Genomic DNA, 230,686 nt, shown 5'->3' with positions numbered 1-230,686 from the left:
ACGAACCAGTCGGCGCTCTGCGATTGGTGCGACTTCAAGGACACCATCTGTCCTGCTTTCAACCATGCCGACACGATTGCTGCGAACCGCGCCGCGATCGACGCCGCGATCGCCGAAAAGGACTCCGACTGACATACGGCTGCCACACGATGCACGAGGAACGAATCGGTCCGAACGAATGGGATCGCCATGTCGCCACCGTCGATGTGCCCCAGATCGTGGTCGGTGGGCCGGGAACCGGGAAGACCGAGTTCCTGTGTCGGCGAATCTGCCATGCCGTTCGGTCAGGTTCGGACCCCACGGCGATCGCCGTGCTCACCTTCTCGCGGCAGTCGGTCAACGACATCCGGTCACGACTGTTCGCGATGATCGGGTCGGCTTCCTACCGGGTCCAGGTGTCGACCTATCACTCACTCGCGAACCGCATCGTCGAATCGCACCATGAGACGCTTGGGTGGGCCGAACCGCCGAAGGTGCTCACCGGGCCCGAGCATGAGCGGTTCATCCTTGCGATGCTCCAACACGAGCGTCCCGCGGATTGGCGGTCGACCTACCGCCCGATCCTGCATACACCCGCCATGGCAAGGGAGGTCACCGATTTCGTCCTCCGGTTCCACGAGCAGACAAGGACCACCGAGGACATCGACCGGGCAGACATCGCCGAATGGAAGGGCCTAGCCCAATTCCTTGAGCGGTACACCACCGAGCTGACGGCGACCGGAAGGATCGACTACGGCCGCCTCCTCAAGGAAGCCGTCGCGGTCGTTGGCAACGATCCCACGATCGCAGCAGCGTACGCTCATGTCCTCGCCGACGAGTACCAGGACACCTCGCGAGCCCAAGCAGACCTGCTCTTCGGGTTGGTCGGCACCGATGCGTCCCTCACCGTTGCCGCCGATCCTTACCAGTCGATCTACTCATTTCGCGGGACCGACCTGCACAATGTGCTCGAGTTCCCATCAACGGCAGAGGAGTTCCTAGGGGTCGTCGGTGAGCGGCTGGTTCTCACAACATCGTTTCGGGTCCCGGAGCAGATCCTCGCCGCGGCAGTCAATGTCACGGGCCGAGCACTCCCGGGTGCGGCTGGCAAGGTCGAGAGCGTGCGCCGAGGCGGGAGCGTCGCCACCCATGTCTTCGAATCGCCCGATGCCGAGAGTGAATGGATCGCGACCGACATCGAACGCATCCATCTGATGGACGGCGTCGAACTGAGCCGAATCGCCGTATTCACAAGGTCAGGCGTCGATTTCCAGCAGCGGGTCGGTGCGTCGCTCGAACGCCGCGATCTGCCACACAATCTCAGCCTCGAGCAGCTCGAGGATCAACCCGTGGTCCGGTTCGTCCACGACCTGGTCGCGGCCGCAACCACCGGACCCGACGATGACATCGCCGATCTCATGCGTGGCATCCTCATGGGCCCGTTCATTGCGGCACCGCATGGCGCGGTGAGCGACATCGTCAGGATCGTCGACGCCGGAACTCCATGGAGCGAAGCGATCTCCACCAAGCTCCCTGCCGCGGCCTCCCTCGGAGGCCTTCTCGATGACACGGCCTGGGCCGACCGCCTTCCCGCACCGTCAGGGCTCTGGCATCTGTGGACCGCACTCCCCCAGCTGACGGTCATCGCCAACGATGATCAGCGTCTGTCGGACCGACGAGCCTGGTCGGCGTTCAGCCAGTCGATCACGAGGTCGAGCGAACGAGTGCCGGAGAGCACCCTGCGCGACCATCAGCAGCTCGCACATGCCTCCGACATCGAAGCCGATTCGCTTTTCAGCTTCCGTTCGGAAACCAATGACGGAGTCACCATCGCAACGCTGCACCGGGCGAAGTCAACCGAGTTCGATGTCGTGTACATCGCCAACGCTATCGAGGGCTCCATCCCTGATCTGCGACGACGCGACTCCCTGCTCAAGACACGCCTGCTCGACCCGCATCAGTCCGAGGATTCTGCATCGTATGTGGCGTTCAGGCTCGACGAGGAGCGACGGCTCGCGTACACCGCGATGACCCGAGCATCCGAAAGGGTCGTGTGGACAGCGACGGCGTTCGAGAGTCCCTCGGAACAGACCGAACCAAGCCGCTTCCTCGGTCAGGTTGCACGACCGACAACACCGTCAGCCGCGTCGCATCCCCTCACCCGGCGCGGCTTCGAAGCCGAGCTGCGACGCACGGTCCGCGATCCGCGAGCTGACGATGTCGATCGGATCGCCGCGATCGCGGTCCTCGCGGACGCACCCGCCCACGGTATGACCGACCAGCGACACCGGTATGGAACCGTCGAGCATGGGCCTGATACTGGGTTCGTCCCGTTGGACCATCCGATGTCAGCCTCCCAGGCATCGGATTATGAGCGCTGCCCGTGGCAGTACGCGATCAGAAGGTTCGGAACGCGGCGCGATCCGTCGTCGCTGTATCTCGAACTGGGTCGGATCATCCATGAAGTCCTCGAGATCGCCGAGCGCGAGGTGAGCGGAACCGGCTCCCAACGATCGACCCTCGAACGCGCCATGCGAATTCTCGATGAGGCATGGGCCGACGCGCCATTCGGCCGGGATCCCGTCGGGCTCGCATGGCTTCGCAGGGCGCAGACGATCCTGAGACGACTGTACGAGTTCTGGCCAACGACTGCCCGAGCCATCGCCCTCGAACACGAATTCGAGATCGACCTCGGCGACACAAAATGGCATGGCAGGGTCGACCGCATCGAAGAGGCCGGCGGCACGATCAATGTCGTCGACTACAAGACGGGAACATCCGCGTTGACGGTGACCGAAGCTGCGGAAGCCCTCCAACTCGGTCTCTACGCCCTGGCACTGAAGATGGATCCGGTCATGACCGGCGGCGCACCGGTGACGAGCGCACAGTTCTGGTACCCGGGTATGCCGCCCAACAAGCACAGCATCGTGACTCGCGAGTTCGACATGTCCAACCTCGAGGAAGTCACGGACCGTCTCGCGTCGATCGCCGGCGAGATCCGCGCAGAAGCCTTCGGCCCGGTACCGGACAAGCAGTGCGACCGGTGCGACTACGCGGTGGTATGTCCCGCCGTTCCAAGGGGCAGAGAGGCGTTCCGCTCATGACGATCGAGCCGAGCATCGAGCAGCGCGCCATTATCGAGTACCTTCCAACACACCTGCGGGTCGCCGCAGGGGCAGGTACGGGCAAGACGACGACCATCGTCGAGCGGCTCGCCCGACTGGTCGAAGACGGTACGCCACCGTCGCGTGCCCTTGGCATCACCTTCACCGTCAAAGCGTCCGACGAGCTTCGTACCCGTCTGCGGGATCGCCTCGGCCAGCACGGGAGCGAGGAAGAGGTCGAGGTCGCCACCTACCACAGCTTCTGTGTCTCGATTCTCGAAGAGTTCGGTGCGCTTGTCGGGTACGAACCGACCTCGGTGCTCCTCGACGAAGGGAGCCGAACCGAACTGGCTCAGATGGTTCTTCGGTCGTACGACACCGAACTCGATCTCACCGCGATGGCGCACCGAGCCGACGAACTCACCCGGTTCAACGCCAGTCTCGACCAGCATCTGCTGACGCCAGACGATGTCCGAGCACTCAGCCCGTCACATCCGACACCTGACGATGCGCTCTGGCTCCTGCGCGATGCGTACCTCACCGCCGCTGCGGCATACCGTGCCGAGAAGACCCGCCTCGGCCTCGTGGAGTTCTCCGATCTCATCACGATGGCGGTGACCCTCGTCGAGGACCATCCCGAGGTCGCGGCCGAACTGGCGGACCGGTACGACATCGTCCTACTCGACGAGTACCAGGACACCGATCCCGCGCAGCGGATCCTGCTGACCAGGATCTTCGGCCCGAGGGCGAGCGTCACCGCGGTTGGCGACACCGATCAGACGATCTACGAGTGGCGAGGTGCTTCCCTCGACAACTTCGAGCGTTTCCCCGAACACTTTCCACGATCCGGGACCGCGACGGAGACCCTCCCACTGAGTCTGAATCATCGATCCGATCGCATCATCTTGACACTCGCGAACGCCTTGCGCGACCGTCTCCCGGTCCTCGACGGTGCACGACCACTGACCCCACACGACGGTGCCGAAGACGGCTACCTGGGTGTTGGATGGTTCCGCTCCGAACGAGACGAGGCGCGATGGATCGCAAAGGACATCATCGGCCGACACGACGATGGGATCCCCTATCGTGAGATGGCCATTCTGGTCCGCAAGCGAGCCTGGATTCCCCTCCTCATCGCAGCGATGGGTGAACACGACATACCGGTGTCGGTAAGCGATCCGGGGACGCTGCTCCACATTCCTGAGGTTGCCGATGTCGTGGCTTGGCTCCGCGTTGTGGCGGATCCGGACGACGAAGTACCTCTGCTGCGCATCTTGATGGGTGGCCAGTACCGGTTCGGGCTCGCGGACCTCGACGCTTTCCGACGCTGCGCACGCGAAGCATCGATGAGTTCGATCATGGGCGCTGTCCGTCACCACACGGCCATCGATGGGCTTCCGGCTGCCAAGTCGGAGCTCCTGGACCGGTTCGTTGCCAAACACGAGCACCTCGTGCGGTTTGCGCAAGCCAATCCCGTTGCACGAACCATCAACGAGATCGTCAACACCATCGGATTCTGGGATGAGGCGGCGGCGTTACCCGCAGGCGAAGCAACATCGGCGAGGCTCAACATCGCACGGTTCATCAGCGTCGCAACGAACTGGCGACCGATTGAGGGAAGGCCGACCGTCTCGAGGTTCCTTCGATACCTCGACGCTCTCGACGCCTCGGGGAGAGAGGAATCGCTGACACCGCCGAACCTCGCCAGTGCTGACGCGGTGGAGTTGACAACGGTCCACGGAGCGAAGGGCCTTGAGTGGACGGTGGTGTTTGTGCCTGGCCTCCAAGCCGGCGACTTCCCCTCATCGGTCCGACGGTACGACGATCCGGATACCCATGCCTACCTGGTCCCATACGAGGCTCGCCTCGATGCCGACAGCCTTCGTGCTGTCGCCGCCACCAAGGGAAAGGCCCGGAAGAACCTCCTGAAGGCCCGCGAGCTCAACGCCGAATACCGACTCGCGTATGTCGCGACGACGCGCGCGAGACGCCGACTCGTCATGACGGGCCACGCATGGCAGGACAGCGTCGCCAATCCGAAAGAGCCGTCACCATTGCTGATGCACGCACGACAGATCGATGGTGCCGTCGTGGAAGCCTGGGTAGACGACCCTGGGGACAAACCACCGGTCGAACGGTTCGACAGCCGATCGGACGAACCCGATCCACTGTTTCCGCACGGTCCGGCGTTTGCCATGCGCCAAGCGATTGCCGATCCCGGTTTCCTGCCATCGACCTATCCCGAACTCGCCGGAGCCGTCGGGCAACGGGTCGAGCAGCTCGTCCTCGACATCGGCGCCCTGCGGATCCCACGACTCGAACCTGCCGAACGCCTCTTTTCGACATCGGTCACGGCGGCGGTGACCCTCGCCCAGTGTCCCCTGCGATTCAAATGGATTCATCACGATCGGCTTCCGCGACGGCCGTCGACAGCCGCAAAGCGTGGAACCGAGTTTCATCGCATGGTCGAACTCCACAACCTCGGCATCGTCCCGCTTGACGGTCCCGAAACCGACGCGTACGACGCCATTCGCGACGACACCAGCAACGAGCCCGACCGTGGGACGCCGGGTGTCGAACCCGATCCATGGGCGGTGTTCGAGGCATCACGGTTCGCGGCGAGCCGGCCGCGGTTCGTCGAGGTGCCGTTCGAGGTGTCGATCGGGAACGGGTCCTTGCGAGGCAAGGTCGATGCAATCTACGAACCAACACCGGGAACATGGGAAATCGTCGACTACAAGTCGGGATCGGTCGTCAACGACCCGGCGCGTATGATCCAGCTCAAGGCGTATGCAATCGCCGCGGCTGACGGCGCCATCTCCGGCACCACACCGTGTCGAATCGAAGTGGTATTCGCATACTTCGGTGGACCCGAAGTGGTCGAGATCACCGAGGTGGCCGATGAGGCGTGGATTCGAGGAGCCCGAACGGAACTCGCAGACCTCATCAAGCTGGGTATCGAAGGTCCATGGACGCCCACACCGTCCGACGCGTGCCGCCACTGCGACTTCCTCGTGCACTGCGAAACCGGTGCGGAGTTCCTGCGGGCAGCCGAATGACGGCCTTCGACCGCCGGATCAGATGATGGACCCGTCCTTGGTCTCGACGAGAAGCGTCACCGGGCCGTCGTTGACCAACTCGATCAACATGTGCGCACCGAATACCCCTTGCTCGACCACGAGACCGCGGGATGCCACCGTCGCGCAGAACTGTTCAATCAACGGCTCAGCATCCTCAGGTCGGGCGGCACCAACGAAGGAAGGCCGACGGCCCTTCCGGACACGCGCCGCGAGCGTGAACTGGGAAACAACAAGAACGGCGCCATGCACCTCGGCAATCGACCGATTCATCTTCCCGTCCTCATCGGCAAAGATGCGAAGGTCGACGATCTTGTGTGCACAGGCCACGGCGTCTGCCACCGTGTCGGCGGATTCGACACCGACGAATACGACCAAACCCGACGAGATTCTCCCCGCTGTGTGCCCGTCCACCGTCACGGACGCTGCGAGACTCCGTTGCACGACGGCTTTCATGTCGACCTCTCTTCGGACATCGGGAACCTACACTCGCCGCCATGGTTTTCGAGTCGATCGCATCGGTGCTGCGCGGCTTCGCCATGGGTGCGGCGGACATCGTTCCTGGCGTGTCAGGGGGCACGATCGCTCTTGTCCTCGGCATTTATGAACGACTCGTCGCATCCATCAGGGCCGGCTCGACCGCTCTCGGGAGAATCCTTGCGGGTGATGTGAAGGGGTTCCGTCACTGGATCACCCGAGTCGAATGGGGATTCCTCGTCCCGCTCGGTGTCGGCATCCTCGCAGCAGTGGTGTCCCTCGCGCATCTGCTCACCACCCTCCTCGCCGAAGCACCGGTGGCGATGGCGTCGCTGTTTGCCGGTCTCGTGATCGGTTCGATGCTCATTGCCTGGACCATGCTCCGTGAACCCGCGGCGCGCGAGGTGTGGGTCGCCATCGCGGTCGGTGCGGTCGTGTTCGTCGCTCTCGGAGTGCGAACCGGGACGACCGAAGAGACCGTTGATCAGCTCACGGATCCTGCGCTGTGGGCATACTTCGGGTCCGGCGCGATCGCCATCTGTGCCATGATCCTGCCCGGTATCTCCGGATCGTTCATCCTGGTTCTCCTCGGGATGTACGGCGCGGTACTCGATGCGGTCACCGACTTCGACATCGTTGCACTCGGTACCTTCATCCTCGGAGCGGTTGTCGGGCTCGGCGTGTTCTCGCAGGTGCTCGACCGGGCCCTCACACACCACCATGATGTCGTCCTCGCGGCGCTGGTCGGTCTCATGGCCGGATCGCTGCGCGTGCTGTGGCCGTGGCCGCTCGGGGTCCAATCGACGGTCCTCGGTACCCCCGACTCGGACATCGCGCTGGCGGTCGCAATGGCCCTTGTCGGCTTCATAGCCGTGGTGCTCATTTGGTGGACCGCGATGCGAGTCGAGGCTTCGGCAACCCCTCGTTGACTGATCGGTTGACTGAGCGATGGGCGCAGATCAGCCCGTTCGCGAAAGCGGCACTTCCATGTCCGAGGGGAGCGGCGGTGAGAGGATCCGGAAGAAGATCGGTGACAGGATGGCGGTGACACCGACGAGCAGAACGGCACCAGCTGCCAGCCCGGAATCGATCACTCCGATCTGAACCCCCACTTCGGCAAGGGCGATGATCACGCTCAGTTGGCCTGCAAGCAGAGCGCCGGACCCGAGGGCGTCGCGCAACGACAGCCCGCGCAAGGTGAGCAATGGGGCGGGAAGCATCTTCGCGGCGATCGCCACCACGATGATCGCGCCGGCCGTACGAATAACCGTTGCATCCTGCAAGGCGTCGAGAGGGAAAGCAACGCCAACAGAGATGAAGAAGATCGGGATCAGGAACCCGTACGAGAAGCCTGAGATACGCGCTTCGAGATCCCCCGAGTTGCGGAACACGAAGGCGAAGATTGCCCCAGCCATGAACGCGCCGAGGATCGGATCCATGTCGAGTGCGAGGGAAAGGCCGACGAAGACAAACAGAAGAGCGAGGCTGAACCTGATGCCGATCTCGTCCGGGTCGTGTCGGGCGAACAGCCGCTCCGCCTGGTCGGGGAACCACCACGCGAGGGTCCGCATGATCCAGAGGGCGAATCCCAGGATGATCGCGAACAGTGGTACGGCGAACATCTCGATGCCCCAACCCGACCGGTACCAAACGGAAAAGACGATGATCCCGGTGGCAGCAAGGAACTCGGCGAGGATGCCGATGACGAGGGTCAGCTGGCCCTGACGGGTGCGTCCTCGATTGGTCGAACGCAGTGCAGGCACGATGATTCCCGCAGATCCCGCGGACACGAGCAGCGTCAAGAACAGCCGCGCATTGGAATCCGGCAGCTCAACGAAACCGAAACCGAACCATGCGAGACCAACAAAGATCCCGTACATCACAAGTCCCGTGATCACGGGACCCTTGCCTTCGCGTTCGAGGGAGGTGAAGTCGATCTCGAAACCGGCAAGGAACATGAGGAGGAACAACCCGATCTCGGCGAGCACAAGGATGAAACCTTCCGAGGTCGATTCCGCGGCAATCCACCCGAGGACCTGGGGGCCGATCAGCAGTCCGAACAGGATCTCGAGGACAACGGCCGGGACCCGGATGCGTCGAGCGGCAAGGGGAAGGAGGAATGCAGCGAAGCCGATCACGACGAAGGTCGTGGCGTTCGGAAGAACGCTGTCGGAGGCGGCGACGGCAAGCATGGTCACGATGTCATGGGCACGAATAACACGGAACCCTCACCTCGCGCCGCCGCCCACACGGCGGTCCCGGGGCTCCATCGCCCAACCCGACCATCGGGCATCGAGACCACCAGCAACCGATCGGGTCCGGTGACGCTTGCGATGACACGCACGGGATTTCCGCGGACCACATGGCGTTCCACTTGGACATCCTGAACCGATGCCTCACGCCGGAGCCATGCCGTGGCTCGTTTCTTGTCCATCAGATCGTCCCGCCCCATGAAGGTCGGGTTGGCAACGGCAACACCGATCACCTTGACGCCTGACCGGCGAGCGATGTCGATTGCAGCCCTTCCGGCGGTGTCGGACGAGATCGTTCGTCGAGCGGGGGCAACGATCGCAACGAACCGCGTCTCACCGCGTGTGAGCAACACCGGAACACGCGCGGTCGACAGCGTGTTCAGTGCCGCGGGAATCCCCGAAAACGGCCGGAGCAGCGACCGGCCCGGCATCTTGGCAACAATGACACCAACGCTCTCCTCCTTCGCGATCTTCAGGCGGGCTTCATATGGGTTCCCATCGACGGGACGGAGCTCGACTTCCACGCCGAGCTCGTCGACGCCAACCGTGTCGATGAGGCTCTGGAGCTCATCAGCTTGGGCGGTGCTGCGCAGCTTGGCGGGATCGGTATGGACGACAACGAGGCTTGCCGCATTCGAGTTGCGCACGAAGTGGGCCGCTTCGGCGACGGGACCTTCCAGGTCGGATCTCGAGTCGAGCGACACAACCACCTTTCTCCCGAACTCGAGTGGGAAACGCGATACCCCTCCCGCGAATGTTCTCACCAACTGGGCAAAATCGGCGGCCGAGCCCACGATGGTCACTCGGTCACCTGTGAGGAGTTGCGTCGCTCCGTGCGGGACGACCAGCTTCCCGTCGCGCAGGATCGCCGCGACCACCCACAGCTCTGATGGGATTTCCTTGAGGGCTTTCCCCTGAACGGGCGAGTCGGGGGTGATCTCGAATTCGATCGCTTCGGCCTTGCCAGCCGAGAAGGTGGTCGACGCAAGTTTCCGAGGTTCCATGGCGATCTCCATGTCCCTCGCCGCAAGCGATGCGGGAACCACGACATGAACCCCCAAAGACCGATACTCGTCGGATCGTTCCGGCACCCGCGCGACGGCCACGATGTGCTCTGCACCGGCGTCTGACGCGAGTTTGGCAACCTCGAGGTTGACATCGTCGGTGGCGGCCGCGGCGACCACGGTGACCGCGGTATCGATGCCTGCGCGACGCAACACAACAGCACTCGAGCCGTCACCTTCGATCGTCGTGATGTCGCGCACGCGCTCGGCGGCCTCGAGGCGCGCCGGATCGATGTCGATGACGACGAGATCCCAGGTGTCTCCGAGGCGTCTGATCAACTCGCGGGTTGTGGCGCCGGCACCGACGACGACCGCCTTCATGATCCTCCGATCGGGGATGCGTGGGTCGCATTATGCCCCGTTTCCCCACCGGAGGGGCACACGGTCGCTACGGGCCGAATCGGGGTGCCGTCGCGACACGGCGAGGAGAACCGATCTCGACGGTCGTCGCGCGAGCCTCGTTGTGGGCATGGCTGCCGGTCTCATCCATGGAAAGGACGGGTGTCACACACGCATCGGTGCCATCGAAGACGCCCTGCCACTCGGCGCGGGTTCGCTCCATGAACACCTCACCGAAGCGCTCGCTGAGCGCGATCCAATTCTCCGGGTCGAGCCGATCGGGCAACTCTGCCGGATCCAGCCCAAGGCCCCGGACGAAGGCCGTGTAGAACGCAGGTTCGAGGGCACCAACCGCCATGAACTTGCCATCAGCCGTCGCGTAGGTCCGGTAGAAGGGCGCACCGCCATCGAGAAGGTTCGCGCCGCGCCGATCGAGCCACATGCCCGCGTCGCGGAGCCTTCGGATCGGCTCGAACAAGGCACCGACACCGTCGATCATCGCGATGTCGACAACACAGCCCTGTCCGGTTCGCTGACGCTGCACCAGGGCTGCAAGGATCCCAACGATGGCGAACATGGTGCCGCCCCCGTAGTCCCCCACGAGGTTCAGCGGCGGTACCGGCATGCGCGACGGGCCGATCGCGTGGAGTGCGCCGGTCAGCCCGATGTAGTTGATGTCGTGCCCTGCCATCGTGGCGTACGGACCGTGCTGCCCCCACCCGGTGACCCGTGCATAGATGAGGGCGGGATGCTCGGCGCGGACGGTGTCTGGGCCGAGTCCGAGGCGCTCGAGGGTGCCGGGGCGGAAGCCCTCAACGAGTACATCGGCCGCTGTGAGGAGCGCCATCGTGTACCGAACGCCCTTGGTTGTCTTGAGATCGCAGGACACGACCTGCCCGCGCGCTGATGTGCTCGGGACAAGCGTGCTCGGCAGGGCATTGCCACCCGGCCTCGCGACGGTCGTGACCGACGCTCCGAGCTCCTCCATCAGCTCGGTGGCGAGCGGAACGGGACCGATTGCTTCGAACGCGACGATACGGACGCCCTCGAGGGGACGGTCGGGTGCGCTCACAAGGAACACCAGCTCTCGACGAGGAGGTCAAGGAATCGGTCGCGGTCGAGATCGAACATCACGGTTGCATTCGGTGCAGATCCATCGGCACGATCGTAGGTGTTGCCGATTCTCGCTTCGTTGGTGATGTCGATCGCAACGGCCATCGACCGGCCGGAGAACAGTGTGGGATCGATCAGGTACGCAACAGCGCACGGGTCATGCATCGGTGCCCCTTCCCAACCGTACTTCTGCATGTCGTACCGTTCGTAGAAGTCGATCATGCCGGCACACGCCATCGAGATGATCGAACCATGGTCGACGAGCTGCTGTTGGCGGCCCTGTGGAAAGATGGCCTTGTGGGTGACATCGAGGGGCATGATCGTCAATGGGATCCCACTGTTGAAAACGATCGCTCCCGCGTGGGGGTCAACGAACGCGTTGAACTCCGCGAATGTGGTCGTGTTCCCTGATTCGTCGAACGCTCCTCCCATCCAGACGATCTCACGAATCTTCGGAACGATCCTCCGCTCCTTCGCGATCGCCAGCCCGATGTTCGTGAGCGGACCGATGGGGACCAGCGTCACCGAGTGGTCGTTCGAAGCCATGCAGGTGTCGACGATGTGATCGACCCCGTGCTTGGCTTCGGGAGAGCGGCCGGTGCGCGGAATATCAGCGCCGTCGATACCGGTGTCACCGTGGACATATTCGGCCGTGTACTGAGCCCGAATGAGGGGCAGCTCGCATCCGCGATAAACCGGTACATCGTCGTGTCCGGCAAGCGCGAGGAGGTCGAGGACATTGTCGGTCACCCGCGGTTGGGGGACATTCCCTGCCACGGACACGACCGAATGGAGATCGATCTCGGGTGCCGCGAGGGCGAGAAACAGCGCGAGCGCGTCGTCCTGTCCCGGATCGGTGTCGAGGATGATGGTTCGAGCCATGGATCATGCCCCTTCGGTCGCGATTCTGAGAAGAGCGCCGTTCTGCGTCACGATATACAGCTCCGTATCGGGTCCGATCCCGAACCCGGTCGGGTGATCGAGCGGCCCCGTCTGTTCGGTCCAGTCGTGGAACATGCCATCGCGAGCAACACTGAGCAGGATGCCCGAGCAGTAGTCGGCGTAGAAGAACTGCCCGTGAAGCGACGGTATTGCCGCTCCGCGATAGACGGCACCACCGGTGACGGAACATCCCTCGTCGTGGGCGTATTCGGCGATCGGGGTGACGAGGCCATCGGTGTCGCATGAAGCCCCGCCGAAGCAGCTGCCACCCTCCCTGATCGGCCAGCCGAAGTTTGTGCCTGCCGCACCGACATCGATGACATCGACCTCTTCGATCCGATTCTGACCGACATCTCCGATCCACAGGTCCGTGCCGTCGAAGGCGAAACGCCACGGGTTTCGCAGGCCGATGGCCCACACTTCGGGGGCTCCGTCGACACCGTCGGCAAACGGGTTGTCGACGGGTACGGTGTATGACCCGTCGTCGAGGACATCGATCCGCAGCAGCGCTCCGAGCAGCGTGTCGGCGCGCTGCCCGTTGCCGAAGCGGTCGTCGGCGGCTCCGCCGTCACCAAGACCGATCCACAGGAATCCGTCGGGCCCGAACGCGATCATGCCGCCGTTGTGGTTGGCGGCTGGCTGATGCACCCGCAGGACCATCTCGCGAGTTGACGGATCAAAGACGCCGCCGCGGTACTCGATCCGTTCGATGATGCTCGATCCGTCGTTGGCGGTGTACGAGAGATATGCGGAGTGGTTCGTCGCGACCTCGGGATCGAACGCCATGCCGAGCAATCCCTGCTCGCCGCCGAAACGCACATCGGATGAGATGTCGAGGAGTTCCGTGCGGTTGGATCCGTCCAAGGCAACGAGGCGACCGGGCTGTTCGACGATGATGAACCGTGGACGGATCGGATCCGTCAGGATCAACACAGGGTTATCGAATCCATCGGCCACGGTGGTGGCCTCGAGCGAGAGTTCCGAGATGGGAATGGTCGGAATCGTCGTCGGCGAGGCGATCGTCGAGGGTGAGGTCTGGTTGGGTTCCGTCGTCGTCGATCCGGTCAGGCTTGTCGCCGTTGGCGAGGTCGTCGACTCGCCCGGGTCCCCGGAACAGCCAGCGGAGGCGAGCGCGAATACACAGGCGGCGAACACGAGAGCTCTCATCGGGCAGTACTCATGGCATCGAAAAGGGAACCGTTGAGCATGACGACCGTCGACATGATGCCGATTGTCGCACAGGATCATCGGTACCACCGATACCGACGCCGCGTCTACTCGTACGCCGAGGACTCGTGCTTGGTGAGAAACTCGTAGATCTCGACCATGTCCACACCGGGAATGGTCTCCACCGGCATCGCAGCGAGCACATGGGAGTTCGGCCGAACCGACGGCCACGCGTGGCCGTTCCACCGTTCGGCCATCTCCTCGCTGACCTGGCGACAGCAGTCACCATCGGGGCAACGCGACACACTGCGCCGTTCGGTGTTCCATCCCCGGAACCACTTGGCGTCCTCAAACCGGGCTCCGACCGTGATCGCAGACACCGGCTCGCGTGCCGACTCCACAAAGGTCGCACACCAGAAGGTCCCAGCAGAGGTATCGGTGTACTGATAGTGGATCGTGTAGCGAGCTTCGGATGAGAAGGCCTGGCGAGTGCCCCATTCGCGGCACAGCCGCTGCCCCTCGATCGCTCCCGCCGAGTTTTTCGGGAACGGCACGCCATTGTTCGAGTATGCCTTCCAGATGATGCCCTGATCGTCGGAACGCACGAAATGGGTCCTGAGACCGAGGTGCTTCGTCGCGAGGTTCGTGAATCGGTGGCCCGCCATCTCGTAGGAAATGAAGAACCGGTCCTTGAGGTCTTCGACGGAGAGGTTTCGGTCGGCCTTCGCGTCCGCGAGGTACGGAACGGCGGCCGTCGCGGGGACGAGGACCGCACCCGCGAAGTAGTTCGCCTCGACACGCTGGCGCAGAAACTCTCCGAAGTCCTTGGGGTCGGGGTGCTGAAGCGCAAAGTGGCCGAATGTCTGGAGGATGACCGAACGCGACTGCTTTGAATCGAAGTTGTCACGGCCCGGCACGAATATCTTGCGGTTGCGCAGGTCGGTCACCGACCGAACGGATGCGGGCACATCGGGGGTGCGAATTACGCTGAAGCCAAAATGCGCGGCGAGGGCATTGAGATCACCTTTGGACATCGCACCCTGGCCCGAGTAGTCGATCGCTGCAACGGCATCCGCTGCCAGGGCCTCGATCTCGGCGAAGTAGTTGCCCCGCTCCGTCATCTCCGCGCGAAGCTGCGCGTTGGCGGCACGAGCTTCGTCCCGCGTGAATGGTGCCGCAGCGTCCCTTCCGCGGAGCTCCCGGTACAGGGCAACCACATGTTCGAGAGCTGCATCGGGCATACGAGCCGATGGTTTGAGATACGGGAGTCCGAGATCGCGATAGGCCTGGTCCCGCTGCGCTCGCTCGATCGCCACCTCGAGTTCGTCCCGGCGCGAGGGAGGTTCGACGCTGAGCAGGTCGGCGACATCGACGCCGAGGGCGCCGGCAAGGTCGTTGATAAGGCCCAGCTTCGGTTCCTTCTTGCCGTTCTCGAGCAGGGACAGGAACGGCGCAGGTTTGCCGACGCGCTCACCCAGGTCGTCGAGCGTCATGCCGAGGCGCTTGCGCTGGTGCCGGACCTGCCGACCGAACATCAAGGGATCCATCGCTGCCACAATTACTCCATAACTACAGCCAGAAGATAACTATCGATGATCTTATCACTTCTGAGGTTTGCATTGTGCGCAAACTCTCCGTTTCCTACGGTTCTGCGACTCGAAAGGTCACGGTGACAGCACCCAAGATCCTCGCACCGATGTCGGACACGATGCGATCGGTCCTCACTCCCGACGCCCTCGCGTTCGTCGCGGCCCTTCATCGCGAATTCGACCGGCACCGCAGAAGCCTCCTCGACGCACGCGCCACACGACAACGCTCGCTCGACGCCGGTGGCCAATTCGAGTTCCTCACCGAAACGAGCGGACTCCGGTCGGAATCCTGGATGGTCGCTCCCGCTCCTGCGGATCTGACTGACCGCCGCTGCGAGATCACCGGTCCGACGGATCGAAAGATGGTCATCAATGCCCTCAACTCCGGTGCACGGGTCTTCATGGCCGACTTCGAGGATTCGAACTCGCCGACCTGGTCGAACATGATCGACGGCCAGGCGAACCTCCGTGACGCCATCCGCCGACAGGTCGACTTCACGGCCCCGAACGGCAAACGCTACGAGCTCGCAGAGTCAGTAGCCACCTTGATGGTGCGCCCACGGGGTCTCCATCTCGATGAAGCCCACATTCTCGTCGACGACGACCCGGCGGCGGGTTCCCTCGTGGACTTCGGCCTCTACCTGTACCACAACGCCACCGAGCTCTGCGAGCGCGGCAGCGGACCCTACTTCTATCTTCCGAAACTCGAGAGCCATCACGAGGCTCGATGGTGGAACGATGTCTTCATCACGGCCCAAGACATGCTCGGGCTGCCCATCGGGACGATCAAGGCAACGGTGCTGATCGAGACGATCGCTGCGGCGTTCGAAATGGATGAGATCCTGTACGAACTCCGCGAGCACTCTGCGGGCCTCAACGCTGGCCGTTGGGACTACATCTTCTCCATCATCAAGAAGTTCCGGAAATCGAGCGACCTTGTGCTCCCCGACCGAGACCAGATCGGCATGACGGTTCCGTTCATGCGTGCCTACACGGAGCTGCTCGTCCAGACCTGTCACCGACGCGGGGCGCACGCGATGGGCGGCATGGCTGCATTCATCCCGAGCCGCACCGACGAGGCCATCAACCGAACGGCGATCGCGAAGGTGAGAGAGGACAAGGAACGCGAAGCGCGTGATGGCTGCGACGGAACCTGGGTCGCCCATCCGGACCTTGTCCCGGTCGCAACGGCCGTCTTCGACGAGGTGCTCGGCACACGGCCGAACCAACTCGACCGGCTCCGCCCCGATGTAGCCGTACGCGCCGACCAACTCACCGACTTCGAGGTGGATGGAGGAACCATCACCGACGAGGGTGTGCGGCACAACATCGATGTTGCAATCCGGTACATCGCCTCCTGGCTCACGGGAACCGGTGCTGCCGCCATCTACAACCTGATGGAGGATGCGGCGACGGCCGAGATCTCGAGAAGCCAGATCTGGCAATGGGCGCAGTCGGGCGCTACTACGGTCGCCGGAACCGAGATCACGCCTGCTCTCGTCAGCAAGATCGCAGACGAGACGACCGACGCCATCCGTACCGAGCTCGGCCACGATGCCTATGCAGCGGGCCGGTACGACGACGCCCGAGAGCTGTTCGAGCGCGTCAGCCTTGCCGATGACTTCCCGGACTTCCTCACCCTTCCGGCATACGAGATGCTCGAGTGAAATCCTTACCAAGCACGAACCCGAACGGGAGACCCACATGACCAACGAGAGCCAGATCGCGGCGAGAGCCCACGAGATCCAACAGGATTGGGACACGAATCCGAGATGGGACGGGGTCCAGCGTGACCACACGGCAGAAGATGTCGTGCGCCTCCAGGGTTCGTTCGTCGAGCAATACACGATCGCGTCGGTCATGGCCGACAAGCTCTGGAGTCTGTTGCACACGGAGGACTATGTCCACGCGCTGGGCGCGATCAGCGGCGGCCAAGCGGTGCAGATGGTCAAGGCCGGCCTCAAGGCGATCTATCTGTCGGGATGGCAGGTCGCGGCGGATGCAAACCTCTCCGGGGCCGTGTATCCGGACCAGTCCCTCTATCCGGCCAACTCGGCTCCAGCACTGGTCAAGCGAATCAACAACGCACTGAGACGCGCCGACGAGATCGAATGGTCCGAAGGTGAGCACGACACGGACTGGATGGTTCCGATCATCGCAGACGCGGAGTCCGGATTCGGCGGAGCGCTCAATGTGTTCGAGCTGACCAAGAGCTTCATCGAAGCAGGAGCGGCCGCCGTCCACCTTGAGGACCAGCTCTCGTCAGAGAAGAAGTGCGGCCACATGGGTGGCAAGGTGCTCATTCCGACCGGCCAGCATGTGCGCACCCTGAAGTCGGCACGGCTTGCCGCCGATGTGCTCGGCGTTCCGACGCTCATCGTTGCGCGCACCGACAGCCTCGGTGCGACGCTGCTCACGACCGATGTCGACGAGCGGGACCGACGGTTCACGACCGGCGAGCGTACGGCTGAGGGCTTCTTCACTGTCGACAACAGCATGGACGCCGCAATCAGCCGCGGGCTTGCGTACGCCCCATACGCCGACCTCATCTGGTGTGAGACATCGACACCCGACCTCGACGAGGCCAAAGCGTTCGCTGATGCCATCCGGGGCGAGTTCCCCGACAAGATGCTTGCCTACAACTGTTCACCGTCGTTCAACTGGAAGCGACACCTCGACGATGCGACGATCGCGAATTTCCAAAAGGAGCTCGGAGCCATGGGCTACCGATTCCAGTTCATCACGCTTGCAGGGTTTCATGTCCTCAATGCAGGCATGTTCGACCTCGCGCGGGGCTACGCCGAGCGGGGCATGGAGGCGTATGTGCACCTCCAGGAGTCGGAGTTCGGCATGGAACGGTTCGGCTACACCGCCACCCGCCATCAGCGCGAGGTCGGAGCAGGCTACTTCGACCAGGTGAGCCAGGTGATCACCGGGGGCGAGTCGTCGACCCTCGCGCTGGAAGGGTCAACCGAATCCGACCAGTTCTACGACGCCGACTAAGCGCGCAGAACGCCCTCGGCACGCGAACTCACAACAGCGAAGAGTTCTCTGCGGTTTCGGTGAGGATCGCGGCGACCTCGCCCGGTGCCTCGATGTTGATGGCGTGCCCGACGCCGTCGAGTGACCGGCATAGGGGTGATTCGAGCGCCTCAACGATCGGAGCCGTGGCGGCGGCCGGGACCATTCGATCCTCGGTTCCCGTGACGACGATGGCCGGGACCGAAACCGCCCGCGCGGCAGCCACCGCGGCGTCGTAGCCGTTGCACGCGTGAAGATCGGCTTCGATCACCGCGCGCGGCACGCGATCCATGAGGAGCCGGTGCGCTTCCCGCCGTGCCTCGAGTTCGGGGCTGGTGCGTTTCGACGCTGAGTATTTCGCCATGAACGAGCGAGCAGCGTCACCGTCGGATGCCGCCATATCGAGGAGTGTGGCTGACACGCTCATCGGATGACCGACACACATCAGGGTGACCGCCGCGAGGCGGGTGTTGCGTCGACCAGCAATATCAAGGGCGATCAGAGACCCCATCGAGTGGCCTGCAAGCACGATGCCGTCGAGTCCTTCATCCTCGATCAGGCCCTCAACCCAATCCGCGAACTCCCCGATCGATCGAAGGGCTGGTTCGCCACTCGATCCATGCGCAGGCAGGTCAGGAACAACACACGGCACCCCGGAAGCACGAACAGCCTCAGCTACACCATCCCACGAGGCTGCGCTTCCGGCAGCACCGTGAAGGATCACAACGGTTCGCGCCACGGATGCCATCGCCGCTACCTGATGCCGACGGCGTCGGCGAGTCGATCACGCCACATCCCGGTGGAACCAAACAGCAATGAAGTCGACTTCGCGCGCTTGAGATAGAGGTGGGCTGCATGCTCCCAGGTGAACCCGATCCCACCGAGCACCTGGATCGTCTCACCAGCAACGGCAAGAGCGGCATCAGAGCACACCGATCGGGCCACCGGTATGGCGATCGCGGCCTCTTCCGGATCCTCGAACGACGCTGCGGCGTGCCAAGCAGCCGACTTTGCGTGCTCAACGGCGACGAGCATGTCCGCACACTTGTGCTTGACCGCCTGGAACGAGCCGATGGCTCGGCCGAACTGGAATCGCGTCTTCGCGTACGCAACCGAGGTCTCGAGTCCCCACTGCGCTCCCCCGACCTGCTCACACGCCAAACAGACGACACCCATGTCGATCGCGGTCGACACCGCTGCTTCGGCGTCGACACAGACGGACGCGGAGTCGAGGCGCACCCCCGTGAAACGGACCTCTCCGATCGGTCGTGTGGCATCGAGGGCGTGGGTCGGCACGACCTCGACGCCAGCGGCCCGTGCCGGAACCACCGCCAGCGCCATGCCATCCGGCACAGCGGCAACAACGACGAAGACATCTGCATGGACCGCGTCGGTCACGAATCGCTTGGCGCCATCGAGGATCCAACCGTCGCCATCAGGCACAACCGAAGTCTCCCCACCACCGACGGTGATGTCGTGGGCGGACTCATGCATCGCAAGGGTGCCGATCATCTCGCCGCTCGCGAGTCCCGGAAGCCAGTGCTGTCTGAGGTCGTCGTCCCCGGCTTCGAGGATGGCCGTCGCGGCAAGGGCGGTTGACAGCAGCGGAACGGACGCAACCTTCCGGCCGAGTTCCTCGAACACGATTCCGACCTCGACGGTTGTGAAGCCCGCACCGCCGTACGCCTCGGGAATGTGCAGGCCGAACAGTCCCATGTCCCGCAATCCGTCCCACACGGGACCGTCGAAGGAGTCGTCTGTCGTCGACATCTCCCGCGTCCGGTCATCGTCGACCGTGGCCTCGAGGAACTCACGGAGTGTCGACGCGAGCATCGACTGCTCGTCGGTGCGTGTGAAGCTGATGCCGTCAGCCACGGGGAACATCCTTCCACGGGATGTTCTTGTCGACCCGTGGCTCGCCGGGAAGCCCAAGGACCCTCTCGCCGAGAATGTTCCGCATGATCTCGGATGTCCCGCCTTCGATACTGTTGGCCCGCGAGCGCAGGAACCACCGTTGCGCGGACAGCACACGCTCGGTCATCCGCGTGTCGTACACGGTTGGTTCGAGGGCGTAGCCCTCAGGAATCGTCATGCCCTCGAGACCCATCGAACCGACCGCGAAGGCGGTGATCTCCTTGTTGAGGTCGGCCCAGGCGAGCTTGCCGGTCGAACCTTCGGGACCGGGGACACCGACCTTCATGTTCTCAGTTGCGCGGATCGCGGTCAGGCGCATCGCTTCGTTCTCGGCCCACAGGCGCGCAAGTTCACGACGATCGGCCGCATCACCGGACCCCGCCGCCTCCCACGCATCCATCGCAACCGCGATGGCCCCGCTTCCACGAGGCGGTGTACCGCCGCCGATCGCGACCCGCTCGTTCATGAGCGTGGTCATCGCAACCCGCCATCCTGCCCCGACATCGTCGATGCGCTGATCATCAGGCACATGAGCGTCGTTGAAGAAAACCTCGTTGAATTCTGCCTCGCCGGTGATCTGATACAGGGGACGAACCTCAACGCCATCAGCCTGCATGTCCACGACGAAATAGGTGAGGCCCTTGTGTTTCGGCTGATCCGGATCGGTCCTTGTGACAACCATGCCCCACTTCGCGATGTGCGCAAGGGTCGTCCAGACCTTCTGTCCGTTGATGATCCACTCGTCACCGTCCCTGACCGCCCGCGTCGAGAGCCCCGCGACATCAGATCCCGCGTCCGGCTCCGAGAACAGCTGGCACCAGACCTCGTCGACCGTGAACATCGGGCGGAGCCACCGTTCCTTCTGTGCCGCCGTTCCGTGGGCGGCGAGGACGCCTGCCCCCATCCCGATACCAAGGATGTTCGCCGTCCGGTTCCACAGCGGTGCATCCGCCTCACCGAGCCGCCTCGTGACGGTCTCGCGGAATCTCGGGCTGACGCCGAGCCCCCCGTATCCCTCCTCGAAGTCGACCCAGGCCAGGCCCGCATCGTACTGGGCCCCCCAGAAGCGCTTCGGATCCGTCGATGCGGGTGGATGATCGGCGAGCAGCTTGTCGATGGCCTCATCGACAAGCGCTGCATCGGTGTCGGTCGTCATCATGCCACTCCCTCTTGTGGATTCACCGTGAATCCATCACGAACATTGTCAGGACATCAGCAACCATCGCAGGCGTTTCGTCACCTTCGATCTCCACCACGATGCCGGTCGTTGCAAGGTAGCGGCCCCCTCCCTTGGATGTGAAGTCCTTGAGGGTGCTCCGCGTGCGGATTCGACTCCCCGCCTTGACCGGGTTGAGAAAGCGGACCCGGTCGCTCCCGTAGTTGAGTGCCATCAGCGCCCCCGCGGGCCCCACATTCGAGTCCGATGCCAGATGCGGAAGCAACGAGAGCGTCAGGTACCCGTGTGCGACCGTCGAACCGAACGGACCCTCTTCGGCCCTGCGCTCATCGACATGGATCCACTGGTGGTCGAGGGTCGCATCGGCGAATGCGCTGATTCGACCCTGATCGACCGTGAACCAATCCGAATGTCCGACTTCGGTTCCGACGAGCTCCGCCACCTGTTCCAACGGCACTTCACGCATGTATCCACCTCATGTCCAGCGCAGCAGGCAGAATACCGCCACCGGCGCGGCCATCCCGTCGTAGGGTCTGGCGGGATGCATGCGGTCATCAAGGAGCGCACATGGATATCAGGGAGAAAGTCGTTGTGGTCACCGGAGGCGCGAGTGGCATCGGGGAGGCCCTTGCGAGGCGTTTCGCCAACGAAGGTGCGGGCGCGGTCGTCGTCGTTGACATCGATGCGGAGGGTGCAGCTCGGGTCGCAACGGCGGTCGGCGCAGCTGCAAGGACACTCGATGTTGCCGACGCGGTTGAAACACAACGCGTGTTCGGCTCGATCGAAGACGAGTTCGGGAAGGTCGACATCGTCTGTCTCAACGCCGGAATCGCGACCGGTGGGTCTGTCGATGTGCCCGATGCGGTGTGGCAACGAACCTGGCAGGTCAATGTCATGAGCCATGTGTACGCGGTCCGAGCCGTTCTCCCCGGCATGCTCGAACGCGCGAGCGGATACCTCGTCCATACGGCGTCGGCGGCAGGGCTGCTGACCAACCTCGGAGCTGCGCCGTACTCGGTCACCAAGCACGCGGTCGTCGCACTGGCCGAGTGGCTTTCGGTCACCTACGGCGACCGCGGCCTTCGGGTGTCGGCGTTGTGTCCACAGTTCGTCGACACGCCGATGCTCGACCTGTTCGGCGGCGACAGTGCCGCAATGCAGACATGGGTGCGCGACCTCGCGATCACCCCCGATGCAGTCGCCGAGGCCGTCATCGAAGGTATCCATGAAGAGACTTTTCTGATCCTTCCACATCCCGAGGTTGCGGAGTACTTCGCGCGCAAGGCGTCGGACTACGACCGGTGGCTTGCCGGCATGCGCACGCTCCATGCATCCCTCGACGGTGTTTGATCGCTGAGTGCGATTGCGATCAGGCACCGATCCGGAGAACGACCTTGCCTCGAGCGGCGCGGGAGCGAACCAAGTCGTATGCCTTGAGGAACTCATCGATCGGGAACGATGCCGTCACGCTCGGGGACAAGGATCCGTCCTCGACGAGAGCAAAGACCTGTTCGAGGAACCGCCTGCTCCCTGCGGGATCATGCATTGACCAACCACCCCAGTACACACCGACCACCGATGCCTCTTTGAGAAGTGCGAGGTTCCACGGCACCCGCGGGATCTCCCCGGCCGTGAAGCCGATCACGAGATGGCGGCCCCTCCATCCAAGCGATCGGAATGCTGGCTCGGCGTATTCGCCCCCCACCGGGTCGTACACGACATCGACGCCACGACCCGAGGTCAGCTCCTTGACCCGCGTCCGAAGATCCTCGGTCGCGTAGTTGATGGTGTCGGCGGCACCGCGCTCGCGACAGTGGGCAAGCTTGTCGTCAGAACTCGCCGCCGCGATGACCCTGGCACCGAGCATCGCTCCGATCTCGACCGCTGCCGAGCCGACACCTCCCGCCGCTCCCAACACGAGGAGCGTGTCATTCCGAGCAATGGGGGCGCGGTTGACGAGGGCGTGGTATGAGGTCGCGTACGCGATGATCGTCGCTGCCGCGGTCTCGAAGCTGACCCGGTCGGGCACGACAACGCAATGATCAGCGTCGACGATCCATCGTTCGGCGAATGCACCGAATACGCCCGCTGCAGCAACCCGGTCACCGACGCTGAGTTCGGTGACACCGTCACCGACGGCCGCAATCAACCCCGATGCTTCGAACCCCGGCGAGAACGGTGGCTCGGGCCGCACCTGGTAGGCCCCCTTGATGGTGAGGAGGTCGGGGAAGTTGAGCGCCGCAACCTTGACATCGATCGCCACCTGACCAGGTCCGGGATTCGGAGCGGCGGCATCGGTGACGAGTGCGAGGTCTTCGGGGTCTCCGTACGCGGCGCACACCACCGCTTTCATCGGTCTTGCCCCGCTCCTCTGGTCGCCGCATCGAGGAACTTCATCGTCTGATCGTTGCCGCTCGTCATCTCGCGCTGTCCGTCCGGTGCGACGATGTCGGCGAGACGCTGCGCGATGGTCTCGGGGTTTCGATCAGCTGGGGGAAGCCAGATTCCCTCGGTCTCATTGATCTTCGCAGCGGCGTAGCCACCGGCGCCTGCGGCGAGGATCATGCCATTCGGAGCGTCGGACGACACGAGGAACAGGACCGCGGGTGTCACCTCCTCGGGAGCGAGGAGTTGCTTGGCGTCGTCGGGGAGCAACTCGTCGGTCATGCGAGTGTGCGCGACAGGGGAAAGCGCATTGACTCGGATGTTGTACTTCGTTCCTTCGATGCGCAGCGTGTTCATCAGTCCAACCACCCCGAGCTTGGCAGCACCGTAGTTCGCCTGACCGAAATTGCCGTAGAGGCCCGACGATGAGGTCGTCACGACGATCCGCCCGTAGGAGCTGTTCCGCATGTGGTCCCAGACTGCCTTCGTACAGTTCGCCGTACCGGTCAGATGGACCTTCACAACGAAATCGAAGTCGTCCATGTCCATGTTGGCAAAGCTCTTGTCGCGCAGGACCCCAGCGTTGTTGACGAGGATGTCGACCCTGCCCCAGCGTTGGAGCGCAGCAGCAACCATCGCATCGACGGCGTCTCGATCGGTGACATCTGCGGCATTGGCCATCGCCTCGCCACCCGCAGCCTCGATCTCGGCCACAACCGACTCCGCAGCGCTCGCCGATGCCCCACTTCCGTCCCGTGCACCCCCAAGATCGTTGACCACCACGCGAGCGCCTCGTTCGGCAAGCGCAATGGCATGGGAGCGGCCGAGTCCATGTCCCGCGCCGGTCACGATCGCGACCTGTTCATCGAAGGTGATCATCGGTCCCCTCTTGTCGGCTGTGGGCGCCGAGTGTATCGAGGACCGTCCAGGTCATGTTCTGAGGAAGCCACCGTCGATCGTGATCGTGTCACCCGTATGCCACCGGCTCGCATCCGAGGCGAGATACACGGCGATCCCTCCGAAGTCCTCCGGAGTCCCCCATCTGCCAAGAGGGATCCGGTGCTTGTAGCGGGCCTCGAAGGCTTCACCGTCGATGAACCGATCGGTCATACCCGTCACGACCCACCCGGGAGCAATCGCGTTGGCGCGGATGCCGTGCCTGCCGTACTCAACGGCAAGTCCCCGGATCAGGGCTCGGACGCCTGCCTTCGTGGCGGCGTAGTGCTCACCTCGACTGAACCCGAGATCTGCCGAGGTCGACGATGTCACAACGAGCGAACCGGTGCCCCGAGGCTTCATGTGTCTGACGGCTGCACGGAAGGTCCAGAAGGCCCCATCCATGTTGACCGCAAAGACCTTTCGCCATTCCTCGGTCGTCAGGTCCTCGAAGGGTGCTGATCCAGATCCCAGCCCGGCGTTTGCAAAGACCGCATCGACATGCCCGAGTGTCTCGACCGTGGCGGTGAACGCCGCTTCGACAGCTGGCTCATCTGCGACATCTACCTCAAGGGCTGTCGCTTTGTGACCATGTCGTGCGATCACCTCGATCGCGTCCGCATTGCGCTGCTTGCTGCGTCCCCAGATCACAACAGCCGATCCGGCTTCCGCGAGGGCATCGGCGATGCCGAGGCCGATACCGCTGTTGCCCCCTGTGACGAGCGCGGTCTTGCCTGAAAGGTCGAATCGTGTGGACATCGGTTCTCTTCGGTGAGGGAGCTCGGAGCGGATGCTAGTCGAAGACCCCCCGCGCAGTGCATCGAGTTCTCGGTGTCCGGTTGTACCGTTGCGGGATGCGCCGCAGCGTCGTCCTGATCGCCATTCTCACCGTCCTCACAGCCACGGCGTGTGACACGCGGCCCCGATCGCCAGCATTCGACGACACCACCACCACATCGACCACACTGCCGGGAGTCGAGGTGGTGACGACGACCACGATCACCCTCCCTCCTCCCGAGACCCGGGTGGTCGGCACCGTGCTCGATGTCACCGACGGGGACACGATTCGCGTCCTCGTCGACGGGGCCGAGGTCGATGTCCGGCTCGTTGGAATCAACGCTCCCGAGTTCGACGAGTGCTGGGGCCCCGAATCCACTGCCTATCTCATGTCCCTCGTGCAGGGCTCGGAGGTGTTGCTCATCGAGGGGGCCGACGATGTCGATTCGTTCGGGCGGCTCCTGCGCCATGTGTACCTCGAAACCCCAACTCCGCTGCATGTGAACGCCGACCTGGTCGCGACCGGACATGCGGTCGCCCTCCACGACGGCTCCGACGGGGCGGCGACGCTCAAGGCGCTCGAGGCGAGAGCGTTTCAGTCCGGGTACGGCATGTGGGGGACCTACGCATGCGGCGACAAGGAAGGGGTCGCCGCCGACCGGCCGGTGATTCGGGTATCGGACCTCGCCTTCGATCCGGAAGGTCCGGACGCGTCAGCCCTCGACGCCGAGTACATCACCGTCGTCAACGAGGGATACGACATCGTTCCGATGGCTGGCTGGACCCTCCGCGACGAGTCCTCGAGCAACCGCTTCGTGTTTCCGCCCGGTGTCGCTCTCGAGCCCGGTCAGAGTGTCACCGTCGTCACGGGGTGCGAAGGTGGACCTGTCGGTGCGCTTCATTGGTGCTCCGATCAGGCCGTGTGGTCCAACGGCGGAGACACCGCGATGATCATGGACACCCTTGGCAACGCCGTCGTTTGGCACACCTACGACGGGACCGAGTGAGGACGAGAGGATGGGGAATCACCGCTGGCGTTCGCTGACCGTCTTCATCTCCATGAACAGCCGCAGGTAGTCCGGCCCCCCCGCTTTGGCGTTGGAACCTGACATGTTGAATCCCCCGAACGGCTGCACACCGACGAGGGCCCCGGTGATCTTCCGGTTGAGGTACAGGTTGCCAACATGGAATTCGCGTCTCGCCCGATCGAGCCTCTGGGGGTCCGAGGAGTACAAACCGCCAGTGAGACCGAACTCGGTTCCATTTGCCACGGTGAGGGCCTCATCGAAGTCAGCAACACGGATCACGGAGAGCACGGGCCCGAAGATCTCGTGCTGGGCGAGCCTCGCGTCGGGTTCCACATCCACGAAGATCGTCGGTTCGATGTAGTAGCCACCATCGCGATCGACTGGGTGTCCGCCCATGACGAGGGTTGCTTCCTGCTTCCCTGCTTCGATCTCGGACAGAATCGACCGGTGCTGCTGAGCCGAGATCACGGGACCCACCGGATGGTTCGCCGTCGCCGGTCCGAGCGACAACTTCGACGCCGTGTCGACCACCGCTTCAACGACCTCATCGTGGACAGACTCGAACACGATGAGCCTGCTGCATGCGGAGCACTTCTGCCCTTGAAAGCCGAAAGCTGATCGCACTGCATCGGCGGCTGCCGCCGGGATATCGGCCGTGTCGTCGACGATCATGGCGTCCTTCCCCCCCATCTCCATGAAAGCGCGCTTGAGCCAGCGTTGCCCTTCGCTGACGATGGCGGATCGCTGCGCGATGCGGAGCCCGACTTCCTTGGATCCGGTGAAGTTGATGAATCGGGTTCTCGGATGGTCGACGAGACCGTCACCGATCGCTCCACCCGGACCGGGCAGATAGTTGACAACGCCAGGCGGCAGCCCTGCTTCCTCGAGAACCTGCATGAACGCCCACGCGATCATCGGAGTGTTCGATGCCGGCTTGAGAATCACCGTATTGCCCGCAGCGACGGGACCCATGACCATGCCGGCTGGAATCGCGAGCGGGAAGTTCCACGGGGGGATGACCACGCCGGCGCCGAGCGGTTGGAGTGTGGCCTCGTTGGTCTCCCCTTGCACCTGAACGAGGTCGACGGGCTCAGCCATCCGCAGTGCCTGATGCGCGTAGTAGCGACAGAAATCAATGGCCTCTGCGACATCGGCCTCTGCTTCTGCCCAGTTCTTGCCGGCCTCGAACGACTCCAGCGCCGCGAGGTCCCACTTGCGCTCGTACATGAGGTCACCGACGCGATGCGCGAATCCGGCGCGTTCTTCGGCCGTTCTTCGCGACCAGCCCCCGAATGCATCCCAGGCGGCATCCAACGCTCCCTCGAGGTGTTTCGTACCCGCAGACGATGCCGTACCGACCTGTTGATCCGGTCGCGAAGGGTTGACCGACTCGATCGTTGTCTTGGTGTCAATGCGGTCCCCACCGATGATCAGGGCGGCGTGCTCACCGAGGTTCGCTTCGACGCGGACGAGGGCTGCCCGGTACATCGATGCGGGTGCTTCGTCGGTGAAGTCGGAGTATGGCTCTGGGGCGTAGGGTTTGAGCACAGAGATCCTCCTCGTGAATCGCCTTGTCAGCACACAGGCTACGACGGCAGACACACGAACGCGTACGGGGCGATTCTGCTCCAGCCGGCCCGTCAGGCGCCGATATACCCACCATGGCTCAGGCGCGTGTGCTCGTGATCGAGGACTCTTCCTCCGTGCGGAGGCTCATCGAGGTGTGCCTGCGCGTCCTTGATGTGACGATCACCTCCGCCCAGGACGGGCCAACCGGCATCGCTGCGATCCGTGACCAAGTGCCCGATGTCGTCATCCTCGACATCGGCCTCCCGGGACTCGACGGCTGGGAGGTTCTGCGCGAGCTGCGTGGTGATCCCGGGACCGAGCATCTGAAGGTCCTTGTGCTCACGGCACATGCACAGCCGGAGATGGCCGACCGAGCAGCCAAGGGTGGGGCGGATGCGTTCATGACAAAACCGTTCAGGCCCCTCGATCTGCGCGAGAAGGTCGAAAAGCTGCTCAACGCATAACTGCGGCTGGTGCCCCCGATACCCTCAGGCGATGCGTCATGCGGTCCTCATGGCAAACCCATCTGCCTCCCAGTTCACCGGCGGACTGTTCCGCGACATCGTGGCAACCCTGTCGAAGGCGTGGGATCTCGATACGCAGTGGCCGGTCAGCGGTGCCGACACCATGCGCCAAACATCCAAGGCGGTGGGCAACGGCGCCGATGTCGTGTTCGCGATGGGCGGTGACGGCGTTGCCCACCATGTCGCGAACGGACTCGCCCAAACCGATACAGCCCTCGGTGTCATCCCTGCTGGCACCACCAATGTCCTCGGAAGAATCCTCGGTATTCCCGGCAAACCGCGCAAGGCGGCCGAGCGGGCGGTCGAATGGGATCCCGTTCCGACACGGCTGGCGCTCATCACCGGGACAAGCAGTGCAGGGCCGATCCGTCGGTATGCGACCTTCTCCGTGGGAGTCGGGTTCGACGCTGCCGTCGTCGAGGCCGCCGAGCAACGGCCCTATGCCAAGCTCCGATTCGGAGGAGTGCACTACGCGTCGACAGCGGTCGGGCGTTTGACATCGGACTGGCGGAACCGACTTCCGAACCTGCGCATCGAGGCCAACGGCGAGTCGTTCGACGGTCTCGCGGCCCTCACCCAGGTGCATGATCCCTACACATTCTTCGGGCCGATTCCCCTTCACCTGACCAAAAACCCCCCCGCGGGTATGGCAACGCTTGCGGTCGGCAGGCTCGGCTACCGCAACGCGACGACACTGCTTTCGAGGGCCGTGCTTCGGCGAAACCACACCGCTCGTTCGGGCGCCCATGTGTGGACCGACTTCGATCGGATCACCATCGATGCCGATCCTCCTGCACCATTCCAAGCCGACGGGGAACTCCTCGGCACGGCGACGAGGGTCATCATCGAGCCAGTCGAAGACGGCATGCTTGTCCTGCGCGGGTCAGGGACCTGATTCCGGCGCCTGCGGGGGATTCACGGTCCTGATCGACAGTTGGTTGAAGGGGATCTCGATTCCTTCACGGTCGAGCCGTTTCTTGATCCGTCGAAGGAACTCTCGTTTGACGACCCACCGACCTTCGGTGGTCAAGGTCATGACCACGCGGATGAGCACGGAAGAATCGGCGAGTTGGTTCACGCCGAGCATCTCCGGTGGCTCAATGAAGTGCTGGCGCCATTCGTCGTCGGAGGCGAGGCTGTTCGCCTCGTCGGCAACCACCCGCATCGCGTCGTCAAGATCGGTGTCATACGAAACGGGGACATCGACGACGAGGCGTGAGAACTTCGATGTGAGATTCGAGGCAACCTTGATCTGCCCGTTCGGAACGAAATGCCGGTTCCCGTCGAGGTCCCGGAGCACGGTGGTGCGGAGCATGATCGCTTCCACCGTTCCGCTGACGCCGGCGATCTCGACGACATCACCGATCGAGTACTGGTCCTCGATGAGGATCAGGAACCCGGCGATGATGTCCCGCACAACATCTTGGGCACCGAATCCGACCGCTACCCCCACGGTTGTTCCCACCGCGATGAATGGCGACATCGGGAGCCCCCAAATGGCCATCACGGTCAGGATCGCCACCACCCACACCGTGATGGCAATGGTGAGTCGAAGCACATCGGCGATCGTGACGATCCGCTGCGCGCGCTCACGCTCGGCTTGCAGATCCGAGTTGCCGAACCGGTCGGTGACACTCTGCTCCCAGCGACGAACGGCTCGCCTCGCAAGCCGGAGGACGATCCACGCTGCCGCCACGACGCCGATGGTTGTGATGATCTCACGCCCGCTGCGGTCCCATGTATCGGTGAGCCACCCGGTGATGTCACTCGATTGCACGGCGCCCCTCCTCTGCCGGATGCGCAGCTGCGGCCTCGTGTGCTGCGATCCCCAACGATACGAAAGAAGCCATCGCAAGTGCGGTATCACCCCGCGTGCTGCCTTCGAGTGCTGCGTGCCGATCCCTGAGATCACGCCACAATGCGTTGGCGGTTTGAGCGATGTCAACGGCGAGTGTTCTCATGGCGGAGTCCTTGATGTCGAGCCGCGATCGCAGCGCCTTGTGCACCGCATCGACCTGCACATCAACCCGCTCGGATGGCGCAGCGATCGAACACACGACCTCCGGATGGCGAAAGCCGTCGCCCCTCAGATGGCTTCGCAGACTCGCAGCCACGAGATCAGCGTCGTCACCGAGTCGATCGACCTGGTTGAGAACGAAGAGCATCTGGTCCTCGTGCCTTGCGAGCGGCGCGAGGAACGACTCGTGTATCAACCGGTCGGCGTATTTCTCCGGATCGAAGACCCAGACCACTGCGTCGACCACCGCGAGCACAGATTCGACCACCCCGCGGTGATCCGTGAATGTGCTGTCGAAGTCGGGAAGATCGACGAGCACCATCCGATCGAGACCGTCGACGAAGACGGTCCTGTCGATGCCGAGCGCTGCGACGAACTCCTCGATATCCCCCACCGCGTCTGCCGGAAGGGCCGCGAGGCATTCCGAGGTCGTCGGGCGTTCGATGCCAACGGTCGCGATCTGGGCATGGCTGAGGGCGTTGAACAACGACGACTTCCCCGAACCGGTGCCCCCTGCGAGGGCGACGACGAGCAACTCACCGAGGAATCCTGCGCGTCTTCGGACATGGCCCCGAAGCTTGGCGAGGTCGGACCACGCAGCCTCATCGAGAACCGATTCGGATCGCGCGAGGCAGATGTCGAGGAGATCGCCGAGCTGGTGGATGTCAGGCACCGGTAGTGCCTCCACCGGCCGAAGCTGCGGCGAAGAGCATGCCGGGTCGATACTCGCCGGCCGCATCGACGACGGCACCCCACTGCTGTTGACGCGTCGACGCAGGGGTTTGGAGCAGGTCCGCCAGTTCCGAGCGAACAGCCTCCGTCGTTCGTTCGTATTCGCGCCCGAGGAGCCGCTTCATTCGCCTCGGTGCGGCTGCGTCCTCGCTCGACGCGAGAAGCCACGAATCGCGTTCGATCAGGTCGAGGGCGGCGCGCTTGCCCAGCCGGAACCGCAGCCTCGCGGCGTCGCGTACGCGGCGGCTCGTTTCCTGCTTCCACGACATGAGGGCGACCATGAGTTCATCGCGGTCGACGGCCGGGAGATGATCCCTGACGCGGTCGGCAAGGTCCGTGCTGCCGGCGTCGACAACCGCTTCGTCGAACTGGTCGACAGCACCCATGGCGGCTTCGACGAGGTCCTCGGCGGTCTCCGTCCATGTCGACCCGGCCCAAGAGCCCGTGGGGCCAACCAAGGGAACGACCGTTGCATCGATCGCATGAGAGAGCGCTCCGACATCGCTCGCCGAGGCGGTCAGGAAACGGGCGAGACGACGGCTCGCTTCCGACACCTGTTCGGCGAGCCGCCGCCTCGCATCGGCAGTGGTGTCCTCGGAGATGATCGGATCGAGGATCAACCGCGGGAAGTGGGCGATTCCCCCTTCCTTCACCACCACCTGCGGGAGTTCCCCGAGCCGTTCGCCGATCGCGTCCTCGAGTTGCTCGCGACTGACATCATCGTCAGGCATGCGGTTGGCGACAATCACCAGCGCGCTGTTGCTGCGACGAACAGCCTCGACTGCCTCGCGTGTCGATTCGTCCCCGTACCGGGATGGCGTGACGACCACGATGGTGACCGCGGAGGCCTCGACGAGGTTGGTGATGATGTCCGTTGCGGCGTCCCATGGGGGCGTGTCGACGACGATCAGCCCTGCAGGCAAACCAGCGACGATGACATACTCGGTCGCTCCTTCAACTGGGAAAGGAGGGGACGCCCCGATCGCGGTGATGTTGGTGGTCGTCGGACGGATCGGGGACACGGGGGCAACATCGGACCCGATGATCGCATTCGTGATCGTGGACTTCCCGCTTCCGGAACCACCGACCACGACAACGAGGCTCGGTTCTGCCACCAACGCATCGAGTTCCGCTGCGGCATCGATGGTGTCGTCGAGGAGCCGGGCGTGAGCCTCGTCGAGGAGGACGCGTGGAACCTCTTCGAGTGCTGACCTGACCTTGGCACCGATGAGGATCACATCGCCATTTCAGCAGAACGCCGCGACGAGCATGAGGACGAGCATGAGCCCGGACTTGCTACGAGATCCCCGCGAACAGGTCTTCGGCGTCTGGCTCCCATGCCACGCGCGTCGCGAGCAACTCGAAGTCCTCCCACGGATACACCTCCTCGACAACATCCGTTGGTACCCGGAACCAAGGTCCCTGTGGATCGATCTGGGTTCGATGCGCGAGCAGGGCGCGTCTGCTCTGGTCGATGAATCCGGTGACATTCACCCGTGTCATCCGGCGTTCGGGATCGCGGTCGGCATCCATGTGGTCGAGCCATTGTTGGTACGGGCTCGTTCCGGTGCGGTTGAGCATCGCTTGGTGGAGCGCCAGGACCCGTTCCCTCGTGAAGATCATCGGCGCATAGACCTTCTTGATCTCCCACGGTGAGCCGACATCGGGAAACCGGCCCGGGTTGGCCGCTGCTTCGAAGAGCGGGACGGTCAGCTCGTGAATCCTGAGATGGTCCGGGTGTGGGTACCGTTCGTGGGAGTCATATCCCAACAGAACATCGGGACGTTCCGCCCGCACGATTTCAACAAGGCGACCGAGAACATCGTCGATGGGCTGATTGCAGAACGCCCGAGGATCAGCGTTGTGCGCAGAACCGGGCATACCCGAGTCGCGATATCCGAGAAGGATGACATCGTCGTAGCCCTGGATCGCTGCCGCTTCCGCCAATTCAGCCTCACGAACGGCCCGGAGGTCCTCGGCGATCTCGGGTCGTTCCATCTCCGGGTTCAGGATGTCGCCTGCTTCGCCTCCGGTCGCGGTGACCAAGACACAGCGCACGCCTGCAGCGGCGTAGCGCGACACCGTCCCCGCGCCCTTCGAGGACTCGTCGTCGGGATGCGCATGAAGCGCGAGCAGGGTCCGGGCCATCCGACGAGTATGCCAACCCCCGACCCCTACCGCGCGCGTACCCAGGGTTCGCGTACGACGAAAAGGGCCGCTGTCAGCCCACAGAACGCCGAGAACGCCCGGTTGGGCGGTCGAGGAGGTCGACGGCCGATCCTCCCTCGGTGCAGTCCTCGAGGAGCGGGCACCAGCGACAGTGCGGTCCCCCGTACCGATCCAGATCGGTCCCGTCGCGCAGGGCCTCCTGCAAGGTTCGGGCCATTGCTGCCACCTGTGCATCGGTGTCGTTGATCGACTGGGCCGACGGTTCGAGGCGGACGAAGTCCCCGGTCGCGATCGACACGGCCTCACTCACGACCGGTACCTCGTCGTGCCCGCGATGCCAGGCCATGGCGTAGAACGACAGCTGGGGCTCTCGATCCGACAGATAGGTTCCGGTCTTCCAGTCGACGATCCGGACACCGTCGTCGTCTTCGAAGATGGCGTCGATCCGACCCGTGAGCACGATGTCGTCTGACTCGACCACGAACTCTGACTCGGCCTCGCGGAACCCGGTAAACGAACGCAGCCGAAAACGCTCATACAGCTCGTGGACTTCGCGAAACATCGCCCGGTACTCGGACATCGTGAGATGGTGCGCGACCTCGTCGTTCGACATGCTCTCACCGATAATCCTGCGGCAGGTCATCTCGAAGTCCTCCTCTGCGATCTCGCCGTCGGTGAGGTGCCGAGCGAAGACCCTGTGTGCAAGCCGACCCTTGAATCCGGCAACAGAATCGGCCGGGTAGACACCACGCAGCCTTGCAAGCGCCTGTTGCGGACACTGCAGATAGCACCCATACAAGGTCGCCGAGACACGCAACGGATCGGTCCGATCCTTGAACGCTGCCATGGCGAGATGGTACGGCCTCGTGAGCGGATCACGGGGATTCGCTCCCCGAACCCGAATGCCGCCGTATTCGAGGCCCGGCCATATACTCGCCCGGCGGCCGTGTTTCCCCGGTTTCGGAGAACGAATGACCAGTCCCAGAGGAAGATTGACACTGTTCATCGCGGTTCCCGTGATGCTGCTGCTGTTGCCCCTGTCGATCTACTTCGTCGACACCGCCGCTGCTTCCGACCAGGTCGCCCGCAATGTGAGCGTGGAAGGGATCGATGTTTCGCGCCTCTCCAGCGACGACGCCGCCGCGGTCGTGGACGGGTATGCGACCGCACGGCTCACGAACACGATCACCGTTGAGGTCAACGGACACTCGTACTCGCTCGACCCTTCAAAGATCGGCACGACATTCGACACCGACACGGCGCTCGCTCGTGCCCTTGAGGAAAACAAGGACGGTCTCACCGGCTGGCTGCGTGCGTTCTCCGACGAGGTCGACATTCCGATCGAAGGCTCCCTCGACGAGGAACTCCTCGCGGAGAAGCTCTCGGAGTGGGAGAAGAGCGCGATCCCGAACCCCGCGTTCGAAGGCTCGATAACGATCAGCGGGCAACGCGTCTTGAGGGAAGACCCTCACTCAGGCGAGGCAATCGACCGGGCAACGGCGGTTGATCTCATCACCGACGCAGTGATGTCCGCATCAACCGATGTTGTGGTCCTTCCCCTCGTCAATAGCGACCCGACCCTCACCCCCGACGACATCGAGGCGGCCGCTGTTCGCGCCGAGGAGATGATCGATCGCGGAGTCGTCCTGTCAAATGCCGAGTACGGGTTCGAGTTCGAGGTCACTCCGGCGTCCATGGCCCGAGCACTCCGTGTCGACATCGTGCGCGGTGAGCCCGCAACCATCCGCTTCTCGGTCGACCCGACGATCATCGGAGCACTAGCCGAGGGTCAGCGTGCAAGCCTCGAGATCGCTCCCGTCGATGCCTATTGGAACATCATCGAAGTCGACGACCACGAGGACTGGCCGGAGAACTACGAGATCAAGGACAGTCCGCAGGAGGGCATGGAGGACCTTCCAGACGATGATGTCATCGAACTCGTCCCTTCGAAGATGGGGACGAGCCTCCATGTCGATGCGGTCGTGAAGGCCGTCGAGGAAGCAGCACTCGGTGACGGAACCGGGGAGCTGCCGCTCGAGTTCACCGCCGAACCGGCGTTCTCGACGGAAGATGCGATGGCGTACGGGGAGCTGACCGAGGTCTCGGAGTTCACGACATTCAAGCCAGGGGTCAATCGCGCCCACAACATCGACCTGATGGCAGACACGATCGATGGGCACATGGTGATGCCGGGAGAGGAGTTCTCGATCAACGAGTTCATCGGACCTCGGACCCTCGCCAAGGGCTACAAGTACGACTGTGCAATCGTGACTGGGGAATTGCAGTGTGAGGATGAGCCGGTCAATGTCGGTGGGGGTGTCAGCCAGTTCGGGACGACCTTCTTCAACGCCGTGTTCTTCGGTTGCTACGAGGACATCACCCACCAGCCGCACAGCATCTATTTCAGCAAGTACCCCGAGGGCCGCGAGGCAACGCTCGGCTACCCGAGTCCCGATGTTGCTTTCCGCAACGACTCCGACGCCCCGGTGATCATCAAGACAAGCCACACGAAGCGGTCGATCACCGTCACCTTCTTCGGGAACAACGGCGGCAAGAAGTGTGAATCGGAGCGATCGGAACGGACCGGCTACTCCAGTCCTGTCGTGTCGTACCAGACCGATCCCGAGGTGTTCGTTGCCCCCCTCACCGAGAAGGTCAAATCGAAGGGCTCCGGTGGATGGACGGTCACCGTGACGCGGGTCATCAAGGACGCAGCCGGCAACGAGATTGCCCGCGAACCCTTCACATGGCGCTATCGCGGGGAGAAGAATGTCATTTTGCTCCACCCATGCGATCCGAGGGTCGGTGGTAACGGTGCCTGTCCCGACCCGGTACCGAGCGTGGTCGGGATGAGCGAAGCCGCCGCCATCGCTGCGATCCAAGGCGCGGGGGGTGGCTACACGGTCACGGTCGTGTATGTCGACGACCCGGGCGAGCCAGACCGGGTCGTGAGCCAGACCCACGCTGGCACCTACGCACCACCGGGGACGGCGGTCACGATTCGGGTCGACAACACGCCTGTCGTCCCGCCACCGTGATCCGCAGGATCGCACACCTGCGATCCATCGACTTGCAGGACCCGGTTCCTACACTCGCCAAGCCGGCACCATCCTCCCCTCAAGACCCCACATGAAGCATCGAAGACCTCTTTTCATAGCCGTTCCACTGGTGATCCTCCTGCTCCCCGTCGGCATCTATGTGGCGGATCGTGCCGTCGCAGCCGACACGATTGCTCGCAATGTGACCGTCGCCGGTGTGCCGGTCGGGGGGCTCAACATGGCCGACGCGACCGTCACGCTCGAGCGTTACGAGGGTGACCTTCGCGCGTCGACCGGCGCGTTCACGGTCAACGGCGAAACCTTCGAGTTGAGTCCTGTCGAGATCGGCCTCGCTGCGGACATCCCAACGGCGATCACCGCGGCGTCCCAAGCGCGCACCACCGGCAACGCCCTCACCCGGTTCCTGTCATGGATGGTGTCGTTCCAGAAGTCTGAAGATGTTCCGCTCGACATCTCGTTCGATGAAGACGCCATCGAGCGTGTATTCGATGCGTGGGAGGCGACGGCCGTCCAGAATCCCGCCTTCGAGGGTTCCGTCGTGATCGAAAACGGGCAGGTGACTCCGCAGTACCCACGACCTGGCGAGGGGATCGATCGCGTGTTCGCCCGCACACAGATCGACCGAGAGATGACGAGGCTCGACAAGTCGGGGGTGGTCGTCCCGGTCGTGAGTGTCAAGCCGACGCTGACCAATGCGCAGATCGATGCGGCAGCCGCCGAGCTGATGGCGATGATCGACAGCCCGATCCAGCTGATCTCGGATGATGTCGGCTTCCGCATCAGATTCTCTGAGGATCAACTCGCCTTCGCAGCAATCGCACAGATCACCGAGGATGGAACCGACATCGAGGCGACCTTCGACCGATCGAGAGTGCTCGAGATCCTCGAACCGAGACGATCGGAGTACGAGATCGAGCCAGTGAACGCACAGATCGATGTCGACTTCGAGACGGACGCAATCACGGTGATCGCCGGGAGGTCCGGCACGCTCCTCGACCTCGAAGGACTGATCGCCTCCATGAAGCAGGCCGCCCTCGGTGACGGAACCGGGGAGTTCCCGCTTCTCGTCGGAGCCGAACCCGACCTCACCACCGAGGAAGCTCAGGCACTGACCGTGCTCAAGCCGCTCGGCGGGTTCACGACCACCTATCCGGCGGGCCAGGACCGCGTGATCAACATCCACACGATCGCGGATGCCGTCGACGGCGCCATCGTCCAGCCGGGTGAGAAGTTCTCCATCAACGACCATGTCGGTGAACGCACGGCAGCGAAGGGCTATGTTCCGGCGGGGGCGATCATCAACGGTGTTCCCTACTGCTGCGACCACCCCGCGAACATCGGAGGGGGCGTCAGCCAATTCGGGACGACCTTCTTCAACGCCGTGTTCTTCTCCTGTCTTGAGGATGTCGAGCATCAGCCGCACTCACTCTATTTCCCCCGCTATCCGATGGGGCGCGAAGCAACCCTCGGTGTCCCGGGTCCAGATGTCGTATTCCGGAACAACACGAATGCGCCTGTGATCATCAAGACCGCGTACACCACAACTTCGGTGACCGTCCGCATGTATGGAGACAACGGCGGCCTGATCTGCACCGATGTGACCCACGAGAAGGAAGCCCTCGTCGAATACGAGGAGGAACTCGTCGCAGACGAAACCGGTGAAGTCACACCGGGTCAGCGGATCGAGGAGCGATCGGGTGTTGACGGCTTCCTCGTTCGAGTCGACCGTGTGGTGACCCGCACCGATGGAACCCAGGAGGTCGACATGAACCTCGTATGGCGCTACCGACCGCTTTCGAACCTCTTCATCGTGCATCCGTGCGAGATCACCGGCGAGCCCGTCAACTGCCCCGTTCAGGTTCCTTCGGTGACGACGAAGAAGTGGGAGGACGCGTTGGCGCAACTTGACGCACTCGGCCTGCTCGCCGCGAAGAGCACCGTCTTCGTCGCTGACCCGGACATGGACAATGTCGTGGTAGGGCAGGATCCTGCGCCGGGCGACTGGGTGCCTGCAGGGTCGACGATCACCCTCACCGTTGGCGTCTTCGAGGAGTAGCGGGCGTTACGCCTCGGGATAGAACAGGAAGAAGTCCTCGATCACCTTGGTAGCCGCGGCGGTCGACTCGACATCCCAGCCACCCCTTCGCCCGATGATCAGGGCGTTCTGGTCGATGTAGACGCGGCTCAGGTCGTGATCGGCTTCGAACAGTTCAGTGGCAAGTGCACCCGCGAAGGACTCCGATGCGGCCGCATCCGATGCCGTGTTGAAGCCTTCCCCGTCGGTGCCGGTGAGACTCCGATTCGTCGAGACGACGATCGAATCGCCGATGACGGTCGTTCGATCCACCTCGATGCGTTGACCCACGACTCCTCCGATGCCTCGATGCCTGCGAGGCTAATGCATGCGCTGCTCACACATGTGCGTCGGGATGCAGCACATCGCCGGAGCCGACGACATGCAGCTTCATCAGGTTCGTCGATGATCGCTGGTTCGGGGGGACACCGGCAACCATGACCACCCCGTCTCCTTCCGAGGCCACACCCTGTCGGATGAGTTCCTCTTCGGCATGTGCAATCATCTCGTCCGTCGACGACACGCGCTGGAGCAGCATCGGCGTGACACCCCCGAGCATCGCCATTGCGCGATAGGTTCGTTCGATCGGAGTGAAGCCGTAGATGGTTGCGCTCGGTCGGTACTTCGACAGCAGCCGTGCCGTCGTGCCCGATTCCGTGAACGCCACGATGGCCTGAAGGCCGAGGCGATCTGCCGTGTCGACCGCGGCTTCGGCCGTGGCCGACGCAAAGACGGCACCTTCGGAGATGTTCGAAAGGCCGGACGCACGGCCGTACTCGGTAGATGATTCGGCCTCGGTCACGATGTCGGCCATCAGCTGGACGGCGCGCGCCGGGTACTCTCCGACGGCCGTTTCTGCCGACAGCATCACCGCGTCGGTGCCATCGAGGACCGATCGGTAGACATCGGTGACCTCAGCCCGGGTCGGACGCGGACTGCGGATCATCGACTCGAGCATCTCGGTCGCGGTGATGGAGACCTTCCCTGCGGCATTCGTCCGTTTGAGGATCTCGGTCTGTGCCCGCGGCACCGATTGAATCGAGAGTTCGACACCCAGGTCGCCTCTTGCAACCATCGCCCCGGTGCATTCGGCGAGGATGTCGTCGAGGTTCATGTACCCGACGGCGGTCTCGATCTTGGCGATGAGAGGCACATCCCCCGCCACTTCCCGAACCGTCCGAAGATCGGCCCCGGTCGTCACGAACGATGCCGCTACCGCATCAACTCCAAGCTGGATCCCAAGCTCAAGATCGACCACATCCTTCTCGGTCACCACAGGAATGGTCGTCCTCGCCCCGGGGAACGCGGCGCCTTGATGATCCTTGAGCGTGCCCCCGAGCGTGACCGTCGCCGTGATGCAGTCTCGTTCCACCCGCTTGGCCTCGAGTGAGATCAGCCCGTCGGAGAACAGGATGACGCCGCCGACCGACATCTCGACCTGGTCGAGGTATGCGACATGGACCTCATCGGCGCTTCCGATGGCCTCGCCAGGCACGACCCGCACGGTTGCACCCTCTTGGAGGGTCACGCTCCCGTCAGGGAATGTCCCAACACGGATCTTCGGACCCTGGATGTCCTGCATGACGGCAATAGGACGGTTGCGATCGCTCGCGATCCGCCGAACCGCTTCGATACGCCGGGTGTGGTCGGCATGGGTGCCGTGGGAGAAATTGACGCGGGCAACATCCATGCCCCGATCCATGATCGTGGCGATCATCTCGTCGGTGTCCGTGGCGGGACCGAGGGTCGCGATGATCTTCGTCTTGCGGCGCATCTCGTGCACGATAGGAGACATCGGGCCCAGGACCATCCACCCTTGTTGCTCCATGGCTATTCCTGATCCGTCGCCATTTCTCACGGATCCGCGCAAACGAGTAGCGTAGGGAATGCGTAGACACGCAGTCATCAACCATCATCAACCAAGGGATAGGCAACCATGAAGAAGGCAATCCAGCTGTTCACCGTTGCGCTCGCCGTTGCGCTGGTCGCGGCGGCATGCGGCAGCGACGACACGGCGGACCTCGAAGGAAGGACGATCTCGGTCGCGGTCGAGAACGCCTACACACCGTTCAACTTCATCAATGAGACGAGCGGCGTGGCCGAAGGCTTCGACTACGACATCTGGCGCGAGATCTGTTCGCGGCTCGACTGCACGGCAGAGTTCGTCGAGGCAGGCTGGCCTGCGGTGATCCAAGAAACCGGCGACGGGGTCTACGACACCGCTGCCGACGGGATCTCGATCACGGACGAACGCAAAGAAGTCGTTGCCTTCTCGGATCCGTACATGACGACGATTCAGCGATTCATGGTGCGCTCCGACGAGAGTCGGTTCACGACCGCCGACGACTTCATTGCCGGGGACTATCGGCTCGGGACCCAGGTCGGCACCACGAACTACGAGCTCGGCGTCGAGTTGGTCGGTGACGGCCGCATCGACGCATACGAGCAGTTCGGTGTTGCCGTCGAGGCGCTGATCAAGGGCGATGTCGACGCCGTGATCATCGACGATGTCGCAGGTCAGGGCTATGTCGGTGCGAACTCCGACCAAACAAAGCTCCTCGACGACGACCTCCAGTCGGATCCCCTCGGGTTCATCTACCCGAAGGACTCGGATCTGATCGAGCCGGTCAACAAGGTCCTCAAGGACATGGACGAAGACGGGACGCTCGAGGCACTCATCAAGAAGTGGTTCATCGACTTCAGCGGCTGAACCCGATTCGCTGCGACCGGGAGGGGCTGGGCATCCGCCCAGCCCCTTCGGTCGTCCGAAACGGTATGTTGCAGCCCAACCACGAGAGGGCGCATTGACAATCCCCGAGAGCATCGGCACCGACCCGACCCCACCCGGGGCGAAAGCCAGCTATGAGTGGTCGGGATTCCCGTACTGGTTCTTGGGCATCGTCGCGGTCATCGCCTTTCCCCTGTTCAAGATCCTCACCGACGACGCCTGGCGGGCAGGATTCGACTTCATCAAGGATGGCCTCTCGCTCACGGTCATCGTCACCGTTGCCGGTTTCGTCTTCGCGATGGTCGGGGGTCTGATCGTGGCGGTGGGTCGCATGGCGAGGAATGTCGTTGCGAGAAACCTCGCGATCTTCTACATCGAGCTCATTCGTGGGATCCCCGTCCTTGTGACGATCATCTTCGTGGGTCTGGTCGCGTGGCCCGAGTTCATGTCGCTTATCGGCATCAGGGGAAGGTCCGGCCTTGCCTCCCCCGCCGTGAAGGCAACCGTTGCGGTTGGAATCGTGTACGCCGCGTTCATTGCCGAAGTGCTCAGGGCAGGCATCGAATCGATCAGTACGGGACAGCGCGAGGCGGGCATGTCGATGGGTCTGACACGGTTCCAGGTGTTCCGCCTGATCGTGTGGCCCCAGGCGATCAAGAACATCATGCCCGCCCTCGGTAACGACCTGATCGCGCTCTTGAAGGACTCATCACTCGTCTCGATCCTCGCCGTGCGAGAACTCACACAGATGACGAAGCTGTGGACGGGACAGTCGTTTCAGTTCATGGCGGGGTACCTGATCCTCGCGGCGTTCTATCTTCTTCTGACCGTGTCGCTGAGCATCGGGCTGCAATGGTACGAGCGACGGATCACGACCCCTCGATGATGAACGACGGCGACCTCGCGCTCGGTCTCGAGCCGTTCATCGTGAGATTCGACCATGTCTCGATGGCGGTTCGCGACATCGACGCCGCCAGACCCTTCGTGTCGCTCGTCGGAGGGGAATACCTCGAGGGAGGCTTCAACACGAGGGATGACTTCCGGTGGGCCCAATACCGTCTGTCGGGCGGAGCGATCCTTGAGATGATCGCTCCCAACGATCCGCACCAATCGGATCACTTCCTCAACCGCTTCCTTGCCTCACGCGGCGAAGGACTTCACCACATCACCTTGCGTGTCACCGACCTCCAAGCAGCAGTTGCAGCAGCGACGAGACTCGGGTTCACGGTTGTTGGCATCAACGACTCCGATCCGGATTGGAAGGAAGCCTTTATTCATCCCCGATCCGCCCACGGTGTTCTCGTTCAGATCGCCCAGAGCACCGAGTGACGAGGGTCGCCGTGATTCCGATCCGTGGTTTGTCGGGAATGACCCGACTGTCGAGTGTGCTTTCCGAAACCGATCGGAGCGCCCTCGGCACCGCGCTCGCCGACCGAACGATCAGAGCCGTCCACCGTGCGGGTCTTGACTGCATGGTGGTCACCTCTGATCCTTCCGTCTCGCAGTGGGCCACCAAGCGTTGCCGCGTCGCACAAGACGAGGGTGACGGCCTTTCCGAGGTGGTGTCCAACGCCGTCAACCACGGCGCACAGCCCCACTGGATGGTGCTCCATGCCGACCTCCCGCTTGTCGATGCTGCATCGATTCTGCGCGTGCACGACGCAGCGACCCGACATGGCGCCGCGATCGTTCCGAGCATAGACGGAGGGACCAACGCCATCGCCGGAACCGGGGAGTTCCACTTCGCCTACGGTCCCGGGTCCTTCCACGCGCATCTCGCGTCGAGAGCGTCGGCTCGGGTCCTCAGCCTCAAGAACCTCGCGCTCGAGGTGGATACCGAAGCGCACTACTCGGCACTTACGGCGCTCGGGTTTCTGCCGAGCCTCACATCGTGACCGACACCTACGACGAGTTGGCGCGTTCGCTGGACGCTCTCACCGTGCCGCGGGCCGCGATGACCATCGGGGCACACCCGGACGACGCGGAATTCGGGGCGGGCGCGACCCTTGCACGGTGGGCCTCGCTCGGCTGTGAGGTCACCATGGTGATCGTCACGGATGGCTCCAAGGGCTCGTGGGATGAGCGCACCGATCCGTCAGCACTCGCGGCGCGCCGGGTCGAAGAACAGCGCAACGCAGCAGAGATCCTCGGTGCGACACGGATCGTTCATCTCGGACATGTCGACGGGGAACTGGTGTATTCACCTTCCCTCCGCGAACAGCTCGCCCGTGAGATCCGAAGGGCGGCACCTGAGGTCGTTCTGACCCACGACCCGTGGCAGCGATACCAACTCCATCCGGACCATCGAGCCACGGGGTTTGGCGCTGTTGACGCGGTTGTCTCGGCGCGAGAACCGCTCGCGCTGGCCGACTCCGGGCTTCCCGCCCATCGGGTGACCAGCCTGTTGCTGTGGTCTGCAGACGAGCCTGACCATGCTGAGGAGGTCGAGGATCGCTGGTTCGAGACCAAGGTCGCTGCTCTGTTGTGCCACTCAAGCCAATCCGAGACCACAATGGGCAATGCTGCGGGCTCGAACGAAGAACGGATGGCGTTCGTGGCGAAGATCCGGTCGTGGCATGAAGAACAGGGCGCACGGCTCGGTACCGGCCCTGCCGAAGTGTTCAAGCGATTGCACCCATGAGCATCCTCGTCATTGGCACAGGCATCGTCGGGTCGGCCGCGATCTGGGATCTCAAGCGACGCGGATACGAGGTCGTCGCAGCTGACGCCGATTCCGAAGCGGTATCGGAGACTGCGGCCCGGTTCGATGTCGATTCGGCGGTCATCGATGTCGATGACGCCCGGAGCGTGCAGGACCTTTTTGCCCCGCATGCGCTGGTCGTCTCCGCGGTGCCCTACCGGTACGGGGTCGCCGTTGCGCGTGCGGCCATCGCAACGAACACCCATGCCATCGACTTCGGTGGGAATCCGGACATCGTCGCGAGCCAGAAGACGCTGCACGGCGATGCCGTCGACGCCGGTGTGATGATCGTCCCCGACTGCGGCCTCGCGCCGGGACTGGCCAATGTGATGGCATCGATGCTGATCGAAGCGCACGGTCCGGAACCGATTGATCGGGTGCAGATCCGCGTCGGGGCACTGCCCCAGGTCCCGATCGGATCCTTGGGATATCAGCTCGCATTCAGTCCGGATGGCCTGATCAACGAGTATGCAGAGCCGTGTGAGGTGATCGAAGCGGGCAGGCACACAACCGTTGAGCCACTGAGCCGCTTCGAGACCGTCGATTGGGATCCATGGGGACCACTCGAAGCTTTCTCGACGGCCGGGGGCACCTCGACGATGTGTTCCGTGTACGCAGGGCGGATCGAAGAGCTCGAGTACAAGACCCTGCGGTATCCGGGTCACGGAAGGGTGTTCCGCGCGTTCTTCGAGCTTGGCCTGTTCGATGAGGAGACCAAAGCCGACGGGCGGTCGCGTCGCGACATCTTGCTCGCCGCGTTGCGTGAGCACCTACCGCGTGGGGCGCCCGACCTCGTCCTGGTCCGGGTCTGGGTCGAAGCCGGTGACCAACGCCACGGTCTGCAGATCGAGGACCGCGAGCAGGGCGGTTTCACGGCGCTTGCGCGGACCACCGCGTTCCCGGCGACCGCATTGGCGGACCTGATCGTCCGCGGCGCTGTTGCTGAACCGGGCGTCGGCACCATGCACGAGGTGGCTGTCGGTGCGTCGCTCCTCGCGGAACTTGAGCCGGTGGGCATCACGGCCGAGGCGGTCTGACGCTCAGCCGACTGCACTCCGGCCCCGGCTAGTGTGGAGCCATGCCCAAGGTTGCCGTAATACCCGGAGGAACCGGCTCGGTCGGTCGTTGCCTCGTTCCGTTACTCCTCGATGACGGCTTCAAGGTTGCGGCCACCTACCTGTTGCCGGAGGAGGCGACCGAGTTCGAGGCCATGATCGACTATGACGAAGACCAGGTCATCCTTCGCCGAGTCGACGCGACCGATGCCGCGGCGGTCGGTGCTTTCGTGGAAGAGGCGGCACAACGGTACGGCCCGATCAATGTGATGGCTTCCCTCGTCGGTGGATGGACCGGTGGCCGCGATGTCAGCGAGACTGACGATGTGAGACTCGACCGGATGCTCGACCTGAACCTCCGAACGGCCTGGAACGCCTCGAGGGCGGTGATACCGCACATGTCCGAGGAGTGGGGTCGGATCATCCTGATGGGTTCCAAACACGCTCTCGATGCCCCCGCCGGGCAGGCCGCGTACAATGTGGCCAAATCGGGCGTGCTCGCCCTCGCCAAATCGGTTGCCACCGAACTGCTCGACACGAACACGACCTGCAATGCGGTGCTGCCGTCGGTGATCAACACCGACGCCACACGGGCGGCCCTGCCGTACGCCGACTATGTGAACTGGCCCCAACCCCGTGAGATCGCCGATGTCCTCCGATTCCTCGCAAGCGAAGAGTCGAAAGTCATCAACGGCGCCTTCATCCCCGTTTGGGGCACCGCCCTGATCTGAGCAACCTCGGAAAGCCGTGGATCCGGGGCCCCGACGGCGCCAGCCAAACTCGCTACGGCGGTGGCTTTCACCGTTGGCGATGGGCCGGAGTGACCCGCCTCCGGACCCTGATCTCGCCCACTTCCTGCATCTCCTCGACGGCGGAGGCATCATCCAGTCCAGCGAACGAGGCACCATATCGGTTCGACAGGGGCCATGCGCTGAGGCCGTGGAGCAGCACGCTCAACGCGACGGTCGCGGAGACGATCGTCAGGGTCGCTTCGGTCGATACCGGGTCGTACTCGGCCACCAGCGTTCCGGCGAACACAAGCGACGCAATGCCCCTCGGTCCGAACCATCCCAAGAACAGGACCGTTCGAGTGGTGAACCTCGAACCGATCATCGCGAGGCCGACTGGGATCATCCGGATGACGGTGAGACTCGCTACGGCGTACAACACGATCTCGAGGGTGATGTCCGCGATCCGCGGCCCGAAGATCAGTGCCCCGAACAGGAAGAACGACAACATCGTCATGAGGTACGAGGTCGCCTCAGACAGCGTGCAGATGTCGGGGTACCGATCCCGGACGATGTTCCCGAAGGCCATGCCGCCGACGAAGGAGGCGATGAAACCCGAACCGTCGATCGGAGTCGCGACCAGATAGCACAGCACGGCAAGGATCGGCACCGACATCCTCCGCCATTCGAGCGACATCCATCCGCGCGTCGAACACGCCGTGATGAGTTTGGCACCGACGAAGCCCACGACGACACCAACGAGGATCGCGATGCCGATCTCCTCAAGAACCAGCCGGAACACGCCGGTAGCGGTGGACATCTCGCCTGCCGCACCGGCGATCGCGATCGACAGAAACGGCACGGCGATCCCGTCGTTGAGGCCGCTCTCGACGCTGAGACCCTGTCGGACCGGACTCGGGACTCGGTCGTTGGTGATGACGGCTTGACCGAGGGCAGCGTCGGTGGGAGCCAAGGTGATGGCGACCACCGCCGCACCCCAGAATCCGAGTTCACCGAACATCACGGCAGCGAGCCCGATGCCGGCAGCGATCGTACCGATCAATCCGATCGTCAGAAGGCGGGTCGGAATGGTCAGCTGCCTCCTCACCGCGGCGACATCAATCACGGCGGCGTCGGTGAACAGGATGATGACCAGCGTCGCCTCCAAGACGATCTGGATGGCTTCGTTCGTCAGTTCAACGGTGACGAGATCGAGCGCTTCTGGACCCGCGAGGACACCGAACAGCACGAAGATGATGGGTCCCGTGATCGGCGTCCTTGCAAGGAACTGTGAGAACAGGGCATAGACGAGGACGACCCCGACCAGAATCACCGCGCCCTCCATGGAGTTCCTCCGCCGCCGGAGCCAACACCCTAGCGGACGCTACCGGGACGAAATGGACGAACTTCGAGAGGCACGCTCCGAGTATTGCTGCCGAACTCACCGCGAGTCCGACCGTTCATTCGAGCGACGCTCTCCGACCCGGGAAACCTCATCGCATCGCTGCGCGAGTTCCTCACCGATCCCCCGATCACCGGAGAGTGTGGATCCGGTGGTCGTGAATGACCCACAGATATTGCGGCGTTGACACTTGCGGCGTTCCCAGACGACGCCGTCGCGAACGCGCAGAAGCCCCTGCACAGTGCAAGGGTTCCTGTGCTGTAGCCCCGACCGGATTCGAACCGGCGCTCCTGCCTTGTCCGGAACACGCGAGGCAGCGTCCTCAAAGAATCTGTAGTAGCCCCGACCGGATTTGAACCGGCGCTACTGCCTTGAGAGGGCAGCGTCCTAGGCCGCTAGACGACGGGGCCGTGTGCAGTGTTCATCTGCATCGCTCGGGGGGAAGGACTTGAACCCTCAATATCTGGACCAGAACCAGGTGTGTTGCCAATTACACCACCCCCGAAAGCGTGGAAAGGATACGATTCCCGACCTGGTAACGGCAACCACCGTCCGAGCCGTGGAATTCCGTCACGAACTCGCCGATGCTGCCCATTGCGGGTCGTCGAACCGCTGCACTTCGAGTCTGTTTCCGTCCGGATCCGTGACCCAGAAGTGATGGAGGCGGTAGGCCGCCGAGTGTTCCGGGGCAGTCACGGCGGCCCACCCGGCGTCGGTGATGCGCTTGTGCCAACCGTCCACATCGTCGGCAACGATCGTTGTGACAACCGTTCCGCTATCAGCCGGGCCTTCACGCGTACAAACACCGATGTATGCCGAATCGGTCACGCGGAAGATCCGGCACGATCCCTGGTCGAGGACGAGATCCAACCCCAACACACCGACATAGAAGGCTTCCGAACGGTCGAGATCCGTCGAGGGCAGGAAGCTGATCAGCGAATCAGGAGTCACTCAGGAGCCTTTGCGCTCGCTCGATGCGCCTGAGTGTCTCGTCGCGCCCCAACACGGCGATCGACTCGAACAGCGGCGGCGAAACGGCAGAACCCGTGATCGCGACACGGATCGGTTGCAGCCCTTTGCGAGCGGAAAGCCCTTCGGTATCGAGCATCGTTCGCAGGGCGGTGTCGATCGCGCCAACCGTCCACGGTTCGACCGCAGCGAGGGCGCTCGAGGCCCCCTCGAGGGCAACGGGGCCCTCTGGCGTCTCCATCACCTTGGCCCACGCCGTTGCGTCGTACTCGTCGGGAGCCACGAACACGAAACGGGTCTGATCCGGGATGTCGGCGAGGAGCTTCGTTCGTTCCTTGATCTCCGGCAGGAGTGTGCGCAGACGGTCCCTCTCGTCGGGCTGCAACGGCTGGTCGAGATCGTCTTCGACCATCGCAATGGCCCGATCGGCGAAATCACCATCTGGCATCTGCCGCAGGTAGACGCCGTTCATCCATTCGAGTTTGGCCGGGTCGAAGATCGCAGGGTTGCGTGATATGGCCGTGCCGTCGAATCGGTCAATCATCTCGGACATGCCGATGAGGGTCTCGTCGTCGCCAGGCGACCATCCCAGCAGAGCCAAGTAGTTGTTCATGGCTTCAGGGAGGAATCCGGCCTCGCGGTATGCGCTCATGGCCGTGTCGCCGTGCCGCTTCGAAAGCTTCTTCCCGTCGGGCCCCATGAGCAGGGAGAGGTGGGCGTAGGTTGCCGCCTGCGAACCCATCGCCTCCGTGAGAAGGATGTGTTTGGGTGTCGATGACAACAAGTCCTCGCCGCGGATGACATGCGTGATCCCGTAGTCGACATCATCGACCGTGGATGCAAGGTGATAGGTGGGAGTGGCGTCGGAGCGCAAGATTACGAAATCGTCGACCTGGCGATGGTCAAACACCATCTCGCCGCGGACGAGATCCGCAAAGTGGGTCGCTCCCGGCCTAGGAACCCTGAACCGCACCGTTGCCTGTTGGCCGTCGAGCATCGCCCGGGAGATGTCGGACTGGTCCGGTTCCATGCTGCCGTCGTACGCGGGGGATGTCCCGGTGTTCCGCGCGCGCTGCTTGTACACATCGAGTTGTTCCGGTGTCACGAACGAGTAGTAGGCACGGCCGGCCTCGATCAACTCCATGGCGACCTTGACATAGCGGTCGTAGCGATCGCTCTGGCGATAGGAACCATGCGGTCCCCCGACCTCGACGCCCTCATCCCAGATCAATCCCAGCCATCGAAGGTGCTCGACGATGTCGGTCTGGAATGCGTCCGTTGATCGCTCAGCATCGGTGTCATCGGAACGCAGGATGAAAGAACCCTCGAAGTGCCTTGCGTATAGGTAGTTGAACAGCGCCGTTCGTGCTGCACCGACATGGAGATAGCCGGTCGGAGACGGAGCAAACCTGACTCGCACTGTCATAGCGGCGCAACCGGATTCATCAGCGTGCCGATGCCTTCGATCTCCACCTCGACGCGATCTCCGGCCTCGATCGGTCCGACTCCCGCAGGTGTTCCGGTGAGGATGACATCACCGGGGAGCAGGGTCATCACCGAGGTGACGAACTCGACGATCTGGCCGACATCGAAGACGAGGTCGCTCGTCAGCCCTTCCTGGCGGGTTTCGCCGTTGACTGAGCAGGTGATTCGGTGTGCTTCGGTTGGGTCGAACTCCGTGTCGATCGCGGGTCCGAGTGGACAGAACGAATCGAATCCCTTCGCGCGAGCCCATTGGCCGTCGAGACGCTGCAGGTCCCGGGCGGTTACATCGTTCGCAGCGGTGTAGCCGAGGATGCACGACGCAGCTTCGTCGGCGGGGACTTGGCGAGCAACCTTCCCGATCACCGCGGCCAGTTCCCCCTCGTGGTGGACCTCATTGGACTGGGGCGGGATCCGGATGGGTGCGAGAGGCCCGATGACCGATGTCGGAGGTTTGAGGAAGATCAACGGCCGGTCAGGGACCTCGGAGTCCATCTCGGCGGCGTGATCGGTGTAGTTCTTGCCGACGGCGATCACCTTGGTCGGGATCACCGGTGCCAGCAACTTCACCTTCGTGATGGGAAGAACGGTCTCAGATCGCTCCCATTGGAAGAACGGGGAACCGTGATAGAGACGGATCCCGTCCGGCTCGACCGTTCCGTAGGTGATGTCGTCGGCTTCGGCGTCGATACGAACGATCTTCACACATGCCTCCGATGGATGCCGGTCCGTGACCAGGCTCTGGTCGTCAGATGTACTCGCGCCACTCCGGGTGCAGGTCGAGCTTGCCGGTCACTGCACCCATGAAGAGCTCCTGCGCTCGCCTGGTCACCGGCCCTGGCGTTCCATCGTCGACTGGGCGGTCGTCGATCTCGACGACCGGTGTCACCTCGGCGGCCGTTCCGGTGAAGAACACCTCGTCGGCGTAGTACAGGTCCGTGCGGGTGATGGCCGATTCCCTGATCGTGTGGCCGTCCTCTGTCAGAAGCTGCACGACCGAGTCCCGCGTGATCCCGTCAAGGGCTCCCGCCGAGGTCGGCGGCGTGTACACAACGCCACGGCGAACCATGAAGAGATTCTCGCCACTCCCCTCGGCGACGAGACCATCGTCGTTGAGCAACAGCGCCTCGTCGTAACCGGCTCTGATCGCTGCGGTCTTCGCGAGCACCGAGTTCATGTAGCCGCCGGTTCCCTTCGCGTCAGGCATGAAGGCGCCCTGCCCGATGCGGCGCCATGACGATATGGCAACCCTGATACCGTTGGCGACACCCTCCTCCCCGAGGTAGGCCCCCCATTCCCACGCGGCCATCACCATGTGCACCCGCGCCCCTGCAGGATTCAGACCCATCGAACCCGTGCCGTAGAAGGTGATCGGACGGATGTAGCCCGACTGCAACGCGTTGCGCCGCAGCAGCTCCTTCGCGGTTGCTGCGAGCTCCTCGACCGAGTACTCGAACGGGATCCCGAGCGCCTTCGACGAGCGCCGCAGCCGGTCCATGTGCTCCGTCAGCCTGAACACGGCCGTGCCATCGACGGCGTCATAGGCCCTGATCCCCTCGAATGCACCGGTTCCGTAGTGGAGTCCGTGGGAAAGCACATGGACTGTGGCTTCGTCCCACGGGACGAACTCACCATCCATCCAGATGTAGTCGGTGGGTTCCATGGCCCCTAGTTTGCCATGATCCGATCGCCTACTCCGGTAGGAATGACGGATCACAGGCCGCTACCGTGTCCGGTTCATGCACCGTTTCGTCGCCTCAGGATTCTTCGTCGGTCTGCTCCCGAGCAAGCTGTGGAGATCGGATCGCGGAGCAGGAACCTTCGGTGCGGTGCTTGCGGCGCTCGTGGCGTTCACCCTGTGGCATCAACCCTGGTGGATCCACGCCTCCGTCTTCGGGCTGTTCTTCGTCCTTGCACTCTGGTCGTCCTCACCGTTTGCGGGCGACGGGGCCGATCCCGGCTGGATCGTGATCGACGAGATGGCGGGAACCTTCGTCGCTGTCATCGGACTCAGCGCGATGCCATGGCTCGTCGCGGTGGTTGTTGCCCGCCTCGCCGACATCTTCAAGGTCCTCCCGGGGATCGCAGCCGCCGAGCGGCTCAGTGGAGCAGCTGGCATCACGATGGACGATGTGGTCGCCGGGTGCTACGGACTGGCCGCCGGCTGGTTCACATGGTGGGTGTTCTGATGACCGACACCAGCGTCCGAACCAGTTCGATCACGAAACGCTACGGCACCGACACGGCGCTGCACAATGTCAGTATCTCGGTTGAACCGGGCAGCGTCTACGGTCTTGTCGGCCCCAACGGCGCCGGCAAGACCACGCTGCTGTCGCTTCTTGCTGGACTGCGCCGGCCGACAAGCGGAACCCTCCAAGTCACCGCGACGAGGCTGGGGGTTCTGCCCGACACTCCCCTGTTCGAGCGATGGCTGACCGGCCGTGAAGTCGTTGCTCTTGCACACAGCCTCGCGCCCCCTGGCATCCCGCCCGAGCGCATTGACGAGGTACTCGATGCGGCCGACCTCGGGGGTGCGAAGCACCGCAAGGTCGGTGGGTACTCACGCGGGATGCTTCAGCGCCTCGGCCTCGCGGCGACGGTGGTTGCCGAACCCGATCTTCTGCTTCTCGACGAGCCGGCAGCGGCCCTTGACCCTCGCGGTCGCCGCGAGGTGCTCGATCTCGTCACCGAGTTGCGGGGGCGCTCAACCGTCCTGTTCTCGAGCCACATCCTCGACGACGTGGAACAGGTATGTGACACGATCGGCATCCTCGCCGCAGGTGAGCTCGTGTATGAGGGTTCACTTGAGCGTCTGCTTGCGATCCACGGCAGTGACCGCACCTATCGGATCGAAGCGGACGACCCCGTCTCGCTGCGCGAATCGCTGCTCGTCGAACCGTGGGTCGAGTCGGCGAGACTCGAAGGAATGGCGATCACGGTTGTTGGCACCTCTGCCCCAGACATCAGATCCGCCGTCGTCCCTTTCCTGGGTTCGACCGGGATGGAGGTCACGGCGGTGACACCCGTGCGGCGGTCGCTCGAAGATGTGTTCTTGGAGGTCACGCGATGACCCTGTGGCGTCTCGAGTGGCTTCGTCTGCTGCGAACCTACCGCGTCATCATCCTGCCTGGCCTGTTCCTCCTGTCGGCGATTCTCGGACCGGTCCTTGCCCGATACTTGCCAGACCTCATGGAGAGTGTCGGCCAGGGCGTCGAAATCACGCTTCCCGAACCGACCCCCTACGAAGGCATCTTGCAGTATGTGCAGAATGTGGATCAGCTCGGGCTTCTCGGGGTGGCCATCTTCGCCGCCATGTCGGTCGCCTTCGACGGAAAACGGGAGTTCGCGGTGTTCCTCCGGTCTCGAGCATCGATCCCGAAGATCCTCGCCCCACGATTGGTCGCCGTCTACGCCCTCAGCCTCGTGTCGCTCACGGTCGGGGGTGCCCTCGCGCTCATCCTCACGAACGCGCTGCTCGGACCACCACCGGTCGGTGAGGTCATCGTTGGCGCGTTCCTCTACGCCTGCTGGCTCGGGTTCGTGATCGCGCTCGTCACCGTGGTTGCTTCGTTCATCCGTTCCGTACTCGTGACATCACTCGTGTCGATCGGCATCATCATCCTGATGGGCATCCTCACGCTCGTGCCCCAGGTTGGCGACTGGCTTCCGGCCGAACTCGCCGGTGCGACCATCGCGCTGATGGACGGTGGCGGGTTCGTCTATGTTCCTCCCCTGCTGGTCGCCACCGCCGTGAGCATCGGATTCATCTGGCTCGCCATCCATCGCCTCGAAGCCCGAGAGGTCTGATCAGTCAGGCGGAGCCGCACTCAGGGCAGGTCGATGTACCGGACAGCCGTGATGCCGTCGAGCCCCATGATGCGTTCGACATGCTCGGGGTCGAGCGCGCGTTCGAGGGCGATCGCCATCATTGCCCCGGCGCCGTCAGGCGCCCTCCCGACCACCATGTCCGCAATATTGTGATCGATGTTGCCGAGATAGGTGCCGACGCGGCCGATGCAACCCGGTGAGTCGTCGTTGCGCACCAGAAGCATGTGGTTGGTGAGCGGGACTTCGATGGCGTAGCCGTCCACGCCGACGAGAACGGGCCCCTTTCTGGACATGTGCGTGCCGGCGACCGTGCGGGGCTGACCGTCGACGACACCGGTCAGCTTGATCATCGATCGATAGTCGTCTGCGTCGGGCTGGGCCTCCTCATGGACGGCCATGCCCCGTGCGGCCGCGATGAGTGGTGCGTTCACATACGAGACCGTCTCTTCGGTCGAACCCGCGAGGGCCCCTTTGAGTGCAGACAGGGCGAGGGGCCTGACCGGTTCCTCGGCGAGATGGCCCCGCGCCGTCACGGTGAGTTCCCGTGGGAGCCCCTTCGCTTGGACCACGAAGAGGCGACCAAGTTGCTCAGCGAGCGAGAGGAATGGCTTCACCTCGCTCGAGACGCTGGCGCCGAGGTCGAGGTTGACGGCGGACAGCACCAGATGGCCCGCAAGAGCCTCGGCAACGGCATGGCACACGGCGACACCGGCCTTGTCCTGGGCCTCTTTCGTGCTTGCTCCGAGATGCGGAGTGACCGTGACCTGTGGGATGGCGAATAGGGGGCTGTCGGTCGCCGGCTCGGTGTCGAACACATCGACAGCGGCACCGCCGACCTTTCCGGAGATCACGGCGTCGGCGAGGTCGGCCTCGTTGACGATGCCGCCTCGAGCGACATTGATGATCCGTACCCCGTCACGCATCAACGCAATCGAGTCGCGATTGATGATGTTCTCCGTCTCGGAGGTCTTTGGCATGTGGATGGTCAACACATCGGCTCGAGCGAAGACTTCCTCGATCGGCAACAACTCCACCCCGAGTCGGCGGGCCCGATCTGCCGAGACATACGGGTCATAGGCAATGATGTGCATACCGAACGACGAGGCGCGTTGGGCGACCAGCGTGCCGATCTTGCCGAGGCCGAGAACGCCGAGTGTCTTTCCGTGCAGTTCCATCCCCTGGAAACGGCCCCGATCCCATCGGCCCGCGCGGAGGCTCTGGTCAGCTTCCGGGACATGACGCGCCTGCGCAAGAATCAGCGCCATCGTGTGCTCCGCCGCGGAGATCGTGTTGGCGTTCGGCGCGTTCACGACCAACACGCCATGTTCGGTTGCGGCATCGAGATCGATGTTGTCGACGCCGATCCCTGCTCGACCCACGACCTCGAGGGAAGGCGCCGCCTCGATCATCTCTCGATCGACCATGGTCGCAGACCGGACAATCAGCGCAGAAGCGTCAGCGAGGGAGGCCAGGATCTCTGAGCGGTCCGCACCGACCCGGTCGACGACATCGCACTCGACCGCAAGCGCCTCGATACCGGCATCGGCGATGGCTTCGGCGACGACAACTCGTCGTCTGGGGGGTGGGTGGCTGTCACCTTCGCCCATGTCACGCTCCTTTGGTGCGAGAGATGAGCAGCTCTCGCACGACCGTTGGATCGGCTTTCCCGCCCATGTGGCGCATCACCTGGCCCATCAGAAACCCGATCGGTTTGTCGTCTCCTGCCTTGATCTTGGCAGCGGCGTCGGCGTTGCCCGCAATCACGGATTCGATGGCGTCCATGATGGCATTCCGGTCGGAGACCTGGAGGAGATCTCTTGCCTCGGCAATCTCGCCGGGTGCACCCTCGCCTTCGAGCGCAGCCACGAGAATCTCCTTCGCCGCGGTCGCCGACAACCTGCCGTCTTGAACCATGGCAGCGAGCTCGACGAGATGGTCGGCGGTGAGCTGGGACGATTCGAGTTCCGTGTCTTCGCGGCGGGACCACGCAATTGCCTCGCCGGTGAGCCAGTTTCCGACGACGCGCCCGGGTGCTCCGGCTGCGATTGCATCGGTGAACAGTCGCGAAGCACTGACGCTGTCTGCGAGAATCTCGGCCATCCCCCCATCGGCTCCTGCGGCCCGAAAGCGTGCGCGGACTTGCGCTGGCAATTCGGGAAGTTCGGCTGCAACCTTGTCCCTCCACGCGCGAGACACCTCGAGCGGCAGCAGATCCGGATCCTGAAAATACCGATAGTCCTCGGATTCCTCCTTGGTTCGCATCGAGGTCGTGACACCCATGTCCTCGTTCCAATGTCGGGTCTCCTGCTCAACAAACCCGCCCGCCTCCAACAGCGCGATCTGTCGATCAACCTCGAATGTGATGGCGCGCTGAAGGGATCGAAGCGAGTTCACATTCTTGGTTTCGGTTCGCGTGCCGAAGGCGCTGCTGCCGACGGGCCGAACCGATACATTGGCGTCGAACCGCATCGAGCCCGCCTCAAGCCGTGCATCCGAGACACCGAGGGCGATCACGATGCGCTGGAGTTCCGCCGCACAAGCCCGCGCCTGGTCAGGCGATCGGATGTCCGGTTCGGTGACGATCTCGACGAGCGGCACCCCTGCGCGGTTGAAGTCGAGCAGGGTGTAATCGGCGTCGTGGATGCGCCCGCCCCCTTCACCGATGTGGGTGCTCTTCCCGGTGTCCTCCTCCATGTGGACGCGGGTGATCCCGATCTGGGTGGCCTCCCCGTCAGCGGCCACCGTCAGGCTGCCCGATTCACACACGGGGAAGGTGTACTGACTGATCTGGTAGTTCTTCGGCAGGTCCGGATAGAAATAGTTCTTTCGGTAGAAGAGCGAAGACTCGTTGATCGTGCATCCCAGCGCCGTCCCGATCGCGATGATGCCTTCGATCGCCTGCTGGTTCGGTACCGGGAGGGCGCCGGGCAGGGCGAGACACACCGGGCAGCATGCGGTGTTCGGTTCTTCCGGAATCGAAGCGGGGCAGCCGCAGAACATCTTCGAGACGGTGGAGAGCTCGACATGGGTCTCCAACCCGATGACCGGCTCCCAATGCACCGCGAGTTGGGAAGTCATGGCTCCGTGACCTCCGATGTCGCGAGCGGGGCGCGCTCGGTGAAGGCGACCATCGACTCGACCGCGCCAGCGATCCGGAACATCATCTCCTCGCCGAGGGCAGGCGCCATCACTTGGAAGCCGATCGGAAGACCGGCATCGTCGAGGCCGATCGGAAGCGAGATCGCAGGATCGCCTGCGAGGTTCGACGGAATCGTGCAGATGTCCGAGTAGTACATCTCGATCGGATCGGCTGCCCTTTCACCGACCCGGAAGGCCGTCGTCGGGCTGGTTGGCGATATCAAGGCATCCACCTGCTCGTAGGCAGCTTCGAAGTCTCGCCGCACGAGGGTGCGAACTCGCTGTGCCTGGCCGTAGAAGGCGTCGTAGTACCCGGCCGAAAGGGCATAGGTTCCCAGAAGGACACGCCGGATGACCTCCGGCCCGAATCCCTCCGCCCGCGTTCGGGACATCATGTCTCCGGAGGTACCTCCGACATCGGCACGGTGCCCGTATCGAACCCCGTCGAAACGGGCGAGGTTCGATGAGCACTCGGCGGGAGCGATGAGGTAGTACGCGGACAGGGCGTATTCGGTGCTCGGCAACGAGACTTCGACGACCTCTGCGCCTTCTGCTTCCAACCGCTTCGCCGTCTCCGCAACCGCCGCGCGCACCTGGGGGTCGATGCCCTCCCCCATCAGATCGGTCACGAGGCCGATCCTCAGGCCGTCGACCCCCGCACCGAGCGAGCCGGAGAGGTCCGGTACGGGTGCGTCGATGCTCGTCGCGTCGTATCGGTCCCACCCCGCGATCGCTTCAAGGATCGTCGCAGCATCGGCAACGGACCGAGCAAAAGGCCCGATCTGGTCGAGGGATGAAGCAAAGGCGATCAGGCCGTAGCGAGAAACGAGCCCATAGGTCGGCTTCATGCCGACGACGCCACACAGTGCTGCCGGCTGACGAATCGAGCCTCCCGTGTCCGATCCGAGCGATCCGAACGCTGACCCGGCGGCGACCGTCGCTGCCGACCCGCCCGAAGACCCACCCGGCACGCGGTCCGGATTCCACGGGTTGCGGGTCTCACCGAACGCAGAGTTTTCGGTGGATGATCCCATGGCGAACTCGTCGAGGTTGGTCTTGCCCACGATCACCGAGCCCGCTTCTTTGAGTCGGCGCACGACCGTTGCGTCGTATGGGGGTATCCAGCCAGCAAGGATCTGTGACGACGCGGTCGTCTCGACGCCTTCGGTGCACATGTTGTCCTTGACGGCGAGTGGAATCCCTTGGAGCGGGCCCCGATCGACCCCATCGCGGAATGCCGCGTCGGCGTCCTCTGCGGCTCGTGCAGCTCCCGCGGTGTCGAGGAGGAGGTAGGCGTGCAGCTGTGCCTCGGTCATCGTTGCGCGCCGCGCCACGGCATCGAGTAGCTCGACGGACGAAAAGTCCCCTGATCGCAACCCGAGGCCTACCTCGGCAATGGTGAGATCTGCGAGATCGGTCATCGGTGTCAGAGAATGCGCGGTACTCGGAACTGTCCCTCGAGGCTGTCTGGGGCCTGCGAAAGGAAAGTGTCACGATCGAGGCAGGTGTCAAGCTCGTCGGGTCGGAACCCGTTGACGAGCGGGAGGGGATGTGAGGTCGGCTCGACTCCGTCGGTCGGAAGACGCTGGACCCTCGCGGCGTGGTCAAGGATGTCTTCGAGCTGTGCTCCGTACGCGGCGAGCTCCTCATCGCTCAGCTCGATCCGAGCGAGGGAGGCAACCTTTGCAATGTCGATCTCAACCGGCATGGTCCCGATGGTACCGACCCGTCGGTGGCATACGACGCCAGCCATCCTGACCTCCGGTACGGTTCGGGAATGCTCCCGTTGCCTTCCCGTACCGACCTGAGACGACGCCTTCCACAACTCGTCGTTGGGCTGTTCATTTTCGGTGTCGGCGTCGCGCTCCAGGTGGTGTCGGAACTCGGTCTCTCTCCGTGGGAGATCCTCCACCAGGGCCTCTCCGAGATCACCGGCATACCCCTCGGCACCGTCGGAATCCTCGTCGGAATGCTCGTCCTGCTCCTGTGGATTCCCTTGAAGGAACGATTCGGGATCGGAACCGTCCTCAATGTGATGATCATCGGCCTCGTCATCGACCTTTCCCTCTGGCGGTTGCCCGAACACCTCGACAACCTTGCCATCCGATCGGTCGTCCTTGTCACGGGCATCACGCTCGTCGGCTTCGGATCGGGGATGTACATCGGGGCGGGGCTCGGGCCGGGGCCCCGGGATGGTCTGATGACCGGACTTGCCAAACGCGGTATCAACATCGGCGTTGCCCGTTTCGGGATCGAGATCTCCGTGATGGTCGTCGGGTGGATGCTCGGGGGCACGCTCGGCATCGGAACCGCACTGTTCGCCCTCGGCATGGGCCCCCTCATCGCCCTGTTCCTTCCGCTGTTCCAGCTCGAACCACTCGTCGCCGAACCGGCCGATTCACACTGGGGAACTATCCAGTGAGGAAGGCCCTCATCGCGTCGTAGGCGACTGCAAGGTTCTCGATCCGCATGGATTCGCCGACCTGATGAGCCTGCGCTACTTCGCCCGGCCCATAGTTGACGGCACTTGCACCCCTCGCGGTGAGGCGGGCGACATCGGTCCATGCCTGTTTCGCGACGCGGCCACCGCCGACGATCGCCTCGAGACGACGCAGCGCCGGATTGTCGGCGTCGACGGTTCCCGCGGGTGCCCTGTCCTTGATGAGAACCCTGTCCGCGTCCGATGCAACGCGGCGGAGTCGCTCTTCGGCCTCTTCGAGTGTGTAGACCGGAGGGAACCGATGGTTGAGGTTGATGGTGAATTCCGATGGGATCACATTGTTCGCGATGCCTCCGTGTGCCTGCGTGACGGTGAACACCTCGCGGAAGACGAGCCCGTCGATCTCGACCGGCACCGGCTCCATACGGTGCATCTTCGCAAGCCAATCCCCGCTGCGGGTGACCGCGTTCGTGCCGAGCCACGGACGGGCTGCATGAGCCGCAGAACCGACAAAGACAATATCGGCGTTGAGCACTCCGTTGCATCCGAGCTCGAGGTTGAGATCGGTCGGTTCCATCACGACCGAAAGGGAAGCATCCACCAGCCACGGATTGGCCTCAAGGACCGCCTCGAGACCGTTGTCCGCCGCAGGCCCTTCCTCCTTGTCGTAGAACACACACACGAGATCGGCATCACTCGATAGCACCGTGGGGTCCTCCAGCAGGCCGACCATGACAGCGATGCCCGCCTTCATGTCGCTGACACCGAGACCGACGAGCCGGTCACCGTCAACGCGGGCTTTGGGGTCGCCCTGCACCGGGACCGTATCGAGATGCCCATAGAGCGCGTGGAACGCCCGGTCGGTGCTCGATCCCACAATGATGGAGTTGCCGATTCGTGTTGTTGGGAGGTGCCCGTCGAATCGCGACTCGATCCACGAGCAGATCTCGTCTTCGTCACCGGTCACCGACGGAATGTTGATGAGTTCGACGAGCGTGTCGAGGAGGGTCACACCTGAACCTCGAAGGTGCGCAGCGCCTCGTTGAGTGATGTCTTTTCGTCCGTGGAGGACGAACGCTCCCCAATGATCAAGGCACACTGGAGGTCGTAGGTCCCCGCAGGGAACTCCTTCGATCTGGTGCCGGGCACAACAACCGAGTTGGCAGGCACGGCGCCGCGCATCTCCACGGGTTCGGATCCGGTGACATCGATGATCGGGGTCGACGATGTGATCGTCGTGTTCGCGGCGATCACGGCACGCTCCCCGATGACCGTCCCTTCCACGATGATGCTCCGCGACCCGATGAACGCGCCGTCCTCGACGATGACTGGGCGTGCCGCAACCGGCTCGAGCACACCGCCGATACCGACACCTCCCGACAGATGCACATCCCGACCGATCTGGGCGCAGGATCCCACCGTCGCCCAGGTGTCGACCATCGAACCCGCACCGACGCGAGCACCAATGTTGACATAACCGGGCATGACGACCACACCGGGCTCGCAGAATGCCCCGTAGCGCACGGTTCCGGGAGGAACAACTCGGATCCCTGCGTCTGCGAATCCGGTCTTGGTTGGGATCTTGTCGTGGTACTCGAAAGGGCCAGAGGTTGTGGTCGCCATCGGTGCGAGCCGGAAGTACAGCATGATCGCTTGTTTGATCCACTGATGAACCACCCAGGATCCGTCGACCTTCTCCGCCACCCTGATCTCCCCCGCGTCGAGCTGACCGATCGTGGCTTCGACGGCATCGGCAGCGGCTTGGAGGCTCATTTCACCTGCATATGCGGCAGTGATCTGCTCCTGGCGCGTCATGGGTCCTCCGGGTGGCTGGCGAGCGCAGCTATCAGTGCATCTGCGGCCCGGTCGCATTCTTCCAGGGTCGGGACCATTGCGAGGCGAATGTAACCTTCACCGCCGGTGCCGAAGAACCGGCCGGGTGACACAACGACGCCATGACCGAGGAGCTGCTCGGTGACTGCGAGGTCGTCGCCAACCGATACCCACAGGTACAAACCTGCCCTCGACGCCACCACCTCCAAACCGAGCTCGTCGAATGCCCGCTCGAGGAGTCGGCGTTTCTTCGTGAAGATTCCCCGTCGTTCTGCAACATGGTCGTCATCGGACCATGCAGCAACCGCTGCGGCTTGCACGAATCCAGCAGGGGCGGTGCCGGTCGTCGATCTCAACGATTTCAAGGCTGCGATGGCCTCGGCGTCCCCGACGACGGCGCCTGACCGGTACCCCGTCATGCCGGATCGCTTGGAAAGCGAGAAGAACGCGAGGACACCACCGAGATCGGGGTCCGCGACCTGGAGGACCGATGCGGGGCCCTGTGGGAACACTTCCTCTTCGTAGATGTCGGCGTAGCACTCGTCGGAAAGTAACAAGGTCCCATGATTCCGACACATGTCGTGGAGCGCCCCGAGATCGGTGCGGCTCGTGACCGAACCGGTCGGATTGTGCGGAGAGCAGATCCACACGATCCGGGCGCGGCCCCAAACCTCGGGTGGTATGTCGCCCGCTCTCATGACAAAGTCGTCGGTGAGTATCACCCGATGCGTCGCGGCCCCTGAGAACGAGGCACCACGCTCGTAGACGGGGTAACCAGGGCTCGGAAAGACGACCGTGTCCCCCCGGCCACGATCCACGAATGCGAAATGCGCGTTGAAGATCGCTTCTTTCGAGCCCGAAGTCGGGATCACCTGGCTCGCCGGGTCCACTGTCACCGAGAACCGCCGCTCCACCCAATCGGCGACCGCTTCGCGCAGGGCAATCGTTCCCGCCGAGGTCGGATACTGGGAGATCTCGGGGACGGCCCGGTGCAGGGCATCCTTGATGAACTCCGGGGTCGGTTCGCGAGGATCCCCGATCGAGAAGTCGATGATCGGAAGACCGGCCTCGCGACGGTCGATCGCACGCTGCTGGATCGTAGCGATCGGGTAGGAGCCGAGCTCGCGCAGCGCCGGATTCAGGTGCATGCGACCACGGTAGCGGAGGGTGCACCAACACCGTTCCACGAACCCGTCCCTACCATCGAAGCCATGAACACCACCGGCTATCGGGTCACCTATTCGCTGCTCGCAGTCGCGTTCATCGCGATCATCGGCGCGTCGATCCTGTTCCTGCCAAGCGGCGATCCAGAGACGCTTCCCGATGCCGTGGAGAGCTACTCGCCGCGGGACGGTGATCTTGTGGCGAACCCGATCAAGGTCGTCATCGATCTCCAGCCGGGGTACGACGCACAGTTCGTGATCGATGGGACGCCGATACCCTCCGACGAGGTCGATTCCATCATCGAAACGGGACGCCACCAGTTCTCACCCGGCGAAGGGAAGACCATCGTGCGATGGACCCCCGGCGAACACACCGTCGTTGCTTCATGGATCGGAGGGCCGAGTCAGATCGATGTGGGGACGCTCGTGTGGACCTTCACGGTTCAGTGAGGAGCCCTCGACGCGGTCAGCCGATCGCCGAAGGGCCCTCGTCGAGCAGTCGCAGGAACCCGTCGAGATCAATCACCGGCACACCGAGCGATTCCGCCTTCTGGAGCTTGGAACCGGGCTGATCGCCGACGATCACCGCAGCGGTCTTCGACGAGACCGACCCGGTGACCTTGCCGCCCCGTTCGATCACCGCCGCCTTCGCCGCTTCGCGCGTCAACCCTTCCAATGTGCCGGTGATCACGAACGAGAGCCCATCGAGCGTCTGGGGAAGTGTGGAAGCCGCAGACGGCGGCAGTTCGAGGCGGACACCTGCCTCCCCAAGCCGCCTGATCAGGGCCAGGTTGTCCTTGTCGCGGAACCACGAGTGGATCGAAGACGCGATCTCTGGCCCGATTCCCTCGATGTCCGCGATCTCGTCCATGGATGCCGCAGCGATGGCATCCATGGACCGGAACCGCTGCGAAACGAGCCGAGCAACGGTGGTTCCCACATGGTCGATTCCGAGCCCGATCACAAGACGCTCGAGAGGCTTCGACTTGGATGCTTCGATCGATGAGATCAGGTTGTTCGCCGACACGGCCGCGAAACGATCCAGGTCGACGAGATCCTCGGCACGCAGCGTGTAGATGTCGGCAGGATCCGCGATGAGGCCTGCTTCGACGAGGGCATCGACCGTCTTGTACCCGAGTCCCTCGATGTCCATGGCCCCTCGGGATCCGAAGTGGTAGAGATACTCACGCAACCGGCTCGGGCACGCGAATCCGCCGGTGCACTTGGCCTTCGCCTCCCCGTCCTTGAGAACGATCGGGTTGCCGCAGAACGGGCACGCCTTCGGCATGTGCCACCGACGGAGGCCCTTCGGTCGTGCAGCGAGGACCGGACCCACGACTTCGGGTATCACATCCCCGGCTCGTCGAACGACGACCGTGTCGCCGGGTCGAACATCCTTGCGGTGGATCTCGCCTTCGTTGTGCAAGGTGGCATTCGTGACCGTCACACCACCGACGAAGACGGGCTCCATGACGGCGTAGGGGGTGACGGCGCCCGTCCGCCCGACATTGACTTCGATCGACCGTAACACGGTGTTTTTCTCTTCCGGTGGGAGCTTGTACGCCACGGCCCACCGTGGGGATCGGGCCGTGAAACCCACCTCGCGCTGGTCCGCGAGCTGGTCGGCCTTGATGACGATGCCGTCGGTCTCGTAGTCGCGGTCGTGGCGGTGTTCGGTCGCAGCGACGATGTACTCCTTGACGGCTTCGATTCCGTCAACCGTCCGGTTTGCCGGGTTGACACGGAGCCCGAGGTCGGACAGCCACGCCATCTGCTCGGTGTGGGAAGTCAGTTGGGGCCCCCCTTCGATGTGGCCGAGCTGATAGATCCAGACGGCGAGGTTGCGCGAAGCTGTGATGGATGGATCCCTTTGTCGTATCGAGCCTGCGGCCGTGTTGCGTGGGTTGATGTACGGCGCCTCGCCCACTTCCGCCTGGCGGCGGTTCAGCGCTTCGAACTCCGGCACCGGCAGGTAGATCTCGCCTCGTACCTCCATAACCGCTGGGGCGTTGCGTCGCAAGACGAGAGGGATCGAATGGATCGTGCGCACATTGGCGGTGATGTCCTCACCGACAAAGCCGTCACCTCGCGTCGCTCCTCGTGCAAGGTGCCCGTCGAGGTAGGTGAGCGACACGGCGACCCCATCGATCTTGAGCTCACAGGAGTACCCGGCCGGCTCGCGTCCGAGCGCCGCAACGATCCGATCGTTCCACGCATCCAGCTCTTCGACACTCGTCACATTGTCGAGACTGAACATCTGCTCCCGGTGGACCACGGGCGCGAACGCTGACGCTGGTGGTGCCCCGATCCGACGGGTGAGGCTGTTGGGGTCGACGAGGTCTGGGTGTTCCTCCTCGAATGCGACCAGTTCGCGGTAGAGGCGGTCGTACGCTGCGTCGTCGATCACCGCCTCGTTCAGCGTGTGGTAGCGGTAGTTGTGCTCGCGGAGCTGCTCCAGCATCTCCGCGTACCGGTCAGCGAGTTCCACATTCCCTCCCTGCATCGATGCGCACGCTACCGGCGCTCTGCGACAGATCGGCCGGCCGCGACGATGGTTCCACCCCCGAGCACATACTCGCCGTCGTACATCACGAGTGCCTGACCGGGCGCGGGTCGCTCCTGGGGCTCATCGAACGCGAAACGCCACGAATCCCCGACCGCCGTGATTGTTGCGGCGACGGGAGCGCCCCGGTACCGAGTCTTCACCGACACCGCATCGCCAGACTCGGGTACCGTGTCCACGAACCGCAGCTCGCCCACGACACAGTCGGTCACGAGGAGGTCCTCGTAGGTCCCGATCGTGATCCTTCGGTCCCTCGGCTCGATGTCGACGACATAGCGCGGCTCCCCGACGGCAACGCCCAGTCCTTTGCGCTGGCCGATCGTGAAACCAGCGATTCCATCGTGTTCTGCGACGACCCGGCCGTCGATGTCGACGATCTCCCCCGGTGCGGCGATCTCGGGATGGGTCGCACGCAGGAAGTCGCGGTAGTCGCCCGATGGCACGAAGCAGATGTCCTGCGAGTCCGGCTTGTTTGCCGTTCGTAAACCCATTCGTGATGCATACGCGCGGACCTGTGCCTTGGTCATGTCACCGATCGGCAACCGCACCCTCGACAGGGCATGCTGGTCGAGCATGTGAAGGACATACGACTGATCCTTCGCGGTATCCGTTCCCATGCGAAGCCGGTATCGGCTGTTGTCTTCGACCACCCTCGCGTGATGACCGGTGACGAGGACATCGCATCCAAGCGCGGCGGTGCGGTCGAGGAGAGCATCGAAGCGGACCTTGCGGTTGCATTCGATGCACGGGTTCGGCGTCAGGCCGTCGAGGTAGCCCTGTGCGAACGGTTCGACGACCAGGCTCGTGAACTCGTCGACATAGTCGAGCACATAGTACGGAATCCCGAGCTGCGCGGCGACACGACGGGCGTCCTCGGCGTCCGACAGGGTGCAGCACCCCGCAACCGGCATCGAGCCGTCAGGGGCCTGCCACTGTTTGAGCGTGACGCCGATCACCTCGTAGCCGTCTTCGACCATGCGGGCCGCCGCAACGGAGCTGTCGACGCCTCCCGACATCGCAACGAGTGCCTTCATGTCATCTCCTGAAGGACACGGTGCACCCGCGATGCCGCCTCGCGGCCTGCCCCGACCGGGGTGTCCCACCCGAAGGTGAACCGAACGCATTCGCCGGCAGCTTGGCCGTCCATGCCCATGGCGACGAGCACATGGCTCGGCTCCACTGCCCCGGACTGGCACGCCGATCCTGCTGCCGCGAAGATGCCTGCCCGATCAAGGCGGATCAGAAGGGTTTCGGCGAGAACGCCGGGGAATCGCACATGGGAGTGCTGTGGCATCCGGGGAGCATCGGCAGCATTGACGATGACCGCGGGCCATCCCGTTCGGAGCTGCGCTTCGAATTCGTCGCGTTCGGAGCGAACATGCTGTTCGAATGCACCTCGGGTCGCAGCAACCTCTCGCATCGCCGCGACCATCCCGACGATGCCCGGCACATTGGATGTCCCTGATCGGCGTCCCGCTTCCTGGCCACCGCCATGGATCACCGGCGAGATGGCCACTCCCGGCGCAACAACAAGGAGTCCGACTCCTTTGGGCCCACCGAACTTGTGCCCGGACAGCGAAAGCAGATCGACTCCGGTTCCCGCGACCGTGATCGGTTCCGACACGAAAGCCTGCACGGCGTCGGTGTGGACCGGGATGGTGGGATCACGGCCCTTGACCGCGTCGACGATGGATGCGATCGGCTCCATCGTTCCGATCTCGTTGTTTGCGGCCATCACCGACACGATCGCCGTGTCATGGTCGACGATGGCCCCGAGCTCGTTGGGATCGATCAAGCCAGCGGCGTCGACCCCGACTCGCGCGGTTCTGTACCCGAGCGGAGCGAGCGACATGGCCGTGCGCAGAACGGCATCGTGTTCGATGGCCGAACAGACGATGGAGCGGCGGTCCGACGACAGCGCAACCCCGCCGATCGCGAGGTTGTCGGCCTCGGTACCACCTGAGGTGAACACCACATCGAGGGGGCGGGAGGCGCCCAGGAGACTCGCTGCTTCCTCTCGCGCCGCCTCGAGAGCGTTCTTTGCGGCCCTTGCCGCGCCGTGAAGCCCGGACGCGTTGGCGTTGGCAACGATGGTCGCTTCGAGCATCGCGTCGCGTGCTTCGGCACGCATGGGGGTCGTGGCTGCGTGGTCGAGGTACAGGTCGCTCACTCCGGCCCCGCTGTCTCGAGAAGGAACGCCCCGACCGTCGTTTCGTAGCGGCCCGCGTCGATGTTCCACAGGTCGGTGTGCCCGCCCTGCGCGAAGCGCTCGGAGCGCACGAGGTCCGGGATCGCCGCTTCGAACTGCTCATATTGGGAGAGATCGGTGATCGGATCCTTTGCCCCGTACAGCATGAGTATCGGCACATCGAACTCCTTGGCGCGCTGCAGCTGGTCGAGGGCTCCCCAGTCGAGCCCGAATCGTAGCGAGGCGAGCCTCCGTCCGAGCCATGCGATCGGCGACGGGGTTCCGCGATCCTGGGCGTAGTCGATCGCGACCGACTCGATGTCGAGAACAGGGGAATCGAAGATGACTCCTCGGATCAGGTCAACACTGTGGGATTCGTGAAGGTACATCGACACGATGCTCGCACCGAACCCCGAACCGACAATCACGAAGTCCTTCGCTCCCTTGCGTACGCCGAGTTCCACGGCTGCGTCGACATCGCGCCATTCTTCGATGCCCCAGTACCGGAGGCCGGATGCGCTCGAACTCGCGTTGACATCGTTGCGGTAGGCGACCGACAGCACCGGGAAGCCCTGTTCGACGAGAGACGGCATGATGCGAAGTGACTCGGGGAGTCGGTTGTTACCCCTGCCGTGCACGAAGATGACCCAGGTCGCCCTCCGCCCATCGATGAACCACGCATCGTGGGGACCGATGTCGGACGGAATGTGCAGCGGTTCCCACGGGATCCCGTGCGCGGTCTCGGGATCACCCGTGAAGGCGTCTGCGTCGATTCTCGCTTCGTCACCTGCCTCGAAGTCCGACACGATCGGGCGGATGCCCCACTCAACGGTCTCGTCGGTGACCCGGGTGATGCCGGAGAGCTGGGCATAGGCATCGGCGCCTTCGAGGCCCCACACGCCCTCCCTCGTCGACTGATCCGTGCGATTGAGCACGACTCGACCGGCATCGTTGGATGCCACGACAAGGTCGAGTTCGGTCTCGATGGATCTCGGAACCATCAACTCGGCGCGGATCGCGTTCGCATGCATCCACGCGAACACACCCACCATCAGTGCGCCGACGCCGATCGCCACGACGACGGCGCGACCAGCCCATCGGGGTATCCGGATTGCCATACGCCAAGGGTAGGCGCCGCCTCCGGATGCGGACGATCGCCTGCGTCATGTCGGTCCGGTCATCGACCGGTGAACTCGGGCTTCTCCTTCGCGATGAATGCTCCCACACCGATTCTCGCGTCGTCGGTGCGGAAAGCGACCCCGAACTGCTCGGCTTCGATGCCGATACCCCCCGCGAGCGGCATGTCGTAGCCGATCCTGACGGCTGCCTTGACAGCCGCGTAGGCCTTGGTCGGCCCCTTCGCGTATCGGGCGGCATCGGCGAGCGCGAGGGACAGCACCTCATCATCGGGTGCGACCTTGTCCGCGAGCCCGATCGAGAGCGCCTCATCGGCCCCGACCTGCCTACCGGTCATGCACATCTCCTTGCAGCGCTGCGGTCCCACGATTCTCGCGAGTCGCTGGGTCCCTCCGGCGCCGGGGATGAGACCGAGGCGAATCTCGGGCTGGCCGACCTTGGCGCCCTCGGCGAGGTATCGGAAGTCGGCGCCCATCGACAGTTCAAGGCCGCCACCGAGGGCGTAGCCGACCACTGCGGCGATTGTCGGCTTCTCAAGGCGTTCGAGGGCGTCGATGACTTCGGTGAGTCCCGACGCCTGGCGATCGTCGGCTCCTGCGTCGAACGCCGCCTGGAAACGCGTGATGTCGGCTCCGGCCGCGAAATGCGGCGTTCCGGTCACGACGACCGCCCGCACTGATGGATCGGCGGCCATGGAGAACGCCTCGGCGAGATCCCCGATGAGGTCACTATTGAGCGCGTTCACCGGCGGACGGTTGAGCGTGATCGTCGCAACAGCGTTGTCGACCGTGTAGTTGACGAGTTCCATGGGGCTCCTTGGATGGCTGTCCTGTTGCAGTTGAGGCTACCTCTCGGGGAGGAGCGCATCAGCCACCGACCACGGATCGGTGCTGCGGCTGACCAGTTGATCGACGACATCATCGGAGACGGCGCCGACCGAGTGTTCGATGCGATCGCGGATGACGCCGACGAGAGCGTGTCGCGCGGCACGGTGTCTTCGATGCCGATCGTCTCCGGAAGCGGCGAGGTGGGAACGGTGGGCGGTCACGGCTTCCCACAGTTCGTCGACTCCCACGGATTCGGTTGCGACGGTACACACAATCGGGGGGACCCACGACATCGTCGGTCCGAGCTCGAGCATCGAGGTGAGATCCCTGACGGTGGCATCCACACCCGGCCGATCGGCCTTGTTGACGACGAACACATCTGCGACCTCGAGGAATCCCGCCTTCGCCGCTTGGATACCGTCGCCCCAACCGGGGTTGACGACAACGACGGTCGTGTCGCACGCCATGGCGATCTCGACCTCGGCCTGACCGACCCCGACCGTCTCGATCACGATCTCAGGAAAGCCAAGCCCATCGAGTGCCGCGGTCACGGCAGGGGTCGATGCTGCGATGCCACCAAGATGGCCCCGATTGGCGACAGATCGGATGAAGACATTCGGATCGTCAGCGTGTTGCCCCATGCGGATTCGGTCACCGAGAATTGCGCCGCCGGTGAACGGGCTCGAAGGATCGACAGCCACGACGGCGATGCGATCCCGTTGGGAGCGCATCACCGAGACGAGTCCCGAAACCAGCGTCGACTTCCCGGCACCCGGTGCCCCGGTGACACCCATGACGCTCGCCGAGCCACCGGACCGGTACAGCTCAGCTGCGAGGCGCTGGCCGGTCGCATCCCCGTCGGCGACATGGGTGACGATCCGGGCGAGGGCCCTCGGGTTTCCGGCGAGCGCCTCACTGATCAGTTCGTCGGTCTTCACGCCTTCGACCTTAGGCACCGAGACGCGCGCTGTGGCTCAACCGGTGGCGACGACCTCGAGGACACCGGGAACCCGATCCTTGAGGATCCGCTCGATTCCGGCCGTGACGGTGGTCTCCGAGATCGGGCATCCGCCACACGCCCCGACGAGTTCGAGGTTCACTGTTCCGCCGTTGACGCCGGTGAGAACCACATCGCCACCGTCGGCCTGGAGTGCGGGCCGGAGATAATCGAGGGTCTCGTTGAGGAGCGAACGATCAATGTCGGATTCGCCTTCGAGCGCGCGGGGCTCTGTCACGCCTCCGATGTGGATGATCGTTCCCTCGGTGTTTGTCGTCATGGGACTCCTCGCCGGCATGGTATCGCAACCCGGCCACAGTTAACAACATCGGCATAGTCGAAAAGCTTCCGGATGGTCGACAGCTCGGTCAGATTCGGGCGATGTCTGCGCCGAGGGACGCAAGGTTCGGAACGAAGCGGTCGTACCCGCGATCGATGTGCGCCGCGTTGGTCACGACGGTTCGACCACTCGCGCGAAGTGCTGCGATCGTCATGGCGGCCGCGGCGCGGATGTCACACCCGTCGACTTCACACCCCGAGAGGGAATCGACGCCGCGGATCACGACATGCTGACCGTCGGCGTGGACATCGCCCCCCATCCGGTTGATTTCCCCCAGGTAGCGGAAACGCCCGGCGTAGATGTTCTCGGTCACGATCGATGTCCCATCAGCGATCGACAGATACGCCACCATCTGGGGATGCATGTCGGTGTGGAACCCTGGGTACGGAAGAGTTGCGAGATCGATGGCGTGCGGCCGGTCGGGACCGGTGACGGTGATCGATGATTCGTCGGCTTCCACTGAGGCGCCGGTCGCCGTCAACTTGGACAATTCCATCCTGAGATGCTCGGGGACACACCCGGTGACGGTCACGGTGCCACCGGTCATCGCCCCCGCGACGAGGTAGGTTCCTGCCTCGAGTCGGTCCGGAACGGCACGGTGGATCGCCGGACTGAGCTCGGTGACGCCGTGCACCTCGATAGTCGAGGTCCCCGCTCCGTCGATCTTGGCGCCCATCTTGAGAAGGAACTCCGCAAGATCGGCCAGTTCCGGCTCACGCGCCGCGTTTCGGATGGTCGTGGTTCCTGACGCGAGCACTGCGGCAAGGAGAAGATTCTCGGTCGCCCCGACCGACGGGAACTCCAGGAATACATCCGCACCGTGGAGACCGTCGGGCGCCGAGGCGTACAGGACGCCGTGACGAAGGTCGAAGTGCGCACCCATCGCCTCGAGACCGGTCACATGGAAGTCGATAGGCCGCGAACCGAAATCGTCGCCGCCGGGGAGAGCGACGCGTGCTTCGCCGGAGCGCGCGAGCAACGCACCGAGCACGAGAATGGATGCTCGCATCTGTCGCACGAGATCCAGCGGTGCTTCCGGAATCGGATCATCAGGGACCGAAATCGAAACCGTCGTACCGTCCCGCACGGTTCGTGCCCCGACATGTTCGAGGACGCGACCCATGATCTCGACATCGACGATACGCGGCACATTCAGGATCGTGTGGGTTCCGGGTGCGAGAAGCGACGCCACGAGGTGTTTCAACACGGCGTTCTTCGCACCAAGGACCTCGATGGAACCCTCGAGCGGCCTGCCACCGCGAACCATGATCGAATCGGACATCAGAACGAGGTTACGCGCCGATGCGCCATACGCCGCGTCACCCGCGCCTACCCGATGGCCTCGACTGATGCGAAGACAGCATCGGCGTGCACCTCCCACGAGTCGTTCGGGGCACGCATCTCCACACCGATGCCCGTGCTTCCACCCGTCGGGACGACGAGATGCCACATGTCACCATCCTCGTGGCGGCCCCACGACCGTTGTGCACCTCCGAGCATCCGCTGCGACCGGGAAAAAGTGCCGACACCAGCATCCTCAAGCAGTGTCCAGAAGGCTCGGGACACCTCCTCGGTGGTCGCGGGCCACGAACCGCCCGCGTTGGTGACGATCGCTTCGAGGTTGACGACTCCCGCGGTGAGGTAGGTCCGGTCGGGCGCGACATCGTGATGTCCGGAGAGGTAGTCGTCTCCGACTTCGACGATCCATCCGTTTGGCACATCGACGCAGAACTTCTCCGTGCACACCCGGGTCGTCTCCGTGATGGCCGGGGCACCGGGACCTGACGAGCATGCCGTCGCCACCACGGCGAGCAGGCCAACGACCAAAAGCCCTGCCGTTGGATGCTTCATGCCCTCAAGGGTACGCCAGCGGGATCCGACGCCAACCGGCGCTACGCTGCGGCACCACACGACAAGGAGCACCCGTGCGGATCGCGATCGGATCCGACCATGCAGGATTCCCGCTCAAGACGCTGCTCGCGGACCATCTCGCGGGACTCGGGCACGATCTGACCGATGTCGGAACCGACTCGACCGAGCCGGTTGACTATCCCGATTTCGCCGCAGCGGTCGCAAGGGAGGTAGCGACCGGTTCCGCAGAGCGCGGCATCGTCGTGTGCGGCTCCGGTGCTGGCGCTTCGATCGCGGCCAACAAGATCACCGGGGTTCGGGCTGCCGTGGTCCACGACCACTACACGGCCCACCAGGCCGTCGAGCACGATGACATGAATGTGCTCGCACTGGGTGCGCGCGTGATCGGACCGACCACGGCATTCGAGATCGTTGATGCCTTCATCGGGGCACGCTTCAGCGGTGACGAACGCCATGTCAGGCGACTCCGAAAGGTGCTCGAGCTCGACCAGAGTCGCTCGTGACGGCTCCCACGCCGGTTCGGTCGTGGGATTCGCTCAGCGCGTCGAAGGTTTCGGCCGATAGCATGGACACCGATGACGATCGAGACGCACGCTGACGAACCGCGGTATCTCAACCGTGAGATCTCGCTGCTCGATTTCCAAGAGCGCGTCTTCCATCTCGCCGAATCCCCCGGCCTTCCACTCCTCGAGCGAGTCAAGTTCGTCGCGATCGTGTCATCAAACCTCGACGAGTTCTTCCAGGTTCGTGTCGCGGGCCTCGCGGAGCAGGACCGCAACGGCGTCACCGCGACGAGTCCCGATGGCCTGTCTGCTTCCGACCAGCTCGCCGCCATCAACACGCGCACCATCGATCTCCAGAGTCGAATCGACAGCCTCTTCTCCAAGGAACTCATGCCACTCCTCGCGGCGGAAGGTATCAGAATCGAGACCATCGACCGTCTCGACCAACAGGACAGCCAGTGGCTCGACCGAGTCTTCGAGGAACAGATCTTCCCGATTCTGACGCCCCTCGCGGTCGATCCGAGCCACCCGTTCCCGTACATCTCGAACCTCTCGTTGAACCTCGCGGTGCTCGTCGAGGACGAAGACGGAGCGCTCCAGTTCGCGCGGGTCAAGATCCCGCCGAATGTCGACCGGTTCATCGCGCTCGAGGACGGCATCCGGTTCGTGCCCATCGAGCAGGTCATTGGGACACACCTTTCGCGGCTGTTCGGCGGCCTCGAAGTTGTTGGCTGGTCCACCTTCCGAGTGACTCGTTCGGCTGACATCGCTGTTGAGGAGGACGAAGCTGATGACCTGCTCGCCGCGATGGAGTCGGTTCTGCGATACCGCCAGCGTGCAGCCACGGCGGTCCGCTTGGAGGTCGAAGCCGGTGTCTCCGAACCGGTCATGGCGATGCTTCTCAACGGGCTCGAACTCGGACCATCGTCGGTACACACCCGCGAGGCCCCCCTCGGCCTTGCGAGCCTGTGGGAGCTGTACAGCTTGGATCGCAGGGACCTCAAGGAGGAACCGTGGCGGCCGGTGACCCAAGTCGCGTTGGCGGAGATCGAGAGCCGCTCGCCTGACTTCTTCGCCCAGATCAGCAGGAGTGACATCCTTGTCCACCACCCATATGAGTCGTTCGCGACATCGACCGCGGCGTTTCTCTCCCAGGCCGCGGCCGACCCCGATGTTCTCGCCATCAAACAGACCCTGTACCGGACCTCCCTCGCCGACGATCCGGCCATCGGAGGTGAAGAAGCGATCGTTCGCACGCTCATCGCTGCCGCCGAGGCGGGGAAACAGGTCGTGGTCCTCGTGGAGCTCAAGGCCCGCTTCGACGAGGCCGCGAACATCAACTGGGCCAAGATGCTCGAGGCGGCGGGGGTGCATGTCGTCTACGGGGTGTACGGACTCAAGACGCACTCCAAAGCGCTGCTCGTGGTTCGCAAGGAGCAGGGGACGATTCGGCGTTACTCGCACATCGGTACGGGCAACTACAACCCCAAAACGACGAGGCTGTACGAAGACCTCGCGCTGTTCACGGCCGACCCCGATGTCGGGGCAGACCTGTCGGAGCTGTTCAACCTTCTGACCGGGCATGCAAGGCCGGTCGGCTATCGGAGACTGCTCGTGGCGCCACACACGCTTCGGTCCGGCATCATCGAGCGGATCCGTGAACAGGCCGCGTTGGGTCCCGCCGGTCGGATCATGTGGAAGATCAACCATCTCGTCGACACTGAGATCATCGATGAGTTGTACGCGGCATCCCAGACCGGCTGTCGCATTGATCTCATCATTCGGGGGAACTGCTCGGTGATGGCGGGGGTCCCCGGCCTGTCAGAAACGATCACCGTGCGTTCGATCGTTGGCCGCTTCCTCGAACACAGCAGGATCTATCGATTCGGTGACCCAGACCGGGGCCGCGCCGAATACTTGCTCGGATCAGCCGACATGATGACCCGAAACCTCGACGGGCGGGTCGAGATCCTCGTCGAAGTCACCGACGAGCGCCTGATCGAGCGTCTGCGGCAGATCTTCGATGTCGAGATGGCCGATGACATGCTTGCGTGGGAACTCCATGGATCGGAGTGGTCGAAGGTTGAAACCGTGGTGGGGGTCGACACGCATGAGGTGTTGCGGGAGATGTCGATCGCTCGATCCCAGACCGATCAGCCGAGCACCCAGGTTCCGTGACCGACCACGAGATCCCACCCGACGAGTCCGTCTGGGCAGCCGGATGCGTCGTCGCCCGCGACGCCAAGAAGAAGCCGAAGTACCTCGTCATTCATCGACCCCGCTATCGCGACTGGTCGCTGCCGAAGGGAAAACTCGACGCTGGCGAGACCTTCTTGCAGGCCGCCGTCCGCGAGGTCGAGGAGGAGACAGGAATCGCCGTGACGAAACCCCGCCCGATCGGAACGGTCGGCTACATGACGAAGGTCGGGAACGCGAAGGTGGTCAGGTGGTGGCTTGCAACGCCCGACCACGGATCCTTCACACCGAACGGCGAGGTCGACGAGATCAAGTGGCTCTCATTCGAAAAAGCCATGGAGCAGCTCTCGTACCGCAACGACAAGGCGGTCCTCGACCGAGCCAACGACATGCAGCTTGAGCGGTCCGCGGGGATGATCCATCTTGTGCGTCACGGGTGGGCGGGGATACGCGACGATGCCGATCCGAACGACGCCGAGCGACCGCTCGACGATCGTGGACGCAAACAGCGCGACGAGATCGGAGCGACCCTGATGGCACATCCGATCACGCGCATCGGGTCCTCGAACTTCCCGCGGTGCGTCCAGACCGTTGCTCCGCTCGCGGCGCGTCTCGGCATTCCGATCGAGCGCGAAGCCGCCCTGATCGAGGGAAGCAATCCGCGCAAGGCCGTTGACCTGATCCACGAGCTCCAGGAGGAGGCAGCGGTCCTGTGCAGCCACGGGGATGTGATCGCCGCCCTGATCGGACATCTCTTCGCCAAGGGTGTTCCCCTCGACGGCCCCATGGCATGGGACAAGGGGAGCATCTGGCAGCTCCGGACGGTGAAGGGACAGGTCGTTTCGGGCCGGTACCTCGCCCCGACCGTCTGATCAGGCTTCTAGCCGATGCGGCCGCGACACCAACGATCGAACGCGGCGGCGGCCTCCACGAGCGTGTCGTCGAGGGACCGCCCGGACGACTTCAACGGAACGAACGAGTGGTCTCCGCCTTCAATGGAAACAAGCGTGCCGTTCGGCACCGACCCGACAACCGGCTTCAGGAGGTCGAGCGGCCCCATGCGGTCGCGGGTGCCCGACACGAACAGCTGAGGGACCGCGATGGTGGTGAGATGGCTCGTGTCGCGTGGATCCCATCGCCCCACAGCAACCAGCGGGTAGCCGAAGTACGCCACACCCGCTGCATCGACGAGCTGGTCGGCAGCCACATGACCCCCGACACGACCCCCCATCGACTTGCCTGCAAGAACGACACGATCCGAGTATCCGGCCATACGCTCGGCGGCGGCCACATGCACTTCGGTCAGGACCGGGAGCCGGTCCGGAGCCCTCCGACCCGCCTCGGCGTATCGATAGTTGAAGGTGAGGGTCGCGTAGCCCAGCACTGCGAGCTGCGTTCGCATCGCGGTCATCCAGGGGTGGGTCTGGCCCGCTCCGGCCCCGTGGGCGAGCACCACACCGATCGGGCGTTGGGACCGCGGCACCGCGAGTTTGCCCGTCACGGACCCGCAGGATGCGGCGATTCTGAGCGTGCGAACCACAACCTGAGGTTACGACCTACCGTGATGGGATGAAGCACGACATCTACCCGACCCCCGAGGCGGTCGCCAACGCGGCAGCCGATCTGATCAGCCGTGCGATCACAAGCGAGCCGAACCTGAGTCTCGGGCTCGCCGGTGGGTCGACACCGCGCCGTGTGCATTCGTCTCTCGCCAGCAGGGAACTCGCGTGGGATGGGGTCACGGCTTGGATAACGGATGAGCGGTGGGTTGGCCCCGATCGCCCCGAAAGCAACCAGCGCATGGCCCGCGAGACGCTCGTTGTGCCGACCGGTGTTCCCTTCGTCGCTCCCGATACCACCGGGACGGATCCGGAAGCAGCCGCAGAGGCGTATGCCTCGATCCTCGACACCAGCGATATCGGATCGGATCGTCCTTCCGTTGTGATGCTCGGCATCGGGACGGACGGCCACACCGCCTCCCTGTTCCCCGAAACCGCGGCGCTCGGCGAAACGGAGAGGAGCTATGTCGCGAACTGGGTGGGCGCACTCGGTGCGTGGCGCCTCACCACCACCTTCGGATTGCTCGCCCGCATCGACACCGTCTTGTTCGTCGTGACCGGCGCGTCGAAGGCGCCAGTGATCAGACAGCTCGCCGATGGCGCCGAACTCCCTGCCGCGGCGGTGCGTGCCCGCCGTGAAGTCATCTGGCTCCTCGATGCGGCTGCGGCGAGCGAGCTGTGACTGACCTCAGCCGTGGTCCGTCGTCAGGAGCCGGAGCGTGAGACGGCCGACCTCGGATTCAGCCGAAAGGGACGACCAGCCCTGCCGAACGGCAAACTCGGTGTCGGTGACCGAACATCCGAGCTCGACGGCCCGCACATCGATCCGCTCGGCTTCATCCGCGAAGCGCCGCCCGTCGGGGAGGTCCGGTTTCGTGGCGAGAAACTCCTCAACCGACATCGATGCAAAGCCCTCGTCGACTGTGTCGATGATGTCCTGGAACAGTGCAAGGGTCGCCGTGACCACATCGTCACACGAGTCGATGTCCGTGCCCGATGAACACGCCGACACGAACAGCGCGACGAGCAACAGCAGGGCCACGAAGCGGGACATGATCCGATGCTACGACACGGCGGAGCTAGGAAGAAGACTCCTCTTCGTGGATGTCATCGACGATCCCGACGACCACGGACCTGATGGGGCCGGTGGCAACACCGTGGACCTGCCGGGCCGAGGTTCCTTCGTCGAGGATGAGCACGGTATCTCCGAATCCCGCATCGACTCGGTCGGTGCAGATCAGGTAGTCGCCGGTCGGATCTGATCGATCCACGACCTCGCACAACAAGAGTCGTTCGCCGTCGAAGAACGGATGGTTGATGGTCGAAGTGACCGTTCCTGACACGACACCGACCTTCACGGTACCTCCACGCCGTCGACAAGGCCCACGATCGCATGATCGACCGGTACGAACCGAGGTTCGAGGGCTTCTGCGGCTTCGCGTGAGGCAACGAAGTACACGAGGTCGCCCGTACCTGCCTGATACGCCGCGTCCGCGGCCACGACGCACGAACCGACCGGCTGTTGGTGCTTGTCGAGGGGCTGGACGACGAGCAGCTTCATACCGACCATGCCGGGGTCCTTGATCGTCGCAACAACCGACCCGCGGACGAGGCCGAGTTTCACGACGATCCACCGTCAACGACGGTGGCCCCGAACTCCGACGACAGCCCGAGATCAGTTCTGATACCGTCCGTCAGCTGAGGGATCACCGTTGCTCCGACGAGTCTCTCGCCGCAACGGTCGACAGCTGCGGCGACGCTCGACTCGACATCGCCGACCGTGCCGTCGATGACGAAGTAGGCCTTGCCCCCGAGGCCGTCGGCAAGGCGAATGATCGCGAGGGCGACCGGTGAGTCCTTGACCGCGGCATCGGCCCCCTCGATCGCTGCTGGCACCGTTGCGGTCTCGACGACACCGACAGCCTCACCCGAGGTCTGCACCGGCCCAGCCTTAATGAGGAGTGCATCCGCAACGCTCGGATCGATATCGGGAAGCACAAGGCCGTCGGTGAGTGATTCGGATGCGATGTCGGAGACGACATCTGCAGCGACCGTGACCGACGCAAGGTCGCCTGCGACGAGAACGAGGTAGTGCCCCGGGTGGACCGTTCCCGTAGTGATCGCCGATACGGGAGCGTGTTTGGCGATCGCGTCGCCGACCGTGATGCCCGCCGCGATGGAGGAGAACTCCCAGATCCCCATGGCGGGCGCAGCGCGGTGTGGCTCAGACAATGCGCAGGGCTCCGATCACCGAGACCCGTCGCTCGCGCGAAAAGGTTCTCGGTCTCGTGAGCCCTTCCCCGGTCGGGCTCGCGATCGAGAAACTCGTGAAACCTTCTCCTTCGGCACCGAGTCCGGCCACATTCGGTCCGTTCGCGACGAATACCGAGCAGTTCATCGCTCGAGCCATCCGGGTGATCGTGTCCACATTCGTGGAGTGAATCGACGCGGTATGGCGGAACCCGTGTTCGGCTCGGACGGCGAGGTCGATTGCCGTGTCCACATCCTTGACCCGAACGACCGGCATCACCGGCATCATCTGTTCGGTCCAGACCAGGCTGTGTTCTGCGGGAACCTCGGCAACGACGAGGCGTACCTCGGGTGGCACCGCGACGCCGATCTCCTTGAGGATCACGGCCGCATCCTTCCCGATGAACCTGCTGTCGATGACTCCCGGTTTGTTGGGCTGCCCGAGCTCGGAGAAGATCACACGCTCGAGGCGTTTCAGCTCGTGCTCCTTGAGTCGGTAGGCGCCAACCGCGCTCATGTGTTGCACGAGCCGGTCTGCGACCGTATCGACAACGATCGTGGTCTTCTCGTCGACGCAGATCACATTGTTGTCGAACGACGCGCCATCCACGATGGCCTTTGCCGCTCTCTGGACGTCAGCGGTCTGGTCGACGACGGCCGGTGGGTTCCCCGGTCCGGCCGTGATCGCCTTCTTCGGGGTGCGAAGTGCCTCTCTCACGACACCGGGACCGCCGGTCACGAGCAGCACCTTCACATCGGGATGCGCCATGAGCGCTTGGGCGGACGCGAGGGTCGGCACCGCCACACAGGTCACAAGGTTGCCGGGCCCCCCGGCGGCGATGATGGCGCGGTTGAGCAGCTTGACATTCTCGACCGATACCTGTTTTGCGCTCGGATGGACATTGAAGGTCACGGCGTTGCCGGCCGAGAGGATGGCGATCGTGTTGTTGATGATGGTGGAGGTCGGATTCGTGGTCGGTGTGATGGCTCCGATCACACCGTACGGCGCGTATTCGGTGACCATCATGCCGCGGTCGCCCGTCACCACCGTTGGCTCGAGATCCTCGGGTCCCGGCGTTCGTTCGATGACAAGCTGGTTCTTCAACACCTTGTCGTCTGCACGCCCCAAGCCGGTCTCCTGGCGGGCCATGTAGGCGAGCCGTTGATTGTTGGCCCGCATCGAGGACCTGATGCTTTCGATGATCCCGCGGCGCGCATCGAGCCCGGACGACCGGTAGGCAAGGAACGCCCTCCTCGCCGCCCCAACCGCCTCGTCGATCGTCGCGAAGACGCCATCACCGAGTTCATCGGCGGCCGAGGCAACCGCGTCCGCAGCGAGGATGGCTGCACCGCGTCGGCCCTCGATGGCTCCGTGGGCCACGCGTTGTTTCACCCGTGTGATGATCGCCTGGATCTCGGCATCGGTCATCTTCGCCATCTCAGATCACACTCTCACGGCTTCGTGTACACGGTTTCGCCGTCGACATCCCACTGATCCACGATCGCCATGATGACCGCGTCACACGGCTTGTCCTTCGTGATGGTTGTCTGGCGCGCTGAGCTTCCGGTCGCATACAAGACGACTTCGCCCACACCTGCCCCGACGCTGTCGACGGCAACGACATAGGAACCCTTCGGGTCGCCGGTCTCGTCAAGCTGGCGCACGACGAGCATCGGAAGCCCTTCGAGGAGGGGGTCCTTGCGCGACGCTACGAGCGTGCCGGTGACCCTTCCAAGATTCACATGGGCTCCCTTCCCGACCGGGTGCTGGTATCAGCCGACGGTGTCGCTTGCTTGGCCGGTGCGGCCGAGCGGCAGCACCAGGTCGATGTTGACATGGGGACGCGCGATCACATGGGTGGCGATGACCTCGCCGACCTTCTCGCCACCCCGCACACCTGCATCGACCGCAGCCTTCACGGCCGCGACATCACCGCGGATCACCGCGGTCACATAGCCGCCGCCGGTTTCCTCATAGCTCACGAGTTCGACTTTGGCAGCCTTGACCATCGCGTCGGCAGCTTCAACCATCGCCGCAAAGCTGCGACATTCGATCATTCCCAATGCATCGGACATGGATCCTCCTGTGATTCCGTTCCTTGCCGTTCCTATGTTGACCTTCCATCGAGCCCATCGAGCGAAGCGATGGCCGCACGCCAGCCAACCTCGACATCCTGTTCCTCACCGCCGAGGTAGATCCTCCCCACGGCACCGAATGCCCTGACTTCGAGAACATTGATGTTCGCGGCCTTTTCCGCCTCGTTCGCAGCGAGTGCGGCATAGGCGGCCGGCGCGCACTCGAGGACATACAGCGTCTGCCCCGGGATGATCATCTGCCCGTGCCGGGTTCGGTTGATGAGCTGGGCATGATGATCGTCGATCCTGCGAATGAGCTGGCTGGTGTGCACGGTCGGCTTGATTCGGTCGGACTCGCCCAGCTCGAGGGAGGCGAGGATGGCCTCCCCTGCCGCCCTGGTCTCGGACTGCTCAGGGGAATGCACCTCGAGGAGGCCGAACACGCGCTCGATGATCTGCATACCCGGTTTGACGCTTGTCGCCTTCAGAGCGATGTCCGTGAGCCGGTTGATCTCGATGCCGGGAGCGACCTCGACGAAGAGCACCGCCTCCCCCGCGAGGGGGAGAAACCCCTGCGCGGTCGTCCCCATGAAGGCTGCATACTGGGGTTGGAGGCTGTCGAGGAAGGCATACGCCCGCAACTCAATACCGGTCGTCATCACCTTCTCCTCCGTCGCCACTGACGATCTGCACACCTGCGGAAGCGCCGATTCTCGTTGCTCCTGCCGCAATCATGTCCTCGGCATCCTCGAGCGTTCGCACACCCCCGCTGGCCTTGATCCCCATGGACGGTCCGACGGTCTCACGCATCAACGCGACATCGTAGACGGTCGCCCCTCCCCCGCTGAATCCCGTCGAGGTCTTGACGAAATCCGCCCTTGCCCTGCTCGAGAGCGCCGCAGCAATCACCTTCTCCTCGTCGGTCAGAAGACCGGTCTCAAGGATGATCTTGGCGATCGCACCTCCCTCGTGAGCGGCATCGACCACCTTGGAGATGTCGGTGAAGACGAGATCCTCGTCGCCGGACTTGAGTGCGCCAACATTGATGACCATGTCAACTTCACGCGCGCCGTCGCGCAATGCACGGCGCGCCTCCATTGCCTTGATCTCTGGCGGTGTCGCGCCGAGGGGGAAGCCGATGACCGTACAGACCTTCACATCGGAGCCCCGGAGCCGTTCAGCGGCGCGCTTGACCCATGTCGGGTTGATGCACACCGAAGCGAAGCCGTATTCCGTTGCCTCGTCGCAAAGGCGGTCGATCTCATCGGCGGTCGCATCCGGGCGCAGCAGCGTGTGGTCGATGTATCGCGCGAGATCGATCGGAACATCCTCGGCATCCCCGTGAAACGAGACCCGATCAGCGCCGTTGACGACGATATGGCGAAGCTGCTCGGGATTCGCACAGATGTCGGACCGCTCCGCGAGGGCGTCAAGCACCTCACGGGTGACAACCTCGATCAGTTCTTCGCGCGACATATCGCTCATCGCGTGGCCGCTCTGACACGATCGAGGTCATCGATCTTCGCGACACGCCTTGCGTGCCTTCCCTCGCCGAACGGCGTTGCGAGGAACTCCAGGGTGATCTGCCACGCAAGGGAGTCGCCGATGAGACCGGCGCCAAGGGTCAACATGTTGGCGTGGTTGTGCTCCCGTGCGTTGCGCGCCGTCGAAAGGTCGTGGCACAGGGCTGCTCTGACACCGGCTACCTTGTTCGCTGCCATCGACGAACCGATTCCCGCGCCATCGATCATGATGCCCACCTGACTCGAGCCGGAGGCGACTCGCTCCGACACCTCCACCGCAATATCGGGATAGTCGACCGCATCGGTGGAGTCGGTCCCGCAGTCATCCACGGTGTAGCCCTGCTCGCGGAGCCGGAACGCAAGCCGTTCCTTCAACGCGAAGCCACCATGGTCGGCACCGATCGCGATCGATCGGATGTCTTCCACCGATCCGGACTGCGGACCGTCGTTCTGTGGGCTGTCGTTGCCCTTTTCGTTGAACGCGAACCCAGGGTTCGCGTTGACACCCGGTTCGGGGAGACCGTCGACGACGCGGCGCACGATCGCACGGACCTCTGCTTCGATATTGGGGTCTCGTGCGGTCACGCGGTGTCCTCCTGCCGCCATCCTAGAGGGGGCGGCTCGTCCAAGCGCGACCGTTCGGCGATAGGATGAACGGACCGATGGACGCAACCACACGATGGGAAACCGAGGCGATTCGAGCCTCTCACGCAAAGCGTTCCTCGCCGCCGCGCCCCACTGCCAAACGAAACGACGGGATGGCTCTCGCCGGTCAATTTGTCACCTTGAAAGAGGCCGAGCAAGCTACCGGGATCCCCGCCAACACGCTGCGCAAATGGGTCCGCCGAGGCGCCGTCGAGTCCTATCTCGAATCCGACGGCGAGCTGGCTCTTCGCATGATCGACCTCGGGTCGATCCGCGCTCGTGCGGATGCCCTCGGGAGAAAGTTGCGACCCGACGGCAAAGAAGCGCCCGAGCACCCCGCACATCCCGAGACTCGGGATCCCCACATCGACGCAGACGACGGCTCGAGCGGTGAGGCCCGGCAGCCTGAGACGCCGACCATGCCCGAGGGCTCGATGCTGGTGCCGATCGATGCCTGGAACAAGATGCTCAACCAGCTCGGGAACCTCCACGAGGCCGGCCAGCAACTCGCCGACGCCCGCGAACGGGCAGCCAAGGCCGAGACCGAAGCCGCCTTCTTGCGTGAGCGACTCGCGGAGTTGCGCCGAGCCGCCGTGGTGGAGGCGAGCGAGCCGACCACCCCTCGTGAGGAGCCAGAAGTGGTCGCCGATCCCGGCCCGGTTTCTGAGACCCCCGACACCACGACCTACTGGCGCTATCTCACGGCCGGCTGGAGAAACAGAAAGCGCTGACGGAGCAGTTCACAGTTCACTGTTGACTGTTCACTGTTGACTGTGAACTGCCGATGACTAGTTACTTCATTCCAACACAATTGTGTCTCGCAGGTGGGTCGATTGACCCATATCGTGCTCCCATGGTCAGGAAGACCCTATTGGTGGTTGGTGGAGCGGTCGTGCTGGTCCTTGCAACGGTCAGCACGGCTGTCGCCGCTCCACCCGCAATCACCCTGTCGTCCTACGCCGCAGATACCGTCGGTGGTGTGGTGGCCGGTGGAACACGCTCCATCTCAGTGACGAACACGACCGCGTCGACTCTCACCGACCACCGAGTGGACCTTGGGCCGGCGCCGTGCGACTGCGTCGTCACCGATGCTCCCGCAGGCACCATCGTCGACAACACATGGCTTGTTGGCGATGTCAGGCCCGGGGAGACGGTGGAGATCACGGTGATCTACGGTCCGCCTCCAACCGCCACCCTGGGCAGCACCTCGCCTGCATGGATGCTCACCGCCATCGGCGCGCTGCTGCTCGTCCTCGCTGCGGTGTCACGCAGGGCTCCCAAGCTTGCGATCCGACCGACCGCTAGCGTTCTGATTCCTCGAGCGCTCGAACGCTGATTTCCCAGATCTCGCCGGAGACCGGTTGCCGCCGCGACCCGGTCGCCATCCGGTAGCCGGCCCACAGCAGCGTGATGCCGATCATCAACGACATCGATAGCCCCGCCGAATCCCCGAACGCGGTGAGCGTGCCACCAAAGGCCGGAGCAAGAACACCACCGATGATCAGGATGTTCGCCCACACCAGCCTGCGGTTCCCTGACAGGTTTCGCACGATCGTTCCGAGGGAGAGCCCGATGATCACGACCGACCCCACGGCGCCCGACACCGCAGCGAACATCCTTGGGCCCGGCAGGGTGAGCGCATCAATGACAAAGGAGAAGCCGAAGACATCACTGCCCTCCGGGACGCCGTCGTGGAGCAGGGGCGCCGAAAGCGGAGCAAGGAAGGTCGCGAAGAATCCGACAACGACCCACAGCAGGGTGGGAGCAAGAAAGCGTCGGGCTGCACGCTCGGAGACGACAAGGGCGATCGCCCCGACCGCGAGCAGTGGGATGTTGGCGATCGCCCCGAAGAAGTAGAAGAAACGGAACGAGGTCGCCGACCAACCGAATGCCAAGCCCGCGACAAGCGCCCAAGTTCCGAGCGAGTATGCGGCAAAGGCAAGTGTCCATGCCTCGGCATGAAGTCTTCGGCGTGCTCGCCAGCTCAACCACAGCTCAACCGTGAACGCTGACGCCACCGTCGCCGCGACGATCCCAGAGACGAGTTCCATGACCTGAGCGTACCGGCGGGAACAACCCGCTGACGCACTGCGACTGGGGATGCCGCTACCGTTGGCCGTCATGCCTGACACCTCGTTCACCACCAATGGAATCGGGCACGCCTACGGCAGGATCGCTGCGCTCCACAGCCTCGATCTATCGATCCCGCGGGGCCGGACCGGCCTCGTCGGGGCGAACGGCGCAGGCAAGTCGACGCTGATCAGAATCCTCCTCGGCATCCTCGATCCGACCGTCGGAACCGCAACTGTTCTCGGTATGGACACCCGTAACGACTTGATCAGCATTCGCTCTGTCATCGGGTACATGCCGGAAGGTCCGTGCCTCCCGCTCGATCAGACCGCGGCGGACTTCCTCGTGTTTGCAGCCGGTACGGCGGGCCTCCCCGGTGACGCGGCCCGACAGCGGGCATCGGATGTCCTCACCCTGGTCGGCCTCGACGAGGAGCGCTTCCGGTACCTCGGGGACTTCTCGACCGGGATGAAGCAGCGAGCGAAGCTTGCCCAGGCGATCGTCCACGATCCGGAGCTGGTGTTCCTCGACGAGCCGACCGCTGGTCTCGACCCTTCCGGCCGCGACGAGATGCTTGAGCTGATTGCACGGCTCGGAACCTTCGGGATCGATGTCGTGGTGTCGTCCCATGTTCTCGGTGACATCGAGCGAACCTGCGATTGGGTGGTGATGCTCGACGAGGGAACCCTGCTCCACACCGGGCCGATCGGTGGTGACACCGACGACGAGACGGTCCGTGTCGAGTTCGTCGACGATCCCGCCACCCTCGCTGACGACCTTCGCCAGCGAGGGGCTTCGGTCACCGTGGATGGGAGACGGCTCGTCGTTCGGTTCCAAGGCGGTGATGTCCATCGACTCATCAGGGACACCGCAGCGAGTCACGATGCCGCCCTGCGGCGCCTCGATGGCGCAGGTTCATCCCTCGAAGACCTGTTCATCCGGCATGGAGAACGACCATGACGAAGGTGCACCGCACCTGTCAACGCGTACCCAGGGTTCGCGTTCAACGGAAATGTACATTCTGGCCCACAGAAGCCTCGATACTGTGGGCCACCAGCGACCTTTTAGTTGAACGCGAACCCTGGGTACGCGTTCACCGGGTCGGTCGGGGCGGGGAGGGATCATGACCGGCGCGGGAGGGGCGGTCTACGACCTTGGGTACGAGCCGTACGATGGTGAACGGCGCGGGCGGGGGGGAGCTCGGAGCACGATCGTCGGCGACGGCGTTCGGCGTGTGCTCGGCCTGCGGCGCAAGGCGCGCCGAAAGATCGTGCCCTGGATGCTCATCATCATCGCGGTCGTGCCCGCGATCGTCGCCGTCGGCATCGTCTTCTTCTTCCCCGCCGGCGCAAGCGATGAGTTCGACCTTGCAACCAACTACGGGTCCTTCTATGTCATCGGCGGCACCATCGCGTTGCTGTTCTCGGGCCTCGCAGGACCCGAACTTCTGATCCCGGACCGCAAGGACGGCGTCCTTTCCATGCTGTCGTCGAGACCGTTGACTTCCAGCGACTACGTCATCGCGAAGTTCGCGAGCATCCTGATTGTCGTCGGGTTCTTCCTGCTGTTCCCGCAGCTCGTGCTCTACATCGGCGAAGCAGGCACCGACACCGATGGCATCCTTGCCGGGCTCGTCGACGCCGCTCCGAAGCTCCCCCGGAGTCTCGCCGTTGGGGCCGTGTATGCGTTGACCTTCGTGCCGCCGGCCTTCTTCGTTGCGGGACTCGCGAAGCGCAAGGCAGTCGCGTCCGCGACCTTCATCGCGAGCATGCTCATGTTGTCAGGCATCGCGGAGGGCCTCGTCCGCGGAGCCGATTTCGCCGGCAACCGCTGGTTCGCCCTCGTGGCCCCTTTTGATACGGCCAATGCCGTGAACCTGTGGATCTTCGGGGAATCGGATCCCGATTCCCTCCTCACCTACACCGGCATCGACCCACTCATCGGGCTCGCATCGATCGTTGCGCTCGCCGCAGTCTTCGTCTGGCTTGTCCTTCGCCGATATCAGAGGCTCATGTGACTCTCGATCCTGCGTTCGTTTCTGAACCGACGATCGAGGTCGCGAACACCTCGAAGTGGTTCGGGCAGAAGGTCGCCGTTTCAAACCTCTCCTGTTCGTTCGGCCCGGGGGTCACCGGCCTGCTCGGACCCAACGGCGCTGGCAAGACCACGCTGTTGCGCATGATCTCCGGCCTCACGGATGTCTCGAACGGCACCGTCAGGGTGCTCGGAATGGATCCGCGGCGATCCCACGGGGTGTATCGCAGCGTTGCGCTGGTACCGGACGAGGACGCCGTGTACGAGGACATGACCGGCAAACAGTTCGTCCGCTACGCGGCTCGGCTTGCCGGTTTCAACGACACGGACCGCGTGGATCGTGCCATCGCAACGGTCGGTATGGAGGAACCATCGCGCCGGGTGGTCGGTGGCTACTCGAAGGGCATGCGCCAACGCATCAAGGTCGCTGCCGCCCTTGTCACCGATCCGACGATCCTGATCATGGATGAGCCGCTCAACGGAACCGATCCCATCCAGCGTGCCCACCTCATCTCGGTGTTCCAGGAGCTCGGCGCGCAGGGCCGAACCGTGATCGTGTCCAGTCATGTCCTCGAAGAGGTCGAACGGGTATCGACACGCGTCGTCGCCATTGTCGACGGTCGACTCGCCGCAGCCGGATCAGTCGAGGCGATTCGCGCCGCGATGCGCAACATCCCGTACATCGTCCAGATCGGCACCGACCACCCCCACGAGCTCGGTTCGAGGCTGTTCGCGACGGGGACCGTGTTCAGCGTCGAAGCCGGACAGGGGCACCTGACCGTCGAGACCGGAGATGTCGTCGGCCTCGGCCGCATGACGCCGCGTCTCGCTGTCGCGTGCGACGCTTCGATCGAGTCCTTCCTGCCGCAGGACGAATCGCTCGAATCGGTGTTCCGCTACCTGGTGGATCGCCGATGATCCCGATCCTCGCGCTGTTCGGTGCGACCTACCGGTCGGCGCTGCCCTTGCGACGCACCGTCCTGTTCGGAGTCCTGAGCCTGTTCCCTGCGGTGCTGTTCATGTTGGTGACCGAGGACCGCACCGGGGAAGCGGCCTTCGAAGCGCTGCTCGAGACATCAACAGGAAGCTTCTTCGCGCTCCTCCTTCCGATCATTTCGATCGTGATCGCCTCGGGTGCCCTCGGCAGCGAGCGACGCGACCAGACCCTGAGCTTCATCGTTTTGCGGCCGATCCCCCGCCCGGCCGTCGGAGCCACCAAGATCGCAGCCGCCGCATGCGCCGCAATGACGATCAACACGATCGGGGTCGTCGGGGCCTGGGCGATCTTCGCGGTCCGGCATCGGGTGGACACCACCCTGCTGGTCGGTCTTCTCGTGGGTATGGCGATTGCCACGATCGCTTATGTCGCGGTTGTTGTTCCCATCGGTTTCATGACCGACCGGGCCGTCATCATCGGCCTCGCCTACCTCTTGGTCTTCGAAAACGGGATCGTGATCGCCTTGTCCGGACTCTCCCCGCTGTCTCCCTGGCGAGTCGGCCTCGCGGCGGTCGGCGGCATCGCGAAAGAGACACAACCCGTCATCGGTGACGCCGTCGGGACCCTCACCATGAGCGCAGGCGGGTCGATTGTCACCTTGGGGATCTATCTCGCCATCGGGGTCACGGTCACGGCCATGTTGCTGCGCAGACGAGATCTCGCCTAGGCCCCGCCGCTCCTGACCCCGCACTTGACCAATCGGGCGGTACCGTGCCGTCGTGCGCAGGTTCTTTCAGCGGCTCAAACGCGGTGAGGTCGGTGCGGCGGCGGTGGTCGTCGGAATCGGCATCCTGGTGTCGAGGGTGCTCGGCATCATCAGAGACATCGTGTTCGCCTCCATGCTCGGCGCCACCGGGGTCACCGACGAGTATGTGGCCGCCTTCCGGATTCCCGACTTCGCGAACTACCTGCTCGCTGGCGGGTTCCTCACGATCACCTTCATCCCGATCTTTGCCCGTTACATCGCCGACGACGACGAAGCGGGAGGATGGTTCGCGTTCACGGCGATCCTTCGGTGGCTCGCCGTCGGGATCACCACCCTGATCATCATCGCCTGGGCCGCTGCCCCGGCGATCATCGAAGCCCTCTACCCGTCCTTCACGCCGCAGCAGATTGACAGCACGATTCACCTGACCCGCATCGTCCTCCCCGCCCAATTCGCCTTCGTCGTTGGTGCCATGTTCGCGGCGGTGCAGTACACGAAGGGGTCGTTCACGATTCCGACACTTGCCCCGATCATCTACAACGCTGGCATCATCAGTGGTGGGATCGCATTTGCCGCCATCACAGGAAGGGCCGAGCCTGCGGGCTTCATCTGGGGCGCCCTCGTCGGCGCGTTCGTCGGCAATCTCCTGCTCCAGGTGTGGGGGGCGCAACGCGTCGGGATGCGCATCGAGATGAGCGCCACCTGGAAGCATCCGGCCGTCGTCACCTACGCCGCGATCGCGTTCCCCCTGATGTTGGGTCAGTCAATCGTGGCGCTCGACGAGACCTTCATGTCGGTGTTCGGAGCCCGAGTCGGCGATGGTGCCGCCACCGAACTGCAATACGCGAGGCGGACGATGTTCGTTCCGGTCGGCGTGATCGCCCAGGCCGCCGCCGTGGCCGCCTACCCGACCTTGGCCCGGCTCTTCGCAGAAGGCAAGCGCTCACGGCTGTATGCAACCGTGAACCGTGCCCTGAGGTATGTGACGGTGCTCTCAATCGGTGCAGCCGCCGTCGCCATCGCCCTGTCGCTGCCCATCATGCGCATCCTGTTCGAGCGAGGCGAGTTCACGCCACCGTCGACAGCGTCTGCGGCGTCGGCGCTCGTGATGTACGCCTTCGCGATCCCCGTCTGGGGAGTCCTCCAGATCGTGACACGGGCCTTCTACGCGAGGCGTCAGATGTGGACCCCGGTCATCGTCGGCTCAGGGATGACGCTGGTCGCGATCCCGGCGTACTTCGCGATGCAGGGCGCATTCGGAATCGAAGGCGTGGCGCTTGCCTCGGCGACCATGCTCGCCGCGTACACGCTCGCATTGCTCGCGATCTGGTACCGGCCGCCAGATACGAGAGCGGGCCTCATGACCGTCCTCCGTTCGGCAGGGCGCGCCCTCCCCCTCGCCGTACCCGCTGGTTTCGCCGCGTTCGGCGTGTCGTGGCTTGTGATGTCCCGCCTCGGTGATCAGCCTCTGCTAGCGGCACTTGCCAGCGGTGTCCTCGGCATTGCCGTGTTCGGTGTCGTGGTCGTCCTCGTCGGGGCATTCCTCCACGATGCGCTGTGGCACCGCGCCGCGCGGCGCGCCCGCCAGGCGGCGTCTCGCACCTGACATCGCTTTCGAGCGAGTTACGACGGTGGGTAGACCCCGGTCGCCTTCGATTCCTCCGTCTGCCAGAACATGTCGGAGATCTCGCCGATCAGATCGATCATCGCCTGGCTGGCGCTGACATCCATGGATTTCTTGGCATCGCCTGCCGACTTGATCGCTCGCCAGAACAAGTCATGGAGTCTCGGGAACTGATCGACATGGTGGGGCTTGAAGAAATCGGCCCACAGCACCATCAGGTGATGCTTCACCAATTCGGCTCGCTCCTCTTTGATGGCGATGCATCGTGCCCGGAACACCTCGTCGTCGGAAGCGTGGTACTTCTCGGCAGCCTTCAGGCACGATGTTGCCTCGATCATTGCCTGAGCGGGGTCGTAGACACCGCAGAACAGGTCACAGTGGGCGTACGCCTCGTGGCGAGGACGGAACATTCGCTCGATGAGTTGCACAGGTACCTCCGGTGTGGGTGCACCTCGAACCCTACCGGCGGCCGCAACCCACAACGACGACGATTGGCCGGTATCGTGGCGTCCGAAGAGGGCTGATGCGAAAGCGCGGGATAGTTGCAGGAGGCGTCGGCGCGGTCATTGTGACGGCCGCGGCGCTGCGTGGCGTCGTCCGCCGGTTCGAGGTGAAGGAGTCGTCGATGGCGCCCGCGATCGAGTCCGGTGACTGGATCGTCGCTCGTCGCAGGACGGGCCCTGTCGAGCGAGGCGATATTGTCGTGTTCCCGGACCCCCGCTCGGGTGGGAGGCAGCTCGTCAAGCGAGTGATCGGCCTTGGCGGCGAGACGATCGCAATAGACGCCGGGCGAGTTGTCATCAACGGCGCCCTTCTCGCGGATCGGTGGGCCCATGGCGCAGCACCCCCGGGGGGCCCGTGGCGAGTCCCCGACGATCATGTCTTCGTGCTCGGGGACAACCGGGTCGCTTCGAGCTCGGACGGTCGAACGATCGGGCCGGTGGCCGTCGACGACATCCCGTGGCGCGCCGTCGCGCGCTACTGGCCAACTTCGCGGGTGGGAACGCTCCGGTGAATCCCTCCCATAGCGTGGCGGCGTCGTAGGCTTCCGAACATGGTCAGAGCGGTACGCCTCTTCGCCCTCATCGTTGCTGCAGCCAGCCTCGCAAGCGCGTGTAGTTCCTCGACTGCAAGCGTCGCGACGGACACGACCATCCCTGCACCGCTGACGACACTTGCGATTACAACGACCGACCCGCCGACCACCACAACGGAGCCGACAACCACCACCACGACCGAGCCACCGGTTGTTGTGGCCGACTCGGTCAATGGCCTCGAAGCGTCGCCGGAAGCGATCAACCGGCGAGCCGTCGTGATCAAGATCGACAACAGCTCCAAGGCACGCCCCCAGTCGGGCCTCATGGAAGCAGATCTTGTCTACGAGATGCTCGTCGAGGGAGGCATCACCCGATTCGCGGCCGTGTTCCACCAAAGCGATCTCGACTATGTCGGCCCGGTCCGGTCGGGTCGCCCGACCGATGTCGGCGTGGTCCGTCCCCTCGATGCCCCCTTCCAGGTCTCGGGTGCGCAATGGTGGGTCCAGGACATCTTTCAAGCGGCCGGACTTCGCATGGCGTGGGACCGCGGCGTCGCCACATGGCGTGAGAACCACCGCGCCGCGCCACACAACCTCTACGCGAGCTCGATCCTGCTGCGAGGCCTCGCCGACGACAGCGGGTGGCCGGACGACAACCCGGGGAATGTGTTCACCTTCGGGGAACCGACGGTCGGAACCGAACCGGCGACCACGGTTGCCTTCCATTGGAGCGATCACCCCGATGTCGTGTGGAAGTGGAACGGTGAGGCCTACGAGCGATTCAACGGTGACGATCCCCACATGTGGGTGGATCGCGAGGGCAACGAGGGTCAGGTGAGCGTGCCGGTCATCGTGTCGATCACCGGTCACAAGCATTGGTCGTCGCCACCGGATGGCAACGGCTCATCCGTTCCTACGACCGACACGAAGGGCTCGGGCGCAGCTCATGTGTTCATGAACGGAACCGTCATCGAGGGGACCTGGCAGCGCGACAGCTACGACGAACCACTCCACCTCACCACCGACGACGGCAACGAGATCGTCCTGCCACCGTCGCGGCTGTGGATCGCCTTCTTCCCCCACGATCGGTCGATCACCTGGGAGTAGAGCCTCGGACCGCCTCAGCCGGTATCGTCCCACCATGTCCGCGCCGAGGGCCTCCCAGTCATCCCTGACCACAGCCGTGGCCGCGATGTGGCTGGTCATGATGCTGTGGCTGGCAACGATTGCGGCCGGGTGTACGGCCGGTTCGTCCACGGCTTCGGATGCGCTGGCTCCCGCCACGACCACAACGCTCGCGCCCGCGACCACCACGACGACCGTCGCTCCTGCCACGACGACCACCACCGCAACGACGACGACCACCACGACGACGGTGCCGTTCGTCGTCGCCGACAGCATCAACGGCTTGGCAGCGGACCCCACCCTGACCAACCGCAGGGTGGTCGCCGTCAAGATCGACAACCACCCGAGTGCTCGACCCCAATCCGGGCTCCAAGATGCCGACGCCGTCTTCGAGATCCTCGTTGAGGGTGGCTATACGAGGTTCATCACGCTGTTCCACCAGACAGACCTCGACTATGTCGGGCCCGTCCGGTCGGGTCGCCCGACCGATATCGGTGTGATCAAGCCACTCGACGCCCCGTTCCAGATCTCGGGCGCGCAGCCCTATGTACAGGATCTGTTCGCGGATGCCGGTCTTCACATGGTCTACAACAACGGTACGACCACCTGGCGTGAGAGCCACCGAAAGGCTCCGCACAACCTGTACACGAGCACCCTCGAGATCCGCAAGTACGCCGACGCCAGGTTTTGGGACAACACGAACCCAGGCAACCTGTTCGCCTTCGGCGAGCCCCGCACGGCCACTCAGATGGCGTCCGAGATCACCTTCGACTGGTCCGGCCAGCCGCCAGTCGTGTGGAAATGGGGACGAAACGAGTATTTCCGATTCAACGCCGAACAACCGCACCGCTGGATCACGGCGGACGGGTCACGAACCGGGGTCGTGTCGGTCCCGACACTCGTTGCGATCATCGGAAAACGCTACACGGTGGAGCCAACCCCGCCCGAGACCGGTTCGCCGGTTCCGGCGATCGACATCATTGGGCAGGGTGAGGCGCTCGTGTTCATCAACGGCCGGGTGCTGGAGGGGACATGGTCGAAGGACTCGGTCGGAGCCCCATTCACCCTCCTCGACGGAGCCGGGGAACCCTTGGTGCTGCCACCATCGCGCATGTGGGTCTCGGTCTTCCCGTCGAGCCAGGACATCACATGGCGATGATCGACGCCGTGTCGATCGCCGAGCAGGTCCGCACGGGACGGCTTCGCGCAACCGATGTCATTGAACGCGCCCTCGACGCTGCAATCGCCTCGCACGACACGCTGAATGCTTTCACACTGATCGACCGTGCCGGCGCGAGGACGCGGGCAGAGGGCATCGATCGGCTCGTTGCGGACGGGCGTGATCCCGGCCCACTCGCCGGTGTGCCGATCGCGTTGAAGGACATCATCAATCAGGCGGGCCTTCCCAACACGAAGGGAGCGAGCTTCCCTGCCGAGCTCGAAACCGAATCGGCGACCGTCGTGCGGCGACTCGGCAACGCGGGGGCGGTGATTGTTGGACGGACCGGACTCCACGAGTTCGCGTACGGGTTCACATCGGAGAACCCCTGGTTCGGGCCGGTTCGGAACCCGTGGGACACTGCGCTCTCACCGGGTGGCTCATCCGGCGGTTCCGCAGCTGCGGTAGCGTCGGGGATCACCCCGGTCGGCATCGGCACCGACACTGGAGGCTCCGTTCGTGTTCCCGCAGCACTGTGTGGCGTGTTCGGCCTCAAGGTGACCCACGGGCGAGTGCCGCTGGCGGGCGTGTTCCCGCTCGCCCCGTCCCTCGACACCGTCGGCCCCATCGCTCGCACCGTTCGGGACCTCACCGCGTGCTATCTCGCCATCGCCGGGGACGATCCTTCCGATGGGTGGTCGGTCCCGGAGCCCGTTGAGCGACCCACATCGCCTGAGCATCCGACCATCGGCGTGGTCCGACAATGGTCGGATGTTGCCCCCATGTCGGAGGCGACCGCCAAGGCGATCAACGGTTTCATCGACGCCGCACGCGGGGCCGGCTGCACGATCGAGTTCGTTGACGAACCCGCACTGGTGCCGCCGGAACGACTCGCCCTTGCCGCCGGCCCCGAGATCCTCGCCGTCCATGAAGAACGGTTCAGTCGCCACCGCGAGCGCTACGGCGAAGACCTCAAGCTTCGCCTTGACCGGTGCCGCGACGCGACAACGGGCGACCTCCTCGACGCCGCCCGTTGGGCTGCTGCGGCCCGCAATCACATCCTCCGCATGCACGGCACCGGTGTCGATGTGCTCGTCGGGCCCGTCGTCGGCGGCAACCACAAACTGATCGGACACGACGAGATGACGATCGACGGTGATACCTACTTCCACCGCGAGATCCTGTCGAGCTTCACCTCGCCGATCAACCGAATCGGGGTGCCGGCGTTGAGCGCACCGATCGCTACCGCCGAAGCACTCCCCCACGCTGTTCAGCTCGTTGCACCGATGTGGTGCGAACACATCATTCTTGGCGTCGCGTCCCGGCTGGAGCGAGCCGGTGTGCTTCGTTCGGGCCAACCACCGCACTGGTACGGACAGATCACCTAAAGCGTCACGATGACGCACCATCGCAATAAGCTTGGAACACGCGCGTAGTGGAGTGCCGGATGCGCCAGGAAGGCGTGCACATCCCATGTTGAACCCAACACCAAGAACGCGATGCAATCCTTCCCGATCAGGAGAGTCCCACTGTGTCCGATGAGACGCTGACCCAAGACCGTCCCGCGCCTGAACGCATCGACGATGTCGTCATCCGATTCGCCGGGGACTCCGGCGACGGCATGCAGCTGGCGGGGACCCAGTTCACGGCGAGCTCGGCCCTCTTCGGCAACGACCTCGCGACCCTTCCCAACTTTCCCGCCGAGATCAGGGCCCCTGCCGGAACCATCGCCGGTGTGTCCTCCTTCCAGGTCCACATCGCCGACTGGGACATCCTCACCCCGGGCGACACGCCGGACTGCCTCGTCGCGATGAACCCCGCCGCCCTGAAGGCCCACCTCCCCGACCTCGTCACCGGGGGCCTGCTGATCATCAACTCGGACGCCTTCGAGGACCGGAACCTCGCCAAGGCCGGATACGAGACGAACCCCCTCGAGGACGGGAGCCTCGACGCGTATCAGGTCGTGACGGCACCGATGGAAGAGCTCACCAAGGAGGCAGTGAAGGACTCAGGGGTCAAGGGGCGTGCAACGCTGCGGTCCAAGAACTTCTTCGCCCTCGGGCTCATGTCGTGGATCTACCAGCGGCCGCTCAAGCCGGTCAAGGACTGGATCACGAACAAGTTCGGTCCTGACAACACGGTCGGGAGGGCCAACACGATGGCGCTCCAGGCCGGATACAACTTCGGGATCACGACCGAGTCGTTCCAGCGCACCTTCGAGATCAAACCCGCGGAGCTGCCCCCCGGTGAGTACACGAACATCGTCGGCAACACGGCAACGGCGTGGGGGCTCCTCGCCGCTGCCCGTCAGGCGAACCTCCCCCTGTACATCGGCTCCTACCCCATCACCCCCGCAACGACGATCCTCGAGGAGCTCGCACGCCACAAGAACTTCGGAGTCAAGTCGTTCCAGGCCGAGGACGAGATTGCTGGTATCGGGACCGCGCTCGGGGCATCCTTCGCGGGACGCCTCGCCGTGACCACCACCTCTGGCCCCGGACTCGCGTTGAAGTCCGAGATTCTGAGCCTCGCTTTGATGATCGAGCTCCCGTTGATCGTTGTCGACATCCAGCGCGGCGGACCGTCGACCGGTCTCCCGACGAAGGTCGAGCAGTCCGACCTCCTGTTCGCCATGTACGGCCGCCACGGTGAAGCTCCGCTGCCGATCGTGTCGACATCGGCGCCATCGGATGCCTTCGATGCGGCGTTCGAAGCCGCCCGGATCGCCCTCAAATACATGACCCCGGTCATCCTGCTCACCGACGGCTACATCGCGACCTCGTCCGAACCGTGGCGGCTGCCGGACCTCGATGCCCTCCCTGACATCTCCGTGCCGTTCGCGGCGCACGATCCCGACGATGGGCCGTTCCTCCCGTATCTGAGGGATCCCGACACGATGGCCCGACCGTGGGCGATCCCGGGTCAACCGGGGATGGAGCACAGGGTTGGCGGCCTCGAGAAGGACGCCATGACCGGCAATGTCTCCTACGACCCGGACAACCACGAGGCGATGGTTCTGACACGCCGGGAGAAGATCGCAAGGATCGCGGACGACATCCCCGATGTCACAGTCCACGGAGAAGGCACCGACCTGCTCGTGCTTGGCTGGGGCTCCACCTACGGTGCGATCCGCACGGCCGTCAACCGTGTCAACAGGGCAGGAAGGCCGGTTGCGCACGCCCACTTGCGGCACATGAACCCGATGCCGAAGAACCTCGGCGAGGTCCTCGCACGCTACGACCGCGTCCTCATCCCCGAGATCAACACCGGTCAGCTGTCGCGCCTGATCCGAGCCGAGTTCCTTGTTCCGACGATCTCGTTCAACCGGATCCAGGGTCAGCCGATGCGTGCAAGGGAGATCCAGACCGAGATCAACCGACTCCTCGATGGGGAGGATGCGATATGACCGACACGGCCCGCTACCAGCGTTCCGATTTCCAAACCGATCAGGAGGTTCGGTGGTGTCCAGGGTGTGGTGACTACACGATCCTCGCGTCGGTCCAGACCTACCTCGCGTCGCTCGATATCGACCGCGACAAGCATGTGTTCGTGTCCGGCATCGGCTGTTCGAGCCGTTTCCCCTACTACATGAACACCTACGGCATGCACACGGTCCATGGACGCGCCCCCGCGGTCGCGACGGGTATCGCCACGGCGAACCCGGACCTGACGGTGTGGGTCATCACCGGAGACGGGGACGGGCTGTCGATCGGTGGCAACCATCTGATCCACGCACTTCGGCGGAATGTCAACCTGAACATCCTGCTGTTCAACAACCAGATCTACGGTCTGACGAAGGGCCAGTACTCGCCGACCTCCGAGGTCGGCAAGAGAACGAAGACCTCCCCTGCGGGATCGATCGACCGACCGTTCAACCCGGTGAGCCTTGCGCTTGGGGCCGAGGCGTCGTTCGTGGCTCGGACGCTCGACATGGAGCGGAACCACACGATCGCGATGCTCGAAGCCATGCACCAGCACGAAGGGACCGGTCTGCTCGAGATCTACCAGAACTGCAATGTGTTCAACGACAAGGCGTTCATCGACCTCACCGACAAGGACACCCGCGACGGGAACCGGATCTGGATCGAGGACGGCAAGCCCATCGTGTTCGGGTTCAACAACGAATACGGCGTCGTGGTCGACAAGGAGGGTGCACGGGTCGTCGAGGTCGCAGAGGTCGGTCTTGAGAACATCCATGTTCATCACGCCGATGATCCGAATCCTTCGGCAGCGTTCGCTCTGTCACGGATCTCGCACGGGCCCTACGGTCCTACCCCACTCGGTGTGTTCCGCAATGTCAAGGTTCCGAGCTACGGCAAGGTGCTCGAACAGCAGATCGCTGCCGCCCAGGATTCCAAGGGCGCCGGTGACCTCGCCACGCTGATCCGATCCCGCGGCACCTGGACGGTGGATGCCTGAGCGTCCGTCGTCGACGGTCCGCGAGGGAAAGAGACCATCGTGAAGATCGCCGTGGTCGGTGCTGGCTATGTCGGCCTCGTGACGGGGGCATGCCTCGCAGAGTTCGGGCATTCGGTCGTCTGCATCGACAGCGACACCGACAAGATCGAGCTGCTCAACCGTGGAGAGCTTCCGATCTTCGAACCTGACCTCGCCGAGATCGTCCAACGATCCGTCGCGGAATCCCGGCTCGGATTCACGACTTCGTACGAAGCATCCCTCGGCGATGTCGAGGTTGTCTTCATCGCCGTCGGCACTCCCGTGTCGGGAACTGGCGAGGCCGACCTGACCGCAGTGATGGATGTCGTCGACACCCTTGGTCCGGCCATGTCACCGAATGTGACCGTGGTCCTCAAGTCGACGGTTCCGGTCGGAACGACTGCGCTGGTCGCAGACCGCTTCGCTGAACGCTGTGGCGCCGCTGCCCCCGTTGTCGTGTCGAACCCCGAGTTCCTGAAGGAGGGCAACGCCGTATCGGATTTCATGCGACCCGACCGCGTGGTGGTGGGTACGCGGACCCCCGAGGCCCGTTCGGTGATGGAGGAGGTGTACCGATCGCTCATCGACGCGGGTGCACCGTTCGTCTTCACGGACCCGGAGACGGCCGAACTCATCAAGTACGCATCGAACGCGTTTCTCGCCGTCAAGCTCGGCTTCATCAACGAGATGGCCGACATTGCGGATCGGACCGGGGCATCCGTTGACGATGTATCGCTTGCGATGGGCCTCGACGCCCGGATCTCGGCCTCGTTTCTCAAGCCCGGACCCGGCTACGGGGGATCGTGTTTCCCGAAGGACACCCAGGCACTGCTTCACACCAGCACCGAGGTCAAGGCCCCCTCGCGGATTGTCGCTGCGGCGATCGACACCAACCGGGTCCGCCGCCGCGCGATGGTTGATCGTATTGCCGGGATCGTTCCCTCCGGTGCCGATGTTGGTGTCCTCGGACTGGCCTTCAAGGCCGGAACCGACGACCTTCGTGAGAGCCCGGCAATCGAGATCGTCGCGGGTCTCGTCTCGCGCGGCTTCCGTGTGACGGCGTACGATCCCGAGGGGATGGTGAACGCACGGCGGGTGCTTGAAGGGGTGTCGTTCGCAGCCGGGCCCTACGAGGCACTTTCTGGCGCGGCCGCCGGGATCATCCTCACGGAGTGGCCCGAGTTCGCACAGCTCGACCTCGGAACCGTGCGCGCCCGGCTCGCCACACCGACGATCATCGATCTGCGGAACCTCTTCGAACCGGCCGTCGTCGCAGCGGCGGGCCTCACCTACCACTCCGTCGGGCGCCCGACCGCAGAGCCACCCCGCGACGCCGACACGGACGGAGTCGACGATGGACGATCCGGAATCCCCACGCCACCGCCGTAACGGTTCAGCAACCACCGTTTCAGGTCGATATCGGAACCAGAGGCGCATCCCGATGATTGCATCGGATTAATCGGAACCGGAAGTAGTTTGGCATCAGGGAATGGGCCGCTCTGGGTATCCATGGGAGACGCACCGTGATTCGCAGAACCGCAACGATCATCGCACTGGTGCTGGTCGTGTCCCTTCCGTCGATCGCCGCGGCCGACGATCCGGGGACGATCACTTTCAACGGCGCTGGTTGGGGGCACGGCGTCGGCATGAGCCAGTACGGAGCCTTTGCCCGGGCGGACGACGGTCAGTCGTACGATCAGATCCTCACCTCGTACTTCACCGGTGCAACGATCGGGTTCCTCGGCCAGGGCGGGGTCGCTGCGGTTGATGCCATCTACACCAATGTGGCATCCGACATCTCCGCAACCACCCTGACGGTGTCGGACGGTCCCGGCTCACCGAAGGTCGGCATCACCCTCGTCCGCGACCCCGACGGTGCTGCGGAACCCGCGGTGACACTGATGTCGGGAGACACGGCAACGATCACCGACACAACCCCAGGCGCCGGAGCCCTCGGAGGTTGCACCGTGGTCATCACCGGAAGCAACCCAACCGAGTGGGGAAACGGGAGCTGCGACTTCGCGGCACAACTGAGCGCGCCGGGCGGTGAGCCGACCAACCTCATCTCGGGCACGAACTGTCGACGACCGACGCAGTGCACCTACGGCTACGGAAGCGAGTTCCTCGTCGTCGACAACGCAAGTCACGACCCGGGTTATGGGGGCTTCGACCTGGTGGTGGTCACGACCCCGGATGAGTACACGAGAGGGATCGCAGAGGTGCCGTATGCGTGGCCGACGGAAGTGCTCCGCACGCAGGCCGTCGCGGCACGGTCCTATGGAAGCGCCGTCGCGTACGCAACCAACCACACCACGCAGGGGTGCTTCTGCGATGTGACGAACAGCTCGTTCTATCAGGTGTATGCAGGCTGGCGACGCGATGCGCCGGACGGACCCGCGTGGGAGGCAGCAGCGAACGACACCACCGGTTTCATCGTGACCCACCCCGCCGCGGCCGGCGGCATCGTGAAGGCGTACTACTCGTCATCCAACGGCGGCGCCTCGGAATGGTCGGTCGAGAAGTGGGGCGGCAACTACCCATATCTGGTGTCGGTTCCCGATCCGTGGTCGCTCGAGCCGCCGAACCCGCATCGGTCGTGGAGCAAGGAGGTCAACGCCTCTGCTGTGGTCGATGCCATCTGGCCGGGGACGGGCAACACGCTGACCAGTGCGACGGTCATCGACCGGAATGTGTCAGGGAGCGCCAAGACCATCCGGTTCGTCGCAGACCGGCCCAGTGGAGGCAGCGTATCGAAGGAAGTCCATGTCAGTACGGTCCAGCAAGCGTTCGATCTGCGGAGCTGGTATTTCGATATCGACGACTCGGGCGTCGGGTCATCCGGTGGTGGACACCCGTCGGAGGGAACATCGGTCGGTCTCCAGGATCCCCGGACCGGGATCTGGACGCTGCGTGATGTCGATGGCACCACCGAATCGTTCTACTACGGGAACCCGAATGACGAGCCCTTCGCCGGTGACTGGGACGGGGACGGCGACGACACCGTCGGTCTGTACCGGCGCAGCGAGGGGTTCTTGTTCCTGCGGAACTCCAACACGCAGGGCATCGCCGACATCGCGATCTATTACGGGATCCCAGGTGACATCCCGATCGCCGGTGACTGGGACGGCGACGGGGACGACACGATCGGGATCTACCGGCCGTCGGAGGCCCGCTTCTATCTGCGGAACTCCAACACGCAGGGCATCGCCGACATCACGATAGCGTACGGGATTGTCGGGGACCGCCCCCTCGTCGGGGACTGGAATGGAGACGGCATCGACACGATCGGCGTGTTCCGGCCGTCGAACAAGACGGTGTACCTCACCGATTCGCTCCAAACAGGCACCACCTCGGTCGTGTTCGTCTATTCGGGGGCGGCATCGGGAGACAAGGTGATCAGCGGAGACTGGGACAACGACGGGGATGACACGCTCGGCGTCTTCCGCCCGTCACAACGGAAGTTCTACCTCAGGGACACCTTCACACAGTCCTCGGCAAACATCATCTTCACGCTCGGAAGCTCATGGATGAACCCCGTCTCCGGCAACTGGGACGGATAGGGCCGGCGGCTAACCTGTCGTCGTGGATCAACCGACGGCAGCGAAACCGCCCCTGAACCCGATCTCGGAAGCGCCGACCGTCTCCGTCGTTCTCCCCGCACTGAACGAGCGGGAAGCCCTTCCTTCCGTGATCGCGGACCTCCGTCGCAATGTCGGTGAGTGCGAGATCATCGTTGTTGACGACGGCAGCAGCGACGGCACGGCAGAGACCGCCGAAGCGCTCAACTGCATCGTCGTTCGCCATGGACGCAACAAGGGGAAGGGAGCCGCCCTCAGGTCGGGATTCGCCGCCGCGACGGGGGAGTTCATCATCTGCATGGACGCTGACGCCACCTACCCCGCCGATGCGGTTGCCGAGATGGCGAAGCTCCTCGAAGATCACGACTATGTGCGTGCCGACCGGGTCATCGATGAGTCGAACACACCGCGCGTGAACCGTATCGGGAACATGGCCATGGGTCGGATCCTCAAGACACTCCACGGCCTCGGACCGGGTGACCACCTCTCGGGCCTCTACGGATTCCGATCGGATGTCTTCGAGGAGCTCGCCACCGAAGCGTCCGGATTCGACATCGAGGTCGAAATCGGCATCAAGGTCAAAGAACGCGGACTCCGTGTCGCGACCATGCCGATCTCATACCATCCCCGGATCGGCGACAAAAAGCTCAACCCGTTCAGGGACGGAGCACGGATCCTCGGCCGAATCCTTCGACTGCTCCTCGTCTACCGCCCCCTTCTCCTGTTCGGCCTCCCCGGGCTCATCCTCACCGTCGTGTCGATTGTCGCCGCGATCGCCCTTGCCGGTGGGCCGATCATCACCGGCTACCTCGGGCTGTCGATCCACACCTTCATTGTGTCGTCCCTCGGCATCCTTGCCGGTTTCCAGCTTCTCACCTTCGGCATCGCCGGAGCGGTGTACCGTCGCCACCTCGGATTCGCTGTTACCCCCGTGCTTGACAAGATCACCTCATCGACGGTTCGCACCGGAGCCGCTCTCGTAGGCCTTGCCATCACAGCGGTGTGCGGGATCTGGCTCGCCATCACGATCGCCGGTTGGATCATCTCGGGCGGTCCCGAGTTCACGGCCACCCGCTCACTCGTTCTGACAGCGACCGGGGCGGTATTCGGCCTCCAGCTCCTGTCGGCAGCCTTGTTCATCACCCTCGTGGCCGATCGCACCGCGTGACGAAGCCGGTCACCATCGCCGTTGTCGCCTACAACGACGGCGCCGTTCTCGAGGCGTGCATCGAGTCCCTTCGCTCGGTCTCCGATGCCCCGATCGTCATCGTCGACAACGCATCTGATGACGACACCCTCGGCATCGGCCGCCACCTCGCCGCAGCATTGCCTGCGATCTCCGTCGTGTCCGCCGAGCGCAACGGCGGCTACGCGTATGGTGCCAACCTTGCCCGCACTCACATCGACACGCCATACCTCGCTGTCATGAACGCCGATTGTGTGGCGACAGGAGACTGGCTCAGCCCGTGCATTGCGGCCCTCGACGCAGATCCGGGCATTGGAGGATGCTCACCAACCGTAGGCCTTGCGGGAGCAGCTCAACTCAACGCCGAAGGGCTCTCCATCCACAAGACCGGCTTCGGGTTCAACCGGCACCTCGGGCATCCACTCACATCAGCCGCTCGCACACCTTCCGAGACGCCGGGTATCCAAGGAACGGCATTCGTCGTCCGGACGGAAGCCCTCGACAGAATCGGCGGCTGGTACGAGGGTGGGTTCCTGTACCACGAGGATGTCGAGTTGTCGTGGGCCCTGCGATCCGTCGGTTCCACGACCTGGCATGTCCCAACGGCTCCCATCCTCCACGACTACACCCTGATCATGTCCGCCGAGAAGTTCTTCCTTCTCGAGCGCAACCGGATCGAGATGCTCTCCACATACCTGCATCCCGCGACCCTCGTGTTGCTCGGCCCGGCACTGCTCATGTCCGAGGCCGCCGTGTGGGCCTATGCCCTCCTCGCACGAGGCGGGCTCCCGGGGGCAAAGGCCCGTTCGTACGGGAGCTTTCGTGAGCGACGAGAGCAACGACGGGAGCGCAGAGCGCAGGTACGGGCCTTCCGATCGGTCCCCGACCGGGAACTGCTCGCGTCGATGGAATGGCGATATCCCGGCCGTCAGCTCCGTACCCTCCGGCGAGGAAGGCCCATGCAGGGCCGTCGCGGCGACAGGCCGATGCCGACTGACTGAGCGTCACGGAATCGCGTGGACGACCGTCCCGATCTCGGCCCAAGCGAAGAGAGCCTCGGCCTTGTGGTCGGGTTGCCTGACGCATCCCCCCGATCGGAAGGTCCCCATCTGTTCTTCGGTCTGCATCGGCCGGCCATCGGGGTACCTCGGAATGGAGTGGAAGCCGTATGCCCACCGGTTCCCCCAGGACCCCGGCCTCACGAACCGGACCATGTGCTTCATCGTGATGCCCCCATACGGTGCCCAGGCGTTCACCGACTTGCTGTACACGGCGTATGTGCCGTTGAGTGGGATACCTTTGCGGCCCGACACGGCATAGTCGTCGACGAGCTTGTCGTTCTCATCGATGAGCCAGACATGCTGCTGGGAATTCGAGTAGATGATCCGCTTCCCTGAGCCCACATCGGGATACGGAGGCGGTACAGGAGGGGGCGGATCCCCACCGGGGAGCGCACCGAAATCGCTGGCCACCGGCGCCATGTCCGGCGACCCGTACTCGAAGGTGCCGGTGCCCGGGACGATGAACTCGGCAGGATTCGATCCGAATGTTGCAACGGGGTCGGCACCCGGCCAGTCCCCTATGAGCGGAGCCGTCCTGTCCGGGACCGTGATCACACCGTTCGAACCGTGTGCGAGTGCGTTGTTGAGGTACAGCCGGTTGGTTGAGGGGCGGAACATGTGCACGGTGTCGACACCGTCGCCGTCGGGATCGCCGACGACGGGCACATCGCCCGGATTTCCGAAGTCGTAGAAGAACTCAGCCGAACCGAGCCCTTTCCCGTCGGCCCCGATCTCATTGATGATGTAGACCCGGGACTCCGACGACCGGTAGATCGAGACGGTGTCGCAACCGTCACCGTCGAAGTCCCCTGCGATCGGGATGTCGTTCGGATCACCGAAGAAGAACAAGACATCGGCAACGCCTTGCGTGTTCGTGTTGCGCAGGTAGACGAAGCCGTCCGATTGTCGGTACAGACCAGGTGTTGCGATACCGTCGCAATCCCAGTCGCCGACAAAGGGGATATCCGCCGGATTGCCGTAGTAGAAGGAGGTCGTTTCACCCGTATCGGCGTCCCGCAGATACCACAGTCCCGTCTCGCGGTCGACAAGCCCGACATCGTCGCTCGCATTGGCTGCCGCGAGCCCGACCACCATGAACGCAGCCAGACAGGCGAGCACGACGAAGGATCGAAGGATCGACCTCCACGGGCTGGTCGTCACGGTCATGTCCACTCCCCTCACGGCTGGTCGTCCGGGTGTCACCCTACTTCGAGGTGACGGGCCTCCACGGCAATGGTTCCCGTCAGCGGCCACGATGTCATCGGCCAGCGACCACGACATGGGGGACGAGTCCGACATAGCCCCCCCAGTCGGCCATCCTCGGCTCGTTTGCGAGACTCATGTAGACCCGGCGCGTGCTGGGCCGGAACACGGCAACGGTGTCGTCGCCGTCACCGTCCCAGTCACCGGCAAAGATTCGGTCTCCCGGAATGCCGTAGAAGAACTCGAAGTCGGCGGTACCGGTGCTGTTCTGGTTCCTGAAGTACACGAACCCCGACGAGGTTCGGTACAGGCCGATGGTGTCGATGCCGTCGCCGTCGAAGTCGCCAACGAACGGCTGATCTCCCGGATCGCCGAACATGAAGCTGTAATCTGCCGCGCCGAGCCCAGCACCGTCTTCGCCGAGCTCGTTGATGATGTAGACCTTCGCCTCGCTCGCACGCCAAATCGACACGGTGTCCTTCCCGTCCCCGTTGAAGTCACCGATGAGAGGGACATCACCGGGATCCCCGAAGTAGAACTCGCGGTCGGCAACACCTTGCGTGTTGGTATCGCGCAGGTACACGAACCCGTCGGATTGTCGGTACAGGCCGGGTGTGGCTTCACCGTCGCCATCCCAATCCCCCATGAACGGGACATCGCCCGGGTTCCCGAAGTAGAACAGGGATTCGTCGTGAGGGTCGTCGAGCGTGTCCCACAGCCCGAAGCGACTGCCCACATCAACGGTCGCGATCGAGTCGCAGGTCGTCTCGGCCGCACATGGCGGGTCGTAGTGCGGAATGCCAGGCTCGCTGATGCGCATCGCAGCATCTGCGTGCGGGGTGGGGTTCACGACGACGCCGCCGGGGGCGTGGACTTCCCAGTGCAAATGTGGGTAGGTGCCTTCCGCGTTGCCGGAGTCACCGTCCCAACCGATGAGCTGACCCGCCTCGACGGTGACACCCGGCAGGATCCCATCCGCGATGCCCCAACCGAGGCCGTCATCGGTTCCGGGCGTGTCGTTGTTGAGATGGATGTACCAGGTCTCCCAACCGCCTTCGTGCATGAGGGCAAGCGTGCAGCAGCGTTCCGGGTTGAGGTCGTCAGGGCTCGAGGACCAGTTCACATACCGCACATAGCCGTCGGCGGCTGCGACGACGGGGACTCCCTTGATGCCGTAGGTCCCGATGTCGACGCCGTGGTGGGTTCTTCCTCCGCTGCGCGGAGCCCCGAAGGTGTCGCTGTAGCCGAAATCGACACCGTCCTGTCCGACGACGGGGAAGATCCAATCGGGTGGGGGCACATCGGCTCGGGCCATGGGTGCCGTGGCTGTGAGCAGGGCCGCTGCGAGGGTGAGGACGGTGGCGACAACCGTGACGCGAGGAACTACGAAACGCATACAGACGGTATCGGCGGAAGTGCTCCGATCCTTGAACGGCTGGCGTCGGTCGTCACGGAGTCGGGCCTATCGCATCGACACGACATGCTTGAACTGGCCGAGGTAGGCATCCCAGTCGGCAGCACCGGGGGTGTTGTGGAGCTTGACATACAGATGCCACTGGGACGGTCGGTACACGGCGACCGTGTCGGTCCCGTTGCCGTTCCAGTCGCCCGCCATGATGCGGTCCCCGGGATTCCCGTAGAAGAACGCACGGTCGGCGACTCCGGTTGTGAGCGAGTAGCGGAAGTACGAGTACCCGGTCGACGCGCGGTGGAGCCCGACCGAGTCTCTTCCGTTGCCGTTGAAGTCACCGACAAATGGCGTGTCGCCGACATTGCCGAACATGAAGCTGAAGTCGGCCGCGCCCAATCCGCCACCGTCGACACCGAGTTCGTTGACGATGTAGAACCGGCCCTCGGAGGGTCGGTAGATCGACACCGTGTCGTCCCCGTCGCCGTCCCAGTCCCCCGCAATGGGGACATCGCCTGGGTTCCCGAAGTAGAACTCGATGTCTGCGTTGCCTTGGGTGTTGCTGTTCCTGAGATAGACGAATCCGTCGGACTGGCGGTACAGGCCCGGTGTCGCCACACCGTCGCCGTCCCAGTCCCCCATGAACGGGACATCGCCTGGATTCCCGAAGTAGAAGGTGTTGGGTGTGTTGTCACCGACCTTGTCGAAGACGCTCCATCTGCCGCCCGCATCGACCGCTGCGAAGCCGGCACAGGATCCGGTGCATGGACTCGGTGGGAAGGGCGGGATCGGTGCGGGGCCGGAGGAGCCATCCGAGTCGCCGAACACGACGGTCACATAGGTGAGGTCGTGGTCGGCAGGGTCGACAACGATTCCGACCCCGACGCGGTCCGACGAGGCACGCAGAATGTTGGCCTTGTGGCCTGGCGAGTTCATGAAGGCATCGTGGTGGCTTTGGCATTGGGACCCGTAGCCGTAGCTGTAGGAGATGTTCTCGCTCCTCCCCCACCAGTTGCCAGGGAACGACAGGTCCGAGTGGCGGAAGTCGCCGCTGTTGTACATCTCGAACGACCAGTCCCTCGCGTAGCCGGTCAGGGAGGGTTCCGGGATCAGCGGATGGAGGCCCCTGGCGGTGCGTTCGGCGTTGTGGAGGCCGAGCAGGCACTGCTCGAGGCCGGGATCGACCGCTGCACCCCCGGCAACCGCAGGCCCTGCCGCAACGACCACCATCACAAGGGCCAAGATCATCGCGAGAACCGCCGCGTTCACGCGTACCCAGGGTTCTGGTTGACCTTTTGGTACAACCAGAACCCTGGGTACGCGCTCAAGGGGCTTTGTCCAAGACTTGTGTTCCATGGTCAGCGCTTGCCAGCCGTGACGACATGGGGGTACGGGCCGATGTAGCCGGTCCAGTCGGCGACACCAGCAGCATTCTTGAGGTTCACATACAGCCTGCGGGTCGACGGACGGTACACGGCGACGGTGTCGTCTCCGTCACCGTCCCAATCCCCCGCGAGGATCGAGTCGCCTGGGATTCCGTAGTAGAACGAGAAGTCAGCAGCCCCGGTCGTCAGCGAGTTGCGGAAGTACACGAAGCCGGTCGATTGTCGGTACAAACCGACGGTGTCGATGCCGTCGCCGTCGAAGTCACCGACGAACGGCTGATCGCCGGGGTTTCCGAACATGTAGCTGAATTCGGCCGCTCCAAGGCCTTTCCCGTTCTCCCCGAGCTCGTTGATGACATAGACGCGGGCTTCGCTCGCCCGCCAGATCGAAACCGAGTCGCGTCCGTCGCCGTCGAAGTCTCCGACGAGCGGCACATCGCCGGGATTCCCGAAGTAGAACTCCCGGTTGGCGTTGCCTTGGGTGTTCGAGTAGCGGACATAGACGAAGCCGTCCGACTGGCGGTACAGGCCAGGAGTTGCGGTCCCGTTGCCGTCCCAGTCGCCCATGAATGGGAGGTCGCCGGGGTTCCCGAAGAAGAACTTGGTCTTCCCCGAGGACGAGGAGAGCTCATCCCAGATCGCCCAATAGCCGCCAGCGTCGATGGCTGCCACGGTGTCACAGGGGCCGCGATCACAGGGGACATCCTCAGGCGGTGGGTCGCCAACGGTGAGTGTCCCCGGGGAGAACCATGAGGTGAGCGGCCAGCTGTAGGCGGTGTCACCGCTGGCAACGGCATCCTTCCAGCCCTGCACCAGCGACGAGGTCCACACACGGAAGTCGGGTTCGCCCGGCTTGTTGAAGTTGAACCACACGAACCCGACCACATTCGGATCGTTCTTGAGATAGGAGGTCATCGTGGTGATCCACGCGTTCTGACACCCGCCGCGGGGCGACGCCGTCTGTGAGATGACGAAGGGTTTGCTGTTGGATCCGGGGATGGTGTTGCGAATCTCGTCGAGGTATGGACCCATGGCTTGGGCGGGTGTCTGATAGGAGCCGTTTCCCGGGCACGAGCCCCAGTTGTATGCCGAGATGCCGATCACATCGACAACATCATCCCCCGGGTAGTAGCTGGCGAGGGAACCGCAGCCCGGTGCTGTCCAACCATTGGGCACCCAGGCGAAACGCACCTGGGTCTCGTCGATTCCCGCTGCGGTGAATGCATCGACGAACTTCCGGTAAGCCGTCTCGAACCTCGCCGGGTCACAGCCGTAGGCATTGCGGAGGTTGTGCTCGGGGAGGACGCCGACGATCAGGCTCCGTCCGCCTCCACGGTCGAGGAACGCCTTCACATGACGAACCCACTCGGCGATCTGGACATCGTGATTCCCGTTGGCGATCGAACCGGCCGACGCGTTGACGCCGACATTCGCAAACGGTGTCGATTTCGCGGCCCAGGCACTCTCGAGGATCTCGACGGTATTGGACCACGAGTTCGGGTCGCCCGGGTTGTAGTCGCTCGTTGCCTCATACACATCGTGGAAGGTGCCACCGAAGGTGACCTTCTGCCCGGCAGCGGCGCCAACGCCGTTGAGATCGCCTGTCACATAGAAGTCGCTCGAATACAGCCCCGTGTGAAGGCCCGGACCGGTTTCGGCAGCCGATGCGATGCCGGAAGACATGACGAGACCCACGGCGACGGCGACGGTCAGGGCGCGGACAATTCGCATGGTCATATATCGGACTTTCGGGGTGTTTCTTGAGGGTGAAGAGAGGCCACCGGGACCCATTGTCCCCCTGGATCTGAATTAGCGACCATCCACCGGCAGCTCGTTCCGCCGATCAATCCGCCGACGCATCGGGTCTCCTATCCAGCATCGGTAGGCTTCCCCACCATGGGAGCACCCACCGCCAGCGTGATCATCGCAACCCTCAATGAACAAGACACGATCGCCCATGTGGTTTCGACGGCGCTGGCATGTCCCGAGGTGGTCGAGGTGATCATCGCTGACGGAGGATCGACCGACGCCACGACCCAACAGGTTGCATCGCTCGCCGCACGGGACGCAAGGGTCCGGTTGATCTCCAACCCTGAGGGTCGGCAATCGGTGGGACTCAACCGTGCCGCGTCCGTGGCACGCGGGGATCTCCTTGTCCGGATGGATGCCCACACCCGCTACGCGGATGACTACATCGCTGCGAGCATCGCTGCGTGGCGCCGGGGTATCGCTGTGGGCGGGCCCATGGTGGCGCAGGGTGCAAACGCTTGGGGACACGCCATTGCCAACGCCATGGCGGATCCCCTCGCCATCGGGCCCGGTCGCTTCCACCATGCGGCCGCTGTCGAACAGGTCGACACCGTCTACCTCGGTACCTTCGCTCGAGCGGCGTTTCTCGAGCTCGGCGGCTACCGCACCTTTCCGTCGGGAACCGTCGAGGACGCGGACTTCTACGCGCGGTGGCGTGCTAGTGGCGGTGTCGTGGTCGTTGATCCTTCGATTCGGTCTTGGTACCGACCCCGTTCGACATGGTCGAGCCTCACGCGCCAGTTCTTCAAGTACGGCCGGGGTAAAGCAGAGCTGCTTCGGCTCAACGGCCGCCTCCCCACGATGCGGCCCCTGGCGCCGTTCCTCCTGGTGCTCGCCCTCGTCACCGGTATCGGGGTCCTCCCTTGGACCTGGCTTCCCCTCGCTGCCGTCCTCACCGGTTGGCTTGTTGGCCTCGTCGTCGTGGCGATGCGTGCGCCGGGCAACCGACTCCGGACATCGATCGCCGCAGCGACCATGCATCTGGCGTTCGGAAGCGGCATGTGGGCGGGCCTATTCGCGCGCAGGCCAGCGCCGGAGACTCGTGGCCTTGCCGAGACGCCCCCACGCTCGGCGCATCACCCGGATGGGAACCGCCGTCGGTAGTCGGCGAGCGTCGTCCTGATGCCGTCGCGGAGAGAGACGCGGGGGACCCAGCCCAGTGCTTGGAGCCTTGCGACCGAACCGACACGGTACGGGACACCGACCGGTTTCGACCCGTCGTAGGCGATCGCGAGGCGTTCCGACACGGTATCGCGGACGATCGACGCCAGATCGGCGATGGTGATCCCTTCGCCAGAGTCAATGTTGTATGCAGACCCTGACTCTCCCCCACGCAGAACATCGACAACCGCTCGACCCGCATCGTCGACAAACAGGAAGGACCGGATTGCGGATCCGTCGCCCCACACGACCACCGGATCGGTGGGCACCGCCGTCCCGAACCGGCGAACGAGAGCGTGTATCACGGTGGAACGCTCATCGTCGTACGAGGCCCCAGGGCCGTAGATGTTGCCGAACCGACCGATCACCAGCCTGATACCCGAGGCTTCGCCCCACCATCGGCCAACGACCTCGTCCGTCGCCTTCGACCATGCGTATTGGCTCGGCTGGTCCCAGCTCGAGACGATGGGGGCTTCCTCGGGAATCGGCTCCGTCGAGTCGCGATACACCACCTGCGAGGAAGCGAGAAACACGGCTTGCACCCCGGCACGACGACTCGCTTCAAGCACGGTGTCGGTCATCGCGCGGTTCTCGTCGAAGACTCCGGCTTCGTTCTGCATCTGGATGCCGCCGGAACGGGCAGCAAGATGTACCACCGCATCGCAGCCGTACAGGGCGGCTTCCATCTGTCGAAGGTCAAGTGCATCTGCGGCGTGGAACTCGATGTCCGAATCAGCGGGATCATCCTTCCCGACGACCACAGGGACCGCGTCAGCGTTGCGCAGGGCACCGACCACCGCCCGGCCGATGAAGCCGGAGCCACCGACAACGGCGACTGTCCTCACCTGGTCATCCTCTTGCTGCGTACAGCGCGAGGTCGGCTTCGACCATCTCCTTCACGAGATCCCCGAAGGATGTCTCGGGCTCCCAGCCGAGAATCTGGCGCGCCTTCGAGATGTCCGCCTGGAGGTAATCCACCTCGGCGGGCCGGTAGAACCGAGGGTCGATTTCGACGAAGTCACCCCAGTCGAGATCGACGACCCCGAACGCCTCATCGAGGAAGTCCCGCACCGAGTGCGATTCGCCCGTGCCAATGACCAGATCGAGCGGCTCGTCGTGGACGACCATGAGGTGCATCGCTCTGACATAGTCCCTCGCATGCCCCCAGTCCCTTCGAGCGTCGAGGTTGCCGAGGAAGAGCTTGGTCTGTTCACCGGACAACAAGCGTGGAATCGACGATGTGATCTTCCGTGTCACGAATTCCTTGCCCCGCCTCGGGCTCTCGTGGTTGAACAGGATCCCGTTTGACGCGTGGAGGTCGTACGACTCCCGGTAGTTGACCGTCGCCCAGTAGGCGTAGACCTTTGCGACGGCGTACGGGCTCCTCGGATGGAAATGCGTGTCTTCCCCCTGTGGCGGGGGCGAAGAGCCGAACATCTCGCTGCTCGATGCCTGGTAGTACCGGATCGTTGGATCGATGTTCCTGATCGCTTCGAGCAGCCGGACCGCTCCGAGTCCCGTCACATCACCGGTGTGAACCGGTTGATCGAAGCTCGCACGCACATGGCTCTGAGCGGCGAGGTTGTACACCTCGTGGGGGCGCACACTATCGATGAGGCGCCCAAGCGAATGCGAGTCGCCGAGGTCGGTGATGTGGAGCGTTACCTGCGGCGTGTCCCCGATCGTAAGGTGACCGATACGGGTGTCTTCCATGTCCTGGGTTGTCGTTCGGATCGTCCCATGCACCTCGTAGCCGAGGTCGACGAGATGCTCGGCAAGGTAGGATCCGTCCTGACCGGTGATCCCGGTGATCAGTGCGCGTTTGGATGCCAAGAATCGACCCCTCGTGTCGTGTGGTGCCGGTAGGGTACCGCGGGGTCACCGGAACGGGGTTCGATGAGGATTGCATTCGTACCACACGCCTACCCACCCGCGCTTGGTGGGGCCGAGCTCTACACCAAGGGCCTTGCCGAGGCGGTTGCCGCCGCAGGCCACGATGTGCATATTGTGACGACGGATCGGATGTCGGCGGAGGCGTTCTATGAAGCCGGCCATGCCCGCGTATCGGATACGGCGGTGACCACCGCTGGGCTCTCGGTGCATCGCATCAGGCTCGGGTCGGGTCGCCGCCTGTTTCGCAGATCCTCCGGGACCTACGGCGTGAAGACGGCTCATCGGATCTGGCGCCGATACGCCCTTTCAGTCGCACGGATGCTGGACGGGCTCAAGCCGGACGCCACTGTGGTGCTGCCACATGCGTTTCCGAATGTGCATGCCGTCTTTGACGCTCCGCCGCCCGGTCACCTTGTCTATGCCCCCATGCTGCACGAGGACGATCCGGCGTGGGACCACGAGACGATCGCGGACCTTGTGAGGCGGGCAGACATGGTTCTTGCCATGACACGCCGGGAACAGGAACGCCTTGTCAACGCCTACGGCGCACCCAAGACCGCAACTGTCATCGTGCCCCCCGGTGTCGACGCTCCGGATGTCGATACCGTATCCGACCTTGAGGATCCGCACAGCGGTCCGTATGTTGTGTCGGTCGGACGCCGTGTGCAGAACAAGCACCTTTCGGCCACGGCGAGTGTTGTCGCCGATCTGCGGAGCAGCGGTGTCGATCTGCGATTCCTCGTGATTGGGCCACCGGGTGAGCAGCAGGTCGACCGGGAACTGGCGAATCACGGAGAAGCAGTCGAACTCATCGGGGAGGTCGACGACGCCACAAAGTGGCAGCTGATCAGGGGAGCGGTTGCCTCCGTGTCGATGTCAGATCGTGAGTCGTTCGGCATCGCAACGATCGAGGCGTGGCGCATGCAGACCCCGGTCATCTGTCGCCGCGGCACGGCGTCTGATGAGCTGATCGACCACGGCACCACGGGACTGATCGTCGAATCGCCGTCAGAACTCCGAACAGCGCTCCAACAGATCCTGAACAATCCGGCCAAGGCATCCGCCATTGCCATCGACGGCTACCAAGCGTCACTTCGGTTCTCGTGGAAGTCCGCCGCCGAAGCCTTACTCGACCGGCTCGGATCCTAAGCACCGACTCGGCGTAGCTCAGCATCGAGCCGGGCCGCGTATCGCTCGGGCGACGCGGCCTCGTGTGCGTCTCGGCGTGCGAGTTCCGCTTTCCGAGCCACCTCGCCTCGATCATCGACGACCAGCCTCATGAACTCCGCGGCGGTGTCCACATTGGGGCTCGCCCATGTCGATCCAACCGGATAGGGACCGGCGGCCTCATCGATCGATACGAGTTCGTAGTCGACAAGCCAAGAGTTGTCGCTGTTTGTGAAGCCCATGTTGCCGCTATAGCCCGTGCAGATGGTCGGAGTGCCCAGAGCCATCGACTCAAGCATCGTCAGACCGTATCCCTCTGCTGCATGCAGGGACACATAGATATCGGCAGCGGCCATCAGGTCGAGCACCTGACCTCTCGTCAGCTCTCGGTCAATGACGCTGATGGCAGGGTTCTCTTGTGCGAGTCGCATGATCTCGGCGTGGCTCGCGGGGTACTTGCTGAGGTTTCTTGCCTTGAGGATGAAGCGGACACCGTCGAACCCCGGTGCGAATGCCTGAATGAAGGCCCGTAGCGCCTTGGCGGGGTTCTTGCGACCGAAGGAGCTGAATGCGTCGTACACGAACAGGAACACGAAGTCATCCTCGTCAAAGCCGAGCTCGGCGCGGTCAACAACGCGATCATCGGGAAGCTTCGACGCCAAGCCGATCGACCGAACCGGTACCTGGCCGTATTGGCCGAACACATCGACAAGGTAGTCACTCGCAACCCACAACTCGTCGACGAAGTCAAATGCCGGCCGAAGGCCGTCAGGAAGGGCCGCCGTCTCCCAGAACCACATCGCGGCGTTGAATCTCCCTCCGAGGCGATGGCGGAATGCGCTTTGCGTATAGGTGAGGACCTCCTCTGCGTTGTTGTGGATCAGGTTGATGTCACCGGTGTTCCCGTGTGTTGACCAGTCCAGGCCCGTCGGCGCGGTGTTGACCGTTGGATACTTCTCGCTGGTGTCGATGTGGGAAAACGGCCGATCGAGGAGGCGGAGCGCCTCGAGCGTCGCGCGCGCTGCCTCGCCCAACCCGTTCTGGGCGCGGAGTGGTCCGATCAGCGTCAGCGACCGCGGCGGTGACCCCCACATGGAGGAATCCCGTTCAACGGCAACGGCGGTAGGGGAGGCGACTCGCTTTCGCGACGGCACATCGGGACCGGCGACGCGGTTCAGCCACGCTCTTCGCTCTCGTCGGGCCGCGCCGGGAATCGTTTGTCGGAGGAGATTCCATCTCCATCTGATCGGATTGGTGGATTGTTCACGGACCGACCGACCGTCGTTGACGGGAGCGGGCCGTAGTGTCCGCGTATCGAATCCGATCGTCGCCGTACCGCCAGCATCGAGGAAGGTGTGATACTCGCTTGGTTGATATCGAGCCCGTGGGAACTCCTCCCACAGGAATGTGTTCCGGATCACCAGTTCGGATGCACGGGTCATCCCGTATTGATTGGTTTCGAGCAACCACTCCCTGACCTGGCGGTCCGAATCCGCTCCTGACCATCGCCACCCGAAGGGATCCGCCGCTCTTCTGACCTCGGCCACGAAGTTGTCGACACGCTCGCTGCGGCGAAGCGGTTGCACGGGTGTCGCCGCGACTGCCGCCTGAAGAAAAGTGATCGGTCGCTGATCGTGGACCCGATGGATGACGATCGGCCAGTCCACCTCGAAGTCGCCCCCATCGCATTCCTCTGTCGACTTTGCCCTCAGCTGGCGTTCCTTTTCGAAGAGGTCCCCGGCTGTGACAAAGGGGGTGAGAACACCTTCGGCGCGCTGGGCTGCAACCGCGGCATAGTCGGCCCACATCATGAGGAGGTCACTGCCGTTGACGGTGACGCCGCGATGGGCATGGGCCCTGCCGAGGAAGCTCTTCGCGTGTTCGTCGACGGAACGCTGATCGAAATCGAGAACCGCCTCTCCACACACCGACATCCAGGCTTCAAGGAAGGGTTCTGCACCCGGCTGCGCGATGACGAGCCGCGAGTCGGGGGTCGGAGAGCGCCGATGGTCGAGGTCTTCCAGGTGAGGGGTAAGCGAGTCCATCGGTCGGACGATCTCCTCAATACCGAGCGTCACCGGCCCGGCGAGTTCGGGTAGTGGGATGCCGGTCGGGAGCACATCCCGTCCGCACCAAATGACCGTTTCGTACTCCTCCAACAAGGAACGGAGGAGCCCCGGCAACGCGAGCGTGACCTGCTCGGATGGGATCAAGGATCGCGGCTCGTAGGGGTTGCAGTAGTCCTCGACGGTCACGACTGAGGTGAAGAGGCTCCGATCCACCTCCGTTCCGATCGGGACGAGGGCAATGGTTGGTACGGATGGCCATCGCTCAGCCAGCAGATCGACAACCGCGTAGGCGCTGGACACAGGCTCGGGTGTCACGGCAACTACCAGCGCGGTTGTTTGAGCATTCAATCCCGAAGTCCTTGGTCCGTTGTCCCCGTAGCATGCCGAACAGAACGCCGCGGGACCTTTACCGTTGTACCACCAGGCCTGGCACAAGGCTACCTTGTCTGGTCTGAACTCTCAGCCCTGCCACTTCAACAGCACCCACGCGAAGGGCTCTTGGGAGGTGGTCGATGGTCGTTTCGTGAGCGTTCGTTCGGGATAGGTAAACGAGAAACTCGATGCAGCGATCACTGAGCCATCGGGCAGATCCGTGATTGGCCGGACCAGGAGGAACAGCGATCGATCAAGCGCCGCCCATTGTTGCCCTGCCTGATCGGTTGCCGTATCTCGGGCATGTGTCTCAAGGGATGCCACCGGCACATCGCAGAACGATCGCACCGCTGCCGGGTACATCTGGGTGAGGAAACCTGCCTCAACGAGCACCGCGGCATCGTCGGGGAGGTTGGCGCACAGTTCCTGCGTCGACCCGTACATGCCGACCTGGGTGCTTGCGGTTGCGAGAGGCACAGCGAACGCGACCGGCAAGCCGATCACCGAAGCTGAAGCGATGACGGCTACGGCGACCCTCGCACGCCGAAAGCGCCGAGCACCATCGACGGCAAACGCAAGGACCGCACCGACACCGACAGCCACAGCGACCAGTGCCATCGGGTAGAACCGACGCAGGGCCCACATCTGGTCCGGTGTGATAGACGGCTTGACGAGGTACGGCATCATCGCAATGCCGCACAAAGACAACGGGACCCAGAATCGACTCCTCGCTACAAACGAACGCCGCGTGGCTGCAAGCACGGCACCCACCGAAGCGAAGACAACGGATGGAACACCCCAGTACCAGGTGAGCCAGCGGCCGGCCAACTCAAAAAAAGACCGCGATTCATCGGCGGGGATGCCCTCTCGTTCCATGAGGCCGGTGACAAGGCCAGCATGGCTCCCTTGTGCCTGAGAGAACGCCGGTCTCAAGAACACGGTCCACAACAGAAACACTGCCAGTGCGGTGCCAGCCGCGATCCGGAGGTGACGCTCTGTGAGTGCCCACGCTGCTCGGCCAAGTCGAATCAAACGACCTTCAGGATTTGCCGCTCCGACGAGCAACAGTGACAGCACTCCCGATGCCAAGGCTGCCGACAGCAACATGGTGATGCTGCTAGCGAGATCATCGAGATACTGAGGGCTTCGCAGCTTCAGGTCGACGAATCCAAGCACCCCGAAGAGCCACATCGTGATCAGGGTGGCCAGACCGGTACTCGGCGACGGCATCTGTGTGTGCTCGGCCGCAGACCGAAGCACCTCCACTGCGATGATCACAGCGAACACGGCGATGTAGAACCACGCGTCGATACGAACCAATGCCGTCGAGCCCACAAGGGCGCCCGCAACGACCCAGTGAATCCTCGATCCATCCTGTGCTCTCTGGACGGCAAGCAGTGCCATAACGAGGAGCAGCGCGACCAACGGCTCGGAATAGGTATCGCGGGTGAAGAACCAAAAGACGAGGTTCAACGCCGCAGTCATGAAGACCACGACGGCAATCCAGAGCCTGAACATCCGCGCCAGCAGAACAAACAGCAACGCCAGCAGGAGCCCGCCGATCAGCGGGTTGAGGTTCAGCATCAGCCGATCACCGCCGATCCAATCGGCAAGGGCCAACAGGACCGGGAAGCCGTGATTGAATTGGGCGTAGAGCACACCATCGTCCCTGAGGCCGCGATAGCCCTGCGTGTCGGCAGTGATCCCCTCGATGTCCGAGAACCCCCCGACCGCGCCTTCAATGAGGAGTGTTCCGCGGCCGGATAGCCATTCACCGGTCGTCAGGTAGACGCCGGGGTCTCGATTCGTCTGGAGATGCTCGGCGGAAGACCTGACATTCAGCACCGTTACCGCTGCGATGACGACGAGAACCACCGCGACCCCAGCGACTCCAAGGCGCGAGACGCCTTCGATGGACGCATCGTCGGGTCGAGGCTCGGCCCACCTGTGCATGCCCCAGAGCGCGGCGATCGCGCACGGGATTGCCACGAGCCAGAACAGCCAGGGTACGAGATGACCGGCAACGGCAAGCACGAGCCCAACGGTGAGAGACGATACGAAGGTGACCGACACAGCATCGACTGCGGGATCGAGCCATCTCCGCCATCGGCCACGATGTGACAACAAACCAGTGCTCGTCACTCCACGCCTGCCCGATGATGGCCGCGCTGTACAACAGCGATCCAGGCGAATGTGATGCCCAACGCGACGGTCATCGTGGCACGCGTGACGACTGCCCCCAGTGCTGCTGTTGCAGGATCGAAATCGCCGATGGAGGCAAGGACACCGGCGAAGAACTCCCGGACGCCCAATCCACCGGGGAAAATGCCGAGTGCCGAGGCGAGAACACTCGAAGCTGAGACGAGGAGCGCAACTCCCGCACTCACGGTCGCTCCGACGGCACGGAGGCCCACATAGGCGGTGAAGCCGTTGAACAACACTCTGACCGACACAATCCCGAGCGACGCCGAGACGGCGCCAGTCCCAACGGGATACCTTCGCTTGAACCATGCTGCCATGCCCGCCGTGAAGAACACTCCCGAGGCCCCGACGGCGGCGCCAACAACGACGAGATCCGAGACGACCAGTTGCGGGGAAACGAACACCGCGGTGATGGCGAGCCATTCGAGACCAAGCCACACCGCAACAACGGTGGCATACGCAGTCGTCGCCCCTGCGCGCGACAGCGCTCCGATGCGCACAATCGCAGCTCCCGGAATGGGGAGATAGTTTGCAGCCGAGGCTGTGACGGCCGTACGAAACGAGGACCCAAACGAGACGGTGACACCAGCGAGCCATGTACTGGCATGCTGCTCAAGAGCTGAAATCGTCAGGGCGAGCGGAACCCCCACCACAAAGAGGACAACGACCCATCCCCATTCCATCTCGATGCCGTCGACCGAGGTCCACGCCCACCAGGTGACCGCGACGAAAACCGTGAACCCGAGGATGCCCCGAACCAGGCGGGCGCGGGGAGATCGACTGCGGGTCGCGGCGAGGAAGGCGTTGACGGGTGCTGGCAGGGCCAATTCGCTACGCCTCGTGCCCGAGGCCGATCACGCGCCGCCCTCACCGATGGTTGCTTGGTACGCGGCGACAACCTCGTGCGGATCCCCAATCATCTTCGAGGACCCGTGATCGAGCCACATCGCACGGTTGGCCATCTCGGTTACCGTTCCAAGCTGGTGGGACACGAGCACGACCGAGGCGCCTCTTTCGATCAGGGACCGCATCCGTTGGAGCGACCGCACCTGGAACGAGGCGTCGCCAACCGAAAGGACTTCATCAACAACGAGGACATCGGGTTCGATGTCGGTGGCGACCGCAAACGCGAGACGGGCCAGCATCCCCGATGAGTACGACCGGAGCGGCACATCGATGTAGTCCGACAAGTCCGCCCACGCGGCGATATGCGGCGCCCGTTCACGCATGTGCTCGGGCTGCCGACCCAACAGGGTCCCGTACATCACGGTGTTCTCGAAGCCGGTGAGGTCCATGTTGAACCCTGCACCCAGCTCGATCATCGGGGCAACCGAACCCCGCACGATCACGCGGCCCGAGGTCGGCGGGAGAACCCTTGCCATGATCTTCATGAGTGTCGATTTCCCTGCACCGTTGGGACCGACCACAGCGAATACTTCGCCCTTCGCAACTTCGAACGAAACACCGTCGAGGGCCCACAGCGACTCGTATCGGTGCTGGCGCTTCACTGCCTTGATCGCGTATTCCTTGATCGAGCCCACATTCGACCTCGACAGCCGATACTCGAGCCGGACATCGGTCACGCTGATTGCCGGTTCCGTCACAGAAGCACCACCAGTCTGCGCCAACTCCGCGAGAACACATAGACGCCAAGGAGCAGCGCCACGACAGCAGAACCAGCCATGTACAGCCACATCCACAGTTCTGCGCCTGCCGCGCCATAGGCCGTATCGCGGAAGACGGTGAGGTACGAGTACAGCGGATTGAGCTTGATCATCCACTGGAATCCGTCAGGCACGATCGAGATCGGATAGAAGGTCGGTGTGAGATAGGAAATCAACTGGATGCCAACGCTCACGAGGTCGAGCACATCGAAGAAGTGCACGGCGGCGGACGCGATGAGCAATCCGAGGCCTGCGGCGAGGGCAAGCATCGCAAGAATGGGGATGGGCACGAGCACGACCGTCCACGGGATGCCCGTCCCCGTCGCAAGTTGAATGGCGAGCAGGATCACGAGGCTGATCAGGAAGTTGATGGCGGCGGCGATCGCTGCCGACACCGAGAAGACTTCCGGCGGGACATACACTTTCGTCAGGATCCCCGAGCTGTTGACGATCGCCGACCCGGCAGCCATCACCGCTTGGCCGAAATAGGTGATGAGCAGGATCCCTGAAAGCAGATACACGATGTAGGGGGTATCTCCGGGAATCTCGAACCGGAAGAAGTTGCCGAACACCACCCACATGACGCCGGTCGTGAGCATCGGGTTCAGAAGTGTCCACCAGATCCCGAGGGTCGATCGCTTGTAGCGGACGGTGAGGTCGCGCGACACGATGAGCCGAATCAGTCCACGGTGCGCCCACAGGTTCGACACCTCCGAAGCCAGGGGCCGACGGGCAACATCTGAGTCGTACAGTGTGGTCGTCATCGCATTCCTCACCCGGCGATGCCGGAACTCGCGATCTCCGACGCGAGGTTACCGCCGGAGCCGGTTGAACCCCTGCATGCGGCTACCAGGTTCCCGGGCACCGAGCCGTAGCATCAGCGCCGTGAAAGCCAGAATCCTTGTTCTACGCGATCGGCCTCGCGTCGCCACGATCGCCAGCTTTGCCACATTCCTTCCGCTGTTCGTGTGGTGGCTCGGCTGGTTCCCCGGCCTGATGAGCAGCGATTCGATCGACCAGTGGAATCAAACCCTGACCTTTGAGTTCTATAACGCGCATCCGATCTCGCACACCGCTTCGCTTTGGGCCATTTCACTGTTCTGGGAATCACCGGGTGCGGTTGCACTCGTGCAGGTCGTCGGTATGGCCGCACTCCTCGGGATCATTGCAAAACGGCTCGCCCAGCTCGGCATCCCACTGTGGATGTCGATCGGTACGGTGTGGCTGATCGCCGTTCTCCCCATGACGGCGATCACCACCATCACCATATGGAAGGACATCCCTTTCACTTTGGCGATGGGTTGGGCATTCACTGAACTGATGCTCATGGCCATCGACCGGGAACGATTCTGGTCCCATGTCACAGGGCCGATTCGGCTCGGTGTCGCGTTGGGCGCAATGTGGGCGCTGCGCGCCAACGGGCGATACACGGTCATCGTGCTGGGGCTCGCCCTCGCATTCGCGTTCCGGCATCACCTGCGAGCCACGGCGGCGTTCGGAACGGCAATCGTCGCTGTCGGTATCGGTGTTCCAACGCTCCTCGTGGCGGTCCTCCCCGTCCACGACCAGCCGATCGAAGTCGCTCAGGTCTTCATGCCCGATGTCGCCGCGGTCGTCGTGCACGCCGAACAGTCCCTTTCGCAGCAAGATCTCGCCCTCATCGCTGCGGTCGCGCCACTCGATGTGTGGAGGACACGCTATGACTGCGGCGACAGTTCGCCGCTGCTGTTCGACGAGTCGTACGACAATCGGGTGATCCAACAAGACCCCTGGGGCTACCGGATGTTGGTCCTGCGCGCCGGTCTCGGCGCCCCCGGAACCGTTGCCGGACACCGGTGGTGCGCCGGCGAATACCTCGTGTCTCCATTCAACCGAACGGGCACCTTCGTTCATCGGCCGCCATACGACATCTGGCCCAACACGCTCGGCCTCGGACGGGAGCCCATCTCGGATCGGGCATTCGCCGCAACGGACTGGATGTACCGTGCAGTCGAGACGGCCAGCATCGAATGGCTCACCTGGCGGCCTGCGATCTATGTCCTTGCCGGGCTCGGCACCTTCATCGGAATCACGGCTCGACGGAGACTCCGGCCGCTGCTGTGGATCGCGCTGCTGTTCGTCGTCCACCTCGCGAATGTGTTCATCTCGTCACCAAGCCACGAGTTCCGCTACGCGTTCGGTCTCTACCTCATCTCGCTCGCGATGCTTCCCGTGTGGTACCTGATCGTCGACCCGGCACGATCGGCCATCTCCGAGCCGGTCTCAGCCCCCGGCGTGTGAGGTTCGCCGCCATCCCGGCATCAGCCTGGAAGCGACCCGAATGGGGAGCCACAGCAGTGCAAGCAAGGTAACCAACGGATAGCGAACGATGTATCTCGCTGGCACGCCATCGACGATCAGGAAGAACACCGGGAGGAGCACGACAATGGCCGTCATGCCTCCGAGAAGCCACGGCGACCACCATCCGGCGTCGGGCCAGACGATCGCTGCTGCGGTGAACACCCCGAGGAGCAGAGCGAGGAACGATCGGCCCGGCTGGAGCAGCCGGTAGGCGAGATCGATGAGACCGGGTCTGCGGTCAACCACGCCGGACCGGATCAGCGTCCATCCATAGCGACGGGCAAGGAGCCGCTTCCCCCGAACCCAGCGTGCTCGTTGGGTGACCGTGCTGCGGGTGCCAACGGGTTTTTCGTCCCGGACGCGAGCGTCGTGAAGCCAACGGGTTTCGTACCCGGCGAGGTTCAGCCTGATGTTGAGCGACAGATCGTCTGCAAGGTCGTCGGTGAAGCCACCCGCTTCAGCAAGTGCAGCTCCGGTGACCGCCATGCCGGTCCCTCCGAGATCGCACGACCATCCGAGGTTGGAACGCGCGAGCTGCACCATGCGATTCGACGCCCAGTAAGTCAGCGCATTCGCGGTTGCGAGTGGCGATCCGTCCGGGTTCGCCACATCGAGGTAGGTCTGCACAACTTCGGCGCCTCGCTCGAAGGCGGCCGCGACACGAGCCACATAGTCGTCGTCGATCCGGTTGTCTGCATCGAGGATGAGCAGGATCTCCCTCGGACCAAGCGGCTCGGTGCCGAGATACCAATCGATTGCGGCACCTTTGGTCGCACTCCCCTCCTCCCGTTCGGCCACAGGGACATGAGTCCGTGCGAGCTCGGCGGTCCGATCGGTGCATCGATCTGCGATGACCACGGACGACAGGAGGCGCGAAGGATGCGTCTGATGCTCGAGGTCACGCGCAATACCCTCAACGACCGCCTCTTCGTTGTGGGCAGGGACAACAGCCCGAACGCGGATCCGGGGTTGCCCGCCAACCACCGGTTGGTCCTTCGTGGCAAGCCCGAACAGTGCAATCATCGACGAGTACAGGGCGGGGAGAGCCACGACAGCCTGACTCAACCAGAGGATCGCCCGTAACATGGCGCGCAGCGTAGCCGGGCGAACCAGGTCATCCACATGTCATCACAGCCATCGAGCGGTTCGATCGCGGTCGTCCTCGGCACCCGCCCCGAGATCATCAAGCTTGCCGCCATCGTCAGGATGCTCGGCGATGATGTCCACCTGGTGCACACCGGCCAGCACTACGACGCCGGACTCTCGAGAGACTTCTTTCAGGAGTTCGGCATGCGCGAGCCCGATACGGCGATCACCGTAGGAGGCCAGAGCCGGGGTGCCCAGATCGGGAATGCAGCGACTGCCCTCGACGAACTCCTCGGTCGCCTCTCGCCGCTTGCCGTCGTGGTCCAGGGCGACACGAATGCCGTGACCGCGGGATGCCTCGCCGCGAACGCAAGGGAGATTCCGTTGGTGCATGTGGAAGCCGGTCTGCGGTCCTTCGACCGTCGCATGCCGGAGGAACACAACAGGGTCATCGCAGACCATCTCAGCGACCTGTGTCTCGCACCCACAGCGGGCAATGTGCGGAATCTTGGCGACGAGGGTATCGGCGGCGACCGCGTGGCCCTGACCGGCAACCCCGTCGTCGAAGCTGTCGGCCGTCTCATGCCCTCCGACCACGAACAAGCTGAGCTCCTCGAACGACACGGGGTGGAGCGCGATCGCTACCTCCTCGCAACCCTCCACCGGCCCGAGAATGTGGACGATCGCGACAGCCTCGCCACGATCCTCGGCGCGCTCACGCATGTCGGAGAGAAGGTTCTACTCCCCTTGCACCCTCGCACAAGACAGCGAATCAACGAGTTCGGGCTATCAGATGTCGCGGCTGGGATCACCATCGTTGAACCAGTCGGCTACCGGTCGTTTCTTGCGCTCGGAGCCAACGCCCGCCTGATCGTTTCCGACTCAGGTGGCGTCCAGGAGGAGGTGTCGGTCTACAAGCGGCCCGCAATCGTCGTGCGCAGATCGACCGAACGACAAGAGGTCGAGGGAACCTTTGTCACACTCACCCGCCCCGGTCCCGACCTCGGTGATGAGATCACAGAAGCGTGGGACACCGCCCTCGATCGCCGGGTCATGTTGCAGGAGATACCGACCCCGTACGGTTCGGACGCATCACCTGGAGCCTGCGTCGCGGCCATCAGGGCCCTGATCGAACGGACCGGCCCATGATCGGCCGGTACTGGCGAAACAGGTCGGGTCGCAGGAAACCGAGCGCAGAACCAATGTCACCGATCGAGCCGTCCCCCACCGGCGTCCTTCAGGTCTGCCATCCCGACTGGAGAGGCGTTCGTGCCGCAGCCGAGGCCTTCGGTGATCCTGTCCTCGTTGCGTCGAATCTCACAGCGCTCACCGATCCGATGGTCACCATGGCGAATCCACCCGCCATGGTGGTGGTCCAGGGCTGGCCACCTGGTGCGGCATCGTTTGTGAGGGCGATCCACGCTCGCGGCATACCGGCAGCAGCAGTATTCCACTCCTCACCCGCACAACATGGAATTGACGGCGGTGAAGCGGCCGCCGTTGCCGACATGCTCGAGCTGGCCCGCAGCGGCTCCCTCGCGCGAGTCGGGACGGTGAAAGCGGGGGTCGAGGGGGCATTCCGGTCGTTGGGTTTCGATGTGTGGCATGTGCCGAACCGCGTTCCCGTCGTGCCGGACACGGTTCCTGCACCGGTTCCAGACGGCACGAACGCAGGCATCTTCCTCGCACCGATCTGGCGGAAGAATGTCACAACCCAGGTGCTCGCCGTCATGCGGAACGGTTGGCGACCGCATGTGATGGAACTGCCCGATGTTCGATACCTGCCCGCGGATGCCGTGACCTCGTGGGGCGAGATGGGTCGCGATGGCCTCCTAGCCGCTCAAGCGGCGATGGACATCGCGTTCAATGTGACTCTCTCGGAATGCCATCCCATGATGCCGATGGAGGCGTATCGGCTCGGTGTCCCGTGCCTGATGTCGCGAACATCGGACCTGTTCGCGAGCAACGCCGACCTGTACGAAGCAACCACGGTCGCCGAGGTCGACAACATCGACGCCGTTGCGCTTGCTGCGGACCGCCTCCTCGCGGCACGCGAACAGATCGTCATCGCAGCGAACGCGGAACTCGACCGAATCGACGAAACCGGCCGCACACGCTGGATGGAATTCACGAATCGGGGATAGCGACTTCGCTGCGTCACGGGTCCCGAGGGGCCGCCAGATACCCGACGATAGCTGCCGTGGCCGGATCCGGATCAGGCGTCCGCACCGGTTTGCCCTGCCCTCGGAACGCCCGGCGGATGCGTCCTCGCAGTCCTCGGCGATACCTCGACACGGTCACGATCCTGGACTTCGGCGTTCTCCTGAGGCCCCCCGCGCGCAGCCGGTCGTAAGCGTCGGCACAAACGATCACCGACGGCCTCCCGACCGAAGCAGAGAGAACCCCGTTGTGGAAACGCGTGCCAACGGAGGCAGCTGCGTTCCTCACGAGGTCGGCAGCCACGATGTCGGCGGGGATGTCGTCGAGATGGATCAGTTGAATCCCATCGGGCAGCATCCCGGCGACCTCCTTGAGGGCAGGGCGATCGTCGATCCATATCGAAGCACAGTGCGGCATCAGGACGACAGGACCGCTGACGGCAGACGATGCCGCAATGATGGACTGAGCCACAAGGGAGAGAATCTCCGACGAATCGTCGGCCCTGACACTGGCGACAAGGTACTCCTGTCCGGTCAGCCCGTGAGCATCCATGAACTCGGCAAGTTGTGGTTCAAGAGCCGGTTCGATGCCAGAGGCTGCGTCAGGGAGCACTTCGAGTTTTGCGCTGTCGATGCCGAGACCAAGGGCGGCCCTCTGCGCCTTCGAGTCCCTCAGGAACACCCGCGAGGCGATGCCGAGGAGTCGCCGGACAGCCGCTCGGTCAGCCTGGTTGGTGAATGGGCCGAGCCCCGAACTCACGACCACGACCGGCACACCTGCTGCGTGTGCCGATTCCGCCTCGATGAGTCGCGGCCAGATGATGCTGTCGGCGTATCGGCTCGCAAGTGAACCCGCGGCGACGATGACGAACGCGGTCGACTCCCGAATCGCTTCGGCGAACTCCGTATCGCCGGAACCCGAGGGGGCCCGGAGTGCGCGTTCGACGGACATCTCGCCAAACAAGCCCTTCCGGGTGTTGCCGGCGTGAACCGCGGCGGCGTTTGCCACGGCGGGAACGCCGAAGCGCTCCTCGAGAGCCCTTGCCTCATCTGCGAGGAGGACGAGCGTCGCGTCAGGGCACCCGTCGGTGATGCGCTCGATGAATGCTCTCGTGATCAGGTCATCGCCCAAGTGGCGGTGGATGGAGTATCCGCCAACCATCGTGACGGTCGGCTGGCGAACCGATGTGAATGATTCGATCGGCGCCCGCGCAACCCATTCGACACCTTCGATCAACGCCCCAACACTCAGACGGAAGGCGCCGGCGGTGGGCGGTGTGCGCACCAGCATGAGAACCGTCGCGGCTTGCCCCGGGCCGAGATCCACCTCCAGATCGACTCGCGTTTCGTCCAGGCCCGTCAGCTCCCCCGCAGCAGTCATCCACTGGGCTCCGATCCTGATCGGCCACGCACCCGTCGGGCCGAACGGCTCGGTGCCGGTGTTCGTGATGGTGACCAACACCTCGAGATGAGTGCTTCGGTAGCCTCGGTCATCGACATGTGCGACCTCCACCGAACATGACCGTCCACCACCGGTGGCGACCGGATCGCAAGGTGAAACGGCTTGCAGCACGAGAGGAGGTGGGGACATCTCGTGTGTCCTCACAGCGGCGATGAACGCTCGATCCTCGTGCGGTACGGGTTCGGTGCGGAGGGGGCCCGGTGCAAGTTCCGGCGTGTAATACGACGACATCGCAAGGCCACCCTGGGTGCGAAGCTCGGGCCGATTCCGGAAGTAGCGTCGGGCCTTCTCCTGCCGGACCTGCAAGGGGGTATCAACGAGATCGAGGTGATAGATCGGAGCGGTCAGGACACGCGAAGGGCCCTCCGTCTGTACAGCCGAATGTGCCAGGTTGCTGTACGACAAGAGATCGGGATCGTTCCGATACAGCCGCCACTGGACATCTGGGTACCACGGATTCTGCGCAATCCAATGGTCTCCATCATCGACAAGCCACTTGCGAACGATGCCGCAATGGGTGACATCGGCCCGCCATGCGCCCGCGGCCAGGGTCCGCAGCAGCTCCGCGCTTGGCACCTCATCGCCGTCGAGCCGCAGAATCCAGTCGCCTGAACACAACGCATGCAGGCTCTCGAGGTTTGCTTCGAGTGGCCACCGGAACGGCATTAACGAAGTCACATCCGCGACACCGTCGAGACGGTCGAGTCGTGGATCAACGCTGCGGTCGTCGACCGCGACCACGATCTCGTCAGCGACCTCGCGCAGCGGTGCAAGCATCGTCGCGAGACGATCGGACGGCTGATCAGTAAAGATGCAGACAGACAGGATTGGCACGCCGCGAGACTAATGAATTGCTGGTCCGTAGATCGGCCAGGCGTCACTCGTCGTGTACGGGTCACGCGAGTACCATTAGCGTCGCCCTCGCCCTCCAGATGGTTTGGTGTTCCTTTGCGTCCGTGTTCCGAACAGATCGATGTGCGCGATGTCACCGCCGAGCGTGCGAAGGGACATTCGCGGGTGTCGGCGGTCGTTGATGGCTCGAGCGTCTGGTTCGAGTCGGATGATGCCGAGCTGGTACCGACAGGCGAGGCGTTCGGCACCGCGTTTCTCATACCTGCCCTTCATGCGGGTGGAACCCTCGACATCGAGCCACCGACCGATGCGCGATGGTTCCAAGGGGCGGAGCAACTCATCGAGATCTTCGCCGATTGGTGGGAACTTCCACGCTGTCAGCCCACGGGGCCAATTGCACTCGAGCGATCGACCGTGGCAAGGACGGGCTTGTGCTTCACGGGAGGGGTTGATTCGTTCTTCACGCTTTTGCGTGGAGGTCTCGACATCGACACGCTCATCCATGTGCAAGGCTTCGACATACCGCTGACCGACATGCGGCGCCTTGCTGCGGCCGAGCACGACGCTCGAGCCATTGCGCGGGCCCTCGACATTGGCTGTGTCGTGGTGAGGAGCAATCTTCGGGAGCATCCGCTGTTTCAACCTGTGCCGTGGGATCACACCCACGGTGGAGCGTTGATCGCCGTCGGTCATCTCCTCAGTGGATCGATCGGGAGGCTGATCATCTCGTCGTCGGTGCATCGGTCGGCAACGAGAACCCACGGCACCGACAGGCGAATCGACGCCAAGTGGTCGTCGACGGCCCTCGAGGTGGTCCACACGGGTGAGGACTGGTGGCGGTACCAGAAGCTGCAACAGATCGCGAACGAGCCGTTGGTGCTGCGCCACCTCCGCGTCTGTTGGGAGCATCGCACGGAGGCCCCGAACTGCTCACAGTGTGAGAAATGCCTGCGCACGATGGTGACATTGCACAACGCCGGGACGCTCACCGCGACCCAGCAATTCGACGATGGTCCCATCGCAGAACGGCTCGACCGAATCGAATACATCGTCGGTTCCGGGAACCGTCGCGAGTATCAGTACCTGATCGAAGAGGTATCGGACCCGACCGTCCGAGATGCCCTTGCGAGGCTCAGCGCCCGAAGTCGACCGCCCTCACCGGTCCTCGACGAATAGAGCGGCGATCGTGAACCGCAACAACCACCTCAATGGATGAGGCGGTCACGCCTCGCGTACCGCACCGGAGCGCGCCGCACGATACGGACCTCAAGCCCATCGGGAGGTTGCAGCACCAGATCGACCGCCTTGAACAGTCCCGTGAGCCGAGCTCCCCATCCGTGGTTCACCAGCGCCGCGGCACCGTCCGGATGTGGGGCTTCCATGGCGCGGCGCGTCGCCGACACGAGATCAGCATCCGTGTAGACGCCGTCGATGCCTTCGAGGGCGCGCAACGGTGGTGCTGCGACCGGGACTCCACACGCGAGGTATTCGTAGACCTTCAGCGGCGACACCGCATGGGTGGTGTTGGTGACCTTGAACGGGACAAGCCCAACCTCGAACGCCCGCAGGTACGGGGGGAGCTCGGCCTGGGCTTTGAGCCCGAGCAACACGATGTTGTCGGGGAGCCCCAAGCTCTGTCGGTCAACGGCTCCGGCATCTCCAATCACGACCACCACATGCCCGTCGAACTCTCCCGTCACGGAACGCAGCGCCTCCCAGTCGAACCAATCACCGTAGAGGGAGCCGTGGTAGCCCATGAGTCGTCCCGACGGCAGATCATCAGGTCGGCCATGGTTGTCGGTGGCACCGAAGATCGATTGGTTCACACCGTTGGGGACAAGCGCCGCCTCGACGCCGAAACGGCCAGCGTGGGCAACGAGGTCCGGCGCGGAGGCAACAACACCGTCGGCGAAGCTCATCAGATCTTCCTCCTGGTCCGCCGAATACCAGTCGCCCCCGAGGGCCCGGTCGGTCCAATCATCGATGATGTCGTACGCCACTCGCCATCCCGTCTTCGCAAGCTCGGAGGCGGAAACGACGAACTCGCGCATCGGGGCTTCGACGATGACGAGCCCCGGCTCGGCCGCTTCGACAGGCCGATCCCTCTCCCATCGTTCGAATGGGAGTTGGGTCAAGCGGGGGTGGAGGTAGCGAAGCCCGAGGTCGACGCTCTCAGCCGCCGGATACCTGTTGACATAGACAACAGAGTACGAGCGGCGGAGCAGCTCGAACGCCATCTGGGCACCACGGGATCCGCCTCCAATGTCATGGAGGGGAACACCAGCGAGGATCACCACGACGGGCGCCGCGGGTGGGGGAAGGGTTGAATCGGCTGTCGCCGAACCACCATCCGGGAGCACACCGATGCGAAGTCCCGCATCGGTCGCAGCTTTGAACACCTCGTGGGGAGAGCGATCGGGCAAGTCGAGGTCGGCGAGCACGGCGACCGGAAGCGCAACCGAACGCGGAACGATGGCAGGTTCGACGATCCGCATGTGGAACATCGATGGCTCTGACACGGCGGCCCGAACGGCCACATCGGAGTCGTGCCAGCCGACGAACTGTGCGAGCTCATCGTCTCGGTTCCCGATGGTGGTCACATCGTCTCGGAGGCTGCCAGTCGGCCGGCCGACCACGACGCGGTAGGTGTCCGGTGTGAGGCGAACCCACTTCTTTGCGACCCGCAGGTCCTCGACATAGAGGTCGACATTGGAACGGACCGTCTTGGAGTGCTGATGGGAGCGGTAGCGTGCCATCACTTGGTCCGGGACCAGTGGCCGGATTCGGCGCCTCGCGGCCATCAACAACGACCTCATCATGCCGGAACCCAGTCCGGAATCGCGCCCGGCTCTTCCGGGTGTTGGCGTTGCACGGGGAGACCGTCGATGGTGCGCGGCACCATCCACTCGGGTGATGGATGCGAGTTTGGGCTGAGGCGCTGCTCCGAGGTGCCGTCCAAGGCAACGATGCGATCCGCGTTCGGTGCTGCGGGATCGAAGATGGACCATGTTCGGACGACCCGAATGGGTGTCGGCCCGAGTGTCGTCACCGATCCGAGACCCGGCTCCGATTCGAGGATCCGACACATCTCGCGGATGGAGCCACCGTCGACACGGTGGCGGCGGTCGAGGAGGACAACATACTTGCCGGTGGCGGAGCCGAGCCCCTCGTCGACTGTGCTCGCAACGACGAACTGCACATCGGAACCGATGTCGGATGACGGGGCCTCGATCGGCTCGGTGCTGAGGATCGACACGAGGGGGTACCACTTCTTCTTCACTTCTGCGAGGTGGGACCGCGCATACAGGTCGGGGAGCCGGCCGGTGAGAGCCGACAGGGCCGTCGCGTGGTCGGATTCGGTGTCAACGGACATCGACACGCCATGTTTGCGGTACCGGAAGAGTGGCTCGGGAATCCTCGTCCCGTGCCAGCCCGCGGCACCCAGCCGTATCCACAGATCCCAGTCCTCATTCCCTGAGCGCAGCGACTCGTCATAGCCACCCACCGCTGCCCAAACATGCCTCCGCATCAGCACACATCCGACAACGGAGTTAGTGAGCATGAGCTGGTAGGGGTTGGGGCGTCTTGTGGCCCAAATCGCCTCGAAGTCGCCGAACAGTTCCGCCCAGCAGTGTGCATAGCCCGCCTCGGGGTGGGTTTCGAGCGCGCCGACGAGCGTGTGGACATACGAGGGGGTGAGCATGTCGTCCGCATCGAGCGTGACTACGAACTCGGCGTCGGTGGCGGCGATTCCGGTGTTTCTCGCCGCGGGGAGACCTCGGTTCGGTTGACGCATCACTCGAACCCTCGGGAGGTCCAGCGATGACAGGATGTCGATCGTCGCTTGTTCGGTCGATCCGTCGTCGACGATGATCGCGTCGAGGTCGCCGTCGGTCTGGCTGAAGACCGAGATGAGTGCTTGCCGAATGAACGGGCCCTGGTTGAAGCATGGGATGATGACCGAGGTTCGGGGATCAGGCAGGGGTCCGCTCTTGGACTGGTGCCGGACGAGGTCGTTCCACCGATCTTCCCAGTTCTTCTCCTGCCGGATTCGGTCCCAGCCGGAACGGTCCTTGAGCACGGTGCGCATCGGCCGCGGCATCAAAGACTTGAGCGCTCGAACAGCCGGGCGCGGCATCGCCCTGATCACCGCACGCGTCAAGCGATCGACTCGCGATGGCTGCGAGGACGCGAAGCGGATCTCCTCGACTCGTGCAAGTGCCGCGGTGGCAACCCCGCCCTGTTCTCGTTCGTGGCGAACATCGGGCATCGAGGTGTAGGGGGTGAGTGGGTCAGTCCGCAGGGGCAGAGCCGTCGCCCCGAGTCGGGCGGCCAGGTCGGGATCCGTCGCGAGCCGTTCGATGGCGTCGGACAGCCCTTCCACGGATCCGTCGAACACCAGCGCGCCGGTTGACTCGTCGAGGACTCCCTCGAAGGCCGGGAGGTCTGGTACGACGACCGGGGCACCGATCGCGCGCGCTTCGTGAACGCCGAGGTTGAACGACTCGAAGCGGGACGGTGCCACCACGGCAAGGGAATCAGCGACGAGTTGGACGACTTGTTCCGGGGGCAGGTGATCGAGGAATCGGAAGCGGTCCTCGAGGTCGGACGGAACCATGTTCTCGAGCCACGAACGCATCGACTCGTTCGCCGTGATGCTCCATCCGTCGGCCCCGACAAAGGTGACGGACAATTCGGGGACGGTCCGCATCACAGGGATCACGGCACGCACCATGTCGTGGGATCCTTTGACTTCGGACAGTCGGCCGATGACGAGCAGATCACATCCGGTGCCGGCCCATGACCTCGTGGGACCGAGGACGCGCACCGGCGGTGCACCGACGGCGATGCGCTCAGGCGCGACGCCGTATCGTTGCGTGACCAGCGGAATGATCGCTTCGGTGGGAACGATCACACGATCGGCCATCTTGAATGTCTCACGCTCCATCGCAGCAACGATGTCGAGCTCCGGCGTGGTCGCGCCCATCGCCTCGATCTGGCAATCAACGGGACCGTGGAAACGAACGGCGAGCGCGGTGTCTCCGAAGCCGAGGTCCCTTCGATGGGTCAGCAGCCAGAACCCGAGACCATCGAAGTCCTGGACTTCGACCACATCGAAGGGTCTCTGGCGATGGAGTCGGGACAGCTCTTCGGCGACGGCCATGGATTGGTCCATGAACGGGAATTCCCACCCAGGCGCCTCGGCGGGCGTTGCGAAGACGACCGAACCGCCATCGTCAGCTCGGTCTCGGTCCGGTGCAGCAGCAAGGACGATCCGCACATCGTCTCCGCGTTCTCGGAGGAGGCGTGCAACCTCGGAGATGAGCACCCCGGCGCCGCCGCGCGTGATCGGGGAAACCTCTGTTGCTGCGAATCCGATCCTTCTCATTGCGGCACTCGCTGCAGCCCACGCCGGTCGAGATCTTCCAACAGCGGCCGCAGCCGGGCGTCCCAATCCGCAACCGCGGCAGCCATGCGCCGCTCGGCCACAGAGTGGGTCGGTGTGGTGAGCGCGTCGCGGATGGCGGCAACAAATTCGGGGGGGTCAGCGGCGGTTGCAACGAGCGGGTGGTCCACGCACACCGGAAGCGGCGTCGCGACGACCGGTTTGCCGCCTGCGAGGTACTCATACATCTTGAGGGGGCTCACCGCGCTGGTCATCTCGTCGATCACGAACGGGATGATGCCGACATCGAACCCCGCAACGATGCCCGGCATCTCCGATGACGGCAGCTCATCGATCATCGCGATGTTGGATGTGGATGCGAGACGAGATGCGTCGCGCTGACATCGGGCATCGATGGGACCGACGAGCACGAAAGTGACCTCGGGCATGGATCCAGCCACTGTGAGCATGAGGTCGAAGTCGAACCATCGGGCGATCATGCCGTGATAGCCGACAATCGGAGGGGAGTTCCCGTCAAGCGCGACTGATGGGGTTTCCACACCGGCGAAACGACTGGTTTCGACACCGTTCTCGATGAGGAGCATGTCGGCGCGCTCGCTTCGGTGGCGTTCAACGAGAAGCGGTGATGATCCGATCACGACCGCCGCGTCCTCGATCATCGGGCCGTGGTGGTGGCGAACCCGTCGCTCCGGAGGTAGCCCCACTTCGTCTGCGTCGAAGATGGCCAGATCATCGAGGATGTCGTACACGACGACCGGATCCGAGAAGTATCTCAGCATTGGCCGCACGGGGGCGAAATGTGCGTACACGATCACCCCATCACGCGGTACCGAATCCAGCGAAGGCACAATCGTTACGCCATCGACTTCCCGCGGTTCGGTGGTCGCGAGATCGACGAAGTAGACGGGGTGCCCTGCACGAGCGAAAGCCTGAAGGATGTGCTGCGGGCGCTGCTTCATCGTGTCCCACTCGACCCATGTCGGTGGGTAGACAACAGCCCGAAGCTCCCCGGCAGCGGGGCCACCGATCCGGGGGCGCCCGCTCAATCGATCGCGGACAGCGGCGGCGCCCGGGAGACGCTTGAGCACGCGCCTGACACCGGGAGGAAGTCGACGCAGGACCGACACGACGGTCGCCATCGATGTCAAACCATGAGCGGTGCGACGGTTGGTCTCCACCAAGCGCCTACCGTCCCGGTAGCGTGTCGCCGATGAGGTGGATTCGCCGCGAGCGCGTTCCGATCGTGATCATTGTCGGAGCTGGCTTCCTGATCAGACTTGCCTGGCTGCTTCACGCTGATCCCGTCCCCGTCTCGGACTTCAATGACTACCGCACCCTCGCGGTCGGGATTGTCGACCACGGACAGTTCGGCTACCCCGAACCGACCTCGTTCTTCCTGCCACTGCATCCTGTCTACCTGTCGGTATTCGCCTTCTTCTCTCGATCAGATGTGTGGCTGGGACTATCGATGGTAGTGCTCGGAACCATTTCGATCGGTCTCGTATACCTCGCAGCGCTCAGAGTCCTTGCGACACAGAGAGCCGCGCTGATCGCAGCAGGGCTCTTCGCGTTCTACCCGACCTTGGTCCTGTTCTCCCCCATCCTCGCCACCGAGCACCTGTTCGTCGCGCTGATGCTCGGCGCCATCGCGGTGCTGACCCGTATCGATCGCAGACCGGCCGTGTACGCGGGAATCGTAGGAATCCTCGTCGGCTGTGCAGTCCTCACCCGTGGCGAAGCGGTGTTCTATGTCCCCGCGATCCTGCTGTTCATCTGGGTCGGGAACAAGCTCCCAACACCGCGGACGCGCATCATCGTTTCCGCCCTCGTCGCCGCGGGAATCTTTGTTGTTGTGCTTCCGTGGTATGTGCGCAACGCCATCGTTGTCGACCCGAACGCCGGACTGTCATCGAGCGCCGGACTCAACTTCTATTTCGCCCACAACGACTCGGGCAACTATGGGGATTTCATCGAAGGGAACCCGCTGTACGGCCTGCCACCTGAGGAAGCGAGCCGGCTCGGCTGGGAACTGGGTTTCAAGCACATCCGCGAACATCCGCTGAACCTCGTCAAGGATGTTTGGAAGGGAACCCTGCATCTGTTCGCGTCTCCCGACTACAGCGTGTTCTGGGCGACCCAGCAGCCGGCCTATCGGGGGGATCCGGAGTTCGTCCAGCGCTATGTCCGCTTTGCGACCACCTTTCTTCAGCTCGCAAGGATGGCGACAGCGGGTCTCCTCGCGGCAGCATTGCTTTCCCTTCTCGCGTATCGAGCATGGCGGAGGGAGTTGTGGGCGCTGATCATCCCCCTCGCCGTGTCGAGCTGGCTTCTTCGAACCGTCATCTATTGGGCGAAGCCGCGGTATGCATACTTCGTGACCGTGATACTCATCTTCGTTGCAGCGTTCACGATCGATGTCCTCGTCGGAAGCAATCGACGCCTCCCCCGTGACGGGACTCGTCGCGTGGATGTGGCGGCGGGCTCCTGAGCACTAGAGCCCGAACCGCCCGTGGACGGGAAGCGTTGTGCCTCTTGGTGCCTCGAACCTGATCGCGTGGTGGGCGATACCTGCCGTGTTGTCGAGTCTGAGGTACCAGATGCCTGACGATGGCCGGAACACGGCGATCGTGTCCGTTCCGTTGCCGTCCCAATCCCCCGCGAGGGGGATGTCGCCGGGGACCCCGTAGATGAACTCGTAGTCGGCGGGTCCCGCTTCGAGCTCCCACTTGAGAAAGACCCGTGCTGTGCTTGATCGCCTGAGACCGATCTCGTCGACGCCGTCACCGTCGAAGTCCCCGACGAACGGGATGTCACCCGGGTTCCCGAACGAGAAGAAATAGTCGGCGGCGCCGAGACCCTTTCCGTCCTCACCCAACTCGTTGATGATGTAGAAGCGGTGTTCGGATGGCCGGTAGATGCTCACCGTGTCGTATCCATCGCCGTCGAAATCACCGACGAGGGGCTGATCCCCCGGGTCACCGAAGAAGAACTGGATGTCGGCGATGCCTTGTGTGTTGGTCTGGCGCAGATACACGAATCCGTCCGACCTGCGGTACAGGCCGGGGGTGTCGATACCGTCGTTGTCCCAATCGCCCATGAACGGGGAATCGCCGGGTTTGCCGTAGTAGAACTCGGTTTCGTCAGGGTCGGTACGCGGCCGGTCGGCAAGGGTCCACACACCACCGCTGTCGACATGTCCGATCGAGTCACACGGATTCGGCCCAACACATTTCGGACCGGCATCTGGCGGCAGCGTCGAGGAGTTCTGGAACCAGGAGTCCGCGGCTCCCGAGGAGTGCCCGCCGAGGGCGATCGTCAACTCCGATCCGTTCAGAGTGTAGACATCGTCGCGCCCGTCCCCGTCGTAGTCGGCGATCTCGAACATGGTCTGTGGCGTCACATTGACCGCAGGGGAGAAAGTCGCGATGCCCCCCGTCGCGAGCCGAACCGCCATGGTCGGAGCGCCCGCGTTCGAGATCGCGTAGATGTCAGCTTTGCCATCGAGGTCGAGGTCACCGGTCGCGAAATGCCATGAGCCGTCCGCCCCCGCGGGAAGAGGCAGCTGAGCGACCGCTGCTGTGTAGCCGTTGGATGATCCATAGACATTGAACTGGCTGCCGACGAGGGCATACAGGTCAGGGACATAGTCACCGTCGTAGTACCCGAGGAGAAGACGGTCGGCGGTTGTAGGAATGCCGGAGGTGACATCGGTCTTCACCTGATGGTCGCTCCCGCCTGCCCAGACGCTGAACGACACCGTCGCCCCGTCGCGCTTCGGAACCCATGAGTCCGCGACACCGTCGAGATCGAAGTCGCCGATGAGGGTTTCGTCTGATCCCGACCCCGCATTGGATCGGAACGCGATGCGGCTGTAGTTCCCGACCGCCCCCGATGCTTCGATGAGCCCCGAAGGGGACGCCAGCACAACATCGGGTGCGCCTTCACCGGTCATGTCGGCAACGGTCATCGAAGTCCCCGATGATGCCGTGAGGCTGATGTTGAAACCGACGAGGCGCTCGATGTAGGTCGTTGCCGCCGTTACGGCAGGGTATGGCGCCACACGAGCGGGGTAGTTGGGTGTCTGCGCCGGTCCGCTCCACGAGAAGTGCATTGCGTCCTTGCTGTCCACCCACGAGCCGCCCCAGCAGAATCCGGCATCGGCGAAGGAGTCAACAAACCAGCCGGGCAGGTTGGTACGAAGCACATTGTCGTGGCTCCACGGATTCGACCCGGGGTTGATGTCGAACGCCGTGCCGAAGGCGTGTTCGGACGGCCGGTAGGAACCACCGACGGTCCGCCAGTTGCGGGCGTACGCCGAGTACACATGGTAACTCTTGCCACTCGCCTGGTGGGCTTGGAGGGACGCGCCCGCAAGCAGCAACGCAGGGATCGTCTTCTCGTGGACATACATGGTCTTCGACGATCCGGGGAGGTGCCACGCAACCAGCGCATCGTTCACCTGGTAATAGGTGCGCCCGAACATGTCCCCCCAGGGTCCACGGATGCGCTCATTGACTGGTATCGACCCGCTTCGGGAAACAAAGGGCCGGGTGATGCCAGCCTCGTGGGGATCGCAACCTCGCGATTCCGACCAGTTCGCAACGCCGACGGCCGCATCGTTGGCGCTGGCATGGGGAGATTCCACCACCGAGAGCCCCGCGAGCGCAACAACAAACACGATTGCGGCGATTGACCGTGTCATTGGGCGTACCTTAGGTCACGATTGTGTATGCCTTCGGCATTCCAATCGACGATCTTGACCTGAGGCGCAGGTCACACCTCAGGATTCGTCACCGGGGTGAGAGGTCACATTCGGCCAGCAGCGGGGCATCTCCATCCTGTTGCGACAGGTGTGGCTCGTCGGTCGTTGGCCATTGGATGCCGATCGCCGGATCGTCCCAACGAACGGACCTCGTGCCGTCACGGTGGTAGGGAGTCGTGGCCTTGTAATGCACCAGCGCTGACTCCGAAACCACGAGGAATGCATGGCCGAACCCGGGTGGCACCCACACCTGTATTCCGTTGGTGTGCGAAAGCGTCGTCGCCTTCCACTTCCGGTAGGTGGATGACGACCCGCGCAGGTCGACCACGACATCGAAGACCTCGCCTGCGAGGCACGATACAAGCTTGCCTTGAGGGGGGGACACCTGGATGTGGATGCCTCGCAGCACCCCGCGGTGCGAGACCGACACATTGTCCTGCACGAACTGCGGCGCGATACCGGTGCGTTCGCGGAATTCGTCAGCCCGGTAGATCTCGCGAAGGTTGCCGCGCGAGTCTGGGTGGATCGGCGACACGAAGGCAACGACCTCGTCGAAGCCGTCAACGCGGTTTGGCTGGCCCGCGTCGGTCATCGCAGGAGGCTCGACAGGTATGCGCCGTACTCCCTATTCGGGGCGTCGGCTGCGAGCTGCGCGAGATTGTCGCGGTCGATGTATCCGAGCCGGTACGCGACCTCTTCTGGGCAGGCGATCTTGAACCCCTGGCGCTTCTCGATCGTTCGGACGAACGCGGCAGCCTCGTGGAGATCCTCGGGTGTTCCGGCGTCGAGCCATGCGATGCCCCGTCCGAGTGTCTCGACCGTGAGCCGCGACTGCTTGAGGTACACACCAATGACGCTTGTGATCTCGCGTTCACCGCGGTCGGATGGCTGGACGGAACGGGCAATGTCGACAACATCCGCATCGAAGAAGTAGAGCCCGACGACAGCGAGATTCGACTCGGGAGACTCGGGCTTCTCTTCGATCCGCATCGGAGCGCCATGCTCGTCGAGGGTCACCACGCCGAACCGTTCAGGGTCGTGAACGGGATATCCGAAGATCGTTGCTCCGTCGTTCCCCGCCGCCTTCGTGAGAAGCCCTGACAGTCCACCCCCGTACAGGATGTTGTCACCGAGCGCGAGGGCCGCACCGTCTCCATCGAGGAACCGCTCGGCGATCGGGAAGGCCTGGGCGATCCCGTCGGGAGCGGCCTGGGTCAAGTAGGAGATTCGGATACCGAAGGCGCTTCCGTCGCCGAGGAGGTGCTCGAAGTTGCCGGCCTGATCGGGTGCTGAGATCACGAGGATGTCGCGCATGCCTGCGAGCATGAGCAGCGTCAGGGGGTAGTACACCATCGGCTTGTCGTACACCGGCAGGAGGTGTTTGCTCACGACCCGCGTCATCGGATCGAGCCTGGTGCCGACGCCGCCAGCGAGGATGATCCCCTTCATGTGGCGTCCTCGGCCGGTCCGCGGTCACCATGCCCGACGCGTTCGGTCGCTCGGAGATCGGAGACAAGCGGCTCCCACCAGTCCCGGTTGTCGATGTACCACTCAACGGTCTTGCGGAGGCCGACCTCAAAGGGTGTGGTTGCTTCCCACCCGAACGCCGCGGTGGTCGCGGATCCGTCGATTGCGTAGCGCAGGTCGTGGCCTGGCCGATCCTCGACGAATTCGATGAGGTCACGGTGGGCTCGACCGTCATCGAGTGGCGCCATTTCGTCGAGGAGCGAACAGATTGCCTGCACGACCTCGAGGTTCGGCCGTTCCGACTCCCCCGCGATGAGGTAGGTGTGTCCCGGTTCGCCGCTCTGCGCGACCCGGAGAAGTGCTTCGGCGTGGTCGGTGACGAAAAGCCACTCGCGAGTGTTGGATCCGTCCCCGTAGACGGGAAGGGTCGCACCGGTGAGGCCGCGGATGGTGATGAGGGGTATGAGCTTTTCGGGGAACTGGAATGGCCCGTAGTTGTTCGAGCAGTTGCTCACGACAACCGGAAGGCCGTAGGTGTGGTACCACGCACGAGCGAAATGGTCCGCAGACGCCTTCGAGGCGGCGTACGGCGACCGGGGGTCATATGGCGAGTCCGGTGTGAACGCTCCGCGCGGGCCGAGGGAGCCGAACACCTCATCGGTCGACACATGATGGAATCGGAATCGGGCGCGGTCTTCCCCTGTGAGACCGTTGTAGTACTCGCTGACGGTTTCGAGCAGTGCAACGGTCCCGACCACATTGGTGTTGACGAAGTCCGACGGTTGATCAATCGATCGGTCGACATGGGATTCGGCGGCGAGATGCATGACGACCTCGGGCTTGGATTCGGCAAGGAGCGCACGCACTGTGCGTTGGTCACCGATGTCGACGATCTCGTGCCGATACCCATCGCGGCCAGCAATCGCGGCTGTCGACGCGACCGTCGCGGCGTAGGACATCTTGTCGAGGTTCAGGACCTCGTGACCTCTGGCTACCGCAAGGCGGGCCACGGCGGATCCGATGAACCCGCAGCCGCCGGTGATGGTCAGTCGCACCGGCCCTCCCGATGGTCTTCGTCAGTAGGCAGAAGCAAACCTCGCAAACGAGTCCATGATGTACGCAATCTCATCGTCACCCATGCCTTGGTGACATCCAAGCAGAACCCCTCCTCGCATCACGCGATCCGCATTCGGGAACGATCCACTGCCTGCATCGTTGAGTTCCGAGAAAGCAGGCTGACGAAGCACATTCCCTGTGAAGACGACCCGAGTCTGTATCCCGTCGGTCTCGAATCCGATCTGGAGTTCCCTGCGGGTGAACGGCGCCGAATCCCGCACGATGAGCGGAAAGGCCAGCCATGCTGTTTCGATCTCGGCACCCTGGCGCGGGAGTATGAACCAGTCCTCGTATCCACTGAACGCCTGTCTCAGCTTCGCGAAGTTGGTTGACCGGCGACGGGCGTATTCATCGAGGCGCCCGAGCTGGACGAGCCCGAATGCCGCGGACAGTTCCGACGGGAGGAAGTTGTAGCCGAGCGCCTCGAACATGAACTTGGCGTCGTAGTCGATGCCATCGACCGCAACATCGAATCGATCTGTGATGCCCTCGGATTCGGCACGAGTGGACGAGGTCCTCCCCCAGCCGCGCAGGAGGCGAGCCCGTTGCGCAAGGTCCGGGTTTGAGGTTGTCATCATTCCACCGAACCCCGCAGCGGTGATGATGTGCGACGCGTAGAAGCTCGTCGTTGCAACATCGGTGAGGGCACCGGTCGGCATTCCGGCGATCGTGCTGCCGATCGTGTCGCATGAGTCTTCGATGACGACAAGGCCATAAGTGTCCGCGAGTGCCCGAACGGCCTTCCAGTCGGGCAGGTTTCCGATTAGGTTCGGGATCATGAGCGCCCGGGTGCGGGATGTGATGCGCTCGGAGATGTGTGCGACATCGACGGTGTAGGTGTCGGGTTCGACATCCACGAAGACCGGCGTGAGACCGCTTTGGATGAGGGGCGCCACCGTGGTGGAGAAGGTGAGTGCGGGTGTGACCACCTCCGATCCGTGTTCGAGCCCCAGCCCTTCGATTGCGACAAGGTTGGCCGATGAGCCCGAGTTGACCATCACGCCGAACTCCTTGCCGAACCGCCCGGCAACCGCAGCTTCGAATGCCGAGACACGAGGCCCCGCCATGAGCAGTTCCGTGGAATGCTCGAGGACTTCGACCACCGCAGCGATTTCTTCTTCGCCGTACACCGCCTGTGCGTAGTTGACCCTCATCGTCTAGGGCTCTGCGGTACGGGACCGGGCGACTGTCATGATTCCGTCGGAAAGGCCAATGGTTGGCGACCATGCGTCCGGCCTCGGACCATCTGCCGGATGCATCGGCGTACGAGGTGGAAGCTGAAAGTGGGATCCGCCCAAGATCGGCTGTCGACCGAGAACGGTCGAGGCGATCTCGACGACCTCCTTCGGTGTCACCGCCTTGTCCGATGTGGCGAACAACGACATGCCGGATTCACCGGTGCTGCGAAGCTGACGGGCGCTTGCGAGCAAGGCGTCCACTGCGTCGTCCACATGGACAAAGTGGTGGAGTGCGAGCCGTTCGGGCAGCTGAATCGGTTGGCCGGCAAGAAGGCGGTCCAGGACCGTGTCGATCAGCTTGCCGCGACGATCGCGGGGGCCGTAGATGTCATAGAGCACGGTTTCGACCCACGACAGGTTCCGGGTGGCGGTGAGGTAGCGCGCAACCTCGATGAGCAGGTTCTTGGAAAGGGCGTAGAGGCTGACGGGTACGCCGTCTGCGTGTTGGAAGTGTGAGCCCGCCATCACGACGGTGCAGTCGCCGATGCGGGCGGCAGCCTCCAGGACAGCGGTCCCGAACACAACATTGGCTTCGAGCATCGGTCGAGGATCGACCGGGTCGGTGCGTTCGTAGCGGGTCGCGAGATGAAACACCATGCTCGGTTGCAGGTCTTCGAACAGGCCTGCGATCGGGTGCGTCGACGACGATATGTCGTGGATGTTGCTCGCGTCGAGACCGAGTGCTGATGCCCGATCCGGGTTGCGGACCAAGATGTGGACATCGTTGCCGTTGACGAGCCGTCGAGTGAGATGGGAACCGATGAATCCGGTTGCGCCGGTGATCACGATTGTTTCGTCCACGATTGGCCCTGTCATGGCGGCCAATTCTAAGGAGCGGAGGTGTCGGTCGAGCCTCCGAGTCTGAAGAACACGCGAGCGTGAGCATGCAGAGTCAGGTCTCGTTGTATTCGGTGGCGTCGACATCGGTCACCACGGCGGAGACGACGGTTGATCTTGGCCGGCTGACCTGTACGACGAGGTCGGCGAGGAGGGCGACAACCACGATGAGGCCAGCCGTTGCCATGACCAGCAGCGTGTTGGTGCCGATGCGGAAGCTCTTGTCGATGATGTCGTAAACGATCTTGGCGGAACCGATCAGGAACATCACAAGGGCAACCGGCATCAGGACACGCAACGGGTTCCACATCATGACCATGCGAGTGACCTGCAACAGGTACAGGCGTGTGTCGGCAACGAGGCGGAACTTCGATTTCCCCGAGCGTTCGGCGTAAGGGATGTCGATGTACTTGATGCTGTACCCGTTCGCAAGGAATGCCATGGTGAGGGTTGTCACATGGGAAAACCCGTCGGGGAGCAGATGCGAGAACTGGACGGCAACGGATCGTCGAAAGGCCCGAAACCCCGAGTTGAGGTCGGGGATCCTTGTGCCGGACAGGTACTCGGCGAGTTTCCGAATGGTCCATTTCGCCGGGATCCGAGCAAACTTGTGCGTTCCCTGCTCTGAGGTTCTCGCCCCGACGACCTGGTCGTGGCCTTCAAGCTCGTCGACGAGGGTCGGGAGAAGTTCGTTCGGGTACGACATGTCGACATCGGTCCACACCACGACGCGGCCCCGCGACGCCTCGGTTCCGGTCTTGCGCGCGGCGCCTGGCCCCCGGTTCGCGGCGAAGGTGATCAGCCTGATGCCGTCGATCTCATGGAGCCGTTCCGTGCTGCCGTCGGTTGAAGCATCGTCGATGACGATGATTTCGTACGAGTACTGCGAAGCATCGAATGCGGCGCGGATGCGCGTCAGTTCCTCGTCGAGATGATCGATCTCGTTGAACACCGGGAGGACGATCGACACATCGGGCGCTGGCACCGACGGGGTCATCGCTCATCTCCTCTGGGCTGGGGCATCAATCGGATCGCAGCGCTTGGCTTGCTGCGTTGGGCCGGGTGGTCGGAACCATAGCCACATGGTGTGAGCCGACGACGGGTCTATCTCGAGCCTTTCCCGGTCACGACGATCCAAACGGTCTTGCCGAGAATCTGGGTGTCGAGCCACAGCGACGAGTGCTTGACGTAGTACAGGTCGTAGGTGAGCTTGTCGAGGGCGTCGTCGATCCCGCCGCCATATCCGCGGTGCACCTGGGCCCATCCGGTGATCCCTGGCCGCACGAGGTGACGGCTGTCGTAGAACGGAATCGCACGGGTGAATGTCTCAACGAACACCGGGCGCTCAGGGCGCGGGCCGACGATCGCGAGGTCGCCCTTGAGAACATTCCACAGCTGCGGGATCTCATCGAGGCGTGAGCGACGGAGGAACCTCCCGATTCGTGTCAGGCGCGGATCGTTCTGCTGCGCGAATTGGGGTCCGAGTGCCTCGGCGTCGACAACCATCGTGCGAAACTTGAGGAGCGTGAACAGTTTGCCGTTCTTCCCGACGCGGGTCTGGCGGTAGATGGCGGCCCCATCGGATTCCATTCGCACCGCGGACCACACGAACGCACCGATCAGGAGCCAGATCGGCGCGGTGACGACCGTCAAGGTCGCGTCGAGCACCCGCTTGAAAGGGGCGTAGCGTGAGCGGGCCACCGGACGGGAGATCTCCCAGCCGCGGAGGATGTGGACGAGGGGAAGGCGCCCCGTGTATTCCTCATATACCGCAACGAGCGGTACGACCCGCTGACCGGAGATGGAAGCTGATGACACGAACCGCGCCATCTCATCTGACATCGTTGCGCGCAGGTCGATGACGAGCGTCATATCGTCCGCGAGCGGGATGAGGGACGGGTCAGAATCCGGCGCGACGGTCGCGATGACGGTTGCGTGGGGACTCTCGTTGATTCCGTCCGCAAGGGTCTTCTCCTGCGTCACGACGACCATGGATTCGGACCAGGGTCGCATGCGGAGCAGGGTGCGATGGGCGAGCATCTGGGCGGCCCACAGGACAAAAGTGACGAGGAGCCATTCCCGCGAGAAGTACTCCCGCGAGATCACGAGCCCGACGGCGGTGACGGTCATCGTCGTGCCGACGATCGCGATGGCTTGGCCGTACGAGGGGCGAGGAATGGTCCCCTCGCCGGAGCGGTAGGTGATGAACATGGCGATGAGTGCGCCGCCGACGGTGAGCCCCACCGACGGCATCAGGGTGCCCGTCGGAGTCGTCGCAAGCCACGGCATCAGCACGCCGAAGACCCTGAAGGTCGCGATCAGGATTGCTACAGCGAGCCACGCGAGGTCCGCGATCCACAGGCCGCGCAGGAAAGCAGCGCGTTTCATCGGTGCCTAGGCTACAACCAGATGCGTTTTGCGGTCGGTTTGAAGGGAGCAGGACACGATGCCGAGCGTCTTCACGAGGATCATCGACGGCGACCTCCCCGGGCATTTCGTGTACCGCGACGATGTGTGCGTGGCGTTTCTGTCCATCGAGCCGTTGCGCCGCGGCCACACGCTGGTCGTGCCGATCCAAGAGGTCGATCACTGGCTCGACCTCGACGATGCATCGGTCAACCATCTGCTTCGGGTCAGCAGGACGATCGGCGAAGTCCTTCAGGCCGTCTACAACCCGCGGAAGGTCGGGCTGATGATCGCCGGTCTCGAAGTTCCCCATGTTCACATCCATCTGGTGCCGATCAACCAGCCACATGACCTCGACTTCGCGAACGCAGCACCGGCGTCGAGCGACGAGCTTGCGCTCGAGGCAAGCCGCATCGCGGCCGGGCTCGCCGAGTAGTGTCCTGTCATGCCCTCGATGTCGATAGCCCATACGGTGCCGTTGAATGCCCCGATCGATGTCGCATGGGGAAAGCTCCAAGAGGAGGCCACATGGGCTGGTGTGGGGCCGATCTCGTATGTGTCGAACTCGGTCCACACGGGTGATGGCATCTTGGCTTCCTTCGAGTGGGGCGCCGAGGTTGGTGGCAAGACCTACCGTGGCAGCGCGAGAGCGGCCCGAGCCGAACCGCCGAATCTCATCGTCTTCGACATGGTCACTTCAGAGATCGAAGGGAAGGTGACCACGGAACTTCACCCGACCGGCGACACCTGTGAAGCGACCGTGACGATGGGCCTCGCGACCAAGGGCATCCTTTCGACGATGTTTTTCCCTGCGATCAAGGGCGCCCTCACAACCGGCTTCCCCGAACAAGTCGAGGATCTCAAGAACCGGATCTGAGTGTGTCCCGAGAACCCGTACTTCCCCGCCCAGTTCGCATATCTGGGATCACGACTCGACCAGTTCGGCAACAAGTGGAAAGGGCCGCAGGGCGACGGACTGTGGAACGGCGAGGAGTGACACATCGGGTACCTGGATCTCCGGTGTCTCCGAAAAGAGAACCCGGCCGTCGAACGATCGGGAGCCATCGCTGAGAACCACAAGACGGTGACCATTTCGCTCCACATGGGCAGCGAGCTCCGCGAGCGTCAGGACTCCGGTCTGAAGCCACCAAACGACAGGAACATCGCAAAAGGTCCTGATTGCGGGCGCATATGCATGTCCTAGCGTGCGTCCGACGGCGACAACAGCTGCGTCATCGGGTAAGGCGCTGCACAGCTCGAGTGTGGTGTCCAAGAGTGGACGGTGCGGTGCCGCCTTGAACAGTCCCCACGATGTACCCGTGGCCACAACCACAAAGAGCAAGGCTCCGACGACGACGGTAAGCCGTGTCGTGAACGCCGATACCGGCATTCGTGGCCACCACCCCACGAGTTCCTGCACCGACACCGCAAGGCCGAAGATGATGAACACGACGCCCGGTGCAAGGAAGCGACGCATCACCCACATGTGGTCAGGCGCGATCGACGGCCATGCGAGATACACGGCGAGAGCAACGGACACGATCACCAACGCGTACATGGCGATCGATGGACCCGCCACCGAGCGCCATATCACGAAACACACACCGACGAGGGCGGCGATGACCACAACCCATCCCCAATACCATGTGAACCAGCGAAGGGAGTTTTCATACAGCTTCACCGTTCCGTCGATCGGGAGCTCGTGGAGTCGCTGCATGTTCTCCATCCACGGTTTGTGCGCTCCGTGCACCTTGAAGTAGGTTGGCCGAACGAACAGCATGAATGCCGAAGCGAGGCCGACGAGGAGAACACCCGCGACTCTCAACCGAATGAAGGCTGTCCCGAAGACTCGCTCGTAATCCCATCCTCGTAGCCTGGCCCGCGCCAAGTAGACAGCGGCGAAGGCACCCATCGAGAAGCCAACCGCCAATCCCATCGGTATCACCTGGTCAGCCCTCTGCGTGACATATACCGGCGAACGAAGCCACAGGTCGACGATGCCAATACTGGCCACACCGAGGGTCACGATCGCTGATCTCAAGATCACCCTTGTCGACAACCCCTGAGAACGAATCAGCCATACGGTGAGTATGAGCAACCAGCCCGTCACAAACAGCCACCCGTCGAGCCTCACACTGGTGAGCACACCAATGCATGCGGCCGCGGTATACAGCGGCACGGCGTCGGCGGTCCGCGTTGTCATCCATGTGCAAAGAACCGCCACGGCCACCAGAGCCAGGGTCAAAGGCTCTGCGAACGTATCTCGAAAGAAGAAATAGAAACTGACATTCATTGCCAGTACCGCAATGAGCAAGAGAGCTGCCAGCTCATGGACAATCCAAAGCAGGGCAAGATAGAGCAAGAGAAGCACAAGTCCACCCAAGACTGGATTGACCCACAGCATTGCGCGCGTGCCAAACGCTGTCCCTACCGTCGCAAGCACGGTTGGGAAGCCGTGCGAAAACTGAATGTACATCCGACCATCATCACGGACATCGAAAGCGGTGTTCCATTGGGGATCGATATCCGAAGTAACCGGGAAAGGTGCCCCTCCGCCATCGACCAGGAGATCCCCGTGATTTCGAAGCCACTGTGCCGTGTTCAGATAGGTACCCTGATCTCGTTCACTTGTCATGTGCTCTCCGGCAAACACCGCATTCGTGACGATGAACGCAACGCACAGGGCAGCGATGCCAATGGTCCCGAGGCGTGTCGGAAGCCTGAGACTTGCATCGGAAAGGGCGCGCCACGCCGCTACGGAGAGTGCCAGCGCAGCGACAGCGCAGATCGCAGCTGTCACCGGCAGGAACCAGCCCACTACGGCGAAGACCAGACTCGACCCGACCAGGGTCGAAAGAAAGACCCCGATCGACACAACAAAACGATCAAGTACCAATGATCGCCGAGTAGCGGAACCGGCTCGGTGGCGAATCGATGGTTGAGAACCTGTCACCGAGCCTCAGAACCGATGTCGCGCGACTGATTCGCCGCGAGTGCTGGGCGGCAAATGAGATCCTCCTCACGATCACCAGGAAAGGCGATTGCAACCGCCGTGAGAGCAGCAACAAGCCACCATGAATTGCGAAACCCTCGTACCGCCAGGATCGTGAATACGGCGAGTACCGACGAGACGGCCAGAAGAAGCTGCCCGCCAGACCGTACGCGGCGTGCAACCAAGACACCGGCCACAACCGCCAGCGCCACTCCAATCGCGGTCGGAATATGCAGACCAAGGCCAGCCAATGTTGCCGAGTCTGGACGAGGACTCCGTGTGAGGTGGTGACGCACGACACCGTTGAGCAAACCCTCGGCGTCAAGAACCAGGAAGGGGATCAGCGTGACAAACGCAGTGGCAACGGACACGGCCAGTCGCTTCCAACGATCCTCTGATGGGAGAAACACGATCATGGGCACCGTAACGATCATGTACTGCTTCGTCGCAATCGCAAGTCCAAACATGATCGCCGCTGCCACCCATCGACGCTCCCACCACGCAGCAGCCGCGACGAGGAACGGAAGGGTGAGTGCCTCGGTCCATCCCGCGTACACAAGAAGATACGACATGGGGAGAACACACATCATACCCACGACCGCGGCGCCGGTTCGCATGCCGAGATCACCGGGGCGCTGGCTACAGAACCACAACACAAGGCCCAGGGCCACGGCAATGCTCAGAGCGCCGATCACTCGCGAGTCGCCGAAGACGATCGAAGATCCCGCATACGCAATAAGCGCCAATGGCGGATAGGTGTATTCACCAATCAGGTCCCGATCGTCGAACGGGTGTGTCTCTCGGACGGCGACATTTCCGGTCGAATACGGGTTCTGTCCGTCGAGCAACGCCTCAGCAGCCGCCTCGTGCAGGAGGTAGACATCGATGTCGATCGGGTCGTGGTATGCGAACAGGAGGCAATACAGCGTCATGAAGAGCACTGCGAACAAGGCAAGGATGGCGACAATGCGTTCGCGTACTCCTCGTAAGGCGACCGCTGCCACCAAGACGATGAACCCGATGAGCTGAGTTGCCCGAATCGATGGCACATTCTTCAACGTGACCGGAAACCGAACGGCCGTGAGGACGATGATCGGTATTGCAGCGCCGAGCGCCACGAGAATCGCCGATGCAGGGTTCCAGCCGGAACGAAGCATCATGGAGCCAGCGACCAGCAACCCTGTTCCAGCGCTAAGCAGGATCACCGTGAGATTCCCTGGCGGCTCTTCGATCATGGTGCCACCAATCAGCACGAGTGAAAGCCCGACGACGACGAGCCACTTGTTGGCCGCGAAGAATCGAAGGACCGGTCGTGTTGCTTGTTGGTTCACAGCGGAGCGAGCCTACCGCGAGAACCCCTTGAGCACGGTATCTGATCTCGGCGTGTCACCACCCGGCAAGCGACGACAGCGAATCGACGATTTCGACTGGCTCAGCATCGCGGGGAACGGACAGCTGGTAGCACTCGCCCCGAGAGAACGCCGAACGGTACACGCCGAGGGTGTCGGAGTAGAAAGCATCGAGCGACATGGCTCGATCCGTGAGGACACTCCCCAGGTTCAGCAAGCGAGCAAAATCCCAGAACTCATCGACGAGGGCCGCTGCCGCATGCTGAGCTGCCTCACCGGGATCCATGGGCCGAGATGTAACCCGCTCCACGGCACCTGGCACTACCCAGAACACCGTGTCGATCTGTGACTCGTCTGCTACCTGTGCAGCTCCGAAGAGGTCTTCAGCCGACACCCGCATGCGAACCTGTTTCGGACCGAGCCACGAAGCCCGAACCGTCCAGAGGCCTCGGCGCGCGGGTCCGAGGCGGTCGAGCAGGCGGGTCTTCGTCTCCGGGAGTCGGTCGAGGTTGTAGTCGTACACCTGCACCTTCTTCGGGTGACGGAAAGCTCGACCGTTTTCGTCGATGACGATCAAATCGTCGCCCAGATACCTCAGGTCCTGCCGGCGAGACATGGCGGCCAGCAAACTCGTACTCTTGCCGACACCACCGGTACCGGCGAGAACCGCAGTTCGGTCTCCCTTGCAGAGTGCTGCGGCATGCAGCATCGCGGACCGGTTGTGCAACAACTGATACGCAAGCAAGCTATCGATGATTTCGTAGATCACATTCTTCGCAGCAACCTGGATCAGTGTCGACCCATCTCGACTGCCCACCTTGAGGAGGCCGGATGTCGCTCCACTCCAGCGGTCGAGGTGCCGCGGAAGGTAGATATGCACGCTCATCGGAGATGTGGACGAGGGCACCGCGGGAAGGTCCACCGCGTACACCGTTCCCGCCCATTTGATGCCGTAGTGCAGGCGAAGGACTCCGTTGGAATGCAAACCGACGCCGTGCTTGAGCGCCAAGCGCGACCCTGCCAACGCGACCACCGGTCTCTCTTTCGGGATCCCATCGGAAATGTCGAAGTCGATCCACGACTTGGTCTCCGTGGGGGGCGAGCTGCGTGTCAACTCGTCGACAATCACCGGGGTCGTGGCACTGTCGCCCGTGATTCTCATCCCGATCGTCGCAATCCAGGAGTTCATGGTGCAAGACCCCGGAGAACGCTCCTGTATTCTCGGGCTGTTGTCGCCATGTCGAGTGCACCGCCGGTGAAGTACTGGGCAGCCGATGCGCCGAGACGATCGAGGCCACTGGTGTCTCCCATCCCCCGAACCAACGCCTCCGCGAGTGCTTCGACATCGCCCGGTTCCACCAACCATCCGGTTCGACCATCCTCGATATGATCAGCCAAGCCAGCGATTCTCGAAGCGATCACCGGTGTCCCGAGCGACATCGCCTCTGCCAATACCACCGGTGTCCCATCGGTGTCCCCATCCGGAGCGACCACGGACGGGATGAGCAATGCAGTGCATCGCCGCATGTGGTCGAGAACTTCCTCTCGAGGTTGTCGACCGACGAAGCGTACTCGGTCATTGAGGTTCGCCTCGTCCACCGCCGATTCCAGCGTCGACCGGAGAGGGCCGTCACCGACGACCACGAGATCGCCACGATCGATCATGGAGAACGCGTTGATCGCAATACCGATGCCCTTCTTCTGCGCAAGGCGGCCGACGATGAGGAAGGAGTCAGCTGCACGCCGTCCTGCATCTCGTACCTCAGGTGCGGCCACACCCATCGGAACCGCTGATGTGATGTTGTCGGGAGCCTCGGCCAGATCGATCACCATCGACCGGATGTCCTGACTCACCGGCATCACGGCCCTCGCACGCGTCAGGATCTTCCTCTTGAGCCACGAGATGCGACGACCTCTCAGCGTATAGACATCGGCCCCGTGGACGGTCACGATGTAGGGCTTTCGGAGAAGAGCCGCCGCACATGACGCCGCGAGGCCCCCCGGAAGAATCCAGTGTGCGTGCAAGACATCGGCCCTCGTCCTCCAAGCCTCAAAGACGGTCCGGACGATCATGGCACCGACAAGAGCCGGAACCTCGATCCAACGCCAGGGCTCCGCACGCAGAGTTGGCATGATTGCACCGTTGGCGAGGCCCTCCCATCGGCGCGGGAAGTATCCGAAGCGTCGCACCGTAACGCCATCGATGGTCGTCACGCGAGCGGCTTCTGGAACCCGAGGAGCGAGGATCGACACGGTCATCTCATCGGTGAGTGCCGAAGCGAGGTCAAGTACGAAGGCGGGCGTACCATCGCCACTCTCCACTGGAACCGTCGTGGCGAGGACAAGCACACGCGGAGACTCGACGGAGCGATGCCATCTGCGTCGCAATCTGATCACGAGTCCTCCAGCCTTATCGTCCAATACGGAAACCATCGGAATATGGGGTATCGCTCCCCACGAAATTCCCCACCAATAATTGATCGGTCGCTTCGACGACGACGACTCCATGACCCCACACATCGCTGCCTTCGCCCATGGTGGCGGCAAAGTAATCGGCTTCCGAATCGCCCGGATGCAAGGGTCTGTGGCGTCCCGCGATACCCGCAATCACGAAGACGGCCCCTTGCCCGGCAAGATGCACACCATCCGCATCGGCTATGCAACCACTCACCACGCGATCCGCGCGGACACAGCGAAGCTGGTGGGAACGCTGGTAGTTGTGGGCGTGACCCATCATCACGATGTCGGCATTGGCTGCCTCCCAGTTCGCGAGTTCCTCCGAAACCTCGCAGGTCTTCTCCGCTGCCGAGATGCACACCTTGTGGTGCGCCACAATGATCCAGAGACCATGGGAGCGTCCTTCAGCGACCGTCTGTTCGAGCCAGCGCCGGTCCTCGGACCCCGGCGCATAGTTGAACTCCCTTCCCTTGACGCTCAATCCGGGCGCGATTGCCACCACGCGTACCTTTGTCGCGAAATCCGAGTAGTACTGGAGGGGATACTCGCCGGAAGAGCCAACCCGATCCGGCAGGCACTCGGCGTAATCGCCGATCCATCCACCGTCGCCACCGTCAGCTTCGTGGTTACCGACGACCAGCTGCACTGCGACCGATGCTCCGACACGGTCGAGGACATAGCCACACCATGCGACCTCGGGTCGGATCTGTCCGTATGACAGATCGCCGACGACAAAGAGTGCCTCAGGCGCAAGGCCTGAGATCATGCTGAGTGTGTCGTTTGCGGCGTCGTTTGCCCCGAAATCTCCTGCGAATACCAAACGGACCGATTCGCCAGCCACCTCTGTGGGCGGTGTAATCGACGGTCGATGTGTTGTTGAGCTCCCACCCACGGTGCACGACACGAGGAGCGTCGACGAGAGGAGAACCGAGAGGAGGCTTTTGGATCGGTGGATCATGCCGAGACTCGCCAGTCGCGTCTCGAGGCTCGACCGGCCCCATCGCCGATGTCCAGCATGCGGGAAGCCTACCGCTCGCCCCCGACCTGCAGCGGTTTGCGACGATCAGCTATCCGTCGTTTCCTTGCTCCGCCTCGCGGAGTTGGACCGCTGCCCTGCGGGCGTCCTCGACGGAACCCTCGGTGAGCTCGGCGTTGTCGGTGAGGAGGGTCACCTGATTCCGGTAGATCTGGAGGAATCCGCCGTGGATACCCGCCATCGTGACACCGTTCCCGTGCACCACCTTGACCGCGCCGGTCGAAAGGGCGGCCATCGTCGGCTGGTGGTCGGCGAGCACGCCGATATCGCCTTCGGTGGTGCGGGCCGTGACCAGCTCGGCTTCGCCGGACCAGACAACTGCCTCGGGGGTGACAATGTCGACCTGGAACGAGCGGGCCATCAGACACTCGCCTCAAGCTTCTTGGCCTTCGCCATCGCTTCTTCGGCTCCGCCAACCATGTAGAACGCCTGCTCAGGGAGATGATCGAGTTCGCCTTCGAGCAACGCCTTGAACGACGCGATCGTCTCCTCCAACGGCGTGAACACGCCGGCCTGGCCCGTGAACTGCTCGGCCACGAACATCGGCTGGGACAGGAAGTTCCTGATCCTGCGAGCCCGGTTCACGATCAGCTTGTCCTCCTCGGACAGCTCATCCATACCGAGAATCGCGATGATGTCCTGCAGGTCGTTGAACCGCTGCAACACCAGCTGGACCTGCGTGGCGACCGCGTAGTGCTCGTCACCGACGATCTGGGGATCGAGCGCCCGCGAGTTCGAGTCGAGCGGGTCGACAGCCGGGTAGATACCAAGCGCCGTCAACGGCCGGGAAAGCACCGTCGTTGCATCGAGGTGCGCAAACGCCGTGTGTGGCGCGGGGTCGGTGATGTCGTCAGCTGGCACATAGATCGCCTGGAGCGAGGTGATCGACCTGCCGCGCAACGAGGTGATCCGCTCCTGGAGTGCACCCATCTCCGACGACAGCGTCGGCTGATACCCAACAGCGGACGGCATCCGGCCCAACAGGGTCGACACCTCGGATCCTGCCTGGGTGAAACGGAAGATGTTGTCGATGAACAGCAACACATCCTGCTGCTGGACATCACGGAAGTACTCGGCCATCGTCAACGCCGACAGGGCGACCCGCAACCGCACACCGGGCGGCTCATCCATCTGCCCGAACACAAGCGCCGCCTTGTCGATGACGCCCGATTCGGTCATCTCGAGGAACAGGTCGTTCCCCTCACGGGTCCGCTCCCCCACACCGGCGAACACGGACACACCCCCGTGTTGTGTCGCGACCCGGTTGATCATCTCCTGGATCAGCACCGTCTTACCGACACCGGCACCCCCGAACAGGCCGATCTTGCCACCTTCGAGATACGGTGAGATCAGGTCCACGACCTTGATACCGGTTTCGAACACCTTCTTCTGCGGCTCCACATCCTCGAACGCCGGCGGGTCGCGGTGGATCGGCCAGCGTTCCCCGTCAAAGGTGATGTCAGGGGCGTCGAGCGCCGCTCCCCACACATTGAAGATGTGCCCGAGGGTCTGGTCCCCAACCGGTACCGAGATCGGGCCGCCCGTGTTGCGCACCTCGGCGCCGCGAACGACGCCGTCGGTTGGAGCGAGCGCGACGGCCCTCACCTTGTCGTCACCGAGCTGCTGAGCGACCTCGCACAGCACCGTTGACTTGTCCCCCTCGACTTCGATGTCGACTTCGAGCGCATAGTTGATCTCGGGCAATGCGTTCGATGGGAATTCGACATCGACGACCGGACCGGCCACCTTGACGATTCGGCCGGGGGCGAGTGTTGTGACGCTCATGTGGTGCTCTCCGTCTTCTCAACCGCGGGACAGCGCCTCGGCGCCGCCGACGATCTCGCTGATCTCTGTTGTGATCTCTGCCTGACGCGCCTGATTCGCCTCCCGGGTCAGCAGGCGGGTCAGCTCCTCGGCGTTCTCCGTCGCGGCCTTCATCGCCCTCCGGCGAGCCGCGTGCTCGGAAGCGGATGCCTCGAGGAGCATCCCGAACATGGTGCCTTCGAGATATCGCGGCAGCAGGCGGCCGAGGATCTCTTCGGCGGAGGGCTCGAACTCGTACCCGACGGGCTGCATGGTGGCGCCGTCCTCGGATTCGGGGGGCTCGATCGGGAGCACCGGCCACATCTCGGCGATCTGGGTCAACGCCGACACATACTCGGTCGTATACGCTTCGACGGCGTCCACCCGATTCGATGCATACTCATCGAGCACGATGTTGGCTACCGACCGTGCATCCGCGTAGGTGGGCGTGTCGGTCACGGCAAGCCACTGATGGCTCACCTGATGTTTCCGGTACCGGAAGTAGGCGAGGGCCTTCGCCCCGACCGTGTAGAGACGAACATTCGTCCCTGCCGCCTGATGAGCGGCAACCGCATGCTCCGCGAGCCTGATGACCGACGAGTTGTACCCACCGGCAAGCCCCCGGTCAGAAGTGACGACGAGGACGCCGACTCTTTGCACTTCACGCTTGTCGAGGAGTGGGTGTGACAAGGATCCGGTCGCTGCGCCGATGTTGCGGATGACCTCGTTCATCTTGTCGGTGTACGGCTTTGACCGCGCCACCCGCTGCTGAGCTTTCCCGATCCGTGCCGTGGCGATCAGCTCCATGGCGCGGGTGATCTTCATCGTCGATTCGACGCTCTTGATCCTCCGGCGGATCTGACGGACTTCGGCTGATGCCACGGTTCGCTATCCCTCCGAACCTGCCGACGCCTTGTAGGCGTCGATGAGCGAACCGAGCTCCTCCGCGGGAAGCTCGCCTGTGTCTGCGATCGATGCCAGCACCGAGCCGTACCGGGAACGGGCAAACTCGCGCAGTCCGGCCTCGAAGCTCCGAACCTCGCTCGGGTCGATGTCGTCCATGTAGCCCTCGGTGACCGCGTACAGCACCAGTACCTGCTCTTCGACGGGGACCGGTGCATACTGACCCTGCTTGAGGACTTCGACGACGCGTCGTCCACGGTCGAGCTGGGCAAGCGAAGTCGCGTCGAGTTCGGAGCCGAACTCGGCGAACGCCTCCAGCTCACGGAACTGGGCGAGGTTCAAGCGGAGCGGGCCAGCGACCTTGCGCATCGCTTTGACCTGAGCGGCCCCGCCGACACGGGACACCGAGATACCCGCGTTTATCGCAGGCCGGATGCCGGAGAAGAAGAGATCGGTTTCGAGGAAGATCTGTCCGTCGGTGATCGAAATCACATTCGTCGGGATATACGCCGAAACATCGTTTGCTTTCGTCTCGATGATCGGCAGACCGGTCATCGAACCGCCACCGAGTTCGTCCGAGAGCTTGGCGCAGCGTTCCAGCAGGCGGCTGTGGAGGTAGAACACATCGCCGGGATACGCCTCACGACCGGGGGGACGGCGCAACAGCAGCGAGATCTCGCGGTACGCGACCGCCTGCTTGGTGAGATCGTCGAAGATCACGAGGGCGTGTTCACCCTTGTACATCCAATGCTGGCCGATCGCAGACCCTGCATACGGTGCGTACATCTGGAGGGCGGCAGAGTCGCCAGCCGACGCGTTGACGACCACGGTGTAGTCCATCGCGCCGGCTTCGGTGAGGACATCGACCACCTCGGCAACAGTCGAGTTCTTCTGCCCGATCGCGACATAGATGCACTTCACCCCGAGGCCCTTCTGGGCAAGGATCGTGTCGACAACGATCGCCGTCTTGCCGGTCTGGCGGTCGCCGATGATCAGCTGACGCTGGCCACGACCGATGGGGGTCATCGAGTCGATCGCCTTGATACCGGTCTGGAGCGGCTCGAAGACAGGTTGGCGCTCGACGACCGTCGGCGCCTGCGTTTCGAGGAAGCGGCGCTCGATCGTGTTCAGGTCGCCTTTCCCGTCGATGGGTAGACCGAGCGGGTCGACCACCCGGCCCAGCAAGGCGTCACCGACCGGGACGGACAGGACGCGACCGGTGGACCGCACTTCGTCGCCTTCTTCGATGCCTGAGGCGTCACCCATGATGACCGCACCGATCGAGTCCTCATCGAGGTTCAGGGCAACACCCAAGAGCCCTCCGGGGAACTCGAGGAGTTCCGATGCCATGGCGCCTGGGAGGCCCGCCACACGAGCGACACCGTCACCGACCGAAAGGACATAGCCGATCGTCTCGGCTTCCAGCGAGGGCGACCAACCCTCGAGATTTGCTCGGAGCGCTTTGGTGATGTCTCCGGTGTCGAACATGAGTTCAGCCATCGTCTCTCAACCCCATTGCTCTCGAAGCTCGGTGAATCGGTGTTGCACCGACCCGTCGAGCACGGTGTCTCCGACCTTGGTGACCACACCGCCGATGACGGATGGGTCCACAACGACCTTGACCTGGATCTTTCTGCCGGTTGCTGACGCGATCGCCGCTCCCAGCCGCTCGACCTGGGCAGCGTCGAGCGGGAACGCGGATCGGACCTCGGCGACGACTTCGCCCTCGGCATCGGCTGCGATGTCTGCGAGGCGTCCGGCGATGTCTGCGAGATGTTTGGCTTGGCCCGCGGCGACGACAAAGGCCATCGCTGCGACCGTAACCGGTGCCGCACGACCACCGAGGACATCATCGACGATGCCCTGCTTGCGTTCCCCTGGGATGCGAGGATCGGCGAGCGTGTCGATCAGCTCGGCATGGCCACTCAACCCCATCGCTGCCGCGTACAGCTCGTCGAGCACCTCGGCCGGGTTGTCCTCGGCTCGGGCGATCTCGACCAAAGCGGCCGCATAGCGGTCAACGCGTGCTTGTGGCGTACCTGTCGTCATTGGCTACCGAACCCCGCCGAGCTCTTCGATGTAGCGATCGACGAGTTCACGCTGTCTCGCCTCATCCATCCCCGATGCCACGACCCGCTCGGCGACATTGATCGACAGATCGGCGACTTGGCGTCTGAGCTCCTCAGCGACCCGTGCGCGGTCGGCGGCCACCTCGTCGGCGGCGCGGGCCTTGATCGACTGGGCCTCCGCTTCTGCGCGGGCCACGATGTCGGCCTTGACCGCCTCACCGGCGTCGCGCGCCTCAGCGACGATCTGGGCCGCTTCCTCCTTGGCTCCTGCAACCTGCTGGCGATAGTCCTCGAGCAGCGAGGCAGCTTCCTCCTTGGCCCGTTCCGCCGCGGTCAGCTCATCCTTGATGGCGTCCTGACGGGCTTGGAGGGTCTTTTTCAGGGACGGGAGGGCGAACTTCCACACCACGAAGAAGATGATCGCAAACGCGATGATCCCCGCAATCAGCTCCTCGGGTGCTGGCAGCAACAGGTCGATACCGCCGGACTCCGTTGCGGTCTCAGCCGAGATGGGAACTGGCTCAGCCGTGGCGAGGATCAGGTTCCATGCGTACATGTACGGCTCCTAAGCGATGAAGAAGAGAACGAACCCGATGAGCGCGAGCGCCTCGGTGAAGGCGATGCCGAGGAACATCGTGGTTCTTGCGACACCGGCTGCTTCGGGTTGACGGGCCATCGCTTCAATGGCTGAACCCGCAACGATGCCGATACCGATACCCGGTCCGATCGCCGCGAGGCCGTACCCGACGAGCTTGAGTGCCCCTGCGAGTGCATCTGCGGATGCGAAATCCATGTGACTGGTCCTTCCTTGCTTTCGTTAGTGGTCTGGGTAAAGGGATGTCTGCACATATACGGCGGACAAGAGGGTGAAGATGTAGGCCTGGAGGGTGATCACGACGATCTCGAAGACGAAGATCCCGAGACCCATGATGAACCATGCGATCCCGATACCTGCCTTCGCGCCGATCTCCCCCACATTCGAGATGAACACCCAGCCCGAGACGAGCAGAAGTGTCAGCATCAGGTGTCCGGCGACCATGTTGGCGAAGAGCCGGACCGCAAGCGTCAGAGGCCGGATGACGAGGATCGAGAAGAACTCGATGAGGCCCACGAGGGGACGCAACGCGACGGGGACACTCGTTGGCCACACGATCCCGAGGAAGTAACGCAAACCCTGACGCTTGATGCCCGCGATCACGAACACGACCCAGGTGACGGCGGCGAGCATCGCGGGAAGGGCCATGCGTGAGGTCACGGGAAAGTTCACGCCCGGCGTCACCTCGTAGAGGTTCCCGACGAGCACGAACAGGAACACGGACAGCAACCAGGGTACATAGCGGACACCCTCGGGCCCGATGATGTCGATGGCGATACCGTCGCGGACGAAGCCGATGGCGCTTTCCGTCATGGCTTGGAACTTCGATGGGATGACCGACCTCTTCCGCAGACCGAACCAAAGAAACGCGCTCGCGATCAAGGCGATGGCGAGGATGAGGACCACTGTTCGGGTGATCGGGAAGCCACCGATCGTCCAGATGGGCACACGGAACTCGAAGAGCTCGTTGACTTCTGCCGGTGCACAAATGACTTCGTTCACAAAGTCGCATGCACCGCTTGCCAGTATCAGCTCCACTCCAGGTCCTTTCTCGCTCCCCGCAGCATCGCAACTGCCTCAAGCACCAACAATGCGAGGAAGGCCACAATCGCGGCGATACCCATCGCGGGGCGATCGACCTCGAAAACCCACGCGATCGCGAACATCGACAGTGCCACGAAACCCATTCTGAGGACGAAACCGAAGAGCGCTGCGATGTGGTAGGTCTGCATCGAGACCGTCGCGGCCTGCGACAGCAGCCAACCCGCGAGCAGGAAGTTCGCGACGACGATCACCACGCCGAGCATCGCTGAGACAGCACCGACACTGTCGGTGAGCAGCCATGCTCCAGCAATGATGATCGGGCCAACAACGAGCGCGCGCTTGACGATGTTGCGTGCCGTGATGGCCTCAATGTCGACCGACACCGGGAACGGTTTGGCGTATGCCTCGGCGGCAGCTGCGTCAAAGTCCATCGCGGATCCGGATCGCTTCGGCGGCTTGGGCATCGATCTTGTCAGCCGCGGCGGCCTTCGCCTTGTAGAAGCCGCCGATTGCGGCAACAGCGGACAAGATGGCGATGAAGAGCGGTGCTGTTCCGAGCCACCAGTCGAGCAGGAGACCGAGCAGCAGCCCGGTCACGATCGAAGCAAACAGGTCGCCCGATTCGGACCACCCGCGGACAAGTTCACCCCGAGTTGAAGTGTTGTTCAAGACGAACGCTCTCACGACATCGCTGTACGGCGCAAAGATAGGCGTGCTTGTGATTGCAGTAGCAATTGCGAGCAGTTCACCGTTTTCGGTTCACGGTTCACGGATTGCGACGCCGGTGTCACACATAGCCGTTGAAGTCGACCGGGTAGGCGGGGAACTGCGCCGCGAGTTCGGCGACTCGGGACTGGAGAAGATTGAGCGCGTTTGCATCGGCGCGTCGGCGGAGGATGTCGACGATCGCCGTCCCGAGCGTCACCATCTGCTCCTGTTTCATCCCTGCGGTTGTCACCGATGGGGTTCCGATGCGGATCCCGGATGTGACGAATGCAGATCTCGGATCGAACGGGATCGAGTTGCGATTGAGGGTGATGCCCATCTCGTCAAGAAGCGTCGACGCTTCCTTGCCGGTGAGCTCCTCATCGATTGACCGCACATCGGACAGGAACATGTGGTTGTCGGTTCCCCCCGACACGATTCGTGCACCGAGACCGGCCATGGTGTCGGCGAGGACCGACGCGTTGCGAACGATCTGGTGTGCGTAGGTCGCGAACTCGGGCAGTGCTGCCTCCCGGAAACAGAGCGCCTTGCCAGCGATCTGGTGGTTGATCGCTCCACCTTGCGCGTACGGGAACACCGCCTTGTCGACGGCCTTCGCGTACTCGTCGTTGCACAAGATGAGTCCCCCACGCGGGCCCCGAAGCGCCTTGTGGGTCGTTGCCGTGACGATGTCGGCATAGGGAACGGGGCTCGGATGGGCGCCACCCGCGATCAAGCCGATGATGTGGGCGATGTCGGCGAGGAGGATCGCTCCGACTTCGTCGGCGATCGTACGGAACTTCTCCCAGTCGATGGTGCGCGAATAGGCCGAGGATCCGGTGACGATCAGCTTCGGGCGATGCTCGAGAGCGAGGTCGCGCACATTGTCGAAGTCGATGAGTTCGGTGTCCTTGTCGAGCCCGTAGGCAACGACATTGAAGAGCTGGCCCGAGAAGTTGACGGGTGAGCCGTGCGTGAGGTGACCCCCCTGATCGAGCCGCATGCCGAGGATCGTGTCGCCGGGTTCGATGACCGCGAGGTAGGCGGCCATGTTCGCCTGGGAACCCGAATGCGGCTGCACATTGGCGTGGTCGGCCCCGAAGAGCGCCTTGGCCCGCTCGATGGCGAGGGACTCGATCTCGTCGACGACTTCGCAGCCTTCGTAGTATCGCCGCCCCGGATAGCCCTCGGAGTACTTGTTCGCGAGCACCGATCCCGATGCTTCCATCATCGCTTGCGAGACGAAGTTCTCCGAAGCGATGAGTTGGATGTTGGACCGCTGTCGGTTGGCGTCCTTGGCGATGAGAGCAGCGAGCGTCGGGTCCGCTTCGGCGAGCGGGGTCATATCGGTCATGGGTGTTCCTCAGCGTGTGGATCCGGTAGCGAGAGTAGACCCCTCAGCGCGCCCAACCGAGATGCGGTCGGATCATTTGTCTGCCGAATTGTTCGGCGGTTCGCCCTCGAGCACCTCAACGCCGCGGTCGTACAGCCGGTCCGCGAAGCCGATCCCGACGAGCGGGGTCAATGGAAGGAACACGCCATACACGAGCGGATCGACCTTGTAGACGAATCCGGCAACGAGACAGACGGGGATGATGCCAAGGAGCCTCACGAGACGCCGGCTCGACGACGCAACGGGTGCGAGGGCGTTGGCGCCACCGACACCGATGGCGACCAGTGGGGCAAGCACGAGGAACAGCTCGGAGTCGGCCGTCTGGTACACCACGAGGAGGACTCCCCCAACCACGAGGGCATACATCGATGCGCGGAAGCCCACATCGAGCGGATCGTCGACACCGCTGAATCCGGCAACGGCGTAGCTGGCGAGGGCGATTCCGATCCCGAGGATGCCAACCCCGACAACTTCGGCGGTCGTGATCGACAACAGCGCGAACCACATGGCAAGCGTGAAGATCAAGGTTCCGACGAGGATGCCGAGCCACGAGTTGCGTGTCACAAATACGGCTCCAGTGAGTCCAGCACATCTTGGGGATGAACCGTGTCACATTGCTCGACCGTCGCCGGATCTGCTCCAGGGCGTCGCTCGAGCACCTCGTACTGCCCATAGAGGGCAATCGTGGTGTAGCTCGTTGCAAGGACCGACTCGACTCTCGCCAGATCCCGTGGATGGACTCGACTTCGCCAGGACTCATGCAGTACAACGACATCGGGTACACCCGCCGTCGCAACGAAGGTGAACAGCTGGCCAAGGTCACACGCAAAGGGCATCGGGGTCACCATGACCCATTCGCGCCGGGCAAGTGGCCGAACGAGCTCGTCAGGCAGGGACACAACGCCCTGATAGTCGACGAGACGGTCAACGGTCGCCACCGCGCCGACGCGGTCACCATACTCCCACACCGGCGTCGGTGCTAAGGGACGCCACGGTCCCGCCACAGCCCAACCCAGAATGAGCGTTGATCCTGCGAGCCCGAAGAGCAGGACCCGATCCAATGCGACCCTCGATGCTGTCACCATGACGGCAACGGCCAACGCTGCGAGCAGCGGAGTCCAGTAGTGCTCGAACCAGAAGTCGGCTGTGTAGTGATCACCGAGAATCGGAATCGCCGCCATCGGAACCGCGATCAGAAACCACTTGAGGCCACGGATGGGAAGAACGACACCAACGATGATGAGCCACAGCAACAGCGTGTCAAAGAGATTTCGATTGAGAACCACTCGCAGCACCTCGACCGGCGATGTGATCATTGCCCAGACCAAGCCTCCCAACCCATCGGCATGGAGGTAGCCGAAGTGCCCCCCAACGGAACTGCCGTCGTAGGGAGCGACCGCCATCCACAATGCAAGCACCGCTGCAACAACCGCACCGGTGCGCATCATGACCCGGGCGTGCGGGGGCGATACCTTCCGAAGCATGACACCGGCGATGACCACACCGAGCGCGAGCTCGATCCGGCCGAGGGACACGATCAGCGGGAGCACCCAGTACCAGCGGAGGGTCCACCGTCGAAAGGCGCCGGCAATGGAAAGGGCGAACCACCCGACCGTGAAACTGGTGAGGTGTAGTTCGGTCACAACCGCCCAATACCCCGCGACATTGGCCAATACGAAGATGGTCAAGGCCATCCGAATCTGACGGTCAACTCCGAGTTCGAGGCCGATCAGCCACGCCGCAACCCCTACAAGACCCACCGAGATCGATTGCGCAACGAGCAGCATGGGGTATGCCGCACCCGGAGCCACCCAGTACACCGGAACGGCGACAAAAAGCAACGGCGACGCGTGATCAACGAAGTGATGCAACCCGGTGAGCCCCGACACATCACCGAGCCCGCGCGAGACCTTCCAGAGGATGTTGTCAACGAAACCGGCGTCGAAGGCGTGCGCGACAAACCGCCACAAACGGGACAGCGAGAGAACCGAATACACCGCCGCGACGACCGACGCCATGCCGAGTACCAGCCACCAATCGCGCACCGGCAAAGGCTCCCTGAGAGGGACTTCGCGAGAAGAGGTTCCGGCCTTCGCCATCGGAACGAGCCTAGAAGGTCACGGGCCCCGGTCTGAGCACCCGCTCGGTCGGGGCGGTGAGATCGACGAGCGTCGACGGGAGACCGCCGCCGGCATCCCCCGGGAGATAGGTGAGGATGGCGTCCCCGAACGATGCCTTGGCCTCATCGGCGGTTTGGGCCGGAGGCTCAGATGCCCGATTGGCCGAAGTCACCGCCAACGGACCAACGGTCTCGAGCAGTTCCAGCGCCACAGGATGGTCGGGGCACCGGAGGGCGATCGTCCGCCTTGCTCCGTTGCCGAGCCACGGCGGTGCCGTGTCGAGCCGTGGAACGACCAGTGTCACGGGCCCCGGCCAGTGCTTGTCGGCGAGGTCGAGGGCACGGTCCGACATCGCACCGAGCAGGAGACCCTGCTCGAGCGACGCCACGAGGATGGCAATCGGCTTGTCGTTGTCACGGCCCTTGAGTTCGTGGAGTCGTTCAAGCGCCGCCTCATCGAACGGATCGGCCGCGATGCCGTAGACCGTGTCGGTCGGGACACCCACGATCTCGCCCCGCTTGAGCGCCCGTGCTGCTGCCGGCACATCCATTGGCACCTCCAGGATCGCGTGCGTTGAGAAGTTACTCGCTTGGGAACACTGCAAGGACGAACCGGTCACGACCGGTGAGGTCCGGTACCACGGTCACGGTCGCCCCATCGAAGTACTCCGCGACGGATGCTGCATGGAACTCCGAGACCTCGATCGCGACAAGGCCGCACGGCGCGACCCAGTCCCCGGCCGCTTCGGCGATTCGCCTGATCACTTCATCCCCTTCTGGTCCAGCGACGAGTGCCATCTCCGGTTCTCGGCGCACATCGGCTGGCACATCGGCGAGTTCGCGGCGTGCAAGGTACGGCGGATTGGCGACGATCAGGTCAACGCTCCCCCTCAGGCGTGAAGGAAGGGGGTTGAACAGATCTCCTGTCATCACCGTCACCTCGAGGGCGTTGCGCGCGGCGTTCGACCTGGCAAGGTCGGCGGCGTCAGCAGATAGATCCGTCGCATAGACCGCCGCGTCCGGATACGCGGCCTTGAGAGCAAGGGCCAGATTGCCGCTTCCGGTGCACAGATCCACGACCACATTCAGTGCGGCACACCGCTGCATCACCAGCTCGAAGAGATACTCCGTTTCGGGTCTTGGAACGAGGACACGCTCATCGACAACCACATCAACGGGCCCGAACGGCACCGATCCCTCGAGGTACTGGAGTGGCTCGTGATCGATCCTGCGGCGAACCATCGATGTAAAAGCCGAGTATTCGTCGCTCGTGATGTCGGTGCCGACCAACAACTCCGTGCGGGGCTTCGATGTCGCCGCGGAAAGGAGCCGGACGGCTTCGTGCACAGGAAGCCCATGGGTCGTTGCGAGGAGCGTGGTCGACCGCACCGCTACTCCCCTTCGGAGAGCCGCTGGGCGAGGTCGTGCGCGATGAGCGCTTCGTGGACCTCCTCGAGGTCACCGTCGAGCACATCGGGAAGGGAATGTACCGTGAGCCCGATCCGATGGTCCGTGACCCGGTTCTCCTTGAAGTTGTAGGTGCGGATCTTCTCCGAGCGTTCACCGGACCCGACCTGGGATCTGCGGGCGGCCGCCCGCTCCCCCTGTTGCTCCTCGAGCTCGATCTGGTACAGACGAGCACGCAGCACACGCATCGCCTTGAGCTTGTTCTGGAGTTGGGACTTCTCGTCCTGGCAGGAAACGACGATTCCGGTGGGCGTGTGGGTGATCCGGACCGCGGAGTCTGTGGTGTTGACCGACTGCCCCCCGGGTCCTTGCGATCGCATCGTTTCGACGATCAGGTCACTGTCGAGGACCTGGACATCGACCTCTTCGACCTCGGGAAGGACCGCAACGGTCGCAACGGATGTATGCACCCGCCCTTGGGACTCGGTCTTCGGGACCCGTTGGACACGGTGCGGACCCGCCTCGTATTTGAGCCGTGACCACGCACCCCTCCCCTTCACCGCAAAGGTGGCCTCCTTGATGCCGCCGGTGCCGGGAACCGACACATCGATCGGTTCGAGCCGCCACCCGGAGCGTTCGGCGAATCGTTCGTACATCCGGTACAGGTCCCCCGCCCACAGGGCCGCTTCGTCCCCTCCGGCAGCGGCACGGATCTCGACGATGACATCCTTGTCGTCGTCGGGATCCTTGGGGATCAAGAGGCCCCGCAGCTCCGCTTCGATGGAAGCAAGCTCTTCGGTTCCTGCGGTGATCGTGTCGTTGAGGTAGTTCGTCATGTCGGCGTCGTCTTCGCCTTCGATGAGCTCTCGCGCCTCTTCGACATCGGCGGTGAGCTCTCGATGCCGTCGAAACGCATCCACGATCGGCTTGAGCTCGGCGTGGCGCGTCGACACCTCCCGGTACCGGTTCTGGTCTGTCAGGATCTCGGGATCTGCGAGCTGTTCGATCGTTTCGTCGTAGGTCGATTCGGCGTCGGCGAGGCGCTCGGCCAACCGATCATCCATCGTCGTCTCCACGGTCGTAGTGGGCGGAAAGGGCAGCGGCGTTCACCGGCCCTCGCTGTTCGACCTCGGCAATCTCCGACGGCTCGAGCGCTGCGAGAAGGGAGGCGATCGCAACCTCGACCTGATCCGGCGTTGGTTCTTTCGTCGTGATCGCCTGGATCCACATGCCGGGCTTGGATGCCCATGCGAGCCATCGACGACCCGCAGCGGCTTTGAGCACTTCGTAGCTGATCCCCGCAATCACCGGAATCAGAAAGATGCGTGCAGCAACCTGGATGAGGAACGGCAGCGGAGCAAGAGCGAGGAAGACGACGAAGGCCACCATCGCGACAATGATGATGAACGAGGTTCCGCAGCGGGGATGACGCGGGCTGTACCGCTGTATCGGTTCGATGTCGAGTGGGTCGCCGTTCTCGTAGGCGTGGATGGTCTTGTGCTCGGCGCCGTGGTATTGGAAGACGCGTTGGATGTCGTCGCTGCGTCCGATGAGCCAGATGTACAGGACGATGACGAGGATCCGCAGCGTGCCGTCGACAACCACGAACACGAGACTGTTGCCCCCGACGAGTTCCTTGATCCAGTTCGCCGCGAACGCAGGAGCAAGGATGAACAACACGATGGCGAAGCCGACCGCGAGCACCATCGTGAAGAAGATCTCGTTGCGACCGATGTCCTCTTCGTCGTCTCCGGTGCGTTGCGCCGACCAGGACAGGGCCCGGAAACCGAGCGACAGCGACTCGATGAGCACGAAGATCCCTCGCAGGAACGGCACGCGGGCAAGCGGGTTGCGTTCAGACAGCCGTGGGAGGCGGTTCCGTTGCGCTTCGATCACGCCATCCGGTCGGCGCACGGCGACGGCCCAGGCGTCCGGAGCACGCATCATCACGCCCTCGATGACCGCCTGGCCGCCAACTGACGAGCCGGGGGATCGACTCAACTACGCCTCCGCGTCGGCGACTTCGGTCTCGGGTTCTGCCGCTGGTTGCTGTTCGGGGGCCACCTTGGTGCCCCTCTGGCCGTATCGCTTGCGGAAGCGCTCGACCCGCCCCGTCGTGTCGACGAGGATTTGCTTCCCGGTGTAGAACGGGTGACTCGCCGAGGAGATCTCCACCTTGGCAAGCGGGTAGGTCTCGCCATCCTCCCATTCGGTCGTTTCGGAGGTCTCGATCGTCGACTTCGTGAGGAAGCGAAACTCAGATGATGTGTCCTGGAACACGACCGGTCGGTACGCCGGGTGGATGTGGGGTTTCACGGGGTCTCCTGTCTGATTCGGCGGAACTGTAACGGTGACACGGATCTGGTCCTAACTGTTCTTCGCCACCGAGAGCAGGAATTCGGCATTGGACTTGGTGCTCTTCAATCGGTCGATGAGCAGTTCGAGCGCCGCGCCGGATTCGAGGGCGAGCAGGACTCGGCGAAGCTTCCACACTTCCTTGAGCTCGGAGGGGTCGAACAGCAGCTCCTCACGGCGAGTGCCGGATGCCTCGATGTCGATCGCGGGATAGATCCGCTTGTCGGCGAGCTTGCGGTCGAGGCGGAGTTCCATGTTCCCGGTTCCCTTGAACTCTTCGAAGATGACCTCGTCCATACGGCTACCCGTCTCAACGAGTGCCGTTCCGATGATCGTGAGGCTTCCCCCTTCTTCGATGTTGCGAGCAGCGCCGAAGAACCGTTTCGGTGGATACAGCGCCGTCGAGTCGACACCGCCGGACAGGATCCGACCCGAAGCCGGTGTCGCGAGGTTGTGCGCCCTTGCAAGTCTCGTGATCGAGTCCAACAAGATGACCACATCGGTGCCCATCTCGACAAGACGCTTTGCGCGTTCGATCGCGAGCTCCGAGACCTGCGTGTGTTCCTCGGCTGGCCGGTCGAAGGTCGAGAAGATGACCTCACCCTTGACGGACCGCTGCATGTCGGTGACCTCCTCTGGTCGCTCGTCGACGAGGACGACCATGAGGTGGCATTCGGGGTTGTTGGTTGCGATCGAGTGGGCGATGTCTTTGAGCACCGTCGTCTTTCCCGCTTTTGGCGGCGAGACGACGAGGCCACGCTGACCCTTCCCGATCGGTGCGATGAGATCGATGATCCTCGCCATCATGAGGTCCGGCTTGCCATCGATCTCGAGGCGAAGGCGCTGGTCGGGAAACAGCGGTGTCAGCTTGGAGAACTTCGAACGCTTCTCGGCGACCTCGGGGTCGACACCGTTGACCGACACGGCTCGGACGAGTGCAGGGAACTTCTCCTGGGCTCGGGCGGGGCGAACGGGGCCCGATACGATGTCTCCCTTGCGGAGCCGCATCTTGCGTACGATGTTGGCAGCGACATAGGCATCCTTCTCACCGGGCAGATAGCCGGTGCAGCGGAGGAACCCGTAGCCCTCGGGAAGGATGTCGAGGATGCCTTCCCTGACCTCGAGTTCGGACTCGTCAATCGGTTCGCGGTTCCGGTTCCGGTTCCGGTTCCGGTTCCGGTTCCGGTTGCGGCCACCCTGCCGCTCATCCTGGCGGCTGTCGTCGCGGGCTTCCCCGTCATCGTCCCCGTCGGAAGACGATTCGTCGCGCTTGGTTGCTGTGACCGCTGCATCGGGTGACGGCTCGTCGGGGAGCATCGACTTGTCGAACTTGTCGGCGGCGAGGATGGCCGCGATCAGCTTCGACTTCTGGAGGCCGTCATGGTCGACATCGACCGAGGTGGCCATGTCGCGCAGTTCGGGGAGTTTGAGCTCCTGAAGCCTCGTTCGTGGTGTGGTCATCTCGTCTGTGCCCCTTTCGAGACGGGATCATGGGTAGCCGGGAAGCGCCTACACGGCAGCGACTGGAGGCATCAAGCACATCGATCGCTGAGGGATCTCCCACGGCAGGGCTCGGCATGGAGCCGGGGTGGGATGTGGCCAGTATAGGAACCGCCACAAGGTTATTGGTTGCTCTTTCGGCAGACCCGACGGCCTACATGAGCGGCAACGCGTCCTGATCGCCGGAATCGAGCGCGTCGGGATCGTCGAGCTCGAGGGATTCGATCTTCTTGCCTCGATTCTCGATCTTGCCAGCACTGATCTTGATGTCGGTGATGTCGTCGGCGGCTTGGGCGAAGTGACGATCGAGGTTGCCCACCCGCGTGCTCAGCCTTCCGATGTCGGCAAGCATCGTGCCGACCTCTTCCTGGATGACTCCCGCTTGCTTGCGCATTTCAACATCACGCAGGATGGCTCGGATGGTGGTCAGCGTGGCCATCAGCGTCGACGGCGACACGAGGTACACCTTGGACCGCTGACACTCGATGATCACCGTCGGATGGTGCGCGTGGAGTTCGGCGAAGACCGCCTCGGAAGGTACGAACATCAAGGCGTTCTGTGCGGTCCGTTTCGTCTCGTCGAACGGCTGGGACACATACTTCTCGGCGATCGCCCTGACATGCTTCTTCGTGTCGGCGGTCAGCTGCCGCTGCGCGGCGAGGCGACCCTCGGCATCTTCAGCGTTCATCATCTTCTGGAACGCGGTCAGCGGAAACTTCGCGTCCACCGCGATGGGGCCCGGTGGGTCGGGGAGCCTGATGAGGCAATCCACCACCTTGCCGTTTCCGAGCGTCTTCTGGAGGGCGTAGGCGAAGTTGGGCAGCATGTCGGTGACGATGTCGTTGAGTTGTACCTCCCCGAACGCGCCCCGCGCCTGGTTGTCGTCGAGGATGTGCTGGAGCGTCACCACCTGATCCGCGAGCCCCGTGATGTTCTGCTGAGCCTTGTCGATCGCCTCGAGCCTCGCAGTCAAGTCCCCGAGGGACTGCGCCGTTTTCTCCGCGGATTCGCTGAGCGTCGACCCGACACTCTTGTCGACCTGCGCGAGGCGCTCGTTGACCTGCTTCGTCAACGCCATCTGGGAATCCGCCACCGTGTCGGTGATGGCCTTCGTTGCGTGGGCCTGCTGCTCGCTCACCGCGTCGAGACGGCCGACGAGCTGCTGGTGGGCCACAAGGAGATGCTCGACCTTCGCCACCAGATCAGTCTCGCCGGGTGTCGCCTGACTGCCGGAGGGCTTCCGCCCCCTCAGCATCACCACGACAACGACAGCGAGGACCGCTGCGACAACCGCAAGTGCGCCTACGAGAAGTTCCATGCCCACATCGTAGAACCGGGGTGTGACACTTCCCGGTTTCACGCGTACCCAGGGTTCCCGTTCGACAAAAAGGTACAGACTGGCCCACAGAACGGGAAGGAACCGATTGGGGTGGTGTGGCCCTCAGTCCCAGCCCAAAACGCCGACGACCGAAGCAAGGTCAGGGGGCACGGCGTCAGCGATGGCGATCCCCGCGACGGCGGTGTCGGGGTCCTTCAGTCCGTGGCCGGTCACGGTGCACACGATGTCACCGTCGGGCAGGTCATCGCGGAACCGGATGATGCCGGCAACCCCCGCGGCGGATGCCGGCTCGCAGAACACACCCACCGATCGCGACAGCAGCCGGTATGCATCGAGGATCTCGTCGTCGGTGACGGCGTCGATCCGACCACCCGACTCGTCCCTCGCGGCGACGGCCGAATCCCACGACGCCGGGTTGCCGATTCGGATGGCCGTCGCGACCGTCTCGGGATGGTCGACGATCTCGCCCGTCACGATCGGTGCGGCACCCGCCGCTTGGAATCCCCACATCGCGGGCTGAGCGCCGACTTCGGTGTAGCCCTTCCAGTATGCCGTGATGTTGCCTGCGTTACCCACGGGAAGAGCATGGACGGCCGGTGCCTTTCCGAGATCGTCGAGAACCTCGAAAGCGGCAGTCTTCTGCGCCTCGATCCGGTACGGATTCACCGAGTTCACCAGTGCGACATCGTGCGATTCCGACAGCTGGCGAACGATGGTGAGGGCATCGTCGAAGTTGCCCTCGATCGGGACGATCATCGCACCGTGCGCCGCCGCCTGGGCGAGCTTGCCAGCCGCGATCTTGCCTGCGGGCAGCACGACGACGCAGTCCAAGCCGGCTCGCGCCGCGTAGGCGGCAGCAGATGCAGAGGTGTTGCCCGTCGATGCACAAGCGACCGCTCGGGCGCCCGATTCGACCGCTTTGGAAACGGCGAGCGTCATCCCGCGATCCTTGAACGAGCCCGTCGGGTTCATGCCCTCGAACTTGAGATAGACATCGCTCCGAACGATCTCGGAGATGGCAGGGGCCGGAATGAGCGGCGTTCCTCCCTCAAGGAGCGTCACGATCGGCGTCGTGGCGTCAACGGGAAGTCGGGCGGCGTGTTCGCGGATCACGCCGCGCCACCTCATGTTTCGTCTCCGAGCACCCGAATCACGGCCGCCACATCGAGCACCTCTTCGATGCGTTCGAGTGAGGCGAGGGCGGAACGGTGCGACGCCTCGGGCGCCGCGTGGGTGACAATGATCAGGGCTGCTTCGGCGTCGACACCTTCCTGCCAGACCGACCGGATCGACACGCCTGCGTTTCCGAACTTCGAAGCGATCGAGGCCAACACGCCGGGTCGATCGCGGACCACGAGGCGGATGTACCACTCGCTGTCGACCTCCTCGAACGGGAGGATGCGGCCCTCCGACAGCATGATGCGGGGGGCGACCTGTGCCCCTGCGAGCGTTTCGCGTGCCGCATCGATCACATCCCCGAGCACGGCCGTGGCGGTCGGGTCACCTCCCGCTCCCGGGCCTGCGAACAGGAGGGAATCGATCGATGGGCCCTCGATGAACACGGCGTTCGTCGCTCCCCGAATCGCCGCGAGGGGATGCTCAATAGGGACCATTGCCGGGTGAGCCCTCGCGGTGACGCCCCCATCGGTGCGGTCACAGACCGCGACCAGTTTGATGACATACCCAAAGTCCCTTGCAAACGCGATGTCTTCGACGGTGATCGACTCGATCCCCTCGTGGTGCACATCACCAAGACCGACCCAGGTCCCGAAGGCGAGCGAGGCGAGGATCGCGGCCTTGGCGGCCGCGTCGGCACCCGAAACATCCGCCGTTGGATCGGGTTCCGCATACCCGAGCGCGGTCGCCTCGGCGAGTGCTTCGCCGTACGATGCCCCTTCATCGGTCATCTTGGTGAGGATGAAGTTCGTGGTGCCGTTGACGATGCCGAGCACCCGATCGATTGACTCGCCCGCAAGCGTCTCAGAGAGCGGCCGGATGATCGGGATGCCCCCGCCGACGGCAGCCTCGAACAGCAGCGGGACGCCCGAGCGTTCCGCGGCCCGTATCAACGCGGGTCCCTCGGCTGCGATGAGTTCCTTGTTCGCCGAGATCACCGGCTTGCCGGCTTCGAGTGCGGCTAGGACGAGGTCCCGCGCCGGTTTCAGGCCCCCCATGACCTCGACGACGATGTCCACCGTTGGATCCCGTACGACCGCGAACGGGTCATCGGTGAGGAGGCCCTCGGTCACCACGAAATCCCTTGCTCTCGTGAGATCACGAACACCGATCCTTCGCACATCGAACGAGAGTCCGGTCTTGGCCGCGATGGCTCCTGAGTCGCCGACGAGTCGTCGCACGAGCGTGCCCCCGACCGTGCCAGCGCCCAAGAGTCCGATCCCAATGGTGCGTTCCATAGTGGCGCGACCATAGCCGGGTGCGGCTGCCGTGCGATCATCCGGCAACCGTCACCACGATTCCGCCCTACAGGAACCCCGTGAAGGTGCCGATGGCGTCGTATGGGTCGAAGGAACTATGCCGTCGCCGCAACGGCGGTGCTCACCGCGTCTGTCCTGTTCATCGGGCTTGGTCCCCATGACCGGGCTCTTGCGAGTGAGCCCGAGTCGGACTCCCCGCCCACCACGGTCGCCGCCGACGATGACGCTGGCGAAGCGGTGATGACGCCGCCGAATCCCGTCAGGCGGATCGATGTCGAACGGCGGCTCGTGTTCCCCGTGGTCGGTTCGACCTCCTACTACGGTGGCTTCGGAGCGTGCCGCGACGCCTGCACCCGCGAACACCACGGTATCGACATCATGTCGTGGCATTGGAAGGGCCTCCCGGTCGTTGCCGCGCATGATGGAGTCGTCACCAAGGTCACCTACGACAGTGGGAACTCGGGCTGTTCGGTCCACATCAGGCACACCGATCGCTGGCAGACCAGGTACCTCCATCTCAACAACGATCTTCCGGGAACCGACGAGATCGGGGCGCCGTGTCCCGCCGAAGGTATCCGCGTCGGAGTGACGGTCAAGGCGGGTCAGCTTCTTGGATATGTCGGCGACAGCGGCAACGCAGAGACCACACCCCCACATTTACATTTCGAGCTTCGGACCCCGAGCGGCTACCCGGTCGACCCGTACCGATCGCTCAGGCACGCCGATCGCGTGACCTACGAGTGGCTCCCGAGCGATCTGTCGCAAGCAACGCTCACGATCACCGACACCTACGAGCCCGATCCGAACTCGACAACCATCATCGTTCCGATCGACGAGGCAGGGAAGCTCACCGGCCGCGAAGACGAGCAGTTCCGTCTCAACGCCCCGGTCGTCGTCATCGACCCCGATGACCCGAGTCCTGCCATTGCCGAGATCGATCGGCTCGAATCCCACGCCGTGGTCATCATGGCCGATGGCGACACCCGCTGGATCGAATACCTCCTGTCGGGGCATGCGATCATCGTCGAATCCGTGCCATTCCCCGCCTTCACGAGGCGCGATGAGATGATCCACGACGAATACGGCCTCAAGCCCCTCGCTTCCAGCGAGCCCGACCGCTTCTCCACCATCATCGCGGGCCGGATCGACAAGATCTGGCGGTCGCGAACCGAAGCATTCGAAGCGTTCGCCACCGACCACCGTTCCGTGGTTCTCGTTGCGGACCGGTGGGCACGACGAAACCTCGGCTTGCGTTCCGGAGCCTCGCCTGGTCGCTACGCCGACCGTGATCTCCTGTGGTGGGCGACCGGTGACGGCTGGATCGGTACCGAGACCGCACTCGTTGCGCCCGACCGCGGCCACGCCTATGTCACGGAACGCATGGCAACGCCGTGGACGCTCGCGTTCTTGGGTTCACTCGCGGAGGCTGAACCGGTCCCGCGCTGGAAGGCTCGGTAGCGAATCGTCACCCGACATCGTGCGCGACCAGGTCCTGGTAGGTCTCGCGTTCGACGACGAGGCGGGGGCTGCCGTCCAATACGAAGACAACTGCCGGGCGCAGCACCTTGTTGTAGTTGGACCCCATCGAGTGGCTGTAGGCACCGGTCACGGGGGTCCCGATGATGTCCCCCACCGAGACATCGGTGGGGAGAGCGGCATCGTGGATGATGACATCACCGCTCTCGCAGTGCTTGCCGACGATGCGAAAGGAACGCTCCCGCGGTGCGGCGACATCGCGCACAAGGAACGCTTCATAGCCCGAACCGTACAACACCGGCCTCGGGTTGTCCGACATCCCGCCGTCGACTGCGAGGTAGGTCCGAACACCCGGGATGTCCTTGATTGTGCCGACCGTGTAGGCCGTCACCGCAGCCTTCGCGACGATCGAGCGTCCCGGTTCGGCGGTGATGCGAGCATCGATTCCGTGCGCACGGGCGACACGATGGATGGCCTCTGCCCATTCGCTGATCGTCGGAGCCTTCTCCCCACTCAGGTAGCCGACCCCCAGGCCGCCGCCAACGGACACCTCCGCAGCTCCCGAAGCCTCGATGAACGGGGCGAGGGCGCCCATGGCCTTGCCATACGAGGTGACATCGAACACCTGGCTCCCGATGTGGGCGTGAATGCCCCGGTACACCATCGATTCGGACGAGCGGGCCCGTTCGATCGCTTGAGCCGCGAGGTCGCGAGCGAGCGGAAAACCGAACTTGGAGTCCGTGATGCCGGTTCGGAGGTACTCGTGGGTGTGCGCTTCGATCCCGGGGTTGACGCGCACAAGGACCGTCGGTGCGTGCGCGGCGTCGGGTACGAGCCGGTCGAGTCGGTCCATCTCGTCGAATGAGTCAACAACGATCCTTCCGACTCCTGCGTTGAGTGCCATGGTGATCTCGGTGTCGGTCTTGTTGTTGCCGTGCATCACGATTCGGTCCGCAGGAACACCGCCTGCGAGGGCCACAAAGAGCTCCCCGCCGGTGGCGACATCGATGTCCATCCCGGCTTCGTACGCGAGCCTTGCCATGGCCTTGCACAAGAACGCCTTCGAGGCGTACGCGACACCTTCCCCGAACGCCGCAACGGCTTCGGTGCACCGGTCGATGAGGTGCTGCTCGTCGTAGATGAACAGGGGTGACCCGAACTCGGCGACGAGATCCGCGACATCGCAGCCACCGATGCGGAGTCGGCCATGGTGGACCGTGGCGGTTTCGGGCAGCAGGTCGAGCGGGATCGGGTTCACATGCGGTCCGGAACCTCGATGCCAAGCAGGTTCAGGAGTCGGTCGAGGACCGACAGGGTCAGCACCACGAGCGCCAACAAGGAAGCCTGACGGTCGCGGTCCCGTTCGTTGAGGATGTGACATTGCTCGTAGAAGCGGCTGAAGTCGGTCGCGACTTCGTAGGCGTATTCGGCGATCACATTGGGCGCACGCAGCATCGCTGCCCGCGCAAGCACCTCCTCGAGGCGAACAAGGCGAAGCACGAGATTTCGCTCCGACTCGACGATGGGAGCGACGATCGAGCCCCCGGTGAGTTGTGCCTCGTCCGCCCTCCTGAGGATCGACTTGATTCGGACAGCCGAGTACTGGAGATACGGCCCGGTCTTGCCCTCGAACGCTGCGAATCGGTCGAGATCGAACATGTAGTTCGATGTTCGATGGTTCGAGAGATCTCCGAACTTGAGAGCAGCGAGTCCGACCTGACGGGCGATGCGGTCCCGTTCGTGCTCCGGGTAGTCCTCCGCGATGTGGGCAGCGTCGAGCTTGCGCCTGGCGCCGTCGGTGACGAGCTCAATCAGGTCGGCGAGCCGCAGCACGCCGCCTTCACGCGTCTTGAACGGCTTCCCATCGGGTCCGTTGACCGTACCGAACCCGATGTGTTCGAGCTCGACGGACGGGGGCGCAATCCCCGTTTGGTGTGCCGCGCGGAAGACCTGCTCGAAGTGGAGCCCTTGCCTCGCATCAACGACATACAGGATGACCTCGGCACCGAGCTCCTCGACACGCATCTCGACGGTGGCGAGGTCCGTGGTGGAGTACAGATAGCTTCCGTCCGACCGCGTCAGAAGCAACGGCGGGAGTTCCTTGGCATCGTCGCTGCGGGCGACATCGATCACAACGGCACCGTCGGAGACCCTTGCGTCGCCCGACGCGAGAAGGCGGTCGACCATCGGCGCGAGCCGGTCGTGAACCGTCGACTCCCCATACCAGACATCGAAGACGACATCGAGGGCTTCAAAGTCGGCTCGCTGCCCGGCCTCCGAGACATCTCGGAAGTGTCGCCAGAGGGCAACATATCCCGTGCGGCCGTTCTGGAGCTCCAGGGTGGCGAGCCGTGCCCGCTCGGCAACCGCCGGATCGTCAGCACATCGTTTCGTGATCACCGGATACATCTCGGACAGGCCGTCGAGATCGACAGGCGGCTCAGACGGGTACGGACCATCGGCAACTTCGTCGTATTCGGGATCGAAGTACGGCAGGTCGGGTCGGCGATCCTGCAACTCGACGATCAGCTGACCCACGGGCATGCCCCAATCGCCCATGTGGATGTCCCCGATCGTGTCGTGGCCGAGGAAGCGAAACAGGCGCTTGAGGGACTCCCCGATGACGGCGGCGCGCAGATGGCCCACATGGAGTGCCTTTGACATGTTTGGCCCGCCGTAGTCGACAATCACGGTCGCCGGTGGCTCGGCCGCTGGCACCCCGAGCCGTTCGGAGCCGACCATCGACGCAACGGCCGCCATGAGCGCAGCGTCGCTTACCACGATGTTGATGAAGCCCGGACCGGCGATGTCGAGGGAACCGATCAGGTCGGGACGATCGACCGCGGCGACGATCTCACGGGCGAGGTCGCGAGGCGCTCGACCGGCGTCGTTGGCTGCGCCGAGGGCACCGTTGCACTGGTAGTCGGCAAGTTCGGGACGCTGAGACACAACGACCTCACCGAACGAGGAATCGAAACCGGCTGCGGAAAACGCCTCGGCGAACACCGCCGTGAGCGTGGACTGGAGCGACATGTTCGGCTGAATCCTCGGTTGACGGACGAGCGATGAGCGGGACCCGCGAGGTTACAATCCCGCGGGGCCCCAGTAGCTCAGGGGATAGAGCACCGGCCTCCGGAGCCGGGAGCGCAGGTTCGAATCCTGCCTGGGGCACTCCAGCACGCACCGCTGCGTATCAGCGGCGGGGCTCGGGACGGCTGATCCACCCAAGCGAGGGCTCCCACTCGGATATTGCCGAGTGACAGCCCAGGGTACAGCCCTGGGTTGTTGCGCACTCGACACCTCGACAGTCAGCGGCGCGTTGCCTTGAACACCTCGACGGCAGCCATCACCACAGCGGCGCCGCCGATGGCAATGCCGAAGTGAGCGAGGTCCAGCGCGGTGGTCCCGAAGACTTCCTGGAGGAATGGCACATAGATGATGGCGAGGTGGGCAGCGAGACCGATCCCAACCGCTGCGAGCATTGCCTTGTTCGTCAAGAGTCCGGCCTTGAACAGAGATGCCCGCTCCGTTCGAATCTCGAGGGCGAGGCCGAGCTGTCCGAAGATCAGGACCGTGAACAGCACCGACTGCCAGGTCTCATCTCCCTCGTTCCACAGCAGGAAGCCAGCCCCGAGGGACACGATCGACAGGACGAGACCGAACAGGACAATGAACCCCGCCGCTCCGTCCCCGAAGATCGACTCGGTCGCCGACCTCGGCCGACGCTTCATCACATCGTCCTCGGCGGGCTCCACCCCCAGAGCGAGCGCCGGCAGTCCGTCGGTGACGAGGTTCATCCACAGGATCTGAAGCGGGAGCAACGGCAACGGCATCCCGAGGAACGGGCCGAGGACCATCACGAGGATCTCCGAGGTGTTGCAGGTCAGCAGGTACTTGATGAACTTGCGGATGTTGTCATAGATGACGCGGCCCTCCTCGACCGCGTCGACGATCGTGGCGTAGTTGTCGTCGAGCAGCACCATGTCTGCGGCCTGTTTCGATACATCGGTTCCGGTGATCCCCATCGCGATACCGATGTCCGCCTTCTTGAGCGCAGGAGCGTCGTTGACCCCGTCACCGATCATTGCAACGAGTTCCCCGTCGGATTGGAGTGCCGAGATGAGATCGAGCTTGTGCTCGGGAGACACTCTCGCAAAGACCGAGGCTCGCTTCACGACACGCTCGAGGTCGTGTGGTTCGAGGCCGTCGAGTTCGGCGCCGATCACGACCGCGTCGGTGTCTGTCAGGCCGATGCTCCTCGCAATGTGGCTTGCGGTCAGGGGATGGTCGCCGGTGATCATCACGGGTCGGATCCCTGCGGCGATCGTGGCGGCGATCGCTCCGGGGACCGCTTCTCGTGGCGGGTCGATGAGACCGATCATTCCAACGAAGATGAGCTGTTGCTCGATGTCGGCATCGACCGCTCGGGTGTTGCGCGGCCGGATCGCGAGCCCGAGTACCCGCATGCCCTTCGATGCAAGACCCTCCTCGCTCTCGGTGATCCTGCGACGCCACGAAGCATCGATTTCGACGATCGATCCCTCCACCCAGACGCGGTCGGAGCATTCGAGCAATCCGGCTACCGCGCCTTTGGTCATCGCGATGTACTCGGGTGCCGCTGGTCCCAGTCCGGCGACGAGATCACGGAGGTTCTCTGGCAGGTCATCACGGCGCCCCGGAACCCGGTGAACGGTGGTCATGCGCTTCCGAGCCGAGTCGAACGGCACTTCTCCGACGCGGGGCATGGCGTCTTCGATGTCTTCCTTGAAGATCCCCACCCTTGCACCGGCGACGACAAGTGCACCCTCGGTCGGGTCACCGACGGCAACGAGTTCGTCGCCACCGGCAAGCGCAGCATCGTTGCACAGCAAGCCGGTGAGGAGCGCCAGCTCGATGGTCGGGGCGTGGCCAGCGGCAATCGGATCCTCATCGACCAGTTCGAGGCGGTTGTTCGCGACATCGAGCACAACGGCGGTCATCCGGTTCTCGGTGAGCGTGCCCGTCTTGTCGGTTCCGATCACACTCACCGACCCGAGGGTTTCGACCGCGGGGAGCCTGCGGATCAGGGCGTTGCGCCTGAGCATGCGTTGGGCCCCAAGCGAAAGGGCGATGGTCACCACGGCAGGCATGGCCTCGGGGATCGCCGCAACGGCAAGGCTCACCGAGGTGAGGAGCAGCGTCTCGATGTCGTCGCCACGGGCAAGCCCGAGCGCGAAGAGCAGGACCACGAGCCCTCCCGCAGCAGCCGCAAGGATCTTGCCGAGTTGGTCGAGTCGTGCCTGAAGTGGTGTGAGGGATTCCTCGACGCCCTGGATCATCGAGGCGATCTTGCCGAGTTCGGTTGTCATGCCCGTGACGGTGATCACCGCCTCGCCACGGCCACGGGTGACGGTGGTCCCCGAATACACCATGTTTCGTCGGTCGGCGAGCGCCCGTTCGGACTCGTACACCACCTCGGCGCGTTTGGCGACCGGCTCCGACTCGCCGGTGAGTGTCGCCTCTTCGACCTGGAGGTTCGCTTCGGTCATCAGCCTTCCGTCGGCAGGGACGACATTGCCTGTTTCGAGGAGGAGACGATCCCCGGGAACGAGTTCGCGCGACGAGACCTCGGTGACCACACCTGAACGCCTGACCCGCACGGTTGGTACAGCGAGCTGACGAAGTGACGCCATCGCCTCTTCGGCCCTGCTCTCCTGGACATAACCCATCACTGCGTTGAGCACGACGATTGCCGCGATGGCCGCCGCCTCGATCCAGTCGCCGAGGAATCCCGAAATCACCGCCGCGGCGACGAGCACATAGGTGAGGACGCCACGCAGCTGGGCGAGGAGAATCGACAGCCGGCTCTTGCGGGCCTCCTCTTCGATCTCGTTCGGCCCCCATTCGGCGAGTCTCGCCGCGACCTGGGCCTGATCGAGCCCGGACGAGTCGGAGCCCAGAGCGGCGGCGGTGTCGTCGGCTGACAGCCGGGACCAGTCCTGCGGCCGCAGTCCGGTGTCAGCGTCCGGTGTCACGCGTCGAGGGATTCCTTCAGCCACATCTGGCCGCTCCGGCACCGTCTCACACCCCGCGCGATCAACGCCATGACGATCACTCGCTAAGGAGGTCCGCGACGAGTCGGCTGACGAGGGCCCCGTCGAGATCCTCACCCGTTCGCATGACGGCACCAACGACCTTGCCGTGGGGCGTGGAGGTGTCGGCGCCGATGTCGTCGATGGTCGCCGCGACGAGCGCTCTCGTTTCATCCTCGTCGAGCTTCTGGGGCAGGTACTGTGCCAGATAGTCGATCTCGAAGGCGATGGAAGCCGCCCTATCGGCTCCGACTGCTCCCATCTCGTCGTACTCGGCCTTGGCCTTGGTGATGCGTTTCACATAGGTGGCGATGACCGTACGAAAAAGGTCATCATCCACCTCGCCAGCGAAGTGCGGCGCTGCCTGCGCGGTGGCAACCTCGGCGCGAACCGAACGGACGACATTGAGCGTCGCCTTGTCGCCGGCCTTCATGGCAGCCTTTTGGTCTTCCCTGAGCTGCGTATCGATCGACATCGCCCATTCCTATCGCGCGGTTCGCAACCGATGGTACCGACCGGACGCAGCGACCGAGACCGTGCACACCACCGCCGAGCCATGGGTCGCGGAACGGTCGAATCGGCCCGATTTGATGAAATCTGATGAAATCCGGACGAAATCGCAGAAAAACCGCAGAATCATTTGACACGCCGGGTTACATTGTGAAAGACTTCACATCCGTGAGCATACGCGAGTAGTCGTAGGAGAGACGAAGTGCTGACCGTCACCGACTGGCGTGAACTTTCCGCCTGCCGAGCATCCGACCCCGACATCTTCTTCCCTGTCGGAACCACCGGTCCCGCGATCGACATGATCGAACGAGCAACAGCAATCTGTTCGACCTGTACCGTGCTCGAGGAGTGTCTGCTCTACGCGCTCGAGACGAACCAGGAAGCAGGCGTGTGGGGCGGTCTGCCGGAGGACGATCGCCGCCGGTACCGCAAGCGCTGGCTCGCCGAACGCCGCCGCCGCCGACAGGCCTCATAACCGAGCGCCGAGAGAGCGCCCGTCACAGCAGCACCCGTCAGAAGCCGACGCCGCGCTGTTGCGGCTTGTCGATCTCGATGAACGCAACCGATGCCACGGTGATCCCGAAGCGATGGCCGCGCACATCGGTGAACCACAGGACCGCGTCCTTGCCTTTGACTGCCTTCTCGAAGGCGCTCACGACCGTGTCCGGCTCGTCGACCACGATCTCGAGCTCGCGGGCGGAGGCGAGACCGATGCGTACCGTTGTTTCCTCAGCCATGCGTACTCCTCCTCCGACGACCTATGAAATCACGAGCTCGGGATGGCTCCGCAGCCTCGGCTTGCGGGCGACGATGCTATCGGCAATCGCCCCGAAGGCGATGGATGCTTCGCTGTCGGGATCCTCGACGACGATCGGGTTCCCGGAATCGCCCCCTTCACGCAACGCGGGCACGAGCGGGATCTTGCCGAGTAGTGGGACATCGAGATGCTCGGCGAGTGCCTCTCCCCCGCCGGCGCCGAACAACTCGTAGCGTTGGCCGTCGTCGCCGGTGAACCACGACATGTTCTCGATGACCCCGACGATCTCCTGATTGACCTTGCGCGCCATCAAACCGGCCTTCACGGCAACGCGCTGGGCGGCAGGCTGAGGTGTCGTGACGACGATGATCTCGGACCGCGGCAAGTACTGCGAGACCGAGATCGAGACATCCCCCGTGCCCGGCGGCATGTCGATGAGGAGGAAGTCGAGGTCGCCCCAGTAGACATCGACGAGGAACTGTTCGAGGGCCTTGTGGAGCATCGGCCCACGCCACACGACGGCCTGGTCCGGTTCGACGAAGAAGTCCATCGAGATCGCCGCGACGCCGTGGGCGACCGGAGGAATCAGCATGTCTTCGAGGACCGACGGCGCCCGATCCAGTCCAAGCATCTTCGGAACTGAGAAGCCCCAAACATCGGCGTCCATGATCCCGACTCGATGCCCTTTGGCGCTCAACGCGAGGGCGAGGTTCACGGTGACCGACGACTTGCCGACACCGCCCTTTCCCGAGGCGATGCCGATCACCCGCGCCTTCGATCCGGGCTTCGCGAGCATCACCTCGCGCTCCCCTTTCTGCTGGCCGCGCATCCGCCCTCCGAGTTCAGCGCGTTCTGCGTCGGTCATGGCACGCATCTCGACATGGGCCTGCGACGCGCCAGAAGCCACGGCTGCATCGTTGATCCGCGTCGCGAGTTCTTGCTCCATCGGGTGGCCGCCGAGGGGAAGAGCGAGCCGCACGGTGACACCGCCGTCGACGGGAACGACATCGTCGACCATGCCGAGGGACCCGATTGGAGATCGGAGTTCGGGGTCGATCACCGCCTCGACGGCCTGTCTGATCGTTCCGGTTTCTGCCATCGTGCTGACTCCCGCGTGTGCTCGCGGCGAGGCTAATGATCCCTGCGGTTCACGCCGTCGTGCCTTCGAACCGCCGCGTCGTCGACGCGTCACGGTCACGAGCCGTACACTGTGGGTGGAGACACGATGGCCGATCCGAGCTTTGACGAACAGATCGAGACCCTCACCGGAGCCCTTGGCGACACGACGCGCCGCGGTATCTATGTGATGATCCGCGAATCCCACAATGCAGTCACCGCAAGCCAGATCGCTGCGAATTTCCAGATCCATCCGAATGTCGCGAGGCACCACCTCGACCGGTTGGTGACCGACGGCTTCATACGGATCTCGGATCAACCCACCTCGAAGGGGACGGCTGGACGCCCGGCGAAGCGATATGAGGCGACCGACAAGGCCGTGCGCGTGCAGTATTCGTCGTCGAAGTATGACGCCCTCGCCGAGCTTCTGGTGGGGGTGATCGACCGGCTCGACGACGGAACCGCGGTGGATGTGGCGACGAGCGTGGGGCGCGACTACGGACTCAAGCTCGGGGCCGAGATCGGCGTTCCCGACGACGAGGGATACGAGGTCGCAGCCATGGCGGTCGCCTCATCCATGATGGGTCGCGGCCTCGGGGCCTCCACCGTCGCGTCCGAGAACCGCATCGTCGCAAGGTTCTGCCCGCTCGGACGGTCCGACGATGACGAGCCGAAGGTCCTCCGAGCACTCGACGAAGGCATCGTGCGTGGGCTCCTGGCGAGCGCAGCTGCACGACCGGTCGAGGTCGAGGTCGAACACGCCGCGAGCTAGACCGTCGAGCGGTGTGGTGCTTGCGAAGCGTCGATGAAGTCGCCGACGGGCATGGAGGCAATCGCCTCCCCGATCAGATCAAGCGGAAGATCCGCGAGGTGCCGGAACCGGACACAGGACTTGCCCATGTCGAGACGCTTGCCGGTCGCGACATAGGCGTCACGGAACGCGTCACGCGTGTCCTCGTCGATGTAGACGCCACTGAGATACACGGCCATGTGGTTCTTCTGACTGGCCAGAGCGGCGTACATCAACGGTCTCCCGTTGTAGGTGTCCGGATACACCTCGAGCGGCACCTCGTAGCTGATCATGCCCCAGTTCATGGACTCGACATAACCATTCGGGAGCTTGGCGAGAATCACGCTACGGACAGCCTCGATCGCATCGCGCCGGTCGTCGGAGAGTTCGGCAAGGTACTGCTCGACGGTTGTTGCCTCGGATTGCACGCCTCCTCCCTTCTCCCCTTGACCCGTTGCCTCAAGAGGCCATCTGGCGAAGCACCATGTGAAGGATGCCTCCGTGTCGCAGGTAGTCGACCTCGATGGGCGTGTCGCACTGCGCCGTCGCAAGGAACTGGATGGCAGCACCGTCCGGACGCGTTGCGCGCACGGTGATTCCCTGACGGGGGGTGAGCGAGTCGTCGACCTCGATGTCGAACGCCTCGGTTCCGTCGAGGCCGAGCGAGTCCGCGCTCTCGCCGTCGGGGAAGGTGAGCGGGAGGACACCCATCATCACGAGGTTGGAGCGGTGGATCCGCTCGTAGCTCTCAGCGAGCACCGCCCGCACGCCGAGGAGGAAGGTCCCCTTTGCCGCCCAGTCCCGCGACGATCCCATGCCGTAGTCGGCACCCGCCAAGACGACGAGCGGTATGCCTGCCGCGCCATAGTTGAGGCTCGCCTCATACACGGATCGCACCTCGCCGTCGGTGAAGTCGGTCGTCCACCCGCCCTCGGTGCCGGGGGCGAGTTGGTTCCGGACGCGGATGTTGGCGAAGGTCCCCCTCGTCATGACCTTGTCGTTGCCACGCCGCGAACCGTAGGAGTTGAACATCGCCGGTTCCACGCCTGATTCGACCAGGAAGCGTCCTGCGGGCGTGTCGGCTCCGATGGACCCAGCGGGGCTGATGTGATCGGTTGTCACCGAGTCCCCGAGCTTGAGGAGGGCCCGTGCGCCCGAGATCGGTGTGATCGGCGCCGGTGTCGGCGCGAGGTCCTTGAAGAACGGGGGCTCCTGGATGTAGGTCGACCCGGGATCCCACGAGAACAAGGAACCGCCGGTGTCCGGGATGGCCCGCCACTGCGGGGAGCCGTCGAACACGGCGCCGTATTCCGTGGTGAACTGGCTCGTCGAGAGGGAATCTGCGATGGTCGTTGCGATCTCGTCCTGGGACGGCCACAGGTCAGCGAGGTAGACCTCCTCGCCGTCACTACCGATACCGATCGGTTCGCTCGACAGATCGATGTCGACCGTACCTGCGATCGCGTACGCCACCACGAGCGGCGGGCTCGCCAAGTAGTTCGCTCGCACATCGGGTGAGATCCTCCCCTCAAAGTTGCGATTCCCCGAAAGCACCGATGCCGCAACGATGTCGTGCTCGTGGATCGCGGCGCTGATGGCGGGCGGGAGAGGGCCAGAGTTCCCGATGCAGGTCGTGCAACCGTACCCGACCGTGTAGAAGCCGACCGCCTCGAGCGCATCGAGGAGCCCTGAAGCTTCAAGGTAGTCCGTGACAACCTTCGAGCCCGGCGCGAGGGAGGTCTTCACCCACGGCTTGCGGGTCAGACCATGTGCCCTCGCGTTGCGTGCAACGAGCCCCGCACCAACCATGACTTCCGGATTCGAGGTGTTGGTGCACGATGTGATGGCAGCGATGACCACATCGCCGTCGGAGAGATCAAAGGTCTCGCCGTCGCTGCGGACATCGGGAGCGACACCGGGGCCTCCGCCCTCTGGGCGAAGCTGACCAGCAATGTCGATCTTCCATTGCTCCTTCATGTCGCCGAGAGCGATGCGGTCCTGCGGTCGCTTCGGGCCCGCGAGCGACGGAACCACCGTGGACATGTCAAGTTCGAGGTTCGAGCTGTAGGTGATGGTCCTCGCGTCATCGCGCCAGAGCCCCTGCAGCTTGGAGTACTGCTCGACGGTCCCGATCAGTGCCTCGGACCTGCCGGAGAGCCGCAGATAGTCGAGGGTCCGGTCGTCGACCGGGAAGAACCCGATGGTCGCACCGTACTCGGGGGCCATGTTGGCGATCGTTGCCCGGTTCGCCACCGGCATCTCGGCGAGCCCCGGTCCGTAGAACTCGACGAACTTGCCGACCACTCCGTGCGCCCTGAGCATCTCGGTGACGACGAGCACGAGGTCCGTGGCCGTAGCCCCATCCGGAAGTCGGCCGGTGAGCCGGAAGCCGACGACCTCGGGAAGAAGCATGTAGATCGGCTGGCCGACCATGACCGCTTCGGCCTCGATTCCGCCGACGCCCCAGCCGACAACACCGAGACCGTTGATCATCGTCGTGTGGCTGTCGGTGCCGACGAGGGAATCGGGATAGAGCACCTCTCCGCTGTCCCACACCACCTTCGCCAGATACTCGAGGTTGACCTGATGCACGATGCCGGTCGCAGGCGGCACGACCGAGAAGTTGTCGAATGCAGCCTGCCCCCACTTGAGGAACTCGTATCGTTCACGGTTTCGCTCAAACTCAAGATCCGAGTTGATACCGAGCGCGTCAGGTGTGTTGAACGCATCAACCTGTACCGAGTGGTCGATGACCAGATCTGCAGGAACAAGCGGGTTCACCTTTGCGGCGGCTGCAGGATCACCCGTCATTCGCACGATCGCTGACCGCATCGCTGCCAGATCGACGACCGAAGGAACGCCGGTGAAGTCCTGGAGCACCACGCGGCCCGGCTTGTACGCGATCTCGAGCGCGTCGACCTTCGACGCGTCGTACTGGGCAACTGCTGCCACATCCTCGTCCCGCACGACATGGCCGTCGTGATTGCGCAGAACCGATTCGAGCAGGACCTTGATTGAGTACGGAAGAGCGTCGATGTCGCCCATGTCCTTGAGGGCATCGAGGCGATAGACCGTGCGCGTTCCGAGCGGTGTGTCGATGGTCGCCTTGGCGGCGAAGGGGTCATGGCTGACGGGATCGTGATTCATGGAGGCTTCTTCCCTCGAGGTGAGTTGTCGGTGTCAGGATCCAAGGTTATCGCTGTGTCCGCGCCCCTTTCGCCCGGCAAGAAATCCCGATGTTTCGCCTTTCGGGAAGATCGGCAATGGCTCCGCCGAACCCTGGGTCGTACCCCGGGCTGCCACTCGGAGAGAACCGAGTGCGGGCCCCGAGAACCAACTCGGCCGAACCCAGGGCCGTACCCCGGGCTGCCACTCGGAGAGAGCCGAGTGCGGGCCCCGAGAACCAACTCGGCCGAGAGTTCGCCACATCTTCGCCCCATCATCGCCCCATCATCGCCCCATCATCGCCCCAGCTATCGGATGCACGGGTCTACCGTTGCCGACATGCGACGCCGACCCTCCCGCAGCCACGCGAACCTCGCGCTCGTTGTGTTGGTCGCCGTCGCGATCAGCGCTTGCAGCTCAACAGGCACACCAAGCACCGCGGCCGTGGAGTTGGCGCCCGACTTCGTGGTTCCGACGGCCGACGGTACGGACTTCAGCCTCGATGAGCACCTTGCCAATGACGGACGGCCCATCTTCATGAACCTGTGGGCGTCATGGTGTTTCCCATGCCGCGAAGAGATGCCGGAGATCGACGAAGCCTCGCGTCGGCACCCCGAGGTCGCCTTCATCGGCGTCGCCGTCCAGGACACGACCGCGGAAGCGACTGCGTTCCTTACGGAGGTGCCCGTGTCGTACACGATCGGCTTCGACGAGCAAGGCACCGTCGACGGCGAATACCGCCCGCTCGGCCTTCCTGCGTCCTACCTCATCTCGTCCGAGGGTGTGATCCTCGAGCGGATCTTCGGAAAGGTCACCGCAGACGACCTCACCGACAAGTTCGCCGAACACTTCGGCTGAACCAAGCGGTTCACTGTCAACCGTCATTTGTCAACAGTGAACGGTCAGGGCTGTCAACTGCGATAGCGTGAACCGTTCGATGACGGCCCACACACCCCCGACATGGCGCGAAGGCCTTCGCGATGTATCGCCGGTGATTCTCGGCATCATTCCGTTCGGACTGATCTTCGGCGTCACCGCCGCAGGAGCCGCCGTCGATCAGCTCGCGGCGTGGGCCTCATCGTTGTTCATTTTCGCAGGGGCAAGCCAATTCGCCATCGTCGATGTGATGGGATCGGGCGGTGCCGCGGTGACCGCGTTCCTCACGGCCGTGGTCATCAACTCAAGGCACCTCATGTACTCCGCAGACATGGGCCGGTACACCTCGGACCTCCCGCTTGGTCTGCGTGCCCGGATGGCCTACATCCTGACGGACCAGGCCTATGTCGTGACCGCCCACCGATTCCCCGACCCTTCCAGCACGACCGGGCTTGCATCGTATTACTTCGGCGTCGCGATGGGGCTGTGGACGACATGGCAGATCACAACCACATCGGGATTCATCCTCGGCCAGGCCGTCCCGGCATCGTGGAGGCTCGAGTTCGCCGTACCCATGGTCTTCCTCGCCCTCCTCGTTTTTTCGGTCAAGACGGTCCCCGCCCTGTTCGCAGCAGCCGTCGGCGGTTTCGTTGCGCTTGCGGGAATGCACCTCGACTACCAGCTCGGTCTCATGCTCGGCGCCGTCGCCGGTGTCCTCGCCGGGCTCTCCTCGGAACAATGGTTCAGCAAGTCGAGGCCCGCCCGATGATGTGGGTCGTTGTGATCGGTGCGGGCATCGCGACCTTCTCGATGCGGTTCGTCTTTCTCGCCCTGTTCGGCATCGTCGAGGTCCCGCCACTGCTCGAGCGGGCACTCCGGTATGTCGCTCCCGCGGTGCTCGCAGCCCTCACGGTTCCCGCCATCGTCGCTCCCGAGTCCTCCGTCGACCTCCTGAATCCGTTTGTCCCTGCCGCGATCGCTGGCGGCGTCGCGGCGTGGTACACCAAGAGCATCGGTGCGGCGATCGTCGTTGGGCTCCCCGCCCTGTGGATCATCCTGTGGCTGGCCTGACGGGCTGATCAGAAACGATCCTCCCCCACGGTCAGGACCAGTGGCTCAGCGTCCCTTCCACAGCGGCTCGCGCTTGGCGAGAAAGGCCTTGACGCCCTCAACCGAGTCCTCCGTCATCGACGCTGCGGTCAACCCCACCTGGAGATGGTCGAGGGCCGAATCGATGTCAAGATCCTCCATGCCATAGAAGGCCTCTTTGCCGAGTGCGAGCGCTGCCGACGACTTCGCCTTGAGCTGGGACACGACGAGAGCCACCTCCCCGTCGAGATCGGCTGCCGGCACCATCCGCGAGACAATGCCGAGATCACGCGCCTCGTCGGCCGAGATCACACTTCCGAGCATCATCATCTCGAGAAGCGCCCTGCGGGGTGCGAGGCGGACCAGCACCGCAGAGATCATCATCGGCCAGAGTCCGAGGTTGATCTCGGGTGTACCGAATCGGGCATGCTCGGCCGCGATGACGATGTCGCAGGCAGCGGCAACGCCGAACCCACCTCCGAGGGCGGCGCCGTTGACGCGGGCGACGATGGGCCGCGGGTTTCGTCGCATCTCACGGAACAGCCCGGCGAGAGCACCCCGCCCCTCGTGGCCCGCAACCGGGTCGTCAACGAATCCCGAAGCGAGATCACCTCCGGCCGAGAACGCCCGATCTCCTGCACCCGTTATCACAACCACCCGAACATCGGGATCCGTCGCCGAGCGACGCACCGCGTCCCCGAGCTCCGACATCTCGGCGTTGGAGAGCGGATTGCGGCGATCGGGATCATCGATCGTGATCGTCGCAACCGAATCGACGACCTCGTATCTGATCACATGGCTCCCAACATCAACATGGCTTTCATCGCGTCGCGCCACGGTAGCGAATCGCGAATCTCTCCCCACCAGTCCGGGGTCCCGAACAGGTGCCGACCGCTATCGTCGGGTCATGCAGTCCTTTGCATGGATGGGCCTCGTTGTGGTGATCGCTGTGGCCGTCGGCTACATCCGGGGAGGCAAGCTGCGCAACCTCACGGAGATCCGCGTCACGATGTGGTGGCTCCTCCCTCTCGGGTTCGCGATTCTGGCCGCTTCCGAATGGGTCCCTTCTGACATGAACGAGCTCGCGATCGGTCTCGTCTTGCTGTCCTACCTGCCGCTGTTGCTGTTCGTGTGGCTCAACCGTGATCAGACGGGGATCTGGATCGCGGGGCTCGGCATCCTGATGAACTTCACCGTCATCTCCCTCAACGGCGGCATGCCGGTGCTCGAGGAGGCTGCACGCATAGCAGGTCACGAAGGCGACTTCCTCCTCGATGCCAAACATGTCGTGCTCACAACCTCAACGAGGCTGCCCTTCCTCGCCGATGTGATACCCCTCCCGAACGCGGTGCTGTCGCTCGGGGATGTGCTCCTCGCCATCGGTGTCGGCGCATTCATCGAGGACCAGATGCGCCAACCGTTGACGCTGTTCGCCCACCGGGTGCAAGGGATCCCGGGCTCCGCCTCCGACTCGTGAAGGACGAGTCGCAAGGTGCCACCCGCGTCGTCACTAGAAGGTGATCTCGCCTCGGGACACGAGGACCCGGCGCAGTGAACTCCCGACCTGCGGGTCGTATTCGTACGCCGATCCCTGATGGATGCGCTCAAGGGATTCGATCGGCGAACACCCGTTCTGGGTCCTCGCCTCGTCGTAGGCGCTGGCCACCTTGATGATCTTCGACGCGATCGGGATCTCGGGGTCGACCTCGATGCCGGGAGATCGATAGGGACGATGCTGCTGGGCGACGAGCGTCGATACATGCTCGAGATAGGGAGCCTCGGCGATGATCTGGGAACCCCACCTCGCGATGTCCTCGTCGGTGAAACCCGCCTTCACGATTGCCGGCTCGTTGAGGGTGATACGGCCGACATCGTGCATGAGAGCCGCATACTCCAGCTCGACGACATCGCCGGGATGAAGACCCATCTCCTGTGCGATCGCAACGGCGAGATCCGCGGTGCGGGTCGAATGCCCGACCGGCGCCAGCCCGGCAACTTCTGGTATCTGGGCAAGGGCGCGAATTGTCTGGCCATAGGTCACCCGGGTCGAGTGGTACCGCTCGAACGCCATGTGCCCGAAGGCATACGGAAGGATCGCGACGGGAAGCGCCCAGCCCCCGAGAAGCGGCCATGTGAGACCAAACAGCGTTCCGGCCGCAAAGATGGACAGGACCACTGCCCAGTCCTCAAGGGCGAGCAACCACAGGTACCGTCCGGCGAGATCACTGCGTTCGAGCCCGACCAGCGCGGCGATCAGTGCCCGAATCGTGAACCAGATGACACCGCCAACGACCACGCCTGCGATGATCGTCCATGAAGCATCGAGCCAACCGACATCGGCGAGTGCCTTCCACGCGATCGAGTAGGTCACCGCATAGGCTGCCATCCCGACGGCGTCGCTGAGGAAGTCGGCGTCGCTTCGGGGACGAACGAACGGGATGATCCGTTCAACGAGCGCTGTGGCTGCAAGCCCCGCACAGATCGTGGCTCCGAGTGCGAGAGGGTCTTCGATGAGGATCGAGCCTCCAACGGCAGCCCCGATTCCGAGGCTGAGCCGCGATCCCGATGGGGCTGGCACCGTGAACAGCGACACGACCGTGATGGCGGCCGCCCACACGACCACCGGGAGCACCCAATCAACGGGCTTCCCCCCGGTGCGGTCGAAACCGAGGACCGCGAAGACGATGGCACCTGCGACAAGGGCAAGCCACGCCACGGTCCCGAATGCTCTGAGCCGGTGCTCAGCCATGCCCACCTCCCGAATCATCGGGACGCCGATGCCGTCCGCGTCGGTCGGCACCGAGGCTCTGCCCGAAGCCGTGTTCTGCGCGCCTGCGGGCTTCCTCTTCGGTGATCTCGGTCGGTGATCCGTAGCGCTCCCCCGACGCCGTCAGGACCGAGATGAACTCCTCGACGATGTTGGGATCGAACTGGGTTCCCGAGAACCGACGCAGCTCGGCAAACGCGTACTCCTGGGACAGCGCGACCCGATAGGAGCGCGTGGAGGTCATGGCATCGAATGAGTCGGCCACGGCGAGGATGCGCGCCTCGAGCGGCGGCGTCCCCCCGGCGTCTCCCGTCGAGCCGTGATACCCGTTCCCGTCGAAGTGGGCGTGGTGGTTGGACGCGATCTCGACCATGGGACGGAGGAACTCGACCTCACTGAGCAGATCCTCGACATGGTGCACATGCCCTTGCATCTCGGTGTACTCGTCGTCGGTGAGCCGTGCCTTCTTGCGGATCACCTCACGCGGGACGGCGAGCTTGCCGACATCGTGGATCAGCGCTGACCATCGAAGCTGCTCGAGCTGGGTTCCGTTGAACCCCATGTGCTGGCCGATCATGTTCGCGAAGTAGGCGACCCGCTCGGTGTGCCCCCTCGTGTAGAGGTCCTTGGCTTCGAGGGCCTTCACGAAACCCGCGAGCGTCGAGAGCTGCGCTTCCCGCAGGCGGGCATACGACTCGAACGCCATGTAGCCGGTGAAAAAGACGATTGCGATCAGCGGCAGGGACGCGGGCCCGACGAGCAGATAGGTGGCGCCGAGCAGCCCTCCGAGGAACCCCATCCCGACATAGGGCACAACGAGCTGCGTCATGTGCGACCAGGCATTCATGCTCCCCCCGTAGACGCGACGCACGATGAACGAGACCAGGCTGAGGTTGATGATTCCGTCGAGGACGGCTGCGAAGCCCGAGGCCAGCGCAATGAGGCCGACCATGGCGGTCGTGACCATCCACGGCCCGCCGCCCCCGCCGATCCGATCCATCAGGATGGCGAGGACTCCGATTGCGATTGCCGCAGAGATCACGAGCTGGCCGAAGTTCACCGATGGCTGGAACCAGCGCCGCTCGCGCACATCGGCTGGGGTGAGCATGCCCATCGCGGCCATCGTTGCTGTCCCGAGGACCGCCGATTCGGGCCCGAACGCCACGGCGGCGGTCATCATGACCATGAGAGAAGGACTCGCGAACAGCTTGTCGTTGACCTCCACGGCGTTCCATTCGAAGAAGACGACCGCCGCGGCGAAGATCGCCCACAGCCAGACGGGCCGAGGGAAGCTCTGGACGATGAACAAGCCCGCGAGGACGGCAACACCGATCGCCGCAAAGACGATGGCGATGCGCTTCTTCTCACGCTCCTGGCGGGCCAGTTCGTCCTGGAACATCGGTTCCTCGGGTCGGGAACGAGACGGGATGGTGGCCCGGGAATCTCAGCTAGCCGACACGGAATTGCGCTGCGCCAGCAACGAGGGCTGCCGCAAGGGTTCCAACGGTCAATGCGAGCTTGATCAAAGTGCTCTTCACGAGGTCACTCCAGTGGTTCGTTCCTCGTCACCAGCATCGATTCGCCGGATCGGGGACTTCTGTCGCTTCGCTGGAGTTGTTGTTCGTTGTCGAGCTTCCCGGTTGTGCCACCACCTCCATCGCCCAGTCGATATCTCGCCCAGGCAGATCGTTCATGTCGTATCGGTTCCACGAACATGTCCCGCACCGGGGCGCTGGCGATCGCCGAACGACCGCCGTACCCCGGACTCCGCCATGAGTCCGCGCCGCCCGAGCGCAGGCGGCGGATGGCCAACATACTGCCCGTGTCACCCTGTCGCAACATCTATCGGCCGAAACCGGCCCGGCGTTGAGGATTGCGCGGACCCGCCACCCGGCGACGATGACCACCGAGCGCGGTCGAAGGCACACATGCATGGTGTCGATGCACTACGCTCGGGGGTCATGCCTGTCAACTTTCGGGAACTGGAAGAGGGCCTCACCCGTCTCGAGTCCGTCGATGCCGCGCGGGTCGTGAACCAGGGCGACAAGATCACTGAGATCCATGTGATCGCCGCGTCGGACAAGCCGTCGAAACAGGTTGCCCGCGATGTGCAGAGCCTCGCCATGGCCCGGTTCGGTCTCCCGATCGACCACCGTGTGATCTCCGTCGTCCAGATCAGTCCCCAGCATCTCGAACTCGCTTCGGCTGCGAGGGCGGCACTGCGCGGTGTCACCGAATCGCCGAACGGTGTGAGAACGACCATGGAGGTGACCCTTCGGCACAACGACGAGGAGTACACCGGGACCGCGACCGGGCCGGCCGTTTCGTCTGCTCGGCTCCGGCTCGTGGGTGAGGCGACCATCAGCGCCGTCGAGCAGGCATTCGAAGCCGTTCCGCCCATCGCACTCGACTCGATCGAACGCACCCAGGTCGGCTCGCGCGATGTGATCGTGGCGATCGTGGTCTCGGCAGGCAAGCGAGGTGGCGAGGATCTCAATGTCGGCTCCGCGATCTCGGCAGGATCATCTGACGACGCTGCCGTACGGGCCGTGCTCAACGCCCTCAACCGCAGGCTCACCACCTTCGGCGAATGACCGCGCCGGCGCGCAACGAGCGCGCGTGCACCACCACGGGGCCTCAACCACCGGGTACGGCCTTGGTGGTCACCCCACACTGCCTCGCATCCGAGGCCGCCTGCGTCATCCTCGATGGAGGGGGGAACGCCGTCGACGCGGCGATCGCCGCCAATGCCGTCCTCGGCGTCGTCCTCCCCGATACCTGCGGTCCGGGCGGCGACCTGTTCGCCCTCCTCCACCTCGAGGGATCGGAGACACCCATCGCCCTCAACGCCTCCGGACGAGCAGGGTCGGGCATCGATGCGGATCGGCTCCGGGATCACGGCCTCGGGTCCATTCCGCGGCGGTCTCCGTGGTCGGTCACGGTGCCGGGCTGCGTCGACGGCTGGATCGCCTTGTCGGCACGACACGGGGAGCTGGGGCTTGCAGCTTGTCTTGAACCTGCCATCGCGATTGCACGGCAGGGATTCCCCGTCTCGCGCGAACTCGCGGCCGAGCTCGCGTCCGTGGCTGGGCTGCTTGTCGGGCAACCGTCGGCGAGATCCCTGTATCCGAACGGTGAAGCACCCGCCGAGGGAACCGGCATCCAGCGTCCCCTCCTCGCCGAGACCCTTGAAGGCATCGCCACGACCGGCCGGGACGGGTTCTACCGCGGCGCTGTCGCGGCTGGGATCACGGAAGCATCGAAGGGGGCGATCACCCCCGACGACCTGATCGACAATACCCCCGACTGGATCGAGCCGATCTCGTGTGGCCTGTTCCGTCAAACCGGTTGGACGATCCCACCAAACAGCCAGGGCTACCTCACACTCGCCACCCTCGCCGTGTTCGACCTCCTCGACCCACCCGACGACCCCCTCGATCCTCTGTTCCACCACCTCCTCATCGAGTCCTACCGGTCGGTCGCGTGGGAGCGAGCAGCGTTCGTGTCAGACGCCCGCACCGCCCCACATGACCCTGCCACGCTCCTTGCTCAAGAGCGCCTATCGGCCATCGCCGCGACGATCGACCCCGGTCGCGCCGGACGATGGCCCCACCCGGCTCCAGCACCGAAGGGGACGGCGTACCTCGCTGTCGCGGACGCCAAAGGGCTGACGGTGTCGTTGATCCAATCGAACTTCTCCGGCATCGGGGCCGGACTCACCGCGGGAGACACCGGCGTGTTCCTCCACAATCGAGGAGCGGGGTTCACGCTGATCCAGGGGCACCCGAACGAGTACGCACCAGGCAAACGACCATTGCACACCCTCGCACCGACCTTGTGGACCTCGGACCGACGGGCGACCCTCGCGCTCGGCACACGCGGTGGCGACCAGCAGCCTCAGTTCCTCGCCCAGTTCGCCGCGCTCCATCATCACGCAGGGCTGTGCATCGACGATGCCCAGCAGTTCCCCCGATGGAGCATGCGACAACCCGCACCCGGAACCGACAGCCACCTCGTCGTGGAATCGAGGCTCCCGGACCGGGCCATTGCCTCCCTCACCGAACTCGGGCATCGTTTGGAGTCGACACGGGCCTGGCATCCCGACTTCGGACCGGTCTCGGCCGCGGACCTCGGTCGGGACCGCGCCGGTGCCGCCGATCCACGCGTCTCCACCTCGACCGCCCTCGCAGCACCGAACCGACGAGCCTGACCCCAACGACAGCCAGAATTTGGCAGCAATGGGGTTGCTGTTGCCGGTCTTGACCTATACCCTGATTCCGCGGGTCGACCATCGAGTCGGCCGGATCCCCACCGGGCGGAATGAAGGGTCGGGTCGGGACGAACAAGCGAGCCCACGGAGACACGTGAGACCGCGCATACCACTCGCATACGCTGGATTGCTGATTGTGGCTCTCGTTGCCGTTGTCGGTTTTGCCGCGTTTTCCACCGCACCGTCGGAAACCCAGGCCGCCGACGCAGGCGAAACACCGGAGGTCGCGACAACACCGATGTCGGCGCGGGTCGCGTCAGCGATCCTCGCGCTCCGCGTCTCGGACGCAGATGCGAGGCTGACGGAGACCCCAACCACCGCCGCGACGACAACAACGGCCAGCGATTCTCAAGACACAGCAGCGACGACCAGCCCACCTCCGGATCCGACCACGACGAAGCCTTCAACGACCACGAAGCCACCGGACACCACTCCGCCAGATCTTCGAATCACTTCCCCATCCGATGGTGCCACCGTGGATGATCGGGTCGTGACCTTCGAGGGAACATCGGAACCCGGCGCGTCGGTGTACTCAGGCCCCTACGACGCCCGTGTCGACGACGACGGGAACTGGTCGCTCAAGCTCGTCGTCTCGAGCAAGGGATCGAAGGCCAAGATCACCGCCGAGGATCGTGCGGGCAACACGGTCACCAAATCGATCACGGTCACCTACAAGCCACCAGCCGCGTCGACAACAACCACAACCAAACCATCGTCACCTCCCACGACCGCCGCCGGACCGAAATGGTCACCCCTGTGGCCCGCCGATCCCGCAGGGAGACGAGATGTGGAGTACTGGAGGCCCCTTGTCGAGCAGTACTGGCCGGACAACCTCGTCAACTGCGCCCTCAACATCATCCATTTCGAATCGTGGGGGAACCCTCAGGCATACAACCGTTCGAACGGGGCGGAGGGGCTGTTCCAGCACTTGAGCAAGTACTGGAAGGGCCGCGCGGCGGCAGCGGGCTTCCGCGACGGGAACGGGCTGTACGCAACACCGTTCAACGCAGAAGCCAACATCGCCGTGTCGTGGTATCTCGCAAAGAACTCGGATCCGTGGAACCGCCACTGGACCGTTGATCCGCACCACCCGAACGCCCCATACGAATGCAACGACTGAGTCGGCGTATCATCGAGCCACGATGAACCACGCGATGAAGAATGTGATCAGGTTCGCCGGTGTCGTTGCCGGCCTTGCCGCCGCTGCCTGGGCGCTGCGGGACCGGATGCTCCCCGACCCGGTCACTCCAACGGATTCGCCGCCAAGGTTCCGAACGGCAGCGGCCCCAGATGACCTCACCGACATCAAAGGTATCGGCCCCGCGTTTGCACAGCGTCTCGCTGACGCTGGCGTCACGACCTTCGCAACACTTGCATCGAGTGACGCTTCGTCCATCGCCGAGATCGCGAACACCACCGAAACCACCGCGCAACGATGGATCAACGGCGCTCAAGCCCTCCTCTGATCGATGCTGTATATCGCCGAGCCCGAGGCTCTCGGTGATTTCCTCCCCGGGGAGCCGCGATACCGCGCTGACCAACTGAGGGAATGGCTCTACAAGCATCCCGTCCTCGATGCGGGAGCCATGACCAATCTCCCGGGTTCGGTGCGCGACGCCATCGGCGAGGACCTGTGGCCATTCGAACTCGTCATGGAGCAGTCGGGCGACGAGGGCCGGACAAGGAAGTGGTTGCTGCGCTGCAATGACGGCGCAGCAATCGAAGCGGTCGTGATGGGATACCCGTCGCGGACGACCCTGTGCGTGTCGTCCCAGGTCGGGTGCGCCATGGGATGCACCTTCTGCGCGACCGGACAGTTCGGATTCGGCCGCCATCTCGTCGCCGGCGAGATTGTCGCCCAGGTTGCCTTCGCCAACGCGTACCTCGGCGCCAATCCTCTCCCCGGCAGTCCCGATCGCGTGACCAATATCGTGTTCATGGGCATGGGTGAACCACTCGCCAACTACCAACACACGGCGGAGGCAATCCGTCGAATGGTCGACGAAATGGGGATGTCCGCCCGCTCGATCACGGTATCGACCGTCGGATTCGTGCCCGGCATGCGCAAGCTCGTCGAGGCGCCGTGGCCCGTGACCCTCACGGTCAGCCTCCATTCGACGATTCCAGCCGAGCGGAGCAGGCTGGTTCCGATCAACGACCGCTACCCCCTTGAGGAGGTCGTCGAGGCAGCACACGAGTACTACCTCGCGAAGGGGCGGAGAGTCTCGCTCGAATGGACGCTGATCGCAGGCGAGAACGACTCGGACATCGAGGCAATCAACCTTGCACAGATCGCTCGCGGGATCCACGCCCATATCAATGTGATCCCCCTCAACCCCACCCCGAGAAGCGACCACCGCCCGCCGACGGACGATCATGTCCGGCGGTTCCTTCGCACGCTCGCGGACCAAGGCGCGAACGCGACCCTTCGCGACACACGGGGCAGAGACATCGACGCGGCATGCGGTCAACTGCGGCTGAGAGCCGAGGGCGCTCAACATCCATCCAACTACGCTGGAACCGACAACACGCACCACACGGCAACGAGCGAGGAATGATGGAACTCGAAGCAGGACAGGACGCACCGGGGTTCCGCGCCCCCGATCAGACCGGGACCATCCGCACCAGCGACGAGTTCGAGGGATCCAAGCTGGTCATCTACTTCTACCCGCGGGCGTTCACACCGGGCTGCACCACCGAATCGTGCGACTTCAGGGACTCCCACGAGCATCTCGCAGCACGGGGCTACACGATCCTCGGTGTGTCACCGGACAAGCCGCAGAAGCTCAAGAAGTTCAAAGACGAGTACGAGTTGCCGTTCGATCTCCTCTCGGATCCCGATCACACCATCGCGGCGGCATACGGTGCATACGGCACCAAGAAGAACTACGGCAAGGAGTACAAGGGCATCATCCGATCCACCTTCATCATCGACGAAGACGGCCGTGTCACGGAACCCTTCTACAACATCCGGGCGAAGGGACATGTCGATCGGCTCGTTCAGTCGATCGACACCTGATGAGCGTCCGTACCGCCGTCTTTCCCGTCGCGGGCCTCGGCACTCGGTTCCTTCCTGCCACCAAAGCGATCCCGAAAGAACTGCTCCCCGTCGTCGACCGCCCACTGATCCAGTACGCGGTCGACGAAGCGGTTGCTGCCGGAATCGAAAACCTGATCTTCGTCACCGGAAGGGGGAAGTCTGCGATCGAAGACCACTTCGATGTCTCGTACGAGCTCGAAGCGACACTCTCGGATCGGGGAGACACGAAGACACTCGAACTCCTCAACGCGATCAGACCGATGCCGGGCCAGGTGGCGTATGTCCGGCAGATGGAACCGCTCGGCCTCGGGCATGCGGTGTGGTGCGCGAGGCACCTCGTCGGGCGCGAGCCGTTCGCGGTCGTCCTCGCGGATGACCTGCTCCATCCAACGGGGGATGCCCTGCGAGCGATGATCGACGAGTATGAAGAGACGCGGGCGAACATCGTGCTTGTCGAAGACATCGATCCCAGCCGGACGGATCGATACGGAATCATCGATCCGGGTGAGGCTTCAGCCACAGGCATCGAAGTGACGGGCATCGTCGAGAAGCCGACCCCGGATGAAGCTCCGTCCCATCTCGGTGTGGTCGGCCGCTATGTCCTTCACCCCTCGATCATGGACGACCTTGCGACGACTCGCCCGGGAACGATCGGGGAGATCCAGCTCACGGACGCCCTCGCGACCGCCATGGGGAGCCGAGCCCTGCGCGCCGTAAGGAACCCGGGAGTCCGATTCGACTGTGGATCCAAGATCGGCCTCCTCGAGGCGTCCCTTTCCATCGCGCTCGAACGACCCGACCTCGCGGCTCCGACCCGGGCGATGATCGCGCGGCTCGGCTGAGGGAGTCCTCCGGCTCCGTATCCTGAGGACATGAACCGACGAACGGACACACGATGACCAAACTTGATCTCCTCCACCAGCATGGCCAGTCGATCTGGTTCGACTTCATCCGCAGGGACATGCTCACCGGTGACGGACTGGCCGAACTTGTCGCCGACGGCGTCCGTGGCGTGACTTCGAATCCCTCGATCTTCGAGGGCGCGATCGCAAAGACCGACCTCTACGACGATCAGATCGCCTCACTCGGCCCTGTCTCAGCCGAGGAGGCGTTCGAACAGGTGGCCATCACCGATATCCGCTCGGCATGCGACATCCTCGCGGCGGTGTATGACGAATCCGACGGTGAAGACGGCTATGTAAGCCTCGAAGTGTCTCCGCGACTCGCCACCGACACGGCAGCGACCATCTCGGATGCGATGCGACTGTGGGACGCCGTCGATCGGCGCAACCTCATGGTCAAGGTTCCCGCCACCGCGGAAGGCATCCCCGCCATCGAGGAACTGACAGCCGCCGGGATCAATGTCAACGCCACCCTGATGTTCTCCCTCGACGACTATGAGGGCGTCGCGCAGGCCTATGTGCGGGGAGCTCGAAGGGCATCGGATCCCGCCGTTCTGGCCTCGGTCGCATCGTTCTTCGTCTCGAGGGTCGATTCAGCGACCGACGCCGCGCTCGATCGGGTTGGGACCGACCGTGCCCGCTCATACCTCGGGAAGGCGGCGATTGCCAATGCGAAGCTCGCCTACCGGCGCTATCAGGAGATCTTCGAGGGCGACGACTTCGCGACCCTCGAAGCGGTGGGCTGCCGCCCCCAGCGGGTGCTGTGGGCGTCGACCTCGACCAAGAACCCCGACTACAACGAGGTCATGTATATCGAGGAACTGATCGGGCCACGAACCGTGAACACCGCCCCGCCCCATACGATCGAGGCATTTCTCGACCACGGCGAGGTCAAGGCGGGATCCCTCCTCGAAGAGGTCGATGCAGCAGCAACACTCATTGCTGGCCTCCCGAACATCGGTGTCGATTTCGATGCGATCACCGCAAAGCTCCAGGTCGATGGTGTCGAGGCATTCGCCGCATCATATGAAGGGGTGCTGTCGGCCATTGCGTCCAAGCAGCGACAGGTCGTTGCATGAGGATCGACCTTGCCGGATCCGACCCGGATCGGGCAATCGACTCACACACCGACCGATGGAAGCGCGACGACCTGCTCGGGCGGCTCTGGCGGAAGGACCCGACCGTGTGGGGATCCAGGGACGAACCCGAGATCGCCGACCGCCTCGGATGGCTCGATCTCCCGCACACGGCACGGCGACACATCGGCCCGATCACCGACCTCGCTGCCAGAGCAATCGACGATGGGATCGAAACGGTCGTCCTCGTCGGCATGGGCGGATCGAGTCTCGCCCCGGAGACCTTCTCGCTCAGCCTGCCCCAGCAGCCCGGATCACCGCGCCTCGTCGTTCTCGACTCGACGCACCCCGATGCCGTGCGAGGTGTCACGAACAGCGTCGATCTGCGCCGGACATGGTTCATCGTTTCATCCAAGTCGGGGACCACCATCGAGACCCTCTCCCTGATGCGTCACTTCCTTGCACTCGTCGGTCACACGATCCCGGATTCCGGGTCGAAGTTCATCGCTGTCACCGATCCTGGATCCGAACTCGCCGAGATCGCATCGGCTGAGGGGTTTCGTGCCGCCGTCCTTGCCGATCCCACGGTCGGGGGCCGCTATTCGGCTCTCAGCGCGTTCGGCCTCGTTCCCGCAGGCATCGTTGGATGTGACATCAACAAGCTGCTCGGCGCCGGAGCCGCTGCGGCCGCGCTGTGTGGGGTCGAGACGCCGGTCGACATGAACCCTGGTTTCCGGATCGGAGCCACGATGGCTGCAGGGGTTCCAAGCGGTGTCGACAAGGTCCGATTCGTCGGGAGCGGCCCCGGCATCCACTTCGGGCCGTGGGCAGAGCAGCTGATCGCCGAATCGACGGGGAAGGACGGAACCGGCATCGTGCCGATCGACGACGGCCCTGAGCGATCCGGGGCCGATGACGAGACGACGATCGGCGTCGGTTCCGATACGCGAACGAGACCGACCGACATCACCATCACCTGGTCGGATCCACACGACATCGCAGCAGCGATGTACCTCATGGAGTTCGCAACGGCGGTCGCAGGCGAGGTCCTCGGCATCAACCCGTTCAACCAACCCGATGTGCAACGAGCCAAGGCCCTTGCCACGGCCGCGATGGACGGTACGGCCGAAGCGGCCCCGCCTCCCGAACCGATCAGATCGCCGGAGCTCCACGGCAAGCTCTCCGAACTGCTGGAGAGCGACCCGTCGTATGTCTCCATCCAGGCATACCTGTCACCCGACGAGCCCACGGATGGGCTGCTCCGGCGAATCCAGGAGGCCATTGTCGACAGAACGGGTGCAGCGACCACCGTTGGGTACGGACCTCGCTTCCTGCACTCGACCGGCCAACTCCACAAGGGCGGGCCTTCCGGTGGCGTCTTTTTGCAACTCGTCGATACACCTGCTGCCGTCGTCCCGGTGCCAGGGTCGTCGTACGACTTCGGCGCGCTCATCGGTGCGCAGGCCGACGGCGACCGCCGTGCCCTTGCCGAGGCGGGTCGAGCGGTTCTTTCCGTCGACCTCGGCACCGAGCCAGCGGCAGGACTCATCGCGATCGCCAACGCGATCCGTGTCCCGGCACCATGACCGACGCGCCGACCTTCGTCGTGTTCGGCGCTACCGGCCACCTTTCGCGCACCAAGCTGATACCGGCGCTTGCACGCGTCCTTGCCGCAGAGCACATCACCGATCACGCCCTCATCGGTGTGGGCAGCCGTAGCCGCTCCGACGACTCGTTCCGGTCGATGGTGGAAGACAGCCTGCGCGAGGCAGGGACTCCCCCGAATGTCACGACCAGCTTTGTGGCCGCACCGATTCGCTATCTGGCTGTCTCCGACGATGCGTCGTATGACACTCTCGCCCGCGTGGTGGCCGAAACCGAGGACGCTGCAGGACTCCCCCAGAACCGAGTCCTGTACCTCGCCATCCCACCTTCACAGCTGGACGCCACGGTGATGGGTGTTCAGTCGTCCGGTCTCGACAACGGGGACGGTTGGACCCGCCTCGTCGTCGAGAAACCGTTCGGGACGAACCTCGCCACCGCAAAGCGGTCGAACGAGATCATCCACCGGTCCTTCCATGAGAACCAGGTGTACCGGATCGATCACTTCCTCGGAAAGGAGACGGTTCGGAACCTCTTGGTCTTCCGCTTCACCAACAGCCTGTTCGAACAGACATGGAACCGGCGCCATATCGAATCGGTGGAGATCACCGTCGCCGAAACCGCAGGCCTTGACGGCCGGGCTGGCTACTTCGACGAGTCAGGGACCGTACGCGACATGGTCCAGAACCACCTCACCCAGATCCTGACGCTCATCGCAATGGAGCCGCCGGTCACGATGGACGCACCATCGATCCACACCGAGAAGGTCAAGGTCCTCAGCGCGATGCGCCAGATCGAGCCAGACCATGCCGTGATCGGCCAGTACACGCCCGGGGTTGTTGCGGGCCATCCCGTCGGTGGTTACCTCGAGGAGCCGGGTGTTCCCCAACGGTCGACCACGCCGACCTTCGCGGCGTTGCGCGTTCACATCGACAACTGGCGGTGGCATGGTGTGCCGTTCTTCCTCCGGACGGGAAAGCGCATGTCGAAGCGATCCTCGATCATCACGGTTCGGTACCTCCGCCCCCCGATTTGTCTGTTTCATGCCGAGGGGACATGTAGCGGTCACCAGAATGTGCTCAGGATGCGTCTCCAACCCGATGAAGGATTCGACCTGCTGTTCGATGTGAAGCAACCCGGAGATGAGACCCGAATCGAACAGATCGCGCTCACCGTGAACTACGACGCCGTCCGGGCCGGCGCCGCGGATGCATACGAGACGCTCCTCACCGATGTGATCGAAGGTGACCAGACCTTGTTCGTCCGGGCAGACGAGGTGGAGGCGGCGTGGGAACGCTACGAGCCGCTACTGGATCGCGGCGACATCCACCCCTACGCGGCCGGGACCGATGGCCCCGAAGGTGCCGACCGGCTCATGCTCCCCGACGAAGGGATGTGGGCTCGCCTCTAGCTTTGCTTGGGACGCGGGGAGTTCAAGGCGGAAGACCGACATCCCGTCGTGGTAGTAGGTGAGCGAACCGTGCATCAACTCCGCAAGGGTACGGGAGACGGCAAGGCCGAGCCCGACCGAGCCCGGGCGCCCTGCCGATTCGTGGGCCCGTTCGTATGGCTCGAAGATCCGCTCCACATCGGCCTCATCGATCGGATCGCCGGTGTCACATACTTCGATTGCGAGGACTCCTGACCGTGCCGCCCCCCGCACGAAGATCTCGTCGCCACCGTAGCGCAGGGCATTCGAGACGAGATTGCGCAGGATCTGTCGCAGGCGGTTCGGATCCGCTGCAACCTCCACCGCAGGGACATCGGACGAGATCGGACGCGAGGTCTGCGACGCGAAGCCTGAGAGAACTCCAGTGACCTCGGCCTTGACATCGACGGCCATGATCTGCACCGCAACATTGCCGATGTTGGACCGCGCCGCAACCAGGAGATCTTCGATGAGGTCGGCCATGTCCTGGCTCTGCGCGACGAGCATCATCGTGAACTCGTCCATCTCCTCGTCCGACAGCGACATCCACCGCGTCCGCAACTCTTGAGCGAGACCGCTCACGACGGTAAGCGGAGTCCGCAGCTCGTGCGAAACGCTCGCAACGAATGCGTCCTTTGATGCCACGAGGGCCTCGAGCCGCTGGTACACACCCGCCCTGTCCACCGCGGCCGCGAGCACATTCGTGACCGAGTACAGGAAGTTGAGGTCGTCTGCGGAAAAAACACGCTCGCGTCGCGACAGAACGACAAGTGTCCCGAAATCGATCTCCTTGCCCGGCACCATGAGGGCGATCGCCGAGCAGTAGCCGAGATCGAGCAAACCCGGGGCTGCAAACCGGATCTCGGCTTCGGAGCGAAGCAGGACGGGAGCTCCAGCCATGTGGGTTCTGTCCGCAATGCCCGACAATGTCGTCGCATCGACTCTGAGACCCGGGCTCGACCCGACCAGCTCGAACATGCCAGAGCTGTCGCGCCGAAGGACCGCAACGCCGTCGGTTCCGAGCACCTCGGTCACCACATCGGAGATGGTGCCGCACAGCAGCGGAACATCCTCGGTCTCGAGAGCGAACTGACCAACGGAAGCAGCAGCTTCCTGCTGGACCGCCCTCGACCACAGCTCGTCCTCAACGGCGCGTCGAGTGGTGACATCGACGAGGGCGCCCTCGTAGAAGGCACCCCGCGGGGAGTCGATCAGCCTCACCGTGTCGCGTACCCATCGTGTTGAGCCGTCGAGGGTCCGCATCTTCCACTCGTAGCCAACAACCATGCCGTCGAGCCGGAGCATCTCGGTGACACGATCCCGGTCGGATTCGTCGTCGTAAAAGCTCCTTGCGTCCCGATGGATGATGTCCTCATGCGATTGTGCGCCGAGCAGCTCGACGAGCGCGTCGTTGACATGGGCGATCCTCCCGTCGGGATGGGTGCGGTACAGGGCCACCGGAATGCGCTCAAAAAAGCTCACATAGTCAAGGCGCGTCTTCGCGAGTTGCGCTTCGGCTTTCACCTGGTCGGAGCGATCGTGCACCATGAGCTGCATCGCAAGGTCGTCCCCGTAGTCGACCGCGTTCGCTGAGATATCAACCCAGACCGAGGAGCCCTCAGCGTCGACCAACTCCATCTCAGCGTCATCGACCGTTTCGAGCAGTTTGATCACGCGGGCTTCGAGCTCCGCAAACACCGAGATGGACGATGGTGCGATGTGGTCCGACATGGGGCGGCCATCGAGCGATGCTCCCGCCGGATCGAGCATTCGCCTCGCGGCGACATTGGCGTACCGGATCGTGTCATGCACGATCACGATGAACCCGACCGCCGCGGTGTCCATGAGTCGTCGGTACCGCTCCTCACCGGTGGCCGCGGCGTCGTTGAGGGCAGCGAAGTAGCGATCGATGAGTCGGAACGCGAAGTGGGCACCGACGATCGCTGCGGTGCCACCGATGATCAGCATGGTGTCCGTGCTTGAGGACGGGACGACCGGGAACGCAGACAAGGCTGGGATCGAGATGACGAGGAGCTTGGAGAGCTGGAGCATGGCTGCGAGGATCGCGATCCCGCGTCCGTCACGCCTCGATCCCAGGAAAACGGCGTATGCCACCGCCCACATCACAAGCATCAACGAGATGCCGCTGAGTTCCGGCATGAAGAGCCACATGCCGTAGGCAACAACGAGGTCACTCGCCGCGGCGCTCCTGACACCCGAGCTTGCCCGCTGATACCGCACCGCGAACGGCGTCACCGACGCAATGACGATGGAGGAGATACCGAACACGATCGCCGCGGTGGTGGCATCGGGCATGAAGAGGATGGGAACGCCGGCGGCCACATAGACGAAGGCGCGGACGCGCAGCAGCGTCATGATCAGCTGGCCGCGTTCGGTGCGCGCGGCGATCCCGGTGGACATGGTCTGTTCATCGGCACACGCACCGGCCGGCTTGACGGATGCGTCAGCCGGAACCGTGCGTTACCGGGGAGCGACCCATGCGCGGGCGCCTGTCAGGCGTCGCACTCGCTCGTCTCGCCGCTGGCATCGGCGGAGATTCCGGCATCCTGATCGCGTATCACTGAAGCGACCTTCCCGCGGATGCGATCGATGTCCGGCTGAGGGTGGCCGAGCACATCGACCGTCGGTGCGTAATAGCCCGGGTTGAAGCCGACGGTCACGATATCCGAGAAGTCCAGCTTGGCGGTCATTTCCAACATATCGGACGCGAATGTGACGGGAAGATCCGTCACCATCGACCCGTCGAGGGCATCGACGATCCCGCCGAGCCCGCGCAGCAGGGTGATCGGCGTCGACTTGGCAGCGACGGCCCGCAGCATGCACCGTTGCCGCTGCATACGGACATAGTCGCTCGAGCCGTGCCGCGCCCGCACATAGGCAAGGGCTTCGAACCCGTCGAGATGGTGCCAACCGACCCCCACATCGACGGTTGCCCATGGATCCCCCTCGCGGGGAGGCGACACCTCCGCCTTGAGGGGCTCCTGCACATAGACATCGACACCACCGATCGCCTCGACAAGATCGACGAAAGCGGCCATGTCGATGAGGACGAAGTAATCGATACGCAGCCCGGTGGCGTTCGACAAGACATCGCGCAACGCTGCCATGCCTGGGTCGGCCTCGTTCGGATAGGTCCCGGTCCAACGCCTCGTGTACGGATACAGCGCATTCAGCTGTTCGGGGAAGCAGTTGCAGCTCACGAACGGCATCGTTGTCGTGGTGGTCGGCTCACCGACCGTCGTCGATGACCCCGTGAGCGTCGTCGTCGTGCTGCCTCCGGGGGGCTGCGTGCGAGCGAGGATGTCCTGCTCGAGGCCGGAGAAAGCCCCGCCCCAACCCGAGGGCAGCGGCATGTGTCCGAGGTTCCTCGGAAAACCAAAAAGCGCAGCCTTCCCGGTTTCGGGATTGATGGTCGCCACCATCATCGAGTCCGTCCGGAGCCCGCCGCGACCTGGCCCCGCATCACCCCCTGCGAGAAGGATCGTGATCCGGTCGGTACCGACGCGCTCGTCGAACGGCAACAGCGGAGCACCCGTCACGATGTTCCGACGAGCCTCCATATCGGCTTCCCACGCAGCGATGGCGTCCGGCTCCCCGAAGTCCTCCTCGAAGATCCGGCTCCGCACCACGGTCTCTGTCCGGAGGTCGACTTCGTAGTTCGTCACGATCGGATCCGGCACGATGTCGGCATCCGATCCGATGGGGATGACCGGTGTCGGCGGAGGTTCCCGGTCTCCGGCAAAGACGATGTCGAAGAGTCGCATCGCGTCGACCGTCGTGTTCGCAACCGCCACATGGGGAATCGCAACGAATGCCGCGAGGGCAACGCCACCAACGACGATCGGCGTCGCCGTGGTGTTTGCGAACCCTCCCGCGAGGCGGAACGCATCGACAGCGCTTGCGACGCGCCACACGGCGACGAGAATGTTTGCCGAGAAGATCGCCCACAGCGCCGGTTTCGACAGTGCTGCGCTGACCAGGTCGAACAGGTCGACATCGGCAACGAACCAGACCGCAACAACGAGGACGAGCGGCGCCCCCCACAGCGCTGCGCGCAGATAGCGTCGCAGAACGAGATGGCCGACACCGGGAACGATTGCGCTCAACGCAGCGACGAGCCACGGGCGGAACCCGCGTTGCGGACTCGGCGCTGGCGACGCGGCAACTCCGTCGGGTGGGTCAGCCATCGTTGGGCTCCCACGGTGTGGTGTGACCCCGATCCATGGGACAAAGGTATGCCGCCGTGAAACTACCGGCCATCCTCAGACCTGACATTCGGAATCCTCACCGGACTCGAAGGCGGTGTCGCTGTCGGCTCGCAGTGCGAGGCGAACCATCGCCTGGATGCGAGCGATGTCCGGTGTTGGTTTGCCTCGGTGATCGAGGACCGGTGTGTAGAACGGCGGCACAAAACCCACCGTTGCGATGTCGTCGAAGTCGAGCGAAGCCGTGCGTTCGAGCAGGATCGGAAGGTCGCTGAGCGGGATGTCGGTCTTGACGCTGTTCGCCATTGCCTTCGACAATTGGGAGAACCGTTTGAGGATGTTCGCCGGCGTCGCTTTCGCGGCAACCGCCTTGAGCAGGCAGCGTTGGCGTTGCATACGGACATAGTCGTTGCTCGACCTGCGCTCGCGGACATAGCCGAGCGCATCGAGCCCGTTGAGATGCCGCCAGCCGCGGCCGACACTGACCGTATGCCACTCTTCACCTTCCCGTGCAGGTGACATCTCGATCGAGACGCCCCTCGTCACATACACATCCACCCCTCCGAGGGCATTGACGACATTGACGAATCCCGCCATGTTGACGAAGGCGTAATGGTCGATCTCGAATCCGAGCATGAGTTCGAGAACATCCCTGAGCGCCGCAAGGCCCGGTTCCCGCTCATTCGGGTAGGTTTCGGTCCACTCCCGTGTGAAGGGGTAGATCGCATTGATCTGGTCGGGAAAACAGTGGCACGGCACGAACTGGTCCGGCTCACCGTCCTTGTTGTGGTCCGTCCACTGCCTTCGTTCCTTCCACGGTGTCAGGCGTTTCTCGAGATCAACGAATGCCGTCGACCACCGATCCGGCAGAGGAACATGGGTCATGTTGCGGGGAAACCCGAATATCGCTGCCTTGCCGGTCGTGACATCGAAGGTGACGACATTGATCGAGTCGGTTCGTGAGCCGGAGCGCCCTGGGCCCCCGTCCCCGCCTGCAAGAAGGACCGCGATGCGGTTGTCGCCGTCGGCGGTACGGTCGAAGCGGTTACCGACGGCGCGGTCGCGAAACGGCACATAGGTTTCGTCGGTGCGCTGGTCGCCGCTTCCTGCAAGCGACGGATCGAGTCGATCCACGCCGGGGACGAACGCGGGCTTGACCACCACGGGATCGGGAACGGTCGGGAGCACTTCCACATCGTCACTGAGGTACGGATCCTCATCGAAGACGAAGCGGCGCGGCTGTACTTCCGCATCGGCAACGAAGACCTCATCGAGGGCGTGAGCAGCATCGAGCGTGTACTGGGCGACGACGACATGCGGAGCCGTCACGGCAGCGCACAGCGCAACGACAACGCCGATGCGCCACCAGGCCGCGCGAGCGTGACTGAGGGAGAACGCGTCGGTGATGGCGAGGACGCGCCACACCACAACGGCGAGGTTGACGATCAGGATCGTCTTGAGGACCGTTGGCCGCACCGCGTATCCGATGAGGTCGAAGGTCGACAGGTCGAGCATGACCGTTCCAATGGCAACGCCGGCGACGAGCGGGAGCGCGAACAGAGCCGCGCGCCACCATCGGCCCATGTATCCCTGGCCGAGTCCAGGGATGAGCGCCGACAGCATCGCAGCGACGAGCCCGTTGTTGCCCACGATCGGAACACCTCCAATGCTCGGAGCCTACGCAGCGGCAGCACATGTGCGTCGTGGATCGCTGCATCACGGCGCCGTTCGACGGAAACGACGATGGCGCCCGCTGCGATACCCTCCCGCCATGCCTCCTTCGTCCCTGCGGAATGTCGCGCTCATTGCCCATGTCGATCATGGCAAGACCACGCTCGTCGACGGCCTGTTGCGCGCGACCGGCGTATTCGCAGACCACGAGGCTCCCGTGGAGCGGATCATGGACTCCAACGACCAGGAGCGGGAGCGGGGAATCACCATCCTTGCGAAAGCAGCCTCGATCACATGGGGCGACACACGAATCAACCTCGTTGACACGCCGGGACATGCCGACTTCGGGGGCGAGGTCGAGCGGGCCCTCGCCCTCGTCGACGGTGTCCTGCTGGTCGTGGACGCGGCCGAGGGCCCAATGCCTCAAACGCGCTATGTGCTCTCGAAGGCCCTTGCGCGGTCGCTCCCCGTCGTGGTCGTCGTCAACAAGGTGGACCGCCCCGATGCCAGGACCGCAGCCGTCGTCGACGACATCTATGAGCTCTTCTTCGACCTCGACGCGCGCGAGGACCAGATCGAGTTCCCGATCGTCTCGGCGATCGCGAGGCAGGGCGTGGCGGTTCCCGGCATCGGGATGCCGGGAACCGAAGACACGCTTGCACCCGTTCTCGACGCGATCCTCGAAGCCGTTCCCGCACCGCATGGGAACCCCGACGGGCCATTGCAGGCAATCGTGACCAACCTCGATGCCAGCGACTATCTGGGACGGCTCGCAATCGGGAGGGTCATCCGCGGGACGATGGTCGCAGGGACACAGGTCGCGTTGGTCCGGGATACAACAGAACCGCCGATCTCGCGGCGACTCGTCAACCTGATGGGGTTCATGAACCTCGGACGCGAACCGGTCGAGGAACGCCGTGCAGGTGACCTTTTTGTCGTCGCGGGGTTCCCGGAGGTCGAGATCGGTGACACCTTCTGTACCCCGGAGGTGATCGAACCGCTGCCTCGGCTCGAAGTGGACGAGCCAGTCCTTACGATGACTTTCAGCGTGAATACTTCCCCGCTCGCGGGGGCCGAGGGCACTTTCGTCACCTCTCGTCAGATCCGTGAGCGGCTCGACCGCGAGGTGCTCGGCAATGTCTCGATCCGCATCGGGGACACCGCGTCACCGGAGGTGATCCAGGTCGCGGGGCGTGGAGAGCTCCAGCTCGCCGTCCTGATCGAGTCGATGCGGCGCGAAGGATACGAGATGCAGGTCTCGCGCCCCGAAGTCATCGTCAAGCTCGTCGGTGGGGTGGAACATGAGCCGATCGAGACCGTCGTCGTCGATGTTCCCGACGAGTATGTCGGCGCGGTGACCCAGGCGGTCGCGCCGCGGAAGGGCCGAGTCATCGGCCTCGGGACAGGCGACCACGGACGGACAATCATCACTTTCGAGGCTCCATCCCGTGGCCTGCTCGGACTTCGCTCGCAGCTCCTGACCATCACACGGGGCACCTCGCTCGTTCATCAGCACCACGCGGGCTGGACGCCATGGGTTGGCGAGCTTCCCCACCGTCACGGTGGGGCGATGGTCGCCGACCGGCGAGGGATATCGTCAGGTTTTGCGCTCGACAACCTCCAGAAGCGTGGCGAGCTGTTCATCGGCACCGGGGTCGAGGTCTACGAGGGCATGATCATCGGGGAGGCGTCCCGGCCCGAGACGATGGTGGTGAACCCGACGAAGGGGAAGCAGCTGACCAACATCCGCACCCATGCATCCGACGAAGCCATCAGGCTCAAACCACCGAGGGACATGGGTCTTGAGGCCGCGATCGAGTGGATCGCCGCCGACGAGCTGGTGGAGGTGACACCACAGTCGATCCGGATCCGCAAGAAGCTGCTGACCGACGCAGAACGCAAACGCGCGAAGCTGCGCTAGTCGGGATGCGAATGGCGTGAGAACGAAGGGCTTCAGGGATCAGGGCCCGAGGGCGCTGAGCGTACGCGGTCCCACGAGGCCGTCGACCCAGAGGCTCTTCGAACGCTGAAAGGCGACCACTGCGCTGAGGGTACGCGGTCCGAAGATCCCGTCGGCAGGACCCGGATCGAAGCCTCGATCGGCGAGCTCCCGCTGAACGGCTCGCACCGCAGATCCGCGGGCACCCATCGACAGGACATCGGAGTCCGCGTTGTCGTGCGCAACCCCCGCAAGGGCAGTCTTCGTCTGCCGTCCGACAACGCCGTCCACTTCGAGGCCCACGCTGCGCTGGAACGACTTGACCGCGGCCTCCGTCTTCGGCCCGAACATGCCGTCGATACCACCGACGGGATGGCCGAGTGTCTCCAACTGCTGTTGCAGTGCGCGCACATCGGCGCCTTCGGCTCCGACACGCAATACGCGAGCTCCTCCGATGAGCGGATCGCGGGGGCCGCTCCCGACATCGTTCCCACCTGCCGCGACCAGGGCACGATACGGGTTGACCACCACCCCGTCGGGTGTGTGCAACTCGAAGTGGAGCTGGGGCACCGAATTCTCGGCATTCCCGCTGTCGCCGACCCACGCGATGTGTTGTCCCGCCGTGACCCGCACACCGGGAGCGATTCCGGCCTTGATGCCCCACCCGGCGCCGTCGTCGGTGCCCGTCGTGTCGTTGTCGAGATGGATGTACCACGATTCCCAACCGTCATCGTGCTTGATCACCAGTGAGCAGCATCGATCGCGGTTCATGTGCGAGTGGGCCGTCCAGTTCACCAGTCGCACCACACCATTGGCGGCCGCAACGACCGGGGTCATCTTATCGGCGATGATGTCCTGGCCCGTGTGGAATCCGTGGGACCGACCAGCCCAGAAGGTGTCGGAGAAGTGGTGGGGGCCGTCGACGGGGAACACGAGGTCGTAGGCGACATCTTCACCGGTGTCGGTGGCGAGGGCAGGCGCAACGGTGAGGAGCGAGGCGAGAACCGTGACGGGCACGAGCAGCCGGAAGACACTACGCAGTGGCATGCCATCTGTATCGACGCCGCAGGCTGGTGCTGTAGCAAAGCCGCGGCCAACGACGGTCAGGGGTGGACCTCCCGATGATGGGCTATCTTGCCGATGCACGCCGAAGGTGGTCGCCGGTGACTGTCAGCCGATATCCGATCTCGTCACTCGAGGAGCTTCCCGACGATCTGAGGGAGCGAATCGAACCGATCGCTGAGCGCACCGGCTTCGTCCCCAATGTGTTTCTTGCAATGGGCCACCGGCCCGACGAGTTGCGGGCATTCATGGACTACCACGACGCCCTCATGGAACGCGACTCCGGCCTCACCAAGACCGAGCGCGAGATGATCGTCGTTGCTACTTCCGCGGCCAACGACTGCGTGTACTGCATCGTTGCCCACGGTGCCATTTTGCGCATCCGAGCCAAGGACCCGACGCTCTCGGAGCGAATCGTCGCCAATTGGAGAACCGCACCCGTCACCGAACGGCAGCGTTCAATGCTCGCGTTCGCCGTGAAGATGGCGCGCGCACCCGAGACGATCGACCAGGACGATCGGTCGATGCTCGCTGATCATGGATTCAGTGACGAGGACATCTGGGACATCGGCGCCATCGCGGCGCTCTTCGCTCTCTCGAACCGCATGGCACACCTTGCCGAGATGGAACCCAATCCCGAGTTCCACAGCATGGGCCGGTAGCACCCTTCTGGGGGCGCCGGCGGGTGGCTATGCGTTGGGAAGCACCTGGGGCGACGGTTCGAGCACCCATACCCCCACGCTGTCATCGACGGTCACCGTTGCCGCCGCCACAGCTGCCTCAAACCACTCGTTGACCACCGCAGCCTTGGCCCTTGCCTCGAGGTAGTCGCGCACGAGATCCTTCTCGGCCGTGTTGCGCTCCCGCACGAGGAGCACATGGAATCCGAACTGCGTCTCGACCGGCTCCGTCGGAACCCCGATCTCGGCGTTCATGGCGCTCTCGGCGAACTCCCCCACATAGCGTGCTGCGGACTGGCAGCCGAGGTCGCCACCATTGGCGGCCGACGAGTCCGACGACAGCTCGGTTGCAAGGGCGGCGAAGTCCTCACCGTCGTTGTACCGCTTGAGTGCAGCCTCGGCTTCCTGTCGGGTCGCGACAAGGATGTGCGACGCACACACCTCCGTCCAGTCGAGCGGGAACTCGGTGATCTCGTTGTCCACATCGGCGTCCGTCGGGGCTTCGTACCGGTCGGCGAGGGCCTCTTCGAGCGCGGCCTGGATCAGCAGCTGCCTCGCGTACAGCTCGATTCCTCCTTGGGACGCGTTCGCCGATTCGAGGTACTCCTCGAGCGTGGCATCCGGGGAGTACTCGGTCACGAGTTGGGACACCCGATCGTCGACCTCGGTGTCGGTTGGATCGATGCCGAAGTCAGATGCCGCTGCCTGTTCAACGGCCTCCCACTGGATCGCGACCCCGAGGTAACGCAGGAAGTCGGCTGGCACGATGTCGTTGCCGTCGTCACGGACGAGGCCCTCGACATCAGGCCGTGTGATCTCGGTCCCGCCGACGGTCGCCACGACGGACGGCGAGCTCGAACATGCCGCCGCGACAAAGGCGAGCGCGCCGACGATGGCAACAATGCGTTTCATGGATCCTGACCTTTCCGGATTCGTGACAAGGCTATGGGTGCCCGCCCGCTAGAGACCGCCCGGGATGTGAGAATCCCATGAAGGTATCAGCTCCCTCCTTCACAACCCCGGCGACCGTACGATGTTTCCTGTCGTGGCACGAAACCGCAGCAAGGACGTGACGGAGGCGGCGCAGGTCGTCATCGTCGGCGCCGGGATCGCTGGCGTTTCGACGGCGTTCCACCTCGTTCGTCTCGGTGTGACCGACATCGCCATTGCCGATCCCCTTCCGCCGCTCAGCCTCACCTCGGACAAGTCAACGGAGTGCTACCGGGACTGGTGGCCAACCCTTCCCATGTTCCGCCTGATGTCGCGGTCCATCGATCTCCTCGAGCGATACACACACGAGTCGTCGGACCGCTTCACGCTGTCACGGCGCGGCTACCTCTATGCGACCGCAGACCGCTCCACACTGGGCGCGATGGTGGCCGATGCTGAAAGGATCGCGGCGACCGCCTCGATGCCGCTCCGGTATCACGCCAGACAACCATACGGCTACCGGCCAGCCGATCTCGACCGTTGGGATCACAACCCGAGTGGCGCCGATGTGTTTCTCGACGGCGCTGGTCTCCGGCGCGCCTTCCCGTTCCTTGCGAGCGATGTCGCAGGAGGCGTGCATGTGCGGCGCGCAGGCTGGCTGTCGGCCCAGCAGCTCGGCGCGTGGATGATCGAGCAGATCATCGACGCGGGAGTCGTGTTCATCCGTGGGGCCGTCACCGGCGCCACCGTCGAATCCGGACGGGTGCGCAGTATCACCGTCGATGAGCAGGTCGAGGTCTCCACCGCAACCGTCGTCAACGCCGCAGGACCCCTCGCTGGTGAGGTCGGGGCACACCTCGGCGTCGAAGTTCCCGTTTCGTCCGAGATACATCAGAAGGTCTCCTTCGACGACCACCGAGGCGGGATCGCTCGGGAAGCGCCGATGGTCATTTGGCATGATCCTCAGCAGATCGGCTGGAGCGACGAGGAGCGTTCGTTGCTGACCGCTTCAGGGCGTGCCGACACGACAGGAGTCCTTCCACCGTTCGTACACGGACGGCCAGAGGGCGGTGATCAGTCACGCTGGGCGCTCGGGCTCTGGGCTTGGCATGAGGCCGTGACCAACCGACCGCGCTGGCCCATCGATGAGGATCCCCTGTATCCCGAGCTCGTGCTGCGTGGTCTCGGCACGATGCTCCCGGCCATGCGGGCCTACGAAGAGGGGCTCCCCCACCACACCGTCGACGGTGGCTACTACACGAAGACCATCGACAACGCCCCGCTCATCGGACCGGTCGGCCCGACAGGATCGTATGTGTGCACCGCCCTTTCGGGGTACGGCATCATGGCGTCGTGCGGTGCGGGGGAACTCGCGGCCCTTCACATCACCAACGGCCCGCTTCCCGACTACGCGGACGCGTTTCGCGTTGAACGCCTCAGCGACCCTGCCTACCGGGCGCAGGCGGCGGTGCTGCGTTCCCTCGGGCAGATCTGAAAAGGTGTCCGCATGCGGGTGATGTCCTTGTGCGTGAAGCGGGAACCAAAAGTCGGCATGTGTGCGTCAGAATGCTGAACAGAGAAGTTCACGGATTGTTGAACAAAGGAGTTCATGACATGAAGCGGGTCCCCATCATTGTCGCGGTCGCCGCCCTCGCGGTCGCCGTGTCGGCGTGCACGCCGTCGGTCACTGTCGAGGCACCTCCTGCGGACGGCTCCCCGACGGGCATCTCCGTGAGCGGCAAGGGAGAGGTCACCGGTACCCCCGACACGCTCACCATGACCTTCGGGGTCTCCGTACGCCGCGACTCGGTCGCCGATGCGGTCGCGGTTGCCGCCGACAAGGCGGACGCGCTCATCAGCGCGTTGAAGGCCAACGGCGTTGCCGAAGAAGACATCCAGACGGCCAACTACTCGGTCTACCCCCAGTACGACTGGCGCAACGAAACCCAGACGCTGATCGGCTATGAGGTCAACAACCAGGTAATTGTCAAGATCCGCGATCTCGACACAGCCGGTGCCGTGATCGATGCAGCCACCGCGGCGGGGGGCAACGAAACCACCGTTCAGGGGGTCTCGTTCTCCATCGAGGACAACGACGCCCTCATCGAAGCCGCTCGACAGGCCGCGTGGAACGATGCACAGGACAAGGCGGAACAGCTTGCGTCCCTTGCGGGAGTGACCCTTGGCGCCCCGACGATGATCTCCGAGACCTTCGCACCGCAACCCCAGCCCTTCGCTTACGACAGCATCGCCTTCGCAGAAGCTGCCGATGGTGCAACTCCGATCAGCCCCGGTGAACAGCTCGTTGCCGTGTCGCTGTCGGTGCAGTTCGCCATTGAGGGCTGAATCACAGGCCACCGTTGATTGCGATTGCTGCCCGTTGCCTCCCGGCAGCGGGCAGCTTCGCGGTCCGCTTTCGGGTGCACCAACGGAACGGTGCCGGTATGGTGTAGGCGAGATCCGTATCGCTCTGTCGACCAGAGCGGGACGACTGGGTAGCCGCCGAGCGGCGGAGCAGGGAGCGACATGAGGGCTGTGCGGATGACCATCCTGCTCGCCGCCGTCGCGCTCGGAGCAGCCGCCTGCGGTGGTGACGATCCTGAGGCAACGACGACATCGTCGTCGATCCAGTTCACGACAACCACCAACCTTGCGACCACAACGACGATTGCCGCGACGACGACAACCACCACCGTCCCGGGACCGCCGCTGACGGCGACGGACACGACCTACCGGGTGCAGCGGGACCTCATCGCGCTTGGGTTCTTCGATGGTCAGGTCGACGGGATCGCCGGCGAGGAGACCCAGGCAGCGATCAAGGCATTCCAAACGGCGCAGGGAATCACCGCCGACGGCGAATTCGGGCCACAGACCGACGCCGCGATGGTGCCGTTGCTCATCGACGACGCCGACTATGTCGAGGCGCTCCAGGAGAAACTCACGGAGCTCTCCCTCTATACGGGCCCGATCGACGGCGACTACGGCAAGGGGACACGGGCCGCGGTCGAGAAACTCCAAGGCTCGTGCGACCTCGAGAAGACCGGCACCATCGACATCTCGACGAGGATCTGTCTCGACCGAGCCGGATAGGATTCGCGAAGCAACCCATCACGAGGCGATGCATCTCGAACCGGAACTCATCAACGCGGTGACCTTCAAGATCCCAAACGCGCTTGCGTTGGTCGGGTCCCGATCGGGTAACGAGTGGAACGGGATGACCACATCGTGGATCACCCAGGTGTCCCAGGAACCTGTCCTCGTCGGTGTCAGCATCGACACGGTGGCGGTCACGCACCGGCTCATCTCGGACGGGGGGAGCTTCACCATCAACCTGTGGGATGCCGAGAACACCCGTCCGTTCGTGAAGTTCTCCAAACCCGCGGTCAAGGAAGGGATGACGCTCAACGGGTACGCGATCACCGAGGGCACGACCGGTGCTCCGATCTTTGATGACGCGATCGCGTGGCTCGAGTGTGTAGTCACTCAAGCCGTACCATGCGGAACCCACACCTTCTTCATCGGTGAGCTGGTCGCTGCGGGCATCAACGACGACGATGCAACACCTGCTTCGATGGCCGATACGCGCATGAAGTACGGGGGGACCCGCAGAGGTCATTGAGCAGAGATCATCGGGAACGCTCCAGCGGCCAAGCGCGATATGCCACCGGCGCCACCAAGGGCGCCTCGCGTCCGGACAACAAACCGGCGTCTCTACGCTTCGGACCATGCGCCCCATCTACATCGACGGATTCACGCACCAGCTCCACGACATCGATCCTGATGAGACCAACGAGTGGGTTGCGGCGCTCGATGATGTGATTCAGGTCGAGGGAGCCACCCGAGCCCGGTATCTGATGGCCCGACTCACCGAACAGGCACTGGTCCGCAACATCGGCGTCCCAGGCTCGGTCTCGACCCCGTACATCAACACCATCCCACCCGAGGAGGAGGCGCCGTTCCCCGGTGACGCCGACATCGAGCGGAGGATCCGCAGGATGGTGCGCTGGAACGCTGCGGCCATGGTTGTGCGTGCGAACCTCAGGGCCGACGGTATCGGGGGCCACCTGTCGACATTTGCGTCGTCGGCAACGCTGTACGAGGTCGGGTTCAACCACTTCTTCAGAGGGCATGCCGATGGTCAGCCGGGAGACCATGTCTACCTCCAGGGCCATGCCGCGCCGGGCTTCTACGCCCGCGCCTACCTCGAAGGGCGGCTCTCTGACGACGATCTCGACAACTTCCGGCAGGAAATCGGTGGGGGCCTATCGTCGTATCCCCACCCTCGACTCATGCCGGACTTCTGGGAGTACCCGACCGTCTCGATGGGGCTGGGGCCGATCAACTCGATCTACCACGCCCAGTTCCTGCGCTATCTCCACAACCGCAAGATCGACGACACCGCATCGTCGAGAGTGTGGGCGTTCCTCGGCGACGGTGAGACCGATGAACCCGAGACGCTCGGCTCGATCAGCCTTGCGGGTCGTGAGAAACTCGACAACCTGACCTGGGTCGTGAACTGCAACCTCCAGCGTCTCGACGGGCCGGTGCGAGGCAACGGGAAGATCATTCAGGAACTCGAAGCGATGTTCCGCGGCGCCGGCTGGAATGTCATCAAGGTCATCTGGGGCTCGGGCTGGGACCGCCTCCTCGCCAAGGACGACACCGGGGCCCTCGTCGAAAAGATGAACCGGTCCGTGGACGGGGAGTACCAACGGTTCAAGTCGGAATCCGGGGCCTATGTGCGAGACCATTTCTTCGGTCCCGAACCCGAACTCCAACAGCTCGTCGCAGACATGACCGACGATGAAATCTGGGCACTGCGTCGCGGCGGCCTCGACTATCGAAAGATCTATGCCGCCTATCACGCCGCGACGAGGCTCGAAGGGGCACCAACCGTGATCCTCGCCAAGACGATCAAAGGCTGGACACTTGGGCCTGATGTGGCGGGGAGGAACGCGACCCACTCGATCAAGAAGCTCTCGCGGGACCAGATCTTCGAACTGCGGGACCGCCTCGACCTCCACGACATGGTTCCCGACGCAGACATCGATGATGGAATCCCACCCTTCGTGCGGTTCGCTCCCGATTCCCCAGAACACGAATATCTGATGGCGCGGCGCACGGAGTTGGGCGGCCCGATCCCCAAACGCGGCGTACCGCTGCGATCAAAGCTCGCCATGCCGTCCGAAGCGCCCTTCGCCGAATTCGATGCCGGCTCGGGAACGATCGAAGTCTCAACGACCGGGGCATTCACGCGTCTGTTGCGCAGCCTCACCCGAGAGCCCGACTTCGGTCAACGGGTGGTCCCGATCATCCCGGACGAGGGCCGCACCTTCGGCATGGATGCGCTGTTCAAAGAGATCAAGATCTACGCACCCCAGGGCCAGCTGTACGAGCCCGTCGATCACAACCTCATCCTGTCGTACAACGAGAGCAAAGACGGACAGATTCTCGAACAGGGCATCACCGAAGCCGGTTCGACGGCGAGCTGGATCGCCGCGGCCACCTCCTACTCCACCCGGGGTGTCCCGATGGTGCCGTTCTACTCGTTCTACTCGATGTTCGGCTTCCAGCGTGTCGGCGACCTGCTGTGGGGCGCCGCCGACGCGAGATCACGGGGATTCCTGCTCGGGGCCACCGCAGGGCGGACCACCCTCCTCGGCGAAGGCCTCCAGCATCAGGACGGACACAGCCATGTCCTCGCGAGTGTCGTTCCGCCGTGCAAGGCATATGACCCCGCGTTCGCGTACGAGATGGCCAACATCATCAAACACGGACTGCATCGGATGTATGCCGACAATGAGGATGTCTTCTTCTACCTGACCTCTACAACGAGAACTATGTGCAGCCCCCGATGCCTGAAGGTGCCGCCGACGGCATTGCCGCCGGGCTGTACCGATTCGACAACGGGCCCGGTGGGGACATCCCTGCGACGATCCTGTTCTCGGGACCTGCGCACTCCGCTGCGCGGGACGCTCAACGGGAACTGTGGGACCGCTACGGGGTCGGTGCCGAACTGTGGAGCGCCACGAGCTACAAGCAGTTGCGCGAGGAAGCGCTCGCGGTCGACCGCTGGAACCGGCTCCACCCGCAGGAAGCGCCGCGGGTTCCGTGGGTCACGAACCAGCTCCGGGAGGCAAGCGGACCGATCGTGGCGGTCACCGACTACATGCGCATAGTGCCCGATCAGGTGGCGGCATATGCGCCAAGGCGGTTCACCTCACTCGGCACCGACGGCTTCGGAAGAAGCGACACCCGTGAAGCGCTCCGCGGCTTCTTCGAGACCGACATGCGTCATGTCGTTGTCGCCACCTTGCATGGCCTCGCGGTCGAGGGTGCCATCGAGCCCGCGACGGTGACCGAAGCCATCGACACCTACGAGATCGATCCCGACATCGACGCCCCCTGGAAGCGTTGAGAACCGTTCACAGTCAACAGTCAACAGTCAACTGTGACTTTTGGCCGCGCAAGGGATACGCGCTCCGCTAGCGTTGAGGAGTCGGGGGTGGCTTCATCTGCCCCCTTTCCATCTGAAAACAAGGAGGAACAAGACGATGAGACGCAAACATCTCTGGTTCTTGGCTGTTGTTGCACTTGCTCTGGTCGCAGCGGCATGTAGCAGCAGCACTGACGACACGACAACGACCAGCCCACCGATGGCCTTCGAGGGCAAGGTCCTCGATGCGGGTGGCTGTGACTACGGCGGGCGTGTGGAGAAGATCACGGCGGTCGACCAGTACACGGTCGAGTTCGACCTGTGCAGTCCCCATCCTGCGTTCTTGGCGCAGATCGCTTTCGGCGTCTTCGGGATTCAACCCGAGGAGCACCTCGAGGCGACCGGCGGAGCACCGATCGACAACCCGATCGGCACCGGACCGTACAAGCTCAAGGAATGGCAGCGAGGCGACTCCGTTGTGTACGAACGCAACGACGACTACTACGGGCAGCTCCCGACGCACAGCACGGCCGTGCTGAAGTGGTCAACGGAGAGCGCTGGCCGTCTTCTCGAGCTCCAGTCCGGAACCGCGGACGGGATGACCTTCCCCGGAGTCGACGACTATGCAACGATCGAGTCGGACCCGAATCTGCAACTGCTCGACAAGCCGGAGCCGAATGTGTTCTACATGGGCTTCACGAACACGCATGGCCCGTGGGGCGATGTGAATGTTCGCAAGGCCGTTGCGCTCGGCATCGACCGGCAGCGAATCGTCGATACCTTCTACCCACCGGGGTCGGAGACCGCATCGCACTTCACGCCATGTTCGGTCCAGTTCGGCTGTGAGGGTGAAAGCTGGTACGACTTCGACGCAGCAGCGGCAAAGACCATGCTTGCGGACGCAGGGTTCCCGGACGGGTTCGAAACGACGATCTACTATCGCGATGTGACGCGTGGCTATCTGCCGACGCCCGGCGATGTCGCAGCCGACATCCAGGCACAGTTGAAGGCCAACCTGAACATCGATGCCACAATCGAGGTCGTCGAGTCCGGTGAGTTCATCCAGACATCGTCCGCGGGTGGCTACGACGGTATCCACTTGCTGGGTTGGACTGGTGACTACCCGCACATCACGAACTTCCTCGATTTCCACTTCGCGGAGACGAACCTCCAGTTCGGCGATCCGTATCCGGAGATCTATGAACCGTTGAAGACCGCTTCCGAGACGGCCGACGCCTCCGTGGCCCAGCCGTTGTACGAGCAAGCCAACAACGCGATCAAGGAACTCGTCCCGATGGTCCCGATCGCCCACGCAGGAAGCGCCTTCGGTGCAACCGCCGGGGTGAAAGGTGCGTACGCGCCACCGTGGGGTCAGGTCATGTTCAACTTCTGGGACAACGGAAAGGACACCCTCGTGTTTGTCCAGGGCAACGAGCCCATCTCGCTGTACTGCGCAGACGAGACCGACGGTGAGTCCCTCCGTGCTTGTGCCCAAGTGGTTGAAGCCTTGTACTCGTACGACAAGGACGGCAATGTCCAGCCACAACTCGCGACCGGTTGTGAGCCCAACGCCGACCTGTCGGTGTGGACATGCACGCTGCGTCAAGGTGTCGTATTCCATGACGGATCGACATTCGACGCCAACGATGTCATCACATCGTTCACTGCGGGCCTCGATGCGGCATCGCCGCTGCATGTCGGCAACAGCGGTGTGTTCGAGTACTACGACTACCTGTGGAACGGACTGGTCAACGCTCCGGCGTCTGACGGTTGATCACGGGCGAATAGCGAACCGAGACGGGGGAGGCACTCGCCTCCCCCGTCCTCTATTGTGCGCAGTCCCCCGCGGAGGCCGCCACACCACCCATGCTCGGTTTCATCACACGGCGCACGCTGCTGGCAATACCTGTCCTGATCGGCATCGTCGTTGTCGTGTTCTTCCTGATCCGAGCCATTCCCGGCGATCCATGCACATCACTCCTCGGTGAACGGGCAACACAAGCCGCATGCGATCGATTCAACGAAGCCAACGGGCTCAACGACCCCATCTGGGTGCAGCTCGGCATCTACATGAAGAATGTCGTGACATTCAACCTTGGTGACTCGATCCGCTTTTCCCGGCCCGTGAACCAGATCCTCATCGAACGGCTCCCGCTGACGATCGAACTCGCCGTGTCGGCCCTGATCCTCGCCGTAGGCATCGGGGTGCCGATGGGCATCGTCGCCGCGAGGAGGCACAACACTGCCATCGATTCAGGGACGATGGCATTCGCGAATGTCGGCGTATCCATGCCGGTGTTCTGGCTGGGGCTGATGCTCGCGTACCTATTCGCGGTGGTCCTCAAGGACACCATCTTCCAATTACCGCCTTCCGGTCGACTGTCGGCGGGCGTGTTCCCGACGCCCTATTACGAGGTGTGGGGCTGGAACCCTCAGGAAGGGACCCTCTGGGCAAGTCTCAACGAGTTCATCGCGAACTTCTACATCTTCAACAGCTTCATCACCTTCCAATGGGATGTGTTCTGGGATGCGATCAGGCACATGATCCTGCCCGCCGTGGCACTTGCCACAATCCCCCTCGCAATCATCGCGCGCATCACCCGAAGCTCCCTCCTCGAGGTGATGAACAAGGACTACATCCGTACGGCACGGGCGAAGGGCGCACGCGAAAAGAAGGTGATCCGCGGCCATGCCTTCCGCAACGCGATGCTCCCGGTCGTGACCATCATCGGTCTCCAGCTCGGCGCGTTGCTCGGCGGGGCCGTCCTCACCGAGACGGTGTTCAACCTCGCGGGGGTGGGGAGAGCACTGTACGACGCGATCACCGGCCGCGACTACGCCGTGGTGCAGGGCATCACCGTCGTCGTTGCCGCCGGCTATGTGCTTGTGAACCTCGCCGTCGATCTGTCATACGGCTATCTGGATCCGCGCATCAGGGTGAGTTCGCAGTGATCTCACGCACCAAGGCCGTCGAGATGCTCGAAGTTCGAGCCGCAAAAGAAGACCTGCTCGAAAAGCCGCTCAGTCAGTGGCGCCTCACGCTCAGACGATTCCGTGGACGGACCTCCGGCATGATCGGTCTCGGGATCGTGGTGTCGCTCATCCTGATCGCGATCTTCGCCCCGGTGATCGCCCCCTATCCACCGAACGAGGTTCTCATCGACCATCCGGACGGACTCGAACGCGGCCCCCGCGACAGCCCGTGCGTCCACGCGTTCGGCTGTGATGAGGAGCTTCCCCAACACATTCTTGGGCTCGACGGGAATGTCAGAGATGAGTTCTCGAGGGTCGTCTACGGGGCTCGGATCAGCCTGACGCTCGGGTTCTTCACCGTGACCATCGCGCTCATCGTGGGAAGCCTGTTCGGCGCGATCGCGGGCTACATCGGCGGATGGCTCGACAATGTCATCATGCGCGTCATGGATGTGATTCTCGGCTTTCCGTCGCTGCTGCTTGCGATAGCTATCGTCGCGGTCCTCGGGCCGGGACTCGAGAACGCCCTCATCGCCATCGCAATCGTCGCCATTCCCGCATATGCGCGCGTCATGCGCGCCCAGGTCCTCGCGATCAAGGAATCGGATTTCGTACAGGCGTCGCTCGCCCTTGGTGCGTCCGGAAGGCAGCTCCTCGTGCGGCGGGTCATTCCCAACGCATTGACCCCCCTCGTGGTGCTCGCAACACTCGGCATCGCAACCGCGATCCTCGAAGCGGCTGGGCTGTCGTTTCTCGGTCTCGGTGCCCAACCCCCAAACCCCGAGTGGGGCTCCATGCTCGCTTCCGAACGCAACAACCTGTTCACCGCACCACACCTCGTCTTCTTCCCGGGGCTCGCGATCATGATCACCGTGCTCGGATTCAACCTCATGGGAGACGGCATGCGCGACGCCCTCGACCCGACCCTCAACCGGTAAAGGATCGATCATGGCGACCGAGCCGGCGCAGCATCCCGATCCATCGGCAGCCCCCGAACACTTGCTCGAGATCAAGGGGCTCAAGACGCATTTCGACACCCGCGACGGCGTCGTCAAGGCCGTCGATGAAGTGTCGCTCGCGGTGAAGCGTGGAGAGGTCCTCGGCATCGTGGGCGAGTCCGGCTGCGGCAAGTCGGTCATGTCCCTTTCGATCATGGGCCTCATCCCACACCCCGGTGAGATCGTTGCCGGTGAGATCCTGTTCAACGGGCGAGACATCGCCGCGATGACACCTGATGAAGTGCGGCGGTTGCGTGGAGAGCACATCTCGATGATCTTCCAGCAACCGACGAGTGCGCTGAACCCGGTCTATCGATCAGGGGCCCAGATCAGGGAGGTGTTCGAGCTCCACCGCAGCTGGCCCAAAGAGGTCGAAGAGGAACGGGTCATCGAGATGCTCACCAAAGTCGGCATACCCGATCCCGTGTCCCGGGCGGCGGCATACCCGCACGAGCTGTCGGGCGGCATGGCACAGCGGGTCATGATCGCCATGGCGCTGGCATGTGAGCCGGAGCTCCTCATCGCCGACGAACCGACCACGGCTTTGGATGTCACGATTCAAGCCCAGATCCTCGACCTGATCCGTGACCTGAAGAACGACTCGAACACGGCCGTCATTCTCATCACACACGATCTCGGCGTGGTTGCCGAGATGGCAGACCGGGTCGCCGTCATGTATGCGGGCGAGATCGTCGAAGAGACCGATGTTCGAACGCTGTTCAAGAGTCCGAAGCATCCCTACACACAGGGCCTCATCGCGTCGATCCCGGTGCTTGGTTCCAGTGTCGATACGCTCGAGACGATTCCTGGCATCGTGCCGAACCTCATCGATCTCCCACAGGGATGCCGGTTCGCGTCGCGGTGCGTTTCGCGGATCCAACACCAGCTCACGGTCTGCGTCGAGGAGGTGCCGGAGCTTCGAGCAGTGGCGCCCGGGCACGCCGTGCGCTGCTTCCTGTATGGCGAGGACGGCAGCTTCGATCCTGAGGCGGCGCGGGCACGGCACAGCTATCGCGGTGGGCCCGAGGGAGCAACGGGGAGTGAGTCGCGATGAGTGAGATCTTGGTCGAGATGACCGACCTCGTGAAGGAGTTCCCAGTGAAGGGCGGCGTCTTCCAGCGTCAGATCGCCACCGTCAACGCGGTTGCCGGGGTCACCATGTCGATCCGTCGCGGGGAAACCGTTGGCCTCGTCGGCGAGTCCGGCTGTGGCAAGTCGACGCTCGGTCGGCTTGTGACGCGGCTTCTCGAACCAACGGCAGGCTCGATCGTCTTCGACGGAACGGATGTCACCCATCTCAGCGGCAAGGAACTCAGACCGTTCCGAAAGCGTGTTCAGATCATCTTCCAGGATCCGTATTCATCGCTGGACCCGCGCACGCAGGTCGGGAACTCCATTTCAGAAGGTCTCAGGCTCCATGGCATCGGTGACAAGAACGAGCGCAGGGCACGCGTCAAGCGCATGCTCGAACTCGTCGGCCTCGAGGGACATCACGCAAGCCGTTTCCCGCACGAGTTTTCCGGAGGTCAGCGCCAACGCATCGGACTTGCGCGTGCGCTGATCCTCGAACCGGACTTCGTGGTCGCTGATGAGCCGGTGTCTGCGCTCGATGTGTCCGTGCAAGCCCAGGTACTCAACCTGCTCAAGGAGCTCCAAGCCGAACTGGACCTCACGCTGCTGTTCGTCGCGCACAACCTCGCGGTCGTTGAGCACATCTCGGACCGGGTAGCGGTCATGTATCTCGGTCGGAGCGCCGAACTGACCGACCGTGAGAACCTGTACCGAAACCCGCTCCATCCCTACACGGAGGCCCTGCTCTCGGCGATTCCGATCCCGGATCCGGAACGGCCGCGAAACCGGACAATTCTCCAGGGCGAAGTGCCGTCACCGATCGATCCTCCATCGGGCTGCTTCTTCCATCCGAGATGCCCGATCGCGGTCGAAGGAGTCTGCGACACCGAGGTGCCCGAGCTCGAACAATCGGACACCGATGCCGACCACTTCGCGGCGTGTCATGTGAGAACAGGACGCCTGAGCGGTGCACCGTGAACTGTGAACCGTTCACAGTCAACAGTGAACAGTGAACTGAAGAATTGATTCTCCGCCGGGGCGGAGAATCACTTCTTCAGCACAAACTTGATCGCAAGGATGGCAGCCTCGTAGAGGATGTACAGGGGAACGGCGAGCATCATGAGCGTCAAGGGATCACCGCTCGGGGTGATGAGGGCCGCAGCGATCAGGATCAGCACCAGCGCCCAACGCCACGACGACCGCAGCTGACGGCTCGTCACCAGATTGAAGGCAGCGGCGCCGAACAGGAAGACCGGAAACTGGAACGCGAGGCCGAACGCGAGCAGGAACCGCATCGCGAACCGCAGGTAGTAATCGGCGCCGATCACGGGGACGAGGGCGTCCCCACCGAAGTCGAGGAGGAAGTTGAGGCCCCGTTCGAGAGCGAGGTACCCCACGAACACTCCGAGAAGGAAGAGGAAGGCGAGGACGCCGACCATGGGGATTACCCAACGCTTCTCCCGAGGCGACAGTGCAGGCTCGATGAAGCGCCAGACCTGATAGGTGATGACGGGGCTCGCAAGGACCAGTCCACCCCACAACGACAGGCGCATCACGACGCTGAACGCCTCGGTCACCTTGAAGGTTGCGAGGGCAGCGTCGGGGTCGAGCTTGCGGTACGGCTCGATCAACAGATCGAGAATCTGCTCGTTCAAGAAGAACGCGATGACCGTGCCGACACCGACGGCGATCACCGATCGAATCAGACGCTTGCGCAACTCGACGAGGTGCTCGGAGAACGGCATCGTGGCCGCGGTCATCCGGCATCCTCGGTGTCGTCGGCTTCCGCCGGTGGAAGCTCTTCCTGCGGCGTGGCTGGACGGTCGGAAGGGCCAGTTTCGAACTGCTGACGCGCGGGGTCGGACCCGCTGAGGTTCGTCTCGCCCAAATCGCTGGTGAAGGTGGCGCCGGCTTGACGGAGATCATCCCTGATGCCTTTGAGATCGTCGCGCGCGGCGGTGATCGGATTCACTGCCTCCCCCCACTCACGCGACATCTCCTCGGCGAACTGGGAGGTGACTTGTCGTGCCTTCGACAGGAGGCTCCCGACCCGCTTCGCAAACTCAGGGAGCCGGTTCGGCCCGAAGATGATCAGGATCACAACCACGATCGTCATGATCTCGGCGAAAGAAAGGCTGCCCATCCGCCGGAGGGTAGCGCCAGTGGTCTGTCGCTGCGCCTCGCTGGCACAGCCCTCTACGAGTCGCGGACGCCGATTTCGGTCGCCTTGACCGACACCCAGACGGGTACTCCGATCGCAAGTCCGAGCGAACGGACCGATTCGGTCGTCACCTCTGCCGTGACGGGAAGGGGCAGTCCGGTTTCGATGCGTGCCGTATCCCCGAGGTCCTCCAAGTGGACGACGGCGGTCGCCCAGGTGTTTCTCGGACTCCCCTCAGGTTCGGTTCGATGGAGGGCGATGGCCCGCGGGTGGATCGTCACCGTCACGGCGCCAGCGAGGTCGCGGTCCGGGATCGAAAGGAGGTATTCGCCAACGACGACCGTGCCCCCGTCGGCACTTCCGGCGAACATGTTGACTCCGACGAGATCGGCTGCGTACGGCGTCCCCGGACGGAGACGGATCTCCGCGGCAGTCCCCGTCTGGACGATACGACCGCCTTCGACGATGCAGATACTGTCAGCCAGCATGAAGGCATCCGCCGGTTCGTGTGTGATCACGAGGGAAGGACCCTCGAAGCTTTCGAGGAACTCGGCGACTGCCCTGCGGACCGTTGTTCTGGTCGTGATGTCGAGCGAAGTGAGCGGCTCGTCGAGGATGAGGAGATCCGGGTTCGTTGCGACCGCTCGAGCCAGCGCCACCCTCCGAGCCTCTCCTCCCGACAGTTCTCCCGGGAGCCTCTCGGCGTGAGCTGCGAGGTCGAGGCGTTCGAGCCACCGTTCGCCCATCTCGGCCGTGACCGCCGGTTCTTGGCCCGTTGCCCTCAACCCGAACTCGATGTTGCGCCGTACCGTGAGATGCGGGAAGAGGGTGTCGTCTTGGAACATGACGCCGATCCGGCGATCGTGCACCGCAACCGACGCTCCCGTGCCGTGATCGGCGAGCACGCGACCGCCAAGACGGATAGAACCCCGGTCAAGGGGAATAAGTCCGCACAGCGCCGAGACGATGGTCGACTTGCCTGCGCCGTTTGGTCCGACCATCGCAAGGATTCCCCCGGGTGGGATCGCAAATGCAGCATCGAGGACGAACCCGCCGGGGTGTTCAACACCGATGTCTGCGACGAGTCCGCTGTCGCTCATGGCGTCCTCCACCACCGGTCGCGCAGCACGAGCAGCACGGCGAGAGCCACCGCAACCATGACGAGGCTGATCGCAACGGCGATCTCCCTATTCGACTCGAGCGCCACGAACACGGCGAGTGGCATCGTTTGGGTTTTCCCGCTCACATTCCCAGCGAAGGTGAGTGTCGCCCCGAACTCTCCGAACGCTCGCGCCCAACTCAACGCGAGACCCGAAAGCAGGGACGGAAGCAACAACGGAAGGGTCACGCGCCGAAGGACCATCCACCTGCCTGCACCGAGGGTGGCGGCAGCGTTCTCGTACTTCGTGTCGAGGCTCCGGAGTCCCGACTCCACCGTGACGATGACGAAAGGCATGGCGACAAAGGTGACCGCCATGATGACACCCCAGATCGAGAACGGAAGCACGATGCCGGTCTGGTCGTAGAGCGGGCCGCCGATCACTCCCCTTCGCCCAAAAGCGAACAACAGCGCGGCACCGCCGACGACGGGTGGCACCACGATCGGGAGCAGCACGAAGCCACGAACGAGGTTCTTGCCGGGAAACTCGGTCCGGGCAAGGACGATGGCGACGGGCACGCCGATAACGAAGGAAATGGCCGTCGCCGCAACCGACGCAACGATCGAGATCCGCAGCGCGTCGACGACCATCTCTCTGGTGAGCAGCCCGCCGAGTTCGGCCCACGGCGTGCGGACGATCAGCGCCACAATCGGCACGACGAGGAACGCGATCCCTGCCACTGCAAAAACAACGACCGTACGCGGCGGCGAACCGACCCGGTGAGCTCGACGCTTCGACATCAGGGCAGCCCGAAACCGTACGAGGCGAGGATCGCCCGACCCTCATCCGACAGCACATATGCGACAAACGCCTCTCCGAGCTTCGACGGAGGATTCGCCACCGTCACAATCGGGTAGGTGACCGGCACCTGGTGTTCGTCGGGGATCCGGATCGAGTCGACCGCGCCTGTGGCGGCAACCACATCGGACCGGTAGACGATGCCGGCATCGATTTCTCCCAACTCGATCTTGAGCATCAGGGACCGAACATCTGGTTCCTCGGTGTCAACAGCCGGTACGACCCCTGCCGATCGCAGGGATCGCCTCGCGTAGTCCCCGCACGGCACAGCTTCGAGACACAGGCCGATCAACAGGTCTTCGTCGGCGAAGTCGGCGAGCCCGGTCACGGCGGCAGGATTGCCCCTCGGTACGGCGACCTCGAGCGTGTTGAGCGCAAATACCCTTGACGACGACGCACCGTCGAGTGTTGCGAGAACTGCTTCCATGGCGCCGATGTTCGCAGATGCGAACACATCGACCGGTGCGCCTTCGATGATTTGGTCGCGCAAGGTGGACGACCCGCCGAGATTCAGATCGACCTCGACCCCCGGCGTGTGCTGCTCGAAGGCCGCTGCGAGCTCTTCGAAGGCGTCGGCAAGCGACGAAGCGGCTGACACGAGCACCGTCTCGCGGGATGGGTTCGCCGAACAGCCCGCCGCCGCGAGTGCGACAAGGACCACCACAACCGATGCCGCTGCGCGTACCGATCGCGGTCGCCTCGTCGCACGGATGATTGCCATCCGCGCGAGGTTACCGATACGCCACGCGAGGGACACGGGGCGACCAACGCTGACAATCGCTCAGGCGCCGAGGTATGACCAGCCGACCAGGATGAGCAGGCCGAGGAAGGGCCCGACAATCAAGATGACGGCACGGACAACCGGTGAAGCGAACCGGAGCGCGATCGCGGCCGAGCCAGCGATACCACCGAACCAAAGGCCGAGCATGAACAGGATCACGAGACGCTGGAGGGATCCCCAGTCCGGGTCGTTCGTCTGTACGAAACCGACGATGCCGAAGGTCGTGGCGACGCCGACTTGAAGAACCAGGATCGACT

210 protein-coding genes, 3 tRNA genes and 2 pseudogenes (2 of these 215 only partly in view) are annotated in these 230,686 nt (G+C 63.7%); 84 read left to right on the top strand and 131 right to left on the bottom strand.

All coding sequences use genetic code 11. From position 1 onward, the window contains the following. The 3 genes in view from R2823_06430 to R2823_06420 are tightly spaced (at most 17 nt apart) and all read left to right on the top strand, a layout consistent with a single transcriptional unit that may run on beyond the window. On the top strand, positions 1–132 hold the end of the coding sequence (locus R2823_06430) for a PD-(D/E)XK nuclease family protein (GenBank protein MEZ5175825.1). Its footprint begins 747 nt before the window's first position; 132 of the gene's 879 nt are visible here — the last part of the coding sequence; the start codon falls outside the window, past its left edge; the stop codon is at positions 130–132. 17 nt (positions 133–149) lie between these two features. Then, positions 150–3,083 (top strand): ATP-dependent DNA helicase, encoded by a 2,934-nt coding sequence (locus R2823_06425; GenBank protein MEZ5175824.1) that lies wholly within the window; start codon positions 150–152, stop codon positions 3,081–3,083. Next, complete coding sequence (locus tag R2823_06420; GenBank protein MEZ5175823.1) at positions 3,080–6,142, top strand: ATP-dependent DNA helicase; 3,063 nt, start codon at positions 3,080–3,082, stop codon at positions 6,140–6,142. The genes R2823_06425 and R2823_06420 overlap by 4 nt, the downstream gene beginning before the upstream one ends. An 18-nt stretch (positions 6,143–6,160) precedes the next feature. Here R2823_06420 and dtd read toward each other — a convergent pair whose 3' ends face one another. Further along, positions 6,161–6,616 carry a D-aminoacyl-tRNA deacylase gene (gene dtd / locus R2823_06415; protein MEZ5175822.1) on the bottom strand — a complete coding sequence of 152 codons (456 nt, stop codon included), beginning with the start codon at positions 6,614–6,616 and terminating at the stop codon, positions 6,161–6,163. A gap of 41 nt (positions 6,617–6,657) precedes the next feature. On the opposite strand from dtd, the gene R2823_06410 reads away from it, so the two are divergent. After that, the gene (locus tag R2823_06410; protein MEZ5175821.1) at positions 6,658–7,566 is read left to right on the top strand and encodes a DUF368 domain-containing protein; all 909 of its coding nucleotides are present in this window, start codon (positions 6,658–6,660) and stop codon (positions 7,564–7,566) included. 30 nt (positions 7,567–7,596) lie between these two features. Here R2823_06410 and R2823_06405 read toward each other — a convergent pair whose 3' ends face one another. The 6 genes from R2823_06405 to R2823_06380 all read right to left on the bottom strand — a co-directional run bounded on the left by R2823_06405 (position 7,597) and on the right by R2823_06380 (position 15,049). Then, complete coding sequence (locus tag R2823_06405; protein MEZ5175820.1) at positions 7,597–8,829, bottom strand: cation:proton antiporter; 1,233 nt, start codon at positions 8,827–8,829, stop codon at positions 7,597–7,599. A 2-nt stretch (positions 8,830–8,831) separates the two neighbouring features. After that, positions 8,832–10,274 carry an NAD-binding protein gene (locus tag R2823_06400; protein ID MEZ5175819.1) on the bottom strand — a complete coding sequence of 481 codons (1,443 nt, stop codon included), beginning with the start codon at positions 10,272–10,274 and terminating at the stop codon, positions 8,832–8,834. 67 nt (positions 10,275–10,341) lie between these two features. Further along, positions 10,342–11,373, bottom strand: a complete 1,032-nt coding sequence (locus R2823_06395) for a CaiB/BaiF CoA-transferase family protein (GenBank protein ID MEZ5175818.1) — start codon at positions 11,371–11,373, stop codon at positions 10,342–10,344. Further along, positions 11,361–12,287, bottom strand: a complete 927-nt coding sequence (locus tag R2823_06390) for a nucleoside hydrolase (protein MEZ5175817.1) — start codon at positions 12,285–12,287, stop codon at positions 11,361–11,363. The genes R2823_06395 and R2823_06390 overlap by 13 nt, the downstream gene beginning before the upstream one ends. Before the next feature lie 3 nt (positions 12,288–12,290). Then, a complete protein-coding gene (locus R2823_06385) occupies positions 12,291–13,514 on the bottom strand; it encodes a PQQ-dependent sugar dehydrogenase (protein ID MEZ5175816.1) in 1,224 nt (407 codons plus the stop codon). 107 nt (positions 13,515–13,621) lie between these two features. Continuing rightward, the gene (locus R2823_06380) at positions 13,622–15,049 is read right to left on the bottom strand and encodes a helix-turn-helix domain-containing protein (GenBank protein MEZ5175815.1); all 1,428 of its coding nucleotides are present in this window, start codon (positions 15,047–15,049) and stop codon (positions 13,622–13,624) included. Positions 15,050–15,210: 161 nt separating this feature from the next. Between R2823_06380 and aceB the strand changes: the two genes are divergently transcribed. Next, positions 15,211–16,770, top strand: coding sequence for a malate synthase A (gene aceB / locus R2823_06375; GenBank protein ID MEZ5175814.1), 1,560 nt, complete (start codon positions 15,211–15,213; stop codon positions 16,768–16,770). Positions 16,771–16,807: 37 nt separating this feature from the next. Further along, entirely contained in the window at positions 16,808–18,106 is a 1,299-nt protein-coding gene (gene aceA, locus R2823_06370) for an isocitrate lyase (protein ID MEZ5175813.1), read from the top strand. A 28-nt stretch (positions 18,107–18,134) separates the two neighbouring features. Here aceA and R2823_06365 read toward each other — a convergent pair whose 3' ends face one another. Genes R2823_06365 through R2823_06350 form a run of 4 tightly spaced genes read right to left on the bottom strand, consistent with a single transcriptional unit; the run spans position 18,135 to position 21,681 of the window. Then, positions 18,135–18,872, bottom strand: a complete 738-nt coding sequence (locus tag R2823_06365; protein ID MEZ5175812.1) for an alpha/beta fold hydrolase — start codon at positions 18,870–18,872, stop codon at positions 18,135–18,137. 5 nt (positions 18,873–18,877) lie between these two features. Beyond that, positions 18,878–19,999, bottom strand: coding sequence for an acyl-CoA dehydrogenase family protein (locus tag R2823_06360; GenBank protein ID MEZ5175811.1), 1,122 nt, complete (start codon positions 19,997–19,999; stop codon positions 18,878–18,880). Then, entirely contained in the window at positions 19,992–21,197 is a 1,206-nt protein-coding gene (locus R2823_06355) for an acyl-CoA dehydrogenase family protein (GenBank protein MEZ5175810.1), read from the bottom strand. The genes R2823_06360 and R2823_06355 overlap by 8 nt, the downstream gene beginning before the upstream one ends. Positions 21,198–21,216: 19 nt before the next feature. Then, the gene (locus tag R2823_06350; GenBank protein ID MEZ5175809.1) at positions 21,217–21,681 is read right to left on the bottom strand and encodes a MaoC family dehydratase; all 465 of its coding nucleotides are present in this window, start codon (positions 21,679–21,681) and stop codon (positions 21,217–21,219) included. 101 nt (positions 21,682–21,782) lie between these two features. On the opposite strand from R2823_06350, the gene R2823_06345 reads away from it, so the two are divergent. Continuing rightward, on the top strand, positions 21,783–22,565 hold the full coding sequence (locus R2823_06345; GenBank protein MEZ5175808.1) for an SDR family oxidoreductase: 783 nt from the start codon (positions 21,783–21,785) through the stop codon (positions 22,563–22,565). 19 nt (positions 22,566–22,584) lie between these two features. Here the strand turns inward: R2823_06345 and R2823_06340 are convergent, their stop codons facing one another. From R2823_06340 to R2823_06330, 3 genes are read right to left on the bottom strand one after another with little or no spacing between them, the layout of a single operon-like run. Next, positions 22,585–23,568: an NADPH:quinone oxidoreductase family protein gene (locus R2823_06340; protein ID MEZ5175807.1), complete on the bottom strand. Its 984-nt coding sequence runs from the start codon at positions 23,566–23,568 to the stop codon at positions 22,585–22,587. After that, positions 23,565–24,479 (bottom strand): SDR family NAD(P)-dependent oxidoreductase, encoded by a 915-nt coding sequence (locus R2823_06335; protein MEZ5175806.1) that lies wholly within the window; start codon positions 24,477–24,479, stop codon positions 23,565–23,567. Before R2823_06335 ends, R2823_06340 begins: the two co-directional genes overlap by 4 nt. Before the next feature lie 51 nt (positions 24,480–24,530). Then, positions 24,531–25,295 (bottom strand): SDR family NAD(P)-dependent oxidoreductase, encoded by a 765-nt coding sequence (locus tag R2823_06330; GenBank protein MEZ5175805.1) that lies wholly within the window; start codon positions 25,293–25,295, stop codon positions 24,531–24,533. A gap of 95 nt (positions 25,296–25,390) precedes the next feature. On the opposite strand from R2823_06330, the gene R2823_06325 reads away from it, so the two are divergent. After that, a complete protein-coding gene (locus tag R2823_06325) occupies positions 25,391–26,320 on the top strand; it encodes a lamin tail domain-containing protein (GenBank protein ID MEZ5175804.1) in 930 nt (309 codons plus the stop codon). Between the two features lie 18 nt (positions 26,321–26,338). Here the strand turns inward: R2823_06325 and pruA are convergent, their stop codons facing one another. Then, positions 26,339–27,889: an L-glutamate gamma-semialdehyde dehydrogenase gene (gene pruA / locus R2823_06320; GenBank protein MEZ5175803.1), complete on the bottom strand. Its 1,551-nt coding sequence runs from the start codon at positions 27,887–27,889 to the stop codon at positions 26,339–26,341. Between the two features lie 113 nt (positions 27,890–28,002). Between pruA and R2823_06315 the strand changes: the two genes are divergently transcribed. Further along, entirely contained in the window at positions 28,003–28,374 is a 372-nt protein-coding gene (locus R2823_06315; protein MEZ5175802.1) for a response regulator, read from the top strand. Between the two features lie 31 nt (positions 28,375–28,405). Continuing rightward, positions 28,406–29,329, top strand: a complete 924-nt coding sequence (locus tag R2823_06310) for a diacylglycerol kinase family protein (GenBank protein MEZ5175801.1) — start codon at positions 28,406–28,408, stop codon at positions 29,327–29,329. Here R2823_06310 and R2823_06305 read toward each other — a convergent pair. From R2823_06305 to R2823_06285, 5 genes are all read right to left on the bottom strand, one after another. After that, positions 29,318–30,211 (bottom strand): mechanosensitive ion channel family protein, encoded by an 894-nt coding sequence (locus tag R2823_06305; GenBank protein ID MEZ5175800.1) that lies wholly within the window; start codon positions 30,209–30,211, stop codon positions 29,318–29,320. The genes R2823_06310 and R2823_06305 overlap by 12 nt on opposite strands. Next, positions 30,198–31,124 carry a GTPase gene (locus R2823_06300; protein ID MEZ5175799.1) on the bottom strand — a complete coding sequence of 309 codons (927 nt, stop codon included), beginning with the start codon at positions 31,122–31,124 and terminating at the stop codon, positions 30,198–30,200. The genes R2823_06305 and R2823_06300 overlap by 14 nt, the downstream gene beginning before the upstream one ends. Further along, positions 31,117–32,421, bottom strand: a complete 1,305-nt coding sequence (locus R2823_06295) for a GTPase (protein ID MEZ5175798.1) — start codon at positions 32,419–32,421, stop codon at positions 31,117–31,119. The genes R2823_06300 and R2823_06295 overlap by 8 nt, the downstream gene beginning before the upstream one ends. 58 nt (positions 32,422–32,479) lie before the next feature. After that, positions 32,480–33,331, bottom strand: coding sequence for a mycothiol conjugate amidase Mca (gene mca / locus R2823_06290; GenBank protein ID MEZ5175797.1), 852 nt, complete (start codon positions 33,329–33,331; stop codon positions 32,480–32,482). Positions 33,332–33,404: 73 nt separating this feature from the next. After that, positions 33,405–34,199, bottom strand: a complete 795-nt coding sequence (locus R2823_06285) for a PD-(D/E)XK nuclease family protein (GenBank protein ID MEZ5175796.1) — start codon at positions 34,197–34,199, stop codon at positions 33,405–33,407. A 145-nt stretch (positions 34,200–34,344) separates the two neighbouring features. Here R2823_06285 and R2823_06280 point away from each other — a divergent pair, with 145 nt between their 5' ends. Next, positions 34,345–36,390: a VanW family protein gene (locus R2823_06280; GenBank protein ID MEZ5175795.1), complete on the top strand. Its 2,046-nt coding sequence runs from the start codon at positions 34,345–34,347 to the stop codon at positions 36,388–36,390. Positions 36,391–36,481: 91 nt separating this feature from the next. Then, positions 36,482–38,467 carry a VanW family protein gene (locus tag R2823_06275; GenBank protein MEZ5175794.1) on the top strand — a complete coding sequence of 662 codons (1,986 nt, stop codon included), beginning with the start codon at positions 36,482–36,484 and terminating at the stop codon, positions 38,465–38,467. 6 nt (positions 38,468–38,473) lie between these two features. Here the strand turns inward: R2823_06275 and R2823_06270 are convergent, their stop codons facing one another. Both R2823_06270 and pyk read right to left on the bottom strand, forming a co-directional pair. Continuing rightward, on the bottom strand, positions 38,474–38,776 hold the full coding sequence (locus tag R2823_06270) for a hypothetical protein (GenBank protein MEZ5175793.1): 303 nt from the start codon (positions 38,774–38,776) through the stop codon (positions 38,474–38,476). Between the two features lie 46 nt (positions 38,777–38,822). Continuing rightward, entirely contained in the window at positions 38,823–40,259 is a 1,437-nt protein-coding gene (gene pyk / locus R2823_06265) for a pyruvate kinase (protein MEZ5175792.1), read from the bottom strand. 162 nt (positions 40,260–40,421) lie between these two features. On the opposite strand from pyk, the gene R2823_06260 reads away from it, so the two are divergent. The 7 genes from R2823_06260 to R2823_06230 all read left to right on the top strand — a co-directional run bounded on the left by R2823_06260 (position 40,422) and on the right by R2823_06230 (position 45,700). Then, positions 40,422–41,195 (top strand): ABC transporter substrate-binding protein, encoded by a 774-nt coding sequence (locus tag R2823_06260; protein MEZ5175791.1) that lies wholly within the window; start codon positions 40,422–40,424, stop codon positions 41,193–41,195. Positions 41,196–41,289: 94 nt separating this feature from the next. After that, positions 41,290–42,099 carry an amino acid ABC transporter permease gene (locus R2823_06255; protein MEZ5175790.1) on the top strand — a complete coding sequence of 270 codons (810 nt, stop codon included), beginning with the start codon at positions 41,290–41,292 and terminating at the stop codon, positions 42,097–42,099. Then, on the top strand, positions 42,096–42,542 hold the full coding sequence (locus R2823_06250; GenBank protein ID MEZ5175789.1) for a VOC family protein: 447 nt from the start codon (positions 42,096–42,098) through the stop codon (positions 42,540–42,542). Before R2823_06255 ends, R2823_06250 begins: the two co-directional genes overlap by 4 nt. After that, complete coding sequence (cofC, locus tag R2823_06245) at positions 42,539–43,108, top strand: 2-phospho-L-lactate guanylyltransferase (protein ID MEZ5175788.1); 570 nt, start codon at positions 42,539–42,541, stop codon at positions 43,106–43,108. The genes R2823_06250 and cofC overlap by 4 nt, the downstream gene beginning before the upstream one ends. After that, a complete protein-coding gene (locus R2823_06240) occupies positions 43,105–43,854 on the top strand; it encodes a PIG-L family deacetylase (GenBank protein MEZ5175787.1) in 750 nt (249 codons plus the stop codon). Before cofC ends, R2823_06240 begins: the two co-directional genes overlap by 4 nt. Beyond that, positions 43,851–44,951 (top strand): saccharopine dehydrogenase C-terminal domain-containing protein, encoded by a 1,101-nt coding sequence (locus R2823_06235; GenBank protein ID MEZ5175786.1) that lies wholly within the window; start codon positions 43,851–43,853, stop codon positions 44,949–44,951. The genes R2823_06240 and R2823_06235 overlap by 4 nt, the downstream gene beginning before the upstream one ends. Positions 44,952–44,992: 41 nt before the next feature. Further along, positions 44,993–45,700 carry an SDR family oxidoreductase gene (locus R2823_06230; protein ID MEZ5175785.1) on the top strand — a complete coding sequence of 236 codons (708 nt, stop codon included), beginning with the start codon at positions 44,993–44,995 and terminating at the stop codon, positions 45,698–45,700. Between the two features lie 67 nt (positions 45,701–45,767). On the opposite strand, the gene R2823_06225 is transcribed toward R2823_06230, so the two are convergent. The 7 genes from R2823_06225 to R2823_06195 form a co-directional block, all read right to left on the bottom strand. Then, positions 45,768–47,042 (bottom strand): sodium:proton antiporter, encoded by a 1,275-nt coding sequence (locus tag R2823_06225; protein MEZ5175784.1) that lies wholly within the window; start codon positions 47,040–47,042, stop codon positions 45,768–45,770. A gap of 394 nt (positions 47,043–47,436) precedes the next feature. Next, positions 47,437–47,509 (bottom strand) — tRNA-Glu (locus R2823_06220). 23 nt (positions 47,510–47,532) lie between these two features. Beyond that, positions 47,533–47,604: transfer RNA gene (locus tag R2823_06215), tRNA-Gln, on the bottom strand. A gap of 65 nt (positions 47,605–47,669) precedes the next feature. Then, positions 47,670–48,050, bottom strand: coding sequence for a VOC family protein (locus R2823_06210; GenBank protein MEZ5175783.1), 381 nt, complete (start codon positions 48,048–48,050; stop codon positions 47,670–47,672). Then, positions 48,040–49,494 carry a glutamate--tRNA ligase gene (gltX, locus tag R2823_06205; GenBank protein MEZ5175782.1) on the bottom strand — a complete coding sequence of 485 codons (1,455 nt, stop codon included), beginning with the start codon at positions 49,492–49,494 and terminating at the stop codon, positions 48,040–48,042. The genes R2823_06210 and gltX overlap by 11 nt, the downstream gene beginning before the upstream one ends. Further along, positions 49,491–50,255 (bottom strand): fumarylacetoacetate hydrolase family protein, encoded by a 765-nt coding sequence (locus tag R2823_06200; GenBank protein ID MEZ5175781.1) that lies wholly within the window; start codon positions 50,253–50,255, stop codon positions 49,491–49,493. Before R2823_06200 ends, gltX begins: the two co-directional genes overlap by 4 nt. A gap of 43 nt (positions 50,256–50,298) precedes the next feature. Then, the gene (locus tag R2823_06195; GenBank protein ID MEZ5175780.1) at positions 50,299–51,213 is read right to left on the bottom strand and encodes a branched-chain amino acid transaminase; all 915 of its coding nucleotides are present in this window, start codon (positions 51,211–51,213) and stop codon (positions 50,299–50,301) included. Positions 51,214–51,289: 76 nt separating this feature from the next. Between R2823_06195 and R2823_06190 the strand changes: the two genes are divergently transcribed. The 3 genes from R2823_06190 to R2823_06180 are packed head-to-tail and all read left to right on the top strand — an operon-like array spanning position 51,290 to position 53,357. After that, positions 51,290–51,739, top strand: a complete 450-nt coding sequence (locus tag R2823_06190; GenBank protein MEZ5175779.1) for a phosphatidylglycerophosphatase A — start codon at positions 51,290–51,292, stop codon at positions 51,737–51,739. Then, a complete protein-coding gene (locus R2823_06185) occupies positions 51,739–52,620 on the top strand; it encodes an ABC transporter ATP-binding protein (GenBank protein MEZ5175778.1) in 882 nt (293 codons plus the stop codon). The genes R2823_06190 and R2823_06185 overlap by 1 nt, the downstream gene beginning before the upstream one ends. Next, positions 52,617–53,357, top strand: coding sequence for a hypothetical protein (locus tag R2823_06180; protein MEZ5175777.1), 741 nt, complete (start codon positions 52,617–52,619; stop codon positions 53,355–53,357). The genes R2823_06185 and R2823_06180 overlap by 4 nt, the downstream gene beginning before the upstream one ends. 20 nt (positions 53,358–53,377) lie before the next feature. Here R2823_06180 and serA read toward each other — a convergent pair whose 3' ends face one another. From serA to gatC, 4 genes are read right to left on the bottom strand one after another with little or no spacing between them, the layout of a single operon-like run. Further along, the gene (gene serA / locus R2823_06175; GenBank protein ID MEZ5175776.1) at positions 53,378–54,985 is read right to left on the bottom strand and encodes a phosphoglycerate dehydrogenase; all 1,608 of its coding nucleotides are present in this window, start codon (positions 54,983–54,985) and stop codon (positions 53,378–53,380) included. 1 nt (position 54,986) lies between these two features. After that, the gene (gene gatB, locus R2823_06170) at positions 54,987–56,456 is read right to left on the bottom strand and encodes an Asp-tRNA(Asn)/Glu-tRNA(Gln) amidotransferase subunit GatB (protein ID MEZ5175775.1); all 1,470 of its coding nucleotides are present in this window, start codon (positions 56,454–56,456) and stop codon (positions 54,987–54,989) included. Next, positions 56,453–57,937 carry an Asp-tRNA(Asn)/Glu-tRNA(Gln) amidotransferase subunit GatA gene (gene gatA, locus R2823_06165; GenBank protein ID MEZ5175774.1) on the bottom strand — a complete coding sequence of 495 codons (1,485 nt, stop codon included), beginning with the start codon at positions 57,935–57,937 and terminating at the stop codon, positions 56,453–56,455. Before gatA ends, gatB begins: the two co-directional genes overlap by 4 nt. A 5-nt stretch (positions 57,938–57,942) precedes the next feature. Further along, positions 57,943–58,224: an Asp-tRNA(Asn)/Glu-tRNA(Gln) amidotransferase subunit GatC gene (gatC, locus tag R2823_06160; GenBank protein MEZ5175773.1), complete on the bottom strand. Its 282-nt coding sequence runs from the start codon at positions 58,222–58,224 to the stop codon at positions 57,943–57,945. Between the two features lie 69 nt (positions 58,225–58,293). On the opposite strand from gatC, the gene R2823_06155 reads away from it, so the two are divergent. Then, positions 58,294–58,938: a hypothetical protein gene (locus R2823_06155; protein MEZ5175772.1), complete on the top strand. Its 645-nt coding sequence runs from the start codon at positions 58,294–58,296 to the stop codon at positions 58,936–58,938. Here the strand turns inward: R2823_06155 and dapE are convergent. From dapE to R2823_06140, 3 genes are read right to left on the bottom strand one after another with little or no spacing between them, the layout of a single operon-like run. Next, positions 58,928–59,968 (bottom strand): succinyl-diaminopimelate desuccinylase, encoded by a 1,041-nt coding sequence (gene dapE, locus R2823_06150; GenBank protein ID MEZ5175771.1) that lies wholly within the window; start codon positions 59,966–59,968, stop codon positions 58,928–58,930. The two genes, R2823_06155 and dapE, sit on opposite strands and share 11 nt — an antisense overlap. Then, on the bottom strand, positions 59,965–60,771 hold the full coding sequence (locus R2823_06145) for a 2,3,4,5-tetrahydropyridine-2,6-dicarboxylate N-succinyltransferase (GenBank protein ID MEZ5175770.1): 807 nt from the start codon (positions 60,769–60,771) through the stop codon (positions 59,965–59,967). The genes dapE and R2823_06145 overlap by 4 nt, the downstream gene beginning before the upstream one ends. After that, positions 60,768–61,937 (bottom strand): aminotransferase class I/II-fold pyridoxal phosphate-dependent enzyme, encoded by a 1,170-nt coding sequence (locus tag R2823_06140; GenBank protein ID MEZ5175769.1) that lies wholly within the window; start codon positions 61,935–61,937, stop codon positions 60,768–60,770. The genes R2823_06145 and R2823_06140 overlap by 4 nt, the downstream gene beginning before the upstream one ends. Before the next feature lie 63 nt (positions 61,938–62,000). On the opposite strand from R2823_06140, the gene R2823_06135 reads away from it, so the two are divergent. Next, a complete protein-coding gene (locus tag R2823_06135; protein MEZ5175768.1) occupies positions 62,001–62,402 on the top strand; it encodes a hypothetical protein in 402 nt (133 codons plus the stop codon). Positions 62,403–62,418: 16 nt separating this feature from the next. Here R2823_06135 and ligA read toward each other — a convergent pair whose 3' ends face one another. From ligA to R2823_06090, 9 genes are all read right to left on the bottom strand, one after another. Continuing rightward, positions 62,419–64,455, bottom strand: a complete 2,037-nt coding sequence (ligA, locus tag R2823_06130; GenBank protein MEZ5175767.1) for an NAD-dependent DNA ligase LigA — start codon at positions 64,453–64,455, stop codon at positions 62,419–62,421. Positions 64,456–64,466: 11 nt separating this feature from the next. Then, complete coding sequence (gene mnmA / locus R2823_06125; protein ID MEZ5175766.1) at positions 64,467–65,549, bottom strand: tRNA 2-thiouridine(34) synthase MnmA; 1,083 nt, start codon at positions 65,547–65,549, stop codon at positions 64,467–64,469. Beyond that, a complete protein-coding gene (locus R2823_06120; protein MEZ5175765.1) occupies positions 65,546–66,685 on the bottom strand; it encodes a cysteine desulfurase family protein in 1,140 nt (379 codons plus the stop codon). The genes mnmA and R2823_06120 overlap by 4 nt, the downstream gene beginning before the upstream one ends. Continuing rightward, positions 66,682–67,821 (bottom strand): hypothetical protein, encoded by a 1,140-nt coding sequence (locus R2823_06115; protein MEZ5175764.1) that lies wholly within the window; start codon positions 67,819–67,821, stop codon positions 66,682–66,684. The genes R2823_06120 and R2823_06115 overlap by 4 nt, the downstream gene beginning before the upstream one ends. A gap of 59 nt (positions 67,822–67,880) precedes the next feature. Further along, a complete protein-coding gene (locus R2823_06110; protein MEZ5175763.1) occupies positions 67,881–68,648 on the bottom strand; it encodes an enoyl-CoA hydratase-related protein in 768 nt (255 codons plus the stop codon). Positions 68,649–68,684: 36 nt separating this feature from the next. Continuing rightward, positions 68,685–69,605 (bottom strand): methylmalonyl Co-A mutase-associated GTPase MeaB, encoded by a 921-nt coding sequence (gene meaB, locus R2823_06105; protein MEZ5175762.1) that lies wholly within the window; start codon positions 69,603–69,605, stop codon positions 68,685–68,687. Between the two features lie 36 nt (positions 69,606–69,641). Further along, complete coding sequence (locus R2823_06100; protein MEZ5175761.1) at positions 69,642–69,944, bottom strand: NifU family protein; 303 nt, start codon at positions 69,942–69,944, stop codon at positions 69,642–69,644. Between the two features lie 88 nt (positions 69,945–70,032). Next, the gene (gene murA / locus R2823_06095) at positions 70,033–71,286 is read right to left on the bottom strand and encodes a UDP-N-acetylglucosamine 1-carboxyvinyltransferase (protein ID MEZ5175760.1); all 1,254 of its coding nucleotides are present in this window, start codon (positions 71,284–71,286) and stop codon (positions 70,033–70,035) included. A 47-nt stretch (positions 71,287–71,333) separates the two neighbouring features. Beyond that, positions 71,334–71,855, bottom strand: coding sequence for a hypothetical protein (locus R2823_06090; protein ID MEZ5175759.1), 522 nt, complete (start codon positions 71,853–71,855; stop codon positions 71,334–71,336). Positions 71,856–71,929: 74 nt separating this feature from the next. Here R2823_06090 and rpiB (R2823_06085) point away from each other — a divergent pair, with 74 nt between their 5' ends. The 3 genes from rpiB (R2823_06085) to R2823_06075 all read left to right on the top strand — a co-directional run bounded on the left by rpiB (R2823_06085) (position 71,930) and on the right by R2823_06075 (position 75,447). Then, positions 71,930–72,379: a ribose 5-phosphate isomerase B gene (gene rpiB, locus R2823_06085; protein ID MEZ5175758.1), complete on the top strand. Its 450-nt coding sequence runs from the start codon at positions 71,930–71,932 to the stop codon at positions 72,377–72,379. Between the two features lie 72 nt (positions 72,380–72,451). After that, complete coding sequence (gene ppk1, locus R2823_06080; GenBank protein ID MEZ5175757.1) at positions 72,452–74,557, top strand: polyphosphate kinase 1; 2,106 nt, start codon at positions 72,452–72,454, stop codon at positions 74,555–74,557. Continuing rightward, a complete protein-coding gene (locus tag R2823_06075; GenBank protein MEZ5175756.1) occupies positions 74,554–75,447 on the top strand; it encodes an NUDIX hydrolase in 894 nt (297 codons plus the stop codon). The genes ppk1 and R2823_06075 overlap by 4 nt, the downstream gene beginning before the upstream one ends. 8 nt (positions 75,448–75,455) lie before the next feature. Here R2823_06075 and R2823_06070 read toward each other — a convergent pair whose 3' ends face one another. Then, complete coding sequence (locus R2823_06070; GenBank protein MEZ5175755.1) at positions 75,456–76,076, bottom strand: alpha/beta family hydrolase; 621 nt, start codon at positions 76,074–76,076, stop codon at positions 75,456–75,458. Between the two features lie 68 nt (positions 76,077–76,144). On the opposite strand from R2823_06070, the gene pgl reads away from it, so the two are divergent. Next, positions 76,145–76,816: a 6-phosphogluconolactonase gene (pgl, locus tag R2823_06065; GenBank protein MEZ5175754.1), complete on the top strand. Its 672-nt coding sequence runs from the start codon at positions 76,145–76,147 to the stop codon at positions 76,814–76,816. 6 nt (positions 76,817–76,822) lie between these two features. On the opposite strand, the gene R2823_06060 is transcribed toward pgl, so the two are convergent. The 10 genes from R2823_06060 to rpiB (R2823_06015) all read right to left on the bottom strand — a co-directional run bounded on the left by R2823_06060 (position 76,823) and on the right by rpiB (R2823_06015) (position 82,568). Beyond that, on the bottom strand, positions 76,823–77,188 hold the full coding sequence (locus R2823_06060; GenBank protein MEZ5175753.1) for a hypothetical protein: 366 nt from the start codon (positions 77,186–77,188) through the stop codon (positions 76,823–76,825). A 25-nt stretch (positions 77,189–77,213) separates the two neighbouring features. Further along, positions 77,214–77,492, bottom strand: coding sequence for a EutN/CcmL family microcompartment protein (locus R2823_06055; protein ID MEZ5175752.1), 279 nt, complete (start codon positions 77,490–77,492; stop codon positions 77,214–77,216). Then, complete coding sequence (locus R2823_06050) at positions 77,489–77,758, bottom strand: EutN/CcmL family microcompartment protein (protein MEZ5175751.1); 270 nt, start codon at positions 77,756–77,758, stop codon at positions 77,489–77,491. Before R2823_06050 ends, R2823_06055 begins: the two co-directional genes overlap by 4 nt. Beyond that, the gene (locus R2823_06045; GenBank protein ID MEZ5175750.1) at positions 77,755–78,366 is read right to left on the bottom strand and encodes a BMC domain-containing protein; all 612 of its coding nucleotides are present in this window, start codon (positions 78,364–78,366) and stop codon (positions 77,755–77,757) included. The genes R2823_06050 and R2823_06045 overlap by 4 nt, the downstream gene beginning before the upstream one ends. Then, positions 78,359–79,822, bottom strand: a complete 1,464-nt coding sequence (locus tag R2823_06040; GenBank protein ID MEZ5175749.1) for an aldehyde dehydrogenase family protein — start codon at positions 79,820–79,822, stop codon at positions 78,359–78,361. The genes R2823_06045 and R2823_06040 overlap by 8 nt, the downstream gene beginning before the upstream one ends. Positions 79,823–79,836: 14 nt before the next feature. Further along, positions 79,837–80,127: a EutN/CcmL family microcompartment protein gene (locus R2823_06035; GenBank protein MEZ5175748.1), complete on the bottom strand. Its 291-nt coding sequence runs from the start codon at positions 80,125–80,127 to the stop codon at positions 79,837–79,839. A gap of 30 nt (positions 80,128–80,157) precedes the next feature. Next, positions 80,158–80,460 (bottom strand): BMC domain-containing protein, encoded by a 303-nt coding sequence (locus tag R2823_06030; protein MEZ5175747.1) that lies wholly within the window; start codon positions 80,458–80,460, stop codon positions 80,158–80,160. Between the two features lie 32 nt (positions 80,461–80,492). Continuing rightward, complete coding sequence (locus R2823_06025; GenBank protein MEZ5175746.1) at positions 80,493–81,119, bottom strand: hypothetical protein; 627 nt, start codon at positions 81,117–81,119, stop codon at positions 80,493–80,495. Beyond that, complete coding sequence (gene deoC, locus R2823_06020; protein MEZ5175745.1) at positions 81,103–81,780, bottom strand: deoxyribose-phosphate aldolase; 678 nt, start codon at positions 81,778–81,780, stop codon at positions 81,103–81,105. Before deoC ends, R2823_06025 begins: the two co-directional genes overlap by 17 nt. A gap of 161 nt (positions 81,781–81,941) precedes the next feature. Next, on the bottom strand, positions 81,942–82,568 hold the full coding sequence (rpiB, locus tag R2823_06015; protein MEZ5175744.1) for a ribose 5-phosphate isomerase B: 627 nt from the start codon (positions 82,566–82,568) through the stop codon (positions 81,942–81,944). A gap of 77 nt (positions 82,569–82,645) precedes the next feature. On the opposite strand from rpiB (R2823_06015), the gene R2823_06010 reads away from it, so the two are divergent. Continuing rightward, positions 82,646–83,359: a hypothetical protein gene (locus R2823_06010; GenBank protein MEZ5175743.1), complete on the top strand. Its 714-nt coding sequence runs from the start codon at positions 82,646–82,648 to the stop codon at positions 83,357–83,359. Positions 83,360–83,481: 122 nt separating this feature from the next. Beyond that, a complete protein-coding gene (locus tag R2823_06005; GenBank protein ID MEZ5175742.1) occupies positions 83,482–83,964 on the top strand; it encodes a hypothetical protein in 483 nt (160 codons plus the stop codon). On the opposite strand, the gene R2823_06000 is transcribed toward R2823_06005, so the two are convergent. Next, positions 83,930–84,679 carry a hypothetical protein gene (locus R2823_06000; protein ID MEZ5175741.1) on the bottom strand — a complete coding sequence of 250 codons (750 nt, stop codon included), beginning with the start codon at positions 84,677–84,679 and terminating at the stop codon, positions 83,930–83,932. The genes R2823_06005 and R2823_06000 overlap by 35 nt on opposite strands. A gap of 70 nt (positions 84,680–84,749) precedes the next feature. Here R2823_06000 and R2823_05995 point away from each other — a divergent pair, with 70 nt between their 5' ends. From R2823_05995 to murJ, 5 genes are all read left to right on the top strand, one after another. Beyond that, positions 84,750–85,658 (top strand): ABC transporter ATP-binding protein, encoded by a 909-nt coding sequence (locus tag R2823_05995; GenBank protein ID MEZ5175740.1) that lies wholly within the window; start codon positions 84,750–84,752, stop codon positions 85,656–85,658. A 163-nt stretch (positions 85,659–85,821) separates the two neighbouring features. Next, positions 85,822–86,715, top strand: coding sequence for a hypothetical protein (locus tag R2823_05990; GenBank protein ID MEZ5175739.1), 894 nt, complete (start codon positions 85,822–85,824; stop codon positions 86,713–86,715). After that, positions 86,712–87,650, top strand: coding sequence for an ABC transporter ATP-binding protein (locus R2823_05985; GenBank protein ID MEZ5175738.1), 939 nt, complete (start codon positions 86,712–86,714; stop codon positions 87,648–87,650). The genes R2823_05990 and R2823_05985 overlap by 4 nt, the downstream gene beginning before the upstream one ends. Beyond that, a complete protein-coding gene (locus R2823_05980) occupies positions 87,647–88,396 on the top strand; it encodes an ABC transporter permease (GenBank protein ID MEZ5175737.1) in 750 nt (249 codons plus the stop codon). The genes R2823_05985 and R2823_05980 overlap by 4 nt, the downstream gene beginning before the upstream one ends. Positions 88,397–88,448: 52 nt before the next feature. Continuing rightward, a complete protein-coding gene (murJ, locus tag R2823_05975) occupies positions 88,449–90,041 on the top strand; it encodes a murein biosynthesis integral membrane protein MurJ (protein ID MEZ5175736.1) in 1,593 nt (530 codons plus the stop codon). Positions 90,042–90,058: 17 nt separating this feature from the next. On the opposite strand, the gene sodN is transcribed toward murJ, so the two are convergent. Then, positions 90,059–90,469: a superoxide dismutase, Ni gene (gene sodN, locus R2823_05970; GenBank protein ID MEZ5175735.1), complete on the bottom strand. Its 411-nt coding sequence runs from the start codon at positions 90,467–90,469 to the stop codon at positions 90,059–90,061. 113 nt (positions 90,470–90,582) lie between these two features. Here sodN and lepB point away from each other — a divergent pair, with 113 nt between their 5' ends. From lepB to R2823_05920, 10 genes are all read left to right on the top strand, one after another. Next, the gene (lepB, locus tag R2823_05965) at positions 90,583–91,074 is read left to right on the top strand and encodes a signal peptidase I (protein ID MEZ5175734.1); all 492 of its coding nucleotides are present in this window, start codon (positions 90,583–90,585) and stop codon (positions 91,072–91,074) included. Positions 91,075–91,113: 39 nt separating this feature from the next. Further along, the gene (locus R2823_05960; protein ID MEZ5175733.1) at positions 91,114–92,202 is read left to right on the top strand and encodes a DUF3048 domain-containing protein; all 1,089 of its coding nucleotides are present in this window, start codon (positions 91,114–91,116) and stop codon (positions 92,200–92,202) included. Between the two features lie 34 nt (positions 92,203–92,236). Continuing rightward, on the top strand, positions 92,237–93,379 hold the full coding sequence (locus tag R2823_05955) for a DUF3048 domain-containing protein (protein MEZ5175732.1): 1,143 nt from the start codon (positions 92,237–92,239) through the stop codon (positions 93,377–93,379). After that, a complete protein-coding gene (locus R2823_05950) occupies positions 93,370–94,767 on the top strand; it encodes an amidase (GenBank protein MEZ5175731.1) in 1,398 nt (465 codons plus the stop codon). The genes R2823_05955 and R2823_05950 overlap by 10 nt, the downstream gene beginning before the upstream one ends. A gap of 143 nt (positions 94,768–94,910) precedes the next feature. Then, positions 94,911–96,785, top strand: coding sequence for a 2-oxoacid:acceptor oxidoreductase subunit alpha (locus R2823_05945; protein ID MEZ5175730.1), 1,875 nt, complete (start codon positions 94,911–94,913; stop codon positions 96,783–96,785). Next, positions 96,782–97,798, top strand: coding sequence for a 2-oxoacid:ferredoxin oxidoreductase subunit beta (locus tag R2823_05940; GenBank protein MEZ5175729.1), 1,017 nt, complete (start codon positions 96,782–96,784; stop codon positions 97,796–97,798). The genes R2823_05945 and R2823_05940 overlap by 4 nt, the downstream gene beginning before the upstream one ends. A 39-nt stretch (positions 97,799–97,837) precedes the next feature. Beyond that, positions 97,838–99,205 carry a UDP-glucose/GDP-mannose dehydrogenase family protein gene (locus R2823_05935; protein ID MEZ5175728.1) on the top strand — a complete coding sequence of 456 codons (1,368 nt, stop codon included), beginning with the start codon at positions 97,838–97,840 and terminating at the stop codon, positions 99,203–99,205. Positions 99,206–99,339: 134 nt separating this feature from the next. After that, positions 99,340–101,376, top strand: a complete 2,037-nt coding sequence (locus tag R2823_05930) for a SpoIID/LytB domain-containing protein (protein MEZ5175727.1) — start codon at positions 99,340–99,342, stop codon at positions 101,374–101,376. 22 nt (positions 101,377–101,398) lie between these two features. After that, complete coding sequence (locus tag R2823_05925) at positions 101,399–102,562, top strand: glycosyltransferase family 2 protein (GenBank protein MEZ5175726.1); 1,164 nt, start codon at positions 101,399–101,401, stop codon at positions 102,560–102,562. Then, complete coding sequence (locus tag R2823_05920) at positions 102,559–103,581, top strand: glycosyltransferase (protein ID MEZ5175725.1); 1,023 nt, start codon at positions 102,559–102,561, stop codon at positions 103,579–103,581. The genes R2823_05925 and R2823_05920 overlap by 4 nt, the downstream gene beginning before the upstream one ends. Before the next feature lie 3 nt (positions 103,582–103,584). Here the strand turns inward: R2823_05920 and R2823_05915 are convergent, their stop codons facing one another. The 4 genes from R2823_05915 to R2823_05900 form a co-directional block, all read right to left on the bottom strand. After that, positions 103,585–104,808, bottom strand: coding sequence for a L,D-transpeptidase (locus tag R2823_05915; protein MEZ5175724.1), 1,224 nt, complete (start codon positions 104,806–104,808; stop codon positions 103,585–103,587). Positions 104,809–104,899: 91 nt separating this feature from the next. Beyond that, positions 104,900–106,240: a VCBS repeat domain-containing M23 family metallopeptidase gene (locus R2823_05910; protein ID MEZ5175723.1), complete on the bottom strand. Its 1,341-nt coding sequence runs from the start codon at positions 106,238–106,240 to the stop codon at positions 104,900–104,902. Between the two features lie 66 nt (positions 106,241–106,306). Continuing rightward, positions 106,307–107,521: a CAP domain-containing protein gene (locus R2823_05905; protein MEZ5175722.1), complete on the bottom strand. Its 1,215-nt coding sequence runs from the start codon at positions 107,519–107,521 to the stop codon at positions 106,307–106,309. 89 nt (positions 107,522–107,610) lie between these two features. Further along, complete coding sequence (locus R2823_05900; protein MEZ5175721.1) at positions 107,611–109,374, bottom strand: hypothetical protein; 1,764 nt, start codon at positions 109,372–109,374, stop codon at positions 107,611–107,613. Positions 109,375–109,533: 159 nt separating this feature from the next. Here R2823_05900 and R2823_05895 point away from each other — a divergent pair, with 159 nt between their 5' ends. Continuing rightward, the gene (locus R2823_05895; protein MEZ5175720.1) at positions 109,534–110,550 is read left to right on the top strand and encodes a glycosyltransferase; all 1,017 of its coding nucleotides are present in this window, start codon (positions 109,534–109,536) and stop codon (positions 110,548–110,550) included. Here the strand turns inward: R2823_05895 and R2823_05890 are convergent. Beyond that, positions 110,523–111,452 carry an NAD-dependent epimerase/dehydratase family protein gene (locus tag R2823_05890; GenBank protein ID MEZ5175719.1) on the bottom strand — a complete coding sequence of 310 codons (930 nt, stop codon included), beginning with the start codon at positions 111,450–111,452 and terminating at the stop codon, positions 110,523–110,525. The two genes, R2823_05895 and R2823_05890, sit on opposite strands and share 28 nt — an antisense overlap. Positions 111,453–111,456: 4 nt before the next feature. Further along, positions 111,457–112,440 carry a GDP-mannose 4,6-dehydratase gene (gene gmd, locus R2823_05885; protein ID MEZ5175718.1) on the bottom strand — a complete coding sequence of 328 codons (984 nt, stop codon included), beginning with the start codon at positions 112,438–112,440 and terminating at the stop codon, positions 111,457–111,459. Between the two features lie 63 nt (positions 112,441–112,503). Here gmd and R2823_05880 point away from each other — a divergent pair, with 63 nt between their 5' ends. Next, entirely contained in the window at positions 112,504–113,649 is a 1,146-nt protein-coding gene (locus R2823_05880; protein ID MEZ5175717.1) for a glycosyltransferase family 4 protein, read from the top strand. On the opposite strand, the gene R2823_05875 is transcribed toward R2823_05880, so the two are convergent. The 5 genes from R2823_05875 to R2823_05855 all read right to left on the bottom strand — a co-directional run bounded on the left by R2823_05875 (position 113,646) and on the right by R2823_05855 (position 120,738). Next, entirely contained in the window at positions 113,646–116,051 is a 2,406-nt protein-coding gene (locus R2823_05875; protein MEZ5175716.1) for a glycosyltransferase, read from the bottom strand. The genes R2823_05880 and R2823_05875 overlap by 4 nt on opposite strands. Positions 116,052–116,195: 144 nt before the next feature. Further along, positions 116,196–118,235, bottom strand: a complete 2,040-nt coding sequence (locus tag R2823_05870; protein ID MEZ5175715.1) for a hypothetical protein — start codon at positions 118,233–118,235, stop codon at positions 116,196–116,198. A gap of 11 nt (positions 118,236–118,246) precedes the next feature. After that, a complete protein-coding gene (locus R2823_05865; protein ID MEZ5175714.1) occupies positions 118,247–119,137 on the bottom strand; it encodes a hypothetical protein in 891 nt (296 codons plus the stop codon). A gap of 27 nt (positions 119,138–119,164) precedes the next feature. Further along, positions 119,165–119,914 (bottom strand): ABC transporter ATP-binding protein, encoded by a 750-nt coding sequence (locus R2823_05860; GenBank protein MEZ5175713.1) that lies wholly within the window; start codon positions 119,912–119,914, stop codon positions 119,165–119,167. Next, positions 119,911–120,738, bottom strand: a complete 828-nt coding sequence (locus R2823_05855) for an ABC transporter permease (protein MEZ5175712.1) — start codon at positions 120,736–120,738, stop codon at positions 119,911–119,913. Before R2823_05855 ends, R2823_05860 begins: the two co-directional genes overlap by 4 nt. A 121-nt stretch (positions 120,739–120,859) precedes the next feature. Between R2823_05855 and R2823_05850 the strand changes: the two genes are divergently transcribed. After that, entirely contained in the window at positions 120,860–122,254 is a 1,395-nt protein-coding gene (locus R2823_05850; protein ID MEZ5175711.1) for a DUF6020 family protein, read from the top strand. On the opposite strand, the gene R2823_05845 is transcribed toward R2823_05850, so the two are convergent. Beyond that, complete coding sequence (locus R2823_05845) at positions 122,237–123,400, bottom strand: glycosyltransferase family 2 protein (protein MEZ5175710.1); 1,164 nt, start codon at positions 123,398–123,400, stop codon at positions 122,237–122,239. The genes R2823_05850 and R2823_05845 overlap by 18 nt on opposite strands. 36 nt (positions 123,401–123,436) lie before the next feature. On the opposite strand from R2823_05845, the gene wecB reads away from it, so the two are divergent. Together wecB and R2823_05835 are read left to right on the top strand one after the other, a co-directional pair. Continuing rightward, positions 123,437–124,549: a UDP-N-acetylglucosamine 2-epimerase (non-hydrolyzing) gene (gene wecB / locus R2823_05840; GenBank protein MEZ5175709.1), complete on the top strand. Its 1,113-nt coding sequence runs from the start codon at positions 123,437–123,439 to the stop codon at positions 124,547–124,549. Positions 124,550–124,602: 53 nt separating this feature from the next. Beyond that, on the top strand, positions 124,603–125,544 hold the full coding sequence (locus R2823_05835; GenBank protein MEZ5175708.1) for a hypothetical protein: 942 nt from the start codon (positions 124,603–124,605) through the stop codon (positions 125,542–125,544). 13 nt (positions 125,545–125,557) lie between these two features. Here R2823_05835 and R2823_05830 read toward each other — a convergent pair whose 3' ends face one another. Beyond that, positions 125,558–127,855 carry a polysaccharide pyruvyl transferase family protein gene (locus R2823_05830; GenBank protein ID MEZ5175707.1) on the bottom strand — a complete coding sequence of 766 codons (2,298 nt, stop codon included), beginning with the start codon at positions 127,853–127,855 and terminating at the stop codon, positions 125,558–125,560. Between the two features lie 114 nt (positions 127,856–127,969). Here R2823_05830 and R2823_05825 point away from each other — a divergent pair, with 114 nt between their 5' ends. Continuing rightward, complete coding sequence (locus tag R2823_05825) at positions 127,970–129,049, top strand: hypothetical protein (GenBank protein MEZ5175706.1); 1,080 nt, start codon at positions 127,970–127,972, stop codon at positions 129,047–129,049. 29 nt (positions 129,050–129,078) lie between these two features. Here the strand turns inward: R2823_05825 and R2823_05820 are convergent, their stop codons facing one another. From R2823_05820 to R2823_05810, 3 genes are read right to left on the bottom strand one after another with little or no spacing between them, the layout of a single operon-like run. Further along, a complete protein-coding gene (locus R2823_05820) occupies positions 129,079–130,629 on the bottom strand; it encodes a glycosyltransferase (protein ID MEZ5175705.1) in 1,551 nt (516 codons plus the stop codon). A 59-nt stretch (positions 130,630–130,688) separates the two neighbouring features. After that, positions 130,689–133,262 carry a glycosyltransferase gene (locus R2823_05815; protein ID MEZ5175704.1) on the bottom strand — a complete coding sequence of 858 codons (2,574 nt, stop codon included), beginning with the start codon at positions 133,260–133,262 and terminating at the stop codon, positions 130,689–130,691. Continuing rightward, a complete protein-coding gene (locus R2823_05810) occupies positions 133,259–134,419 on the bottom strand; it encodes a glycosyltransferase (protein ID MEZ5175703.1) in 1,161 nt (386 codons plus the stop codon). The genes R2823_05815 and R2823_05810 overlap by 4 nt, the downstream gene beginning before the upstream one ends. A gap of 71 nt (positions 134,420–134,490) precedes the next feature. Here R2823_05810 and R2823_05805 point away from each other — a divergent pair, with 71 nt between their 5' ends. Continuing rightward, positions 134,491–135,768, top strand: a complete 1,278-nt coding sequence (locus tag R2823_05805) for a glycosyltransferase family 39 protein (GenBank protein ID MEZ5175702.1) — start codon at positions 134,491–134,493, stop codon at positions 135,766–135,768. Between the two features lie 3 nt (positions 135,769–135,771). On the opposite strand, the gene R2823_05800 is transcribed toward R2823_05805, so the two are convergent. The 8 genes from R2823_05800 to R2823_05765 all read right to left on the bottom strand — a co-directional run bounded on the left by R2823_05800 (position 135,772) and on the right by R2823_05765 (position 145,088). Next, entirely contained in the window at positions 135,772–137,982 is a 2,211-nt protein-coding gene (locus R2823_05800) for a M15 family metallopeptidase (protein ID MEZ5175701.1), read from the bottom strand. Between the two features lie 88 nt (positions 137,983–138,070). Next, complete coding sequence (gene rfbC, locus R2823_05795; protein MEZ5175700.1) at positions 138,071–138,634, bottom strand: dTDP-4-dehydrorhamnose 3,5-epimerase; 564 nt, start codon at positions 138,632–138,634, stop codon at positions 138,071–138,073. Continuing rightward, a complete protein-coding gene (gene rfbA / locus R2823_05790; protein ID MEZ5175699.1) occupies positions 138,631–139,491 on the bottom strand; it encodes a glucose-1-phosphate thymidylyltransferase RfbA in 861 nt (286 codons plus the stop codon). The genes rfbC and rfbA overlap by 4 nt, the downstream gene beginning before the upstream one ends. Next, positions 139,488–140,564, bottom strand: a complete 1,077-nt coding sequence (gene rfbB, locus R2823_05785; GenBank protein MEZ5175698.1) for a dTDP-glucose 4,6-dehydratase — start codon at positions 140,562–140,564, stop codon at positions 139,488–139,490. Before rfbB ends, rfbA begins: the two co-directional genes overlap by 4 nt. A gap of 21 nt (positions 140,565–140,585) precedes the next feature. After that, on the bottom strand, positions 140,586–141,779 hold the full coding sequence (locus R2823_05780) for an aminotransferase class I/II-fold pyridoxal phosphate-dependent enzyme (GenBank protein MEZ5175697.1): 1,194 nt from the start codon (positions 141,777–141,779) through the stop codon (positions 140,586–140,588). A 3-nt stretch (positions 141,780–141,782) separates the two neighbouring features. Next, positions 141,783–142,679 (bottom strand): NAD(P)-dependent oxidoreductase, encoded by an 897-nt coding sequence (locus tag R2823_05775; protein MEZ5175696.1) that lies wholly within the window; start codon positions 142,677–142,679, stop codon positions 141,783–141,785. A gap of 76 nt (positions 142,680–142,755) precedes the next feature. Beyond that, a complete protein-coding gene (locus tag R2823_05770) occupies positions 142,756–143,697 on the bottom strand; it encodes a glycosyltransferase family 2 protein (protein MEZ5175695.1) in 942 nt (313 codons plus the stop codon). A 107-nt stretch (positions 143,698–143,804) separates the two neighbouring features. Continuing rightward, positions 143,805–145,088: an exopolysaccharide biosynthesis polyprenyl glycosylphosphotransferase gene (locus tag R2823_05765; protein MEZ5175694.1), complete on the bottom strand. Its 1,284-nt coding sequence runs from the start codon at positions 145,086–145,088 to the stop codon at positions 143,805–143,807. A 58-nt stretch (positions 145,089–145,146) separates the two neighbouring features. Here R2823_05765 and R2823_05760 point away from each other — a divergent pair, with 58 nt between their 5' ends. Further along, on the top strand, positions 145,147–145,542 hold the full coding sequence (locus R2823_05760; protein MEZ5175693.1) for an HIT family protein: 396 nt from the start codon (positions 145,147–145,149) through the stop codon (positions 145,540–145,542). A 9-nt stretch (positions 145,543–145,551) separates the two neighbouring features. Then, complete coding sequence (locus R2823_05755) at positions 145,552–145,983, top strand: SRPBCC family protein (GenBank protein MEZ5175692.1); 432 nt, start codon at positions 145,552–145,554, stop codon at positions 145,981–145,983. Positions 145,984–146,031: 48 nt separating this feature from the next. Here R2823_05755 and R2823_05750 read toward each other — a convergent pair whose 3' ends face one another. The 27 genes and pseudogenes from R2823_05750 to R2823_05620 form a co-directional block, all read right to left on the bottom strand. Continuing rightward, complete coding sequence (locus R2823_05750; protein MEZ5175691.1) at positions 146,032–147,981, bottom strand: hypothetical protein; 1,950 nt, start codon at positions 147,979–147,981, stop codon at positions 146,032–146,034. 74 nt (positions 147,982–148,055) lie between these two features. Then, a complete protein-coding gene (locus R2823_05745; protein MEZ5175690.1) occupies positions 148,056–149,429 on the bottom strand; it encodes a glycosyltransferase 87 family protein in 1,374 nt (457 codons plus the stop codon). Positions 149,430–149,484: 55 nt separating this feature from the next. Continuing rightward, positions 149,485–150,609 (bottom strand): hypothetical protein, encoded by a 1,125-nt coding sequence (locus R2823_05740; protein MEZ5175689.1) that lies wholly within the window; start codon positions 150,607–150,609, stop codon positions 149,485–149,487. A 23-nt stretch (positions 150,610–150,632) separates the two neighbouring features. Continuing rightward, entirely contained in the window at positions 150,633–151,796 is a 1,164-nt protein-coding gene (locus R2823_05735; GenBank protein MEZ5175688.1) for a glycosyltransferase, read from the bottom strand. Positions 151,797–151,857: 61 nt separating this feature from the next. Beyond that, positions 151,858–152,745 carry a metallophosphoesterase gene (locus R2823_05730; protein ID MEZ5175687.1) on the bottom strand — a complete coding sequence of 296 codons (888 nt, stop codon included), beginning with the start codon at positions 152,743–152,745 and terminating at the stop codon, positions 151,858–151,860. A 226-nt stretch (positions 152,746–152,971) separates the two neighbouring features. Further along, positions 152,972–153,301, bottom strand: coding sequence for a F0F1 ATP synthase subunit epsilon (locus R2823_05725; protein MEZ5175686.1), 330 nt, complete (start codon positions 153,299–153,301; stop codon positions 152,972–152,974). After that, on the bottom strand, positions 153,301–154,725 hold the full coding sequence (gene atpD, locus R2823_05720) for a F0F1 ATP synthase subunit beta (protein ID MEZ5175685.1): 1,425 nt from the start codon (positions 154,723–154,725) through the stop codon (positions 153,301–153,303). Before atpD ends, R2823_05725 begins: the two co-directional genes overlap by 1 nt. A gap of 18 nt (positions 154,726–154,743) precedes the next feature. Then, positions 154,744–155,625: a F0F1 ATP synthase subunit gamma gene (locus tag R2823_05715; GenBank protein MEZ5175684.1), complete on the bottom strand. Its 882-nt coding sequence runs from the start codon at positions 155,623–155,625 to the stop codon at positions 154,744–154,746. A gap of 6 nt (positions 155,626–155,631) precedes the next feature. Continuing rightward, positions 155,632–157,146, bottom strand: coding sequence for a F0F1 ATP synthase subunit alpha (gene atpA / locus R2823_05710; protein ID MEZ5175683.1), 1,515 nt, complete (start codon positions 157,144–157,146; stop codon positions 155,632–155,634). 6 nt (positions 157,147–157,152) lie between these two features. Further along, positions 157,153–157,695, bottom strand: coding sequence for an ATP synthase F1 subunit delta (gene atpH / locus R2823_05705; GenBank protein MEZ5175682.1), 543 nt, complete (start codon positions 157,693–157,695; stop codon positions 157,153–157,155). Between the two features lie 3 nt (positions 157,696–157,698). Further along, positions 157,699–158,271: a F0F1 ATP synthase subunit B gene (gene atpF / locus R2823_05700; protein MEZ5175681.1), complete on the bottom strand. Its 573-nt coding sequence runs from the start codon at positions 158,269–158,271 to the stop codon at positions 157,699–157,701. A gap of 9 nt (positions 158,272–158,280) precedes the next feature. Further along, positions 158,281–158,508, bottom strand: a complete 228-nt coding sequence (gene atpE, locus R2823_05695) for an ATP synthase F0 subunit C (GenBank protein MEZ5175680.1) — start codon at positions 158,506–158,508, stop codon at positions 158,281–158,283. A 24-nt stretch (positions 158,509–158,532) separates the two neighbouring features. Beyond that, entirely contained in the window at positions 158,533–159,348 is an 816-nt protein-coding gene (gene atpB / locus R2823_05690) for a F0F1 ATP synthase subunit A (protein MEZ5175679.1), read from the bottom strand. Next, a complete protein-coding gene (locus tag R2823_05685) occupies positions 159,339–159,785 on the bottom strand; it encodes a hypothetical protein (GenBank protein MEZ5175678.1) in 447 nt (148 codons plus the stop codon). Before R2823_05685 ends, atpB begins: the two co-directional genes overlap by 10 nt. Next, positions 159,775–160,038: an AtpZ/AtpI family protein gene (locus R2823_05680; GenBank protein ID MEZ5175677.1), complete on the bottom strand. Its 264-nt coding sequence runs from the start codon at positions 160,036–160,038 to the stop codon at positions 159,775–159,777. Before R2823_05680 ends, R2823_05685 begins: the two co-directional genes overlap by 11 nt. 103 nt (positions 160,039–160,141) lie before the next feature. Next, complete coding sequence (gene glyA / locus R2823_05675; GenBank protein ID MEZ5175676.1) at positions 160,142–161,413, bottom strand: serine hydroxymethyltransferase; 1,272 nt, start codon at positions 161,411–161,413, stop codon at positions 160,142–160,144. A 72-nt stretch (positions 161,414–161,485) separates the two neighbouring features. Then, on the bottom strand, positions 161,486–162,016 hold the full coding sequence (locus R2823_05670; GenBank protein MEZ5175675.1) for a hypothetical protein: 531 nt from the start codon (positions 162,014–162,016) through the stop codon (positions 161,486–161,488). Further along, positions 162,013–163,497 (bottom strand): DUF2079 domain-containing protein, encoded by a 1,485-nt coding sequence (locus R2823_05665; GenBank protein ID MEZ5175674.1) that lies wholly within the window; start codon positions 163,495–163,497, stop codon positions 162,013–162,015. Before R2823_05665 ends, R2823_05670 begins: the two co-directional genes overlap by 4 nt. 64 nt (positions 163,498–163,561) lie before the next feature. Next, positions 163,562–164,122 carry an L-threonylcarbamoyladenylate synthase gene (locus R2823_05660; GenBank protein ID MEZ5175673.1) on the bottom strand — a complete coding sequence of 187 codons (561 nt, stop codon included), beginning with the start codon at positions 164,120–164,122 and terminating at the stop codon, positions 163,562–163,564. A gap of 31 nt (positions 164,123–164,153) precedes the next feature. Continuing rightward, complete coding sequence (gene prmC, locus R2823_05655) at positions 164,154–164,960, bottom strand: peptide chain release factor N(5)-glutamine methyltransferase (GenBank protein ID MEZ5175672.1); 807 nt, start codon at positions 164,958–164,960, stop codon at positions 164,154–164,156. Positions 164,961–164,962: 2 nt separating this feature from the next. Then, entirely contained in the window at positions 164,963–166,042 is a 1,080-nt protein-coding gene (gene prfA, locus R2823_05650; GenBank protein MEZ5175671.1) for a peptide chain release factor 1, read from the bottom strand. Beyond that, a complete protein-coding gene (locus tag R2823_05645) occupies positions 166,035–166,979 on the bottom strand; it encodes a DUF1385 domain-containing protein (GenBank protein MEZ5175670.1) in 945 nt (314 codons plus the stop codon). Before R2823_05645 ends, prfA begins: the two co-directional genes overlap by 8 nt. Positions 166,980–167,051: 72 nt before the next feature. Next, positions 167,052–167,294, bottom strand: a pseudogene (locus R2823_05640) (type B 50S ribosomal protein L31). Between the two features lie 51 nt (positions 167,295–167,345). Then, entirely contained in the window at positions 167,346–168,794 is a 1,449-nt protein-coding gene (gene rho / locus R2823_05635; GenBank protein ID MEZ5175669.1) for a transcription termination factor Rho, read from the bottom strand. A gap of 193 nt (positions 168,795–168,987) precedes the next feature. Beyond that, positions 168,988–170,151, bottom strand: coding sequence for a DNA recombination protein RmuC (rmuC, locus tag R2823_05630; GenBank protein ID MEZ5175668.1), 1,164 nt, complete (start codon positions 170,149–170,151; stop codon positions 168,988–168,990). Between the two features lie 123 nt (positions 170,152–170,274). Next, on the bottom strand, positions 170,275–171,300 hold the full coding sequence (gene thrC, locus R2823_05625; GenBank protein ID MEZ5175667.1) for a threonine synthase: 1,026 nt from the start codon (positions 171,298–171,300) through the stop codon (positions 170,275–170,277). Further along, positions 171,297–172,586, bottom strand: coding sequence for a homoserine dehydrogenase (locus tag R2823_05620; GenBank protein ID MEZ5175666.1), 1,290 nt, complete (start codon positions 172,584–172,586; stop codon positions 171,297–171,299). Before R2823_05620 ends, thrC begins: the two co-directional genes overlap by 4 nt. Before the next feature lie 102 nt (positions 172,587–172,688). On the opposite strand from R2823_05620, the gene R2823_05615 reads away from it, so the two are divergent. Beyond that, positions 172,689–174,065, top strand: coding sequence for a M23 family metallopeptidase (locus R2823_05615; GenBank protein ID MEZ5175665.1), 1,377 nt, complete (start codon positions 172,689–172,691; stop codon positions 174,063–174,065). Between the two features lie 7 nt (positions 174,066–174,072). On the opposite strand, the gene lysA is transcribed toward R2823_05615, so the two are convergent. Together lysA and argS are read right to left on the bottom strand one after the other, a co-directional pair. Further along, entirely contained in the window at positions 174,073–175,341 is a 1,269-nt protein-coding gene (gene lysA, locus R2823_05610) for a diaminopimelate decarboxylase (GenBank protein MEZ5175664.1), read from the bottom strand. Next, positions 175,338–177,116 carry an arginine--tRNA ligase gene (gene argS, locus R2823_05605; GenBank protein ID MEZ5175663.1) on the bottom strand — a complete coding sequence of 593 codons (1,779 nt, stop codon included), beginning with the start codon at positions 177,114–177,116 and terminating at the stop codon, positions 175,338–175,340. Before argS ends, lysA begins: the two co-directional genes overlap by 4 nt. Before the next feature lie 66 nt (positions 177,117–177,182). On the opposite strand from argS, the gene R2823_05600 reads away from it, so the two are divergent. Beyond that, positions 177,183–177,254, top strand: a tRNA-Arg gene (locus R2823_05600). Positions 177,255–177,391: 137 nt separating this feature from the next. On the opposite strand, the gene R2823_05595 is transcribed toward R2823_05600, so the two are convergent. Both R2823_05595 and R2823_05590 read right to left on the bottom strand, forming a co-directional pair. Next, positions 177,392–180,097: a cation-translocating P-type ATPase gene (locus tag R2823_05595; protein MEZ5175662.1), complete on the bottom strand. Its 2,706-nt coding sequence runs from the start codon at positions 180,095–180,097 to the stop codon at positions 177,392–177,394. 76 nt (positions 180,098–180,173) lie between these two features. Beyond that, positions 180,174–180,629, bottom strand: coding sequence for a GatB/YqeY domain-containing protein (locus R2823_05590; protein ID MEZ5175661.1), 456 nt, complete (start codon positions 180,627–180,629; stop codon positions 180,174–180,176). Between the two features lie 237 nt (positions 180,630–180,866). On the opposite strand from R2823_05590, the gene R2823_05585 reads away from it, so the two are divergent. Then, positions 180,867–181,139: a WhiB family transcriptional regulator gene (locus R2823_05585; protein MEZ5175660.1), complete on the top strand. Its 273-nt coding sequence runs from the start codon at positions 180,867–180,869 to the stop codon at positions 181,137–181,139. A 37-nt stretch (positions 181,140–181,176) separates the two neighbouring features. On the opposite strand, the gene R2823_05580 is transcribed toward R2823_05585, so the two are convergent. Both R2823_05580 and R2823_05575 read right to left on the bottom strand, forming a co-directional pair. Beyond that, a complete protein-coding gene (locus R2823_05580; protein ID MEZ5175659.1) occupies positions 181,177–181,401 on the bottom strand; it encodes a DUF3107 family protein in 225 nt (74 codons plus the stop codon). Positions 181,402–181,422: 21 nt separating this feature from the next. Then, the gene (locus tag R2823_05575) at positions 181,423–182,520 is read right to left on the bottom strand and encodes an Mrp/NBP35 family ATP-binding protein (GenBank protein MEZ5175658.1); all 1,098 of its coding nucleotides are present in this window, start codon (positions 182,518–182,520) and stop codon (positions 181,423–181,425) included. A 126-nt stretch (positions 182,521–182,646) separates the two neighbouring features. Between R2823_05575 and R2823_05570 the strand changes: the two genes are divergently transcribed. After that, positions 182,647–183,309: a helix-turn-helix domain-containing protein gene (locus R2823_05570; GenBank protein ID MEZ5175657.1), complete on the top strand. Its 663-nt coding sequence runs from the start codon at positions 182,647–182,649 to the stop codon at positions 183,307–183,309. Here R2823_05570 and R2823_05565 read toward each other — a convergent pair. Together R2823_05565 and acnA are read right to left on the bottom strand one after the other, a co-directional pair. Beyond that, a complete protein-coding gene (locus R2823_05565) occupies positions 183,306–183,755 on the bottom strand; it encodes a DUF1801 domain-containing protein (protein ID MEZ5175656.1) in 450 nt (149 codons plus the stop codon). The two genes, R2823_05570 and R2823_05565, sit on opposite strands and share 4 nt — an antisense overlap. A 31-nt stretch (positions 183,756–183,786) precedes the next feature. Then, a complete protein-coding gene (gene acnA, locus R2823_05560) occupies positions 183,787–186,474 on the bottom strand; it encodes an aconitate hydratase AcnA (GenBank protein ID MEZ5175655.1) in 2,688 nt (895 codons plus the stop codon). A gap of 357 nt (positions 186,475–186,831) precedes the next feature. On the opposite strand from acnA, the gene R2823_05555 reads away from it, so the two are divergent. The 3 genes from R2823_05555 (at position 186,832) to R2823_05545 (ending at position 188,439) form a co-directional block, all read left to right on the top strand. Continuing rightward, positions 186,832–187,350 carry a TlpA disulfide reductase family protein gene (locus tag R2823_05555; GenBank protein MEZ5175654.1) on the top strand — a complete coding sequence of 173 codons (519 nt, stop codon included), beginning with the start codon at positions 186,832–186,834 and terminating at the stop codon, positions 187,348–187,350. A 79-nt stretch (positions 187,351–187,429) separates the two neighbouring features. Beyond that, a complete protein-coding gene (locus R2823_05550) occupies positions 187,430–188,137 on the top strand; it encodes an AzlC family ABC transporter permease (protein MEZ5175653.1) in 708 nt (235 codons plus the stop codon). Further along, a complete protein-coding gene (locus R2823_05545) occupies positions 188,107–188,439 on the top strand; it encodes an AzlD domain-containing protein (protein ID MEZ5175652.1) in 333 nt (110 codons plus the stop codon). The genes R2823_05550 and R2823_05545 overlap by 31 nt, the downstream gene beginning before the upstream one ends. 45 nt (positions 188,440–188,484) lie before the next feature. On the opposite strand, the gene R2823_05540 is transcribed toward R2823_05545, so the two are convergent. Further along, positions 188,485–189,252 (bottom strand): enoyl-CoA hydratase-related protein, encoded by a 768-nt coding sequence (locus tag R2823_05540; protein ID MEZ5175651.1) that lies wholly within the window; start codon positions 189,250–189,252, stop codon positions 188,485–188,487. Positions 189,253–189,364: 112 nt separating this feature from the next. Here R2823_05540 and R2823_05535 point away from each other — a divergent pair, with 112 nt between their 5' ends. After that, positions 189,365–189,934, top strand: a complete 570-nt coding sequence (locus R2823_05535) for a DUF5317 domain-containing protein (GenBank protein MEZ5175650.1) — start codon at positions 189,365–189,367, stop codon at positions 189,932–189,934. 33 nt (positions 189,935–189,967) lie between these two features. On the opposite strand, the gene R2823_05530 is transcribed toward R2823_05535, so the two are convergent. Then, positions 189,968–191,206 (bottom strand): HD domain-containing protein, encoded by a 1,239-nt coding sequence (locus R2823_05530; protein ID MEZ5175649.1) that lies wholly within the window; start codon positions 191,204–191,206, stop codon positions 189,968–189,970. Then, a complete protein-coding gene (locus R2823_05525) occupies positions 191,199–192,623 on the bottom strand; it encodes an HD domain-containing protein (GenBank protein MEZ5175648.1) in 1,425 nt (474 codons plus the stop codon). Before R2823_05525 ends, R2823_05530 begins: the two co-directional genes overlap by 8 nt. 562 nt (positions 192,624–193,185) lie before the next feature. Here R2823_05525 and R2823_05520 point away from each other — a divergent pair. The 10 genes from R2823_05520 (at position 193,186) to zwf (ending at position 203,525) form a co-directional block, all read left to right on the top strand. Further along, entirely contained in the window at positions 193,186–193,818 is a 633-nt protein-coding gene (locus R2823_05520; protein MEZ5175647.1) for a hypothetical protein, read from the top strand. Next, complete coding sequence (locus R2823_05515; protein MEZ5175646.1) at positions 193,815–195,434, top strand: gamma-glutamyltransferase; 1,620 nt, start codon at positions 193,815–193,817, stop codon at positions 195,432–195,434. The genes R2823_05520 and R2823_05515 overlap by 4 nt, the downstream gene beginning before the upstream one ends. 154 nt (positions 195,435–195,588) lie before the next feature. Then, entirely contained in the window at positions 195,589–196,614 is a 1,026-nt protein-coding gene (locus R2823_05510) for a hypothetical protein (GenBank protein ID MEZ5175645.1), read from the top strand. Positions 196,615–196,636: 22 nt separating this feature from the next. Then, entirely contained in the window at positions 196,637–196,960 is a 324-nt protein-coding gene (locus R2823_05505; GenBank protein ID MEZ5175644.1) for a helix-hairpin-helix domain-containing protein, read from the top strand. Positions 196,961–196,963: 3 nt separating this feature from the next. Continuing rightward, complete coding sequence (rlmN, locus tag R2823_05500) at positions 196,964–198,052, top strand: 23S rRNA (adenine(2503)-C(2))-methyltransferase RlmN (GenBank protein MEZ5175643.1); 1,089 nt, start codon at positions 196,964–196,966, stop codon at positions 198,050–198,052. Continuing rightward, positions 198,049–198,513 carry a thioredoxin-dependent thiol peroxidase gene (bcp, locus tag R2823_05495; protein ID MEZ5175642.1) on the top strand — a complete coding sequence of 155 codons (465 nt, stop codon included), beginning with the start codon at positions 198,049–198,051 and terminating at the stop codon, positions 198,511–198,513. Before rlmN ends, bcp begins: the two co-directional genes overlap by 4 nt. Next, complete coding sequence (gene galU, locus R2823_05490; GenBank protein ID MEZ5175641.1) at positions 198,510–199,376, top strand: UTP--glucose-1-phosphate uridylyltransferase GalU; 867 nt, start codon at positions 198,510–198,512, stop codon at positions 199,374–199,376. The genes bcp and galU overlap by 4 nt, the downstream gene beginning before the upstream one ends. Positions 199,377–199,429: 53 nt before the next feature. Further along, positions 199,430–200,515: a transaldolase gene (gene tal / locus R2823_05485; protein ID MEZ5175640.1), complete on the top strand. Its 1,086-nt coding sequence runs from the start codon at positions 199,430–199,432 to the stop codon at positions 200,513–200,515. Further along, on the top strand, positions 200,512–202,098 hold the full coding sequence (locus R2823_05480; protein ID MEZ5175639.1) for a glucose-6-phosphate isomerase: 1,587 nt from the start codon (positions 200,512–200,514) through the stop codon (positions 202,096–202,098). Before tal ends, R2823_05480 begins: the two co-directional genes overlap by 4 nt. Continuing rightward, entirely contained in the window at positions 202,095–203,525 is a 1,431-nt protein-coding gene (gene zwf / locus R2823_05475) for a glucose-6-phosphate dehydrogenase (GenBank protein MEZ5175638.1), read from the top strand. The genes R2823_05480 and zwf overlap by 4 nt, the downstream gene beginning before the upstream one ends. Here the strand turns inward: zwf and R2823_05470 are convergent. The 3 genes from R2823_05470 to R2823_05460 form a co-directional block, all read right to left on the bottom strand. After that, positions 203,421–205,964, bottom strand: a complete 2,544-nt coding sequence (locus R2823_05470) for a PAS domain-containing sensor histidine kinase (protein MEZ5175637.1) — start codon at positions 205,962–205,964, stop codon at positions 203,421–203,423. The two genes, zwf and R2823_05470, sit on opposite strands and share 105 nt — an antisense overlap. A 92-nt stretch (positions 205,965–206,056) precedes the next feature. Further along, entirely contained in the window at positions 206,057–207,751 is a 1,695-nt protein-coding gene (locus tag R2823_05465) for an LCP family protein (GenBank protein MEZ5175636.1), read from the bottom strand. Between the two features lie 75 nt (positions 207,752–207,826). Next, positions 207,827–209,419: an LCP family protein gene (locus tag R2823_05460; protein MEZ5175635.1), complete on the bottom strand. Its 1,593-nt coding sequence runs from the start codon at positions 209,417–209,419 to the stop codon at positions 207,827–207,829. 121 nt (positions 209,420–209,540) lie between these two features. Between R2823_05460 and typA the strand changes: the two genes are divergently transcribed. Next, entirely contained in the window at positions 209,541–211,361 is a 1,821-nt protein-coding gene (gene typA, locus R2823_05455) for a translational GTPase TypA (protein ID MEZ5175634.1), read from the top strand. Positions 211,362–211,400: 39 nt separating this feature from the next. Here typA and R2823_05450 read toward each other — a convergent pair whose 3' ends face one another. Continuing rightward, positions 211,401–212,426 (bottom strand): peptidoglycan-binding protein, encoded by a 1,026-nt coding sequence (locus R2823_05450; protein ID MEZ5175633.1) that lies wholly within the window; start codon positions 212,424–212,426, stop codon positions 211,401–211,403. Positions 212,427–212,503: 77 nt separating this feature from the next. Between R2823_05450 and R2823_05445 the strand changes: the two genes are divergently transcribed. Next, positions 212,504–213,103 (top strand): peroxidase-related enzyme, encoded by a 600-nt coding sequence (locus R2823_05445; protein ID MEZ5175632.1) that lies wholly within the window; start codon positions 212,504–212,506, stop codon positions 213,101–213,103. A 27-nt stretch (positions 213,104–213,130) separates the two neighbouring features. Here the strand turns inward: R2823_05445 and R2823_05440 are convergent, their stop codons facing one another. Further along, positions 213,131–214,033: a peptidylprolyl isomerase gene (locus tag R2823_05440; protein ID MEZ5175631.1), complete on the bottom strand. Its 903-nt coding sequence runs from the start codon at positions 214,031–214,033 to the stop codon at positions 213,131–213,133. Between the two features lie 133 nt (positions 214,034–214,166). Between R2823_05440 and R2823_05435 the strand changes: the two genes are divergently transcribed. From R2823_05435 to R2823_05390, 10 genes and pseudogenes are all read left to right on the top strand, one after another. Then, positions 214,167–215,546, top strand: a complete 1,380-nt coding sequence (locus tag R2823_05435; GenBank protein ID MEZ5175630.1) for an FAD-binding oxidoreductase — start codon at positions 214,167–214,169, stop codon at positions 215,544–215,546. Between the two features lie 119 nt (positions 215,547–215,665). Then, positions 215,666–216,397, top strand: a complete 732-nt coding sequence (locus R2823_05430) for an SIMPL domain-containing protein (protein ID MEZ5175629.1) — start codon at positions 215,666–215,668, stop codon at positions 216,395–216,397. Between the two features lie 180 nt (positions 216,398–216,577). Further along, positions 216,578–217,141: a peptidoglycan-binding domain-containing protein gene (locus R2823_05425; GenBank protein MEZ5175628.1), complete on the top strand. Its 564-nt coding sequence runs from the start codon at positions 216,578–216,580 to the stop codon at positions 217,139–217,141. A gap of 28 nt (positions 217,142–217,169) precedes the next feature. Further along, complete coding sequence (locus R2823_05420; protein ID MEZ5175627.1) at positions 217,170–217,670, top strand: flavin reductase family protein; 501 nt, start codon at positions 217,170–217,172, stop codon at positions 217,668–217,670. A gap of 106 nt (positions 217,671–217,776) precedes the next feature. After that, a pseudogene (aceE, locus tag R2823_05415) lies at positions 217,777–220,469 on the top strand (pyruvate dehydrogenase (acetyl-transferring), homodimeric type). 136 nt (positions 220,470–220,605) lie between these two features. After that, positions 220,606–222,261 (top strand): ABC transporter substrate-binding protein, encoded by a 1,656-nt coding sequence (locus R2823_05410; GenBank protein ID MEZ5175626.1) that lies wholly within the window; start codon positions 220,606–220,608, stop codon positions 222,259–222,261. Positions 222,262–222,353: 92 nt separating this feature from the next. Then, entirely contained in the window at positions 222,354–223,439 is a 1,086-nt protein-coding gene (locus tag R2823_05405; protein MEZ5175625.1) for an ABC transporter permease, read from the top strand. Beyond that, a complete protein-coding gene (locus R2823_05400; protein ID MEZ5175624.1) occupies positions 223,436–224,398 on the top strand; it encodes an ABC transporter permease in 963 nt (320 codons plus the stop codon). The genes R2823_05405 and R2823_05400 overlap by 4 nt, the downstream gene beginning before the upstream one ends. A 10-nt stretch (positions 224,399–224,408) precedes the next feature. Then, positions 224,409–225,512 carry an ABC transporter ATP-binding protein gene (locus R2823_05395; GenBank protein MEZ5175623.1) on the top strand — a complete coding sequence of 368 codons (1,104 nt, stop codon included), beginning with the start codon at positions 224,409–224,411 and terminating at the stop codon, positions 225,510–225,512. Continuing rightward, positions 225,509–226,507: an ATP-binding cassette domain-containing protein gene (locus R2823_05390; GenBank protein ID MEZ5175622.1), complete on the top strand. Its 999-nt coding sequence runs from the start codon at positions 225,509–225,511 to the stop codon at positions 226,505–226,507. The genes R2823_05395 and R2823_05390 overlap by 4 nt, the downstream gene beginning before the upstream one ends. 68 nt (positions 226,508–226,575) lie before the next feature. On the opposite strand, the gene tatC is transcribed toward R2823_05390, so the two are convergent. The 6 genes in view from tatC to R2823_05360 are tightly spaced (at most 60 nt apart) and all read right to left on the bottom strand, a layout consistent with a single transcriptional unit that may run on beyond the window. Then, positions 226,576–227,289, bottom strand: coding sequence for a twin-arginine translocase subunit TatC (gene tatC, locus R2823_05385; protein ID MEZ5175621.1), 714 nt, complete (start codon positions 227,287–227,289; stop codon positions 226,576–226,578). Further along, positions 227,286–227,672 (bottom strand): twin-arginine translocase TatA/TatE family subunit, encoded by a 387-nt coding sequence (locus R2823_05380; protein MEZ5175620.1) that lies wholly within the window; start codon positions 227,670–227,672, stop codon positions 227,286–227,288. Before R2823_05380 ends, tatC begins: the two co-directional genes overlap by 4 nt. A 53-nt stretch (positions 227,673–227,725) precedes the next feature. Beyond that, the gene (locus R2823_05375; protein MEZ5175619.1) at positions 227,726–228,790 is read right to left on the bottom strand and encodes an ABC transporter ATP-binding protein; all 1,065 of its coding nucleotides are present in this window, start codon (positions 228,788–228,790) and stop codon (positions 227,726–227,728) included. Next, on the bottom strand, positions 228,787–229,590 hold the full coding sequence (locus tag R2823_05370; GenBank protein MEZ5175618.1) for an ABC transporter permease: 804 nt from the start codon (positions 229,588–229,590) through the stop codon (positions 228,787–228,789). Before R2823_05370 ends, R2823_05375 begins: the two co-directional genes overlap by 4 nt. Next, the gene (gene modA, locus R2823_05365; GenBank protein ID MEZ5175617.1) at positions 229,590–230,369 is read right to left on the bottom strand and encodes a molybdate ABC transporter substrate-binding protein; all 780 of its coding nucleotides are present in this window, start codon (positions 230,367–230,369) and stop codon (positions 229,590–229,592) included. The genes R2823_05370 and modA overlap by 1 nt, the downstream gene beginning before the upstream one ends. Before the next feature lie 60 nt (positions 230,370–230,429). Beyond that, positions 230,430–230,686: the 3' portion of a hypothetical protein gene (locus tag R2823_05360; protein MEZ5175616.1), read on the bottom strand. 46 nt of this gene lie beyond the right edge of the window; only the last 257 of its 303 coding nucleotides appear in the window; its start codon lies off the right edge, out of view; its stop codon occupies positions 230,430–230,432.

The sequence above is a fragment of the Acidimicrobiia bacterium genome (assembly GCA_041393965.1).
In the GTDB taxonomy this organism is placed as follows: domain Bacteria; phylum Actinomycetota; class Acidimicrobiia; order Spongiisociales; family UBA5794; genus UBA5794.
This window is presented reverse-complemented; position numbering and strand designations above follow the sequence as displayed.

Bases quoted from the DNA above. Each gene is read 5' to 3' on its own strand.
- R2823_06425 (MEZ5175824.1), top strand. From the start codon at position 150: ATGCACGAGGAACGAATCGGTCCGAACGAATGGGATCGCCATGTCGCC.
- R2823_06420 (MEZ5175823.1), top strand. From the start codon at position 3,080: ATGACGATCGAGCCGAGCATCGAGCAGCGCGCCATTATCGAGTACCTT.
- dtd (MEZ5175822.1), bottom strand. From the start codon at position 6,616: ATGAAAGCCGTCGTGCAACGGAGTCTCGCAGCGTCCGTGACGGTGGAC.
- R2823_06410 (MEZ5175821.1), top strand. From the start codon at position 6,658: ATGGTTTTCGAGTCGATCGCATCGGTGCTGCGCGGCTTCGCCATGGGT.
- R2823_06405 (MEZ5175820.1), bottom strand. From the start codon at position 8,829: ATGCTTGCCGTCGCCGCCTCCGACAGCGTTCTTCCGAACGCCACGACC.
- R2823_06400 (MEZ5175819.1), bottom strand. From the start codon at position 10,274: ATGAAGGCGGTCGTCGTCGGTGCCGGCGCCACAACCCGCGAGTTGATC.
- R2823_06390 (MEZ5175817.1), bottom strand. From the start codon at position 12,287: ATGGCTCGAACCATCATCCTCGACACCGATCCGGGACAGGACGACGCG.
- R2823_06385 (MEZ5175816.1), bottom strand. From the start codon at position 13,514: ATGAGAGCTCTCGTGTTCGCCGCCTGTGTATTCGCGCTCGCCTCCGCT.
- R2823_06380 (MEZ5175815.1), bottom strand. From the start codon at position 15,049: ATGTTCGGTCGGCAGGTCCGGCACCAGCGCAAGCGCCTCGGCATGACG.
- aceB (MEZ5175814.1), top strand. From the start codon at position 15,211: ATGTCGGACACGATGCGATCGGTCCTCACTCCCGACGCCCTCGCGTTC.
- aceA (MEZ5175813.1), top strand. From the start codon at position 16,808: ATGACCAACGAGAGCCAGATCGCGGCGAGAGCCCACGAGATCCAACAG.
- R2823_06365 (MEZ5175812.1), bottom strand. From the start codon at position 18,872: ATGGCATCCGTGGCGCGAACCGTTGTGATCCTTCACGGTGCTGCCGGA.
- R2823_06355 (MEZ5175810.1), bottom strand. From the start codon at position 21,197: ATGATGACGACCGACACCGATGCAGCGCTTGTCGATGAGGCCATCGAC.
- R2823_06350 (MEZ5175809.1), bottom strand. From the start codon at position 21,681: ATGCGTGAAGTGCCGTTGGAACAGGTGGCGGAGCTCGTCGGAACCGAA.
- R2823_06345 (MEZ5175808.1), top strand. From the start codon at position 21,783: ATGGATATCAGGGAGAAAGTCGTTGTGGTCACCGGAGGCGCGAGTGGC.
- R2823_06340 (MEZ5175807.1), bottom strand. From the start codon at position 23,568: ATGAAAGCGGTGGTGTGCGCCGCGTACGGAGACCCCGAAGACCTCGCA.
- R2823_06335 (MEZ5175806.1), bottom strand. From the start codon at position 24,479: ATGATCACCTTCGATGAACAGGTCGCGATCGTGACCGGCGCGGGACAT.
- R2823_06330 (MEZ5175805.1), bottom strand. From the start codon at position 25,295: ATGTCCACACGATTCGACCTTTCAGGCAAGACCGCGCTCGTCACAGGG.
- R2823_06325 (MEZ5175804.1), top strand. From the start codon at position 25,391: ATGCGCCGCAGCGTCGTCCTGATCGCCATTCTCACCGTCCTCACAGCC.
- R2823_06315 (MEZ5175802.1), top strand. From the start codon at position 28,003: ATGGCTCAGGCGCGTGTGCTCGTGATCGAGGACTCTTCCTCCGTGCGG.
- R2823_06310 (MEZ5175801.1), top strand. From the start codon at position 28,406: ATGCGTCATGCGGTCCTCATGGCAAACCCATCTGCCTCCCAGTTCACC.
- mca (MEZ5175797.1), bottom strand. From the start codon at position 33,331: ATGGCCCGGACCCTGCTCGCGCTTCATGCGCATCCCGACGACGAGTCC.
- R2823_06285 (MEZ5175796.1), bottom strand. From the start codon at position 34,199: ATGGCAGCGTTCAAGGATCGGACCGATCCGTTGCGTGTCTCGGCGACC.
- R2823_06275 (MEZ5175794.1), top strand. From the start codon at position 36,482: ATGAAGCATCGAAGACCTCTTTTCATAGCCGTTCCACTGGTGATCCTC.
- pyk (MEZ5175792.1), bottom strand. From the start codon at position 40,259: ATGCGCCGCAAGACGAAGATCATCGCGACCCTCGGTCCCGCCACGGAC.
- R2823_06260 (MEZ5175791.1), top strand. From the start codon at position 40,422: ATGAAGAAGGCAATCCAGCTGTTCACCGTTGCGCTCGCCGTTGCGCTG.
- R2823_06250 (MEZ5175789.1), top strand. From the start codon at position 42,096: ATGATGAACGACGGCGACCTCGCGCTCGGTCTCGAGCCGTTCATCGTG.
- R2823_06235 (MEZ5175786.1), top strand. From the start codon at position 43,851: ATGAGCATCCTCGTCATTGGCACAGGCATCGTCGGGTCGGCCGCGATC.
- R2823_06230 (MEZ5175785.1), top strand. From the start codon at position 44,993: ATGCCCAAGGTTGCCGTAATACCCGGAGGAACCGGCTCGGTCGGTCGT.
- R2823_06225 (MEZ5175784.1), bottom strand. From the start codon at position 47,042: ATGGAGGGCGCGGTGATTCTGGTCGGGGTCGTCCTCGTCTATGCCCTG.
- gltX (MEZ5175782.1), bottom strand. From the start codon at position 49,494: ATGACAGTGCGAGTCAGGTTTGCTCCGTCTCCGACCGGCTATCTCCAT.
- R2823_06195 (MEZ5175780.1), bottom strand. From the start codon at position 51,213: ATGGAACCCACCGACTACATCTGGATGGATGGTGAGTTCGTCCCGTGG.
- R2823_06190 (MEZ5175779.1), top strand. From the start codon at position 51,290: ATGCACCGTTTCGTCGCCTCAGGATTCTTCGTCGGTCTGCTCCCGAGC.
- R2823_06185 (MEZ5175778.1), top strand. From the start codon at position 51,739: ATGACCGACACCAGCGTCCGAACCAGTTCGATCACGAAACGCTACGGC.
- R2823_06180 (MEZ5175777.1), top strand. From the start codon at position 52,617: ATGACCCTGTGGCGTCTCGAGTGGCTTCGTCTGCTGCGAACCTACCGC.
- serA (MEZ5175776.1), bottom strand. From the start codon at position 54,985: ATGGGCGAAGGTGACAGCCACCCACCCCCCAGACGACGAGTTGTCGTC.
- gatB (MEZ5175775.1), bottom strand. From the start codon at position 56,456: ATGACTTCCCAACTCGCGGTGCATTGGGAGCCGGTCATCGGGTTGGAG.
- gatA (MEZ5175774.1), bottom strand. From the start codon at position 57,937: ATGACCGATCTCGCAGATCTCACCATTGCCGAGGTAGGCCTCGGGTTG.
- gatC (MEZ5175773.1), bottom strand. From the start codon at position 58,224: ATGCCGGTTGAGATCGACATTGCAAAGGTTGCCTCCCTCGCTCGGATC.
- R2823_06155 (MEZ5175772.1), top strand. From the start codon at position 58,294: ATGCTCCCGTTGCCTTCCCGTACCGACCTGAGACGACGCCTTCCACAA.
- R2823_06145 (MEZ5175770.1), bottom strand. From the start codon at position 60,771: ATGACGCGCCAGGAGCAGATCACTGCCGCATATGCAGGTGAAATGAGC.
- R2823_06140 (MEZ5175769.1), bottom strand. From the start codon at position 61,937: ATGCACCTGAATCCGGCGCTGCGCGAGCTCGGCTCCTACCCGATCGCT.
- R2823_06135 (MEZ5175768.1), top strand. From the start codon at position 62,001: ATGAACACCACCGGCTATCGGGTCACCTATTCGCTGCTCGCAGTCGCG.
- ligA (MEZ5175767.1), bottom strand. From the start codon at position 64,455: ATGCAGGGAGGGAATGTGGAACTCGCTGACCGGTACGCGGAGATGCTG.
- mnmA (MEZ5175766.1), bottom strand. From the start codon at position 65,549: ATGAAGGCACTCGTTGCGATGTCGGGAGGCGTCGACAGCTCCGTTGCG.
- R2823_06115 (MEZ5175764.1), bottom strand. From the start codon at position 67,821: ATGGCAATCCGGATACCCCGATGGGCTGGTCGCGCCGTCGTCGTGGCG.
- R2823_06110 (MEZ5175763.1), bottom strand. From the start codon at position 68,648: ATGGAACTCGTCAACTACACGGTCGACAACGCTGTTGCGACGATCACG.
- R2823_06100 (MEZ5175761.1), bottom strand. From the start codon at position 69,944: ATGACGACAAACACCGAGGGAACGATCATCCACATCGGAGGCGTGACA.
- murA (MEZ5175760.1), bottom strand. From the start codon at position 71,286: ATGTCCGATTCGATCATGGTTCGCGGTGGCAGGCCGCTCGAGGGTTCC.
- R2823_06090 (MEZ5175759.1), bottom strand. From the start codon at position 71,855: ATGAAGCATCCAACGGCAGGGCTTTTGGTCGTTGGCCTGCTCGCCGTG.
- ppk1 (MEZ5175757.1), top strand. From the start codon at position 72,452: ATGACGATCGAGACGCACGCTGACGAACCGCGGTATCTCAACCGTGAG.
- pgl (MEZ5175754.1), top strand. From the start codon at position 76,145: ATGAAGCACGACATCTACCCGACCCCCGAGGCGGTCGCCAACGCGGCA.
- R2823_06060 (MEZ5175753.1), bottom strand. From the start codon at position 77,188: ATGTCCCGCTTCGTGGCCCTGCTGTTGCTCGTCGCGCTGTTCGTGTCG.
- R2823_06040 (MEZ5175749.1), bottom strand. From the start codon at position 79,822: ATGGCGAAGATGACCGATGCCGAGATCCAGGCGATCATCACACGGGTG.
- R2823_06030 (MEZ5175747.1), bottom strand. From the start codon at position 80,460: ATGTCCGATGCATTGGGAATGATCGAATGTCGCAGCTTTGCGGCGATG.
- R2823_06025 (MEZ5175746.1), bottom strand. From the start codon at position 81,119: ATGACGACCGGTATTGAGTTGCGGGCGTATGCCTTCCTCGACAGCCTC.
- R2823_06010 (MEZ5175743.1), top strand. From the start codon at position 82,646: ATGGACGCAACCACACGATGGGAAACCGAGGCGATTCGAGCCTCTCAC.
- R2823_06005 (MEZ5175742.1), top strand. From the start codon at position 83,482: ATGGTCAGGAAGACCCTATTGGTGGTTGGTGGAGCGGTCGTGCTGGTC.
- R2823_06000 (MEZ5175741.1), bottom strand. From the start codon at position 84,679: ATGGAACTCGTCTCTGGGATCGTCGCGGCGACGGTGGCGTCAGCGTTC.
- R2823_05995 (MEZ5175740.1), top strand. From the start codon at position 84,750: ATGCCTGACACCTCGTTCACCACCAATGGAATCGGGCACGCCTACGGC.
- R2823_05990 (MEZ5175739.1), top strand. From the start codon at position 85,822: ATGACCGGCGCGGGAGGGGCGGTCTACGACCTTGGGTACGAGCCGTAC.
- R2823_05980 (MEZ5175737.1), top strand. From the start codon at position 87,647: ATGATCCCGATCCTCGCGCTGTTCGGTGCGACCTACCGGTCGGCGCTG.
- sodN (MEZ5175735.1), bottom strand. From the start codon at position 90,469: ATGTTCCGTCCTCGCCACGAGGCGTACGCCCACTGTGACCTGTTCTGC.
- lepB (MEZ5175734.1), top strand. From the start codon at position 90,583: ATGCGAAAGCGCGGGATAGTTGCAGGAGGCGTCGGCGCGGTCATTGTG.
- R2823_05960 (MEZ5175733.1), top strand. From the start codon at position 91,114: ATGGTCAGAGCGGTACGCCTCTTCGCCCTCATCGTTGCTGCAGCCAGC.
- R2823_05955 (MEZ5175732.1), top strand. From the start codon at position 92,237: ATGTCCGCGCCGAGGGCCTCCCAGTCATCCCTGACCACAGCCGTGGCC.
- R2823_05950 (MEZ5175731.1), top strand. From the start codon at position 93,370: ATGGCGATGATCGACGCCGTGTCGATCGCCGAGCAGGTCCGCACGGGA.
- R2823_05940 (MEZ5175729.1), top strand. From the start codon at position 96,782: ATGACCGACACGGCCCGCTACCAGCGTTCCGATTTCCAAACCGATCAG.
- R2823_05915 (MEZ5175724.1), bottom strand. From the start codon at position 104,808: ATGACCGTGACGACCAGCCCGTGGAGGTCGATCCTTCGATCCTTCGTC.
- R2823_05910 (MEZ5175723.1), bottom strand. From the start codon at position 106,240: ATGCGTTTCGTAGTTCCTCGCGTCACGGTTGTCGCCACCGTCCTCACC.
- R2823_05900 (MEZ5175721.1), bottom strand. From the start codon at position 109,374: ATGACCATGCGAATTGTCCGCGCCCTGACCGTCGCCGTCGCCGTGGGT.
- R2823_05895 (MEZ5175720.1), top strand. From the start codon at position 109,534: ATGGGAGCACCCACCGCCAGCGTGATCATCGCAACCCTCAATGAACAA.
- R2823_05880 (MEZ5175717.1), top strand. From the start codon at position 112,504: ATGAGGATTGCATTCGTACCACACGCCTACCCACCCGCGCTTGGTGGG.
- R2823_05855 (MEZ5175712.1), bottom strand. From the start codon at position 120,738: ATGACGACCACACTGTACGACTCAGATGTTGCCCGTCGGCCCCTGGCT.
- R2823_05845 (MEZ5175710.1), bottom strand. From the start codon at position 123,400: ATGTTACGGGCGATCCTCTGGTTGAGTCAGGCTGTCGTGGCTCTCCCC.
- wecB (MEZ5175709.1), top strand. From the start codon at position 123,437: ATGTCATCACAGCCATCGAGCGGTTCGATCGCGGTCGTCCTCGGCACC.
- R2823_05835 (MEZ5175708.1), top strand. From the start codon at position 124,603: ATGTCACCGATCGAGCCGTCCCCCACCGGCGTCCTTCAGGTCTGCCAT.
- R2823_05820 (MEZ5175705.1), bottom strand. From the start codon at position 130,629: ATGGCACGCTACCGCTCCCATCAGCACTCCAAGACGGTCCGTTCCAAT.
- R2823_05815 (MEZ5175704.1), bottom strand. From the start codon at position 133,262: ATGAGAAGGATCGGATTCGCAGCAACAGAGGTTTCCCCGATCACGCGC.
- R2823_05810 (MEZ5175703.1), bottom strand. From the start codon at position 134,419: ATGGCGACCGTCGTGTCGGTCCTGCGTCGACTTCCTCCCGGTGTCAGG.
- R2823_05805 (MEZ5175702.1), top strand. From the start codon at position 134,491: ATGAGGTGGATTCGCCGCGAGCGCGTTCCGATCGTGATCATTGTCGGA.
- R2823_05800 (MEZ5175701.1), bottom strand. From the start codon at position 137,982: ATGACACGGTCAATCGCCGCAATCGTGTTTGTTGTTGCGCTCGCGGGG.
- rfbC (MEZ5175700.1), bottom strand. From the start codon at position 138,634: ATGACCGACGCGGGCCAGCCAAACCGCGTTGACGGCTTCGACGAGGTC.
- rfbA (MEZ5175699.1), bottom strand. From the start codon at position 139,491: ATGAAGGGGATCATCCTCGCTGGCGGCGTCGGCACCAGGCTCGATCCG.
- R2823_05780 (MEZ5175697.1), bottom strand. From the start codon at position 141,779: ATGAGGGTCAACTACGCACAGGCGGTGTACGGCGAAGAAGAAATCGCT.
- R2823_05775 (MEZ5175696.1), bottom strand. From the start codon at position 142,679: ATGACAGGGCCAATCGTGGACGAAACAATCGTGATCACCGGCGCAACC.
- R2823_05770 (MEZ5175695.1), bottom strand. From the start codon at position 143,697: ATGACCCCGTCGGTGCCAGCGCCCGATGTGTCGATCGTCCTCCCGGTG.
- R2823_05765 (MEZ5175694.1), bottom strand. From the start codon at position 145,088: ATGAAACGCGCTGCTTTCCTGCGCGGCCTGTGGATCGCGGACCTCGCG.
- R2823_05760 (MEZ5175693.1), top strand. From the start codon at position 145,147: ATGCCGAGCGTCTTCACGAGGATCATCGACGGCGACCTCCCCGGGCAT.
- R2823_05755 (MEZ5175692.1), top strand. From the start codon at position 145,552: ATGCCCTCGATGTCGATAGCCCATACGGTGCCGTTGAATGCCCCGATC.
- R2823_05740 (MEZ5175689.1), bottom strand. From the start codon at position 150,609: ATGAGAATCACGGGCGACAGTGCCACGACCCCGGTGATTGTCGACGAG.
- R2823_05725 (MEZ5175686.1), bottom strand. From the start codon at position 153,301: ATGGCCCGCTCGTTCCAGGTCGACATTGTCACCCCCGAGGCAGTTGTC.
- atpD (MEZ5175685.1), bottom strand. From the start codon at position 154,725: ATGAGCGTCACAACACTCGCCCCCGGCCGAATCGTCAAGGTGGCCGGT.
- atpA (MEZ5175683.1), bottom strand. From the start codon at position 157,146: ATGGCTGAACTCATGTTCGACACCGGAGACATCACCAAAGCGCTCCGA.
- atpH (MEZ5175682.1), bottom strand. From the start codon at position 157,695: ATGACGACAGGTACGCCACAAGCACGCGTTGACCGCTATGCGGCCGCT.
- atpF (MEZ5175681.1), bottom strand. From the start codon at position 158,271: ATGTACGCATGGAACCTGATCCTCGCCACGGCTGAGCCAGTTCCCATC.
- atpE (MEZ5175680.1), bottom strand. From the start codon at position 158,508: ATGGATTTCGCATCCGCAGATGCACTCGCAGGGGCACTCAAGCTCGTC.
- R2823_05685 (MEZ5175678.1), bottom strand. From the start codon at position 159,785: ATGGACTTTGACGCAGCTGCCGCCGAGGCATACGCCAAACCGTTCCCG.
- glyA (MEZ5175676.1), bottom strand. From the start codon at position 161,413: ATGACCGATATGACCCCGCTCGCCGAAGCGGACCCGACGCTCGCTGCT.
- R2823_05660 (MEZ5175673.1), bottom strand. From the start codon at position 164,122: ATGGATGTGCCGGCAGCAGCACGGGCGCTCAAGCGGGGCGAGATCGTG.
- prfA (MEZ5175671.1), bottom strand. From the start codon at position 166,042: ATGGATGATCGGTTGGCCGAGCGCCTCGCCGACGCCGAATCGACCTAC.
- rho (MEZ5175669.1), bottom strand. From the start codon at position 168,794: ATGACCACACCACGAACGAGGCTTCAGGAGCTCAAACTCCCCGAACTG.
- rmuC (MEZ5175668.1), bottom strand. From the start codon at position 170,151: ATGGAACTTCTCGTAGGCGCACTTGCGGTTGTCGCAGCGGTCCTCGCT.
- thrC (MEZ5175667.1), bottom strand. From the start codon at position 171,300: ATGAGGTGGCGCGGCGTGATCCGCGAACACGCCGCCCGACTTCCCGTT.
- R2823_05620 (MEZ5175666.1), bottom strand. From the start codon at position 172,586: ATGGAACGCACCATTGGGATCGGACTCTTGGGCGCTGGCACGGTCGGG.
- R2823_05615 (MEZ5175665.1), top strand. From the start codon at position 172,689: ATGGGTCGAAGGAACTATGCCGTCGCCGCAACGGCGGTGCTCACCGCG.
- argS (MEZ5175663.1), bottom strand. From the start codon at position 177,116: ATGTCGCTCCAGTCCACGCTCACGGCGGTGTTCGCCGAGGCGTTTTCC.
- R2823_05590 (MEZ5175661.1), bottom strand. From the start codon at position 180,629: ATGTCGATCGATACGCAGCTCAGGGAAGACCAAAAGGCTGCCATGAAG.
- R2823_05580 (MEZ5175659.1), bottom strand. From the start codon at position 181,401: ATGGCTGAGGAAACAACGGTACGCATCGGTCTCGCCTCCGCCCGCGAG.
- R2823_05575 (MEZ5175658.1), bottom strand. From the start codon at position 182,520: ATGGCAGAAACCGGAACGATCAGACAGGCCGTCGAGGCGGTGATCGAC.
- R2823_05570 (MEZ5175657.1), top strand. From the start codon at position 182,647: ATGGCCGATCCGAGCTTTGACGAACAGATCGAGACCCTCACCGGAGCC.
- acnA (MEZ5175655.1), bottom strand. From the start codon at position 186,474: ATGAATCACGATCCCGTCAGCCATGACCCCTTCGCCGCCAAGGCGACC.
- R2823_05555 (MEZ5175654.1), top strand. From the start codon at position 186,832: ATGCGACGCCGACCCTCCCGCAGCCACGCGAACCTCGCGCTCGTTGTG.
- R2823_05550 (MEZ5175653.1), top strand. From the start codon at position 187,430: ATGACGGCCCACACACCCCCGACATGGCGCGAAGGCCTTCGCGATGTA.
- R2823_05545 (MEZ5175652.1), top strand. From the start codon at position 188,107: ATGGTTCAGCAAGTCGAGGCCCGCCCGATGATGTGGGTCGTTGTGATC.
- R2823_05535 (MEZ5175650.1), top strand. From the start codon at position 189,365: ATGCAGTCCTTTGCATGGATGGGCCTCGTTGTGGTGATCGCTGTGGCC.
- R2823_05530 (MEZ5175649.1), bottom strand. From the start codon at position 191,206: ATGGCTGAGCACCGGCTCAGAGCATTCGGGACCGTGGCGTGGCTTGCC.
- R2823_05525 (MEZ5175648.1), bottom strand. From the start codon at position 192,623: ATGTTCCAGGACGAACTGGCCCGCCAGGAGCGTGAGAAGAAGCGCATC.
- R2823_05520 (MEZ5175647.1), top strand. From the start codon at position 193,186: ATGCCTGTCAACTTTCGGGAACTGGAAGAGGGCCTCACCCGTCTCGAG.
- R2823_05515 (MEZ5175646.1), top strand. From the start codon at position 193,815: ATGACCGCGCCGGCGCGCAACGAGCGCGCGTGCACCACCACGGGGCCT.
- R2823_05505 (MEZ5175644.1), top strand. From the start codon at position 196,637: ATGAACCACGCGATGAAGAATGTGATCAGGTTCGCCGGTGTCGTTGCC.
- rlmN (MEZ5175643.1), top strand. From the start codon at position 196,964: ATGCTGTATATCGCCGAGCCCGAGGCTCTCGGTGATTTCCTCCCCGGG.
- bcp (MEZ5175642.1), top strand. From the start codon at position 198,049: ATGATGGAACTCGAAGCAGGACAGGACGCACCGGGGTTCCGCGCCCCC.
- tal (MEZ5175640.1), top strand. From the start codon at position 199,430: ATGACCAAACTTGATCTCCTCCACCAGCATGGCCAGTCGATCTGGTTC.
- R2823_05480 (MEZ5175639.1), top strand. From the start codon at position 200,512: ATGAGGATCGACCTTGCCGGATCCGACCCGGATCGGGCAATCGACTCA.
- zwf (MEZ5175638.1), top strand. From the start codon at position 202,095: ATGACCGACGCGCCGACCTTCGTCGTGTTCGGCGCTACCGGCCACCTT.
- R2823_05470 (MEZ5175637.1), bottom strand. From the start codon at position 205,964: ATGTCCACCGGGATCGCCGCGCGCACCGAACGCGGCCAGCTGATCATG.
- R2823_05465 (MEZ5175636.1), bottom strand. From the start codon at position 207,751: ATGGCTGACCCACCCGACGGAGTTGCCGCGTCGCCAGCGCCGAGTCCG.
- typA (MEZ5175634.1), top strand. From the start codon at position 209,541: ATGCCTCCTTCGTCCCTGCGGAATGTCGCGCTCATTGCCCATGTCGAT.
- R2823_05450 (MEZ5175633.1), bottom strand. From the start codon at position 212,426: ATGCCACTGCGTAGTGTCTTCCGGCTGCTCGTGCCCGTCACGGTTCTC.
- R2823_05445 (MEZ5175632.1), top strand. From the start codon at position 212,504: ATGGGCTATCTTGCCGATGCACGCCGAAGGTGGTCGCCGGTGACTGTC.
- R2823_05440 (MEZ5175631.1), bottom strand. From the start codon at position 214,033: ATGAAACGCATTGTTGCCATCGTCGGCGCGCTCGCCTTTGTCGCGGCG.
- R2823_05430 (MEZ5175629.1), top strand. From the start codon at position 215,666: ATGAAGCGGGTCCCCATCATTGTCGCGGTCGCCGCCCTCGCGGTCGCC.
- R2823_05425 (MEZ5175628.1), top strand. From the start codon at position 216,578: ATGAGGGCTGTGCGGATGACCATCCTGCTCGCCGCCGTCGCGCTCGGA.
- R2823_05420 (MEZ5175627.1), top strand. From the start codon at position 217,170: ATGCATCTCGAACCGGAACTCATCAACGCGGTGACCTTCAAGATCCCA.
- R2823_05410 (MEZ5175626.1), top strand. From the start codon at position 220,606: ATGAGACGCAAACATCTCTGGTTCTTGGCTGTTGTTGCACTTGCTCTG.
- R2823_05405 (MEZ5175625.1), top strand. From the start codon at position 222,354: ATGCTCGGTTTCATCACACGGCGCACGCTGCTGGCAATACCTGTCCTG.
- R2823_05395 (MEZ5175623.1), top strand. From the start codon at position 224,409: ATGGCGACCGAGCCGGCGCAGCATCCCGATCCATCGGCAGCCCCCGAA.
- R2823_05390 (MEZ5175622.1), top strand. From the start codon at position 225,509: ATGAGTGAGATCTTGGTCGAGATGACCGACCTCGTGAAGGAGTTCCCA.
- tatC (MEZ5175621.1), bottom strand. From the start codon at position 227,289: ATGACCGCGGCCACGATGCCGTTCTCCGAGCACCTCGTCGAGTTGCGC.
- R2823_05380 (MEZ5175620.1), bottom strand. From the start codon at position 227,672: ATGGGCAGCCTTTCTTTCGCCGAGATCATGACGATCGTGGTTGTGATC.
- R2823_05375 (MEZ5175619.1), bottom strand. From the start codon at position 228,790: ATGAGCGACAGCGGACTCGTCGCAGACATCGGTGTTGAACACCCCGGC.
- R2823_05370 (MEZ5175618.1), bottom strand. From the start codon at position 229,590: ATGTCGAAGCGTCGAGCTCACCGGGTCGGTTCGCCGCCGCGTACGGTC.
- modA (MEZ5175617.1), bottom strand. From the start codon at position 230,369: ATGGCAATCATCCGTGCGACGAGGCGACCGCGATCGGTACGCGCAGCG.